Source organism: Bradyrhizobium sp. CSS354 (assembly GCF_029051725.1).
Lineage (GTDB): Bacteria > Pseudomonadota > Alphaproteobacteria > Rhizobiales > Xanthobacteraceae > Bradyrhizobium.
Genome location: NZ_JAACFU010000017.1, coordinates 1 through 161,620, shown reverse-complemented (window position 1 = coordinate 161,620; position 161,620 = coordinate 1). Strand labels below are relative to the sequence as shown.

124 protein-coding genes and 8 pseudogenes are annotated in these 161,620 nt (G+C 59.1%); 79 read left to right on the top strand and 53 right to left on the bottom strand.

What is annotated here, in order from left to right; all coding sequences use genetic code 11:
• Nucleotides 1–614: 614 nt before the first annotated feature.
• The 6 genes and pseudogenes from GWG67_RS30755 to GWG67_RS30730 all read right to left on the bottom strand — a co-directional run.
• Nucleotides 615–6,020, bottom strand: a complete 5,406-nt coding sequence (locus tag GWG67_RS30755) for an ATP-binding protein (RefSeq protein ID WP_275173141.1) — start codon at nucleotides 6,018–6,020, stop codon at nucleotides 615–617.
• A complete protein-coding gene (locus GWG67_RS30750; RefSeq protein WP_275173140.1) occupies nucleotides 6,013–7,638 on the bottom strand; it encodes a hypothetical protein in 1,626 nt (541 codons plus the stop codon). Before GWG67_RS30750 ends, GWG67_RS30755 begins: the two co-directional genes overlap by 8 nt.
• A complete protein-coding gene (locus GWG67_RS30745; protein ID WP_275173138.1) occupies nucleotides 7,635–11,747 on the bottom strand; it encodes a serine/threonine protein kinase in 4,113 nt (1,370 codons plus the stop codon). The genes GWG67_RS30750 and GWG67_RS30745 overlap by 4 nt, the downstream gene beginning before the upstream one ends.
• Before the next feature lie 26 nt (nucleotides 11,748–11,773).
• Nucleotides 11,774–13,162: a hypothetical protein gene (locus tag GWG67_RS30740; protein ID WP_275173136.1), complete on the bottom strand. Its 1,389-nt coding sequence runs from the start codon at nucleotides 13,160–13,162 to the stop codon at nucleotides 11,774–11,776.
• Complete coding sequence (locus tag GWG67_RS30735) at nucleotides 13,159–15,168, bottom strand: N-6 DNA methylase (RefSeq protein ID WP_275173134.1); 2,010 nt, start codon at nucleotides 15,166–15,168, stop codon at nucleotides 13,159–13,161. The genes GWG67_RS30740 and GWG67_RS30735 overlap by 4 nt, the downstream gene beginning before the upstream one ends.
• Before the next feature lie 1,064 nt (nucleotides 15,169–16,232).
• Nucleotides 16,233–16,652, bottom strand: a pseudogene (locus GWG67_RS30730) (IS3 family transposase); the annotation flags it as partial.
• Nucleotides 16,653–16,858: 206 nt separating this feature from the next.
• Between GWG67_RS30730 and GWG67_RS39135 the strand changes: the two are divergent.
• Nucleotides 16,859–17,077, top strand: coding sequence for a helix-turn-helix domain-containing protein (locus tag GWG67_RS39135; RefSeq protein ID WP_354210961.1), 219 nt, complete (start codon nucleotides 16,859–16,861; stop codon nucleotides 17,075–17,077).
• Here the strand turns inward: GWG67_RS39135 and tnpB (GWG67_RS30725) are convergent.
• The 10 genes from tnpB (GWG67_RS30725) to GWG67_RS30680 all read right to left on the bottom strand — a co-directional run bounded on the left by tnpB (GWG67_RS30725) (nucleotide 17,065) and on the right by GWG67_RS30680 (nucleotide 28,302).
• Nucleotides 17,065–17,376 (bottom strand): IS66 family insertion sequence element accessory protein TnpB, encoded by a 312-nt coding sequence (gene tnpB / locus GWG67_RS30725; RefSeq protein WP_275173132.1) that lies wholly within the window; start codon nucleotides 17,374–17,376, stop codon nucleotides 17,065–17,067. The two genes, GWG67_RS39135 and tnpB (GWG67_RS30725), sit on opposite strands and share 13 nt — an antisense overlap.
• Nucleotides 17,373–17,804, bottom strand: coding sequence for a transposase (locus GWG67_RS30720; protein ID WP_275173130.1), 432 nt, complete (start codon nucleotides 17,802–17,804; stop codon nucleotides 17,373–17,375). Before GWG67_RS30720 ends, tnpB (GWG67_RS30725) begins: the two co-directional genes overlap by 4 nt.
• A 188-nt stretch (nucleotides 17,805–17,992) precedes the next feature.
• On the bottom strand, nucleotides 17,993–19,366 hold the full coding sequence (locus tag GWG67_RS30715; protein WP_275173128.1) for a hypothetical protein: 1,374 nt from the start codon (nucleotides 19,364–19,366) through the stop codon (nucleotides 17,993–17,995).
• A gap of 1,677 nt (nucleotides 19,367–21,043) precedes the next feature.
• Nucleotides 21,044–22,741, bottom strand: a complete 1,698-nt coding sequence (locus GWG67_RS30710) for a hypothetical protein (RefSeq protein ID WP_275173126.1) — start codon at nucleotides 22,739–22,741, stop codon at nucleotides 21,044–21,046.
• Between the two features lie 82 nt (nucleotides 22,742–22,823).
• On the bottom strand, nucleotides 22,824–23,411 hold the full coding sequence (locus GWG67_RS30705; protein WP_275173124.1) for an ATP-binding protein: 588 nt from the start codon (nucleotides 23,409–23,411) through the stop codon (nucleotides 22,824–22,826).
• Nucleotides 23,408–23,584 (bottom strand): hypothetical protein, encoded by a 177-nt coding sequence (locus tag GWG67_RS30700; protein ID WP_275173122.1) that lies wholly within the window; start codon nucleotides 23,582–23,584, stop codon nucleotides 23,408–23,410. Before GWG67_RS30700 ends, GWG67_RS30705 begins: the two co-directional genes overlap by 4 nt.
• Before the next feature lie 305 nt (nucleotides 23,585–23,889).
• A complete protein-coding gene (locus GWG67_RS30695; RefSeq protein WP_275173120.1) occupies nucleotides 23,890–24,306 on the bottom strand; it encodes a hypothetical protein in 417 nt (138 codons plus the stop codon).
• Between the two features lie 238 nt (nucleotides 24,307–24,544).
• Entirely contained in the window at nucleotides 24,545–25,846 is a 1,302-nt protein-coding gene (locus tag GWG67_RS30690) for a hypothetical protein (protein ID WP_275173118.1), read from the bottom strand.
• A 519-nt stretch (nucleotides 25,847–26,365) separates the two neighbouring features.
• Nucleotides 26,366–27,499, bottom strand: a complete 1,134-nt coding sequence (locus GWG67_RS30685) for a hypothetical protein (protein ID WP_275173117.1) — start codon at nucleotides 27,497–27,499, stop codon at nucleotides 26,366–26,368.
• On the bottom strand, nucleotides 27,490–28,302 hold the full coding sequence (locus GWG67_RS30680; protein WP_275173115.1) for a hypothetical protein: 813 nt from the start codon (nucleotides 28,300–28,302) through the stop codon (nucleotides 27,490–27,492). The genes GWG67_RS30685 and GWG67_RS30680 overlap by 10 nt, the downstream gene beginning before the upstream one ends.
• Before the next feature lie 97 nt (nucleotides 28,303–28,399).
• Here GWG67_RS30680 and GWG67_RS30675 point away from each other — a divergent pair, with 97 nt between their 5' ends.
• Nucleotides 28,400–29,257 (top strand): IS3 family transposase, encoded by an 858-nt coding sequence (locus GWG67_RS30675; RefSeq protein WP_275173114.1) that lies wholly within the window; start codon nucleotides 28,400–28,402, stop codon nucleotides 29,255–29,257.
• A 131-nt stretch (nucleotides 29,258–29,388) separates the two neighbouring features.
• Here GWG67_RS30675 and GWG67_RS30670 read toward each other — a convergent pair whose 3' ends face one another.
• The 14 genes from GWG67_RS30670 to GWG67_RS30605 all read right to left on the bottom strand — a co-directional run bounded on the left by GWG67_RS30670 (nucleotide 29,389) and on the right by GWG67_RS30605 (nucleotide 46,577).
• On the bottom strand, nucleotides 29,389–30,516 hold the full coding sequence (locus tag GWG67_RS30670) for an NAD(P)/FAD-dependent oxidoreductase (RefSeq protein WP_275173113.1): 1,128 nt from the start codon (nucleotides 30,514–30,516) through the stop codon (nucleotides 29,389–29,391).
• Between the two features lie 5 nt (nucleotides 30,517–30,521).
• Nucleotides 30,522–32,504 (bottom strand): LodA/GoxA family CTQ-dependent oxidase, encoded by a 1,983-nt coding sequence (locus GWG67_RS30665; RefSeq protein ID WP_275173112.1) that lies wholly within the window; start codon nucleotides 32,502–32,504, stop codon nucleotides 30,522–30,524.
• 24 nt (nucleotides 32,505–32,528) lie between these two features.
• Complete coding sequence (locus GWG67_RS30660; protein ID WP_275173110.1) at nucleotides 32,529–33,188, bottom strand: hypothetical protein; 660 nt, start codon at nucleotides 33,186–33,188, stop codon at nucleotides 32,529–32,531.
• 24 nt (nucleotides 33,189–33,212) lie between these two features.
• Nucleotides 33,213–34,409: a hypothetical protein gene (locus GWG67_RS30655; protein ID WP_275173108.1), complete on the bottom strand. Its 1,197-nt coding sequence runs from the start codon at nucleotides 34,407–34,409 to the stop codon at nucleotides 33,213–33,215.
• Between the two features lie 211 nt (nucleotides 34,410–34,620).
• On the bottom strand, nucleotides 34,621–35,472 hold the full coding sequence (locus GWG67_RS30650; protein ID WP_275173106.1) for an MBL fold metallo-hydrolase: 852 nt from the start codon (nucleotides 35,470–35,472) through the stop codon (nucleotides 34,621–34,623).
• Nucleotides 35,473–35,481: 9 nt separating this feature from the next.
• A complete protein-coding gene (locus GWG67_RS30645) occupies nucleotides 35,482–36,597 on the bottom strand; it encodes a hypothetical protein (RefSeq protein ID WP_275173104.1) in 1,116 nt (371 codons plus the stop codon).
• Nucleotides 36,598–36,636: 39 nt separating this feature from the next.
• Complete coding sequence (locus tag GWG67_RS30640) at nucleotides 36,637–38,103, bottom strand: hypothetical protein (protein WP_275173103.1); 1,467 nt, start codon at nucleotides 38,101–38,103, stop codon at nucleotides 36,637–36,639.
• Nucleotides 38,104–38,809: 706 nt separating this feature from the next.
• Nucleotides 38,810–39,910, bottom strand: coding sequence for a hypothetical protein (locus tag GWG67_RS30635; RefSeq protein WP_275173101.1), 1,101 nt, complete (start codon nucleotides 39,908–39,910; stop codon nucleotides 38,810–38,812).
• 240 nt (nucleotides 39,911–40,150) lie between these two features.
• On the bottom strand, nucleotides 40,151–40,636 hold the full coding sequence (locus GWG67_RS30630; protein WP_275173100.1) for a hypothetical protein: 486 nt from the start codon (nucleotides 40,634–40,636) through the stop codon (nucleotides 40,151–40,153).
• A gap of 29 nt (nucleotides 40,637–40,665) precedes the next feature.
• Nucleotides 40,666–42,909, bottom strand: a complete 2,244-nt coding sequence (locus GWG67_RS30625) for a multicopper oxidase family protein (RefSeq protein WP_275173098.1) — start codon at nucleotides 42,907–42,909, stop codon at nucleotides 40,666–40,668.
• 307 nt (nucleotides 42,910–43,216) lie between these two features.
• Nucleotides 43,217–43,405: a hypothetical protein gene (locus GWG67_RS30620; protein WP_275173097.1), complete on the bottom strand. Its 189-nt coding sequence runs from the start codon at nucleotides 43,403–43,405 to the stop codon at nucleotides 43,217–43,219.
• 197 nt (nucleotides 43,406–43,602) lie between these two features.
• Entirely contained in the window at nucleotides 43,603–44,226 is a 624-nt protein-coding gene (locus tag GWG67_RS30615) for a hypothetical protein (RefSeq protein ID WP_275173095.1), read from the bottom strand.
• Nucleotides 44,227–44,406: 180 nt separating this feature from the next.
• The gene (locus GWG67_RS30610; protein ID WP_275173093.1) at nucleotides 44,407–44,724 is read right to left on the bottom strand and encodes a hypothetical protein; all 318 of its coding nucleotides are present in this window, start codon (nucleotides 44,722–44,724) and stop codon (nucleotides 44,407–44,409) included.
• Between the two features lie 128 nt (nucleotides 44,725–44,852).
• On the bottom strand, nucleotides 44,853–46,577 hold the full coding sequence (locus GWG67_RS30605) for a hypothetical protein (RefSeq protein WP_275173090.1): 1,725 nt from the start codon (nucleotides 46,575–46,577) through the stop codon (nucleotides 44,853–44,855).
• Between the two features lie 570 nt (nucleotides 46,578–47,147).
• Here GWG67_RS30605 and GWG67_RS30600 point away from each other — a divergent pair.
• Nucleotides 47,148–47,351 carry a cold-shock protein gene (locus GWG67_RS30600; protein WP_085360348.1) on the top strand — a complete coding sequence of 68 codons (204 nt, stop codon included), beginning with the start codon at nucleotides 47,148–47,150 and terminating at the stop codon, nucleotides 47,349–47,351.
• Nucleotides 47,352–48,205: 854 nt separating this feature from the next.
• Here the strand turns inward: GWG67_RS30600 and GWG67_RS30595 are convergent.
• The 9 genes from GWG67_RS30595 to GWG67_RS30555 all read right to left on the bottom strand — a co-directional run bounded on the left by GWG67_RS30595 (nucleotide 48,206) and on the right by GWG67_RS30555 (nucleotide 55,909).
• Nucleotides 48,206–49,225, bottom strand: coding sequence for a DNA/RNA non-specific endonuclease (locus GWG67_RS30595; protein ID WP_275173150.1), 1,020 nt, complete (start codon nucleotides 49,223–49,225; stop codon nucleotides 48,206–48,208).
• A complete protein-coding gene (locus GWG67_RS30590; protein ID WP_275173089.1) occupies nucleotides 49,222–50,433 on the bottom strand; it encodes a serine protease in 1,212 nt (403 codons plus the stop codon). The genes GWG67_RS30595 and GWG67_RS30590 overlap by 4 nt, the downstream gene beginning before the upstream one ends.
• A gap of 166 nt (nucleotides 50,434–50,599) precedes the next feature.
• Nucleotides 50,600–51,562: a DUF3616 domain-containing protein gene (locus GWG67_RS30585; RefSeq protein ID WP_275173087.1), complete on the bottom strand. Its 963-nt coding sequence runs from the start codon at nucleotides 51,560–51,562 to the stop codon at nucleotides 50,600–50,602.
• Nucleotides 51,563–51,638: 76 nt separating this feature from the next.
• Nucleotides 51,639–52,745 (bottom strand): hypothetical protein, encoded by a 1,107-nt coding sequence (locus tag GWG67_RS30580; protein ID WP_275173086.1) that lies wholly within the window; start codon nucleotides 52,743–52,745, stop codon nucleotides 51,639–51,641.
• 94 nt (nucleotides 52,746–52,839) lie between these two features.
• Nucleotides 52,840–53,862 carry a S1/P1 nuclease gene (locus GWG67_RS30575; RefSeq protein WP_275173084.1) on the bottom strand — a complete coding sequence of 341 codons (1,023 nt, stop codon included), beginning with the start codon at nucleotides 53,860–53,862 and terminating at the stop codon, nucleotides 52,840–52,842.
• A gap of 14 nt (nucleotides 53,863–53,876) precedes the next feature.
• Nucleotides 53,877–54,467: a MobA/MobL family protein gene (locus GWG67_RS30570; protein ID WP_275173082.1), complete on the bottom strand. Its 591-nt coding sequence runs from the start codon at nucleotides 54,465–54,467 to the stop codon at nucleotides 53,877–53,879.
• A 481-nt stretch (nucleotides 54,468–54,948) separates the two neighbouring features.
• The gene (locus tag GWG67_RS30565) at nucleotides 54,949–55,179 is read right to left on the bottom strand and encodes a hypothetical protein (protein WP_275173080.1); all 231 of its coding nucleotides are present in this window, start codon (nucleotides 55,177–55,179) and stop codon (nucleotides 54,949–54,951) included.
• Between the two features lie 320 nt (nucleotides 55,180–55,499).
• Nucleotides 55,500–55,712, bottom strand: coding sequence for a hypothetical protein (locus GWG67_RS30560; protein WP_275173078.1), 213 nt, complete (start codon nucleotides 55,710–55,712; stop codon nucleotides 55,500–55,502).
• Entirely contained in the window at nucleotides 55,709–55,909 is a 201-nt protein-coding gene (locus GWG67_RS30555; protein ID WP_085394447.1) for a hypothetical protein, read from the bottom strand. Before GWG67_RS30555 ends, GWG67_RS30560 begins: the two co-directional genes overlap by 4 nt.
• Before the next feature lie 483 nt (nucleotides 55,910–56,392).
• Between GWG67_RS30555 and GWG67_RS30550 the strand changes: the two genes are divergently transcribed.
• Nucleotides 56,393–58,765 (top strand): DUF2235 domain-containing protein, encoded by a 2,373-nt coding sequence (locus tag GWG67_RS30550; RefSeq protein WP_275173077.1) that lies wholly within the window; start codon nucleotides 56,393–56,395, stop codon nucleotides 58,763–58,765.
• 36 nt (nucleotides 58,766–58,801) lie between these two features.
• The gene (locus GWG67_RS30545; protein ID WP_275173075.1) at nucleotides 58,802–59,377 is read left to right on the top strand and encodes a hypothetical protein; all 576 of its coding nucleotides are present in this window, start codon (nucleotides 58,802–58,804) and stop codon (nucleotides 59,375–59,377) included.
• Nucleotides 59,378–59,438: 61 nt separating this feature from the next.
• On the opposite strand, the gene GWG67_RS30540 is transcribed toward GWG67_RS30545, so the two are convergent.
• Nucleotides 59,439–59,942: a hypothetical protein gene (locus GWG67_RS30540; RefSeq protein ID WP_275173073.1), complete on the bottom strand. Its 504-nt coding sequence runs from the start codon at nucleotides 59,940–59,942 to the stop codon at nucleotides 59,439–59,441.
• A gap of 309 nt (nucleotides 59,943–60,251) precedes the next feature.
• Between GWG67_RS30540 and GWG67_RS30535 the strand changes: the two genes are divergently transcribed.
• The 13 genes and pseudogenes from GWG67_RS30535 to GWG67_RS30480 all read left to right on the top strand — a co-directional run bounded on the left by GWG67_RS30535 (nucleotide 60,252) and on the right by GWG67_RS30480 (nucleotide 76,842).
• Nucleotides 60,252–60,896 (top strand): type IV toxin-antitoxin system AbiEi family antitoxin domain-containing protein, encoded by a 645-nt coding sequence (locus GWG67_RS30535; protein WP_275173071.1) that lies wholly within the window; start codon nucleotides 60,252–60,254, stop codon nucleotides 60,894–60,896.
• On the top strand, nucleotides 60,889–61,773 hold the full coding sequence (locus GWG67_RS30530) for a nucleotidyl transferase AbiEii/AbiGii toxin family protein (RefSeq protein WP_275173069.1): 885 nt from the start codon (nucleotides 60,889–60,891) through the stop codon (nucleotides 61,771–61,773). The genes GWG67_RS30535 and GWG67_RS30530 overlap by 8 nt, the downstream gene beginning before the upstream one ends.
• A gap of 368 nt (nucleotides 61,774–62,141) precedes the next feature.
• Nucleotides 62,142–63,506 (top strand): hypothetical protein, encoded by a 1,365-nt coding sequence (locus GWG67_RS30525; protein ID WP_275173067.1) that lies wholly within the window; start codon nucleotides 62,142–62,144, stop codon nucleotides 63,504–63,506.
• Between the two features lie 21 nt (nucleotides 63,507–63,527).
• Nucleotides 63,528–64,979: a hypothetical protein gene (locus GWG67_RS30520; RefSeq protein ID WP_275173065.1), complete on the top strand. Its 1,452-nt coding sequence runs from the start codon at nucleotides 63,528–63,530 to the stop codon at nucleotides 64,977–64,979.
• A gap of 317 nt (nucleotides 64,980–65,296) precedes the next feature.
• Nucleotides 65,297–65,734, top strand: a complete 438-nt coding sequence (locus tag GWG67_RS30515) for a hypothetical protein (protein WP_275173063.1) — start codon at nucleotides 65,297–65,299, stop codon at nucleotides 65,732–65,734.
• A gap of 682 nt (nucleotides 65,735–66,416) precedes the next feature.
• On the top strand, nucleotides 66,417–66,938 hold the full coding sequence (locus GWG67_RS30510) for a hypothetical protein (RefSeq protein WP_275173061.1): 522 nt from the start codon (nucleotides 66,417–66,419) through the stop codon (nucleotides 66,936–66,938).
• Nucleotides 66,939–67,168: 230 nt separating this feature from the next.
• The gene (locus tag GWG67_RS30505; protein WP_275173059.1) at nucleotides 67,169–69,106 is read left to right on the top strand and encodes a DUF4403 family protein; all 1,938 of its coding nucleotides are present in this window, start codon (nucleotides 67,169–67,171) and stop codon (nucleotides 69,104–69,106) included.
• Between the two features lie 1,600 nt (nucleotides 69,107–70,706).
• Nucleotides 70,707–73,376: a P-loop NTPase fold protein gene (locus GWG67_RS30500; RefSeq protein ID WP_275173058.1), complete on the top strand. Its 2,670-nt coding sequence runs from the start codon at nucleotides 70,707–70,709 to the stop codon at nucleotides 73,374–73,376.
• Nucleotides 73,377–73,443: 67 nt separating this feature from the next.
• Nucleotides 73,444–73,632, top strand: a complete 189-nt coding sequence (locus GWG67_RS39130; RefSeq protein WP_354210964.1) for an SEC-C metal-binding domain-containing protein — start codon at nucleotides 73,444–73,446, stop codon at nucleotides 73,630–73,632.
• 24 nt (nucleotides 73,633–73,656) lie between these two features.
• The gene (locus GWG67_RS30495; RefSeq protein ID WP_275173057.1) at nucleotides 73,657–74,052 is read left to right on the top strand and encodes a transposase; all 396 of its coding nucleotides are present in this window, start codon (nucleotides 73,657–73,659) and stop codon (nucleotides 74,050–74,052) included.
• An 83-nt stretch (nucleotides 74,053–74,135) separates the two neighbouring features.
• Nucleotides 74,136–74,396 (top strand): IS66 family insertion sequence element accessory protein TnpB, encoded by a 261-nt coding sequence (tnpB, locus tag GWG67_RS30490; RefSeq protein ID WP_342761066.1) that lies wholly within the window; start codon nucleotides 74,136–74,138, stop codon nucleotides 74,394–74,396.
• A 69-nt stretch (nucleotides 74,397–74,465) separates the two neighbouring features.
• A pseudogene (locus GWG67_RS30485) lies at nucleotides 74,466–75,677 on the top strand (IS66 family transposase); the annotation flags it as partial.
• 640 nt (nucleotides 75,678–76,317) lie between these two features.
• Entirely contained in the window at nucleotides 76,318–76,842 is a 525-nt protein-coding gene (locus GWG67_RS30480; protein ID WP_275173056.1) for a caspase family protein, read from the top strand.
• A gap of 446 nt (nucleotides 76,843–77,288) precedes the next feature.
• Here the strand turns inward: GWG67_RS30480 and GWG67_RS30475 are convergent, their stop codons facing one another.
• Nucleotides 77,289–79,034 (bottom strand): peptidase domain-containing ABC transporter, encoded by a 1,746-nt coding sequence (locus GWG67_RS30475; RefSeq protein WP_275173055.1) that lies wholly within the window; start codon nucleotides 79,032–79,034, stop codon nucleotides 77,289–77,291.
• 390 nt (nucleotides 79,035–79,424) lie between these two features.
• On the opposite strand from GWG67_RS30475, the pseudogene GWG67_RS38975 reads away from it, so the two are divergent.
• From GWG67_RS38975 to GWG67_RS30445, 5 genes and pseudogenes are all read left to right on the top strand, one after another.
• A pseudogene (locus GWG67_RS38975) lies at nucleotides 79,425–80,489 on the top strand (IS110 family transposase).
• A 334-nt stretch (nucleotides 80,490–80,823) separates the two neighbouring features.
• Nucleotides 80,824–81,237, top strand: coding sequence for a transposase (locus tag GWG67_RS30460; RefSeq protein ID WP_275173050.1), 414 nt, complete (start codon nucleotides 80,824–80,826; stop codon nucleotides 81,235–81,237).
• 397 nt (nucleotides 81,238–81,634) lie between these two features.
• Nucleotides 81,635–82,769, top strand: a pseudogene (locus GWG67_RS30455) (transposase).
• A 420-nt stretch (nucleotides 82,770–83,189) separates the two neighbouring features.
• Nucleotides 83,190–84,300 (top strand): annotated as a pseudogene (locus tag GWG67_RS30450) (IS5 family transposase); the annotation flags it as partial.
• Nucleotides 84,301–84,986: 686 nt separating this feature from the next.
• Nucleotides 84,987–86,051, top strand: coding sequence for a TlpA disulfide reductase family protein (locus tag GWG67_RS30445; RefSeq protein ID WP_275173048.1), 1,065 nt, complete (start codon nucleotides 84,987–84,989; stop codon nucleotides 86,049–86,051).
• A gap of 445 nt (nucleotides 86,052–86,496) precedes the next feature.
• Here GWG67_RS30445 and GWG67_RS30440 read toward each other — a convergent pair whose 3' ends face one another.
• Nucleotides 86,497–87,096, bottom strand: coding sequence for a hypothetical protein (locus GWG67_RS30440; RefSeq protein WP_275173046.1), 600 nt, complete (start codon nucleotides 87,094–87,096; stop codon nucleotides 86,497–86,499).
• A gap of 339 nt (nucleotides 87,097–87,435) precedes the next feature.
• On the opposite strand from GWG67_RS30440, the gene GWG67_RS30435 reads away from it, so the two are divergent.
• Genes GWG67_RS30435 through GWG67_RS30425 form a run of 3 tightly spaced genes read left to right on the top strand, consistent with a single transcriptional unit; the run spans nucleotide 87,436 to nucleotide 89,209 of the window.
• Entirely contained in the window at nucleotides 87,436–88,035 is a 600-nt protein-coding gene (locus tag GWG67_RS30435) for a hypothetical protein (RefSeq protein WP_275173044.1), read from the top strand.
• Nucleotides 88,032–88,457 carry a hypothetical protein gene (locus GWG67_RS30430; RefSeq protein ID WP_275173043.1) on the top strand — a complete coding sequence of 142 codons (426 nt, stop codon included), beginning with the start codon at nucleotides 88,032–88,034 and terminating at the stop codon, nucleotides 88,455–88,457. The genes GWG67_RS30435 and GWG67_RS30430 overlap by 4 nt, the downstream gene beginning before the upstream one ends.
• Nucleotides 88,445–89,209: an ImmA/IrrE family metallo-endopeptidase gene (locus tag GWG67_RS30425; RefSeq protein ID WP_342761065.1), complete on the top strand. Its 765-nt coding sequence runs from the start codon at nucleotides 88,445–88,447 to the stop codon at nucleotides 89,207–89,209. Before GWG67_RS30430 ends, GWG67_RS30425 begins: the two co-directional genes overlap by 13 nt.
• 201 nt (nucleotides 89,210–89,410) lie before the next feature.
• On the opposite strand, the gene GWG67_RS30420 is transcribed toward GWG67_RS30425, so the two are convergent.
• Entirely contained in the window at nucleotides 89,411–89,644 is a 234-nt protein-coding gene (locus GWG67_RS30420) for a hypothetical protein (protein WP_275173039.1), read from the bottom strand.
• Between the two features lie 502 nt (nucleotides 89,645–90,146).
• On the opposite strand from GWG67_RS30420, the gene GWG67_RS30415 reads away from it, so the two are divergent.
• From GWG67_RS30415 to GWG67_RS30385, 6 genes are all read left to right on the top strand, one after another.
• Nucleotides 90,147–90,329: a hypothetical protein gene (locus tag GWG67_RS30415; protein WP_275173038.1), complete on the top strand. Its 183-nt coding sequence runs from the start codon at nucleotides 90,147–90,149 to the stop codon at nucleotides 90,327–90,329.
• A gap of 493 nt (nucleotides 90,330–90,822) precedes the next feature.
• Nucleotides 90,823–91,779 carry an ArdC family protein gene (locus GWG67_RS30410; protein WP_275173035.1) on the top strand — a complete coding sequence of 319 codons (957 nt, stop codon included), beginning with the start codon at nucleotides 90,823–90,825 and terminating at the stop codon, nucleotides 91,777–91,779.
• A 343-nt stretch (nucleotides 91,780–92,122) separates the two neighbouring features.
• Nucleotides 92,123–95,419, top strand: coding sequence for a strawberry notch family protein (locus GWG67_RS30405; protein WP_275173033.1), 3,297 nt, complete (start codon nucleotides 92,123–92,125; stop codon nucleotides 95,417–95,419).
• Nucleotides 95,419–96,480 carry a toprim domain-containing protein gene (locus GWG67_RS30400; protein ID WP_275173032.1) on the top strand — a complete coding sequence of 354 codons (1,062 nt, stop codon included), beginning with the start codon at nucleotides 95,419–95,421 and terminating at the stop codon, nucleotides 96,478–96,480. Before GWG67_RS30405 ends, GWG67_RS30400 begins: the two co-directional genes overlap by 1 nt.
• 330 nt (nucleotides 96,481–96,810) lie before the next feature.
• Complete coding sequence (locus GWG67_RS30395) at nucleotides 96,811–97,734, top strand: DUF2493 domain-containing protein (RefSeq protein ID WP_275173030.1); 924 nt, start codon at nucleotides 96,811–96,813, stop codon at nucleotides 97,732–97,734.
• A 1,178-nt stretch (nucleotides 97,735–98,912) separates the two neighbouring features.
• Complete coding sequence (locus tag GWG67_RS30385) at nucleotides 98,913–99,233, top strand: DUF736 domain-containing protein (RefSeq protein ID WP_275173028.1); 321 nt, start codon at nucleotides 98,913–98,915, stop codon at nucleotides 99,231–99,233.
• A gap of 161 nt (nucleotides 99,234–99,394) precedes the next feature.
• Here the strand turns inward: GWG67_RS30385 and GWG67_RS30380 are convergent, their stop codons facing one another.
• Nucleotides 99,395–99,676 (bottom strand): helix-turn-helix domain-containing protein, encoded by a 282-nt coding sequence (locus GWG67_RS30380; protein WP_275173027.1) that lies wholly within the window; start codon nucleotides 99,674–99,676, stop codon nucleotides 99,395–99,397.
• A 106-nt stretch (nucleotides 99,677–99,782) separates the two neighbouring features.
• On the opposite strand from GWG67_RS30380, the gene GWG67_RS30375 reads away from it, so the two are divergent.
• From GWG67_RS30375 to GWG67_RS30355, 5 genes are all read left to right on the top strand, one after another.
• Nucleotides 99,783–100,061, top strand: a complete 279-nt coding sequence (locus GWG67_RS30375) for a DUF2285 domain-containing protein (protein ID WP_275173025.1) — start codon at nucleotides 99,783–99,785, stop codon at nucleotides 100,059–100,061.
• A gap of 158 nt (nucleotides 100,062–100,219) precedes the next feature.
• On the top strand, nucleotides 100,220–100,402 hold the full coding sequence (locus GWG67_RS30370) for a DUF6499 domain-containing protein (RefSeq protein ID WP_204513416.1): 183 nt from the start codon (nucleotides 100,220–100,222) through the stop codon (nucleotides 100,400–100,402).
• A 49-nt stretch (nucleotides 100,403–100,451) separates the two neighbouring features.
• Nucleotides 100,452–100,982 carry a DUF2285 domain-containing protein gene (locus GWG67_RS30365; protein WP_275173023.1) on the top strand — a complete coding sequence of 177 codons (531 nt, stop codon included), beginning with the start codon at nucleotides 100,452–100,454 and terminating at the stop codon, nucleotides 100,980–100,982.
• A 124-nt stretch (nucleotides 100,983–101,106) separates the two neighbouring features.
• On the top strand, nucleotides 101,107–101,385 hold the full coding sequence (locus tag GWG67_RS30360; protein ID WP_275173021.1) for an AlpA family transcriptional regulator: 279 nt from the start codon (nucleotides 101,107–101,109) through the stop codon (nucleotides 101,383–101,385).
• A 3-nt stretch (nucleotides 101,386–101,388) separates the two neighbouring features.
• Nucleotides 101,389–102,291, top strand: a complete 903-nt coding sequence (locus tag GWG67_RS30355; RefSeq protein ID WP_275173019.1) for a replication initiator protein A — start codon at nucleotides 101,389–101,391, stop codon at nucleotides 102,289–102,291.
• A 587-nt stretch (nucleotides 102,292–102,878) separates the two neighbouring features.
• Here GWG67_RS30355 and GWG67_RS30350 read toward each other — a convergent pair.
• On the bottom strand, nucleotides 102,879–103,856 hold the full coding sequence (locus GWG67_RS30350) for an IS110 family transposase (protein WP_275173149.1): 978 nt from the start codon (nucleotides 103,854–103,856) through the stop codon (nucleotides 102,879–102,881).
• Between the two features lie 320 nt (nucleotides 103,857–104,176).
• Here GWG67_RS30350 and GWG67_RS30345 point away from each other — a divergent pair, with 320 nt between their 5' ends.
• The 4 genes from GWG67_RS30345 to GWG67_RS30330 all read left to right on the top strand — a co-directional run bounded on the left by GWG67_RS30345 (nucleotide 104,177) and on the right by GWG67_RS30330 (nucleotide 108,016).
• Nucleotides 104,177–104,641 carry a DUF2840 domain-containing protein gene (locus GWG67_RS30345; RefSeq protein WP_275173017.1) on the top strand — a complete coding sequence of 155 codons (465 nt, stop codon included), beginning with the start codon at nucleotides 104,177–104,179 and terminating at the stop codon, nucleotides 104,639–104,641.
• Entirely contained in the window at nucleotides 104,641–105,147 is a 507-nt protein-coding gene (locus GWG67_RS30340) for a S26 family signal peptidase (RefSeq protein WP_275173015.1), read from the top strand. The genes GWG67_RS30345 and GWG67_RS30340 overlap by 1 nt, the downstream gene beginning before the upstream one ends.
• A gap of 204 nt (nucleotides 105,148–105,351) precedes the next feature.
• Nucleotides 105,352–106,047 carry a lytic transglycosylase domain-containing protein gene (locus GWG67_RS30335; protein WP_275173013.1) on the top strand — a complete coding sequence of 232 codons (696 nt, stop codon included), beginning with the start codon at nucleotides 105,352–105,354 and terminating at the stop codon, nucleotides 106,045–106,047.
• A gap of 241 nt (nucleotides 106,048–106,288) precedes the next feature.
• Nucleotides 106,289–108,016 (top strand): DUF3363 domain-containing protein, encoded by a 1,728-nt coding sequence (locus GWG67_RS30330; RefSeq protein WP_275173011.1) that lies wholly within the window; start codon nucleotides 106,289–106,291, stop codon nucleotides 108,014–108,016.
• Nucleotides 108,017–108,059: 43 nt separating this feature from the next.
• Here the strand turns inward: GWG67_RS30330 and GWG67_RS30325 are convergent, their stop codons facing one another.
• Entirely contained in the window at nucleotides 108,060–108,329 is a 270-nt protein-coding gene (locus GWG67_RS30325; RefSeq protein ID WP_275173009.1) for a hypothetical protein, read from the bottom strand.
• Between the two features lie 641 nt (nucleotides 108,330–108,970).
• On the opposite strand from GWG67_RS30325, the gene GWG67_RS30320 reads away from it, so the two are divergent.
• The 15 genes and pseudogenes from GWG67_RS30320 to GWG67_RS30250 all read left to right on the top strand — a co-directional run bounded on the left by GWG67_RS30320 (nucleotide 108,971) and on the right by GWG67_RS30250 (nucleotide 123,532).
• Nucleotides 108,971–110,947, top strand: a complete 1,977-nt coding sequence (locus tag GWG67_RS30320; protein ID WP_275173008.1) for a conjugal transfer protein TraG — start codon at nucleotides 108,971–108,973, stop codon at nucleotides 110,945–110,947.
• Nucleotides 110,931–111,380 (top strand): CopG family transcriptional regulator, encoded by a 450-nt coding sequence (locus GWG67_RS30315; RefSeq protein WP_275173006.1) that lies wholly within the window; start codon nucleotides 110,931–110,933, stop codon nucleotides 111,378–111,380. The genes GWG67_RS30320 and GWG67_RS30315 overlap by 17 nt, the downstream gene beginning before the upstream one ends.
• A gap of 390 nt (nucleotides 111,381–111,770) precedes the next feature.
• Nucleotides 111,771–112,433 carry a hypothetical protein gene (locus GWG67_RS30310; RefSeq protein WP_275173004.1) on the top strand — a complete coding sequence of 221 codons (663 nt, stop codon included), beginning with the start codon at nucleotides 111,771–111,773 and terminating at the stop codon, nucleotides 112,431–112,433.
• A 73-nt stretch (nucleotides 112,434–112,506) separates the two neighbouring features.
• Nucleotides 112,507–113,826: a nitrate/nitrite transporter gene (locus GWG67_RS30305; RefSeq protein ID WP_275173147.1), complete on the top strand. Its 1,320-nt coding sequence runs from the start codon at nucleotides 112,507–112,509 to the stop codon at nucleotides 113,824–113,826.
• 244 nt (nucleotides 113,827–114,070) lie between these two features.
• Nucleotides 114,071–114,991: a P-type conjugative transfer ATPase TrbB gene (gene trbB, locus GWG67_RS30300; protein ID WP_275173002.1), complete on the top strand. Its 921-nt coding sequence runs from the start codon at nucleotides 114,071–114,073 to the stop codon at nucleotides 114,989–114,991.
• Nucleotides 114,988–115,314, top strand: a complete 327-nt coding sequence (locus GWG67_RS30295) for a TrbC/VirB2 family protein (RefSeq protein WP_275173000.1) — start codon at nucleotides 114,988–114,990, stop codon at nucleotides 115,312–115,314. The genes trbB and GWG67_RS30295 overlap by 4 nt, the downstream gene beginning before the upstream one ends.
• Nucleotides 115,314–115,577 carry a VirB3 family type IV secretion system protein gene (locus tag GWG67_RS30290; RefSeq protein ID WP_275172997.1) on the top strand — a complete coding sequence of 88 codons (264 nt, stop codon included), beginning with the start codon at nucleotides 115,314–115,316 and terminating at the stop codon, nucleotides 115,575–115,577. Before GWG67_RS30295 ends, GWG67_RS30290 begins: the two co-directional genes overlap by 1 nt.
• A 10-nt stretch (nucleotides 115,578–115,587) precedes the next feature.
• A pseudogene (gene trbE / locus GWG67_RS30285) lies at nucleotides 115,588–118,028 on the top strand (conjugal transfer protein TrbE).
• Nucleotides 118,025–118,759 carry a P-type conjugative transfer protein TrbJ gene (gene trbJ / locus GWG67_RS30280; protein WP_275172995.1) on the top strand — a complete coding sequence of 245 codons (735 nt, stop codon included), beginning with the start codon at nucleotides 118,025–118,027 and terminating at the stop codon, nucleotides 118,757–118,759. The pseudogene trbE and the gene trbJ overlap by 4 nt, the downstream one beginning before the upstream one ends.
• Nucleotides 118,759–119,133, top strand: coding sequence for a putative entry exclusion protein TrbK-alt (gene trbK-alt, locus GWG67_RS30275; RefSeq protein ID WP_275172994.1), 375 nt, complete (start codon nucleotides 118,759–118,761; stop codon nucleotides 119,131–119,133). The genes trbJ and trbK-alt overlap by 1 nt, the downstream gene beginning before the upstream one ends.
• Before the next feature lie 3 nt (nucleotides 119,134–119,136).
• Complete coding sequence (trbL, locus tag GWG67_RS30270) at nucleotides 119,137–120,372, top strand: P-type conjugative transfer protein TrbL (protein WP_275172993.1); 1,236 nt, start codon at nucleotides 119,137–119,139, stop codon at nucleotides 120,370–120,372.
• A gap of 51 nt (nucleotides 120,373–120,423) precedes the next feature.
• A complete protein-coding gene (trbF, locus tag GWG67_RS30265) occupies nucleotides 120,424–121,104 on the top strand; it encodes a conjugal transfer protein TrbF (protein WP_275172992.1) in 681 nt (226 codons plus the stop codon).
• 2 nt (nucleotides 121,105–121,106) lie between these two features.
• Nucleotides 121,107–122,081, top strand: coding sequence for a P-type conjugative transfer protein TrbG (trbG, locus tag GWG67_RS30260; protein ID WP_275172991.1), 975 nt, complete (start codon nucleotides 121,107–121,109; stop codon nucleotides 122,079–122,081).
• The gene (locus GWG67_RS30255) at nucleotides 122,078–123,283 is read left to right on the top strand and encodes a TrbI/VirB10 family protein (RefSeq protein WP_275172990.1); all 1,206 of its coding nucleotides are present in this window, start codon (nucleotides 122,078–122,080) and stop codon (nucleotides 123,281–123,283) included. Before trbG ends, GWG67_RS30255 begins: the two co-directional genes overlap by 4 nt.
• A gap of 6 nt (nucleotides 123,284–123,289) precedes the next feature.
• Nucleotides 123,290–123,532: a DUF2274 domain-containing protein gene (locus tag GWG67_RS30250; RefSeq protein ID WP_275172988.1), complete on the top strand. Its 243-nt coding sequence runs from the start codon at nucleotides 123,290–123,292 to the stop codon at nucleotides 123,530–123,532.
• On the opposite strand, the gene GWG67_RS30245 is transcribed toward GWG67_RS30250, so the two are convergent.
• From GWG67_RS30245 to GWG67_RS30235, 3 genes are all read right to left on the bottom strand, one after another.
• Nucleotides 123,505–124,458, bottom strand: coding sequence for a LysR family transcriptional regulator (locus tag GWG67_RS30245; RefSeq protein ID WP_275172987.1), 954 nt, complete (start codon nucleotides 124,456–124,458; stop codon nucleotides 123,505–123,507). The genes GWG67_RS30250 and GWG67_RS30245 overlap by 28 nt on opposite strands.
• Before the next feature lie 72 nt (nucleotides 124,459–124,530).
• Nucleotides 124,531–125,163: an acyl-homoserine-lactone synthase gene (locus tag GWG67_RS30240; RefSeq protein WP_275172986.1), complete on the bottom strand. Its 633-nt coding sequence runs from the start codon at nucleotides 125,161–125,163 to the stop codon at nucleotides 124,531–124,533.
• Between the two features lie 94 nt (nucleotides 125,164–125,257).
• Entirely contained in the window at nucleotides 125,258–125,980 is a 723-nt protein-coding gene (locus GWG67_RS30235; RefSeq protein ID WP_275172984.1) for a LuxR family transcriptional regulator, read from the bottom strand.
• Between the two features lie 412 nt (nucleotides 125,981–126,392).
• Here GWG67_RS30235 and GWG67_RS30230 point away from each other — a divergent pair.
• The 5 genes and pseudogenes from GWG67_RS30230 to dctA all read left to right on the top strand — a co-directional run.
• Nucleotides 126,393–126,593 (top strand): annotated as a pseudogene (locus GWG67_RS30230) (amidase family protein); the annotation flags it as partial.
• Nucleotides 126,594–127,256: 663 nt separating this feature from the next.
• Complete coding sequence (locus GWG67_RS30225; RefSeq protein ID WP_275172982.1) at nucleotides 127,257–127,460, top strand: hypothetical protein; 204 nt, start codon at nucleotides 127,257–127,259, stop codon at nucleotides 127,458–127,460.
• 43 nt (nucleotides 127,461–127,503) lie between these two features.
• Entirely contained in the window at nucleotides 127,504–127,773 is a 270-nt protein-coding gene (locus GWG67_RS30220; protein ID WP_275172980.1) for a hypothetical protein, read from the top strand.
• Nucleotides 127,774–127,996: 223 nt separating this feature from the next.
• Nucleotides 127,997–129,211: a TlpA disulfide reductase family protein gene (locus tag GWG67_RS30215; protein ID WP_275172979.1), complete on the top strand. Its 1,215-nt coding sequence runs from the start codon at nucleotides 127,997–127,999 to the stop codon at nucleotides 129,209–129,211.
• A gap of 531 nt (nucleotides 129,212–129,742) precedes the next feature.
• Nucleotides 129,743–131,038, top strand: coding sequence for a C4-dicarboxylate transporter DctA (gene dctA, locus GWG67_RS30210; protein ID WP_275173145.1), 1,296 nt, complete (start codon nucleotides 129,743–129,745; stop codon nucleotides 131,036–131,038).
• Between the two features lie 520 nt (nucleotides 131,039–131,558).
• On the opposite strand, the gene GWG67_RS30205 is transcribed toward dctA, so the two are convergent.
• The gene (locus GWG67_RS30205; protein ID WP_275173143.1) at nucleotides 131,559–131,627 is read right to left on the bottom strand and encodes a hypothetical protein; all 69 of its coding nucleotides are present in this window, start codon (nucleotides 131,625–131,627) and stop codon (nucleotides 131,559–131,561) included.
• A 349-nt stretch (nucleotides 131,628–131,976) separates the two neighbouring features.
• Between GWG67_RS30205 and ald the strand changes: the two genes are divergently transcribed.
• Nucleotides 131,977–133,089: an alanine dehydrogenase gene (gene ald, locus GWG67_RS30200; protein WP_275172977.1), complete on the top strand. Its 1,113-nt coding sequence runs from the start codon at nucleotides 131,977–131,979 to the stop codon at nucleotides 133,087–133,089.
• Between the two features lie 307 nt (nucleotides 133,090–133,396).
• On the opposite strand, the gene GWG67_RS30195 is transcribed toward ald, so the two are convergent.
• The 3 genes and pseudogenes from GWG67_RS30195 to GWG67_RS30185 form a co-directional block, all read right to left on the bottom strand.
• Nucleotides 133,397–135,082: an MFS transporter gene (locus tag GWG67_RS30195; protein WP_275172975.1), complete on the bottom strand. Its 1,686-nt coding sequence runs from the start codon at nucleotides 135,080–135,082 to the stop codon at nucleotides 133,397–133,399.
• Nucleotides 135,083–136,597: 1,515 nt separating this feature from the next.
• Nucleotides 136,598–136,767: pseudogene (locus GWG67_RS30190) on the bottom strand (transposase); the annotation flags it as partial.
• Nucleotides 136,768–137,020: 253 nt separating this feature from the next.
• On the bottom strand, nucleotides 137,021–137,497 hold the full coding sequence (locus GWG67_RS30185; protein ID WP_275172973.1) for an Lrp/AsnC family transcriptional regulator: 477 nt from the start codon (nucleotides 137,495–137,497) through the stop codon (nucleotides 137,021–137,023).
• Between the two features lie 187 nt (nucleotides 137,498–137,684).
• Here GWG67_RS30185 and GWG67_RS30180 point away from each other — a divergent pair, with 187 nt between their 5' ends.
• From GWG67_RS30180 to GWG67_RS39125, 17 genes are all read left to right on the top strand, one after another.
• Entirely contained in the window at nucleotides 137,685–139,163 is a 1,479-nt protein-coding gene (locus GWG67_RS30180; RefSeq protein ID WP_275173142.1) for an NAD-dependent succinate-semialdehyde dehydrogenase, read from the top strand.
• 10 nt (nucleotides 139,164–139,173) lie between these two features.
• Complete coding sequence (locus tag GWG67_RS30175; protein ID WP_275172972.1) at nucleotides 139,174–140,559, top strand: aminotransferase; 1,386 nt, start codon at nucleotides 139,174–139,176, stop codon at nucleotides 140,557–140,559.
• 456 nt (nucleotides 140,560–141,015) lie between these two features.
• Nucleotides 141,016–142,116, top strand: coding sequence for a S9 family peptidase (locus GWG67_RS30170; RefSeq protein ID WP_275172970.1), 1,101 nt, complete (start codon nucleotides 141,016–141,018; stop codon nucleotides 142,114–142,116).
• A gap of 514 nt (nucleotides 142,117–142,630) precedes the next feature.
• Nucleotides 142,631–143,770 (top strand): ABC transporter substrate-binding protein, encoded by a 1,140-nt coding sequence (locus tag GWG67_RS30165; protein WP_275172969.1) that lies wholly within the window; start codon nucleotides 142,631–142,633, stop codon nucleotides 143,768–143,770.
• Nucleotides 143,755–145,527 (top strand): ABC transporter permease subunit, encoded by a 1,773-nt coding sequence (locus tag GWG67_RS30160; RefSeq protein WP_275172968.1) that lies wholly within the window; start codon nucleotides 143,755–143,757, stop codon nucleotides 145,525–145,527. Before GWG67_RS30165 ends, GWG67_RS30160 begins: the two co-directional genes overlap by 16 nt.
• A 48-nt stretch (nucleotides 145,528–145,575) precedes the next feature.
• Entirely contained in the window at nucleotides 145,576–146,664 is a 1,089-nt protein-coding gene (locus GWG67_RS30155) for an ABC transporter ATP-binding protein (RefSeq protein WP_275172966.1), read from the top strand.
• 130 nt (nucleotides 146,665–146,794) lie between these two features.
• Nucleotides 146,795–147,757, top strand: coding sequence for a D-2-hydroxyacid dehydrogenase (locus GWG67_RS30150; RefSeq protein WP_275172965.1), 963 nt, complete (start codon nucleotides 146,795–146,797; stop codon nucleotides 147,755–147,757).
• Between the two features lie 293 nt (nucleotides 147,758–148,050).
• Entirely contained in the window at nucleotides 148,051–149,478 is a 1,428-nt protein-coding gene (locus GWG67_RS30145) for an FAD-binding oxidoreductase (RefSeq protein ID WP_275172964.1), read from the top strand.
• A 449-nt stretch (nucleotides 149,479–149,927) separates the two neighbouring features.
• A complete protein-coding gene (locus tag GWG67_RS30140; protein ID WP_275172962.1) occupies nucleotides 149,928–151,121 on the top strand; it encodes a M20 aminoacylase family protein in 1,194 nt (397 codons plus the stop codon).
• 658 nt (nucleotides 151,122–151,779) lie between these two features.
• Nucleotides 151,780–152,487: a hypothetical protein gene (locus GWG67_RS30135; protein WP_275172960.1), complete on the top strand. Its 708-nt coding sequence runs from the start codon at nucleotides 151,780–151,782 to the stop codon at nucleotides 152,485–152,487.
• A gap of 450 nt (nucleotides 152,488–152,937) precedes the next feature.
• Nucleotides 152,938–154,119 (top strand): M20 family metallopeptidase, encoded by a 1,182-nt coding sequence (locus GWG67_RS30130; protein WP_275172959.1) that lies wholly within the window; start codon nucleotides 152,938–152,940, stop codon nucleotides 154,117–154,119.
• Nucleotides 154,120–154,523: 404 nt separating this feature from the next.
• On the top strand, nucleotides 154,524–155,789 hold the full coding sequence (locus GWG67_RS30125) for a Glu/Leu/Phe/Val dehydrogenase (RefSeq protein WP_275172958.1): 1,266 nt from the start codon (nucleotides 154,524–154,526) through the stop codon (nucleotides 155,787–155,789).
• A gap of 1,088 nt (nucleotides 155,790–156,877) precedes the next feature.
• On the top strand, nucleotides 156,878–157,933 hold the full coding sequence (locus GWG67_RS30120) for an extracellular solute-binding protein (protein WP_275172957.1): 1,056 nt from the start codon (nucleotides 156,878–156,880) through the stop codon (nucleotides 157,931–157,933).
• A gap of 142 nt (nucleotides 157,934–158,075) precedes the next feature.
• A complete protein-coding gene (locus GWG67_RS30115; RefSeq protein WP_275172956.1) occupies nucleotides 158,076–158,900 on the top strand; it encodes an ABC transporter permease in 825 nt (274 codons plus the stop codon).
• Nucleotides 158,890–159,690, top strand: coding sequence for an ABC transporter permease (locus GWG67_RS30110; RefSeq protein WP_275172955.1), 801 nt, complete (start codon nucleotides 158,890–158,892; stop codon nucleotides 159,688–159,690). The genes GWG67_RS30115 and GWG67_RS30110 overlap by 11 nt, the downstream gene beginning before the upstream one ends.
• 11 nt (nucleotides 159,691–159,701) lie before the next feature.
• Nucleotides 159,702–160,790: an ABC transporter ATP-binding protein gene (locus tag GWG67_RS30105; protein ID WP_275172953.1), complete on the top strand. Its 1,089-nt coding sequence runs from the start codon at nucleotides 159,702–159,704 to the stop codon at nucleotides 160,788–160,790.
• Nucleotides 160,791–161,313: 523 nt separating this feature from the next.
• Nucleotides 161,314–161,523, top strand: a complete 210-nt coding sequence (locus tag GWG67_RS39125; protein WP_369335505.1) for a UTRA domain-containing protein — start codon at nucleotides 161,314–161,316, stop codon at nucleotides 161,521–161,523.
• The last annotated feature ends 97 nt before the right edge of the window (nucleotides 161,524–161,620 follow it).

Below are 161,620 nucleotides of genomic sequence, written 5' to 3'. Positions count from 1 at the left end.
TGATCGACCGGAATGCCCTCGAGGCCGCCGTAAACGCGTTGTCCGACACATGGAAACCGCGGCGACGCGCTACGCGAACAAAATAGACGTCAAACGCCATTCAAAAGGGCCGCAGAGCTGCGCTTACATTCAAGCTCTTTCAGAACTGAGTTGAATTGCGGGTTTCTGGCGGCGTTGCCGCTGCCCCAAGAACCACGTCATCGTGATCGTGGTGGTCGGAATCCGCCGCGCGACGTTGGGATCGCGATTGCGAGTGCCCTCGGCCGCAGTCGACAACCGAAAATCTCCATCGTGCCTTCATGCAGCAAATCGAGAATTTCAACGGTCGAAAACGCTAGTGAATATAGGGGTAAGCTGGCGCTATTTGCGCGACTTGGGCTAAATAGCCGACTTGGATCCCGACTGTGCTCAAGCGAAAAGATGGTCGCTACAGCGCAATTTCACCGAGATGCTATCATTCGCACCGCAAGTGTCCGCGGAATGGATGAGGGCTGAGCGGGGTATGGGGGAAATTTGCTGAGCCGCTGTCGCGAGGTCATGTCTTAGATTTGACACCCCCTGCCGATTCCGGCCGGGATCGGCTTGCGACCGACCCGCACGCCGCACGGGAGCGTTCACCTGACCGTTGAACCCGATACTGCGGTTCTTGTGCCGCCACCATGCTGGCTGAAGCGCGGTCTGATTACAAGTTTCTGCGGTCGAATGGTGTAGCGCTTGTCAGTGCTTCTTTGAGCCCAAATGAGGGCTTCGCCCGGCTTAAGTGCGGCGAGTTGAGCTTCATTTACCTCGTCGAGTGCAGCGATCGCACCTTTTAGATGTTTGAGCCACTGCGGTGATGTCATTCGATGAAGGATCAGTACTGAAGTCAGCTCCACGACAGCACGGGGAACGGAGAGCGGGTCTTGACTGGCAATGACTACACTTGTGGCTTGGTGTCGCATTTCGCGAATTGTCTCGACGACCTGGCCAATCAATGCGGATTCTGCCATGTACTTATGAGCCTCGTCGAACACGACCAGCTTGTTAAATTCCCGGCTCTCATGCCTTTGAGCCGAAAAAATTCTGAGCATCACAACGAAAAGCCCAAGCGCTTCATCCTTTTCAATCCATTCATCACGCAAATCTACTATTACTGTGCGGCCCGGACGAAGAAGCTGGCCCATTCTCTTGCTATCATCGATGTATGGTTCGGCAAGGCGAATTCTGTCTTCGGCAAGCTGGCGTGCTCCCTTCGACAATTCGGCTGCTTCAATCTCGCGACGGAAAACATCCAAGGTCAAATCACCTCGGTGCCGCCGCATGATCGCGACCAATTGGCGGACGTACAGAGAATCATTGCCATAAGCACCCAGAAGGTACTTCCAGCTTTCAGCGCCGAGTTCTGCCGAGCTGAACTGGATTGGCTCTACATCTACTCCGGGATATTCGCCTCTACGCTGCTCCACTTTTGCGGCTGGCACGAGCAGCACCACGTCTTGTAGTCCCTTAGGGCGGGCGCCGTAATCCGATAGCAGTCTTTCTACTTCGGATTGTTTCTGATTGGGATGTATGGCTGCCGCGTGTTCAGGTTCGTAGGCATCAGATTTATGATAATGAAATATGACAGTGGCGAGTGGAGACGGCAAAACATTGATGCCGGGAACTGGAGTGGTCGCCATTTCAGCGATTGCGCCGAGTGTGTACGATTTTCCAAAGCCCTGAACACCGAACAAACTAATGGTGTTGCAACCATTCAGATCGATTGCGACAGTTTTATCAGCACTCTTTCCGAGGACCCCGAATTGCGGTGAGAAGTCGCTCGCTCCCAATAAAATATCTGCCACCCCCAAAGTATCAGTCCCGGCCTGAGGAGTGTTAATCGGCGTGTCGGGGCGATTGCTACTTGGATGCCAATCGTCCGTCGCTTCAAAAGACGCTTCCGCTTCTGGCCCCTCCGCTGTGTGCACGATTTCATTTGCGGCCGTTGGTGGTAGCTCAATTTCGGCTGACGTCGGCCTCTCAACGAGCGGCACAGCAAGTAGGGACCGAAACGACTCGAGCTCCGGGTTAGAAATAGCAGGCGCGGGCGATGGCTCGAGGTAAGACCTTCGACCATCAGCCACAGAGCTTCGTTTGCTCACTCGCTCGGTATGGCGTTTGACTGCAAAGGATAGGAGCTGCTGAGCGACATCGCCACCAAATCGATAGACACGAAATCCGGGTTCCTCCTCATCCTCATGAGTACCAATGCCCGCGCGTTCGAAAACGACACCGAGCGATCGAATATCAAATTGGTAGCCCTGGTCGAGCCTTTCAATTTTTGCCAAAGCGGATTCACCGGCTGCTTTGGTTAGTAGCTCGTAACGGACCGCACGCCGAACGTAGAATGATAGGATGGTTCCGAGCTCCTTCGCTTTCAACGCGAAATCTGCTCTCGGCAGCGCGTAGTAGTGAGGATCGAAAAGCTCACGAATACGTGCTTCAGTGTTCTCGACCTGATCGTACATGTTCCTGTAGAGCTGTATACGAGCGGTTGAACCAGCCAGTTCGGTTCTTAGCTTTACCTCGACGATGTCGAGGCGAAGGGTGTTGTTATTTCTAAACCCGACTAACAGAAGATCAGCACGTTTCTGAGAGGACACCTCTTGTTCAGCTTCTTCCCGCCGAAACCAACTTCTATGGGCGTCGAGCGGAATAACGACGCGGTCGGAAAGAATGCCGACCCGCTCCAGTAGCCATCGGGCCAACAACAGCCCCACAACTTCAGACGAATGCGTTCGGGCGGATTCGAACCTCAAGGCAAGTCGTCCGGAAAGGGACCGAATGGCTTCCAGAACTACTGCCTCATCTCCATCACTTAACAAGAGTTCGAATCTGGAGAGGGCGGGCCGAATTAGGCCTTCCAGTTCGATGGTGCTTCGGGTTGTAAGAAGAAGGCGTTGGCGATCCTCGTTCAAATATTCGGGAGCAAAGTCAAGAAGATACCCCGCTTCGTTTGCTGCGCTAGGGCTATCAAAATAGTCCAGTCCGAGATTGCGGTCGATAGTAACTACCCAGTCGCTATAGTCGTGCACCCGTCTCAAGAGCGCCTGGGCGTTTGGATCCAAGTTCAAAGCAATGACCGGAGCAAAACCGGGTGCTGGAGTCTTGCCGAGTGCAACGGACGCGCCGAGGCACTGCATTATAGCCAGAGCAGCTCCCGTGTCCGGACCTGACGAGCTCGGGTCAGGTTCAGCACGAAGGCCTTTAGTCCAGCCAAAAAGTTGTCCTGAAGCTTCGATTTGCACTTGTGGTTCTTGAACCAATCCTGAAACGAAGGACCCGCGCCTCAAATGGTCGACACGCGCGACGCGGCTGTGGGCAATGAACTGCTCGTGCAGTATCGAGACATGCGCCGCGTAGCGTTCAGGCGCTTGCAAAAACTCTTCTATTGTATTCCTTGCGAAGACCAGCTTCGGAAGCAAATGGTTACTGGAGGCTAGCGTAAACTCATCATCTTCGCTCACCTGGCGTTCGGGATCGAGAAGAGCCTCAAGCCCGTCGGCAACCAAATCAAGTTGGTTGGTCGCTGCAAAAAGATGGACGGCGTATCTTAGTGCGGGCGCATTTCTCTTATCAATGCTGATCCGGCGGCGCTCAACTGCTCGCAAGACGTCCGCAACAAATCTACCATCGCCTGGGTTGAACACGTTCAGCCGCAACTGCTCAGCATAGGGATGCTGCTGCAGATACTCAAACAATCGTGTTGCGATGTCCTCAGAACTTACTGTGCTAAGCGCAACCGAGCGATTACCCATTCCCATTGCATTAATGATTCGATCCCGTGCCGCAGCGGCGTCGAGCGGAGCATCTGCCATCCCTCGATCCGGTAGGTACAGCGGCCAGAAAGGGGTAAGGGGGGTATGCTCGACATACCCTCGGCCTTTGCGATCAAAGACTACCAAAGGCAAGTTAGAGGGAATGAGGTCGTTCCTGAGCTGCCCAATGAATCTACGCCAAGATGGCACGGCGTGAGTTGAATCCGACCAAGAGTTAATTGAGTTCGCACATAACCTCGTATGCGCAAGGTGCCAGGCTAGCCGGAGTGGATGCGTCGGTGAGAGAAGAAGCGCTCGTCCCGGGTCGCCTACAGAGGAACGCCACCGCAGCTCAACGAGGTCCAAGGAAGCAATAGCTTGTGGTCTTATACCGTTGGCGCCTCCAGCTTCGAGTGCAAACGACCCCAGCTTAACATACGCGTCTACGTACTTATCTATGGCGGCCTGATGATTAAGTAAATTGACTGTTTCTACGATTCCCGCCCGTCGGGTAAGCTCATCGGAGTCGGCGCCCTCGGCAATATGGTCTCTGAGAATTGAGCGACACACTTCCGCGCGTGCATTGAAAAATGCATTGACTAGGGGATTGTCCGGCAAGAAGTCTTCGTCATAATTTAGTTCAACGTCCGCTGCAGATCGTACCCTGGAGAGCGAAAGGTAGTGCTTTCCGATACGTTTCGGATTCTGAAGAATAGCAAGCTGAATCTTCCTCAGTAGAGAGGGCACAGAGATTGCCAATCCTGCGAAGCCGGGGCTTTCGAGCTCAAAATGGACGTCAGAGCGGGGCGCTGCTCCTACAGGTTCGTCCCACGCGCCATTTGCATCACCTATGCTAGGCAGCTCATCTTGTGTCTTTCTCCCGAGAGCCTTCGCTGCGACGTGCATCCATCCGTCTAGAAGTGAAGAGACCAATACCGATCTAGAATCCGCGGGTTGCGGAATGGTGTCTTCGCGAAGGACCAAAAATCTTTCGGATTCATTCTCCGCGCGGCTGGTCGCGTCTTCCGGGTCGATAAGTCTCGGGCTGGCATTGAGGAGGGCGCCGTCGGTGTCGTAGGCTTCAACCTTTACGTAGTACGTGCCCTCTTCTAGGAATTGCAGATCTGTGACTCGTACCGATCTCGTAATACGAGCGTTGGGACCCGACGTCCGTGGGTAGTTATTGCTTTCCCACGCAACTGACGGCCCTTCATCTTCAACGGAGAGGATTTGAATACGGAAGTGCTTCCAGGAAGGATACTGACTTGGTTTAGGCGCTGAGCGAAAGGCGACTTTGAGAACATCTTTTCCAGCCAAATTGAGCACTGGAAGCCGGACCGCTCCGGGTACAACGTCGGCACCTTGGACAGGGAGCGTAAGCGGCTCCAAGATCAAGCGCAGCTCTTGCTCATTTAATGTGTCGGAGAATTGCCATCTATCGAACGCAAGATGACGATACCGCTGGTCACAGGCGACGTGTTTAGCCCATATACGTATATCGTCCGATTGCTGATCGCGTAGAAAGCGAAACAACTCTGGCTGAAGTGTGTTGGGCGTCACACGGAGGCGTGCAAGTCGCGACTGCAATGGCTGCGCAATATCCCCCAAAAATCCGCAGACAGCCTGATTGCGGGATAGCCACTGGATATGAGAACCACGAGTGAAAAGAGCGAAGTCGGGTATTAGGCCTAAGGCATAAAGTGCACCCCCGGCACTCTCAGGAGTTCCACCGTTTTTCTTGACGGTCAATAGATACTGCACTTCCTCATCGGCATGTCGCGTGAATTTTTCAAGTCTAAGTCTGCCGAGCATCTCACGCATTGCGTCATGGAGCGGCTTTTCGACTTCCTTGAGAAGAGACTCAACCAAATCGTTTGCGACTGAAGTCATGGAGAGTTCAGTAAATGTCGCAATATCGAGAGAGTCCTCTGCCGCGTTCCGCAGGCCTTGCGGTATGAACACTAATAACGGCTGCTCCAACGTGTTACGAAGTTCGATGATTTTTGTGGGTGTTGCCTGCCAATCTTCGGAGCTTATTTCGTCGGTTAATACTTTAGCAGACCATCGATTGTCGCGTTGGAGCTTCTGGCAAATGTGCCGCATAACCGAGGGGGGCAGAGACGTCACCCGAAGACGCTGACCGGTACCTGCCTTCTCCAAGGCGCTGACCATCATCGGAAAGATTTGCTTCGCCACAAATTCGTGGAGGTCGTCCTCAGTTGCGTTCGTGATCAGATCAGTCATTTGCTAAGTCATGCTGAGTGAGAATATACCGTGGCTTGACGGTCTGCGCGTTGTAGGCGTCACTTAAGTCGTCATAAAAGCCGATTTCGCGGAGACGATCTTTCAACGCCCGAAGATTCTCTCGGAATGCGCGGTGCTCGTCGAGCGTTGTAGGCTTGCGACCAGAAAGCGTCGATGGGCCTATCACAAAGCCATATCTCCTCTCAATCCAACGCAAAAAGTCGTCGATTAGCATCGGCTCCGTGGAGAATTGCCTGCCTATGCCTTCGCCATCTGCGCGTAACACCGCTAGCTGTACAAACACTTCCAGTAGTCGTCCCCCCAGGTGCCAACGACGAGGGTTTGCTTTCGATCGCCCCTGTATGAGCGCTCCAAAGGAAGAATTCTTCTGAAATAACTTGTCCAGCATCTGAACAAGATAAGTCATATGATGCTTCTGGCGGATATGACTCACGATTTCGATGAATGTATCAAAAGGCGGTAGGCGGGCGTCTAAGATCGACTGTACTTCGAGGGGCATTTCCTCATTATCTTCGTTTAGCCGTCTGAGTTCCTTCAATTGCGCTTTGAAATCTGCCTCGAAACCATCCGGCGGATCGGTCAACAGCGCAACAACTTCTGCTGGCGACGTTCCCAGCTTCTCCTCTTGCGCATAGCGCAGGAGCTGGTTCACGGAGAATATCGATTTCACCAGGTGAATTAGACCGCTGTATTCGCTTGCAGCGTCCTGCTGAGCGAGCTGCGCCATGCGAGTTCGGAAATCGCTCCCCATATCAACCGTGAAACTGAGCTGGTAGGGGCAGTCCTGGAACGGCTCGGCCGCTGCTCCTTGGACAGGACACGATTGGCACTTCGTATTTGGTGCCCGATCTTTCACCCACCCCGACAATTGGCGGCCGACCCGAAGCGTGAACAGTCCGATGTGCAATCCAAAGATGGCCTTGAGATAATCAATCATTACCGGCCTGGGGATCACATCTTGGTAGGCCAATAGCCGTTGGACGTCATCACCCAATATGCGCGACTGGCCAACGCAAACTGGAGCAAAACTAGCAACCGTCTCCCCGGAAGGATGCATGTTCGGCAAGTCCTCGACCAACTTCAGCACTGTTAGGGTCTCGAGATCCAGATGTGTTGCGCCATCAAATCTGCCGGTGGCAGGGTCTCGTCCTCGCTCCAAGTACTTTCGTAGATCCACTAATGCTTGCCGATCGCCATGCTCCAGCATTGCGTAGAGGGCATCGGCGTGATTGTAGTCGCGGCAATACTTCGAAACGCGTATTTTGTGAGCATCAAGATGGAGTGGACGCAGCGATGCGATAGCTTCAGTGGGGCGATTTCGATTCACTAAGTCAAAGATATCTGTTTCGAGCCATTGCTGAGCAATTTCTTTATTCTCGAGAACACCCGTCACACCGGGCATGGCCGCCAGCGTTTCAACATGAGCGCGAACCTGCTCGAACTCCGCCTTAGCACGTCCTCGTGTAGCGGGACGCGTTCCATCGCAACGCAGTAAGAGAAACAAATTGATAAGAACGCGATCGAGGTCGACGTTTTTGGGATCCGGATAGAACACCTTTGGATTTCGAAATTCCTGATCTTGCTTCCTCAATTTCATTGGGATATTTCCGCTGGGATCATATGAGGAGAGAGTTTAAGGGATATGCCGTTGCTGCTGCCCTGGGCTTCAATCTCAAAGAAATTCTGGTCATCGGGCGTTACCAGTAGTCGATCGAAGTGGGTGGCGAGGAGTTCGTTCCGGAAGATAAGCAAATTCACGAACAGGCCCTGCAAGTCACTCATAGTTGGACGATAGCCGCTGCGGATCAATTCCAGCATCTCCAGCAAATCGAGAGAGATCCTAAGGCGGGCGTGTCCATTCCCGTATTCAGATATCAACTCTACAAAATCAGGAGCATACTCTAGGTACTGTACATTGACCGGGGAGGGTACGCGCACTTCGAAGCTTTCCTTCGGAAAGAGCCGATAGCTTCGAACCTTCGCGTCTTTGATCCGGCTAATGCGCAGTGCCAGAAAATCTTTGGAGACCTTCGAACTAAGAAGTCCTTCTGTTAACGACATGGCGTCAATTGCGATATCTCTTAACCGACGACAGGCATCGAGACGCTTCTCTTCGACTGGTTGCTCAATTATTTCTTCGAGCGTCTTTGATGACCTGTACGGAAGTTGCTGCTCCCAACCGGCGTCCCTTCTCTCGAAAAAAGAACGCCTCCGCCAATGCGCCAGAGCAGCGCGACGGGAATCAATAACATCCTTAAGTTCGACTTCGTCGCTCAGTTTCAATGCGCTGTTCCAGAGCTCCCCCAGTATCTTTTCCGCTTCGTTGGATCGCTTTTCATATGTCATCCAAGGCACAGCGGTGTGGGGGGCGTAATCAAGTCGGCGATCTAAGGTAGGGAGGTTGACAAGACCTACGTCAGTTTCTCTAAGTCTCCGAACCAAGCGATCGACGGTGCGCTCGTCGCGGAACTCATCTCGATTTCTCCGCTGCTGCATTGCCGCAGGCTCGCGATCTGCAAAAGCCTCAGGATAATAAAGCGATGCAAGCGCTTTAATAATGCCCGGATCTCGACGGCTAAGAAGCTTTGCTACATCGTCGCAGCTGTGATCGCGCAAAATCATCCAAGAGAGGGCTGAGCGGAGATCGCGCATCGTAATGTGAGCACGCCGGCGTAGGTGAACGATTTCGAACAGCCGTCGTACGCGTCTTCGGGTTTCTATACCAGACGCCGGATCACCAAGCGTATCAACGTTGTGTTTAATGGGGCATCGAACTTTGTGTTCACATGCTTCGCAAGGTACCCAGAGGTCGTCGTCGAGCATCTTAACTAGTTGCTTCTCGATCAACGACTCATCGCCCCCTGCTGTGACGGCCCGAAGATTCAGATTAACCAGTAGAGCTCGGTCGGGCTGCGCTTTGCCAGCTAACGCGTCATGAACGAATCCGTTGAGCCCGACGAAGTTTTCTGCGAACCGGCTGTGCGCGAGGAAGTCAAGCAGGCGACCTTCGTTTATGGCGATAAGGCGTGCGGCGCTCTTTCCTAGGCCTACTAATGTTGGTCCTTCGAACGGAGCGAAAAATTGTGCCAGCACTTCGTCGCTGGTACGATCGCCCTCATCTTGAGAACCATCGTAGTTCGTTTCGTAGTCGACGCCGTCGCGGCTCCACCGAGAACCATTCCCACTACGAAGGCCGACTACAGTGGTACTGGCGTGGAAGGACTTTTCTATTTGCTGAAGGAATGCGGTCTTACCATCACCGGCATTGCCCGTTACGATTACGAGTCGAAAATTTCCACTTGCGATAGCCGGTGCTAGCTTGTTGTCCAGACGGGTGGGGACATACGTAATCCGAGCAATTTCGTCCAACCCTCTCGTGCCAGAGTTTGTTTCACGCGCCTGACTATAGAGTGTGAGTAGCCGCGTCACGTACGGATTGTAATTCCGCCGTGCTGCTTCGTCGGGCGAAAGAGTTAGGCCAGGAAACCTTCCTTCGCGCGAGACCGATTGTGCCCGGGCCGCGTAAACGGCTTCAATTGATTTAAACGCTTCGAGCATTTCCAAGGCTGACTGAAAACGCCCGCTTCGAGTAGGTTGGACGGCTTTAAACAAAAATGTATTCAGCTCGGGCGAAAGAGCGTCGAGCTCCGGTACGATATCATTTGGGAAAAATGGGCTTCCCGTCGACGGATCGTCTTGAGGGTATGGATGCCGCTGGATTATCAATTCATACAGCACGACTCCCACAGAAAATAGATCGTCCTGTTCGGCCCACGTTGGCTGACCGGCATCTGGTGGACAATATCGCGGTGTTCCTGCCCGACCGGAAGCATCACCGATGAATGTTGCTATGTTGAAATCAATCAGCTTTAGCCGATCATTCGGCAGCTCGAGCAGTAGATTTGCTGGCTTTATGTCTCTGTGGACCATATTGGCAGCATGCACGGCGGCCAATCCATCAAGAAGCTCGGTACCTACGCGCTTAACATCTGGCCAAGCGAGTCGTTTGCGTCCGTCGCAGTAGGGCTCGATTGTCTCGCCCTCGATGAATTCATAGAGGACATAGGGAGTCTGATCGGGCGGCGCGAGGCGATCCATCCATATTATCTTCGCAACGTTGGGATGCGTCGGCATCTTGCCTGCGTCGCGCCACTCATGGATCGTAAGATCCTGATTGCTAATATTCGTAAGTAGCTTCATCGCGTAAGTTTTTTGGTGGTCTAAGTGAAAGACGCGATATGCGCGCGAAAATGCTCCTTGACCAAGAAGTCCGTCAATGCGCCACACTCCGTCTACAAGACTTCCCGCTTCAAACCTTGCGGGCGAGGCTTCGGCGGGCAATATATCTGTAGAGGAAGAACCGGCACTCAACAGGTCTTGAAGGGCTTTCCCTGCATGCAGTGCACTTGGTCGTTCATGAAAATTGCTTACCTTGAGAAGATTCAGGATCAGTTTGTCGAGACGCGGATCAACGCCTTCTCGGAGTTGGGAAGGCAACTTTGAGGGTATGCCGCTAGAAGAACGAGCCTCGCTGGGCTTGGCGAATGGAACCTTGTCAGTGAGTAGCTGATAGAGAAGCACGCCAAAGGAATACATATCTGATGCGGTGTCAAAATCGTAAGCAGATACGTTCTCGAGCTCGGGCGGAATGAACGCTAAGTTTCGCCTCGCTTCGGTTCCTTCGAATACCGAAATGTTTCCCTCGAGGAAGGCGCGATCGAAATCAGTCAACCGGGGGATATGGTCAAAGCCGACCAGGACGGCTTCGGGGCAAACATTTCGATGCACCACGCCGCTCGTGTGAATTTCTGTTAGGGCCGATGCGACACCCGCCGCAATCTCCAGACGCTCCCGCAACGTAAGCTGCTCGCGATCAGGGTTGTTGAGATACCCATGAAGGGTGCCGTATTCGGACCATTCGGTAACTTCATAGAATTCATTGTCATCATCAATGAAGTCAAAGTGCAGGACAGGAAGGAGATTCGGATGGCGACCGATCTTCGCCACGGCTTCGGTTGGGCGACGGATGATCGCTTTCCGCTTTTCAACGGCTTGGGGGGTCCCGCTCCGATCTAGTCTCCATGTTCGAACCCGAAAGCGACTGGTGTCATCCGCAAAGTGCGCACGCTTCGCGATGTATTCTCCACAGTAGTCATCTGCATAGAGCGTTTCTATGATCTCGAAGCCCGCCACACGCCGCCTAGGCCCTCGATTACGGCTTGCCATTCGACCGAGAAGGGCTTTTTCTATGTGAGCGTAAGCGGGTTTAACATTCGATGCGCGTGGCCCCAATCGTTTGGAATCTTTCAGCCACGTGGCAGCACTACTCAAATGAACGACGTGTCCGCCCCAATTGCCATTAATCTGTATCTGAGTTCCGTCCGGTACAATTAGCAGGGGATCAATATATACACTATTGGCTAAAGCTCGGAGCTCACCCTTCAGAACCTTGCACTTTGTGTTTGTCAGCCAGAGGGGACACCTCTTTGGACTTTGGTTGAGCAGCCATTCCTGATCGTCACCACTAAGGCGGCCGTACCATTCTTTTTCTTCGACTACGTAGATGGCGTGCGGAGAAATTACAACGAGATCGAATTCGAAGGCACCTAGATGCTTGTGCTTGATCTGAAAGTTGGGAATCAAAATAAAATCGTCAGGCAGCTCCCGTTTTAACTGCTCGCATACGCGCGGCTCAAAGGGGCCCACGAAGCCACCTCCCGAAGACACGTCAATCACACGAGCCATTCTGGAAGTACCTCTTCTTCGATTATCCGAATAGCCTCAGTTTCGGACGCAGTCGCCCGCATCCGGGCTAACTCCGCGTCGGAAGTAAGTGAGTCAACTAGCCTTGCGTCAGTAGAAGATAGAGTGGGGTAAGGTAGCTTCAGAAGCAGATCGAGCCGGACGGAGGGGATGCTTGTCCCTACTGCTGTCGATTTTAGTAGCGCTTGCCCGACGGCAGTTGACAAAAACGTGTACGCGACAGCCCGATGCCCTTCACGAGGTAGAAGTCTCAGAATGTCCTGTGTAACTCCGCATTTGTCGCCAAGGTGGCTGGCTAATTCAACTTTCCCAAATAGCGATCCCTCAGAAAGCTGACCGTGGCTTCCTGCTAATATTGCATTGGATGGCACGAGCAGCTGTCGGTCCGGAATCGCCGGTCGAGCGATTCTGCGGGGGACGGGACGCATAAGAAAAACGTCTCGCTGTGACATGAAATCGATGCCATAGGGGCGATCACACTCGATCCGAGAGAAGCGTGGTCCATTGAATGCGCCGCCATCTTTTATTGCGTCCCGCAAGCGGAATTTCCAAGCAGAGCTGAGGTGCGAAAAAGCTCCGCGAGTCGATGCAAAATTCCATGCTGAAATCGTGTCAAGCGCGCCGTCCCAGATTACTGCCGAGATGCGCCGATCGGTCACCATCTCTTTTGCGGCCTGTATGTCTTGCAGCTGATCGACTACTGCGCGAGCGCTCCTTAACTTCTCGTCGTATAACTCACGGTCTTTGATGGTCGCTCTAACAAGCGAAGCAACCCGGCTCGTCGCTTCATTGCTAACGAGTGGGATTGGTAGCGTTCCAAAAAGATCATCGCGAAACCTGAGAATTTTCGTCCCATAACTAGTCGATCGAATGGCTCTAACGCCGGTGGGGCTAGCCAAAAACGCGTAAGCGAAAAGTGAAATATCGCTGCCGGGCTCCTCAAAAACTAGAGACATGGCATCTGGACCAACGTACTTGCCGGCCAAGCGTCGGTCGGCGATTATTGATCTTCCATAGAGCTCGTTTTCTCCTAAAGTACCTGCGCCCGCGACAAGCACGTCGAAACGAGCGATCTCATGGGCATCGGGGTTTCCCATCGAGTCGCGTCTGATAATTCGGCCTCGCGGTTCGGAGGCGAACATATCGGACTGAGATAAAAGTTCGATGCCCCGCTCAGGGGCGCAGTCTTTGCGGGTAAAGACCGTTCCGTAAGCAGGCCCCATTCTCAAGAGCAGGTCGCGAAGCGGAACTGAACGGCCCTTCCTCGCGGCACGTATCTTCTCGATTTCGGGCGTATAATTCAGCGCTCGAAGTGCTGCCGTGCGCGGGTGCTTAGCAACGAATGATATTGCCTTCATTTCTCAGTCGCTTGGGTGCAGAGCCGGTGATACTCTTGAGCAATCCACGGCAGATCATCCGCTACTTCTTTTGATGCGACGAGGCGTTCGATCTGATCTATCTTTCTATTCCTCTCGCGGCGTTCGACTACGGTTCGTGTTTGAATTTTCTCGGTGCCGTCCGGATTTCGTACGTACTGCACTTCTCCGCGACGTCCGTGTCCACAATTTTCCGAGATTGCCATGAAAACCGGCCGCTGTGGCGGACCCTTTGATCCCGCTAACCGGATCTCATTATCTGCCCGACGTCGCAAGAAAACACAGCTTGCTTGCACAGAGACTTGCGGAAGAAAAGCCTCGGCAGGCAAATCGACGCTGGCGAGCAACTCCATGTGCCGCAACATCCACCACCGGACAAATTCCATCTGCTCACCGGGATTCCCTAGTATCCCATTTGGGAGAACGATCGCCGCTACGCCCGTGCCGGGCTTCAGAAACTTCCAACAAGTCTCGATGAAGAGAATTTCTGGTGGCACCTTTTTCTGCAACTCGCGCTTAGTCCATGCATCCCCAGATCTCTTCCAAGTGTAGCCCAACTCAAACGCCCTAAGAATGTCTGGATCTTCGACGGGAATTTTGGCGCCGAAAGGTGGGTTAGTTACAACGTAGTCAAATTGCCCGTGCCCGCCGCCGCTTTTTTTACTAAACGTAACTTGCTCCGGCGAAGCAAACTTGGGGATACCAAATTCGAGGCTGTTGAAGCTGTATATATTTCCGTGTCCATCGTTATTCATTACCATATTCATACGCGCAGCCTTGCGTAGCTCGGGGTCGACATCGACTCCGTACAAGAACGATCCCGCGTATTTTCGGATGGATGGATCGATCTTTTTCAGTTCGCTGGGAATAGGGTTTTCTGGATAAGGGCACCCGTTTCGCAGCAGGAAAAGCTGCCGCATGGTGGAAAGCACGACGACGAGAAAGCCGCCGCTTCCGCACGCTGGATCAAGCACCTTCTTATCGGGTGTTGGTGCAATCATGTCGACCATCATCTTTATTACGTTTCGGGGAGTGAAAAACTGCCCTCTCTCTCGTTTTAAAGTGGTCGACGTGATTGCCTCGTACGCGGTGCCCTTCGCATCCGTGTCTGTATTCAGAAATGAGTAGCGAGAGAGTTCGGCAGCAATAAAGGATAGAGCCCGATCGTTTAAGGTGATTTCCTCGTTGCCATCGAAAACGTCATCATACTCTTCCTTCACCCTGGCAAAGAGCTGCTTGATCCTCTTCGCGATCTCCCGCTGCCCCTTCTCGGAATTGCGCTCGGTCGCTCCAACAAAAAATTCACGTGCGCTCGATCGCTCGTCAAGAATTTTGGCAAAGATCAAATATAGAATCTGCCAGAACGCGCGATCACCGCGCATGTTTTGATTGCCGTAAAGATAGTCATGGCAGCGCCGGAAAGTACGCAGAAGCGAATCGCCGGATGCGACGCGCAGGGGCCGTCGGTCCGCTGTTTCGAGCTCTTCCAGGCTCTCATCAAGGGCCGGAATGTCAGTCAGATCCGTAAATTCGGGAGTGCCGGTGCGCTTGTGAAACGTTCGCATGCGAAACGACAGTTCAATTCCATTTGTCCAAATTCCAAAGACCTGTGATCGATCTTGCGAGAGGTTGCCAAGCACCTCATCCAGGACGTCGATTGAATTCTTGTTACTTTTTGCCGTTGGTTTCGCAACAATCACCACCCGGACCATATCCTCGAGCGCGGCGGCATCGCTTTCGTAAACCGCCAATGAGACGACGCGGGTCCTATTTCGTTCCTTGCCCGCCTCTTCGGAGACGCATTGGACCCTAACATCACGCTTGATTTGATTGAGCGGAATTCCATACTCACCATGAAGCTGCTCAATTAGGGATTGAAGCGTTTCTTCTTGGGCGGTCGCCGGTTTATGGTCACCCGTGAGGGCACAAACAAGCATCCCTTCTGGGACGATGTCGCCATCGTCGCCTTGGCCGGTTTCATCGATCACTTTTGTCCCCACCCTAATCAAGCTAATTGCGCAACCAGATAACCGGGCAGATCAACAGAACTGACCGCCCGAGCGGTTTAGGTTGCGTTTTCACGTTTGTTGTACCCCACCGAGAGCAAGCCCCATGCTACGAGTTACTGTACCGATATCAACGGCTTAGCTCGGATAGTCCACACCTCGTATTGCCGAGGGTATCACCACTATTAGGTGATTCACTAGTGTGGTGCAGCCTGCTTGTGCTTGCGGGGCACATCCAGCACTCGACTATAGCGTTTAGAGCTGCTACACAGAGTGTGTAGAGGGGGTGAAAAGATCAGTCTTTTCAATGCGTTCTGCGGTCGCTTTCAGTTTCCCCTAGAGAGCGCCAGCGGTTCTAGAAGCGCTGAGATTTCAAAAACATCGCAAAAATCAATGGTTTGCTGCTCTTGACTGGTAGCAAATCTTGGTAGCTTTTGATGCACGCGATGCCATATCTGATCAAGAACTCCGCTGGGGTTTGGTGCGTTCAGCGCAAGGTTCCCGAAAGGCTCCAAGCCGCCGTTGCGCGCATACTAAGCAGCAAGAAGCCGACCCAAGCCTATCTCAAAAATCACTGGCAACGAAGGATCGTCGCGAGGCTACACGACGAGCCCCGCACGCGCTTGCCGATATAGACCGCACCCTTAGGGAAGCTGAGGCTCTCGTAAAGCAGCCAACGGCAAAGGCTGCACTCCGCGCGAACCTCACCGATACCGAAATCAAGCGAATGGGCATGCGCATCCTAAAGTGACCAAGGTCAGCCGGCACGGTCAACAAACAGCTTGGAGCGGTGCAGGCGATTGCTGGATGGGGCTATCACAATGGCCTCGTGCCCGAGGACGCGACATGGGCTGATCCTTTTAGCGGGATGCGGCTTGAGGAGGACCAGTCTGAGCGAGCACCATTCGACGCAAAAGACCTGCAAACCATTTTCGATGCGCCGTTGTTTTCGGAACGAAAGATACCTGTGGCAGCGCAGGGTGACGCGGGTGTGTGGCTCCCAGCTCATGACCGGCACTCAGCGCAGTCTGATGACCATCAACGGTGATCTCCGGCGTGCCATACTTCGCCAGCGCCTCGTCCAGAGCCGCCACGGAGAACGAGACGTCCATCGTGTTCGACAACCGCCACGCCAGAACCGCACGGCTCGCCCAGTCGATGATGGCGACGAGATAAAGAAAGCCGCGGCCGATGGGCAGATACGTGATGTCGGCCGCCCATACCTGGTTTGGCCGGTCGATTGTCATGTTGCGCAACAGATAGGGATAGATCTTGTGGCCTGGCGCCGGCCTCGTCGTGTTCGGCCTTGGTCCCAGCGCCGCGATGCCCATCTTGCGCATCAACCGCTGCACGCGCTTGCGATTGACCTGAAGCCCCTCAGCCTTCAGCATCGCGGTCATTCGCCGCGAGCCCAGGAACGGCCAGGCGGTGAACAGCTCGTCGAGGCGCCGCATCAGGGCAAGGTCGTTGTCGTTGGCCGGCCGTACACCCCAGAGCGCGCGACGTGCGCTCAGCCCGGATCGGGAAGATTGAGCGCTCTGGAGCGAGCTTGGAATCCTGAGCGCAGTTAAGCGCTCTTGGAAATTGTACAGTCGCGTGGTCAAGAGCAAGAGAGCCTCGTTGGTGATCGCCAACACGGTCGCCGGAACGGTTCCGGACGGACGAAGGCATCATGAAATTGGCTTACAGCATCTTGGAAACATGTGACCTGCTCAGCATCGGTCGGACAACAGTCTACCAGGTAATCAGAGCGGGCGACTTGCAAACCCGAAAGGTTGGTCGTCGGACGCTGATCCCGGCAAAATCTCTCGACACCTTTATCGGAGCTGCTGAGGGACGGGATGGTCGTGATTGTGGTGACGGCTCTGGGAGCGTCGGTCATGATCGATGAAACCATCGTCCTTCAAAAGCGACGCCGCTAAGCGGCATGTGTTCAGTCTCCATGACGTTTCGCGTGCAGCGGAAGACGCCTTCCTCGAGCCGCTTGGCGAACCGGCACAAACCCGTCCCGTCCCAGAAGATCAGCTTGATCCGATCCGCACGCTTGGCACGGAACACATAAACAGCCCCCGAGAACGGGTCAGCCTGCATGTGCTCGCGTCCCAATATGGCAAGCCCCTCCATTCCCTTGCGGAAGTCGACCGGCTTGGTTGCCACCATCACCCGGACAGTTCCGGACGGGCCGATCACCGGCTTGCCTTCAGCGCATGGACGATGGCCGCAATCATCGCCACATCCGCGCCTCGGCCGACCCGGATAGTGACGCCCTCGGCTTCGATCTCGATGCCCCCGATATCCGGCTTGGCCTTGCGTCGCGCTGTCTTGCGCTCATGGCCAACAGCCACGGCCGGTACCAAGGCGTCTACCACCGCCGGTACAAACGGTGGATCGTCAGCCATCGGCGTCGGCAACCGGCGTGCTTGCCGGCGCCAGGTGAACACTTGTTGTGGGGTCAGCCCGTGTCGCCGGGCAATCTCGGAAACGACGGCGCCCGAGACCAGCGTCTCCTCGACGATCCGGGCCTTGTCGTCCTTGGAGAACCAACGACGGCATCCCGTCTCCGTGATCACTTCCAGCCGGCGCGCCGTCACGTCCGATTTAAGCGTATGGTCAAGCATAGACACAAGCCGATCCGTTCAAAGAGATCGTGAAACTCGCCTATCCCATGTGCCGCGAGAAGGTGGGAGCGGAACGACGCTTACGCCGGATTGAGGGCGAAGGGAAAAGGGAAATGAGCCGGTGGACGCGCGAAGGCAAACCACGAAGCCGTTAATCGGACACCGGCATCCCAGGAGCGTGTGCCGTCCTACACGATCAGGAAATCGTGAATCTTAATATTATCGATTGCAAAGCCTATCGATGAAATCGAATGAGGATTCCCTTGGTCGTTTATAAAAAACGAGTGTGTGACATTGGGAGTGCCGCCGGTATCAATGACGATATCCGCATGATGCCATCCGCTTGTCAGGTCGGTACCTTTAAAACTAGCCACAATGTTAGAGCTGAATATATTGTCCGTCATGACCAGGAGACTGTCCGGAACGTTCATACCCGGCAGTGTACTGAAGTCGAAGCTCAGTATGGCTTTACCTCCAGTCGGGTCTCTAAATGTATTTCCGATAAGTAATTCGAAACCGTCAGTGTCTCTGGTGTTCAGGTAGAAATCCATAGAAGCGTTCTTCGGCAGTAGCTGGACCGTAGTCTCTCCCCCGTTGTTCACATTGGTCCATCCGTGTTGGGCAAGGTCAGCCACAAAGGGAAGAGACGCCGTCTGACCGAAATTGTCGAAAGTCTCCGAGAACAACAGAATATCTCCTGGCGGAGGTGGGGGCGTAGTTATCGAATTGATATCCTTGTCGTACTGTCCCAGTTCATGGAAATGTTTGATAGTATCGAAAAGTTCTCCCGCATGTTTAATAACGTCGGAGGGTCTGACGATCCCTAATGCTCCGACGCTAAAATTGTGGATCAGTGATATACTGGCAAGAGCACTAATTATACCAGGGAAATGGAAGTGGTGTGTTAGCGCGAAATTGATCTCGCTTTCTATCTGCATGGTATTGGCTTGGTTCGCTACGTCGCCTACCGCGAATGTTGATCCGAAGTGAATGCCGAAATTCGCGATTGGGTCGCCGTAGTCCAAGTAGTTGATGAAATCGAAGCTTGGTGTGGGAGGACGCAATCCGTCTGCAAAAATTCCCGGGGAACCAAATGTTGCACCTCCACCGATATGTGCATCGTCACTTAAGTTTGAGGCGACGTATTGTGCCTCAGCACCTCCAAGAGAATGCCCTGTAAGATATACTGTGCTAAACGGATTTGCCGCTATTACGTCATTGGTGAATTTCAACGCGTCAGAGAACGCAGAATTGTTGACGTGAATTTTGTGGTTCAGGACATCGTTATCATCTCCTCGTGAATTCATACCCCACTTGGTTAAAAAATTTGGATCGCTAGGATCCAAAACACTTCCTTCAAATGCAACAATTATATTCCCGTTGTCGTCCGTAAACGCTTCGGCAAAAAACCCGTGACTCTCGCTTACCCTCGAAGGTACGTTTGTTAAAATTGAGTAGCCGGCTGGAAGTGGTGGGACTGCGGCTGTGTAGTGCAAGGTGGGATTGTCGAAAGCAATTCTGTCGTTGGCAGCGAGTTCAGCTTTAAGAATCTCGTTGGACATAACAAACTCTCCCCTGTTGAGCGTCTAGCAAGCTAAAACGATGGGAGTCTACTTACGTGCCCTCGTAAACACGACGTTGGCGACGTTCCTGTAATTGTTGGTGAACCGGCCACCTAAACAATTCATGCGTTGGATGGTCGGTTTTGGTACTGGCCGTTGCACAGGCCATTGCTGCGCGCAGTAAGATCACTGCGACGTGCGCGGTCTTTGCCGTCAAATAGATGCACAATTACAAAAGACGCCTATGCCAATCTTATGGGGCGTCTATTGCCACGTTAGGGCGTCGCCCTTTGCAGCGTATACGCTCTTTCCTAAGCGGCAGCTATGGACCACGACAGCGAATACGAGTCAAGCTCTATTTGCGGCTCGGCCCATCCATCCCGCCAACAGGCTCGCCAGCGGTGACTCGATCGCGTTTCTGGTCCGAGTCACGGCTCCACGAAAAAGCCCTAGCGCCTATCGGGTGCGCTGCTGATCCTGCGGCCTTTTTCATCTCAGGCGCACCTGGCAATCTTAGCAGCGGAGGGCGGAGAGTGACGACAGTTACCAGGAACCTGCTTGCTCGAAAGGAAAAGCTCCTTGAGCTACTTGGAGCTACCGAAGACGCCGATCAGCGAAGCGATAATCCGACGCCAGCTTGAGCAGGTCGATACCGCGCTACAGTTCCCGGGCGTGCCGGAACAGACTAGCGAATAAGGAGGTCGTTCCGCTATACGCCGCTCAAGACATTCCAGAACGCGAATCCGCTGAAGGCAAACCGCGCCTGCTGTCGTGATGAGGACTGAAAACAAGATGCCGCGGATGGTTTTCGAGGGCCCAAAGAACGGCCGACCGTCAAAAAATTTGGCGCCGGCATCCAGCGGAAAGGAAAAACGTGGGCCAAGAATCTTTTCGCAACGATCGGTGTGCCGTTCGCCAACGTCATCAAAACCAATAATTGCAGGATATGCAAAAGTTGCATTTCGTCAGCTTAGCTTATAGTTGCATCGACGTGAGTTCGATCTTTTATTGTGAGCGCCATTCCAGTTGGAGCGTCTTGCGCCGGTTATCGTGGGAACGCAGCCACTGTCGGGCTGACCCTGGCCTCATGAGAAAGACGCTATATCTACCGGAACGCCGTTCAAGGGGGCTAGCTGGTGGGCGAAGACATTCTGCGAAAACTCGAGATCCGTCTCGGACCGCTCCACGCCCGGCAGCGATTGGAGATTGAGCGAGATCACGAAGCTCGGGTATTTGGCCAGGGCCTCACATTCTTTCATCTTGAAAACTTATCTTGGGCCGAGTGGATCATTCGAAACGTTCTGCGGGCAACGGGGCTCTATTGACGTGTACGACAGAATGCAGAACGCATTCTCGTCAAGCGAAACGACATGAGGTTCAAGAAATTACCGACCCTCTTTGAGGGCTTCACCATTCTCCATATTAGCGACCTTCACGTAGATAGAGGTCGAGTGTGCGGTACCACCAATCATTTGGGGGGTAGCGCCGCGATACGAAGTAGCTGAGGGCCTAGTTGGATGGGCCTAGCCGAAACTAACCGTTCTTCATGCGGGCTGATGCCGAGCTCCGTTGGTCACCACGAGCGAGCCTGTGGTCCGGACTATTTCGGCTTGGATTCCAGATTGAGGCTGACGGTATCGCAAGCGCAGCGCAGCGATATCGGCTTGTGGCGCGGCGTCACAAACAACCAGCTCTTGCAGCCCTCACATCTGAAGCATTCAAGCAGCTCTCGGAAGGCATTGGCGACCGGCGCGAAGTCACGCTTGCCGAAATTCTCCCACTCGTTGTAGTGCACGGCCTTGTTGATGGCCCATTGCTCGACTGAGGATGCCGCATTCGAGGCGGAGAGCTTAGTCTTGAGCGCGGTCGCTTCGGCCTGCCTTTGTCATTTCCCCAAGATTGCGCGGCATCGGCGGCCTTTGCGCAAATGGTCTTGAACCGTGCAAGAACCGGCGGGAGTAAATCGTTCAGTTCATAGCCGCCATCGCCGCGGAACACCACGGCGGCGCCGAGCTGATCAGCCATGTGCCTTGAGACATATTCGAGGTGGCGGCGCAGGGCGGCGGCTGCCACCCCGACCTTGTTCTTGTCGAGCGCGGTCTTGATCTCGTCCCAAACCTCGACGTTCGATTCCACGAGCGGACCGGTATCGATTGTCCAGCTGTGAAAGCGGAGGGAAGTCTTTCCTGTAACCAGACCAGCGGACTTCATCTGCTCCGCCCAGGTGCGGTCATGCGTCGTGATGACGAACTGCGTATCCTTGAAATGCGTCTTCAGCAGCTTGCAGAACTGATAGCGATGTCCAGCATCGACGGACATCACGACGTCGTCCAGCAGGGCAAAGGTGAATTGATTGCCGAAGAGGCGCTTCATCAGGGCAAGGTAGAGGCACACGCCCATACCGTCCTGATGGCCTTCGCTGTGAAAGGCGCCCGGCGGATAAAGGCCGCGCTCGTAGAAATTGACGTCGAAATCGAGCTTGCCGGCGCTGGGTGAGAGCTTGGCAGTAAACTCTCCCTCGTCATCTTCGTTGATGAGGCGATAGAAGGTGCTGAAATCCTGCTGCACGTCGTCGTATAGGGCTTCCAGCTCGGCGTCCATGACATCGCAATAGGTCGTATAGGCACAGGTCGCGGCTGCGACCGCGATGTCGGCGGCCTTGTCCGCGCGGACGCTCTCACGAAAGTCGGCGAGCCTCATTTGAGCGGTGCTGAGAAAGGTCTGCGCGTCGACCGTGGCCGTTTGATCGGGGAGCTCTGCGACCATTTTTGCGAAACTAGTGGTCGCCTCGTCGAAACTCTGCGGTACCGCATGCCACCCGCTCGCGAGGCGTCCGCTGATGCCGCGAAGCCCATCGAGTGAGCGGAGGTTGCCTTGCAGCGCGGCGAGTTCCCTGGTCCATTGATCAATCGCCGCGCCGAATGCCTCATCTTTCAACGCCGCCGCAAGCCTGCGGATCGCAGTGAGCTGCGAGAGCCATCCCGACGCAGCCTGGTCGAGAAGGCTGGAGTTGGCGAAGAGATCTCTCTGCAGCCGCTGTGCTTCGTTAGATTTCTCGAGCTTGATCGCAAGGTGATCACGCAGATGCCGTTCGCTCTCCCACGGGCTGTCGCAGAGCGGGCAGTGCGCTCCATCGATCAGCTCCATACCTTGCTCTACCAGCGATCGGCGGCGGAGCGACGTAAGCAGCGCCGGATCCTCCGCGAGCGTGTTGATCGCCGCGAGCAGGGCGGTGACTGCATCTTTAGCAAGCTCGGGAAGCTGCTTACGCGTTTCGGCCATCGCGGCAAGATCGCGAAGGGCCGACTGCTTGTTGAAAGCTGGCCCGGACGAGATCGAGGTTAGCCCGGCGTCAAGCCTGGTGTCCGGCGTCAACTGATCGAGTGGGGACAGACCGAGAAGTTTGCGGCGGGCATTGGTGGCCGCGAGCAGATCGTTCGATCTTGACGCTCGGGATCTACATGTGGGTCAGCAAGCTGCTGCGCGCTGCGTGAAATTGGGCTTCGACCGTTCGTTTCTGCGCGTTGACCCTGTTCTGTGCGCTATTGAGCACGGCCCGTTTCTCGCCGATCTCTTCGAGCTTGAGGATCGCTCGCACCTCCTCAGCGCGCCGCGACGGCTCGACGAGGATGAAACGCACGATGTCACGGCGGGACAGTGCGATTTCGGGATGATCGGCAAGCTGCTCGAAAGCGGCCTTGATGGCAGGGTCGGCCGGCTCGATCTTTGGCTTTTTGGGTGCCGAGACCTTGCGGGTGATCGTGGCCGATTTGGCCGGGAAATAGACCTTGAGCCTGACAAGGGCTGCGTCTGGAAAGCGGACGCGATCGACATGCGGACCATGCTCGGCGATCGAGAGCGTTTTGGTTCCGGTGCCGGTCAGGCGGCTGATGCGGCCGGTCAAACCGAACTCGACGGCGTCGATGACGCCGCTTTTGCCGGACCCGTTCGGTCCGGAGATAGAAAATGTCTTTTGATCGAAGACAATGTCGAGATTGCGAATGCCGCGCTTCTCCTCGATATGCGCGTGTTCAAGGCGAATCACGTGATGTCGTTTCCGGCCGGCGCAGAAAACACCTTCACCAGCTCATCCGCCTTGATCTTCTTGCCGGAGGCAAAAAGCTCTTCGAGCTGTGCGATCTTTTCGGCATCCACGTCCTTCGATTGACGCAGCCTCTCAAAGTATTTGGATGCGATGATGGCTTGCAGCGTCGGCACCTCGACATTCCTTTCAGTTCGGTAAACGGCGGTCGGTCTATTTACCGAGAGGTTCGCCGAACTGCCAGCGGAATTGCTGCGCAACAGTGACGACATACATGGGCACTACTGGCGCGATCTTAGCCTAAGATAACCGTGGTGGCCGCGTTGCGGGAGATGTGAGGCTTGTGAAGGGCGCCAAGTCAGATTTCAATTCCTGACATAACAAGAAGGGCGGTCATCTTTCTGCGTATTGTGCAACAATCAGGTACCATCATCCAATTGACCCCCATCCTCTTCCCTGAATGGGGTCATCGCACGCGTGGTCATGACCCGATCCGCTCCGGCAGCTCATAGGCTCGGATATCGCCAAGATCGCCATTCAGGGGCAGCTTGAATATCAGCTCCGCAATCCAGGCCGTAAATCGATCAAAGCCACGATCAAGAGCCAAGGACTTGCTCCAGGCCTCGGCTGCAGCGCGATCTTCAGGGCTTGGTGTCTCGCCGCGCGCCAAGCTCTCAAGAGCTTGTTCCCGACTATCGAGTGACATCCCCGTCACTGGTTGCGCCGCAATCGCAGCCGTTCGGACCAGGAGTTCGCGATCATGGTGGTTCGACGCGCGAAGATGTCTAAGAAGATCCTCGCGCATGGGCCCGGCCCAGACGCCGATGGCGATCAGCAACGGACCGGCGATGATCGGCTCTTCCGATTTCGCGATTCGCGCCATGTCCGGCGTCAGCATGTCAGACCGTCCATGCGTGGCTCGGTCGCACATCGCCCATGCTGCCGCCTGCGCGCGCGGTCGATGGGAGGGGTACTCGTCCAGTCCCTGACCTTCCAACAATTGGAGTGCAGCGGGCACGATCCGGGGATCGTCCTGCTGCGCCAGGGCTGACATGGCTGCGCAGGCAACGAATGGGTCCGCTGTATCCGCCTCGACGGCCTTTAACAGACCGTCGATCGCACTGGCAGGCAGGTGGTTATATGCGCCCAACGCTCGCGCAGCAGCACGCGCGACTCTGAACCTGGACCACGAGGTCTCCATCGCATGACGCGTGGAGAAGTTGCGGTCGTCTTTCAGCAAAATCGACGAGGGCGCCGATCGCTTCGGGCCATCGGCAGGATTCCATGCGATCGGCAAAAGTCCTTCGAACATCCGAACCGTGATCGCGAGCGGCAGCGAGGAGCTTGAGCCGTTCTTCCGCCGTGGCGCCGTCGGTGAGGGCCCTGAAGGCAAGGCGCCGCACGTTGTAACGCTTGTGGCTCATTGCCTCAAACAGCCTTGCACGGAGACCTGCGCTGTCTGCGATGAGCATCGCCTGGACGGCGGCATACCCGTCGGCCACCTCGCCGGTCGACAGCAGGCGCACGGCGGCCTGGTCGATGTTTAACCCCGCCGTCGCAGCCAGACAGCAAAGAAGACCTGCGACATCGCTCGAGAGCATCGGCAAGGTCGAATTCAGCAGCGCGAGATTGCCCTTCGACAGTTTCGCTGCAGCGGCGCGAAGGTCGTGGCTGGTCAAGGCATCGATCAGCGCCAGCGACAGCTCGCGCTCATCCGGCCCGAAATGTTGCAGCAATAGCTCGGCCCGGGCTCGCCGTATCGCCTCGTCATCTTTCCACTTGGGCTCGTCACGCAATGCGGTGGCCATCAGATCGTAGACCATTTGAAGGCGCCGGGCGACCGTCACCCTGTCCGCGATGGCGACAAAGTCGGGCACGGGATCGCGGCCCGAGCGAGCCGCGATCTTGATCAGCCGCGGTCGGAGGCTCGAATCCAGATCCGGACGGGCGAGTTCTTCCATCAGAAAGCGGCTCAAGGCGTCGTCCCAATGTTGCTCGCATGCGCGCCAGGCTTGGTCCTTCACCCAACCTTCCGCCTCCGCGAGAAGAAGCTCCAGTTCTTCGATCCGCGGCTTCTGGGGGCTTTGTGCGATCAGCTCGCCAAGCGCATAAAGCAAGAGCTTACGATGGGGGGTGGCGGTGATCCACGTCACCCCCTCGCGCTGGCGTCGCAGGCTGACGACCGCCTTCATCCCCTCTCTGGCATTAAAGTATTGCTCGCTTGGTTCATCGATGAGGTGATCGGCCACGTCGGCATCGACGGCGTGCTCTTCCGCCTTATAGATATCGGCGGCGAAATTCTGCATCCAGGCCTCGGTCTGAGAACGAGCAAATCGCTCGATGGCGCGCCCGTAATCCGGAAACTCGCCCGAGAGCGCTCCGGCGCTGATGGCCTCGACGTTGATGTGCGGGCCCCCGGGTCCGGCGACCGAGTCCAAAGCGTCCCAGAACACGTCCCTAAGATTGGCTGCCAGGCGCTCGACCAGCGGAATGATCTCGACGTCATAATGAAGGCGCGAAACGGCAGGACCTCACGGATGAACCGCTCGATCATCGGCTGGGTCCGCTTGTCACCGCGCAGTTCCGCAATCTCCTGGTCGCTGAGATGCGGCGCGTGCCAAGCGGGCAGGAAGGAGCGGCCCATTTGGGGAGCGCCCTTGACTAGGATCCGGGCGAGCATCGCGGCCGAGTGATCCGCTGAGCCGAACCGTTCGAGGTCTCGCAGGGCTCTCTCAAAATCGGCCCGCTTCTCGGCGGACATCGCGACTGCCTCAAGATGTCGGTCCAGACGCTGCGCACTGGCACTCGACAGGTTCAGCTGCAGCTCTGCCGCTCTCGACATCCCGCGCAATACGCCAAGCGCAGTTTCCAGGCCCCAGTCTTCGCCGGGCCTGTCCCAAGCCAACAAAACGTCCATGGCACTTGATAGGGTATGCTCGGCGTCGCGGGCGTAGCGCTCAAAGGTGAGACGCAGACCTTCTTCGACGCGAGGATGGTAGAACGCCAGCGCCGTCGCGTCTTCCCGCAGGTTCTGGCCGGCCAGGAGAAAGGCGATCAACCCGTCGATATCCGGCCGCATCTCCGGGGCGGCCAATCTCAGCCGGCGTCCCAGCTTGGTGAAGATGTCGCGCGAAACCGCAGCGCGCGCTGAGCATCGCCAATATAATCGCGGCAGCTTCAGCGCCCTCCCGCCCGAACGGGGAAAGCTGCTCCGCGATCACCTTCGATATCGCTTCGACCTGGGAGTCGGCCAGGATCGCCTCGACCTGGCGTGGCGTTTTCCAGTTCTCGCGGCTGAGCGCGACCAGAAAGCGCTTGACCTCATACGGTCGCGTCAGTTCTTTCAGCGCACGTGCGCGGTACTGGATCGCCAATGGTCTGACGTGGTCTGTAAAATCCGCCGCGATCGCATCGTAAATCTCGGCCAGACGTTTGGGACCGTAATCATCGACGTCGATGCCGACGATGAATGGTTCAAGCGCTTTCCTGAACGCATTCCCGCCCGCACTTTGCAGAACATCCGACCGCGACGTGATCAGGAATTTGCGTCCCGGCCCGGCATGATCGAGCAGCTTGGGGAGTTCGCCGCTCCAGCGATCTGCTCCGGGTATGAGACGATTGCCTCCCCAGGGATCGCGCAAATGATACAGCACCGGATCAGGATGCGTGAGTTGGCGGCGTATATAGCCCGGGCCGTTCTCCTCGCCGACGACGTCGAACGCCGGCGAGCTGCGACGCAATTCAAGCTCGAGGATGTCGGCCGTGAGCGACTTGCCCGTCCCAGGAGGCCCCGCGATGACGACGGCATGGGCTTTTTCGAGCTGCTGCTTGATCGCGTCGAAGGATCTCGGCCGGACGTAATGGTCCATGTCGCGGTGCGGCGCCAGCGAGCCGCCATACCGCATGAGCTCGGCGAGCAGGTCGGCCTTGCTCCAGCGTCCGTCGTGCGCGCCCTTGATCCGTTCACGGACGGCCTCCCGCAGATCACGCAGGCAGTCGCCGTGTTTGGATTGCGGGACGTGACCGTGGTTCGACAGGAGGGCAGCCAGCCGGGCGGCGAGCAGCTCCTCGGTAATGCCCGTCAGGAGCAAGATACGCCGCGCCAGCGAGGCTTGTGTCGCGGCATCGTAACCTTCGCGCGCGTGAGGTGGAACTCCTCGACGTTATAGGAGCTGAGCCGCACCACGCGATCGATCCCGTAAAAATAGGGTACGTCGAAGTTCCTGCAGACAAATCTCTCTGCTGCGGCCGGTACGCCGGAGCCGGTGCGAGCTTCCAGATCGCCGTCGGAGAGGGGCGCCAAATCCAGAGATGCTTGAACCTTCTGCTTCTCACGCGTGATGAGAATGCCTATTCGGGTCCACTCGATCGCTTTCTCGAAAGGCTCTGTCGCGAGAGCTGCGGCGCCGCCGACCCACTCGTCGAACAGGCTAGTGCCGCTAGCCAGCTCGCGGACCTTTCGTTCGAGTTCCGGCAACGCCTTGGCGATTTTGTCTTGGGTGGCGTAGTCCGTGACGCTGTTGGAAAGATAGTCGCCAAAGCTTTCCAGATCGGTGCGCATTTGCGCCATGCGTCGGTTGGCGATCGATGTCACGCAGTTCAGGTATTGCTTGGACTTCGCAGCACTCCAGGCTTGTTCCAGGCGCACCTCTTCGAAGTCGCGCCTGGGGATAGCGCCAGTCAACAATTCGGATGGATTGATCACATACGTCCGTTCGGCAAACCAGACGGATGCCCCAGATCCGTGATCGAGCAGCTCGTTGTACAGCAGAGTTCTCTGCCATGGGCGGAGCCGATGGACATCGTCAAACATGACGATCGGTGTTGCCGCTACGGCTCTGCCATGAATGATGAATGAAACCTGAGACAACCACAGCACAGCATCGAATTGCATGTGAAGAGGCAGGTCCACGGAGGTGTTCTGAAATGACCCCGATTTTGGGACCACGTGCTTAGTTGGAAGGGGCTGCTCCGTTTGATAGACGGAGCGCATGATGACGACGAAGACGAGACGCAAGATCGACGCGGCACTGACAAAGATCGCGCTAGAAGCCGTGCGGGAGCAGGCGACGGTGGCCGATCTGGCCCAGCGCTACGAGGTTCACCCGAACCAGATCTATGCCTGGAAGAAGCAACTGCTGGACCAGGCGGCCCGGGCCTTTGACGCGGGTCGGGCGGGAGAGCGAGGACGCTCGCGAACGCGAGATCGAGAAGCTGCACGCCAAGATTGGACAACTGACAGTCGAGCGCGATTTTTTAGCGCGGAGGTCCGGAAGATGAGCACGCCGGACCGTCGAGGAATGCTCGATCGCGCCGACATAGCGCTGTCGATCCGCCGGCAATGCATGTTGCTTGGTATCGCGCGCTCTGGGGTGTACCGGCCGCCACGGCCGGCCAACGACAACGACCTTGCCCTGATGCGGCGCCTCGACGAGCTGTTCACCGCCTGGCCGTTCCTGGGCTCGCGGCGAATGACCGCGATGCTGAAGGCTGAGGGGCTTCAGGTCAATCGCAAGCGCGTGCAGCGGTTGATGCGCAAGATGGGCATCGCGGCGCTGGGACCAAGGCCGAACACGACGAGGCCGGCGCCAGGCCACAAGATCTATCCCTATCTGTTGCGCAACATGACAATCGACCGGCCAAACCAGGTATGGGCGGCCGACATCACGTATCTGCCCATCGGCCGCGGCTTTCTTTATCTCGTCGCCATCATCGACTGGGCGAGCCGTGCGGTTCTGGCGTGGCGGTTGTCGAACACGATGGACGTCTCGTTCTGCGTGGCGGCTCTTGTCATGCGAATCGGCGAACGATCCGCACCTCGTAAGGACGCCCGATTGCTTGCTTCTTGAGCGTGCCGGCACATTCAACATGGTGGCACATCTGAGCCCATGGCGTGGGTCCAACTCGCAATAGATCTGTCCCACTCAGTCGGCCGAGCAATAAGTCGGTGGATGCGGCGGGCGAACGATTTCGGGCGACGTCACATTCTCAACCGCGTCCTTGTCGCGATCGGAAGGTGCGCTTGCCAAAAAGGTGTTGGCCAGCGGTGTGCGGCTGCTTGGTAAATCGAAAAAAGCTGCCGCACAGAATAATGCCATGTTTCAGCAGTTCGTACGGCGAAGGCCTCCATAGCGACGCAATCGCCGAGGAGTTGACGGCCGATTGCCTCTGCACCGTCCACAGCCGACGCTAAGGCGTTCGCAAGGCCTTGAGATGCGATCGGATCAAAGCTTGCGGCGGCGTCGCCGATTGCCAGCCAACCTTCACCGGTCGGATGATCGAGGAACGACGGCGAGGCGTCGACGCTCTGCACATGGCCGCTACGAACCAGTTCCCTGGTCCAACGAGGAAGTGAGTTTGTGTCGTCGATCGCAGCGAGAAGGGCTGACCGCGCGGCGCCGCTTCGGGCGCGGGCGGGATCACCGGTGAACAGGGCGCACGTAAGCGTCTGCCTCGGGCCGCATACCGCGTACCACCATCCGACCGCAGTGGCTTCGACGGTCAGTGACGGCGGTTCGCTCTGCCTTTCTGTGTCGGGCCCGGACTGGACATGAACGGCGAGCAGGCGAAAGAGACACTTTCGTTTCGCGCCGAGCCGGCGAGCTAATGTCGACGTAGGCCCGCTTGCATCGACGACGAACGCCGCGCGCAGGGAGGCCAGACCATTCCTCGAACTGCTCTGCACAGACCAATATCTACCGCGGCGGCTTAGACCGCGAACGTGATGGCCGGGAAAGACACGGACGCCGGCCCTCATGGCTCGGCTCACGAGCAACTGCTCGAGGGCGACGCGGTCGATCACCCAAGCGCGCCCACCCGGGTGACGGAGAAAATGCTCGCGGTCCGGCCGAGCCATCGACCATGCGCGATCGATGCATGCGAGGGGACATGCCAGATTGCCATTCGCTTCGATAACGTCGAGGAGACCGAGATGAGACAGAATAGGAATGGCGTTCGGCGTCAGTACCTCACCGGGCTTGCCCTTAGGCTGCAGGTCTTTCTCCAGGAGTGCGACGAGCAGACCCCGCTCCGCGAGAGCCGCGGCGGCGACCGCTCCCGCCGGGCCCGCGCCGACCACGAGAACGTCCCAGACGCGGTCGTCGTCCACGCCGTTCACACCTCGCCCTGACGGAACTGATGGCGCGGCGGCGTGGTCGCTTCGGGCGGCGCGTCGAGGCCCGCTTGGAACGGAGTCGGCTCCGGTGTCCGCTCCCGCAGCGCCTCGATCCGGGTAATCAAGGCAATTTTTTCGTCGGAGCCGGCATTCGCGCGATCGCGGCCAGTCTCCACGTGGACCGTTTCCGGGAAGCCAACCTCGCGCAGCGCCTGCGGCGTTTGGCGTGGTTCGACAATGCCGAGCGTTGCCCACAGCTGAACCATCTTGTCAATGCGCTCGTAATAGGTGCGGCCGCGCACGTCGCGCAGCCAGTCCTCCCGCAGCAACGCGTGCTTGAGACGCTGCAGCTTTGCCTCATCAAACGGATCGGTGAGGTTAGCGCTCGCTCGCTCGAAAGCGGCAGAGCTCAGCACTTGGTCGGGCACGCGCGCGCCCCAGAAGCTCGGGAACGACAAATATGTGCTAGGGGAGTAATCGGCGCTGGAGTTGCACGATGCTTCGTCGGTCTGCCAGGGCAGGCCGAGCCAGCGCGTGAGCGCACCGGGGCCCGCAGCTGTGATCGGGCCTGCGGGTCCGAGGCATGTGTCCCGCGTCAGTTGTGAACCGAAATCCTGGCGCACGGCCTCGCCCTCAGGGACAAGGTTCAATCTGTACAGCAGGCGATCGTCGTGTTGGGCCGCGTGATGCAGCGCCCACAGCTCAGGCCGCCGCATCGGCCATGTAAGCTCGATGCCTGGGTGGAACGGGCCGCCGAGGCACTCGGTCAGGCCCGCGCGCATCAGCTGAGATACTTGCGCATCGGCGGAGAGGGCCGCGAAGTCCGGTAGCGACGGTGGTCCCTGCCAATCGGACACAAACGTGCCCGCGGCCCACCGATCGAGGTGTACGAACATCGTAGGCGTGACCGACAGAAAGGTCAGATCGACGTCGCGGGCCTCACCAAAGAGGTCCCCGTATATGTAGGGTATCTGCCGTTGCGAGCCGGGGCCGGGAGATACCGGGCGGAACAAGGCACATACCTGTTGGCGCCATGACTTGTTCCCGGGACTGGCGTCGGCCAGGCGTGAGATCACCGAGACGGCCTGCGCATCGAGCGGCGACCCCACGCCGTGCGCGACAAGGAATCCGTGATTGATCCACTGCAGTGCGGTTAGACGGTCGAAGATCGGCCAAACGTCGTGCGAGAAACTTGTCGTCATCGGTCGGGCGAGCCAGCCGGCTGCCATGAACGCCTCCCGGACGGTGTCGTCCATCGTCACGAGACCGTTAAGGCCGGGCGCGAAATTGGGCGGCGTGACGACCACATAACCGGGATCAGCTTCGAATTCCGTGGTGCCCACGGTTACGCGCGCGCGCACCGGCCCGTCGCATGTGTCGTCATACCAACGATCGTTGTTGGCGAAGGTGACGGGGCGCATACTGGTGTAGAACGGCGCCGACTTGCCAAAACCGCCCAGGAAAATGAGCCGCCCGGCGTCGTCGGTTCGTAGCTCGCCAAGCGTGACGAAGAAATTGAGAATCTGCCCATCGTCGAAACGGAATTCGGGCCCGGACAGGTTCAGACCGCCGATCTGCCGCGCTGCCGGGCGAATGTCGAGCTCACGCCGCCGAGCATAGTCCACGTTGCGCCGCGCCGCTGGAACCACGAACTGCGCCGGCAGGTCCATGGCCTGGTTGAACTGGTACCAGCCGGCTTTGAGATTGGCGACTTCAACGCGCCAGGAGATCTTCACGTCCGGGCCCTGGACGAGTTCGATGGTCTCGCCTGACTTCAGCCGCGCATAGACGTGGAAGCGCACCCCTTGGCGTTTAATCTCGCCGGCCGCAGTCTGAAACCCGCCGCGCGCATCGGGCGTTCCGCCGATCACCTCGGGCGCCAGCGTGTAGTCGTCCTGCCCCTGCGCGTTGCCCAGGCGCGCAATGCCGATCGGCGGATAGACGCCTATCCAGGCAATCTCGGATGCACTCACGCCCGCCATGTCGTCCCCCCGGTATGCTGCCGCCTATTCCTTGAATCGAAGGTCCATCTCGTCTTCAGCGATGATGCTGTCGTCAAAGCCTGTCGAGCGCAGCACACGAACCGTGGCACGCTCCGCGGTAGGAAACTGGTTGCGGTCAAGCACGACCTTCGGGCTCTTCTGGCCAACGGCGATCGTTTGCCATGTTTTCTCGCCGTCAGGCCGCACCTGGATCGTGTAACTGACGCCCGGCTCATCGGGGGCGGCCATGGACATCGATCGCTTTTCGGGATGTCCAGGCGGCCCCGCGCCCATTTCCAATCCTTGAGACCGGGCTGCCACGGTGGGTTCCGGAGAGCCTGCCTCGAACGTGTTCACGACCTTGCCATCGTGCAGCAGCACGAGACGGGCCATGCCCTCCGCATACGATACGTTCTGGTCGATCAGCCCGGTCTTCGATGCATGGTCGTCGCTGGGAAGGAGAATGGTTGGCCGCACGCGGCTCAGCTCCTTCCCATCCGCCGCTTCCACGACGAGTTCGAACCCGGTGCCTTGCGGCGGCTGGTTGGCGGGTGGAGCCGCGCCTGCCGTTGCTGATTGGCTTGCGGCCGCGGTGGCCGGATTGACATAAAGGAATTCGCCCGTACCTGATCCGATGTCGACGGATCCGACGATGTGAATAACTTTGTTCTCGTATGACATCATTCGCCTCCTGATCGTGCGCCGGTATCACGCGCTCGGCGGAGCGAGCGCCGCATCCTCATGGACCAGGCGATCGTGAATGGCCTCATAAGTATACGCCGAGAGCCACTGGCTGTCGGCATAGGTCATCACATCGTGATGGATGTTCCCCGGCAGCGCCCGCATCTGCAGGCCGAGGGCGGGGTCGCCGAAATCGAAACCCACGAACTCCTGCGCTGGTGAGCTAATCAAGCCACCGGCATAGGGAAAGGTCGTTTCGAGGTTGTCTCGGGGCTGGCCCGTCCCCTGAACAGGATCAAAGGTCGGGAAGCCCGGGTGCCGGCGCTGGAACGTGTGGCCAAGTTCGTGCGCGCCGTACCAGTCCGCGAAACTCGCGTCGCTGTCGCCGGTCCAGCCGTTAGGCACGCCGCAGGGGCCGCATGCCACCGCCCCGAAGATGGTGGTCGCCTCATCGTAAAGGGCGCTGCCGCGCATGAAGCTTTTGCCCGCCTCATTGTCCACCAGGCCATAATAATGGGTCCGTGGATCCATTCCGGATGAAATCTCTCGCATGCGCAGGGCCGATAGTTGGGCGTTGACCAGGATCGACTGATTGCCCCCGAATGGCGGCCTGAGGCGGTCGCCATCGATGACAATCTGTGACCATTCGAGCGCGGCAACCGGGTAGGCCCGCGTCAGATAGGACCGAAGGTAATCGAAATGGATTGCGCCAGGTGTGATCGTCGCCGTCGGGGCGTTCGTGCTGCTATAGCGAAGCCCCATCGCCCGGATGCGCAACACCGGCGCTGCGACGAAATTGGCGGTCATCGCCGGTTGCGCCGCGAGTGGCAGCTTCTCTCCTCCGGGCACATTGAGGTGGTCGAGGCGAACTTCGATCGATCCGGCGCCGAGCGCGTCGGTTGGAAGAACAAAATTCAGGCTTTCGGCGACATCGAAGCGTTGTCCCATGAGATCGGGCGTGCTCGCCGGATCCAGCTTCACGCGGTTCATCGCCGCGAGATAGAAAGCGCCGCCGTTGGCGCGTCGCCACGTAATCTCGCCAGTCACCAGCGTCGAGGTAGCGACCGTGGCGGGGTCGAGATAGACGCGCACGATTGTGGGTTTGCCGGCAATGAGCCGCACACGGTTGTCGAGCGCCTGGATGACCTGCACGATCTCGACGCCGCGCACGCCGACATTGGCCGCCGAGCCCGTCCCCGCTGGAGCCAAAGCCGCTGCCGCCATTCGTGCCCGGCGCGGCCTCCTGATGGTTGGCTGTTCGTAGGGCGAGGACCCCACCGGATCATATTTCGGCGCCGCCCTGCCGCTGGAGCTCGGCCCATCCGCCGCTGACTTTCTTGGCCGTCGCGCACGTGGTTTTGTGGTCAAGGCGCCCTCCCTTCTCTTCTACACCAGCCACGCTTGGTGTTGCGCATGGCTACCGCGCGATGTTCCCTCAACTTTGGCCAGCGCGCTCGATGATGAAATGATCACGCGTTATACGTTCCGCTAAATTGCCAATCGCTTCACAGGCCTGATGCCACTCGGCGAATGTTTCGGCACTGAGCGGCAGCGGATGCTCGTCGGGCTGAAACGTCGTCCCGAGCGGATAAAGCTCGCCGGGCGTCCTTGTCATCTCAATATGGTTTCCGAGCACGAGTGAAACCGGGTGCTCGGATGCGAACGCCGCAAGGCGCGCCGCGCTGCGTCGATAAGCCGCCCAGTCGGCAACAGTCAGCAGGCCAGGGTAGAGCGTGTCCCCGGTCAGCAGAGCCTGCATGCGAGGGTCATAGACGGCGATGTGATCGGAAACGTGGCCTGGAAGGGGCAACACGACCAGCGCACGGCTGCCGAGATCGAGCGTGGCTTGCCCTTCCGGCCAAGCGGGGAGATTGAACGCGTGCTGAACCGCGCCTACGCCGCGGCCGATAACCCTTGTCTGGGGCCGCCCGGCAAACTGCCTGTCCCAGAAGACATGATCGCCGTGGCCATGTGTGTGCGCTATAATAAGCTCGCTGATGGCGCGACCTTCTTCGGCACGCGGTGACAGCAGCATATCGACGGCCTCGCGGATCGGCAGGATTTTCCGTGGGTCGCCGTCGTCAGGACTGGCCCCCGTATCGAACAGCACGGCCTTCTCGCTGCCCATCAGCAGGTACATGAACGGTGCTTCGAAACTGAAGCACTTGCTCTGCCGGAGCACATAGGTGTCGTCATCGACCGACACCACTTGCAGCGGCGGATCGGTGCTCGCCGCGCAATCAGCGGAGCCGTGGATCCAACTGACCTCGTCAATACGGAGCGGCACGGCTTGCCCCTAGAGCCGTCCGCGCGTGTCGCCGGCCGAAAGCACCGCGCCCACCGAAAGCGGCCCGCCAGGACCGCCGGCGGCACCCGCGCCGTCGCCGACGCAGCCGCGAACCGGCTGCGCCGTACTCTGGCCGATGCGCGTTGCGAGCGCCCGGATCGTCATTTGAATCCGGTCTGCGATCTGGCCACCGAACTGGATCGCTCTTCCGTCGATTAGTACATCGCCCAGCACGTAATTGCGGTCGCTCGGCACTTCGATGACGGCTCGGACCGGACGTTCTGGACTTCCGCGCGTATACTTCCAGAAAGCGGCAGGATCGCTGCCGTCGGGGGTTTCCCATTCCTGCGTGTCCAGGCCGCCGAAATAGATGCCGACAGGGTTGGCGACAGTGACGTCTGCCTTGCTACGCGCATGAAAGTTCACGCGCGCGCCGATGAACGGGTCGCTGTGTCGCTGTTCGGCGCCGTATCGGCCACACCGGATCAATTCCAGGGTATCGACCATTGGCGAACCATCGGCGCGCAGCCGCGTAACCGTTGCCGCGCCCGCGATCTCGATCTCGGCGCCCAGTGTGTTGTTCCTCTGCACGAGGTGCATGGCCCCGTTGGAGGTTGAATTGTTGAAGCGGTTGCGCAGGATGTAGGCGCCCGATGGGGTGAAGAGGTCTGCCTGCGTTGCCGAGGCGTCGACATGTTGCTTGTAGAGTGCGAGCGTTTGGGTCGGGTCGGTTGCGGCGAGAAAGCGCCAGTACTCCGGCCCTTCGCAGGTAAACGTGACCCGCGTGATCTTGTTCGTGCCGGATTGCCGGGTCACGCTCCACTCACAGTACTCGTCCTGAACGTCGCGTGAGGCATCGGCAGAGCGCCACCGCTCCATGTCCGAGCCGCTGCTGATCTGCACAATGCGGGGAAACGCTGTCCATTTCACATCCTCAAACGCCGGGTTGGGTCCCGCCTCGACCTTGGCGGCATTGAAGAATTGCGCCCGGGGCGAGTCGAACGGATCGCCGCTACCCTCTTGAGCGGAGTTCAGCGCGTCGGAAATGAACTGATGCCAGGCATCGCGTTGGGCCGGTCCGAAATCGTCCAGAAAACCCGGTGGGTCAAATCGTTGCAACGCCATATTCACCTCCCTGATGACTGCGCGACAGGACCGGAAATCTCATCGTTCGACCACCTCGGCATCCCTGGTTACTGCCAGGGGCGGCGCGTTCTCGTCGATGTTGCTGAACGGTAGCGTCAGGCCGAATTCAGCTATCTTGCGCTTGCGGAAATCGCGCCTGCGCCAATCGGCGACACGCATGAAATCGAGAACGCCTTGCGACGTCGCGAGACGCGCGCGCACTTTGGCAACGAACGCGTCAAGCTCCGCGGCGGCCCGTGTGCGCATCGCTGCCTCGTCGAGCGTCAGGTAGTCGGCTGCGATGCGTTCTGGTGCCTCCGGAGGCAGGCCGGCCGCGGCGATGTTGATGTTCCTACGCGTTTCGGCCTCGATCTGGCCTGCTGGCGTTGTCCCCGCCGGGACGTACTGCAGCAGACTTTCACGCGCGGCCGAGTCAGTCGGATTCCAGGCGTCCACCATCAGGAGCCCAAGCGCAAAGCCGGGAGAAAGGATGCCTCGTCGCGTGAGCTCGCCCACGACCACGCAGTCCTCGAATGCCCGCTCCGAAACCGGCCAGGCAAAGAAGGCATCGCCGGCCTGCTGGAAGCCCGCATCCGAGCGCTTCAGCACGAGCCCGAGTGCGGCGACGGCGCTTTCGTAGTCCGGTCGTCGCACCTGAAACGCCTGGCCGAGTCCGGTGATATCGAGCGCGAGCTGGTTGACGATGCTCTCGACGTCGAAGAAGAAAGTGGCCGGCAGTCCGAACTCAGGCTTGCTCCCGCGGCTTCGCTCCTCGCTTGAGACGATGTTGACGGATGTGGCCGCGAGCAGGTGGCGCAACAGCTCCCTGGGCGCCGCGATACCGCCTGGCGCGCCGAGCAGGCGATCAAGGCGCGCGCGGGTCCAGCGTTGAACGGCCGGTCGTACCACCCGCCGCTCCAAAATGTCCGCGCTCTGGCGGGCAGCGAAAAGCGGATCGGTCCTCACCGGGTGATCTGGCGGAAAGGACTCAAGCGGGATCTCCTGCGCTGTGCTGTTCCAGTGCAGCCAGGGCAAGCGCAGTTCTTTCATGACCAGCGTGCCATTCACGTGGCTATCGAATGGCCCTTTGCCCCGCGCTGCATCATCGAACGCGTGCCAGGAGGAGCCTTCCCACAACCATGCGTCTCCTGCGCGCTCGTAGAAATGAAACACCTTGTTGCGGCTGTCCCAGCCAGCGACCTGCAGAAAAGCGGTCGGATCGGTCGCGGGCGGTCGCGTGCTGACCAGAACTGTTGGTCCATTGGCGGAACGGCCGCGGGTGACCACGTAGCGGACGCTCCTTGGCAGCCGCGAGTTCGCTTCGTTGAATGGAATCTGGCCGGCTTCCGCGACGACGAAGACCATTTGCTCAGGCAGGCCTTCGGGGGCGCCATTCGACTCGTTCAGGACGGCGAGGAGTTCGGCAGTCGTCCCTGGGAAGCGCCCGCGCGCCAGTACGAGCTCGAAGAAGGGGTCGCCCAGGGACGCGCGTTCGCCGTCTGTCATGGGTCGGCCTCCATTGGGATCTATACCGACCACTCTGGCGCGAAGGCTGGATGGAGATGAACCCGCGGAGTCGGAGGGACGATCGAGTCCCGCCGCGGCATACGATAGAGGATGGGAGCGTGTAGGATTAAGCGGATCTTGGCCGAGACTCATGGTGAGCCTCCCTTCCGACGCCTCTGGTGCTTGCCCTTCCAACCATCAGCGTTCCCAATCTCATTTAGTATTCTTGTCACAATCTAATATAGTATTGACTATCTGCTGATGCCTCGGGTTGCGCAACATTTTTTTACTGATTGTCACGCGCGGAATGTCGCAGAACCGCTTGCGATGCTGCAGCGCGAACAATTGCGGATCTCGCTTTCGCCACATTGCGATTCTTAGCGCGGACAAGAGATCGAAATCGCTGCCGATGCGCGGTGGCCGCCTTTCGAAAGGTCAGCCGCTAGACCGAGCCCGCATCCCAGCGCGAAAGCCGAACGAAATCGTGGCAGTCGCAATTAGAAGCGGGACACACTACGCTTGGATGCACTGCGCCGTTGGCGTCGAAAAGCGAATTATTTTCGACGGCGGATAGGGGGTAGCTAACAATCCCGCCGAAAATCGCCCTTACGAGATTGCTATTTTTCAGAAGTTTACGTTTCGACACGCCCAAGCGCGTCGAGAAACGTCGCATGGTCATCTCGCTGGGTGACCATGCCATCTCGCCCTAAACATGGGGGGCTTGAATTGGACCTTCGGGTCCTGCTACGGCATTCGAATATTGAAATTGAATGGGCACCGTTCGAGTGCCATTGGTGAGATTCACCTCCTTCATCACGCGGCTCAGATTCGCGCCAGCTTCGGTTATTGGGAAGTCGCCGCACTCTTCACCCTGCGCGGACGTCCATCCGAGAAACTTGACCGCATTGGGGCTGCTGCCGGCCCGAATGGCATCCTCCACGTCGGGGTCGGTCCGCGCCTCGTTCAGTTCGTGATAAAACGTCGCAACGATGTTTTTCCATGGCTGATCGAACGCGACGATCCCGTTATCGGGTCCGCTCGGCCGCGTTTCGGAGAAGACGCCGATAGCGTAGTAGATCGTGACCTTGCTGGTCGGATGGATTGAGCCATGATAGCCGCCCAACCCTCGCAGCGAGCTGGCTTCATCCTCGACGGGAATAACAGCGGCGGCGGTATTGCCGACCGGGCTGATTGCAGTCGTCGGATCCTCGTCTGTCGTCAAGATCGTTCCGCTCGGCAGCAGGAAATTGAAGACGGTCGAGCCGAAATCGAAACCCTGCAGCGCGCCCTGCTGGAAAAGGCTGTTGACCAGCTGTTCGACGTCGCCTTGCGAGAACTGGGATGGCCTTGCGCCAGGTAGAATGTGCGAGGGCTGGAACGTTGTGGTGATCGGGTTGTTCTTGAAATACTGCATCATGACGTTGTTCAAGTTGGTGTCCGCCATCGCGGCTGCCAAAGCGTCGTCGATATTCTTGATGTCGCTTGCCGCCCATGACGATGCGCCACCGATATAGCAATTGGTATAGACGAGGTCCTGGATGATATTTCCACCGTGATTGATCAGATTGTGCGTGGGAGTTGGCGCGAATGTCGACGCGGTCGCCGCTACAACGGCGGCCATCGGCGCGGCCATGCCCCGGTAATACTTTTCAGCCGGCGAACCCGGGGTGGTAACAACGTTCATCGGACGAAATTTGACCGCCCTCTTGATTGATCTCTTGGTGGTTGATTTCTTGGACTTGCCCGATTTCGCTTTCGTAACTGAGTTCTTCTTTGTAACCGACTTCTTCCTCTTTGCCTTGGCCATGAGACTTTCCACTCCTCGAGTAACTCGACATCCGGGCCATCGATATCGTTGCGCGCGTTCGCCGCCATGACGCACGAAATGCGAGAACGTCGATGGCAGCTCAATTAGTGAGCCCATCGGGCAGATCGCAGCCGCGATGGGACTTTCCATCGATCCTCCAATCAATCTCCCGTCGTTCCGCACGAGCATGCGAAGTGCTTCGGCGCGAGCGACAAGGGGCGCGTGCGAGCGCTGCCGATCTCACGGCGCGAGCTTGAGCACTCCCGGCATGCCGCCCTTGTGGATCACACAAAAGAAGTCGACCGGATCCTTGAACTTGTCGGTGACTTCCAGCCGGAGGCTGCCGGTGAATGCGACGCCGAACTTGCTGGTGGTCCCGTTGCAATCGAGTTCGCGAAGCACAGCGTTGGGTTTGGCCGTCGCGTCCTCGCCGCAGGCAAGCACGGGGCTCTTGTCCTCGATCGCAGGCCCGCCATCGGTTCGCTTGAGGGTGACAAATCCGTGATGGACGGGCCCGCTGGGGATCTGAACCTCGACGATGTCACCGACCTTCAGATCATCGACGGTGAGAGGTGTGGAAGCCGTCGATTTCTTGTCCTTGTAGGTCCAGGCGAGCCCCTGGACGCCGATCACATGGGTGTCCGCCGCAGATGCTGCACCCGCAAATGCCAGAGTTGCACCGAGAATGATGCTCGCGATCGGAAGCGGCATTGACAACGTCCTCATTGGTCTCCTCCTCACTTGGCGTCTTGACGCTATTGCGCTGCCAGTCCGGGACCCCAGACCTCGATAGGGGCCATCAACCCTTTGTCCTCGTGCTTGAGGATATGGCAATGGAAAACGAAGCGTCCGAGCTGCTGGCTTGTATCGAAGCTCATCACCACGAACACCGACTGCCCCGGAGGCAGCGGAATTGTATCGTGCCAGCGTCGCGTCGCGCCGGGATCCAGGTCGCTATTTTTTTGATCGTCATAGAGATCATAGTTTGGCACGTCCGCCGGGCATGCGCCCTGGCCGCAGGTGCGCGCCGAATCGGGAGGCTTTATGAAATAGCTGTAGAGTTCATCGGCTGTCGCCAAGCGAAATTTCATCTGGTGAATGTGGAAATTATGCAGAGTGCTTGTTTGATTGGACAAAACCCAAAGCTGTTTGTGGCTACCCTCGTGAGCTTTCTTGTCGATGAAGACACACACATGCTTCTTGTTCGTCCAATCGACGAGCCCATCGCTTCCGACATATTCCTCGAACGGGATGCCCCCTCCGTTAAGCCCGACCGTCGTCTTGTCGGGATCTTCGTCCGCTGGCGGGTTGTGCATCGATTCGTCCTGCGGGTCCGGTCCGGTGGGGCGTATGATCTGGGTGAAAACGCTCCAATCGGTCGTTTGCCCGTGGCTTGTCGTGACGCCATCCAGAAACATGACCCGGCGATACTCACGAAACGCCGGGGCCAGATCGCGAATGCATCCCGCGGGTAGCTCTGCAGTCTCAATCGCCAGGGCCGGGCTCGCAATTTGGGGCGGACCGGGGGTGGCGACGGCAGCATTCAATGCGATCCGCACGTTGCTGGCGGTGGCATTAGGCTCCAGCACGATACGGGCCAGCTGGATCTCCGGCCATTCGTCCGTTCCCGCTTCGACCCTGTGTCGCTTGGTCTTCAGAATATAGACCTGCCGGGTCGGACGCTTGTCGTCGTTGCGCACGTAGATCTCCGCGCGCGTGGCCGGCATCATCAGCACATCGTCATAGTCGACGGCCTGCACTGGTTTCTGTGCCTGCCCGGGTGCAATCGGTATCGCCGGTACTACTCCATCGAGGCTGAGGATCGTCATCCGCAGAGGCTTCTTGTCCGCCGCGTCCTCGTTCCGCAGCTCCAGCCAGTACGGGATGTTGGCGCTGAGATTGCCCAGCCGGAGGAGGAGATTCTTGCCGCCCTCCACAGTGATCGTCGGGTATCGCTGCCCGTTCACCGTAAAAAGCAGTGCCTTCGTCTGCTCGCGCTGACAGAAGCCGGTTCGCAACTTCGGATCGAGGTCCGGTCCGGAACCGTCCGGATTCCACACCCCGCACGACTTGCCCGGAGGAAAATCCCGCGCGGCCGGATCCGGATCCCACGTCGCAGCATCGCCGTTCGCCTCGCCGGGGAACTTGGCGATGTTCATTACCGGCATGTCGCGGAGCAGCGCATAGCGCACCATGGTGATACGTTTCAGGTCGCTTGTATCCTTCGCGACGTCGTTGGAACATTTCTCCTTGTCGTTCGGATCCGGCAGACAGCCCGCCTTCACGTTGGCCGTTGCTTCGCCGACCGAAAGCAGACCCGACATTCCGCCCATCACCTGATCGGACGAGATCCCGTGCAGATGCGAGTGATACCAATTCAGCCCAAGAGGGTGCGGGATGAGTCCCGTGCTTTCGAGAACGCGTGCGTCGATCATGTCATTGCCGGGGATCGGCGTCTTCCCCGGGATCGGCACCTTGTAATCGAAACTCAGGCCCGGCTTGAGATGGACATAGACGTTGTCGCCCGTGCCAAGCTCCGCGGGCGCGGGTCGCGCGTTGTTCGGTGATACGATTCCGCCATGAAAATAATGAAGGTTCGTCGAACCGTCATTGTGGTCGTGCATGCTGCCGTTGGTGCTGGAGGTCAGCGCGTTGATCAGGTGCGCCGAAACGGTATCGCCCGGCATCGCTTCAACGATTGGCGTCAGATAGTTGTAATTGTAGTTTCCGGAGGTGACCTTGTAGCCGCCCATGGCGATCTCGGCGCTGGCTGCCTTCAGAGTGATCTCCACCTCGTTTTGACCATTGGCGAGCGGCGTAATGGAGCAGATGCCGGCGAGATCAGGCTGTCCTGCCGTTGCTTCAGAGCAGATTAGTGGCTGAACGAGCTCTGCTGCGATTGCCGGCTGAAGCAGGAAACCCAGGGCTACCCCGGTCAGCCATGCAGCCTGGCCAAACCGGATCGGAAGCCGCGCTTCCCACGAATTTAAGCGTTGCATCGCGTGACAGCCCAAACAACGGTGCGCACATGACGCCGCGCACGAAAGCGCGGACCAAATTCAATCGATTCCAAAAGTTGTTCGAACTCATAAAAAGACGTGAGCGACCTCACGTTGCCATTGATACTACATGCGCCTTTCTGATGTAGTCAATCCATTCCACGCAGCCAGCGACGAAGACCCCAGATGCGACCATTGATTGAATGGCTGGTCTGAGGACGTTTCCGCTCCGCGAGGACGGCCGGTAACATAGGGACGATCAAACAGCCGTTCGGAGGCAGCTGCGCCGGCTGATCCGCAGACTGTTTCAGCTCCTTCTGCGGGCGGTCGCCGGTGTTTCCAGTCCGGCTGTGATGATGCCCTTCCGCCAAAGCCAACCCAGAACGGCCAGGGCCTTCTCCAGCAAAAATGCGGTTCGCCAGATTGCGGTCAGTTCGGCCGCGGTGGACAATGTCGACATCGATGCGAGGACCGCATGAAGCGGTACGCCGTCCACGAAGGCGACGGCTTCCTGCAAATCCGGATGGGAACAGGGAGGTGGTGCGGACAACCTGGGAGCCGATCAGGCCGGGTGTCTGCGCGAGCTCGGCTGCTGCACTCAGGGCCAGTATTTGGTTCCGCGGCGGCAATGGTGTTGCTGGCACGGCGTTTTCGACACGCGGCGGCATGGGCGTCGCCCGAACAGGCCAAAACTCAGTCGCGTGGACATGGTACGCCTCGGCGTATCGGTCCCATGACCAGCTGCGGCGTGTCGCGGCTTGCGGGGATCTCCGTCCGCATCTCCGCCCAGAACGAGATCGCCTCATATCCTTCATCGCCCATTCCACGGAGCAACTCGTGAAACCCTTTGCCCTCCAGCGAAAAGTTGTCATCGTTGATAGTGACCAGGGTCTGCGTACCTGCCAGCATAGCTGCCGTCTTTCCATACCGCCGCGATCGCATTGGAGGAGTAGATGGCAGTCGGACGCCAGTATCGGCGCGAGCCGCCGAAGCTCTTGAAGACAATTTGCCGTGCAGTGGCGCGAAGGCGGCGACCTCCTCGGCCGAGGAGGAGACCAGCGTGTCGGGAATGGCGAACCCCAGCTCGGTTGCGACGCGCAGCTGCAACAGATTGCGGTCGGCCGCATGGTCGGCGCGCCAGTCGTTGTACCAGACCGTGTTCGGCGGTAAGAGCGCCAGGAAGCCCGTCCAGAAGAATTCGCATTGGAATGTCGAGATTCCGTCGACGCTCGTGGTCTTCCGTCTCGCGGTGCGCAAATGCCAGCGGGTTGCACCAGACTGTCCTAACCTGATCCAAAGCGTCGATGTTCGGATCATCAAGCGCCAAGCGCACATTGCCCGAAGGCTTAAGTCTAACGCCCCGCGCATCTTATCAGATAGGCAGAGTAGTCGATGACAACCGGTCGCGACGCGGCCACAAGCCGCTCGCACACCGCCCCAACGTGGGGTCGGCCATGCTCCCGACAATGGCAACGGTCGGATGCAACAGCGACCCAACTATGCGGCATCGGCCGAGACGCTCGTGTCGCCCTCAAGTGCTGCCACCTCCGAACGCAGCTCAAGCCGCCGCCTGCGCGCCGTATCGGATGACCCGTGCGTCTCGCCCTCGGGCAAGTCCTTGGCGAGCATCTCCGCCGAAACAATGGCGTCGTTGGCGAGAAAGAAGCGCACCGTGGCGCCAGCGCCCGGCTCGATTGAATGTTGCGATGTAATCGACGCGTTTGGAATGGAAGGTCTGCGACCCGCCATCGTGATGATGTGGGTCTGCTCTTTGGTCTTTCGATCCCGATCGACGTATCCGATCAGCGCGACCAACGTTGGTTCTGCCATGGACTTTCCCCCGGCGTCTTTCTCGCATCGATTGCAATCGTGAGGGTGTGCCAGTATTTGCTAACTTCGCCGGCGCACCCGAGCCGGGGATTACGGCGGGCCACTGACGCGCTTCAGCGCGCCGGTCCTTCACATAATTTGTCGAGCTCGAATGTGTATTGGGCAATCAGATGCTTCGCGACCAGCATAGCGTCCAGCCGCAGATAGGATGGCGCGCTTGAAAAGACAGGATCGTGCAGCAGCCCCTCGCTCGCCCGGATCGTCAACGCTTCCAACACAGCGCTGCGTACCAACGCATCGTTCTCTTGCGATGCGAGCAGACGATCCACCGTGAATGCATCCTGGGCCGCCAATGCGACCGCGAGCGCGCGAAACAGCAGCTGCAGCCCTTCGTACGACCAATGGTTTGCCGCAAAGCGCGCAAGCACAACCGTCAATCTGGTCTTCTCATCCGCGCGGCCCAAAATCGACGCCGCTAGCGCATGCGCGGCCGCGATATCCGTGACCTCGATCACGCTCACTCCGGTCAGCGGATCGGTCGCGCGCGCCGGCATAATGCGCAGCTGGTAGTCAAGACTGCTCTCCAACGCCTTGAGCCAGCGGTCCGGCAGCTTGCTCCAGCATCCAACGTCCCTGATCTGCGAGCCGTAGAGCGCGATGCGGTCCTGCTGCATGCGCTCATCGAGCCGTTTCAGCAGCATCGATTGCTCCGACGGCTCCAGAAAGCCTCCCTGCGCGCTCAGGATATTGGCGGCCATGTCCGCATCCAGGTCTGAGCAGGCAACGTGGCTACCAGCAATGTGAAACGCGCAGCGTTCGAGCCCACCCTTCCAGGATGATCGAAACTTGAGCACGCGGGCAAAGCGTGGCAGCCAGATCGGATCGATCCAGATCGGCTCCCCTATAGCGATGAATCGGAAAAAGCGGATGATCCAATCGAACTCGGCCTGGCCGAGATCGCCGTGGCGCGCGAGCAACAACAGGGCCGGGAGCGCCCAGCTGCGCGCACCGTCGCCCTCGGCATCACGTCGATCGGTTACGCGCGCGATCAGCCACGTCAGCATTCCGGGGCCGTTGCCGACGCCCGCGGCATCGGCCCCGGCGGCAAAAAAGGCCGCGAGCTTTTCGGCAAGCTCACACCAACTCCGCGCGCAGGCGTTGAGCCGCGGAAACGTCGCGTTATCTGCCGCGACGTCGAGGCGCGGGCTCTTCGCCACGTCCTCGAGGAAGCGCATATACGCGAGCCAGTCCGCCTCGCGCACCACACCTTTCTCCGCGCGGATCGAGACCAAAAGTATAGCCGCCTCTAGCGCACGTCGTCGCAGATCCGCGTCAGTGAGCTCGCGATAAGCGAACGCGAGGCCGACGAGATATATACGGATTGCCTGATCGGAGAGCTCGCTCAAACCAAAGTCGAGATGGGTGGCCGGATTCGTCACCGTATAGAGCGCCTCGACCTCTGGCCCCTGCTCAAGGAAGAAGACGGGCGCGCAGGCGCGCTTGCGATCGATGAGTGCGGCCTCGCCCGCGAACTGATAGTCCCGTGCACGGTCGCGACGCGGTTCGTTCGCGGCGCATACCGACCCCAGCCCGTCGCGCGCAAGCGCGAAATCTACTCTGCGCTGCGCTTCCCGCGACAGCTCCGGCCACAGCTTGAACTCCCAGTTCTCTCTTCCCTCGATCGTGTGCGTCGCAAGTCCACCGATCTGACCGGCGAGCAACTCGGCGCGTTGCGCGATGCGCCGTTCGTCCCAGCGGGGGGAGGGGGTGGCGAGATCCGTCACCGCGAGCGGGAATTGCACGCCCACGTTGATCCCTTGCGGCACGAGCGAGGCCATCCAGGGCGGCCGCCATCCTCAAGCCGGGCCGATCTCAGGCAGAGGCCTTGAGCGAAAGAGGCATACTAACCGGGCATGTGGCGCACGAGGTATGAGTCTTATCTGTGGCAGCGCGTGACGAGATGAGTGGTCCTTAGCCACGGACCATCTGCAAGGCAACCATCGCGGCTACAATCAGTGGCGGAGTAGCCAAAAGGGTCCACGAAACTGAAGTCAGCTTGTATTTGTAAAATGGCCTAAAAAGAGCAGCAACCAGAAGAGCAAAAACCAGTATCTGCTTTAGGTGCATTGAAAGATTGGGTTGAGTATCCATCGCGGCGCTTTCCCAACCCTCAAGAAACCAGACTACCCCAAGGACGGGAGCACCGTCGTCTCCCGATAGCGGCGCGATAAACCGTCGTTATTCGCTTTTGCCGGTTGAGTCTCAAAACATCTGTTCCGAGGCGGAACCTGGACGGTTGTTGCGCGAGCGCAACTTCTTGCCATGACGCGGAAGGGGCCGCCGGCCTCTTTTCCTTGTGATCAGCTTCTGGCAAGCTGGGACGTTTTCATTTTTTAGGAGAGACGTGCGTGACCATAGGTACAGTAAAGTGGTTTAACCCGACGAAAGGTTACGGCTTCATCCAGCCTGACAATGGAGGCAAGGATGTTTTCGTTCACATCTCGGCCGTCGAAAAGGCGGGACTGAGCACGCTCAATGAGGGTGCGAGGGTGAGCTACGACGAAATGAGCAACAAGGGCAAAACGTCCGCTGAAAATCTGAGGGTCGGCTAGCCCATATAGGGCGCTTCAAAAGTTAAGGCAGTGCGCTAGTGAGCCCCGCTTATTAGTCTCAAAAATCAAGGCCCGCTGGTTCGCGCTGGGCCGGCGACTCTGCTAACCCAATCCAGTGATCGGTGCCCGCCGATCGCCAACAATCTCAATCAAACTCCGCCGGCTCCCAAGCCGGCGGGTTTTTGCGTGACAATTTACTCAGGCGGCGCGCTCCGATTCCGGCGGCAAGATGCTCTCCAATTGCTTTTGCAGGATTTGACATTGCAGAGCAAATGGAGTGCCAGTCCGCACGCGAGGCGATGGTGCTTCAACCGCCCGCCACAGCGCTGAGCTTTAAACTTACTTTGTTGCGTCCCCTCGAGGCACGTGCATCATGACCCTGCTGTCGGCCGTGGTGCCGATACGCTCTGCCCCCGTGCTGCGGATTAAGGTGCGGACCTCCAAGCAGCACGGGGGCCGATTTGGCACTGCAAACGCTGCCCATCGATTTGCCTTGGTCACCTCTATGCATCGCAGCGGCTCCTTTTGACGGCGATAAGCGCACTCGGCACTCCGAACGACGCAGCAGGGCTCGTATTCCGGGGGGACCTTCAACTCAGACTTCAGAGGCCTGATTTCGCGATTGAGGCATTCAGAGGAGCGGTCTCAATTGTCTCAGCGGACGATCTGGAAAACGGTGCATACGCGCGCAAAACGCTCGCGAGGCTCCTGCTTGGCACTATGACGCGCAGGCGTGAAAACTCCTCAACGAGGCCTCGCAGCGTTAGGAAACGCTAGGCGATCGCGATTCACTCGCCGAGATCATCCGCTTGCTGAAGTGAACGTGCGGCCAACTTAAGTCGACTTTCGACAGGCTACTTTCGACGCTTCTTGGTCTGTGGAGGCCGCAAGATCGCTACGTCCTCAATTCGACGCACCTCACGGCGGCCGGAAGCGCTTCTGCCGCCGGCGCCAAAGGTGTCGGCCTTCATTACGGTGGCGCCGAACGCAAGGCCGGTGACTTTCTGGAGTTCCGCAACACTGAAGTGATATTTCTTGATCTTGTCGTACGGCAACGGCTTCGAAACTGCCTCACCACGAAGCAGAGCCTCGGGAACGTAGTCTATCAGGGGTGACTGGTCCGCAACCAAAGCGGTGGCTTGAAGTTCATTGTTCTCGACCCTCAGCAACAGTTTCCAGAATTGCCGAGGCGCCTTGAAGCCGCGCATCTCCTGCCGGCCGCGGTCCCATGGGATGTCATTCTCGTCGTCGAACACCGCCCCGGTAAAGACGCTGACCCGTTCGCGCTCGGCGCGGGCATTCGTCAGCACGAATTCTTCGAGTGCTCGCCAATAGAGATTTCCACCCGGATGGACAGCTTGCTTCTCCGAGGCGGCTCGCATTTCCGCATTCGTGCCCTGCTTGAATATTCCCATGTTGAAGAAACCTACCTGCGGAGAGCAGTTCGTCACATGGAAGGTATCGGCGTTGGCAAATTTGATGATACTTTCGTCGTCACCCCACAACGGATCCTGCCTTCGCGTCAAATGGCCTTTCTGGAACATCCGGTTACGATGTCCGCTCGTTCGCTTGTCGAGTATCTGGTTTCCCTGAGCATCAAAGGTCGTCTGCCCCTCGTAGAAGTCCCTCGGCGTTTGCTCGTCGTCGCGGATGCGGTGCTCGGGAAACCATAGCTCGGATGCTTCGGACGCGCCGTCTCCGTCGATGCCCATCATTGGGTCGGTGATCTTACCCGTCGAGCGGTCGTAGTCCTTCGATGTCGCTCCGTCGATGTTGACCGCGGAGACGAAGGCAAGCTTTCGGGCTCCGTTCATGATGACGCTGTAGTGATGGTACTTCAGTTCGTAAGGATCCTCGTTGCGGCCGGCCCTCAGGTTCTTGGCGGCAAGCTTGGCGAGATCGCGCGACAGCTTGGGAAGTGGAACTTCGGCACCAGGAAGGAATTCGGAATCGTAGCCATCCCTGTCAGAATAATCCGGATCGAGTTCGACGCGCGCCTCCGCCGCGCCGGTCCCCGGCGCGGACGCGGCCACTGAAACCACTTGCGCTGATGGCGCATCGCCAATCCAGATCGAGACGGACAGTGGAATCTTCCAGGTCGCGACACCCTCTTGGACATGGGCGACCCCATCGGCGTCGATTGCACCCGCGCCGATGCCTCGCCAGCCGTTTGCGCGCTCGCGGCGGGCGCATCACTGGACAATCCGAGTTGCAATGCCTCGTCGATCAGTGACCTTGGCCCCGACTGAAGCGAAGTCCGCAAAGTGGTAAGGTCGGAGGAGATGGAACTGGCTCGGATTCCTTCATTGACCGTCTTGGGAATCGTCTTGCCGTTCTCGTCTGTCAGTTCGCGGTGTGGCGTGCCCCAATGATGCAGGGCTACAAGCGCGAACTGAACGTTGAGTACGGGCGACCCCGAGGAGCCGGGCTCGGTGTCTGCAACATAATCAAGCGTCGTGCCGCTCCTGGCCACCAGTTGGTTCTCGCGAATGACCGCTTCCTTGGGTCGGCCGTCGGGATGCTGGATGATATTGACGAAGTCTCCGAGCTGATGCTTGTTGCGGGCAGCGCTCACGGGAAGGTATCCCAGCGCCGCAAGCTCAGTGGCTCCGGAAATTCGCCGGCCGAGCGCAACCACCGTGTAGTCCAGATCGTCTTGACTGTTGGTGACGAAGCAGGTGGTCGGTTCGAACTCGTAGGTCGTCGGGGCGAGCATTCTGCCGCCTACGTCGCGCTCGTATTCGAACTCTGCGACTAGGGCTGCGGCCTCGGCTTCCGATCCGATGACATGGTTGTTCGTCATCATCAGGCGGGGCGAAATCAGAAAGCCTGTTCCGAGCGGAGCACCGTCCTTGGTGACGATGCGTGCGACTGCCCTCGCGGCTCGGCGGCCGCGCTCAAAGAAGGCGACATCGACGAAATCGACCGTCTTTCCCCAGATGCGCTCGGCTCCCTCGTCGGGTCTCGCGACGACGCGGGCAGCCTCGTCAAGGGATACGCCGGTTCGGGCCTGCAGCACCTGCACTTTTCGTGAGGTCTCGTATTCTGCGTCGCCAGGCCTTCCCGCTTCGATTGCGCTCACCGAATGGCGTATCTGTGCGATGGCGTCGGTGATCCGCTTCCTCGCAGCGTCTGCTATTCTCGGTGGGGCTTTCATCGTGACCTACCTTCAAAATGTAACGCAATCCTCGGACGTCTAAGACAGAACTTCCGCGGGCCCGGAACGAGCGGCTTGGGGTCGAGCCAAATCACTTTGCGACGATCATGCTTCTGAATTTCTTCTCGCTGCATTTTTCGCCATCCGTTTTTCCGTCATCGCTCAATATCTGCAGTTCCGAACGGTTCGGAACGAGAAACAGCGCTTCCGGGTTGAAGCCGGAGAAGTCGATTCCAGCGACCGGGCTCGGGTCATCGGCCGTTCGACCTGACCATCTATAGAGTTTCGAAACACCACTGCCGTCGATCGGGCCTGCAACGATCAGATAGCTGTCGCCGTCCCTTTCGAGACTCCTTATTCCCTGACCCTTGAGATCGATCTCGATGGGAGCGCCGAGAGATGCGCGCGAACCCTGAACCACAGACCCGGGATTTTGGAGCGGTACGATCAACGCCTTTCCGCCCGGCACTGGATTGCGGAATCCGATGAGAAGCCCCCCGTCGGCTGTCGAGGCTAGACCTTCGATGCTCAGTCCGCCCGGAGATTTCGGCGGAAGCTTCGCAGCGTCCGCCAACCTGTATTTAGCAAGGCTGGGGAGTTTCGCGAAATCGTCGACCAACAGATCGTAGGGCTTTCCGACCGGCGTCACCGTCGGAACCCGCCCGCCCACGATTTCCGTGGCGAAGAACCGTCGGCGGCGCTCCTGAACCTTGCCGTTCTTGTTGGTCCCGTGCGACGAAATCCAGTAGATCCGCGATCCGACGACCGCTGATCCCTCCAGATCGGACTCCTTGTCTTCGTCGGTGCCGAGAAACTGCCACACGGGGACCGTCGAGACCGGATCGGGCAGGTCGCGTCGATATATCTGCAGCGTGTTATGCTCGTCGTCCGCGACGATGAAATGATCCTGATCCAGAGGCACGGCCGCGGACGCATCGCAGATTCCTCGGTAGTTGATTGCGTTCTGCGCACTCGTCGGTGAGGTGATGAGCAGGAAGGCGATCGCCGCGAGGATCAAAATTTGCGCGCTATCGGGGACTGAAGTCCGCTTCATCGCAATGCCGCTCCCGGGACGTCGGCCATGGAAGGCAAGCGGCGACGCAGGGCCTCCCGCACTGGCGGACTGCCCGTCATACTCTGTTCATCCGGAAACTGGGGACCTTGCTCGGCTGAGCTTGCAACGCAAAGCCCATATTCTCCTTCGCGGTATCGGCATTCAAGGCCAGCACTGCCCTGATCTCATTCACATCGTCACTGAACAAGACCTTGTCCGTGAACTGCTTGAGTCCGGCATCGTCCAAGTTCAGGCGCTGACGTATCCCGAATTTCAGGATTGAAGGAATGATGACGTCCAGTTTGATTCCCGGCGTCTTCAGCGCCGTGCCTTCGTACGCAGCCTCGGTCTTCCAATATCCGCTTTTGTCAAAGAAAATCATCGGCGTAAATTCCTTTGCCGAGCCCGCGTAATAGTTTCTCTCCACATCCTGGAATACCTCTCGCATCGTTCCGCCGCCTCCCTGGCCATAGACGATGCCTGCCCGCGAATTGTTCACCAGCGCCTCTTCCCGAAGGCTATTCTGGAAATATTTGGCGTAGTGGCTCGCAAACGGCATTGTTGGCTCCGCGCCGTAAAGCCATGTCGGGATCGCCACGCTCAACGGCATGATCGGCGGCGCGTAGGAGCGCACCTCGAGCGCGGATTGCAGCCAGTCCCTCGCCTTCTCGACGTCAGCGATCTTTTCCCTCTTCACGGTCCCGTCGTGATCGAACAGACCGTCGAGATTTCCATAGCTGGGATATTTTCCGAGTTTCGCGAGCGCCTTTTCGAGATCCGAAGCGTCGTTCTTTGAAAAAGCCACACCCAGGTGAGCCGCTTCCATGATGCCGGGACCTCCCCCCGTCACGATGAGATAGCCCTCCTCGGAAAGAGTTCTCGCCAAGTGCGCGATGTCAGCAAAGGCTTGCCCGCCCCTTTTTGCAGCGTGCCCTCCCATGATGCCCAAGAGCGGCCGCCTGACCTCCCCAAGAAACCGCTTCAGAGCGTCTGCAAGGTCAGTATCATGATCCGCCTGCGCTTTGCGTATCTCGAGCGATGCTGGTACCGGGCCGCCGTCCTTTGAGAATTGGCGAAACACCGCGAAATCGCGGGTCAATGTAAAGCCGAGCCGATCGAATGGATTGAAGCCCTCGAGAAGCTGTGCCGATGTGTAGAGCCCTTCCGCACTCTTGAGCTGCATCGTCAACCTTTCCCTGTCGTGAAATCCAAGAAGCCCAATGAATTAAGTCGACCACCTGTCGTCCTGAATTCCGAGGTGACGCGCGGTTCGAAGATCAGGGCCAGATAGCGTTGAGCAGTTCAGCCAGCCTGGCACCTGCCTTTGCCAGTTGTCGCCGTTTGATAGAGTCTTGGGCCGCCAGATACGCGTCTCGGTCGTCGAACGAGACGGTCCAGTGTTGGGGCGACACGAACTTGAAATTGGCACCCGCGAAAGCGGAGTGAGCGACGGCGACGGTGTCCGAAGCCCATAGAGCCGGCCAATCCTCGACAACTCCTCCGCTTGGCGGGGTCGATCTGGCAGCGGAAAGGAGTGCGGGAGTTGCGGCCTCCCCGAGGTCACCGGGGATAGCGTCCCATTCCGTGTGGAATGGGGTGTGCTGGTCGCGGATATTGTTTCCGCCCACGGTGTCGGTTGATGGGTCGATGCGATGGACGGCGTCGGGATCCACCAGATGTCCGTGGGTGTCGAGGTACACGGCGGCAACATGCAAGGGCTGGTGCAGATCTCCCAGAAAATGGGAGAGCATGAAAAGCGCCTCCTTCTTGTCCGCTATCGAAAAAGGGGCCGTCGCCGGCCGGTCTTTCAAAACCGATATGGCGGCAGAGATTGCGGCAACGAGGTCGTGCTCGTTGGTGCCGAGAAACCCTCGATCGAACCGGTCGCGCTCGATGGCGATGTCGTCGAAATGATACGTGTTGTGGCACCCCCGTTCCTGGCCCATCGGCGGATAAACGCATTGAGTCCAGTTCCGCCCGACATAATCCTCCATCCGTTTCTGCTCGCCAGAGGTCCGAAACGAAGTGCATGGGATTTCGTACTCCGGATGATCGGGGTTTTCCTTGTATTCGAAGGTGCCGTCGTCGTTTCGCACGACGCTCTTCACGCAGTCGGCCCATGGGCCGGCGATCCGGAGTTCGAAGCCAAGTATCTTCGCGACCTGTAGCTTCGCGCGTGGGTTCAACAATTGATCCGCAATGGATCCCACGATGCGGTGCCCCTGAAATCCCCAGGCGGAGGAGGCGGTCGGACAGAATACCCAAAGCAAGAAATTGAGCGAGAAAATGATTCTGAGCATATGAGCCTTGCTCGTCATCTAACAACAAATTGTATCGTGCCCGCTGAGGTTGTCGTTGTCAACCAATTCGCGAAGCCGCTGAGCCTATCGAGCCGAAATGCTTGGGGCGCTTTGGCCCTTGGATCCAGCGACATGTCCGCAAGCATGGCGCCGATCGCGCTGGCGAACTTCGCCCGGTGACCGGAGCAAGGCGACGCGACGATGATGCGTGGATCATCGGGAAGTCGGGCGATGATGAATTCGTTGCCGTCGTCCGGACGCAAGTCCGCCCTCAGCGTGTTGGTATACCCGGACCAGCTCAAGTCTTTCCTCAGGCGTAAGCTCATGGGCAGCGCCATATTGATTTCCCGGGCGAGCTGCGCATCCCGGCGCACCTCGATGGCTTCCACGTGATTCCACAGCGTCTCACGGTCTGCCAGCCACTCGGCGCATCCCTCGGGTACAACGATTTCCTCATGGGCGACACCGCGTCGCCTGCTGTAGTCGGCCACTGTGCCGCGTCGATGGTCCTTCAGTGCTTGGCCTGCGCGATAGGCGGCCATCGCGACCACCGAGCGCCCTTCGGAGCGCTTCACCGGCTGAGCGGATAAATGGTAGGATGCCATACAGTCCTTTCTTGTTCTTGTTTGTCGCGCAGCGACTCTTCCGGCCGCCGTGGCGGCCGCGCACCGATGTCGCGAAGTGATGTGTAAGTGCGCCATTCACCTGGCGAAGCCTCTTCGTCCTTTGGGTAAGCTGCAAGAAAACATCATGCCATGACGCGAATTCACGCATATCTCGCCGAGCGGCCCGATGTCGTTGGTCAGACAAATCGGCCGGGGGCAAAGCCCCCGGCCCCCCTTTGATTCGAGGGCGACAAATACGAATGGTTTTTTTATACTAGAGACGCAAAAGTATCTTCTGAAATAGAGGGTGCCGGCTTGAACCCGGCACCACTCGTCTCACTTGTTCTTTTACATTATCGATTTAATTCCACATCGATACCTCCCATTGTTGGATGAAGACCCGGGCGCTCAACCTTTGAAGTCTTCATCTGGCGGCCCGCTGCCTTTCGGCAGCGGGCTTTTCTTTACCCATCCGAGCCGGTCACGCTGAATCAGCTCGCGCGGCGATCTCGACGGGCATTTTGTTTAGTGGCTGACCTTGTAACCGTTTGATGACAGCAATCGCGTTCGCATACTCATCCCGGCTTGCGATGTTGTGGCCAGTGGCACCACCGAGGCTCTCGGGAGGAGCGCTATTCACCAATTCGTCGTAACAGTTGTACCAACGCTCGAGAAAGCTGAGAGCTTGGATAATCCGCGCTTGCTCGTCCATGTTGCGTCTCTCAGCTTAAGCTAAACATCAGATCGCTAGGATCCCCTGAACGGCTGGCGAGAACTGGACACTAGTTGCCACACCTGAGTTGGCGCGTTTCCGTGAAAGCGAAGTCGCTGGCGTTGAGTAGAGCGGTAGTGACCGCTTTAGATGAGAAAGCACGCCACCATTGGCGTGCTCCCTTTGACTTTGTTTTAGTACGCTGAATTCAACCTTAGCTCAGTGAGAATGAAATCCACACACGCGGTGCCCATGCGGCTTGACCTTGACGCAATCACCGGCAAGCACGGTGTTGCAGATGTCCTGGACGGGTAGGGCGCTCATGAGCGCACCTCCCTTACGAGGGGCCTTGCGTCCCAGCCGAAGTCGCTGCGGACCAGCTCGAAGCCGTCCATGGTGCCGAGACAGTCGGTGAGATAGATGGCCTCGGCCTTGCGGATCGCGTCCTCGCGGCTGGCAGCCTCGACGACGATCGCCCATTCTTCGTAGTCAAAGCATTTGACCAGGAAGCGGGGAAGGGAAACGGGGCTCATCGCCCCGTCTCCTTGTCGGCCTTCGGTTCGCGGACGACCAGGCGGCCATCCAGAGGCAGGCAGCTGAGCTGGAGGTTGAAGCCCTTGCCGTCCTCGTGCGGCCATGCGGCGCCGATCTTGGTCCAGAAGGCGTTGTCGCCCTGTCCTTCGACCACATAAACTCCATGTGGGCGCTGATTCTTTTCGTTGCGTTTCATTTGACGATCTCCCGTTTGGTTTTTGCCGGCTGCGCCAATAGCGGCCGGACGGGAAATCTTTGGAAAACGAGGATTTAGCGGCGGCGGAACGGAGGGTCCGGCCGAGGGACCCGCTTGCGGGATACGGTTGGATGCCTTGCGCCGACACGCCTCGGCGCCAGTTTCCCCGTCCTGCTGGCCGATGCATTGGGGTTAGACGCACCATGGGAGGGGCTTGAGACGCAATAGGACCGCGCCTGCAGGGGTTTCTGGCTGTCGGTGAGAGAAAGGCTGAACATGCGGACTAAGGGAGGGGCTCTCCGAATCTTCCGGGCGTCGGGCTAAGCACGTCTTGCCGCGCTGCAATTGCTGTGAGCCACGGCAGATCAGCCTTGACTAGTGCGGGGCGGGACGTTCAACTAACGGATATTGCAACCGTTTGTTGTGGGCGATTTCCGCGCTTTCGGCGCAAACGCTGATCTCATTTTTGATTGAGGGAAGACCATGCCAAGACGGATCGTGCTCCTCTCCGATGGCACTGGCAATTCATCGGCAAAGGTTTGGCGGACCAATGTTTGGCGCATGTTCAGTGCGCTCGATCTCACCAAGGACGACCAGGTTGCCTGTTACGACGATGGCGTGGGGACGTCGTCGTTCAAGCCATTGGCGATGCTTGGCGGAGCCTTCGGCATAGGCCTTCGCCGCAACGTCATCACGCTCTACAAGTTTGCCTGCCGCAACTACCGAGCTGCGGGAGATGAGATATACGCATTCGGATTCAGCCGCGGCGCATTCACCATTCGCGTGACCATAGGTTTGATCCTGGATCAGGGTCTGATTCCTGCGAAGGACATTTCGGATAGCGAACTCGACCGGCAGGCCAAGGCGGCTTATCGCGCCTACCATAAAAGACATTTCCATACGAACTGGTACCTGATGATTCAGGGGCTCAAGAAGCTGCTGGGACGGGAGATGTCTGCGCCCTCTGCGGGAGCCACCGCAGGAAGGCACTCGCCAATCATTCGCTTTCTGGGGCTTTGGGACACCGTCGCCGCGTACGGACTTCCGGTTGACGAGATGACCCAGGGAGTGAGCCAATGGATATGGCCGCTTGAACTCCCGGGCCACACGCTTCATCCCGACGTGAAACGTGCTTGCCACGCTTTGTCTTTGGATGATGAGCGAACGACCTTCCACCCGGTTCTCTGGAATGAGCGTCGCGAGCCGCCGCAGCCGACGGGAGCCACCCGGTACACATCCAATGAAAGGCTTACGCAGGTCTGGTTTGCCGGCGTCCATGCCAATGTCGGGGGCGGCTACCCGGACGATTCACTGGCGCACATTCCGCTTTACTGGATTATGGAAGAGGCGCGGGCCTGCGGCCTCTCCTTCAAAACGTCCGATCCTGCGGCCGTGGCCGAAACCAAACAAGCGCAGGACAAGGATGGTCGACTGTACGACTCTCGCGCTGGCTCGGGCAGCTACTACCGATACGGCCCCAGGCGGATCTCCCGACTGACCCGCCAAAGCTTCTCATGGACCACAGGAGATGAGGTCTACGTCGCGAGGCCCAAGATTCACGAGACGGTTTTGCGGCGCATTAAGAACAACGCACACGTCTATGCGCCCATCGGAATCCCACACAACTATGATGTCGTGTCGCCTGAGATCGCTCCAGACGGCTGCGTCCGCTTCCGAATTGACAGCCTTCCGGAGAGGGCATCGGGGCCGACAATCAGCACCCCTGAAACCTCCGATCAGGCCCAAGGCCGCGTCGTCGCGGAGCGGCAGTTCATCTGGCCATTGGTCTACCTGCGCGCGGGGCTGTATTTCCTCACGCTGGCGGCGACCATCGTCTTCGTGCTGTTTCCCTTCACGGGGCGCAGCGATCCTCTGGGCGAGCGGGTCAATGCGCTCAAGTGGGTGTCAGACATCATCCGAACCCTGTCCGGCTTCCTGCCGTCCTGGGTCTCGCAGTGGTTGGTGTCCTACGCCCAATATCCGGTGACGTTCCTGATCCTGGGGGGTGTCATCGTCGCTTTGCTCTTCGGCGGCAAACGGGTCGCATCTGCGATCGATGACCGGATGACCGCACTTTGGCGAGATGCGTTCGCAGGCGAGCTTGTCGCGCCATCAGCGGCTCCCAGCGCCAGCCCTCATGGGCGCGAGCTATTTCTTGTCGGTGTGCGCACGGCATGGCGCTACTATCTCGCTCCGGTACTTTCCGCGATTGTCATCGTCTATCTGGTAGTCACGGTCGGTAATCGACTTGCGTTCACCGCGGTTGATCAAGCGGGGCTGGTTTGCAAGCCAACGGACAGGCTTGAATTTGTCCCCGACGCCGGCGCGCTGGTCTCGTTCGATGCGTCCGACCTTTGCTTTTCGACCGGTTATAAAGTGGGGCGCCTAGAGCGATACCTCGTCTGGACCAACCCGGACCCCATTGCCCTGGCCAGGCAGTACAAGGACTACACTACCAGCCGCGCAACATGTCAGGTGGGGGCGGGAGACTTGCACAATGGCAGCGTCGTCACGGATGCACGTGGCTATTCGACCTTCCATAATCCGGATGACGGAACACAGCTGTCCTGGACCGGGACCGTTGTCCATATGCTCGCATCACCTTTGCGGCGTTACTACTTCCAGCCCTGGTTCCAACCGGTGGCGCGCTATGGCGCGCTAGGTAGTGAAGTGGACTTCCTCGAACCTGACCCCGACCGACGGGTGAAGAAAATATCTGAATATGTGACGCCGAAGGTGGCGGGCGAGTTGTTCTTTTACTTGAACGATGCCGTTCTTGTTCTCCCACGTAAATACCAGTGGCTTTATGGCGATAACGGGGGGTGCGTTTCGTTCTTCATCAAGCCGTCCAAATAACGATGGCGTGGGCCGACGTGAGCGTATGGGGATCTGATGGATTTCAATGGGGTCTGTATTGCCGGGCTGGTCGTGTCTGGCGTAGCGACAATCGTCTTCTTCGGCGCGAACCATCGGTTCAGGGAGGCGGTCGATCAGGCAATCGCCCCGATGAAAGTGCCCGAACGCCGATGGCGCGGGTATAGCGCGCAAGATCTCGCCGATTTCAAGAGAGTCGGGCTCGAACGGCCGACAACGTTCGGGAAGTCTGCGCTCGATGTGTACCGTGATCGCGTGTTGGTGCTTGACCTCGGTTTCGCCGTGGCCTTGGGCTTTTTCAGCTTGCTGTCCTGGGTTGTGGCCGTACAGCAAATCGGTTCGCCGCTGGTATCGTCGTTCGCCATGTTCGGCGGCATGGCAGGGTTCATCTACGGCTGCTCCGACGTGGGCGAGGATTTCATGCTTCGGATGCTTCTCCGGCCGGAGCGAATCGTCCGCGATGACGATGCCCGGAGAGCGACTGCTCTTACATGGCTCAAATTCGCGATGATTGGCATCTCAATTGTCGGAGCCGCCGTGTTCGGAATGTTGACACTCGTTTTCGGGGCGATGCCGTCCGACGCCAAGTCATAGAGTTTGGAAGACCGGCCGATTGGTTGCGGACGACTTGCAGCTCATCGAGCGCAAGGTGTGCCTAGAGGCCATAGGCTGACGCCGCGCGCTGGTCGCGCGCGGCGAAATTTGGGACGCCAAAGCCGGAGCCGCGCATGCGGCTCCGGCTCGTTTGGTGGTCGTGACGTCTACGCAGCCATCGGCGCTGCGGTGCTAACGGCCTGCGGCAATCGCAGTACGGTGAGCAACCAGCCCTTGTCGCCAGCAAACGCTCAGCGGCCTCGGCCATCGCGGGCTTCTTCAAGTCCGCCAGTTGCGCGGCGGCTTCCTCCGACACCCCTTGGCGGACCGCCTCAACAATAACCGCCTTGGTGACCTGACCAAGGTAGTTGACGGCGGTGGGCTGCCAGTGCGCCGCCATGTCCAGCGAGACCGCCTGGGACAATGATTCGGCGTGTTTCAGGGGCGGGGATGAGCCTGCGCCCGGACGGACGACCGCATCGACCGCAAGGGCCGCGCAATGTGCGAGCAGGCGCATCAACTGCTTCTGCGTGAACCCCAGCAAGGCGTCCCACAGGTCTTGCACGTCGGCGGGTAGCGCCTTGGCAAGCTCGGCTTGCCGGTCGCTGCACGTGCGCCCCTGCGCGCTCTCATCTATCCCGGCCGCGTGTCCCGACAGATAGCCGTGCGGCGGCCATGTACGCGATCGCGGCCAGCATGGCCGTGGCCGACAATTGCGGCGGGCAGCGGGGCGTACCAGATCGGATTTTGGCCCGTAGGATGTCTATATCTATCAAGGGGTTGCGGAACGATTTGCGGGTTGTTAGCGGTAGTTCTGTATGATATGAAATGCAGGATATAAATAGGATATATCCGACAAATCGGATCATAAGCCATGGCCAAGCCATCCTCGACCCAACAAGACCGTGTCATCGAACTCCTCAAGGAGCGCGGCATCGCGCGCCCTTCCGAGCTTGCCACAGTAGGCATCACGGCCGCGACTATCGCCCGCATGAAGGAAAAAGGCCTCGTTGTCCAACTCGGGCGCGGTCTCTACCAACTGCCCGACGCGCCCATCGATACGCACCATTCCCTCGCCGAAGCCGCCAAACGCGTACCCAAAGGGGTCGTCGCGCTGACCTCAGCGCTCGCTTTCCATGACCTGACCGATACCATCCCCTCCATGGTTTGGCTTGCCATCGGTCCCAAAGACCGTCAGCCCCTTCCAACCAATCCGCCAATGCAGTTCGTTCGCTTCAACCCGGAGCGGCTTCAGGAGGGCGTGGAGATTCATACGATCGAAGGTTGCCCGGTCAAGATCTTCAGCCCCGCCAAGACCGTCGTCGATCTTTTTCGCTACCGGCGGAGCGCCGGGACACGCTACCGTCACAGCACCGGCCTCAACCTCGCGCTCGAAGGCCTGCGCGAGGCCCTGCGAACCCGCAAGGCCAAGCCTTCGGAGATCGCGGATTTCGCGCGCAAAGCCGGGGTTTGGAAGGCCATGCAACCTTATATCGAAGCGATGACCGCCAATGGCTAACCCGCCCAAGAATGTCGCTGCCTCGGTTCGCGCGCAACTGCTCACGCTCTCCAGAGAGCGCAATCAACCCTTCGACCTTCTCCTCACCCGCTACGTGCTGGAACGGCTCCTCTATCGCCTCGGCTCGACGGATTATCGTAACCGCTTCGTTCTCAAGGGCGCGATGCTGCTCGCGACCTGGGTCGACAACCAGTTCCGGCCGACGCGCGACCTTGACCTTCTCGGCTCGGGCGATCCCGACCCCGACGCGCTCTTGGCGACCTTCAAGGAGATCGCCGCCGTCGACGCCGCCGACGGCGTCATCTTCGACCCGGCCAGCTTCACCGTCGACCGCATCCGCGACGAAAACGAATACGGCGGCGTCCGGATCAAGGGCAATGCCACGGTCGATAATGCCCGCGTTCGCGTCCTAATCGATATCGCATTCGGCGACGCCATCGAGCCCGGCGTGCAGGAAACTGACCTCCCGGTGCTGTTGGATTTTCCGGCTCCCAAGCTACGCTCCTATCCGCGCGAGACCGTCATCGCCGAGAAATTCCAGGCGATGGTCGCGCTTGGCCTCGCCAACACACGCCTGAAAGACTTCTACGACGTCTGGGTGCTGATCCGCTCCTACAAGTTCGAGGGCGACACGCTGGCTCGCGCCATCAAGGCGACATTCGCGCGCCGCAAGACCGACATTCCCACCGCACTGCCGGATGCATTCACCTCGGCCTTTACCGAGGATGCCGGCAAGAAGGATCAGTGGGCGGCGTTCACCAGACAGGTCGCGGTCGACCCGGGCCCGCTGACGGATGTGGCCAAGACGCTCGCGGAGTTCTTGATGCCGCGCGCAAAGGAAGCTCGCGCCCTGAAGGACGGGGAGAAGGCGCCTTAGCCGGGGCGATCATGATGATCATCATGATGACCAGCAGCAGCACCATCAGCGTCAGGATGATCATCGCCGTGCCCATGATCACCATGATCGCCAGCACCAGCACCTGCTAGCTGATCATCAACATGCCGATCATCGGTTTCATCGCAATTTTCGCTAGGCGAAGAGGGACGAGCACCTATATATTAGGGGGTATCCCCACACCAATCGAGCCTGCCGCGTGCCACAACGCCTATCTCCCACTGCTGTCATCGTCACCGCCCTCGAGGTCGAGACGCGCGCCGTCTTGCGGCAACTCGGGAAGCACGCTGTCGAGACAGTCAACGGTAGCGGCTTCTTCAAAGGGCAGTTCGACGGCTGGGATATTTGCGGTGGTCGAGGCCGGCCCCGGCAATGCGGGCGCCGCCGCAATCGCGGTCCGAGCCCTTGAGCATTACAAGCCCCATGTTGCGCTGTTTGTCGGCGTCGCCGGCGGGGTGAAGGATGTGGCCATCGGCGACGTGGTGGTCGCAACCAGGGTCTACGGCTATGAGTCCGGCAAGGACACCGCCAAAGGTTTCCAGACGCGTCCTGATGTGCAGAATACCGCGCATGCGCTGGAACAGCGCGCCCGCGTTATCCGCCAAGGAAACGACTGGAAATCGCGGCTCGATCCTGCGGTCAAGCAGGGAGACCCCGCGTTCTTCGTCGCGCCGATCGCGGCAGGCGAGAAAGTCGTGGCCTCAAAGAAGGCCGCCACCGCGACGCTGATCAAGGATCACTATGGTGATGCCGTCGCCGTCGAGATGGAAGGCAGCGGCTTCCTGAAGGGGGTGCATATCAGTCACCCCACGCAGGACGCCGTCATTCGCGGCATCTCGGATCTGTTGTCCGGCAAGGCGACCGCCGACAAGGAAGGATCGCAACAGCGCGCAGCCGACGCAGCCAGCGCCGCCGCCTTCGAGATCCTTTCAGGGCTGGATGGCGGTCAGGATCGCGCGCGGACGGCAAAGCCTGCCTTCCTGCAAACGTCGTCCACCTTCAGCAAGGGCAGCTATTTCGCGCAGAGCGAGGCGCTTGCCGAGGTCGGCGTACCCGACGTCGATCGGGTCCGGTTTGCGTTCGCAGGCGCCCCCGATGGCTACATGCGAATTATTCCCATGGAACGCCGGGAAAAGCCGCTGACGGTGTCGAGCCTGAACGCCAACGTCAATCAATCCGAAATGATACGCGCGACCGGCCACGGCGGCCTTGCCACGGTGAACGCGTACGGCGCGATCTACTACGATCCCGCTGGCGCTTATACGATGGGACCAGCACCGCTGCGCTGGGCGACCCAAGTCTTTCAGAACGGCGAGCTCTGGAGCCTGACGGATACGTTGATCACGCGCGAGCGCGCATGGCGTCCGGCGCACATTCCGTTGCCGATCATTCCCGTAGTTACCTTGGAGAAGGGCTTTTATCGCGCGCTCCATACGAACGTGCCGTTCGCTGTCCAGCATCTCGGACTGACGTTCCCGTGCGAGATCGAACTCGGCCTGCTGAACATGCGGGGGGCGCATCTCGGCGTCGATCAGGATGACATTCGCGGTCCGATTCAATTCGACGAAGCCATTGTGCGAGCCGAGCTTGATTCCGCCGATGCCGCGGCGATCGACACGGTCCTGTTGGCCTTCTTTGAGGAGGTATTTGACAAGACCGGTTATGCGCGGCCTGAAGGATTGAACAGGTTTCCGCCCGGACCGCCTCGGTCATAAGTTGCCAAGAGGTCGCGGGTCATGCTGCAGATCATTACCAAAAAATTTTTCCCGCCAGGCGAGCGATACGAAACGCTCCATCGCGCAATTTTTTACACCAATTACCGCGTTATGCGAGGTGAGAAGATCATCACGCCCGTAGGGTCCCTTCTTCCCTCGACCGGCCTTCACTCGCTTGCGACGCTCACATGCGAGATGCTGGAGAAACAGGAGAAGTATCCCGACGGACCCAGGCCGGGTGTTTTTATTGCGACAACTGGAGATGACCTCCTGAATGACTTTGCCGCCGTCATCTCCTTCTTCCTGAATGTCACCTGCACTCCCGATCCCGACCTCACGCGGCGCCTTCTCCTCGCCGAACGGCCGAGCCTTGGTATCGAAGCGGTACCAAGCCGGTTCATCCGCCGCATGTTCGACAAGGACGTCCACGCCAAGGATGGCGAAGCCGCGGCGCTAGCTGCCTTCATCACGCAACTAATCGGGCTCGAGCGTGAGACTTTTGTCGGCGCCATGCGCGCCATAAGGCAGTTCGTGATCGGTTCACATCGCTTAGCGGACGACCTTAATCTGGCTTACAAGCTGTTCGTTACGTCGATAGAATCTCTCGCGCAGGGTTTTGATGGTCATGTAGCCGAGTGGAGCGACTACGAGCCGCGCAAGCGAAACAAGATTGACCAAGCCCTGAAGGATGCATCAGACGAAGTCGCCGCTGGTGTCCGAGACGCGGTTCTCTCTAACGAGCATGTTGCGCTGGCGCGCCGTTTCCGCGATTTCGCCATGGCCGATGTCGCACCGTCATTCTTTCGGGAAGAGGCCGCTGGCGCCCAGGGACCGATAGGCCGACCTGATCTTCCCATTGCGCTTCAACAGGCTTACTCGATCCGATCGAGCTACGTGCATCTTTTGCGGGATGTTCCCCGTCAGCTAACCATAAGCGGTTTTCCCGAGGCTACCGAGGTCGACGACAGGGAAACGTTGTCGTTTGCAGGCCTGTCTCGGCTGGCGCGTCACATCATCATGCAGTTTATCGCGCGCGGGCGCACGGTTGAACGCGAGGCTTTCGATTATCGCCGAGAGCTGCCGGGCATTGTTACGGTCAAGCTTTCCCCCGAATATTGGGTCGCCTCGACAGTAGGCTTTGACCATAAAAGCGCGCCGGTGCGGCTTACAGCGTTTTTGGAGCAAATTACTGCCGCCGTGCTCCTGCATCAAAAGGACGCCAAACTAACCGACCTACGGCCGATCCTGATCATGGTAGAGGACCAAGTGCCCGGGTTACGAAAGCCGAACCAGCGGCTCCCGATGTTGACGCTATATTGCCTGTTCCATCAGTTTGCAGGCCCGGAGTTCGAGTGCAAACAATGGCCGGCCCTCTTTGAGAAGTACAAAGCCGATTTCGATACTCCCACCGTCGAGAGCTTCGTTGCCCATCTGATCGCGGGCTATCGGGTTGATTGGAGTTGGCGCAGTTAGAGGAACTGCACAAAACCTACTTCAAGACACGGCATACAGCGAGCGTGACCAAGATTGGGCTCCTGCTTGAAGCTGCCTTGTCCTCTATGTGGCCGAGGTTAACCGCGCTGCCGGCAATGACCCGCGGGCCCGTGCATTGATAGCGTTCGTCACCCAGGCCATGCGGCCCTGCGGGCCTACGAAGCCGTTCTGCCAGCCGAACTCTCCAAAATCGATTGGGAAAGCATTCTTCTTCCCCCGAAGCCGGACAACGAAGGCCCTGCCACAGATCCTCCCACCGCCTAGCGCGACTTCTCCGCCCGAGGAAACCTCATCTAATGACGACTGAGCCCACCGAGAACGAAGAGATTGATCGCTCGCCGCCCATTGCGGTCTTTCTGACCGGCGAATCCTACTTTCAATCCGCCAAATATTTGAGAAGCGGTGTCGAGACGGCGGATCTGCGCCTGCGCTTCAATATGCCGATCTACTACCTCTATAGTCATGCTTTGGAACTGACCCTTAAAGCGTATTTGCTCAGCAAAGGAGTGACCAGCAATCGGCTCAGATCGCGCGATTACGGTCACAAACTAAAGGTGCTTTGGGACGCTTGTCTGACTGAAGGCTTTCCGCACCATCCGATTAATGATGCTTTCGTAGCGCAAATGATAGAAATTCTTGATCCATTCGCTGTGGATTTTGAGTTCCGGTACATACAGGTTGGATTAAGGACCTCCCCACGTTGGCAGCATCCGAAGCTGCGGTCGGCGATCTGATCGCGACAGTACGACCCTTCTGCGAAGCAACGGTTGGCGGTCCCGTTCCGGAGTAAGGGTCAGCGACTTCCCTGCAACCGTTGCGACGAATGGAGGTGCGATATGCTCAGCGAGCGCGCGAGTTGGCGCTGGCGCAATTCAGGGCAGAGCACAGCTGGACATCCGCGCCTGACCCAGCGAGAGGGCCGTGGCGACGATAGTAGAGACCGTATGTCAGTTGTGAATCGGCGTAGGGTCCGGACGCCGATCGGCGCTGTAAGCCACTGATTCTTCTTGTGCCAGAGGGGTCAACAACTGGCGCCGATCCACACCGAGCTAAGCTCGATAGGACTCACGTCGCTATATAGATCGCCCGCGCAAAGGGGACGGTTATGCCCGGCGGCTTGATCGTGGAATGAGAGCTGTTGAAACCGCTCATTTGGCTCGCAAATGGTGAGCAGAGTCTTCAGCATTTGCGCACCCTTTCTGAGGATGTGAATAGGCAGGTATCTACCGGCAGCCGGCAGAATCCCACCAAATTATGACCAGTTCACAACTCAATGGCCATGCGCTTCAAAAAAGCGCTTCAAAAAGCCTCCTTCGGTCCTCAACCTGAGTGAGCGAATTGTCGAATTGCTATCAATGAGTGAGGCATTCCCGCGGATTGTTTGACCATCTTCACCTTTGACCTGGAGGATGCACCATGATCCAATTGCGACGCCATAATTCTCGGGACTATGCGGCCCTACCGGACATTGACCTAACCAGCGCGGGCCGTCTCGCCGGAGACGATCATGCATGCCTCGACGAAGTCGGGCGCTGCCTTGTGAAAGAACACGCCAACGAACGATTTGGCGCCACGCTCCTGCACAGCCACTTCCCGATCCGGGACGACGAAGTCCTTGTCGAGAAGGCGCACGGCGACTCGCAGCTCATAACGCTGCGCCCCATTTCGGAAGTATGCCCCGACCTAGTGCCGACGAGTGTGTGCTTCGAAGGACCTGGCGATGCGTTCGGACTTATCGGTCTGGAATTTACGTCCTCAGATTCGCTCGCGGGTGTTTGGCCCTTGGGCGAGCAAGATCGTGACGTGCTCACCCGTCTTTGCGAGATCCTCCTCCGGCACAAAAAACTCGCGCGGTTCGGAATTCGCTTGCTGCATGATCCCCTTGGATGGGCGAGCGCGTTGTACTCGAAACGTGCGGTCTCGCTAGTCGGGTTCTGACCTGCCGAACCACGACTGAAGACGACCAAGACTCTACCGACGCCATTCCGACCCTGTTCCAGTGGGAGTTAGGATGGTCTTACGACAACCTCACGATTGTCCAGGGATGCATGCAGTTCTGCAAGAGCGTCCGGAAATGCGCTATCTCGCGCAACGGCCACCAATCCAGCTCTAGCGATTCTAGCCACGACGACAGGTCTTGATGACCCTTCCGCTGTTCGGATCGAGGGATGCCCCTGCCGGCCCAGACCGGCAGGGGTTTTCTCGTGTTTCACGGCGAGAAGTCGCGCCGGGCCAGCACGGTCCTGTTGTTACGCGGGTTGATGACAGCGGCGTCTCGCTTGGCCGAGCCTTCCGGCAAATGGCAATTACCCCGACGAAAAATATTATTCGCGAAAAATGGCATCACGTATGGACAGCAACATGCAGTTACGACACGATACACGCTTGGATATACAATAATTGCTTTAAAATTCAGGGTTGCCGATTGCAAACAAGCGCAGACTAGTGGTGACTTAATTATGCAAAATCGTTTGTCGATTCAGATACTACTTTCTTTGTGTAGCATAGTTTTGGCGGGCTGTGGTGATAAGACACTATTTCAGGCTCCTCCGCATGGAGGAGATACCCTGCCGCCTCCCACTGTTTCCGATAGCAAACTCACACTTGTGGCAACAATACCCTACAGCGCGCTTGTGCACGCCGCCGAGGCAAAGATTCCTGCCTCCGTCCCAATTGGAGGTGACGGTCATGTGGCCTGCTTGGATTTGCCCTACGTGAACCCAGGCCACGTCGGGTCTCACCGCGCGTGCACGCAAGTGCCTTACGTAGACTTCCGCGGCGCAGGAATGCAGGAGCAATGCATAAATGTACCGGACATCACGGGACCGAGTATCGGCATGAAAAACCAGTGTGCTGATTATCACTGGAATGCAGACATCAACAAAGATGGACCAGTTCGGATCGCGAACTCAGGAACGGATCTCCACGTCGAACAGAATATTCATGTGACAGGTAAGGCAGGCCTCGGGGGTGATTTGGCCGGTGCATTGTCCCTCTCGGGAAAGAACTTTGACTCGAAAGTCAAAGCCTCGATGAACCTGAGTGTTGATCTCGACAATCGATGGTGCCCGCAAATCAAGGTCACCCCTATCGGTCGATGGGTCGATAGCGCGTCCGTCGAGGTGGCGGGGAAGAACTGCGTCGGCTTCGATCTAGGTGCACTTGGCCATCCGGAGGTCTGTGCGGGCCCCGTGAATCTGGGCCTTGCCGACGCGCTGAACAACGAATTCGATAGGCATCGTGACGATATTCAGCGTTCAGCTCAGAGTATTTTACCTTGTGACACCTTGCGGGCGAAGGTTGAAGAGCACTGGCATCCGTTCTCCATCAAGATCGACCGCAGCGGAGCCGCTCCTCTGTTCCTCAACATCGAGCCGAAATCCGCTGGGTTTTCCGGACTGGTCGCCGAACAGAATTCACTCAGGATGGTTGTGCGGGTGGATGCGAAAACAGTTGTCGGAGCCTCTGAGATCGCGCAGGCCGCTTCGGTTCTCCCACAACTGGAGAAAGTGGCAGCGAAGGAAGGAACATTCGACATAAACCTTCAAGCAGTAGCGCCATACGAATTTCTCAAAAACGAACTGGCGACACAGCTCAAAGGGAAAACGTTCGAGCAAGAAATTTCCTCGTCTCGCATCGAAGTGAGAATTGATGATCTTGACCTCTATCCCAGCAACGGTTCGCTTGCCGTTGGACTGAAGGTGAACGCCAAGCTGCCCGGACGGTGGCTGAATACGGCTGGCTGGGTGTATATCTCCGGAAAGCCGACACCAACCGAGGATGGCAAAGCAATCACTGTCGAAGGCATCAACTTCGCCACCGTCGTCGACAATGAGTTCTGGAGCGTCGCGCAAACGCTGTTCGAAACGCAGATTTTGTCGTCATTGAAGGAACACTCAAAGATCGATCTCAGCAAACAGATAGATGCCGCGGCATCCGAAGTTACGGGAGCCATCGCCAAAGCAAATGTTCCCGGATTGAAAATCTCTGCTACACCGTCACTCATAAAACTTTCTAGCGTTGCTATGGCGACGGACAGCCTGATAGCCACAGCTCGGCTGAGTATGAATGCCGACGTTGAACTCACAGATGCCCTGTTGAAATAGTGCCCTCGAATAGTTCCTATTCTACTTCCTGCGAAGCCATCGTCTTGAGTGATTTTCGCCGACTAAATAGTGAGATAACGCCTAGCGAGGCGACGCTGATCGCTGCGAGCGGTAGCAGATAAAAAGCTAGCGGTGTCCACGACCGGGGGAAGAGTTCAACGCCCCCCTTGCAGGGCTCCTGACCCGAGTCAGCCCGCCTCAGGCGCATTTGCTTCTCCTGTTTTGAAACCGGGGCCCAAAGGAGAGTCGTTTCCTTCCCGAGATAAGCGTTCGTCGTATCCTGTTCGCAGATGTCGCCAGATTCAGCGGCGATCATGCAGAGGGCAGTCCCGGCTAGGGGGACCCCAATAAATAGCAGAACTACGCAAGCTTGATAAATCTTCGCTTCCCACGCGGTTGTATTCAATCCTTCGAGCAGGAGCACCGGAATACGCGAGTGCCATTGATCGCCGTGGCGCCTCGTGTGCAGCAGGAAGATGCTCGACGATAATAAGAACAACGCGCCTCCGATAATCGCCCCAAAGTACCCCGCGGCGGGCTTATTGTCGCCAGCGCTCAACTTGTCGCCGAACAGACGCCCCAGGAATTCCGAGCCTCCTTGGAGTGAGATCACACTGGTTACGAGGAAGAGAACTCAAACGATGGATAGCAATTGCCACAGTTGAGTAAGATGCGTTTTGCTCATGGTCGTTCCGATTCCAGACTAACGTGCGATTTGCGGGGATCGAGACTTAGTAAGTCGGATGCCGTCGACGAAAATAGACGATGTCGTCACAAGAACAATATATAAAGCTAGCGTGGGCTGCCTAAAGCCAAGAACCTCATGTAGGTGGGTGGAGCAGTGGCGCGCCCGGCTCCGCCGGACCAGGCTCTACTCCAAGATCATACCTCCGACTAAGAAAGCCATGCGGGCTTTGCTCGCTGTTGACGACGAGGATTTTAAAGTGAAGCTTGCCCTCGCCAGCGCGACCGGTGTCCGTGCAGGTGGATTGCACGCGCTGCGCTGGCATCATTTGGCTTTGCGAATGCGGAAATGAAAGTCGAGACACACGGGTTGATGGCGCAGCCTCTCATTCTTATGCTCAAGGCTGGAAGCTACGAACGAAGCGTAAGGCCGGAGGTGACCTTGTGTTTCCAAACAAGCGCGGTGGTACGCGGGCCACGACAATATGGTGAAGCGCAAGTTCCTGCCCCTCTTCGATGAGGTCGCAAAACGCCGCAAAAAAAAATCCGGCCGAATACACGGAAATGGCGGAGCACTTCAATTGGCACGCGCTGAGGCATTTCGCTGTGTCATGTTGATCGAGGCCGATCTAAAGCCCAAGACGGTGCATACCTTCGCCGGCCACAGCAGCCTCCAGGTCACGATGGACCATACGGGCACTTGTTTAAGTCGGGCACCGTCAAGTACATTTCCCAGTACAGCGCGTTGAATTCCGTTCTCAGTTCACTCTTGAAGTCTTTATCGGCAGGGGGCTCGAAGAACCGCCAAAGATACTCCATTCGAAAGCGTGCCGATCGAAGGGACCCGTCCTTCGCATCGCGAATGCTGCGATAGCTAAACCCACAGTCGTCGCCGCCTGAGAATAGTGCGGTCGTCATGCCGGAAGCTCTTTTTGCTGTCATAAAACCAAATTTTGGATGGCCGGCGATTGATCTTCCCGCGAAAATTCAGGCCGATCAGCGCTTGACTGTCGGCGCAATCAGACATTGTATAATTGCATCGGTTTTCTTGTTTAAAAGTCCGTTCGGAGTGCTCATGGCTGAGCTTGGCGGTGGCAATCATGGTCAAATATTACGCGACCTGATCTCTGTCACGAGGCTTCCCGAGATTCGGTTGAGCGATCTTGCTTCCCGGCTGCTCGCTGAGACCGTACGCTGTCTCATCTACAAGAATGCCTATCAGGAGGAACTGTCTTCCACATCCTACGTCATTACCGCGTTTCTATATCTGAACCGAAATAGCTCTAATCTGGACGGCCCGACAGATCTGGAATTGAGCGATGATGAAGAGCAATCGCTTCTTCGCACACTAAACGCTACGGGCCTAACAAGCCGGCAGTGGCGAGAATTATCATTTGCGTTCTTCAAAGACGTACCGAAAGTGCCTCTCGACGAGTCTGCACTCGGGCAACGAATCCAGAACGTCAAGCTAGGACCCCACTTCCACGAAACTTTCAATCGACTGAAAGGCAACACGCCGATAACAGCACCCTCCCTCGTGGGCGCCCTCCTAAGTGACCCCGAGTCGGGTATCGCGAAAAGAGTCCGCGCAATACGGGATCCGATTGCCAGGACTTCGGTCACATCATCGGCTGAGGAATCGCCGGCCGAGCCCAAGCCAGCCTCGCCTTCGGAGCGCCGCTACCAAATGTCCGGCCGGCATGTTCGAATTGTCCGTGAGGCGTTACTTGACGAGCTGGGATTGAACGCAGCCGACTATGCGAAGGCGCTCGCAACAGTTCTTCGATCCGCGGAAGGCGAATTCAGCTTTGCCTTGTTTGGTAAATGGGGAAGCGGCAAAACAACCCTCCTGAAGCTCCTCACGCCGCTTCTTGAGGACCCCGCAGAATACCGCAGAAATGTCGCCGCCAGCAAGTCCGATGCCTATGCCAACCTGCATTACAAGGTCGTGGTGCACAATGCCTGGAAGTACCGTAACCCACCCGAAGCGTGGATATTCCTCTACCGAAGTCTAGCACTTGCGGCCAACACCTCGACCAACGCGCTCGACCGTTGGGCCTTGTCTTCGCGCGTTGCGATCGCCCGGTGGGGTAGCTTTAGCCTGGTCGCGTCGCTCGCCATGCTCGCGCTGGCACTGATCCCCATCACGGCCAAAGCTCAGCTCGCTAATCTCGTTCTGTCGGCGCTTGGAACGTCTACCGTGATCTATCTGGTTGCGATCTGGATGGGTGCTGCGGCCAAGGTCAAACAACTCTTTCATCGCAACCTCAGTGCCGTCGGGCGGGACGAAAGCTTAGGTATGCTCGCTCTCATCGGCGATGACATGCGCTTGCTCCTCAAGGGTTGGACCAAGGCTGATGCCACCGAGGGAGGACTCTGGCGTCTGGCCATCCCGCTTGCGGCTGTGCTTCTGGTCGCGTTCATCTGGGGCATCGGTCTGTCACACGGCCATGTGGTCGACTTGTCGTCGCTCATGGTTTGGAGTGGCCTATCGACGGAAGAACGGACCCCGCCGCTTACTCTGGCCGACGCAAGCCATTGGGCCGTATTGGCACTCTGGGTGCTCTTATCTGCTGGGCTCATCTTCCTGCCGCGGTATTCCGTAAGGCGTCGACCCGAGAAAGTACTGTTGGTGGTCGACGACCTCGATCGATGCACGCCATCGGAAATGCTGAGCGTCATTGAAAATGTGCGGCTCCTGCTCGATGACAAAGAAATCAATCGACGAATGCAGGTACTTATGCTCGTCGATGAAGGTGTGCTCAACCATGCGATCGCACTTCGCTACGCTTCAATGATTACGGAGCGATCCCGATTGCTAGGTGAGAGCGCGGCTGCTCACGACAATGCGACGGCGGACATAGTGGCGGAGCAAATCGAGAAACTGTTCGCCTGCTATCTACGGCTTTCGAAATTGTCTGCGGACGATGTGAAGCAACTCGTCACAAAACTCGCTGGAAGTGAAAACGAGCGATACCGCCTACAATATCTGAAAACGACCGAGATGGAACTTGCTGAAGCAGCCGAATGGGAGAGTTCCGCTCAGAAAAGACATAATGATGCGGATAAAGTGCGCCTGCCGCGCCGATCTGGACAAGGCACTCAATGGCAACGAATGGTCCAGGCGATTGCAACGGTGACCCGCGTCGGAAAGCCTGAAACGGAACCCCGCAAGGAGATGGCTGAATTAAAAAAGGATCTTTCAACCGCGAGATTGCAAAAGGAAATTTTGCAGAACGAAGTTAGCAAGGTGCGGGCGGCATCGACGACGCCAGCGCCGACGGCTCCCTCGGATGCGCCGTTCAACGCAAGCGACGTGCGTTTTTCCGACGCCGAGATCGAGAAATTGCGTACTTTCGTACCAGATTATTTCAATGCGATTGGTCGGTCGCCGAGTCCCCGCTCGATCAAGGCGCTCCTCTTCAAACTGCAGCTCACTCGGTTGCTCATGCAGCTTCGCTTCCCGGATCTGGATGATGGACCTCAGCGGTTCGATGCGTTACGGCAGGCCTTCCTGGACGAAGCGAAACCCGAAACGGGAAATAAGTTTGACTCTTTCGCAACCGTTGTTCGGCAGGTCATGTAGGAGCGGCCGGCGGATTCGACGTAGCGTCTGAGGGCGTCAGGGTTGGGCTTGAATAGTATGATGAGCGCTGCGTCCAATCGATCAGGTAACGAGGTTCTGCCCCTGCGGGAGCGGGCGCAAGTTCCGCTATTGTCATGGCAAAGGTCTTCCCGCGCTCGAGAATATCGTAACTATCTCGATTGATCGCGAGCGCAAGCAGACGATCATTATCACCAAGGATCGTTTCCCTCCGGCGAGGGCCGCCTTGTTGGATTAGTCCAATTGGTGCGTAACAGTCCTTATGGACAGCCATAAGCGCAGTACTCAGCTTGAACGGCTTGAGGTGGTCGAGACTGGTCGTCGTCGGCGCTGGTCGGATGACGAGAAGCTGCGGATCGTGAGCGAGAGCTTTGAAGAGCCGCGTGCTATATCGTCGACGGCACGGCGCCATGGCATATCACGTTCGTTGCTGATGACATTGCGTCGCGCGTTCGGGCCCGAGCCGATCAGCCCTCAAAGCGAACAATCCGGCTTTGCGCGGGTCATCCTGGCCGCTGAGGTCGAGCCGGTGGTTGCTGCCACACCGCCGAGTGGGCAGATGGTAATTGTAATCGGCAGGGATCGTCGAGTGATTGTCGACGCCAGCGTCGATGCGGCGGCGCTGGCGCGGGTGCTGCAGGTTCTGGAGCGTCGATGATACCGATCTCTTCGAACGCACGGATCTGGATTGCGACCGGCCACACCGACATGCGCAAGGGCATGCAGGGTTTGTCATGATTGGTGCAGGAAAGCCTTGGTCGTGATCCGTTCGCCGGAGATGTTTTCGTGTTCCGCGGACGCGGCGGTTCGCTGATCAAGGCCTTGTGGCACGATGGAGTTGGACTGTCGCTCTACGCGAAGCGGTTGGACCGTGGCCGTTTTGTCTGGCCGGCGACGGTGGGCGGTGTGGTGGGGCTGAGCGCGGCGCAGATGAGTTATCTGCTGGAGGCGATCGACTGGCGCAATCCGCAGCACACGTGGCGGCCACAGAGCGCAGGATAGGCTCAAAAAGTTCTGAGGTGCGGAAGAAAAGAGGCCTCAAATCGCCTCTTTTGTGATTCCATCGGGGCCATGGGTGACGACCTTGAATCGCTGCCAGACGACGTCGAAACGCTGCAAGCGGCATTGATCGTTGCACGGGCGGAGGCTGCGGCCGCCCGTGCCCGGCAGTCGGACGACCAGGCGTTGATCGCCCATCTGAAGCTGCAAATCGAGAAACTTAACCGCGACCGCCATGGTCCGCGCTCGGAGCGTACCGCGCGGCTATTGGATCAGCTTGAACTGACGTTGGAGGAGCTGGAGAGTTCGGCGACGGAGGACGAACTCACCGCCGAAATGGCCGCGGCCAAAACCACGAAGGTGGCGTCGTTCACGCGCAAGCGGCCGTCACGCCAGCCGTTCCCGGAGCATGTGCCTCGCGAGCGGGTGATAGTGGCGGGGCCTGTGGCGTGCGCCTGCTGTGGCGGCGCGCGGCTGTCCAAGCTCCTCGAGGACATCACCGAGACGCTGGAGGTGATCCCGAAATCCTGGAAAGTGATCCAGCACGTCCGCGAGAAGTTTACTTGCCGTGATTGCGAGAAGATCAGCCAGGCTCCGGCGCCGTTCCATGTGCTTGCCCGCGGCTGGGCGGGGCCAAGCCTGCTGGCGATGGTGCTGTTCGAGAAGTTTGGTCAACATCAGCCGCTGAACCGGCAAGCGGAGCGCTATGCCAAGGAGGGTGTGCCAATCAGTCTGTCGATCCTGGCCGACCAGGTCGGCGGCTGCACCGCGGCGCTGGCACCCTTGTTCAAGCGCCTCGAGGCCTATGTGCTGAGCGCCGAGCGATTGCACGGGGACGACACCACGGTCCCGGTCCTGGCCAAAGGCAAGACCGACACCGGCCGGATCTGGGTCTATGTGCGCGACGACAAGCCCTTTGGAGGGCCGGCCCCGCCGGGGGCGGTGTTCTATTACTCGCGCGATCGGGCCGGCGAGCATCCCCAGGCTCACTTGGCCAACTACAGCGGAATTTTCCAGGCCGATGCCTATGGGGGCTATGGCAGGCTTTACGAACCGGGCCGCACCGCCGGTCCGATCCTGGAAGCCGCGTGCTGGGTCCATGCCCGGCGGCCGTTCTTCGTGATGGCTGATCTGGCCGAGAATGCGCGTCGCAAGGCTCAGGGCAAGAAGCCGCCAGTGATCTCGCCGCTGGCGCTGGAAACAGTCCGCCGGATAGACGCCCTGTTCGAGATCGAGCGAGGCATCAACGGCGAGACGCCCGAACGGCGCCGGGTCGTCCGCCAGGAACTGAGCGCGCCGCGATAAGTGTGGCCCTGCGACATGTCGGCAACCTGCCAGGTCCGGCGGGTCTCACGATGTTCGAACTAACTCGGCCGCGAGACCGGCCGTCTATACGTCTCGCCGCCTGCTCGTCAACGCAGTCGAGCTTTGCGGCGCAGATCACTCGCCGGCTGCTGTCCACCACCAAAACGTTGTACCGCATGATGGCCCCATCCAAAAGGAGGACCATCATCGTAATCGAATGTTCGTCTAAGGCAGTGCCAATCTAAGCGAGGGCGCGCGGATCCTTTGTACGTGGCAATTCGGCTATACCAACTCCTGGAATTCATCGATCGCGCGGCGTCGCGCGCGTATTGCGCCAGCTCACTGGCGTAATCTCACCGCGTGCCGAAGCGTGCGGCTCGAGCTTAGGATCGAGAAGCCACCAAGCGTCATCAGCAGCACACCTAACCAAGTTGCCGTCCAGCTGTGTGCCTCGTCGTGCGCCTCTGAAATGCGCGCGCCCATCGGCATAGCTGGAGGTGAGCCGGCGAGCGCGGGCGCGAGGAGCTGCTCAACGTCGACTTGGCCCGGCACGGAATGCTCAGGCGTAAGCCGGCCGCTGTGAAGAATGGTGGGGGCCGCTGAAGTCACTATAATTCCCATGTCGAGTACGGAAGCGGCATCAGAAACCTTGATTTGGGGTACAGGAGGCTCGGCCGGTGCGGAGCGCAGCAACTCCGCGCGCGCATCAGCCACCGCGCTCTGCCTGGGCCGCGCAGTCCCGTTCTCGTCCAAATTCGTGGTGCGATCTTATCGAAAGCCGTCGAATGGCGATGCGCTGCCGTCAGTCGCGTTTGCTCATGCCGACGCGGACGGAATCCGCGACGCGGTGCTGGAGATTTTCAAGCACTTGCCGGCAGGCGATGTCGAGATCGAGGTCATGAAGGACACCGACGCGAGCTTGATCGCGGTCAAGGACCATCTAGCCTACAAGATCCACGCTCTCGACGACGATGCGCTGTTCATTTTTTATTATGCGGGCCACGGCTTTTACGGCGCGGGCGGCAATCGATTGAGCACCTATGACAGCAATCGGGTCACCGACAGCAAGGCTTGCAATCAAGCCATTCAACTGCACGACTGCAGGACGATCCTCCCGTACGCCTTTGATATATCCTTCCTTTAGGAGCGAACGATAGGCTATCGCATCGGTTCTGTAGAGCCCGGCTGCTCGGACTTGCTCCATATGTAGGCGCCTCGACTGAACAAGCTCGATCCGCCGGGTTGCAGGTAATGCACGCGCCGATCCGAGGACAGCCAAGCCCTTCAACAGTTCTCGACGCCGATCCCGCTTGGGCTCGCCGCATGCACCGCGGCCGGCGTCACACCGTCCGACCGGGTTTTGAAGCCCTCCGCAGGGACCGGCTTGCTCGCCATCTTTGCCGAGCTCCCGGCGAAATGCGTTCTCGATAGTTCGGCAGCAAAGAACCTGACGGTGTTTTCCAACCGTACGGAAAAACTCGTTCATGCTGCTGCATCAGACTTGCAAGCGAAGTCCCCTGCTGGGCCGAGAAAGGCGCAGCGCTTGCGGATTGTTCTGAAAGGTGTTGTACATTCCTTCCACCCCTGTCCTTATGCTTCATCAACGCTCTGGGTCGATCGAATGTAGTCGGACCACAGCGCGGCGTAAGATGAGCAGTTTCCCAACAATTGATTGTGAGAACCAGCACTCTCCAAGCGTCCTTCCTGCAACACCAGAATGCTATCAGCTGACCGCGTTAGAGCCATGTTATGCGAAATGAGGATAAGCAGTCGGTCTCGAGACCACTCGATCAGGGACTTCTCCAATGAAGCGACCGCCTCCGGATCCAAGAAAGAACTTGGTTCATCCAAAATTACGATCGACGGGTCTTTGATAAAAGCACGCGCTAGCGCAATCCGCTGACGCTGTCCGCCCGAGAGATCCTCTCCTCGGGTCTCCAATACCGTACTTAAACCAAGTGGGAGTGCGTCTACAAACTCAAGCGCTCCGGCTCTCCTGAGCGCCGCTCTTAACTCATCGTCTCCTCGCTTACCCGAAACGTCGACATTTTGTCGCACTGTACCTCCAAACAAGAACGTATCTTGGGTCACGATTCCAATTGTGGATCGCCAGTGTCGGGGCCGAAACGACCGCAGATCGGCGCCACCAACTAGAATGCGTCCATCGTAGTTTCGTTCAAGACCCAATAAGATATGCATAAGCGTCGACTTTCCCGAACCATTTTTCCCGACGATCGCGACTATTCCTCGATCTGGAAACTTGCATGAAATATCGCTGATCGCGGCTGGCCGCGTTGCTGTGTATGTCAGGGTCACGCCAATTAACTCGATCTCAGAAGGCTTGTGGGGGCGTTCCACGGGAAGTATCTCAGGGTTCTCCTTCTGTTCAGCCCAAAGATCCCGCAACTGCTGAACGATCAGATTCGCTTCTTGGAACGATTGAACAATGCTTGCTGCGGTCATGATTGGGCTCATGACCCGGCCGGCAAGCATTTGTAACGCCATTAGTTCTCCCACTGACAGTCTTTCATTCGCTATGCGCCAGCAGCCCAAACCAAGAATTGCGAGCGCGAGGATCGTTCCATGCAGCTGAACACCCATTGCAGCCCGGTGATAACAAAGTGACAGATATTCATTTCCTCTAAGTAGGTCCTCTATTGCATCCCTCCAGCGGTGATACTGAATGCTTTCAAGACCATGAGCCTTAACGGCCGAAAACGCGGTGACCGTCTCAGACAGTATGCCATAACAGCGACTGCCATTCCGAAAGTCTGCTTCAACCCCCGCCTTGGCGTGCTTTGACCGCCGCCGCGAAAATTCGGCACTAACAACAGCGAAGACCAACACTACCACTGCGATAACTTGATCGTAGTACAGCATAACGACCAACGAAATTGCTGCCGCCCCCAAACCAAAGACGAATTCTGGAACGCCCTGCACAACAAAGTGTCTCAGTGCATCAAGCTGTTGAAGGCAGTACTGCAGATGTCCCGGCGCATAATCACGCCCATCAGCTCGTCGGCGAATCATCTGACAAAACGCCGATCGAGATAGTCGCCGATCGACGAACGTGCACAGTTTTGCAACCAAACTGTGACGTTTAGCGCCGCACACAGTTTGTCCAAAAAATGCGAGCCCAGCAACTATAAGTAACCAAGCAAGGTCGATTGTTGTTCGCGAATTAGCCCCATCTATCGCCTTCTGCGTGGCTATCGGAGGAACGAGAGCGATCAAATATTCCGCAATCATCAGCAGAAGAACGTAAAGGAGCGCACGCTTGCGAACAGCAACGATGCTCCATAGGCGCCCCCATCCAAACGAGCGAACGTTATTCACTTTGCATGTACCCACCGTAAGCACTGTTTTTCTCGTGCGGACAGCACAACGTCTTGCACTTCGCCCATGTGTTTCTCGTGGAGCAGAGACGACTGGAATGAGATTAGCAAATGCCGTACCACGCGACGGCGATCGCAAACTCTCCTGAGGAGCACCGATCAGCCTGGGAAGCTGCCGCTTCCAACTGCAGCACTATCGGCTATCGAAGCGATTGCGACATACGTCGTAAACGCGACAGCAGTGGTTGCAACAACGGCAACGCTCGGGACCTAACCTAGGCATGGGATAGGTCTCCTCATGGGCCAGCATTATATCCCGCGCTTGCTCCAGCGCGGCTCTCTGCATGACCCCACGGAATAGGCGGAGCGGACCCAGCTACATCTAGACCAGGTGGTGATCGAAGCGACCTGCAACTGCATGGCGGTGTCACGGGTGCTGTCGCCGTTTGTGAAGCGGGTGGTCATCGCCAACCCATTGCAGGTGAAGACAATCGCGCATGCCCATGTGAAGATCGACAAGGTCGACGCGGGCACGCTGGCCAGCTTGTACGCGGCCGGCTATCTGCCGGATATCTGGATGCCGGACGCGGCCACAGAACGGTTGCGCAGGCTGATCGCTCGGCGTTACCAGGTCGTGCGCATCGGAAAGTGCAACGCAATCCTTCACGCGCACCTAATCCCAAAATGTCCGCACGCCGATTCATTCAACGGCCGCGGCCGCGATTGGCTGGCGCACCAGCCAGTACCCGACGACGAACGGGATGCTATTGAGCGGCATGTGCGCGAGCTCGATCGGCTCGCCGAAGACCTCACGATACTCCATCGGGAGATCGCCACAAACAGCCTGGACGACGGCTCGGTCAGGCGGCTGCTGACGATCACCGGCGTCAATCTGGCGGTGGCGGCCGGGTTGATGGCGGCAATTGGCGGTATCACGCGCTTCAAGAGCCCGCAGAAACTGGTCAGCTACTTCGGCTCAATCCGCGTGTGCACCAGTCGGGCCTCGGTGCCGCTCATCACGGCCGGATCAGCAAGGTCGGACGTAGCCACGCCCGGGCCATGCTGGTAGAAGCCGCCTGGGCTGCCGCCAAGACACCCGGACCGCTCCACGCTTTCTTCGTGCGCATCCGCGCCAGACGGGGCCATCAGGTGGCCGCCGTCGCAAGCTGACCGTCCTGTGCTGGCATCTGCTCACTAACGAAGAGGATTGCCTCTGGCCCGGCCCAGTCTTGTCGCTCACAAGATGCGCGGCATGGAGTTACAGGCTGGCCGAGCGCAGAAAAAAGGCAACACGCGCGGCCCTGCCTACGCGTACAATATCAAACAACTCCGCCATCAGGAGATGCACGTCGCTGAGCAAGCGCAGAGAAGGTATGAGCACTTTGTCGAAGCTTGGCGCCCGCGCCCGCCAAAAGAAAAGGCGCGCGGGCGCCTCAACCCGGCAGGACACAGATAGGGCTGCCCGGCGACGCTTGCAGCCGACGCGCCGCTCTTCGCCACGAGGTCACCCGCGCACGACAATAACAATCGCCGTTCGGGCTAGTTCCCATCCCCCCGGGACACTGGGCCGGTGAGTCATTGTTTATTTCCAGGCCCGATCCGATCGAGGATGCCGCCGTGCTCGGGCCGGTCAAGGCCGAGCCTTGCGGTGGCCGCAAACTGCGGCCAGCCTTGACCGCCCCTGCGCGCGGCAGCTGCGCGAAGGGTGGTCGGGACATGGGGTAATCGCGGAGCACGCTTATTGCTAGCCTCTGCACACTGATTCCGTTCCCTATACAAGGAGCAATGCAATGCAGCCGATTGCGCAATATGTCGGCCTCGATGTGTCGCTTGAAGAAACCAAAGCTTGTGTTGTCGACGAAGCTGGTAGAACGCTCTGGCGCGGATGTTGCGCATCGACCCCCGACGAGATTGAGCGGCTTGTCTGCAAGCATGCGCCAAATGCTCTGCGCGTTGGCCTCGAGACCGGCATGCTTTCCGTCTGGCTCTTCCACGAGCTGAAGAAGCGTCGAGTGCCCATTATTTGCATCGACGCGCGCCATGCCAAGGCAGCGCTGTCGCTCCAGATCAACAAAACCGATGCTAACGACGCGCATGGGATCGCCCAAGTGGTTCGCGTCGGCTGGTATCGGCAAGTGCTGGTCAAAAGCATGGATACCTACGCGATCCGCGCAATGATCAGCGCCCGCGCACAGCTCGTTTAGCACGCCCTTGAAGATCAAGAATACTGTCCGCGGACTGCTGAAAACCTTTGGCTTGATCCTCAAGATCGGAAGTCAGCGGCGCTTCATCCGGATCGTTCGCTCTGCAATCCAGGACAAGCCCGTCCTGCTGACGATTGTCGAACCAATGCTGATTGCCTTGAGCACACTGCAGGAGCAAATCGGTGTATTCGATAGTGCACTGTGCCGCCGAGCGACCGCCGATCCGATCGCCAAGCGCCTCATGAGTGCCCCTGGCGTTGGCGTGATCGTTGCTCTCTCGTACATCAGCACGGTACACGCAGGTCGCCACCGATACGGGCCGGGCGACGCAGAGCCCGCTCGATCGCCTGTCGCTGGAGGTGACGCCACCTGGATGATCCGCGGCGGGATGCGGGTGATGATCCGCCCCGACAGCCGCGCCAACAGGCCCGCCATCGAGATTGCTGATATTCTGCGCCGGCATGGCGACACCTATCGCCGTGTACATGCCGGTCATCTCGGTCGGGTCGAGCGGCGCGTGATGAGCGCAATCGTGGCGTGCCGGACCGAGGCGCTCGGCGGCCACATGGAGGCTTGCGACGACTGCGGCACGACACGCGTCGCCTATAATTCCTGTCGCAACCGGCACTGTCCGAAGTGTCAGGGGCCAGCCCGGGCCGCGTGGCTCGCCGCGGGAGAAGCCGACCTGCTGCCGGTTCCCTATTTCCACGTCGTCTTCACACTGCCGGCTCCGATCGCCGCCTTTCAGAACAAGGCCATCGTTTATGCGATCCTGTTCAAAGCCGCCGCTGGGGGCAGGCGCTGACGCACCATCCCCACGTCCACTGCGTCGTGCCGGGCGGCGGCCTCTCGCCCGATAGCGCGCCGCGCTTGATCGCCAGCCGACCAAACTTCTTCCTGGCCGTCAAGCCGCTCGCCCGGCTGTTCAGACGCCTGTTCCTCGAACGTCTGACCGCTGCCTTCGACGCCGGCCCCCTGAACTTCTTCGGCGATCTCGCATCCCTGGCCGAGCCTGCTGCCTTCACAGCTCACCTCGTCGCCATGCGGCGCATCAGCTGGGTCGTCTACGCCAAACGGCCGTTCGGCGGCGCCGCGCAGGTGCTGGATCTCGGCCACTATTCCCATCGCGTTGCAATAGCCAACAGCCGGCTCGTAGCCCTCGACCAGGATCACGTCGCCTTTACCTGGAAGGACTACCGCCAGAACGGCACGACAAAGATCATGAAGCTCAAGGCCGACGAGTTCATCCGCCGCTTCCTTCTTCACACGCTGCCCGATGGCTTCCATCGCATCCGCCACTTCGGCTTCATGGCCAACAGCCATCGCGCTGCCAAACCGCCCTTTGCCGCGAACTTCTCGATCGTGAGCGGACAGCGCCAAACGATGGCGAGCCGTCGCCAGCGGAGTCGGACGCTTTGACGTGGCCCAAGGCTCCCGCCTGTCCTGAGTGTGGTGGCGTCATGCGCATCGTCGAGCGCTTTCGACGCAACTTCAACCGCTCCAGTCCTCCGTTCCGGTGCGATACATCGTGAGCCAAGTCATGCCGTGCACAACGATCGCCATTCGTCATTCCGCTCCCAGCGTCTCGATCATCGCGGACGCTGTCGAATCCGTGCTGCCACACGGCGCGACAACAGCCGTCCGATGCAGCAAAACGCCTGTCGCGATCTCCGACAAAGCGCGCCTGATCTCAACTCTTCCCCGATGCACACATCTCGCAGCTCTGCCTCACGTGCCGAGCCGGCAGACCGGGCCTTGCGATCTCCAACAATCCCCATAGCTGCAAAACCACGCATACCCGCCCGCGCCTTCGTTCAATCCGGCTTCAATGAGGTCGCGTCACAAGCGCCTGCCGCGCCCTCGCGTGAGCGCGACCTCACAGAACCCTCCAAATTCCTTGCAAATTTGATCTGTGATTCACTCGCCTTTGGATGTTTTTGGCGGGGGACCAGATGACCAGATCCGGGCACCGGAACGGCGGGAGACGGGAGAGGAGGATGTTCCGCTCTCGGCTCGATCAGATCATCGACCTGAAGCATCCGCTGGTGGCGCTGGGGCGCACGGTGGATTGGGAGTTCCTGGAGCGGGAGTTTGGGGCGATCTACACCGATGATCCGGGCCGCCCACCATTGCCGACGCGATTGATGGCGGGGCTTTCGATCCTCAAGCACACCTACGGCCTCTCCGACGAGGTGCTGTGCGAGCGGTGGGTCGAGAACCCCTATTACCAATAGTTCTGCGGCGAGGAGTTCTTCCAGCATCGGCTAGTGTTTGATCGTTCGACGCTGACGCGCTGCCGCAACCGGATGGGCGAGGCGCGGCTGCAAGCGTTGCTGCAGGAGAGCCTGTCGGTTACCACCAGGACCAAGGCCATCAAGCCATCCGAGCTATCACGGGTGATTGTCGACACCACGGTGCAGCCCAAGAACGTGACGTTCCCCAATGATGCCAAGCTTCTGAACCGGGCGCGCGAGAAGCTGGTGCGGCTGGCGCTGCGCCATGGGGTGAGCTTGCGTCAATCCTATCGCGGGTGGGCAAGTTCGCCCTGATCCAGCATCAGCGCTATGCCCACGCCAAGCAGTTCAAGCGCGCCAACCGGGCGCTCAAGACGCTACGGACCTATCTCGGTCGCGTGATCCGCGATATCGGCCGCGAGATCGAGGGCAATGGCGGGCTCGAAGCGACGTTCACCACGTTGCTGATGCTGGCACGCCGCGTGCGCTAGCAGCAGCAACGTCAACGCGGGCCGAAGGTCTATTCCCTGCATGCGCCGGAAGTCGAATGCATCGGCAAAGGCAAGGCCCATCGGCCCTACGAGTTCGGCGTCAAGGTCAGCGTTGCCACCACCCTCAAGCACTGCAAGGGCGGCCAGTTCGTCACCCACGTCAAGGCGCTGCCCGGCACCCCTATGACGGTCACACACTGGCAACCGTGATTCTGGACATGGAGGCGCTGGTCGGCAGCACGACCGCGCGCATCCTCGCCGACAAGGGATACCGCGGCCACAACGCGCCGCCTGATCACAAGTTCAGCGTCTTCGTCTCCGGCCAAAAGCGAGGGGTGCCCCCTCGGCGACGCTATCCTGGACCGCCTCGTTCATAACGCTCACCGTCTGCAACTCTGAGGAGAAAGCATGCGAAAGCAGAACGCCCGCAATCAAACTCTTGACGCCAACTCAAACCCCTGAGCCAATCACCATGTCGGTCAAAGCCGCTGCTCACCATCGCGCGAGACAGTTGCTCACGATCGCCTGAAATTGCCGCTCACCATCAGCGAAATGCGCAGCCTGCTCGATGAGTTCGTCGCAATCGTCAACAAAATCGACTGAGTGATTCTAAATCGTATTGCATCTCCACCTTTGAGACAAAGGACTGGGTTTGGGCGCGATTCAACGGCTGATTCAATTACTGCGCCTCGCCGATCGACTTGTTCCTCGCCAGCTTGGAAAGAGGGCGCATGTCACTTGTCGGTCAGCGGGCACCATCCGGCTTCTCGCGTACCTCCTACTGGCGCAGCGCGGCTCGCAATGCGCATTCGCAAGACGATCTTCTGACGGCACGAAGGTCGCGATGCGTGCCCGAAATCTGACGTCGACGCAACGCTTGTCAGGTTTCATACAGGGACCTACTGGGCGTGTGGATGTTTCTCAAATCTTTGTCATGTAGCTTAGCGCGCGTGGACAGCGTGGCAGGTGATTGCTATTCGGGTGAAGCGACAAGGTCGCGCAACAGGTCACTTTGGAGACAATCATGGCGCTATGCATCGAGTCCGCGGCTCCTTCGCTCAAAGTCGAGAACTGGCTGCGTGGCGAGCGCCTCACGAACTTCGAGCCAGGGAAAGTGTACATCGTCGAATTTTGGGCAACTTGGTGCGACGCATGTGTGGAGGCGATGCCCCATCTGATAGAGCAGCAAGCAAAATACAAAGACGAGGGGCTTGAGGTCGTCGGAGTCGCAGCCTATGAAAAAGCACCAACGGCGGATGAGGCTCGCGCCAAGTTGGACGCATGGTTGACCGAAAAGTTCTCAAATCTGAACTATCGAATCGGGTTCGACAGTACCGGCGCAATGAACAAGCTTTGGATGGAAGCCAGCTCTTCTCTTGGGATTCCGAGATCGTTCGTCGTCGACCGCGACGGCCACATTGCCTTTATCGGTGATCCGATCGACATCGACCACGTCTTGCCGAAAATTATCAACGGAACTTGGCGTAGCAGCGATGACGCTAAAGCCGCTGATGCGAAACGGATTGCGGAAGACCAACACCTAGTGCGCGTATCCTCAATCCAGCGGACGATTCGATCGGCGATGGAAGCAAAGGATTGGCCGGCAGCGCTCTCAGCGGCCGAAGAGGGCATTGCCATGATGCCGGACGATCGACACTTCCGCGAGATTCAGGCGGGTCTGTTGCTTCAAATGCGCGACACGGCGACCGGGTTCCAGGTCTTGCGCCAACTGGTTCGAGATGCGATTGAGAAACGGTCAGACGCTGTGCGTGGGCTGATTGCCGTGATGGAGCAACTCTTTGATCCGGAGAACGATAAGGCCCACCTTCCGCGTGCCGAGCGCTTTGCGATCGGCAGGGAGGTGTCGGAACATATCCTCAATTCAGTGCAAGACAGCGGCGGCCCCACCCTTACTTCTTATAGAGTGGTCGCTCAGTATTACTACGAGAGTGGTGACAAGCAACGCGCGATCGAGCTGATCGAGCGGGCAATGACATGGCTAGACGATTCGGAAATCGTGCCGGAAGATACAAAACAGTATTATATGCCGCGGCTGCTCCAAACCTTGGCCACCTACAGGGGCGAGTAGGTTTGTTGCAGCGGGTCTTGTTCGATTGCGCAGGAAAAGTCTCCTGGGGCTCCCAAAGTGCAGTCGCAGGAGGAGACATGATGAGAGATGTTAATCGGAAATGCACGATCGGGCTATGTAAGCGCCTCCGAAGTGCTCGCGACCAGCAGAATCATTCAGGGCGATTGCAACACGCACGTCACAAGGAAGGCCTAGCCCACAACGAGCGATGCGACGCCCTGCGGCCCGTCTTTGCTGGGGTCTAGTTAGTCGTTCGTGAAGAACCATCCAAGCGGTTGATCAAGAATCGATTTTCCGGGCCACATTGGCTTTGAGATTGCAAGCTTTCTGGCTTTGACTGCCCAGAAGCTTGCAAAATCGGCCAAGCACCAGCGCTACGCCCACGCCAAACAGTTCAAGCGCGCCAACCGGGCCTCGAAGAAACTCAAGACCTATCTCGGCCGCATCATCCGCGACATAGAGCGCAAACTCGGCGGCAACGCCTACTTGCTCGGTGGGATCGTGTTGGAGCGCAGACAATGATCGACAGCGGCGCCAGGCCGTCGGTGTCGCCGATAAATTCGAGATCACGATGGCGCTTTGCGATCTGCACGGTCCGGCGCAAGAGGCCCTTCAGCTTCATTTGCTCGGGATAGGGCTCTACCGAGTCCTTCGCGATGGTGCTGGCGAGGGTCCATCCGAAGGCGGAGCGGATGCGGGCACGCAGCTTGGCACGGCGCTCGAACTTCGCGCGGTACCCCATGGGATTGGATGCCTTCCAGGACTTCAATGTCTTGTCGGGGACGAGTTCGCCACCGAGCGTACAGCCGGGGTTGGGGATGCTGTGGGTGATGTCCAGGTGGAATTCGTCGGCATAGTTGAGCCGCCAGCAGCGGGGCATCTCCAGCAGCAGGGTGGCGTAGTGGCCGTTCGCCCGAAGACGGTCCCCAATGCGCGCCTTAAGCATCGCGGGCGAGATGGCGGTGTCGATATCCGGCACGTGCGCCACCAGATCGACGTCGCACTCGGCGATGCCAATCGGCTTGACCGTCGAGCCGATCGCCACGGAGCCCTGAAGCCGGATGGCGTTTTCGGCCAGCAGCAGCGGTCGTCGTACTGGGAGAGCCAGTCGCCGACGCCTTCATAGCGCTGCTGCGCGACCGCGCGCTGATAGGACGACGGCTCGAGATGCTGGCAGGCCTCCTCGATGAGGTCCGCCAGCTGCGATTGGCGCAGCTGCGCCCGTTCTGTTATGTAATTCATTGTTGCATCACCGGTTCGAATGGTTGCCCCCGGTTCCCATCGAAACCGGTCGCCTCTACACCTGCATGCCGGCCAGCTGCGCGTTCGGACTCGATTTTTTTGTCCGAAAGAGATTTTTGGCCGGCATAGGATGCGTGAAGCTATGGACGACATCAGCGTGCCGCCTCCCGAAGTATCGGCCTCCGCGACCGAGCACCTCACATACGATAAGGTGGCGTCGGCGCTGGACGGGCTGACACCGCTCGACCTCGCTCGTCTGGACGCCGTCGAACGCCGTTACCTTGGTGGGACCGACTTCGCCGAGGGCGACCTATTGCAGGAGGCGATGTGTTCCGCGCTCTTCGAGGAGAAGCGCTGCCCGCGGATCACCAGGTTCATAGTCTTCCTGGTCCAGTCGATGCGGAACATCGCCGGCCACCGGCGCGATCATCTGCAGCAGCAGGTTCCGATCGAGGACGTGACGACCGGCGGGCGCAAGTCGAAGTTCGAATTGAAAGCGTCGGGACCGAGCCCGGAGGACGCGGCGATCCGGGCGGAACAGGATCGGGGGGCATTGGAGGTCTGTGCGGCACTGAACAGCGCCGACGAGGAGATGAGCATGGTGCTACTCGGCTGGGAGAATGACATGAGGGGCGAGACGCTGCGGGATTTCCTTGGCGTCGACCAGGCGCGCCTGGACTACGTGATCAAGAAAATCCGGCGCATCGCCCGTCGGGAGTATCCGAAGGGATGGCGGCGATGAGCAGAGATCCAACAGACCGCGAGAAATTGTCGAAGCTCGACCGGGCCATCGACGACAGCATACTGGAAGCCTCGGAAGCCGATCTGCGCGAAGACTTCAAGGAAGCGGGTGACGATTTCGAGAAGGCGGTGGCCCGCGCCGGCCGCGCTTTGGAGCAGGCGAAGGCGCGTGCCGCTCGGATGCGTTTCGAGCGGGCTCAGGATGAATCGAAGGCATACCGTGAGCAGGACAACGTCAAGAGCTTCGACCTTGCGAAAGCGCGTCGCCGTTTCGATGGGATGCGATCCGGTGAGGTCGCCGAGTCAACGATGGCCGCGCGCAAGGGTGGCAAACTTTCTGAGCGCGATGAGGAAAACCTGTTGAAGGATCTGGCGCAGCTCGAGGCGCTTGAAAACGAGGACAAGGTAGAATGGGAAGAATGACCCCGGCAGAGCGCCTGCTTGTTGGGCTCGGGATCGCGGAGCCCAAGGATATCGACCTCGATGCCATCGCCTGGACGCAGGGCGCAGTGGTCAATTACAGGCCGATCGACAACTGCGAAGCCACGATCTTGGGATCGAAGAAGCGCGCCGTCATCTCGGTCAATAGCCTCAGCATGCGACAGCGTCGCCGCTTCTCCCTTGGACACGAGCTTGGGCATTGGCACTACGATCGCGGAAAGGTTCTCTTCTGCGGCAAGAACGACGTCTGCAATTTCAGGCATGACGCGCTCAGTCCGGAGCGGCGTGCCGACGACTTCGCCTCCGATCTGATTCTTCCTAATTTTATGGTTCTTCCGCGACTTCGGAAGATGAAGCGCCTCACTTTGGCGGCGTCCAGGGAGTTGGCCGATGAGTTCGACGTCAGTCTCACGACCACGCTTGTGAAGATGATCGCGTTGAACCATTTCCCCATGGTCATTGTTTGCCACAACAGGCGGGATCGCGTCTGGTACAAGACGTCACCGATGATCGCGGAATGGTGGCGGCCCGTCAGGGCACTGGACGATCAGACGTTCGCCGCCGACATGCTGCTCCGAGGCGCCGACGAACAAAACTTCCCCCGAAAGAATCCGGCCGATGCCTGGTTCGATTTCAAGGGATGCGATCGGTACGAGGTAGAAGAGCAGTCGTTCCTTCTGCCGGACGACGAGATCCTCACGGTGCTCACGCTGCCACGGCAGGCGATCGCGTAGATCTTGGCCTGAGTCACCACGCCGCAACAACGATTGGAAGCGGAGGCTGGTGGATCTGGACGCGCAGCAAAACACAGCCGCTCAGGCTCGCGAGCCGGCTGTTTTCAAGGATGGTCGCAGGTTACAATGGTCTCGCCGGCCAACTGGCAGAAACGCGACCGTGTCGCATGAAATGAAAGAAAACAAGATAGAGACGGCCTATCACGAAGCGGGACATGCGGTTATGGGCTGCTTGCTTGAACGTCTTCCGATTTCGGTGTCGATCGTGGCAAGACGGAATTTGAGCAGGATGCCCCTCCGGGCGGTTTTCGCCATTTCGATGAGTCCGAGCGAAAGAAGAAATATATTCGGACGCTTGTTTTGATCGAGGTCGCGGGCACGATCGCGTACGACATCGAATTTCCGGGGCGCGCTCATGATCAGGGCGATGCTCATGACGACTATACGACCATTGGGCAAAGGAACTCGTCAGGGAAGGCGTCCACTTCGAAGATGACAGGGACGGCTACTTGGCTTCCGCAAGACAAGACGCGGAGGGGGTGCTCCCACTGGGAGACTCACTCTAAGCAACGAGGTGGGCCGCCCGGATCGTCGGTGTAGACCGCCCCAAACTCCGCGCGCGCCTGGACCTGGTTGCGCGATGATCTGCAAGGACAAGCCAACAGTGACGGCTTCTTTGCCCTTAAATTCGCACAGGTGCAGCTCAACCGAGCGGAACTAAAGCGAGCGATGGACAAGACCCTGGAGAGACGTACAAGACGTTTCTCGATCACGACATCGTGGAAGGCATCGGGCCTTGGGCGAAAGCGGCCAGCCCCATCTAATCAATCCACAAATGTGATAGCCAATCACGGCCTTTGGCAATCGAATCTCGCGCGGTTTGGGCGACTCATGCTACCCATCATTCTCAATGACATCACTGCACAATGGGAATGAAATGGTTGCTGCCACCCGTGAATTGCCGACCTCTGGTTACGCGCTTGAAGTAGACGGCCGGCTCAAAGCCGAATTTGCAACCAGAAACGGCGCCAGGGCAGGTGGGGAAGAACTAAAGAAGCGTTTTCCCATGCTTCAGATCAGGATCTATGACGCGCAGACGCATGCGCGCGAGGAAATCTAGATCCTCTGACTCAAGCCTTAGCGGAGTTCTTCCACTTGCTCGCGTGCGGCTGCCGCCGCACCGGGTTATCGAACCGAGCCGCTTTGCGTCTAGGCCGTGCGGCGTCGATCCCTCGCGCCAACGGATGCGGAGCTCCTCGCCGGGGGCACTCGGGAAAGGGGCTCGCCTGCGGCGATCGCTATCACTGCCCCGTTCCCGGGTGCCGCTATTGAACCGGTCTCGTCGCTGCACTCGGACCCGCGTGCCCCTTCGGGTCGCTATGCTCACGCTCTCCGGGTGCCATTTTCCGTTGAGGCGATGCGCCCCTGGCGCACGCCTGGTCGGGCGTGCGGCCCCAGGTAGCTCAACGCAATTCCCATGAACATCCGATGGAAGGGCGGCGCAGATTTCGCATTCTCTCAGGTAGAGGCGAGAGTCAGAGTGTCGCGCGGTTTTGCCGTGACGGGTTACAGGCTGCGAGAGAGGCTCGCGGCGCCCGTCGCGGAGACCCGCGATGTCCAGATATTATCCTCGGGCGCGCACCGGTGAGGACCGGGCAAGCCTTTATGACGACATCACCAACAAGATCATCGCCGAGCTGGAGGCTGGCCGAGTGCCGTGGGTGCAGCCTTGGGGCACCACGGCGGCGAAGTCGCCTTTGGCCTTGCCGAAGAGCGCGGCGTCCGGCTGCCAATACAGCGGCATAAACATTTTAATTCTATGGGGTGCCGCGACCGAACATGGATTTACAGGACAGAGCTGGCTTACCTTCCGCCAAGCGCTATCACTCGGTGGTCACGTCCGCAAGGGCGAGCGCGGCACGACCGTCGTCTACGCCGACCGCTTCGTGCCCGTCGACGAAAAGCGCCGCGCGCGCGAGAACGGTGAGGAAGCGCAGGCCATTCCGTTCCTCAAACGGTTCACGCTCTTCAACTGTGATCAATGCGATGGCTTGCCTCCAGAGATCGCGACAACGGCGCCGCCTCCGCCGCCAGGCCTCATCGAGCCGCGCGTCGAATACCTGATCAAGGCGACCGGGATCGACTTCCGCATCGGCGGCAACCGCGCCTTTTATGCGCCGACGGAAGACTATGTGCAGGTGCCCCCACCCCAAGCCTATTTCGAACCGATCAATTGGCATCGAACGGCCCTGCATGAATTGGCGCATGCCAGCGGCCATCCGGCACGTCTCAACCGCGACTTGTCGGGCAGCTTTGGTACCACGAAGTATGCCTTCGAGGAGCTCATCGCGGAAATCTCGTCTGCGTTCAGTTGCGCCTCGCTCGGTATCGTGCCCACGGTACGACATGCAGACTATATCGGCGCCTGGCTTAAGGTGCTGCGAGAGGATAATCGCGCGATCGTGCGAGCTGCTTCGCAGGCCAGCAAGGTTGCGGAGTATCTCCTGGGCTTCCTGCCGGAAGTGACTGTCGATATGACGACCGAGAGAGCGGAGCAGGGGGCCGCGTGAGTTTCTCACCTGTTGCCTCGAACAAGAGAGTGAGAGGGGGGCGGCGGTTTTCGCGACGGGCAAGAGAGTGAAGCGGGCCCGCTGCCCGAATTCCTCGCCGATGACGAGGATCAGGAGAACGCGGGCGACGATGATCGGCAACAGCTCGACGGGGCCGAGTGACATGTAGAGCGGGATGGCTCCGGCCGTCCGGCAATTGCTTGGGGACCGGTGTGCTGCGCCGGTCCCCATTTATGGGGCAGGATTGAGAGGGAGAGTCGGGCCGGGAAGGGTTTGAGCCGTCGGGTCTTAAGGAGAGCGCCTGATGGTTCGACGCTTCCTGCTCTCCGAAAGAAATCCTGTCATGACCGAATCTCTCGCCGGCGGTGCTGCCGCCGTGCCGCTCTCGATGCGTGCCGCTGCAACTATCACCTCCGCCGCCGTCAGGGCCGCGCGACAGCTCGTGATTGATCTCGAGCACGGTCGTCGCATCGATGCCGCCGTCCTGCGTAGCGCCATGGAAGCTGCGTTCGGCGCTTCCGACGCCACTGGCGTCTGGAACTGGAAGACCGCCTATGATGTCTGCGAAGCGGTAACCGTTCTGTTCCTGTGCGAGTTTGGCCCGGCCATCCGGACCAAGGCTGGGTCAACGGCCGCGATGCTGCCGATGCTCGCGAAAATCGCGCGCTGGCTGTCCGACGCTCAGCTCGAGAGCGTCGTCTATGCGGGCGAGGCGCACTCCGAATTTCTTGCGGGCTCCTGGACGGTGGATGCGACCTTTGATGTTGTGGCGGCCGCGCGTGACGATGCAGAAAATGCCGTGCGTTTTCGCCGCGGCTGGTTTTTGGGCGACGGCACCGGTGCAGGAAAGGGACGGCGGGTCGTAGGCATCCTTGTCGACAATTGGCTCAAGCGCCGCCGCCGCGCCCTCTGGATCAGCAAATCCGACAAGCTGATCGAAGACGCACAGCGCGACTGGTCCGCGCCCGGCATGGAGCGGCTGGTCGTGACGCCGCTGTCACGTTTCCGGCGGGGCACACCGATCCGGCTTTCGGAAGGCGTCCTATTTACCACCTACGCTACGCTGCGCACCGATGAGCGCGGCGAGAAGCTTTCGCGCGTGCGGCAGATCGTCGATTGGCTGGGCTCCGACTTCGACGGAGTGATCGTGTTCGACGAGAGCCACGCGATGCAGAACGCGGCAGGCCAGAAGGGTGAGCGCGGTGACCTCAACGCGATTGCTTGCAATCGTCCGGGGGCGGCCTCCCAGCAGGGGCGTGCGGGGCTCAGGCTCCAGCACGCGTTGCCGCATGCCCGCGTCGTCTACGTTTCCGCAACCGGTGCCACGCCGGTCCACAATCTCGCCTACGCCCAGCGGACGGGCCTGTCGGGCGGCGACGATTTTCCGTTCGCCATCCGCGCCGAGTTCGTCGAGGCAATCGAGGAGGGCGACGTCGCGGCCATGGAGGTGCTGGCTCGTGACCTCAAGGCGCTCGGTCTCTACGCGGCGAGGTCTCTATCTTACGAGGGCGTCGCTTACGAGCTCATTGAGCACGAGCTCACGCCCGAACAGGTTCACATCTATGACGCCTACGCCGGCGCGTTCAGCGTCATCCATAACAATCTCGACGCCGCGATGCGGGCCGCAAACATCACGGGCGAGAGCGGTACGCTGAACGGCCAGGCTAAATCGGCCGCGCGATCGGCTTTCGAGAGCGCCAAGCAGCGCTTCTTTGGCCACCTCCTGACCTCAATGAAGACGCCGTCACTGATCCGCTCGATCGAGCGCGATCTCGACGCCGGCCATGCCGCCGTCATCCAGATCGTCTCGACCGGCGAGACATTGATGGAGCGTCGGCTCGCCGAGATTTCGACGGAGGACTGGGGCGACGTCCAGGTCGACATTACTCCACGCGAGTATGTCCTCGACTATCTCGCCCATTCCTTTCCGGTCCACCTCTACGAGCCTTTCACTGACCAGGAGGGGAATCTCTGGTCCGGGCCCGTCTATCGCGAAGGCCAACAGATCAAGAGCCGGGAGGCCGTCGCTCGCCGCGACCGGCTGATCGAGAAGCGCGCCTCGCTGCCGCCTTTGCCTGGGGCTCTGGACCAGGTCGTCCAGCGCTTCGGGACCGCTATGGTCGCCGAGGTGAGCGGCCGCTCGCGTCGCATCGTTCGCAAGGGCGGGCGGCTGGTGGTCGAAAACCGAGCAGCTTCGGCCAATCTCGCTGAGACGTCCGCCTTCATGGACGAAGGCAAGCGCATCCTCGTGTTTTCCGACGCGGGTGGGACGGGGAGGAGCTACCATGCGGAACTCTCTGCCCGGAATCGCCGGCTGCGGGTCCACTATTTGCTCGAGCCCGGCTGGAAGGCGGACGCCGCGACCCAGGGGCTCGGCCGCACCAACCGGACCAACCAGGCGCAGCCGCCGCTGTTTCGGCCCATCGCGACTGACGTGAAGGCGGAAAAACGTTTCTTGAGCACCATTGCCCACCGGCTCGACACGTTGGGAGCCATTACGCGCGGCCAGCGCCAGACCGGAGGACAGGGCCTGTTCCGGCCCGAGGACAATCTCGAAAGCCAGTACGGCCGCGATGCGTTGCGTCAGCTCTATACGTTGCTCGCGCGAGGCAAGGTCGCGGGCTGCTCGCTCGAGAGGTTCGAGGATGCGATCGGCCTGAAGCTCTCAGATGCTAATGGGCTCAGGGATGACCTGCCGCCGATCACGACTTTCCTGAACAGGTTGCTGGCGCTCACGATCGATCTTCAGAAAATCCTGTTCATCGTCTTCGAGCAGCTGCTGACGGCTCGGATCAAAGGCGCGGTCGCGTCGGGCAGCTATGACGTCGGGCTGGAACCGCGTACGATTTACATTCATCCCGGCACTGGTGCCGAAACCCGGCTTCTTACGATCACCCAGCGCCAGCGCAATCATCCTGTGAGCCTGGATGACGCTCTTGGTCGTCTTTCCGATTTTCGTGCCGTCCTGCTGATCAATGAGCGCTCGGGACGGGCCGCCGTGCAGGTTCCGGCAGCGAGCGCGATGCTCGACGATGGCGAGATCGAGCGGCGCGTCCGCTTGATCCGGCCGATGGGGCAGCACAGCGTCGCCTTGACCGCCATGGCAGAGAGCCGTTGGGTGGAAATTGATCATGAACGCATTTCAGTCGCCTGGGCGGCAGAGCTTACCGAGGTACCCGAGCTCACGGACAGCACGATCCATGTCGTGGCGGGCCTGCTGCTCTCGATCTGGAAGCGGCTGCCGAACGAATCGACTCCGGTCTATCGGCTCCAGACCGATGCGGGCGAGCGGATCGTCGGCCGCAAGGTCTCCGCTACATGGGTCGCGAATGTCCTTGCGGCTGGCGCGCTGGCGTTGACGCCGGAAGCTGCCTTTGCCGCGCTCATGGAGGGGCGGACCGTTCTTGAGCTTGCGGAGGGGCTCCAGCTTCGCCGTGTCCGGATGATGGGCGCACACCGCATCGAACGCTCGGGCTTCAACGACACGATGCGCGATCGCTTGCGGGCTTACGGCCTCTTCGAGATCATTTCCTGGAAGCTGCGCATGTTCGTGCCCACGGACGCGAGCGGCGTCGAGATCTTGTCGAAGGTGTTCGACGCCTATCCGGTTGCGCGCATCGGTGAGCGGGAGGCGGCTTGATGTCCCGCGATGCTTCCGAACTGGCAGGCGGCCTAGCGCGCGAAGCGGAGGCGGTGTGCCGACATTATCTCTCCAATGGCAAGCGGGCGGGGTGTTACTGGGTGGTCGGCGATGTGCACAACACCCCGGGCCGCTCACTGTTCGTGCGGCTCCAGGAATCGCCGAAGGGGCCGGCGGGCAAGTGGACGGATGCCGCAACCGGAGAACATGGCGATCTCCTCGACATCATTCGCGAAAGTCTGGCCTTGCGAGACTTTCGTGACGTCGCCGAGGAGGCAAGGCGCTTTCTCAAGCTTCCTCGTTCTGAGCAGCAACTGAGCGCAAAACCCGTTCGTTCGCCGGCGCCGACCGGATCACAAGAGGCGTCTCGTCGGCTCTTTGCGATGTCCAGCCCGATTGAAGGGACGGTGGCCGAGACGTACTTGCAGCGTCGCGGAATAGCCCGCATCCACCATGGTGGCAGCCTGCGCTTCCACCCACGCTGCTATTATCGGCCGGATGAACATTTGCCGACCGAAACCTGGCCGGCGATGATCGCCGGCGTCACGGATCTCGATGGTCGGATCACCGGCGTGCACCGGACTTGGCTCGACCCGGATGGCTTTGACCGTGTCCGTCTCGGCAAGGCTCCGATCGATACCCCACGACGCGCCATGGGCGACCTTCTCGGCAATGCCGTTCGCTTCGGCTTGGTGGACGACGTGCTCGCTGCCGGCGAGGGTATCGAAACCATGCTGTCGTTGCGCTGCCTGCTGCCGAGCATGCCTATGGCCGCTGCACTCTCGGCCAATCACCTCTCAGCCATGATGCTCCCGTCGAGCCTGCGCCGCCTGTACATCGCCCGCGATGTCGACGCAGCCGGCGATGCGGTGCAGGCTGTTCTCAGCCAGCGCGCAGCAGACGCCGGCATTGAAGCGATTCCGCTATCGCCCCGGCTGGGCGACTTCAACGAAGATCTGCACCTCTTTGGGCTGGAGGCGCTCCGAGCAGCGTTGCGGCTTCAGCTCGCACCAGAGGATGTCGTGAGCTTCCTGCATTTCTCCACGCTAGCCGCGGAATAGCTCCCGGGCTTCGATCGACGTTGTTAGGCCGGTCATAGGCGAGGCCCCTGCGGAAGAGGACGCGACCACGGCCTTCTAGAGGGCGATCGGACAGCAAGCGGCCCGGGCCGGCAATGGCTGCGTCCGGCTATTTTCCGCCGCGCGCCCGCGATGTGAAGATACGTCATGCGTTGGGCCGGCGCGCTTTGCATCGCGAAGCAAAATAGCCGGCCTCCGCCATCCTCCGCTGCCGCTTCGGCCCTGTCGGGTGCTGGCCCGTTCCGCCTGCCGTCAGAGGATCGCCACGAAGGCCGCGATGGTCGCGGCCGATCCGGCAAAGGACCTCTTCTCATGACCGACCATGACGACATCGAACCGCCGCATGCCTCTTCTCCGACCGACCACGTCCTCACCGAATTACAGCTCTTCGGCTATCGTCCCTTCGACGACCAGCCCGATCCAAGACCGCTTCCGGAGGGCAAGATGATCGCGGGCGCCGTGGTCGATATGTTTGACGCCCTCGTTGCGACCCTGAATGACACGCGGCTTGAGCCGGACCTTGACGACCTGCTCTGGTCGACCGTCAACCTGTTCCATCGGGCCCTCGATCGCATCGAACGGCAGCTCGGTGACAACGAACAAGCGCAGCATAAGAGCCAACGCGAGCAGAACGGCTCGGAAGTGCGATCGGTCGAACTCGAGCGCCTGACGGCCGAAGGCATCACGCTGATCGAGCGCCGCAATTGCCTGGAACTGTTCCGGGATCAGGCCATCGAGCGATTTGAGGTCCACACCGGCTCGTCTTGGCGGCCCCGGTCGGGATCATTGGTCAATCACCGAACGCTCACCGCAGCAATGATCGACTCCCGTGACTTCATCGCCGCCAAGCGTCGTTCCGAGACCGAGGTCATGTTGCCAGCCGGACCGAAAATCGCACTCACGGGTGGGCTCGACTTCAATGACCACCACCTCATCTGGGACCGCCTCGACAAGGTTCACGCCAAGCACCCCGACATGGTCCTCCTCCATGGCGGCTCCCCGAAAGGTGCTGAACTGATCGCCTCCAAATGGGCGACCAATCGCAAGGTGCCACAGATCGCCTTCAAGCCCGATTGGACGAAGCACGCCAAGGCGGCGCCGTTCAAGCGCAACGATGCACTGCTCGAGCTTCTGCCGATCGGCGTTATGCATTTCCCGGGCACGGGAATTCATGACAATCTCGCTGACAAGGCGAAGCGGCTCGGCATCCCCGTCTGGAAGTTCGGCGGCGCATGAGCGCCGTCGTTCTCGATATTGAGACAACCAAGCCGGAGTTGCACGCCGCAACTCCGCCTCGTTTCGATTTTACCTCCGAAACTACGCCGTGGTGGTGGTGGAAGGCGCGACTGCTAGATCTATGCACATGGAGCCACCACCATGCTCGCCCTTGGGCTTGTTCTCAACACACTCGGCATCGGCTTGTTCTGCTGGGCGATCTTCGCGCTCGCTGTGTATGCGTTGCCGTTTTTCGTCGCACTCGGTGTCGGGATGTGTTGGCGTTTCGTGATGGCGCGGGCGTCTTCGGCGCACCGCTATCGGAATTGCTTCTGGCACGCTGACGCTTGCCGCTGGTCAGGTCGCCGTCGCCGTGAGGCGGTCCTTGACCTTCCGCGTCGCGATCGCAACCGCATTCGCCGTCCCTGCGGGAATAGCTGGCTATAATGTGGTGTTTGCCCTGTCGCAGATCGGGGTGCCTTCGCTGACTTGGCGCGAGGCCTTCGCTTGCGGAGGTGCGGTTTGCATTGGCGGCACGGCATGGACGCGCTTGACCTTGTTTGCGGACCTCCGCCCGTTGGAGTCGGGCCGGGTGGTGGAGAATATGCCTCGACCCGGTTCTTACAGCCGCCATGCATAAGCAATGACGCGTCGTCGCCATCACCGGTCGAGCAAGGTCGCACAGGGCGGCACGTTGAAGGAGGTAGTCGAGCTTGAGGAGAGGTAACCGCACTTCTCCTCAGAGGGCTTTAAACAAGTCCTACCAATCTCTGTCTGGCCCACATGACTGCGGTGGAGCGGCACGCCGCGCTCCGTCATTCCTTCCGGGACGATACCGCCCTTTGCAGCAGATTGTTTCTCTTTCTGCGCCGAACGGTACCAACCTCTTGTTCAGCACAACCGAGATTTGCCAATCGTCTCCTTAAGCTTGCGGTTCAGCACGCGGACCACGTGGCCTCTTTGATGGCTTGATCTAGCCGAAGACCGGCTGCGCCTCGATCGTCTGAGCCGCAACGCCGTTGATGCGACTTTCTTCCCCTGGGCTTCGCCCATTCCTCGCGAGACAAGAAAGTCGCCACAACGGCGTCCTCCGCTGCGCTCCGGCCCGCGAGCGGGTGCGTCGCCGATCGTCTTCGGCTTCCAGATCGCCATCGAGGCCGCGGTGGTCGCGGGCTCGAAACACAAATAGGAGAAGTAACATGGCTAATATCGGTTCGTTCAAGAAGGTCGGTAACGAGTTTCACGGCGAGATCGTCACCCTGAGCCTTCAGACCAAGGGGGTCCGCATCGTCGCCGAAACCAACCGCTCCAGCGACAACGCGCCCAGCCACCGCATCTACGTGGGCCGCGCGGAGATCGGGGCAGCCTGGTCGAAGCGCTCCGAGGAGGGCCGCGACTATCTCTCGCTCAAGCTCGACGATCCCTCCTTCAACTCACCGATCTACGCGAACCTGTTCGATGACGAAGGCGGCGAAGGCTACACGTTGCTCTGGTCGCGGCCCCGCAAGAACGGAGAGTGAGGGTCGTCATCGCCCCGCCCGACAGCCTCGGGCGGGGTTCACTCTTGGAGCAACGCCGATTGACCAAAGTTGCAGCTGCATCGGCTTGGTCGAGTTGATTTTCACTTGTTTAAGACCCGCCCTTCCATGGCGCTTGTCCACATGGGTTGAACTCACTCAAGCTATTGTTTTTGGGAACGTAGACGCGCTGACCGACGGCCTTTAGGTAATGTCCGGGGTGTCGCCGCCCCCTTGGGTGGCTGAATAAAGAATTCAGATAAATGAACGCCCAGCGTCTCGGCGAGTCTGTCGAGAAGATCAATTGTCGGATTCTCAGATTGCCGCTCAAGGCCGCTCATATATGAGCGGTCAATCCCAGCATCGTACGCCAGTTGCTCTTGCGGAATGCCGCGATCCACGCGGATCCGGCGCACATTCCAGGCCACGAGCGCACGAGCTTTCATGCGCCCAAACAGCCATTAGGCAGACCATCAAACCACTGGCTATAACCAAACTATTCCGCTAAGTTTGGCTACAATGCAGATCAGCGAAGTGCGCGCATAAGCCTATATGACAAAGCCACCGTTAGATCCCGATGTCGCGGATGTCGCGCCGGATCAGCCGGTGCTGACGACCTATGACGAGCAGCATCTGGTGACGTATTGGCGACTTCTTGACGCCGAAGCCGATGGCGCGGATTGGAAAGAGGTAACCCGGATCGTATTGCATATCGACCCGGTTCGCGAAGCGGCGCGCGCCCGCAATGCATTTGATAGTCATCTGGCCCGCGCAAAATGGATGGCAGACCACGGCTACCGTGACTTGCTTCGCGGCGGCTCCACTAAATAGCAAAATCTGTCATAGTGAGTTCGCACTCGAGAACAGTGTTCTCCGCTGACGCGTGATCGCCTGCATGCATCACGCGATGCACAATTGGTGACTTCCCCAGCAATCCCAAGCTTCATAGACGTTGCGCCACAATCGACTTACAGCAGGGGATCACGGCAATGTCCGAGTTCGACTGGCGCTCACCAGAGGCGTATCAGCACGCTATCAAGTCGGGCGAGATGGCGGATTTCGCCTGGGAGTCACTGCGGCGCAGCCCCAACTATCGAGCTTCCTATCGTGAAAATCGATCGCAGATGACTTCCGAATTCCGAAGGAGATGGGGCGTCTGCTTTCGCTCATGACCCGCAGGGGTCCTTTTACCAACAGACAATCTTCTGGGCACCTGAGGCGTTGCCGACGGTGGTGCCGGTCGTTCAGAGCGCGGCCAGCTCAAAAGTGGTCGGCGCGGGTCTAGCACTTGCCGAGCTTTCGTCGGGCACCATCAGACAGGCATCTGACGGCTGGCATGCCGTCTTGCGCATTCAAGGAGCACAACATCATCTCTGGCTGAAAGAGGCGCCGCAGTTTGGTGTCTCATATGCGGCCGAACTGCCGCTCGATGCGGACTTTGAGATCCGCGCCCACGCCTCACAGCGGTTGTGGCGCGCACTCAACGGCCGTCCGCCAGGACCTCCCTTTCATCAGCTTTCGGCGCAGCGGCGCGAACGACTCGTCTTGGTGTTGCGAGCGCTCGATGGACGCATGGATGGTGCTTCATATCGCGTCATCGCCGAGGTGCTGTTCGGCCGAAAACGAATCCCTGAACGCGCCTGGAAAACCCACGAATTGCGCAGCCGGACCATTCGCCTGGTGCAGGCTGGCTTGGCGCTAATGCGCGGCGGCTATCGCGCGTTGCTACGTCCCTCATCTCGCAAGGAGTAGAGCAGGGGTGCCGAAAATCATCGCTCGATCTTCGGCATCCCCCTAAGCACTCCTACTGCGCCATCGTGACCGTCGACGCGCGGCCCGAGCCGGTCGCGCTCCAGACCACGACGGAGCCTTGCAAATGCCCGATCCGAACGCCGGCCTGCCGCCGCGATACTTGCGCACGACCGAAGCGGCGCGCTTTCTTGGACTCTCTGGCCGAACCCTGGAAAAGCACCGCACCTATGGGACAGGCCCGACCTACCGCAAGCTCGGCGGTCGCGTTGTGTATGCGCTCGAGGACCTGAAGGCGTGGGCTGACCGCGGCGCCAAAACGTCCACCAGCGATCCCGGCACAGGCACCGTCCTGCCCGCGAAACGGCACACACCGATTCCGTATGCAGGCAAGGAGCGGCGCTGACGCATGCCGGACAGCAACTCCACTGCAAGCAGGAGACGGAGATCAGAGCGCGACCAACTCGATCTGTTTCGCGCCCTCCCGGGCGATCTGACGCCACGGGACGCGCAAGACCTGATGGCATATCCGTTCTTTTCGCTGGCAAAGTCGAGGCGAGTTGCTCCGATCGATTTTTGCGCAGGCACCATCACCATTCGTGTCGAAGCCGTGCCGGAACATGGCATGGCGACGATCTGGGACGCGGACGTTCTGATCTGGGCTGCCTCGCAGATTGTCCAAGCCCGAGATGCCGGTCTGCAAACGTCCCGGCTGATGGCAGCGACCCCGTACGAGATCCTGACCTTCGTTGGCCGCGGCACCAGCGTGCGCGACTACGACCGCCTGAAGGCTGCGCTCGACCGGCTGCAATCGACCACTGTGATGACATCGATCCGCCAGCCGAGCGAACGGCGGCGGCATCGCTTCTCCTGGATCAACGAATGGAAAGAGACAGCCGATCTGCACGGGCATGCCGGTGGAATCGAGCTGATCCTGCCCGATTGGTTCTACACGGGCGTTCTCGATGAAGCGCTCGTGCTGACGATTGACCGGGCCTATTTCGACCTGACCGGTGGATTGGAGCGCTGGCTCTATCGCCTCGTCCGCAAGCACGGCGGCCGTCAGACTGGCGGTTGGAGCTTCGATCTCGTGCACTTGCATGCGAAGTCCGGGAGCCTGTCGCCGTTCAAACACTTTGCCTACGACCTGCGTCAGATCGTCCATCGTCAGACATTGCCAGGCTATCGGCTCATCATCACGCATCATCCGAATGGCGCAGAGCGATTGAATTTCGCACCAGTCCCCATCGGCCCGTCGAGCAGGCGACTGCGCAAGCGCGGCGTCGTCCTTCCTGCTGGGGATAAGCTGTGAATTCGCTCGTGCTATCAGGGACCAGAATACTCGTGCCATCGGGGACGCGATGCTCGTGCTATCGGGGACCGGAATCAAAGCTAAGGCTCTGCGGCGCCAAGACTTTCTGCTCCCGTAACTTTCCTAACATACTGACACTAACTTCTTGTTGTGAATCAGTACGTTGTGAACAAGTCGGCCGCGCGTGCAACGAGGATGCCTCATGCATCCACACTCTCACGCGCAAAGCTTCGCTGCAATACGATTGTTATCTCCAATCTGCGCGCGCGAACGCGATCGCGCGCAAATCTTCGCGATCGTTGGCGTCGACATCATCGCCTGGTGCGCGTCACGTCCTTTTGCGGCCACTCGCTCGTCGAGGAGAACTCGCTAACATCCGTGGTTGGCACGATGGCCACCACAAGCCGGAATCTGAGGAAAGGGCGGTCAGGCTAACCAGCGCCGTGCTTGATGGCTTCAAACGTCGTCATGAAGCCGCCGGCAAGAAAAGTTGCGATCTCACCCAAATCCCCGTCCCCTCGGGAGACGCCGCTCCGCCGTGGCGGAAGGAGAAGGCGCGCGTGGAAGCGGCCGGGTCGCGGAGGCCCTTACATCGCCGCAGCGACCCGGCCGCGCTTGCCGCCGGCGCCAAACCGGAACGTGGTGCCATCGATCCAGATCTTGTGCAGCAGCACGGCGAGCGCGCGCGCCACCGCGGTCGCGGCGCGCTTCAGACCCTTCTTCCTGGCCAGTCGCAGGCCCCACAGCCGCAGCTTAAAGTTCTTCGGAATGCGCGTCAGGATCGCGATCGCCGCTTCATAGAGCATCGCGCGCGTCAGCTCATCGCCGCATTTGGAGATGTTGCCGATCCGGTCGGTCTGGCCGGATTGATAGCGCCGCGGCGTCAGCCCGAAACGGGCGCCGACATTGGTCGACTTCTTGAATCGCGCCGGGTCATCGACGGTGGCGTCAAACGTCGGCGCCACGCGATGCAGTTTTGCCAAACGCTGCCGCATGGCGCTGCGGGCCTCCAACAGCGGCGCGACGATCGCTTCCGATTCCTTCTTCCCGGCCAAGATATCGCGCACCCGCGCGTCAAAACGGCCGACCGAGATCTCGCTGACTTTGAGGCCGAACGGACGCAACAGGCCGCGGATCATGTTCTCCAAGTCCAGCACCTTGCCGAGCATTGTCTTGCGCCCGACCAGCAGCGCCCGCAACGTCTGTGCGCTCTCCGACTTGACAAGAACCACGCGGAACCAGCCGGCCCGCATCATCTGCGCAACGCCTTCGACGTCGTTGCGGCGGGTCTTGTTCAGTGTCGCGTTCAGCGCCGCCTTGGCGTGCCGGGTCTCTCTGCAGATCATCGGGAGGCCCTTTTCGGCAAGCGCCGTGAACAGCCAGGCGCTGGAGGAGAAGGCCTCAAGACCGACACGTTTCAAGTGAATGCCCCATTTCGCCAGGAACAGCTCGATCGCATCCGGATTGGTCTCGAGCTTCGCCTTCCTGCCGACGTTGCCATCGCCACCCACCGCGCAACTGTTGGTCGCCTCCAGCGACACATCAAGACCAGCATAGAATTCCATCATTCGCCTCCACAGCCGACCGTCGGCACGCACCGCGCGTGCCGCTCGCGGATCGTTGCGAAGCATCTTCGCAGCAGCACGGCCGGCGAGGGGGCACCGGCCACTGCCCCGGCTAACCTGGAATCCCTCGGATTCCTTGTAACGAATTGGTGCCACTCGGCTGCGATCCGGCAGCGGCAGGAGCGCTGCATCGCTTCGACAACGCCGATCATCGACGCTTCATTGCGACCATTCGGCCAAAACCAAGGCTCTGACTTTGATGCGCTGGCGACAGCGCACCAGCATGTCCAAAATTCCTCTCATGACTATGGAGTGGCCAGGTGAGCGACCTCACAACTGTTGAACTCTTGTGGCTCGAGAAGCGTATCGAGAACCGAATCCGGTTCGGCAAGCCTGCATCGGAGAGGATCATTGACCAGCACCGGCGCATTCTCTCATTTGTGCCCGGCAGCATCTTCGCATTCGTGCGCTGGACGTCCAATGACTTCGGAACCACCCTGTCTCGCATCGACATTCTGCGCGCGATCACGCCGGGGCAGCGGTATTCGACCGTGCCTTGGGTTAGCCCCGGTGGCGAAAGCCTGCTGCGGCTAGCAGGCTGGCAAAAGGTCGAGCGCGTTCTTCAGTTGATCGACGCCGTGGAGTCAATCGGCATCGATCCTGCCGATGCAGCCCCCGAGTACTGGCATCACGTCCACAACCGGCTTTCCGTCAACGAGACGCCACGACCTTATACGCGTGCGCGCCACCAGGCGTGGCTCCGCCGGCGCAGGATGGTGTTCTGATGGGGCGGCTAAGGATCGTCCTTGCAACGTGTGGGGCCACAACGCTCGCGCTTTGGCCGGTCACTGACACCTCACTGTCGTACATCTGGAACGCTTCCGAAAGCGTGCCGATCGGCCTCTACCGTTTGCAAGGGACCGCACGATTGCACATCACTGAGCTCGTGGCCGTTCGGGCACCAGAGCCGCTTGCGAGCTTCCTCGACTTCAACGGCTATTTGCCGAGCGGTCTTCCGATGCTCAAGCGCGTGCTGGCGTTGCCCGGACAAACCGTCTGCAGAACGGGACTCAAAATCGTCGTCGGCGGGATCGAAATGGGCCAGGCACGCGAGCGCGACCGCCGTGGCAGGCCGTTGCCGGCCTGGCAGGGTTGCCGGGTCGTCGCTGAGGACGAGGTCTTTCTCATGAACTGGCAGTCGGCGGAGTCCTTTGACGGCCGATATTTCGGACCGCTCCCGACATCGGCCGTCATAGGGCAAGCGGTACCGGTGTGGACCAAGGAGGACTGACAAATGGCGGCATTGCTCCAATGGCTTGCGGTCTCTCTAGTCGGCCGATCGCACTGTCATTCCTCCATCCCGGCCAAATTGCCGGCAATCGGCACGCGTCGCGGCAGTCTCGCGCTGCCCCAGGGCCGGCCGGGAAGAGCTTTGCCGTTGGCGGCAGCCAGCACAATGCTATCTAGAGTCGCTGCTTGCTCTCTGGGAATTCTCATGACGTTCGCAGCGCCATCGGCCGGCAGCGCGGAGGCTGAATCGCGCGCACAAGCTGCGCGCTTCCCAAACCTGCTGCCACGCGTTGCATACGCCGCCTTCGTGACCGAAGCCTCGCATCGGTTCGCGATCCCGGAGCGTTGGATCCGTGCTGTCATGCAGGCCGAAAGCGGCGGCAATGCGCACGCCAAATCCCCTCGCGGAGCGATCGGGTTGATGCAAATCATGCCCGCGACCTGGGTCGAGCTGAACGTTCGTCACGATCTCGGTATCGATCCGTTTGATCCCCACGACAACATTATGGCTGGGGCAGCGTACCTTCGCCAGATGCTCGATCGTTTCGGATGGGAAGGGTTTCTCGCAGCCTACAATGCGGGACCAAGACGCTACGAGGAGCACCTGGCCACCCGTCGACCGCTTCCGGATGAAACACGAATCTACATCGCTAGGCTCGCACCATTGATCGGCATTGAGCAGCGCAACAGCGCTGGTTCGGATGCCAGACGCTTCGCCACGTGGCAGCAAGCGCCAGTCCTTGTTGAGCGGTCCGAGAGCTTGTTCCCTGAGGGCAACTCGGCATCTGGCGTCCGCACAATGAAGTCGTCGAAAGCAGCGCCTAAGGCGGGTACGACTGCACTCGTCCCTCGTGCGACGGGGCTGTTCGTCCGGCGATCAGACGAGGTGCAGTCCCGATGATCGCCATCGCATTTCGTCGCATGATGTCGAAGCTGGTCGCAAGTTTGGGAGGGGTCGGCAGAGAGCCGGGAGTGAGCGACCGGGGAGGGCAGGATAAAAGCCGCAAGGTGCGGCCGGTCGGTTGTGGGCGAAACTGCATCGATTTCAATGATGCGGAAAACATTGCGAATGGCCGACGCAACTTGCGATTTCCGGTACCCCCCTGTTGTCGTTGGGTTTTCGGCACGTTTCAGCGGGCAAGATGACCGGTAACGACGATTTCCGCGTCCGCCCAGGCCGCATCCGTTCGACGCGCGCGCCTCGGACAAAGCCGTTCTTGGCGCAGGCGCTCAAGGCTGCTCAGAAGGCCGGCGGTCTCTCGCGGGGCAGCCGCAGCGTTGGCAGCAAGTTTGGGCGCGGTCGCGCGGCGAGCCTTGCAGCGACGCGGCTCCTCAACAACCGCGCGCGAACCGCTATGGTCAAGGCGCGGGTCGTGCGCCGGATGCGTTCGCCGGGCGCGCTGCGCGCTCACATCGGTTATCTGCAGCGCGACGGGGTCACCCGCGATGGGACACCGGGCAGGCTCTTTGACGCGGGGGGAGATGCTGCAGACGGACGTGCCTTTGCCGGGCGGTGTGAAAGCGACCGGCATCATTTTCGCTTCATCGTCTCGCCCGACGATGCGGGCGAACTGGCCAGTTTGCGCAGTTTCACGCGTGAGCTCATGGATCAGGCCTCTCGCGACCTCGGTACTGGCCTTGATTGGGTTGCGGTCGATCATTGGAACACCGAGCATCCGCACATCCATATTCTCGTGCGCGGCCGCGCCGATGATGGAGAAGACCTCGTCATCAGCCGCGACTATATCGCAACCGGCTTGCGCGCCCGCGCTGGCGATCTCGTCACGCGCGAGCTTGGCCCGCGATCGGAGCTCGAGATCCGCCAAGTCCTTGAAGCGGAGGTGACGGCCGAACGCTGGACCAGGCTTGACCGGGCGATGGCTCGGGAAGCTGGCGCGGCGGACGGAGTGATTGATTTGAGGCCAGACCGGGATGCCGGGCGCGATCCGTTACGGGAGATACGAATCGGGCGGATGCGGACGCTCGAGCGGCTTGGCTTGGCGGCGCCTGCGGGGCCTGCACGCTGGGTACTTCCCGGGGACGTCGAATTGCGTTTGCGTAGCCTGGGCGAGCGCGGCGATGTCATCAAGCGGCTTCACAAGAGCCTCGCGAAAGACGGCGCCGCGCGCCCACCATCATCCTGGGCGCTTGAAGCCGAACGCCACGGCGAGCCCATTGTCGGCCGTCTCCTCGCACGCGGCCACGATGACGAGCTGAAGGGCTCGGCGTTTGCCATCGTCGACGGTGTCGACGGTCGCGTGCATCACCTGAAGCTTTCGGAGATCGAGGCGGCCGGCGATGGGCCGGTCGGTGGGATTGTGGAGCTCCGGCGGTTCGAGGATGCGCGTGGCCGAACGCGGATCGCGCTCGCGGTACGCTCCGAACTCGCCATTGACCAGCAGGTCGCAGCGGAAGGCGCGACGTGGCTCGACCGGCAGCTTGTGGCGCGCCAATCTGCCGATTTCTCGCGCGCCGGTTTTGGTGCCGAGGTGCGGCATGCGCTTGATCGGCGCATCGACGTGCTGGCAGGACAGGGGCTGGCACGCCGGGCGGGAGACAAGGTGGTCCTCGGCCGCAACTTGATCGAGACACTCCGCCGCCGCGAACTCGAGGGGGTAGGCCGGCGTTTGGCCTCCGAGACAGGACTGGCGCACTTGCCTGCGGAGGCAGGCGAATCTATTTCGGGGATCTATCGCCGGAGGTTATCGCTGGCGTCGGGCCGCTTTGCCATGATCGACAACGGCCTCGGCTTTCAGCTCGTGCCCTGGGTACCCAAGCTAGAGCACGAACTGGGTCGCCAGGTGAACGGTATCGCTGGTCCCGGAGGGGTGGACTGGAGCTTTGGTCGGAAGCGCGGACTTTCGTTTTGATCCGTCGATCTCTGCGGGCACGCGTGATCTGGCGCCCAATTGCTCAGTTTAACATCGCTTTAAAGCGTTCGACGGCACCGTTGCAAGCACCAAGCTCCTCCAGGCGCGCTCTGCCGGCCTCGGTCACGCGGAAGACCTCAACCTGCCCACCACAAGCCGGATCTCTCATCTTGCTCTTGAGCACGATCCAGCCTTTCCTCAACGCGCGCTCCTTGGCAGCAAGACGATTCAGATTTTTGTCCGGAACGGGGTTAGCCACCTCGTCTCCGCTCGACGCGGCCAAAAACAACAGATCGGCCATTGCATCGTTCATTCCTTTTGTCTCCGTGCTGCAAGACACGCGCTTTGGGTTCGGTGGTCGCCTTCACGAGTCTCGTTTCATATGCGGTCGAAGCAAGATACGGGCCACTCCTGCTGCGGCACAAAGCACGCACCAGGAACGTCGGCTGGAGCCGCTACTTCTCCTCCGCCAGAGTGAGAGCCGTCCTCGCATCCAGCGAGGTCACCAAGATCGACAAACGATCGTGCAGAGATGGCGATCACTAGCTCAGGCAGAGCGGCCTTTCACTTTGACACGCTAATTCTGTGGCGCGTGTGCGCGCCACCGCGACCACGACCAACGAACCATCTCGCCGTTCGTCCCGGCCGGGGCCGCCGGGCCAAATGCACAACCCGGGAGCCCTTTGCCGTGCAGGTAACGCCAGAAGCCCCGCATCATCCCGGCGGTCCAGGCTGGACATCGTGCAACAAAATGATGTTCTTGCAGACTCTAACCGCTCGATCACGTTTTCTTGGCTCCTGGTTTGGACTTCTGTCCTCCCAGTCGCTCGCCCAGAGGTCAGCTCCGAACACGTTTCACCCCGACCCGCCGAACGCTACAGTTTTATGCGCGGGACTGCGACATCCCGGCGCTGTGGTTGCGCTTAGCTCATGGATGCCGTCCAGATCTCCACAATGTCCGCGACAAAGATCATTTGGCATCAGGTTATCCTGGTCTGCTTGGTCGTGCTCGCCTTCCTGTGGGCGGCGACCGAATGGACCGCTTGGCGGCTCGCCTTCCAGCCGCAGCTTGGACCCGCCTGGTTCAGCCTCGGGGGTTGGCCGATCTATCAGCCGGCTGCCTTCTTCGCCTGGTGGTTCAAATTCGATGCTTACGCGCCTGTGATCTTCCTTGAGGGCGGCGCCATCGCCGCAAGCGGCGGAATTGCAGCAATCGCGTTGGCAATGATGCTCTCGGTGTTCCGGGCCCATGAGGCGGGGGACGTCACCACCTACGGCTCAGCGCGCTGGGCCGATTCGCGCGAGGTCAGGCGCGCGGGGCTCTTGGGGCCTGATGGCGTCGTGCTCGGACGTTTTAAGGGGCGTTATCTACGGCATGACGGACCGGAGCATGTGCTCTGCTTTGCTCCGACGCGCTCGGGCAAGGGCGTGGGCCTTGTTATACCGACCCTTCTGACCTGGCCGGCCTCCACGATCGTTCATGACATTAAGGGCGAGAACTTCCAATTGACTTCTGGCTGGCGCGCGCGATTTGGGCCAGTGCTCCTATTCGACCCGACCAATCCGGCCAGCGCTGCCTACAACCCGCTGCTCGAGATCCGTCGTGGTGATTGCGAGGTGCGAGATGCCCAAAATATCGCCGATATCCTTGTCGATCCGGAAGGGGCACTCGAACGCCGCAACCACTGGGAAAAGACCAGCCACTCTCTCCTTGTCGGCGCAATCCTGCATGTCCTCTACGCCGAGGCCGACAAGACCCTCGCAGGCGTCGCCAATTTCCTGTCCGATCCCTCCCGCCCGATCGACGCTACGCTCAACGCAATGCTCGCAACCCCGCATCTTGGAGGTAGCGTTCATCCCGTTGTCGCCTCGGCCGCGCGCGAGCTTCTCAACAAGAGCGAGAACGAGCGCTCCGGCGTGCTCTCGACCGCGATGAGCTTCCTGGGGCTCTACCGCGACCCGGTGGTTGCCAAGATCACCGCGCGAAGCGATTGGCGGATCTGCGATCTCGTCGACGGCGCCGAGCCCGTCTCACTCTATCTCGTCGTGCCTCCATCCGACATCGTTCGTACCAAGCCCTTGATGCGGCTCATCCTCAACCAGATCGGGAGGCGGTTGACTGAAAGCCTGGATCCAGACCGGCGCCGGCGGCAACTCCTTCTCATGCTCGATGAGTTTGCAGCACTCGGCCGGCTCGACTTCTTCGAGAGCCAGCTCGCCTTCATGGCAGGCTACGGCATGCGCAGCTTTCTGATCACCCAGAGCCTCAATCAGCTCGAACGCGCCTATGGGCCGAACCATGCCATCCTGGACAATTGCCACGTCCGGATCGCCTTCTCGACCAATGATGAGCGCACCGCCAAGCGCGTATCCGACGCGCTCGGAACCGCGACCGAATTGCGCGCCATGAAGAACTATGCCGGGCACCGATTGAGCCCGTGGCTCGGCCACCTCATGGTCAGCCGTCAGGAGACCTCGCGGCCGCTGCTGACGCCAGGCGAGGTCATGCAACTCTCGCCTAAAGACGCGATCGTGATGATTTCCGGGGTGCACCCGGTGCGCGCCACCAAAGTCCGCTACTATGAGGATCCGCAGTTCCAGCGACGTGTATTGAAGCCGCCCCGCTTCGAACCGCGTACCTTGTCCGCACGACCGGATGACTGGTCGGCCGGCGCTCCAATTCCGCCATCAGTCGAGCTACTAACCAGACGCAAGCGCAGGAGCGACCAGGCGAACAGTGGTTTGCGTCGCGAGCCGGAATTGCCAGAACATGAGGAGATCGAGATCAAGGCGCCGCTCGGCGAACATGAGTTCGACGCCGACCTCGATGAAGGTGATGCCGATGCGGTCCAGGCACAAGCTCTGAGCCGCTCCATGCAGGGCGTCGCGCGGACCGTGAGCCTCGACGCGGACGATGGGATGGACCTATGATCGGGGCAGCGTGAAAAAGATTCAGCTCAGTATCTATCTCGATCCGGAAGTTTTCAAGAGCCTCGAGGCGTTCGCAAATCGCCGGGAGCAGCCCAAGTCCTTGGTGGCTGAGGCCGCAATCGGCGCATTTCTTTCTCCGGATGATTCCGATCGGCGCGAGGCGGCGCTCGCGAAGCGTCTGGACCGGATCGCGCGCGTGCTTGAACGTCTGGAGCGCAATGATGGCATCACGCTTGAGACCATCGCGCTCTTCATCCGTTTCTGGCTGACCTCAACGCCGGCGCTCCCCGAACATTCGACGCCCGCCGCGCGCGCCAAGGGCGCCGAACGTTACGATCGCTTTGTCGAGGCGCTCGGACGGCGGCTTGCAAGCGGATCCACCGTCCTGAAAGAGGTGAGTATCGACATGCACGCCCCTGAGACGCCCGAGTAATCAATACGCGCGCCCCAAACGCGCGCTGGCAGCTCCCGGCAATAGATGCGGCGCTCGGTCAGATAAGCCGACCGCAAATCGGCACCACGCCATGAAGCCCGCAAGCGATGGGCGCGCCACTCGAAGCTCCGGGCCCCGCCGCAATAGGCCGTTAGCTCCCCGCGAACAATACAGACTGACAGATCCGGCTCTTCTTGAGACCGCCTTGTCTTTCTTTGGCTACGCCAGACTACGACGTAGATGTCGGTGCAGTTGAAGTGACGTTCCGATTGGCCCTTGTGTCAAGTCCATCATCGCTGGGGGCGATTCAGCCGTTTCGATTCCGAAATCGACGCCGCGCGTACCGTGGTGCGCGGGCAGGTCGCGGTCGCCAATCGGGGAGTGACAGAAATGCAAGTCGATGGAGAGCTTGGAGGCCAGCCCAGCTCGATCGTGAATCAAGCCGACAGCGATGCACAGCCGAGCCCGAACGAAGGAGAGCGAACCAAGAAGGTCACAGTTCAGCTCTCCGAGAGCATGTTTCAGCGGCTTGAAGTTGCGACCGAACGCCCGGGACTCGGCAAGAGCATGGTCGTCGAGACGGCACTTGAACGATTCCTGAATCCTGCACTGCCCATCGAAGGTCTCGTTCATGAGGCTCTGGACCGGATAAGTGGCCAGATGGCCAGGCTCGAGCGCGAGATCGCGATCGTCGGCGAGACGGTAGCCCTGCATGCGCGCTATCACCTCACCGTGACGCCGCCCATGCTGCCATCCGTGCAGCGGGAGGCGTGCCTGCTCGGGCAGCAGCGTTTCAAGGTATTGGCGGAGCAGGTCGAACGGCGGGTACGGCTGGGTGAGCCATTGATCCAGGAGACGATCGATCAGCTGGGCAGGCGCAGTCGACCTGCCAGTGAAGCTCATGGCGGTGCATCACAACGCGCGGCAGAAGAACAGCCGAGAAAGGAAGGTCTGTCCGCAGTCGCGGCGGATGGAAACCTCGAGCCGAGCGCTGCCGTCAAGGGGGGCGGCAGCAATCCAAACTTTCGAAACCTGCCCAACTCCTTTTGTTAGCCCGGCCGCCGGAAGCGTGCGGAAGGAGCTTGGGTCGCAAACATTGCCGGTGGCACGACTCGAGTCAGTTCCTGTGTGGCGGCTCATCGCGTGCGTGTTTCTTCCCTTCGCGGCCGGGTACTACCTTTCGTACCTGTTCCGGACGATCAATACACTTATTGCTGGCCGCCTCGCCGCTGATCTCGGGCTTGGCGCTGCCGATATCGGGCTGCTCACGTCAATCTATTTTCTGGTCGTTATGGCGGCCCAGATTCCGATCGGCATGTTACTTGATCGCTTTGGGCCGCGCCGGGTCCAGAGCGTGCTCTTAGCTGTTGCTGCAGGGGGTGCCGCGCTCTTTGGGCTATCGACGGGATTCCTGTCGCTTCTTTTTGCTCGCGCGATTGTCGGACTTGGGAGTGCAGCAGCCCTGATGTCCGGGCTGAAAATCATTGTCCTGTGGTTTCCAAGAGAACGCATGGCGCTCATCAATGGCTACATGATTATGCTGGGCTCATTGGGCGCCGTCACAGCAACGGCTCCTGCAGAGGCGCTCCTGGACTGGATCGGATGGCGGGGTCTATTCGGCGTGCTGGCCGCCGCAAGTGCGCTTGCTGCCATCTTGATCTATCTCGTGGTTCCCGAACGAACCACTGGGCCACAGGGCACCAGGATGCCCGCCACTCTGAAAACCGTCTACTCGGATGCGCGGTTCTGGAGAATGGCGCCCTTATCGGCGACCTGCATCGGGTCCGCTTGGGCAATGCAATCCTTATGGGCAGCGCCCTGGCTTTCCGATGTGGAGCGGCTGGATCGAACGACACTCGTCAACGAATTGTTCGTGATGGCGGTCGCTCTGAGTCTTGGCGCTCTGGTCTTGGGCTTCCTTGCCAACTGGGTCCGCCGGCGGGCCAAGAAGAGCGAGGCTCTGTTTGGCTTGGTCGCGGCGATATTGATTGTGGCGGAGCTTGTGCTGATCCTGCATCCGCCCTGGCCATCACTCCTGCCGTGGTGCGTGCTGTCGATGGCAGGATCAGCCACTGCTCTGACCTACGCCATGATAGCGGATTATTTCCCGGCCGAGCTGGTTGCGCGCGCTAACGGCGGTCTGAATGTCCTGCAGTTTGGCTGGGCTTTCGTCGTGCAGTACGGGACGGGACTGATTCTGGAGCAATGGCCTCTGGAGGCGGGGCATTATCCTTTAATGGCCTATCAGACCGCGTTCGGTGTGAACGTTTTGCTGCAGCTGGCAGCGCTGGTCTGGTTCGCAGCCGTCCCGTGGCTCGCGCGCCGGAAACGGAAGGCTGGCGCTTCGGTCACTCGTGAACCGGCGGGAGGCTGGAATTCGGTTGAGGTCGTTATACCACCAGCCGAGCTCGCCATCCTGGAGGCGGACGATCATGCGGAGTGGTGAAGCCAGCATGTCGCCGGCTGATGTCCCGGCTCATGATGTTAGGCGCGTCAAAAGCGATCGTCCCGAATCTTTCTTCTTCTACGCCAGACTACGATTGACATGGTCCCATTGTTGCTGTCGCGCAGGTTCTGCTTTTTTAGTTGTCCTCATGTGAGGCGGTTAGACGCTAGCTGCCTCAGTCAACCCGGGGGCAGTCGTGGCGATCCATTCATTTCATTCGGAAGCCGAGTTGCGCGGAGCGCGCATGCTCCGCACAGCGCTGGGGCCTGCCATCGCGGGCTTTCTGGAAGATCCGTCGATCGTTGAGGTGATGCTGAACCCTGATGGCCGGCTTTGGATCGATCGGCTGTCGAGCGGCCTTACCGATACCGGCGAGAGTCTGTCGGCTGCCGACGGCGAGCGAATTGTCCGGCTCGTCGCGCACTATGTGGGAGCTGAGGTTCACGCCGGCTCGCCCCGAATCTCGGCTGAGCTGCCGGAAACCGGGGAACGCTTCGAAGGCCTGCTGCCGCCGGTGGTTGCAGCGCCCGCCTTCGCGATCCGCAAACCCGCGGTCGCTGTCTTCGGCCTGGACGACTATGTCGCTGCCGGCATCATGAACTCGGCGCAGGCGAACGCGCTTCGTCGTGCGGTTGCCGCGCGAAAGAACATCCTGGTCGCCGGCGGCACCTCAACTGGCAAGACGACGCTGACGAACGCGCTTCTCGCGGAGGTGGCCAAAGGTCCGGACCGCGTCGTTCTCATTGAAGATACGCGGGAGCTTCAGTGCGCGGCGCCGAACCTCGTGGCGCTGCGGACCAAGGATGGCGTCGTCTCGCTCTCCGAACTTGTGCGCTCGTCACTTCGCCTGCGCCCTGATCGTATCCCGATCGGCGAGGTGCGCGGGGCCGAGGCGCTCGACCTACTCAAGGCCTGGGGGACGGGACATCCGGGCGGAATCGGCACGATCCACGCCGGCACTGCGCTTGGCGCGCTCCGCCGGCTCGAGCAGCTCATCCAGGAGGCCGTCGTCACGGTCCCGCGCGCGCTGATCGCCGAGACCATCAACGTCATTGCCGTGCTCTCTGGCCGTGGTGCCGAACGGCGTTTGAGCGAACTCGCTTCCCTCACCGGGCTTGGACCATCAGGCGACTACAGCCTTTCGAAGATCGGAGATCAACCATGAACGCACCATTCTCTCTCGGCCGAGGTTTCACATCAGTTGCAGCATTCGCTTGTCTGTACTTGGCCAGCTTGCCGGCAAGGGCCGCCGGCTCAAACATGCCCTGGGAGCAGCCGCTCAACCAGATCCTACAATCGGTCGAAGGACCCGTGGCCAAGATCATCGCGGTCATCATCATCATCGTGACAGGTCTCTCGCTCGCATTCGGCGACACGTCGGGCGGCTTCCGGCGGCTGATCCAGATCGTGTTCGGTCTGTCGATCGCATTTGCCGCCTCGAGCTTCTTCCTGTCGTTCTTCTCGTTCGGCGGCGGGGTGGTGATCTGATGGATGAGCCAGTCCCCGGCTTTGTCGCCCCTGTCCACCGAGCGTTGACCGAGCCGATCCTGATGAGCGGGGCACCGCGATCGGTTGCCATTCTTAACGGCACATTGGCTGCAGCACTCGGCCTCGGTCTGCGCTTGTGGCTGGCCGGCCTTCTGCTGGCGTTCATCGGCCACATGGCCGCGGTCTGGGCCGCAAAACGCGATCCGGAATTCGTCGAAGTCGTGCGCCGGCACGTTCGTGTTCCCGGTCACCTCAGCGCTTGAGAAAAGTCCCATGATGAATCTTGCCGAATACCGCCATTCAAACACGCGCCTTGCTGATTTCCTGCCCTGGGCTGCTCTGGTCGACGAGGGAATCGTATTGAACAAGGACGGCTCGCTTCAGCGGACGGCGCGGTTCAGGGGGCCGGATCTCGACAGTTCCGTGCCGGCCGAGCTTGTTGCGGTCGCAAGCCGGCTGAACAACGCGCTCCGGCGTCTCGGATCCGGCTGGGCTGTTTTCGTAGAGGCGCAACGGCATTCGGCAGGGCGCTATCCGCCCGACACATTCCCGGATGTCGCATCCGCCTTGGTGGATGCGGAGCGCAAAGCGCAATTCGAGGAGACCGGCAGCCATTATGAATCAAGCTACTACCTGACGTTCCTTTATCTGCCGCCTGCAGAGAGTGCAGCTGTGGCCGAGCGTCTCCTGTACGAGGGGACCCATCGCAGCGTGGGAGCGGATGCGCGCGAGGTGCTGAGTGGCTTCGTCGACCGGACCAACCGCGTGCTGCAGCTCGTCGAGGGCTTTATGCCGGAGTGCGGCTGGCTCGATGACGAGGCAACGCTCACCTACCTGCACTCGACGGTGTCGACCAAGCGGCATCGTGTTCGGGTGCCGGAAATCCCAATGTATCTCGATGCGCTGCTTGCCGATCAGCCGCTGACAGGCGGGCTTGAGCCGATGCTGGGTGACGCGCATCTGCGTGTCCTGACGGTTGTGGGGTTTCCGAGCGCGACCACGCCCGGAATTCTCGACGATCTGAATCGGCTGGCGCTCCCGTACCGCTGGTCGACGCGGGCGATCATGCTCGACAAGACGGATGCAACAAAACTCCTGACCAGGATCAGGCGGCAATGGTTTGCCAAGCGCAAGTCGATTGCCGCGATCCTGAAGGAGGTGATGACGAACGAGGCGTCCACGCTTCTGGATACCGACGCCCACAACAAGGCGATGGATGCAGATCACGCGCTCCAGGAGCTCGGCTCGGATCAGATTGGTGAAGCCTTTGTGACGGCAACCGTCACGGTCTGGGACAGGGATCCGCAGGCGGCGGACGAAAAGCTACGCCTCGTTGAAAAGGTCATCCAGGGCCGGGACTTTACCTCCATAACCGAGACAGTGAATGCCGTTGAGCCTGGCTCGGCAGCCTGCCGGGACAGGTCTATGCAAACGTGCGCCAGCCGCCCGTCTCGACGCTAAATCTCGCCCACATGATCCCGCTCTCTGCGGTCTGGGCGGGAGAGGTGAGGGACCATCATTTCAAGGCGCCTCCATTGTTCTTCGGCAAGACGGAAGGATCGACGCCTTTCCGCTTCTCGCTCCATGTCGGCGATGTCGGACACACTTTGATCGTTGGACCGACCGGCGCCGGGAAGTCGGTGCTGCTCGCGCTGATGGCGCTGCAGTTCCGGCGATATCCGGAAGCCCAGATCTTTGCCTTCGATTTCGGTGGATCGATCCGTGCGGCGGCGATCGCCATGGGTGGCGACTGGCATGATCTAGGCGGCGCGGTTGGTGGAGACTCGGCAGAATTCGTGGCGCTCCAGCCGCTTGCGTGCATCGAGGACGTCGCGGAGCGGGGCTGGGCAGCCGATTGGGTTGCATCGATCCTTGCGCGCGAGCGCATCGAGGTTACGCCCGAGACCAAGGATCATGTCTGGTCGGCCTTGACCTCGCTCGCCTCGGCGCCAGTTCGGGAGCGGACGCTGACTGGCCTCTCCGTTCTTTTGCAATCCAATGCCTTGAAGCGTGCGCTGCAACCCTATTGCCTCGGCGGGCCGTTTGAGCGGCTCCTGGATGCGGAAGGTGAACGGCTGGGAGAGGGCTCCGTCCAGGTGTTTGAGACCGACGGGTTGATCGGGACCGGTGTCGCGCCGGCGGTTCTCTCCTATTTGTTTCACCGGATTGAAGATCGCTTCGACGGCCGTCCGACACTGCTCATCATCGATGAGGGCTGGCTTGCGCTCGACGATGCCGATTTTGCCGGCAAGCTCCGCGAATGGCTCAAGACGCTGCGCAAGAAGAACGCCTCCGTCGTGTTTGCGACCCAGTCGCTGGCCGATATCGACGGTTCCGCAATTGCGCCTGCCATCATCGAGAGCTGTCCGACCCGGATCCTGCTTCCCAATGACCGCGCCATCGAGCCGCAAATCTTGGGCGTCTACCGGCGCTTTGGACTGAATGATCGGCAGATCGAGATCCTCGCCCGCGCGACGCCCAAGCGCGACTACTACTGCCAATCGCGCCGCGGCAACCGCCTCTTCGAGCTCGGCCTTGGCGAAATCGCGCTGGCTTTTGCGGCCGCGTCTTCCAAGACCGACCAGACTCTTATCGAGCGGGTTCTTGAGGAGCACGGACCAGACGGTTTCGTCACCGGCTGGCTCAAGGCGCGCGACCTCGGCTGGGCCTGCAATCTCATTCCGCAGCTTGCCAGGGAAGGTGGCTTGTCATGAAACGTCTCCGTCCGCTTTTGGCCGTGAGTATCGTCGCCGTGGCGCTGGCCCAGGCACCTCGCGAAGGGAAGGCACAGTGGATCGTGTTTGATCCCAACAACTACGTGCAAAATGTGCTGACGGCCGCGCGCGAGCTGCAGCAGATCAACAACCAGATCACCTCGCTGCAAAACCAAGCGCAGATGATGATCAATCAGGCGAAGAACCTGGCGAGCCTGCCGTACTCGTCCTTGCAGCAGCTCGAGCAATCGATTCAGCGCACGCAGCAGCTGCTCAGTCAAGCGCAGCGCATTGCCTACGATGTCCAGCAGATCGATCGCGCGTTCTCAACAACTTACGCGCCGGCATCCGCAAGCATGTCCAATGGGCTTCTCGTTGCCAAGGCCCAAACACGCTGGCAGAACTCGGTTGCGGGGCTGCAGGACGCCATGCGGGTGCAGGCAACCGTCGTCGGTAATCTCGATACCAACCGCACGCAAATGTCAGCCCTGGTCACGGCGAGCCAAGGCGCGTCAGGTGCTCTGCAGGCAAGTCAGGCCGGCAACCAGCTCCTTGCGCTGCAAACGCAGCAGCTTGCTGATCTCACAGCGTTCGTGGCCGCGCAAGGTCGCGCACAAACGCTCGAAGCCGCGCAAAGAGCAAGTGCCCAGGATCAGGGGAGGGAGCAGCTGCGGCGCTTTCTGACCCAAAGTCAGGGCTATCAACCGACAACCGTGCAGATGTTCCACTGATGATAAAGAACAGATTTGAACGGCTGCCGATCGCGGTGGCAGTTTGCCTCACAGTCCTGGTCGTCGCCGCCTGCGCCGTTCGCCTGCGCGGCGACGACAGCGCGACCCAATCTTCCGCCTCGCTCGCTGCGAAGCCTGATCCGACGGCGGCAAAGCTCGAGCAATGCCGCACCGTCACCTACGCGCAGAGAGAGGCCCTTCTGGAATGCGAGAAGATCTGGGCGGAACGGCGCAACCAATTCTTGGGGAAGAGCGGATCGGTAGACCCTTTGGATAGTGGCCGGGGAACGGCGCCATTTTCCTCCGCGCCGCGGCGCAAGGACGAAAGCCGCCTCCCCTCCCTGTCACCCTCCATTCCAAGCCGAAGCGAGTGAACGATGGGCGGCACCTCTGTCATTGACCAGTTCCTGGAAGCCTTCACCCGCTATATCGATTCCGGGTTCGGCCTAGTCGGAGGCGAAGTCGGCTATCTCGCCACGACGTTAGCAGCAATCGACCTCACGCTCGCGGGGCTGTTCTGGTCCTGGGCGACTGATGAAGATATTGTTGCCCGCCTCGTCAAGAAGACCTTGTTTGTCGGCACCTTTGCTTATCTGATCGGCAACTGGGATAGCCTTGCCCGCATCGTCTTCGAGAGCTTTGCAGGTCTTGGCCTTAAGGCCTCGGGCACGAGCCTGTCATCGGCAGATTTCTTGCGGCCAGGCCGCATCGCGCAGGTGGGGCTTGATGCCGGCCGCCCGATCCTGGACTCGATCTCGGGGCTGATGGGCTATGTCAGTTTTTTTGAGAATTTTGTCCAGATCGCGGTCCTACTGTTCGCCTGGATCGTGGTGCTGCTGGCCTTCTTTATTCTCGCGATCCAGCTCTTCGTCACGCTGATCGAATTCAAGCTGACGACGCTTGCAGGTTTCGTCCTGATCCCCTTCGGTCTGTTCGGCAAGACCGCCTTTGCGGCCGAGCGGGTGCTGGGCAACGTCATCTCCTCCGGCGTCAAGGTTTTGGTCCTCGCCGTCATCGTCGGCATTGGATCGACCTTATTCTCGCAGTTCACGGCAGGTTTCGGCGGCAACCAGCCGACCATCGAGAGCGCGATGGCGCTGGTGCTCGGCGCTCTCGCCTTGTTGGGCCTCGGCATTTTCGGACCAGGGATTGCCAACGGCATTGTCTCCGGAGGCCCGCAGCTCGGCGCAGGCAGCGCCGTTGGGACGGGACTTGCCGCCGGTGGAGTCGTCGCGGCTGGCGCTGGCGTTGCGGCCGGTGCTGCCGGTCTCGCCGGCGGCGCGATTGCAGGCTCGCTACGAGGTGGAAGCGCGATTGCAAGCGGCACCATGAGCGTGCTTCGGGCGGGGAGTCAGTCCGGCTTGGAGGCGAGTGCGTCCAAGGCTGCTAGTCCCTTGCGCTCGGTCGCAGCTGGTCGTGGTGGAACAGCGAACGATGCCGGTAAGGGGGAAGGGGACGCCCCGAGACCTTCCGACGGTGCGCCCGCTTGGGTTCGGCGCATGAAGAGAGCGCAGACGATCAGCCATGGCGCATCGGCGGCAACCCACGCGATCCGTTCGGGTGATCCCGGCGGGGGCGGCGGATCTGTCGACCTCTCCCAACATGACCGCTGACTCTTCTGATCGACCAATTCCGTTTTCTCACCCGTCACTTGAGGTCTCGCAATGTTCAAACGATCGGCCGTTCACTATGGCCGCACGCCAGAAGCCGTCACCCCCTATCAACGCGCAGCTCAAATCTGGGATGATCGCATTGGGTCTGCGCGCGTGCAGGCCAAGAACTGGCGCCTGATGGCCTTTGGCTGCCTCTTTTTATCCGCTGGTTTCGCCGGCATCCTGGTCTGGCAATCGGCGCATGGGACGATCACGCCCTGGGTGGTCGAGGTCGATCAATTGGGGGAAGCAAAAGCGGTTGCTCCGGCAAACGCCAGCTATCAACCGACCGATCCGCAAGTAGCTTTTCACCTGGCGCGCTTCATCGAGCATGTGCGAGGCCTGCCGATGGACGCCATTGTCCTTCGCGAAAACTGGCTCCGCGCCTACGACTTTACGACCGATCGCGGCGCCGTCGCGCTGAATGACTATGCACGCAACAACGATCCATTCGCCAAGCTCGGCAAGACGCAAATTGCGATCGAGGTCTCGAGCGTCATCCGGGCGTCCCCTGAGAGTTTTCGCCTCGCCTGGGTCGAACGCCGTTACGACAACGGTCAGCTGGCCGCAACCGAGCGGTGGAGCGCGATCCTCAGCATCATCGTGGAGATGCCTCGCGATCTCGATCGCCTCCGCAAGAATCCGCTCGGCATCTACGTCAACGCCATCAACTGGTCGAAGGAGCTGGGTTAGCAATGCCGTCAGGTCTCGTTTTTGCGTCACAGAGGGTCCGCCCGAGCCTGGCTCTGGCTCTCGCAATTGGTGTGTCCACCCTTGGCGGGTGCACCACGTTCAAGCCGCCGCAAATCAGTTACGATAGCGATGTCCCGCCGGCTCCAGATCTGCCGGCGCTTGCCGACGATCGGCCGCGGCCGCTGCATGTCCCACCGGCCTGGAAGGCGGCGCGCGGCGGCAAGAACGCGGAAGCCAAAGAGCCCGTCGAGCGGATTGAGACCGCAAATGACGCAGCACGTGTGCAGCCTCGGAAAGCTGGCTACTTCAATGCGGTGCAGGTATTTTCGTACAGTCCGGGCGCTCTCTATCAAATCTATGCCGCGCCGGGGCAGATCACCGACATCGCCTTGGAAACCGGCGAGCAACTGATCGGGTCGGGACCAGTTGCCGCGGGTGATACCGTGCGTTGGGTGGTCGGCGACACCGAAAGCGGCAGCGGCGACACGCGACGTGTGCACATCATGGTGAAGCCGACACGCCCGGCGATCGAGACCAATCTCGTGGTCAACACGGATCGGCGCACTTACCTGATCGAGCTCCGCTCCCGGGAAAAGCCCTACATGCCACAGGTCGCATGGTTCTATCCTGAGGATCGGACCGCGCGTGGTCGAGCTCTACCGCCCAAACCCGTCATCCCGGACCAGGCGCAGCGCCGTTACCGCTACGCCATCGAAGGAGACAGCCCACCCTGGCGTCCTGTTAATGCCTATGACGATGGGCGCAAGGTCTACATCGAGTTTTCGCCCGGCATCGGTCAGGGCGAGATGCCGCCGCTGTTCGTGATCGGGCCTGACGGCAAGACCGAGCTCGTCAACTATCGCGCTTACGGCAATGTGCTGATCGTCGACCGGCTGTTCGCGGCCGCGGAACTGAGGCTCGGCGAGGAGCACCAGCAGAAGGTCAGGATCGTCCGAACCGACGGGAGGTCGCTGTGACAGAGACTGGCCAGCCGAATGACGCAACCAAGGACGCTCCTCGGGTTAAGCCGCCGGAAAATATCGCCGCAACCCTTCGGCTTCGGCCAAATCGGCCGCAAGTCACGCGCCTATCGCGCAAGGTGCTTGCGGGTGGCAGCGCCCTTTTGCTGGTGCTCATCTCTGGTGCGGTCTTCTGGGCTATGCAGGAGAAGCGATCGCGCATGCCGGCCGCCGAGGAGCTTTACGCGACCGACCACCACAATCTCGCCGATCAGCTTGCAGCCTTGCCGAAGGATTATGCTGAGATCCCGAAGGAGGTGCCGCGCCTTGGACCGCCTTTACCCGGCGATCTTGGCCGGCCGATCGTCGCAGCACAAGGCTCATCGACGTCCAGCCCGCTCGGTGTTGACGCTGAACAGCAGCGCGTCAATCGGGAGAGCGAGGCGGCACGCACCAGCAAGGTGTTTGCCAGCACGAGCGTCCGCGCGCAGGCCCCTGTCACATCGGCAAGTGAAGCCCCATCAAATGCAGCGCCATCATCCGACGAAGCATTTGCCCAGAATGGCCAGGATCGAAAACTTGCGTTCGTCAGTGCTTCCGTTGACCGTCGAACCACCAGTCCCGATCGCCTCGCAAGACCGGTCTCTCCCTTTGTGGTCCAGGCGGGAACGGTCATTCCGGCTGCTCTTATCACGGGGATTCGGTCCGACCTGCCTGGGCAGATCACGGCCCAAGTCACAGAAGCGGTATACGATTCCCCTACCGGGCGAGCTCGCCTTATCCCGCAAGGAGCCCGGTTGATCGGGACGTATGATAGCCAAGTCGCATTTGGCCAATCGCGCGTCCTCCTGGTGTGGACGCGCCTCATCATGCCAAATGGGCGGTCGATCGTGCTGGAACGGCAGCCGGGCGCAGATGGCGCGGGCTACTCTGGGCTAGAGGATGAAGTCGACAACCATTGGAAGGAGCTGATGGGGGCCGCTGCGCTTTCGACTCTGCTCGCCGTCGGCACCGAGGTGAATTCCGGATCGGATACGGGTACCACCAACAGCGACCTCATCGCTGCGCTCCGGCGCGGGGCGGGGGACTCGATGAACCAGACGGGCCAGCAGGTCGTGCGCCGCAATCTCAACATCCAGCCGACCTTGACGATTCGTCCGGGATTTCCGGTGCGGGTGATCGTCAATCGTGACTTGGTGCTCGAACCGTATAGAGGGTGAGGTACGATGGCTAAGCTTAAACTTGGAGCGCTCGAAGACGATAAGCCGATAAAAGTGACGCATGAACTGCCGGCGAGCATTCACCGTGACCTCGTTGCCTATGCCGAAATCCTGGCACAGGAAACGGGGCAACCGATCCAGGATCCAGCCAAACTGATTGCACCCATGCTGGCGCGCTTCATGGCAGCGGATAGAAGTTTTCGGAAGGCTCGACGGGCCCGTCAACATCCGAGCGGAGGCGAGGGATAGCGCTCAGAAAGCAAGTTCAAGAAGGCAGTCAACGCAGGGTTTTCGTTGTCGTCTCGCCAGTATGCCGAAAAGGCGAATCGGCTCGGACCGGATCTGTCGCGCAATTCGCGGTAGATGAGGCCTGCATAATTGATGCCCATGTCGGATTCCAGCACCAAGCTGATTCCTGTGTTCATCCTGATCAGGCTCTTGATGATACCGCGGCTGACGTCGTGGCGCTCGAGTTTAGGGCGGTCCTCAGGCGACGCGAGCTTGGAATTCAAAAGATCTTCGAACTCTTTTCCCGGATCGTAATGGCTCAGCAGAACCGTCTCGCCGCGCAGGTCACTCCAATAGACTGTGTCGCGCGCGGTGAGGGGATGATCATGGGGTAAGGCAACCAGAACACGTTCGCTCCACAGCGGCATCACTCTGTTGTCGAGTAACGGCAGGTTCCCTGTGACGATCAGGATATCGATAACGCCGTTGCGAAGTGCAGTCGCAAGGCGTGTTCGTGATTTCTCGATCGTCACAAGCTCGATTTGCGGGAATCGCTGCTTGAAATCCAGCAAGGACGTCTGCAGGTTGCCAATGGAAAGTGAGGTGCAGAGCCCCACACTCAGCCGGCCAGCCTCGCTGTTCTGTACAGCCCTCGCGGTCGCGATGAGAGCATCGAACTCCTCCAGAATTGTCCTTGCCAGGCGAAGAACACTGCGGCCTGCCTGCGTGGGGCGCACACCACCGCTAAAGCGCTCAAAGACCGCAATTCCCAGGTGATATTCGATCTCGCTGATTCTTCGGCTGAGACTCGATTGTTGGGTTCTCAGCAATTCCGCCGCTTGACGGAGGCTGCCACAATCGGCCGCAGCCACGACCGATTGCAGATGCTTCAGTTCGATTGCCTTGCTGGCTTGAAGGGAGGATGTTGATCGACTTGGTTTGTGCATCGTAAGTCTTAAGCAGATGGGCTTTCCGCTCCAAAGCGCAGCGATGCCCCGGATTGTCCTTGCTTCCAGATTCTAGGCGGCCGCTCGGACAACTGGAGCCCAGAGCACCGGACCTGAGATGTGTCCCGCTTTGCGGATGCGTTCTAAGGCATCAGTCGACACTTCCAGATAGCCCGCCATGGCCAGAGTGTTTCCGAGAGGACGAGCTTTGCCGATCGGGCGGAGTGGCCACCCGGCGCGCCGAAGAATGCGCTCCATGCGCGCGTCAGTGACCGTGACGATTTCGGTAAGTTGAAGCGAAAGGCCGAATTCAATCATGCCCGCAAACAGCTCGTAAGTAGCGGCCGCAAGTCCACCACTTGCCTTCGGCGCATCAGGAGGAACATCGAGCGCGAAGCGACTGCTCTCCCAAATCCTGTCGCTTCGGGGCGCCGGCTGCCCGTCCAGAAGGATCGGGAAGGTGTCTCTCAGCATGGTTGGGCCGGTCGAAGGCAGAAGTCGGACGCAACCCTGAAGATGTCCAGCGTTCGAGCGGTTCAGGAGGTGCACGGGTCGAAGGACATCAAACTCGTCGACTTCCATCTCGCCACTGACCTCGACGTTCCAGTCCAGGCGCTGTTTGAAAACGCGATACCGGAGCCGGTGCATCTCGGCGAGATCGTCGATGAATTCGCCGTAGTACCCCGGCATAATGAGCTGCATCATTCTTGCCTCCCTGCCTTGCTTCAGGCAAGCAAGCAGAGAAGGCAGAAAAGCACATCCTGTGGAGTTGCACAGGTGCTTACAGCTCGCGGTTGATCTATTTTCGAGATTTTGACTCAGTCAATAGCACGATCGCTTGACGAAGCGAGCTGACGCCGAGCTTCGCGCGCGCGTTATCCAGGTGATATCCCGCGGTTCGCTCTTTGATCCCAAGAATGATCCCGATCTCCCCAGCTGATTTGCCGCACGCGGACCATTCGAGACACTGGTACTCGCGAGGAGACAGCATCACCCCACCGACCATGCGGTCAATCGTCCAGAAGCGTTTTGCATGTGCATGGAAAAACGCTGCGATGAGCCGCAGGCTCTGGGCGTGCTCGACCAGCGAGCGTTCGAAAGCAGATCGACGCTCGTCGCTTGCAAAGCTCAGCGCGGCTATTGCGCCCTTGTCATCGTGGATAGGGAATGTAAATCCGCAGCGAATCCCAAATTTGGCGGCTTCTTCGAACAGAGCGCGTTCTGCCTCCGACCGACTTCGCGCTTCGAATCCAAGTCCCCATCGGAAGGGCTTAGGATGACGCATTGCCCGACGTACCACCGGATCGACGGATTCGTAGCCGCGCTGCAGATAAATGGCGGTCCAGGAGGGTGGATATGTCGAGATCAGGTTGGGAGCACTGCCTGGCCTACGGGCAAGAGCGAGATATGCGAAGCACGACAGTTTGAGCGCAGCGGCGACCTCGGCCATGCTCTGCTGAGCTGCGTCTCGATGCGTGCTTTCGGTCAATTGCTCAGCAAATCGTTGAAAAACTCGATCCATCCTGGATGAACCCACGGGCCTCCCTGGTAAGCGCTCCTTGCATTACCCGAACGAGCATCGCTGCGAATGGGGCAAAACAACGAAGAAGGCGATCAATTTCGTCTTCGATCGATCTTCATCGCGCGAGCCTGCGTCGTTGGGCTGAGGCGTATCGCGTCAGCCGAGTTGCTCGCGCTCACGCTATGATATCATCGCTACCAAGTGCGCGAACTCCGTCGTCTGTTTGAAATCCTGCAAGAAGGCGCCGAAGACCGCCGGATTGCTGCGTCCTTTGCGTTCCAAGTTGCAGCTTTGTACGGCTCTTCCAATCTGGTTGTCGGGCCGCAACTCAGTTGGACGTGCAATTACCGGGGGCAGGACGAGTGATCTAAGAAACTACATCATCAATTGAGCAAGCACTCAGGCCGCCGGCGCTATTATGCTTGGAAAGACAGTTACCACCGAGCTCGGCAATTCGCACCCCGGACCGATCACGAACCCGTTTGATCCGCTTCGCACCCCAGGGGGCTCATCTAGCGGTCCCGCGGCCGTGTCCCGCATGGTGCCTGCAGCGCTCCGAACACAGGTCGTTGGCTCAGTAACTGCGCGAACAAAGTCGACACGGGGCGCTTAATCGTGAGGAGCGGCAGGGTTTTAGCCAAAACCACATAGGCATCCATGCCCGCGATCTCCAGGATATGTGGCAAGTTTCGGCCGAAGTCGCCAAGCGGTCGGGCGGCGAGCCCGTCGAGATCGGCTGCGGGCAGCCTAGAGCTCTAGTCACGCGCATCTCGACCGCCGAGAACCGATGCCAAGGAGACCGGTGGGTCGAACTCAGTTCGTGCCGGGCGACACAAAGTGGAAGCGCGCAGACTATTGCAGTATGGCTCATGGGCGCAAGTAGTGGAAGTCCGCCATACGCATCGGTCACTGTTTCTGGGTGCACTGGGCGCGGTGACGGCAACCGCACCAGCCGAGGCATTGCTAACTGGAAGGCTGGCGCGGTCTATTTGAGGTGCTTGCCGCATCCAGTGCCACCACAGCCGCTGCGATCTATTTTTCGAGAGCAACACGCAGCTACGAAGAGCCCTCGAGATAGTCAGCCTGAAGACCGTCCGTACGGATGCGGTTCTGGAGAATTACGCCGATTTCTTCAACATGCATCGGATCCGCATGGCTCTGCAGTCCTTGTGGGCAGCGTCTTGGCTGAGCGATGTGGAAAAGTTAGATCGAATAGGCCTTGTCATACAATTGCTCGTCATGGCGGTAGCCCCAAGCATTGGCGCATTGCTGCTCGGTGCTGTCGCCGATTCGGCTGCGCCGGCATGGCAAGAACATTGAAACGTTGCTCGCGATCATAGCTGCTCTATTCATTGCAGCCGAACTCGCGCTGATCTTGCATCCACCTTTGCTGTCGCTACCGTCATGGATCATTGTGGCGGTGGTGGGATCAGCATTCGCCCTCACGCGATCACCGGAGATTACCTTCCGGCCGAATTGATCGCTCGCGCAAACAGCCTGCTCAACGTGGGTGGGCTTTCCTGGTGCAGTACGGGACGGGGTTAATTCTCGAGCAATGGCCGGAAAAGGACGGACACTACCCCTCAATCGCGTATCAGACGGCGTTCAGTATCAATGTGCTGCTGCAGCTGGCCGCCCTGGTCCGGTTCATCGACCCTTGGCTTAAAGAGTTGAACTGGAAATCTCAGATCGCCCTCGAGCGCAAGTCGACGGACCAAAGCAGGTCAGTTTACGTCGTGTTCCCGAGCACCGGAATGGTCATCCTGGAAACCGATCAGGATGTGGAGTGGTGAACTCGGCCTTGCGCTGCCTGGGTTCCCGCTCCGTCGGTCTATAGGTGCGTCAAGAACGTCCGACCGACTGATTGGCCGAGATGCTCCAGACAGCTGGTCGGATATGCGACATGCGTCGCGAGGGCGACAGGAACGATACGAAAAATGCGTAATATCAATGAGCGCTGGGTGGCATGCGATTTGCTATTTTTCTCGGCAGAGCCAGGTAAAGCGAGTTTGAGCAATGACCAGTATGACCGAGAGCGCAAGTCAAGTCGGTGCGAGAAATGTGCTGAGCGTCGGTTCGCGAGCGCCCTTGATCAAAGTTGAGGACTGGCTACGTGGCCAGCCCGTTACAAAGTTCGAGCCTGGGAAAGTATACATCGTCGAGTTTTGGGCGACGTGGTCCGGAACATGTATCGCCTCGATGACGAATTTTGTGATCCTGCAAGACAAATACAGGAAGAATGGAGTTGAGGTGGTGGGCATCGCGGCTCACGAACAAGCTTCGACGGCAGATGAGGCGCGAGCCAGCCTGGACGCTTGGTTGACGAAGAGCGTGCCGAATCTGAACTACGCGATCGCATTCGACTATGCGGGCGACATGAGCAAGCTTTGGATGGATCCCAGCTTTTCTGTCGGGATTCCCACGTCATACGTGGTCGACCGTGATGGCCGCTTGGCCTTTGTCGGCCATCCGACGCAACTCGATAACGTGTTACCCAAAGTTCTGAACGGTTCCTGGGCAGTGAGCGACGAAGCCAAAGCCCTCGATGCGGAGAGGATAAACACGGGCCGACGCAGAAAGCGCGAACTATCGCAGAAGCGAGCGCTGGTGGAGCCGATCTTTGCCAGACTTGACTCCGCCATGAAGAGTAAGAATTGGGCGGCAGCCCTTTCAGCGGTTGAGGCGGCACTCGCTTTGATGCCGGACGAGGTCACCTTCCGTGGGCTTCATGCGGAATTGTTGCTTCACAACATTCGTGACATGGGGGCCGGCCTGCCGGTATTGCGCCAATTGGTTCGCGACGCGATCAACAAGAAATCGGTGGTTTGGATGAGCGTGGCCATCCGCCAACTGTTCGACCCCGCGAAAGACTACTCCGGTTTCCCAGATGCCGAGCGCTTTGCCATGGGCAAGGACCTCTCCGAACACATCCTGGCGGCGAATCCGCCCAAAGGTAGTGAGGGCGCGAAGTTCCTATCTTACGGGGCGGTCGCTCAGTACTATTACGAGACCGGTAAAAGGGATCGCGCGATCGAACTGGTCGAGTTGGCGCTGAAGTGGCTGGATGCAGCGCCTGCCTCGGATCGTGCGAAACGGGACGTCGTGAAGGGCTCTCTCCAGGCCTTGGCCAGCTACAGGAGTGAGAAGCTCTCATACGAGGAGTGCTGTTTGGCGGCGGAAAACACGGCTCTCGAAAGACCGGAACCGAGATCGCCAACGGAGGTAGCGTGAGCAATTTTGCTTGGCATTCTTTTCGGCCGCGTGGTTTTGCGATCGAAATCGATGCCTGTTGGGAATGTCGGGGCATTGGATGAATTGAGGGCAGGAGGAGCGAGCCGGTGAACCCAGGCGAGGCCGCACCAGCACAAGTTCTTTATGGTGAATGTTTTCTCAAGATTTCTCGCGCTCCGGCGCGATAGCGGCGAGAGTGCCTGTCGAGGTGAAGAATGGTCGCCGCTGCGAAGGTTGGCGTCTTAGAAGCTGCTGATCGAACAATCAAAAAAGATGGAAATGGGTGGTGACGCTGATGCTTTCCAGCTCTCAAGGAAGCTTTCTCAAGATCCTATCGCTGCTCTCAGAAGCGATTCAGAATTTCATTTCGCGTCGACCACCAGCCGATTCGGGACAGGCGCCAACCCGCGGCAATGGACGGGGCCATCAGGAGCGGTCAGAGTCCCCTGCGCCCCCAACCGAAGGAACACTGAGCGAAGCCGTACCTTCATTGCCCCCTCTCTTTGGTACCACGGCGCCGGGGCGAGCATGATGGACACTCACCGCCAGCGCCGCTCTGTCAAAGCCGCCGCCCTGTTCCAGCCCTCTGGCCCCTGGTACAAAGTTCTTTACATCCAGGTACTCATCGCGATCCTGATTGGCATTCTCGTTGGCTGGTTGTGGCCTGCTGTGGGGACGAGCAGCTGGGTCAAAGCGCTTGGTGACGGTTTCATCAAGCTGATCAAGATGGTGATCGCACCGATCATCTTCTGCACTGTTGTGTCCGGAATTGCGCATGTTCAGGATGCACGAAAGGTCGGCCGAGTCGGCATCAAGGCGCTGCTTTACTTCGAGATCGTATCAACCTTCGCGCTCGTCCTGGGTCTCGTGATGGGCAATCTCGTTCAGGCCGGTCATGGGCTCGCTCCCCGGGTTGATGCCGCGGCGGTAGCTAACTACGTCAAAAGGGCGGAGGGGCAGAAGGCGGTCGATTTCCTCCTCAATATCATTCCTGATAGCGTAGTTGGCGCCCTGGCGCGAGGCGACGTGCTACAGGTGCTGCTGTTTGCCATCCTATTCGGGTTCTCGCTAATGGCGCTTGGCGAGCGTGGTGAGCGGATGCGCGGGCTGGTTGACGACGCTGCGCACGCGGTGTTTGGTGTCATTAGGATCGTGATGAAGGCCGCGCCGCTCGGAGCGTTCGGCGCGATGGCCTATACCATCGGCGAATTCGGACCCTCCGCGCTCGGTAAACTCATCGGATTGGTTGCGCTGTTTTATGTGACGGCCGGGCTCTTCGTGATCATTGTGCTTGGCCTGATCGCGCGCTTGGTCGGCTTTTCTATCTTAAAGTTCATCGTCTACATCAAGGATGAGCTGCTGATCGTGCTCGGAACGTCGTCGTCCGAAAGCGCGCTGCCGCAGTTGATGGAAAAACTCGAACGGCTGGGCTGTTCCAAACCGGTGGTGGGCCTAGTGGTGCCGACCGGATACTCTTTCAATTTGGATGGGACCAACATTTACATGACGTTGGCGACCTTATTCATCGCACAGGCGCTCGGGGTCGATCTCAACTTCGGCCAGCAGCTCACCATTCTGGTTGTGGCGATGCTCACCTCGAAGGGCGCAAGCGGTGTTACTGGTGCTGGCTTCGTCACCCTGGCCGCAACGTTGACGGTGGTAAGTCCTGAGCTTGTGCCGGGCATTGCGATCGTATTCTCGATCGATAAGTTCATGAGCGAGGTGCGCGCGCTTACGAACATCATCGGAAACGGCATTGCCGCGGTGTTTGTATCCTGGTGGGAAGGCGAGCTCGATCATGACTTACTACACGCGCAGCTCAAGTAGGTGTGCGAGCTCAGCTAGGCCCGGCGACGGCCGATACGGTCGCCAAAGTAATGCTGCGGGTCAGCAACAGGCGCAGTTCAATCCTGTTCGGAGCGCCAGCTAAAGGTGTTGAGATTTCCAGAACCCGCTGCAATTGCGGACTAGAAATCACTCTTCTCCTGCATTCTGCGTTGTCAATTGTCGCGCAGTAGTCGGCCGGCCTGATTTGGAAGAGATGATCCTGCAGGGGGCGCGACACTCGGGGTGGTGTACCAGACCAGCCTTTCGGATTGGTGTTTGCGGCAGCCCGCCGGCTGGGCTGGCGGGTTCACTATCCCCGAGTTGAGATTCCTCAAAAAATGCGGGATTTCAATCGTGCCCACGTGGGCGAAGGTCAGTGCTTCAGGAGAAGCGACGGAGCCTGAGCAAAAACATCGCTACCGCGAGAGGCGATGCCTGCGTCGAATTCCTCCAGAATACTCCTCGACAGACGAAGAACGTCACAGCCGGCCCGGGTTGGAGGCACACCTCCGCTATGCCGCTAAAAAAGGGCAACGCCCATGTGGTGTTCTATCTCGGCGAGTCTCCGGGTAACATTTGACTGTTGCAACCTGAGTAACTCCGCGGCTCCACGAAAGCTGCCGCAATCGGCCGCAGTAACGGCTCAGATGTTTCAGTTCAAGCGCTTTGCCGGCCTGAAGAGAAGGGCTTGATCGAAAGAAGCGCATTCGAGCAGAGATCAATCCGGATTGCTGAGTGCCTCTGACTAGTGGCGTGATTAACCGAGATCCCGGCTGCCACTCTGGTATGCCTGGCAGTCGAGCCCGTTCCCCGGCCATTGTTCGAAATCCTGCAAACGAGCCGAGAAGATTGATGGATTACTGCGCTGTTTGGCGTTCCGGGTTGCAGGTTTGCACCGCTCTTCCGACTAAAAGAGCCGCTCACGAAGGAGATGGCAAATGAAGGTCGGTGTTCCCAAGGAAATCAAGACCCACGAATATCGCGTGGGCCTGACGCCCGGAGCCGTCCGCGAGTATGTCGCCGCCGGCCACAGTGTAGCGGTCGAGACAAATGCAGGGGCTGGCATTGGCGCCACCGACGAAGACTATCGCAAAGCTGGTGCAATACTCCTGGGCTCCGCTAGCGAGGTATTCGGGTCAAGCGAGATGATCGTAAAGGTCAAGGAGCCCCAGCCTTCCGAATGGACCCAGCTTCGAGAGAATCAGATTCTGTTCACATACTTGCACTTGGCGCCGGACGCTGAGCAGGCCAAGGGGCTTTTGAAATCCGGATGTACTGCAATCGCCTACGAAACGGTGACAGATGTATATGGCGGACTTCCACTACTTGCGCCGATGAGTGAGGTTGCAGGTAGGCTTTCGATTGAAGCAGCCGGTGCAGCCCTGAAGCGGTATGCAGGTGGTCGGGGGCTGTTGATCGGCGGCGTGCCGGGTGTTCAGCCGGCGCGCATCGTGGTGATCGGAGGCGGCGTTGTCGGTACCCATGCCGCCCGCATCGCCGTTGGCTTGGGAGCAGAGGTTACAATGCTTGACCGGTCGATTGCTCGCCTGCGCGTGCTGGATGAGCTGTTCGGTGGCAGAGTTCGTACCAGGTTTTCGACGATAGATGCTGTTGAGGAAGAGGTATTTGCCGCGGACGTCGTGGTCGGGGCGGTGCTCGTTCCTGGAGCGAGCGCGCCTAGGCTGGTTACTCGCAAGATGTTGAGCTCGATGCGAAAGGGGGCCGTCATCGTTGACGTTGCGATCGATCAGGGTGGGTGCTTCGAGACATCTCGTCCGACGACACACGCCGAACCAACCTATGAGCTAGATGGAGTAATTCATTACTGCGTCGCCAACATGCCCGGGGCTGTCCCGCTCACCTCCAGCCACGCACTGAATAACGCCACACTGCCGTTTGGACTGGCTCTCGCCAACAAGGGATTTGCAGCCGTCCTCGAGAACCAGCATCTGCGAGCGGGCCTCAACGTCTATCGTGGCCGGTTAACGTACAAGGCCGTGGCCGAAAGTCTTGGCCTGCCATACTCACCGATCGATCAGGCTGCGGCCTGATCCCCGAGGCCTCCCATGGGGGCATTTCCTCCCTGACTTGGCGGGCCACTCCTTCGGGGGTGGCCCCTTTTTCAGAACCCTGTGCGGTTCGGCAGGAGAAGTTGACTAGAGCCAGGGAGCGCAATCGAGCGCCTCTACCGGCTGAGAAAAAGCGCCGCCGTCCGCGGGGCGCTTCTGGTAAGTTAATCCTTTGCTCTTTTCAGCTACCGGGCCGCCTCGCTCCTGCGGGAGTTCGTGGTATGTGTCCCGAGCAGGTCGGAACTGGGTTGATGCCATCTCTGCAGCGGGGCCCACATCTTCCCTGCAACTAGCGCATTGCGCCATGCTCGTGCTTGCTCTCTAAGTCCTTGGCCGCAGCGCGATCGGGCGCGTCTTCCTTCCAGCGTACGGATCCGAACGGGCGCTCGAGCATGCGCCGCACACGCACAGGCTCTGGACCGATGTGGAAGGCCGTTGCCCGCTGGTCCAGCGCGCGCTCCGATTTAGTCGCGCGGTTGCGCTGGCGCAAATAATCGAGCCACGTTGGACAGTGATAACGCTCTGTCCACAGTTCCGGATCTGCAATATCTCGGGCGATCGACCAGCCATAGGCTCCGTTACGCTGGCGGAAGAGTTGAATGTCTTGCATTAAATTATGGAAAGAGCGGGCGTTCTCCTGCCCGACCCGATATTCTATCTCTACGACGAGCGGTCCACTGCGTCCGCTCAGTGCCAGACGCACTTTCGGATCGTCGAGCATCTCAGGTTCTTCGCCCCGTGCGCTGACGCGTGGCATGGGCAACCAAAACCCGAGCAGCGGAGAGACGGCCAGCAAAGCGGCCGCCAATAGGAGCGCAACATTTACTCCGGCGATGTCAGTCACATGGCCCCACGCCCAGCTTCCGACGGCGATCCCGCCGGAACTGGCCGCCTGGTAGGCCGCAAGCGCTCGCCCTGTCACCCAGCGCGGCGCTGACAATTGCACGCCAATGCTGAAAAGTACCCACGCCATCATCCATACCGCCCCAGCCAAAACCAGCGCGACGGCCGTCAGAAGTGGTTCGCGGCTTATCGCTACCGCCACAAGAGCACCGCCCATCGAAAGGGCGCAGGCCCGAATGGCGGCCTCCCCCGTCATACGCTTGCGTACCTCTGTGACGCTGAGCGCACCGATCACGGCGCCCAGACCAAAGGCACTGAGAATAATGCCATAGGTTTCGGCACCTCCGTGCAGGAGATCGCGGGCGACCAGCGGCATCAGAGCAATGATTGCGCCCCCGAACAAGCCCATGGCCATGGCGCGAATCAGCACAATCTTAATCGATGGCGCATTCATGATGTAGCGAACGCCCGAAACGATAGCGCGATGGAGGCTTTCGGGTGGCACACGCGATGGCTCAGGGGCGCGCTTCCACAGAAATAGAGCAAACATCAATGGCAGATACAACAGGGCGTTGATAGCAAATGCGGCCACTATGCCGGCGGCTGCCACGACAATCCCTCCGAGCGCAGGTCCAACGCTTCGCGCGAGGTTGTAGCTGATGCCGTTTAATGCTATCGCCGCAGGCAAAGCGTCAGAGGGGACTTGCTCGCTTACGGAGGACTGCCAAGCGGGATCCAATAGCGCCACAGCGGTACCTACCAGAAAGCACAGTGCCAGCAAAAGATTTGGCGTCACGAGATCCAGCCAAGCGAGCGTGGTCAACGCAGTCGCGCCCGTCAACGCGATCCCAAGCGAATACAGGATAATCCTGCGCCGGTCATACATGTCGGCAATCGCTCCAGCCGGCATCGAGATTAGCATAACCGGCAGCATCAGCGCGGTCTGTACAAGTGCCACCATGTCCGCTGACGATGTCATCTGCATCATCGCCCAAGCTGCGCCGACTCCCCGGATCAAAGCGCCAAGATTGGACAGCAAACTTGCGAGCCAAATACGACGGAAGGTGGCATGTCGGAATGGCGCGGTGATACCGTCGGCGTTGAACGTCCGGGGCTTGGGCATGTCCGTCATATCGTTTTTGGCTTACCTCCTAGGCGTCCAGACTAAAATGACTCACTATCTCCCAGCGTCCGGACGCCTGTGGTGAAGAGCGTTTTGAAACGCGTCTGCCCCGCGCACAGTCTAAATCGTCGATGCTGGCTTTTCGAGATGTGCCGGGAATTGACTTGTTCCTAGCGCGCGCGCGAAGCGCCGCTTCTCGAAGCAGCGGGCCAAAAGGCGGCGATCCGCCGCGTCTTAGTAACTTGATAGAGGTAGAAGCATCACTCAGTCGATGGGACGCGGGGGCTCGAATCGCCTGAATAGAATTCACCGCTGTGATATCTGACATAACTCGCTCACCGGCGATGATTCAGCAACTGATACCGGTCACGTACCGCGTCAATATTGAAGATAGTCAGACGAGGTGGGGTTCTTCAGCCAACCCTCAGACGAACCTCCTGAGACCGGAGTCACCGCACATCGGCTCGTCTCGCCAGAGAGCAAAATTCGCGCGACCGAGCGATAGAAGGTTTGTTGTCTCGGTCTTGTTTTGACGAATGGTCGGATAAGCACTTTCTCGCCTCAAGCATCGACTGCAAAGGAGAATAAACAGATGAAAGCGGCGATTTTGCGCGTTATGTGCAAGTAAGCGATGAAAAAGAGCGCGAACGCAGACTCGGGGAGTGAGGATGCGATCACTGTTCGGCTGGCGGCACTCATTGGGACCACAACAGCCGATCTTGAATCGGTCCATTACGGTCATCCTCTTCACGTCGCCAGCATCGGGCGCACTGGAGCGGAGCACCCCGATGTCGCATCCGCGTGTCTTGTGTCGGCCGTACCAATAGAATGAGCGGAGCGGTCGACGAACACCAATTACGGTTTGCTTCTCATCCCGCGCAAAAAAGTCGGAGCGAGATTGTCAACGAAGCATTGAGCCGCCATCGAGGCATTTGTTCCCCGACCGAATAGAGCCGGGCCGGAGTTATCAATGCCACTCGGACGCGAGGGTAGATCAAAAATTAGCAACAGATCCCACGTGGTAAGATCGAACAGATCGAGCGCAGTCAAAAGCAGCCGATGGCAGAGGGAGATCGGGCGAGCATTCAGCGGTACAATAAGGTGGTCATACAAGTTCCAACGCACGGACATCTTAATCATAGCGCAGGTCAACATTGCACCTTGGATCGAAATGCCAACATTTCGAGAAAACGCTTGCCAGCTCGATGCGCGGGAACGCGCAATAGCGCAGCGGCGCGATGATACCCTTGACGCCGAATTCTCCGGCTGGACGGCTTAGTCCATCGGTCCATCGTTGCTTGCGACGATCGATCGTTAGGATTCTCGAAGCTTGATCTCTGACAACTGGGAACGCGATTTCAGCCCTGTTCCGACTACAGCGTGAAGGCATTGGGGTCGATAGCCTGTATTTCCGAGCTAGTTCGCGCGTTCTTCTGGGGGAATGCTGTCACGGCTTCATCGACGGCGGCGCAGACCGCATCGACAGTTCGGGCGGCGCTCCTCGGAGCAGACGTTTAAGCTTGGGAAGACCCATTCAATCGGGTTGTTCGGGTTGGGCGAGTAGTTTGGCAGGAAAAACAGTTTGGCGTCGGCTGATCGCATGAGCTGGCGCCCGAGTTTGCTTTTCGGCTGCCCAGAGCGTCCGTGACCACGATATCGCCGGGCCGAAGCGCCGGCAGAAGAACCTTCTCGATGCAAGTCCGAACGCTCGCGCCATCGATTGATCCCTCGATGAACCATAGCACGTCAATCACAGAGCGGCCAGGAAGGTCGCAGGCGAACGTCAGCGAAGCGGCTCGCGGCTTTGAGTTTTGTTGGAGCTCCAAACAATGATAGTCAACAAGAGTGGTGGAATGAGAATGCGAAATTTGTCGCGTTCTATGCGAGTGAACGAAGGGAACGAGCGCAGATGTTGGTGATGGTCGAGAGGCACCAGAGCTTGTCCTGTCACTCCTCGTCGGGAATTTCCACAGGAATCGCAAAACCCGACTTCACGCGGTCTATCACCACCATCGTCTTAAACCCTTTGATATCCGAGTTCTCATAGAAGAAGCGGCGGGTGAATTGCTCGTAATCTTCCATCGTGCGCGAGGTGACGTATAGGACGAAATCGGCGTCGCCAGTGATGTAAAATCCATTGACGACTTCAGCCGAGCCTTTGATGGCCTTCTTGAACTTGTCGATGATGTCCGAGCGCTCACGTTCTAAAGTCACCATAACCAGCATCTGTATGGGCCTTCCCACCGCTTTCGCCGAAACGATCGACACGTCGGCCTCGATGACACCTTCCGAACGAAGTCTCTTCAGTCGTCGTTGACACGCGGTAGCAGAAAGACCAGCCATTTCGCCGATCACCTCTGAAGTCAGACGGTTATTTTTTTGGACGATCTCAAGGATGCGGGCGTCCGTTCTGTCGTATTGCATTATCGCGGCTCCGGGTGAATTTCGTCGCAGAATGCCGCGGCGGTGCAGGAAACACAACGATCCCCGGCAAAATGCGATGCAAATCGGTTGGTAACATTAGTATCCTGAATGCTTGGTGGATTTCAACAAGCGACCGCGTAGGACTTTACAGATGGCCTTTCAAGCTGCCCGGACCATTCATCCGCAGATGGTCGGGATCGCTGCAACATGCCTTCGGAGGCTGCGTCGCCGCGACTTTGTTGCGGGGGCCGCGCTCGTTGATGGTCGCTGGATTACGGGCAACCAAAGAGACGTCGTGATGGATCCCGCCACGGGCGAGGTTATTGCGGACGTTGCTCGTTGCAGTAGCGCGGACATGACGCTCGCAATTGACGCGGCTGAGCGAGCCTTTCCGGCTTGGCGAAGCTTATTGCCGGCAAAGCGCGGAGCTATTCTCAGAGGTTGGGCGTCATTGATGCGCGACCATTCAGAAGACCTTGCCACGTTGGTGGCAAGCGAGCAGGGCAAGCCGCTGGCGGAAGCGCGTTACGAGGTTGAGTACGGTGCTGCATTCCTCGAGTGGTTCGCCGCAGAAGGGGATCGTGCATACGGAGAGACGATTCCGAGTCATAAGGCTGACAGTCTGCTTCAGGTGCGGATGCAGCCGATCGGGATCGCGGCAGCGGTAACTCCGTGGAACTTCCCCATCGCGATGATCACACGGAAGGCGGGCGCCGCTCTTGCGGCAGGCTGTCCGATCATCGTGAAGCCCGCGCCGGAGACGCCGCTGTCCGCTATTGCCCTGGCCAGATTGGCGGAAGAGGCCGGCCTTCCCGTCGGCGTGTTTCAAACGCTGGTGGGCGAGCCCATCGAACTATCAACGCCTCTGTTGCGCGACACCAGAATACGAGCCCTCTCGTTTACGGGGTCTACTCAGGTCGGCCGCTTGCTTCTGGAGGGTTCGGCCCAGACCATCAAGAAAGTCTCGCTCGAGCTCGGAGGACATGCTCCCTTCCTGATCTTTGATGACGTTGACCTCGAGAAGGCCGTGAAAGGTGTGATGGCGGCGAAGTTCGCGACTTCGGGTCAAGACTGTCTCGCGGCAAATCGCATTTACGTTCAAAGGGGTATCCACGATCCGTTCGTGGAAACGCTTAGTGCGGCAATGGCTAAGCTCAAGGTCGGCCACGGCTTGAATCCTGGTACCGATATCGGGCCAATGACGAAGCTTTCGGTAGCCGAGAAGTGCCGGGCGCAAATCGTCGATGCGGTCGGAAAGGGCGCGCAAGTCATCACCGCGAAGAAAGATGACAGTTTGGGCCCGAACTTCGTTCTTCCGACTCTGCTCACTCAAGTCACCGACGACATGCTCATCGCGCGTGAAGAAACGTTTGGGCCGGTAGCTGCGGTATTAGCTTTCGACTCGGAAGAAGAGGCCATCACTCGAGCCAATTCGAGCGAAATGGGCTTGGCCGGGTACGTGTACACCGACAACCTGCGTCGAGCGCTCCGGCTCTCTGAGAGAATGGAGTGCGGCATGCTCGGTATCAACACTGCTTCCTTTACAGGTCCGCCCATTCCGTTCGGTGGATGGAAGCAGTCAGGACTGGGACGCGAAGGCTCTCGGCACGGTCTATCGGAATACATGGAACTGAAGTACGTGTGCTTCGGCGACTTGGCGGCTTAGGAGGAAATGAATGAACAAGATAAAGACTATCGCTGAACAAGATCGCTCGACTGTTCTCCATCCTTTCACTCAGCTCAAAGACTTCGCCACCGGTAAGATCGGTGATCCGACGATCGTCACTGGAGGAAAAGGTATCCGCATCGAAGATGCGCAGGGACACAGTTATATCGACGGCTTTGCGGGACTCTACTGCGTAAACATCGGATACGGCCGGACCGAAGTGGCTGAAGCCATTGCGCGACAGGCTTACCAACTCGCCTACTACCATACGTATGCGGCGCACACCACCGAGGAGCTCGCCACTTTGTCGCACCGTCTCGTGCGAATGGCCCCCGGTAAGCCCAGCAAGGTATTCTACGGTCTGTCGGGATCGGATGCGAACGAAACCCAGGCGAAGCTTGTCTGGTATTACAACAACCTTCGTGGCCAGCCTAAGAAGAAAAAGATCATCTCACGCGAGCGGGGCTATCACGGTTGCTCAGTTATCTCTGGCTCAATGACCGGCATGTCGTTTTACCACGATCATATGGATCTTCCCTTTCCGGGTATTGTGCATACGGGCGCGCCGCACCACTACTGGGGAGCCGAGCCGGGCGAGCCGGAAGAGTCGTTTTCTCGTCGGCGGGCGGCGGAGCTTGAAGAGCTAATCGTTAGGGAAGGTCCAGAAACGATCGGCGCGTTTATTGCCGAGCCCGTGCTTGGTACGGGCGGGATCACGCCCCCGCCCGCCGGCTACTGGCGCGAGGTTCAGTCCGTGCTTAGGCGCTATGATGTTCTTCTGATCGCAGATGAGGTTATTTGCGGTTTCGGTCGAACCGGCGCTGATTTCGGCAGCACGCTTTACGAGATGGAACCGGATCTGGTCACGGTCGCAAAAGGCCTGACGTCCGGCTACGTCCCGCTCTCGGCTGCCATTATCGGCGAGAAAGTATATGCCGTCATGGAAGAGGCGGCGGATCGGGTCGGAGCATTTTCTCACGGCTACACCTATTCCGGCCATCCCATTGCGGCGGCTGCTGCCAATGCGGTCCTTGATATCGTCGAGCGGGAGCGTCTCAGCGACCGCGCCAAGACCGTCGGCGCGCATTTCCAGAAGCGGCTCAAGGAAAAATTTGCACAGTTGGAGATCGTAGGCGAAGTTCGCGGTGTAGGCTTGCTCGGCGCGGTAGAGTTTGTTGCCGACCGTCAGACAAAGCGCCGATTTGATCCAGAACTCAAGGTGGGAGCGCGGATCTCCAAGGCTGCTCGCGATCGAGGGCTCATTGCACGAGCTATGCCACACGGAGACATCCTTGGATTTGCTCCTCCTCTGGTGGTATCTGAAGCTGAAATCGATGAGATCGTTGATCTGGCTTACAAGGCTACCAAGCAAGTGATGGATGAGCTCGCGAAGTAAGCCGGCTCGCAACTAGAAAATGTGCTCCTATGTGGAGCCTCGCTGTCTGTTCGTTCTTGGACAGGCAGGTCGGCCAGCGTCACATAGCCATGCGCGTTGTGCCATCAGTGTTGTTCTTGCTGAGGCACTCGCGCGGTTGGCGGTCAAGACGAAGCTCGTCCCCCTCGCTACCGCATATCGGTAAGCTCTCAAACTCAGCCGGCGCCACTCGGCGAAAGCACCCTGCGAAAATATGCAGGTTATCGCTATCAGGCGCAGAATTTCGAGTTTGCAGAGGGCTAGATCGCGGAACTTCGACTTTAGTCGTCCCGTAATGTTTTTAAAATTAGGATGAGCAGAAGCCAAAGTTGACTTCTTTGCCAATGCAGTTGCTGCGGCTCCTGTCCTCTCCATGTGGAATTAAATGGCTGACGAACCTCGCGCGAGTGGGGCCCAGCTCCGAGGGGGATCGATTGCATGGAGTACATCACTCGCTGTCATAAAGGGGCGGATCTTTCGTCAGTAAGGCGACGTGCCGCAGCCTTTCTAGACAGCGTAACTGGAGCGCAAGACCAGGGATCTACAACTCGCCAGAGCTGGATTACCAAGTGGACAACACTCGGCGATGAACAATGTATCATCGGTGATTTGAAGGCAAGCCAAGGCGACAGCAACGAAGCGGCGGAGGCGCGACTTTGTGCGCTAACAGCATTTGAGGTGGCCAGGCGACTGCTTCATGAGAACGAGCCTCAATGCGGAGAAGTGACAGCGAGGATTGAGGCTGGAATTCAATGCCTTGAAGTGGCCCTGGCGAAAGTCGAGCGAGTAACAATCGAAAGCTGGGGCTATACCGAACTTCTGGCCTATTATGTTCCTGCGGGCAATCATGCCCTACCTGCACCCGCGGTCATTTGCATCAGCATGGAAGATGAATCAGAAGCCACGTTGCTTGCAAGACTTCTGCCCGCGGTGACCGATCGAGGCATGTCGCTCCTGGTCCTATCTCACCGAGATGTCTCCCATCCCGCGCGGGGCCTTTCGCAAACCTTGTTGTCATCCTGCTTGGACTACCTCTCTGGACGCCCAGACGTCGACGCCGCTCGGATCGGCGTCTATGGAGAGGGACTTTCGGCTGCTTTGGCTACTGACTTCGCGGCCTCTGACCGCCGCCTAGTTGCGGCGGTTTGCGATGGCGGCCTTTGGAATTGGGCACGCATGCAGGCGTCTGTCGCCTGGATGACTAGAGCTGCAGACGCGCGGGAGGAGGGGAGCGTCACGGCACGGCGTACGCAATTGATCCGACGATTGAGATGCCCAGTTCTCGTAGTCACGGGAGGGCGGGGCGCTGTTAGCGTCTCGGAAGCGATGAAACTACAGATCGAATGTATTGAGGAGCGCATTGATCTGGATCTGACCATGGCCCGGATGATTAAAAGCTCAGGTGGATGCATCGAAAACTTCGTGACTTCCGACGATTGCATCTTCGGTTGGTTAAACCAGAAGCTCGCCTTCAGTGCAGCTCTGCCAGCACAACCAAACGATCTGCCGCAGATCAGTTCACACGTTCTTGGTCACTAATTGGGAAAGCGTACCGACAGGCCCCCAGACAAGGGCACCAGCCGAAGGCGCGCAGCGAATCACAGAGCTCGTTTACTTCGCAACGTGATCCGCTTGCCGCATCCCTTTCGGTCGCGTGGCAGCCCTTTTCAACTTCGCGGCTCCCTTCCGATGCGGACGCCTTTGATTGCTTCACGCGGCACGAAATCCGCATGAAAACATCGCGGTTCGGCTTGTTCGTGCAGTATTTAGGCTTGGAGGAGTGTTTCATCGCCGGTTCTCGTGGCAACCTTCCCCTATTCTGAGCAGAACTTTTGCATATGCTGCATCGGTGGACGTAGGCAATGGGCATCCTTCGCAAATCGACCACTACCTTACAGTTTGTTCAACTAACACGTGTGTTCCCGACGTTATTTGCCCTAGTCGGGCTAGGCAAGCGCTTTCGGAGCCCACTTCGATCGAGGTTAGGTTCACTCCTCGGCCGGACTGTTGCCTTGTCGCGGCGTTCACGGAACGAGACCAGGAAGGGGAAGCTATGAGCGACTTATTCAAACATCAACCGTCCGGCTTTAGCCGCCGGAGCATGCTTCGTGCTGCCGCCGCCGCAATGGCTATTCCCGCGCTCGCGCGATCGACAGTTGCCTTTGCGCAGGACAAGCTTGCCGGTAGTGGTCAAGTCATCGCGTTCTCCTGGGGCGGTCTGTTTACTAAAGGCATTCGGAAAAACGTCTACGAGCCTTTTACCGAAGCAACCGGCATCAAGGTGGTCGACGTCGTTGCCGATGTCGCCGAGCCTCAGGTTAAGGCGATGAACCAAGCCGGCCGTGTTGATTGGGATACGGCCTTCATACAGGCGTCGACCCTTCCATCGATGGACGAAGCGGGCATGTTCGTCCCGATCAATTATAGCCTTTGGGACGCTGAATCCATAAAGGGGACTGAGGAATCGGTTCGTCTCAAAAGCGCAGTCCCAGTGATCGCATCGGCCATGACGTTGGCCTATGATAAGCGCGCACTTGGAAACAATGGTCCAAAAAGCTGGGGCGATTTCTGGAACGTCAAGGCGTTTCCTGGCCCCCGCGGTCTCACTCAGTTGCCGGCAAATGCAAAAAACAACATCGTGTTCGCGTTGCTGGCCGATGGGGTGCCGAAATCTGACATCTGGCCGCTCACGGACGACAAGATCGACAGGGCCCTTAAGAAGTTCGACGAAATCAGGCCGCACATCAGCAAATGGTGGAGTGCGGGGAGCGAGGCGCCTCAATTGCTTCTCAATAGGGAGATCGCAATATCGAGTTGCTTCGACGGCCGCGCGATCAGCGCAATTCGTCAGGGTGCCCCTATTCAGATGATTTGGGACGGGGCATACGTGAACTACACCTATTGGACAGTTCTGAAGGGTGGCCCGAACAGCGAAAACGCGCAGAAGCTGATTGCATTCGTAAATCGAGCGGCAGTTGCTGCCGAGTTCACCATAGGAACGGGGTATCCCGGCCCGAACATAAATCAGCTCGACCATCTGCCTTCTGATCAGGTCCCCTTGCTCAGCATCAATCCTGAAAATTCCTCCAAGGTGATCCACGAGGACTCTGCTTGGCTTGCGGCCAAGCGTCCCGACGGCAAAACCAATCTCGAGCACATCGGAGACCGGTGGCTGGCATGGCGCGTACAGTGATCCTGCCGACAGGCAACGTCCCGTCAGAGTCGTCGGCGGTCGCGCACTCGGTCGGACCCACGCCATGGGCTTGGCTCCTGCTGCCGGGCGGTATCTTCCTTGCGCTGCTCTTTCTCGTGCCGCTCGCCGGGCTCCTGATGCTTTCCCTCGGAATGCCCAATTGGACGTTCGCGCGCTTTGTAAGAATCGGTGGGGATCCGGTCTACCTGGCCGTATTGCGCACTACGTTGCAGATAAGCGCATCAGTCACCGCGCTCGCCTTGGTGCTTGGCTATCCCATGGCCTACTCGTTGACGACGAGCAAATCATCGAGCTTGCGCACATTCCTTCTCATCGCGGTTGTGTTGCCGTACTTCACCAGCGTATTGGTGCGCACCTTCGCGTGGATCGTTCTCCTGGGGCGCGGCGGGATTATCAATGATCTCCTGCTCAAATTAGGCCTCATCTCGCAGCCGATTTCAATGCTCTACAACCGCGCAAGCGTGATCATTGGCATGACCCAGATAGTTTTGCCGCTCATGATCCTTCCTATGTACACCGTCATGTCGAGCATTGATGAAAAGCTGCTGCGTGCCGCCAGAGCCAACGGTGCGAGCCCGATTGCGGCGTTTCTGACGGTGTTCCTGCCGCTCAGCTTGCCGGGCGTCATGGCCGCAGTGCTGCTCGTGTTTGTCAACTGCCTTGGCTTTTACATCACGCCGGCACTGCTCGGCAGCTTGTCCGATTTCACGATCACGATGCAGATCTATAGCGAGGTGGTTGATCATCTTAACTGGGGCTCCGGATCCGCGCTGTCCATCGTACTTCTGGTCTCGGTGCTGGCGACGCTGTGGATTGGATCCCGCTTCTTTCCAATCAATAAGCTTTTGGGATTGTCCGACGAGAAAACCGGTCAAGATGCCGTTGCCAGTCCCCGCACGCGAAAGCAGTGGCTGATGCATCTTGGGTCTGCGGCTAACGTTCTCGACCGCTGGCTGCCCTCTCTGGGCGGCTATGGCGTATCCATCGTTTCGTCCCTCCTAGGAACGCTTCTTCTCCTACCGATACTGGTCGTGGCATATCTCTCGTTCAGTTCGTCCGCCTTTTTCGAGTTCCCCGCGCCTGGTTATTCGCTCCACAACTACCAAGCGTACATCTCCGATTCTGGTTGGATAAATGCGACATTTACAAGCATACGCGTCGCACTGATGGCGACCTCCATGGCAATGGCACTCGGCGCGACGCTTGCTTTCGGTCTTGCGCGCGGCCGCATACCTGGTCGCGGAGCAATGGTTGCTCTCGTGCTTTCCCCTATCATCCTGCCGACCATCGTGGTGGCGATTGCCACCTATTTCGTGCTGGCTCGGGTAGGCCTTCAGGGCACCGAGTTCGGGCTGGCGCTTGGGGAAGCCGTCTACTCGATCCCCTACGTAGTGGTCCTTATTGTCGCTAATCTTCGTGACCTCAACCCGGCGTATGAGCGGGCGGCTCGTAGCCTTGGCGCAGGGCCCGGGGCCACATTCCGCACGATCACTATTCCACTGATTACGCCAGCCTTTATCGTGGCCGCATTTTTTGCTTTTCTGCACTCCTTCGATGATGTCGTGTACGTGCTGTTCCTGGGCATCGGAGTGATCACCACTCTGCCTATGCTTATGTGGCAAAGCATCTCGCAAGGCGTCGATCCCACCATTTCGGCGGTGGCCACTCTGCAGGTGTTGCTGGCCGCGGCTGTCATCATCGTGAGTGCCTGGCTGCGGCGCAGAAAAAGTGTCTGAAGTACGAGAGCACGCTAACAGGCGAACAGAGCACCAATTGGAGCCCAAATGCTGATGAAAGCCGGGTTGACCAGCGCTGATGTGAAGACCGGTGGGATTGTGCTGCATAGCCTGCACAAACGGTACGGCCGCGCAACAGCCGTTGATAGTGTCAGCCTTACGATATCGCCCGGAGAGTTCGTCTCATTGCTGGGCCCGAGCGGATCGGGAAAGACGACAACTCTGATGATGATCGCTGGTTTCGAGTTGCCGGACAGCGGTCAGATCTTGTTGGATGACAAGGATATCACGCGACTGCCGCCCCACCGTCGCGAACTCGGCGTGATCTTCCAGAACTATGCCCTGTTCCCGCACATGACGGTCGCCGAGAATGTCGCATATCCGCTTCGGATGCGACGTATGCCTAAGGCGGAGATCGAAACCCGCGTGCATCGCGTCCTTGACCAGGTGCACCTCACTGCCCTGGCCTCACGATACCCTCACCAAATGTCCGGCGGTCAACAGCAGAGAGTGGCGATTGCCAGAGCAATGGTTTTCGAACCACCTGTCCTGCTTCTCGACGAACCTCTCGGTGCGCTGGATAGAAAGTTGCGCCAGCATCTCAGGAACGAGATCAAGACCTTGCATAAGGAAGTCGGCAAGACGATGATCTATGTCACCCATGATCAGGATGAGGCTCTTGCCATGTCCGATCGGATAGCGGTGATGCATGAGGGGCGGATACGGCAGGTTTCCGCACCGCAGGATATATATCGCAGGCCCGCCGATTTGTTTGTTGCCAGTTTTGTGGGTGAGGTAAATCTCATCCCCGTCAAGCTCAGGTCCGGCGTCCTTCAGGGGCCTGGCGGTGAGGACTTGGCTGCCGCGCGTCGGCCCGAGGCGGATATGGATGCCACGCTTTGTGTGCGACCCGAACATTTGCGCCTCGACAAAGCCGTCGGAAATCCACGTGGAGTTCAGGGGCGTATTGTCGACATGACATTCATTGGTGATGCGACCATCGTCGAATTTCGCACGGAGTATGGATTGCAGCTGACGTCGAAGGTGCTCAACGTCTCAGCTGAAACACTGCCCGGGATCGGCGATGCGTGTGTCGCCTCTTGGGTCGCGAACGACGCAAGCGTTCTGAAGGAGTAGCTTGTCGACGTCGCTTTGCGAGGTCGACTAGAAATGCGTGGCGTCGCCCCCCGAGTACCCTGAACACTGCGTGACAAGCGACAACAAACGTGCGGCAGCCGGCTAAAATTGTCGCGTTTCGGAGATCAATATGGTCGATAAAGTTCCAGCACTTACTGTGCTCCTCAACCATCCTGCTGCCGAAACATACGCAGGACTCATCGGGGAGCGTTTCCCGCAGGTTCGCGCAATCAGCGCGCCCGATCCCGAACGGCTGGAGCGTTACATAGGTGAGGCAGATGCACTGCTCGCGTCTCGCTTCCCTGTAGAGCTGTTCAATAAGGCGAAGAAATTGCGCTGGTTTCAATGCACTAACGCCGGTGTTGATTCCATCTTGCCCATTCGCGATCGAGCGGGTCACATCGCCGTCACCAATGCACGCGGAATTCACGGTGACATCATCACGGACTTTGTGATGGCCGGCGTAACGATGCTGCACTGGGATTTCCGGAGGTTCTTACAAGAGCAGGCCGAACGAAAGTGGAACCCGCGTTATGTGGCGCCCCTAGCTGAGAAGACGCTCGGAGTAGTCGGACTGGGCTCCATCGGAGCGACCATCGCGCGTCGCGCCAAGAGCGCTGGAATGACAGTCGTAGGCTCGAAACGGGATATTTCCATAGCAGTCGAGGGTGTCGACCACCTGTTTGCCTCCGACAGGCTCGCAGAGTTGCTTCCGCTGTGCGACTTTGTGGTTCTGGCTGTGCCCGCGACCGCGGACACAATCGGGCTCATCGGCGCAGCGGAGTTCGCGCGCATGCGAGGTGATGCCTTTCTCGTTAACATCGCCCGAGGTAACGTCGTGGTGGAGGCAGACTTGATCAAGGCTCTTCAGACGCGAGAAATCGCCGGAGCTATGCTCGACGTCTTCGAGCACGAACCGCTGTCCCAGGACAGCCCGCTATGGGATATGCCAAACGTGATTGCGACGCCTCATGTGGCGGGAAGTCCAACGAACTATACAGAGCGGGTGTTCTCTATCTTTGGCGACAACATTGGCCACTTCCTGAAGAACGAGCCGATGAGGAACGCCGTGGACATGAGGCGCGGCTATTAAGGGACGCGGGATAAGGAGAAGCGGTGCAACCCGACTGTTGAGCCGCCCGATTTCAGTGGCTGTGTGTGCGAAGCGTATGCTGATGCCGCCGCAGGCTCGTCCGTCAGCATTGAGCGCGCCTCGGAGTGGCCTGAGCAGACAGTCAGGCCAGAAGATCCCAGTGCTCTACTTTATCGGTGCAGTGGCACAGGCGGTCGACTTGCCGGCTGAATCATTGTTTTTGAGCGCTGCATTTTCCGCAATTTGCATTGCCGACAGCTGTAATGTCGGCGCCGCTTACGAAGGTAACGGTCATGACTCTCAGCAGGACTCCCGCAGCGCCGCTTCTGCCCGAGTTGATCGGGAAATTCCGCAAGATCGTCGGCGAGAGGCACGCCATCACCGACGCGGCCGACATCGAGGCGTATGTCACCGAGGAGCGCAACCTTTTCCACGGCCGCTCGCCGCTGGTGCTGCGCCCCGGCTCGACCGCGGAGGTCGCCGCAATCTGCAAGCTCGCCTCCGCGCACAGAATCGCGCTGGTGCCGCAGGGCGGCAACACCGGGCTCGTCGGCGGCCAGACGCCGCACAATGGCGAGGTGGTGGTGTCGCTGCGGCGGCTCGACAAGATCCGTGAGATCGACACTGCGTCGAACACCATGACCTGCGAGGCCGGCGTGGTGCTGCAGATCGCGCAGCAGAAGGCCGCGGACGTCGACCGGCTGTTTCCGCTCTCGCTCGGCGCGGAAGGGAGCTGCACCATCGGCGGCAATCTCTCGACCAATGCCGGCGGCACGGCCGCGCTCGCCTATGGCGTCGCGCGCGAGATGGCGCTGGGGCTCGAGGTGGTGCTGGCGGACGGGCGCGTGCTCAACGTGCTCTCCAAGCTGAAGAAGGACAACACCGGCTACAATCTGCACAACCTCTTCATCGGCGCCGAAGGCACGCTCGGCATCATCACCGCGGCGACGCTAAAACTGTTTCCGAAGCCGCGGTCGATCGAGACCGCCTTCGTCGGGCTGAAGTCGCCGGACGCCGCGCTGAAGCTGCTGGCAATCGCGCAAAGCGAGGCCGCCAATGCGCTGACGAGTTTCGAGCTGCTCTCGGAGATGGCGGTCGATTTCTCGATCCGCCACGGCATCGACGTGCGCGATCCGCTCGCGCAAAAGCATGCTTGGTACGTGCTGATGGAATTGTCGTCCCCCGGCGACGACGCCCGCACGCCGCTCGAAACCATCCTCGGCCGCGCCATGGAGGACGAGATCGTCGACGACGCGGTGATCGCGGCCAATCTGACCCAGCGCGCCGGCTTCTGGAAGCTGCGCGATGAGATGTCGTCGGCACAGAAGCCGGAGGGCGGCTCGATCAAGCACGACATCTCGGTGCCGGTGGCCACCGTGTCGGCCTTCATCGGGGAGGCCAATGAAGCCGTGGTGAAACTGATCCCCGGCGCGCGGCCGGTGCCGTTCGGCCATCTCGGCGACGGCAATCTGCACTACAATGTCAGCCAGCCCGTCGGCGCCAACACCGCGGATTATCTGGCGCGCTGGCACGAGATGAACGCGGTCGTGTTCGCCATCGTGCTGCGCATGGGCGGCTCGATCTCGGCGGAGCACGGCATCGGCGTGCTCAAGCGCGACGAGCTGCCCGACGTGAAGGACAAGACCGCGATCGAGCTGATGCGACAGCTCAAGGCGATGCTCGATCCGCTTGGCATCATGAACCCGGGCAAAATGCTGTGAACGCTCCTGTCTCGTCGAGCCGGCACTCGTTCGACCGCAGACACAGTCGTCGGTCTGGTCGTGGCGTTGTGGTCAGGAATCGAAGAATAGCTGCGGACAAAATCTCGAGTTGCCGCTGCCCATAACCAAACATGGCTGCATTCGCTGTTCTCAGCGGAAGTGTAATGATCGCCGCAGTACGGCAAGAGCCTGAGAGCCACGGCTTGGCAGAAATCCGCCCAAGAGGTGCGCCTTGAGGCTGGATTAGGGCGCCGGCATGCGATTTATCGCACAAATCAGTCTTTCGGCGTTCGCTACATTTAGCCATGAGTTCGCTACAGGCGCCGTCAACAGAGCTGTTTCTCAGCCGAATTCAGCGCGCGCCCCGACCGCTGCTCGAAGTTGAACGTCGTAAATGAAAACAATGCCTGTCAGGCGACAAGCGCAGATACGTCCACCGGAGCCTCACAATGCGAACCATCCCAGAGATAAAGGCCGCGGAGGGAGAGACGAGGGCATTGCGACGCTGGTTCCATGCTCATCCGGAGTTGGCTTTCGAGGAGACCGAAACGTCGGATCTCATTGCCAAAACATTGAAAGAATATGGCGTCGAGGTGCACCGTGGCCTCGGTCGCACGGGTGTGGTTGGCGTGCTGCGCGTCGGTGACGGGAAACGCTCGATTGGATTACGCGCGGACATGGATGCCCTGCCGATGCAGGAACTCAACGGGTTCGCGCATCGGTCGCAGTATCCCGGAAAGATGCATGCCTGCGGTCATGATGGGCACATGGCGATGTTGTTGGGCGCTGCTCGGCATTTGGCACGTACTCGAGATTTCGATGGCACAATCGTATTCATCTTCTCCCCAGCGGAGGAAAATGGGTCGGGCGCGAAGGTGATGGTGGATGAGGGTATCTTCAGACAGTTTCCGGTCGACGCAGTCTTCGGTTTGCATAATTGGCCAGGCCTGCCCGTAAATAACTTCGGCATTAGGCCTGGTCCGATTTTGGCGGGATGCACCAACTTCGACATTCGGATCATTGGCGTCGGCGCGCACGCTGCGTTTCCGCATGATGGAAAGGATCCCATCTTAACGGGTTCACTAATCGTCACGGCGCTCCAGGGCATCATCACCCGCAACAAGAATCCAATGGATGCAGCAGTACTATCTGTCACTCAGTTCAATGGGGGCGAGGCGAGAAACATCGTCCCAGATACAGCCACACTTGCCGGCACCATAAGAGCGTTCGACGAGAAGACATTGGATCTAATCGAGTCCAGGATGCAGACGATCGTCCAAAATATTTCCGCGGCACATGAATGTGGGGCCGAGCTCATCATCAAACGCTATCTGCCCACGGTGAACACGCCGGCTGAAACACGCTTTGCGGGGGAAGTAATGAAATCGATTGTTAACGAGGCGAAAGTGGATGCGGACGTTGTACCGACAATGGGCTCGGAGGATTTCGCATATATGCTACAGGCGCGCCCTGGCGCCTTCGCATTTCTGGGGGCCGGGGATGGGGAGCACCGTGAGGAGGGCCACGGGCCGGGTCCCTGCGCTCTTCACAATACCAGTTACGATTTCAATGACGAGATACTCTCGTTGGGATCGACATACTGGGTAGAATTGTCGCGGCGTTGGTTAGCGCGAACAGCCTAGTTGTCAATGCGGAGGTTGTCGGACCGCGATTGATGCGACGGCGCAGAAAGAGAAAGACAGCGCCTTTGCACGAAAATAGCTCGCATGGACCCGAATTTCGCGCCAGATCGATCACATGAATCTGGCCACAGCGAAGCGTCCGTATGGTGAGACAGGTACTCGGAACGGGAGGCTCGTTGTCTTATGTCGATTTGGATCGACATCCGCCGCCTTGGAAGGACAATACGCGGCAGAATTCGTTTCGCCCAAAATGCGCAATTTGATGCTAATGCTCTCTGCTGGTGGCTACTACCAATCGATCCACCGGGTGTAAGCATCTTGGAGGTATGTGAAATAGTAGAGTCTGAGCGAAAGAAAGTCCTGGCGAAAAAGCGCGTGCCCACTAAAAATGGCACGATCTGGATGCGTCCTAATCGCCCGAAGAGCGGTGGCCATCTCGGCTCATGATGGGAGGGGTGGGCTGGTTCTCTCGCTTGCGCCGATAGCCTCATTAATTTGATCCGATCCACAAGCCAAGCGTTTCAACGGCCGCTCGATCGGGACGGCGGGCCCCCTAATCGCAGGCAAGGTTCGCGCTCGACGCGTTTTCGCAGAATTTCGGCTGCAAGGCCGGACTCTGAGGTGGGAATTTGCGACCGAACCGGGTTAAGTTTGAGCCATGACAGCAGAAACTCCACACACATTGGGAATTCTCAAGCTCGAGCGCGGGGTGCCACCCGGCGCGACGCCACCGAGTCCGCCGTGTGGCTCGATGCTGAATCCCGCCAGCTTCGACTTTCCGGTCGTCTACGAAACCGTCGAGGGGGCTTGGGTCGAGAACGTCGTACGCGGGGATCCGGTGCTCGAGCCGGCTTTCATCGCCGCCGCGCGGCGTCTGGTGGAGCGGGGTGCAGTCGCGATCAGTTCAACTTGCGGTTTCTCTATCCGTCACCAGGCCGCAGTCGCGGCCTCGGTAAATGTTCCTGTCGGGATGTCTAGCCTGCTGTTGCTGCCAGCTTTACTTCGACAGCTGCCGCCGCTGGCAAAGCTTGCTATTCTAACCTACGACTCCAAATTTTGCAGCGAAGACCTGCTTGGACTCGACGACCCTAACGATCGGGCAAGAGTCGTGATTGGTGGCATTGAAGGCGGCAAGTTTTGGCGCGACGAGCTAAAGCGTCCGGCGCCGCCAACCGACGTGGCTGCCATCGAGGCGGATGTGGCCAATTGCGTCGCGCGACTTCGCGTCGCACACCCGCAAATCGCAGTCATTCTTTTCGAATGTGCTGCATTCCCGATCGTTGCTCCGGCAATTCGTCGTATTGCGAGGCTGCCCGTCTACGATATCGTTGGTCTCTGCCGGCAGATGATGGCGTCCGTTCCTTGAGGCCGTAGCTGCCTTGAACAGTCTCTACGCTCGCCCCTGATGCCAATCCCAGACAGATCGCAGGTCAGAGTCTCTCGCGCTCTCCGTAGAAAATACGCCCCTTGGTATACCTGCAGTGTTTGCGGAAGCGTTAAGCTTTGCTTATTGCGAGATTGCCGGCCCTTTACACATTTGCCTTGCAATCGATGTGACCTCAAGAAGCGCTGCGCGCAAAAAGAGTTGTCGCCGGTACGCGCTCAGAGAGAATCTCTCATGGAGAGCCCGGAAGGGTTGCATCGGGCCTAGCCGCCGGTTCGGCAGCTTGCCTATCGAAATTCAACGTCAAACCTAGGGAAATCGGCCGAAACATGCGGGACCGAGCTAAAACTGGTCGATTTCCTTCGCCGCAACACGCTAGAGTTTTCTGCTGAGAACTTACGGGCCCGAAGGCGCGGATAAGAGAGTAGACGGATGAGAGCGCGCACCAACAGCTTTTTATCGGATTCCGAGCGCGATGCAGTGATCGAATTACGGCATGCGATGCATCGTGAGCCTGAACTCTCGAACGCGGAATGGAAAACGCAGGAGCGGATTCGGAGCGTGCTCCAGCAATTTGGTCTCAACCACACCCAAACTTTCCATAAGACCGGCCTCTACATCGATATTGAAGGCACGGCCTCCGGCCTAAAGCGCTCGATCGCGGTACGCGGCGATATCGACGCGCTGCCGATCCAGGAGACGCGCGATGACCTCTCTTATCAATCACAGGTCAAAGGTGTTATGCATGCCTGCGGCCACGACATGCACGGCTCGATCGCGCTCGGGGCTGCACTCGCCTTCCATCGAATGCGCGACAACTTCGCAGGTAAAGTGCGCGTCTTCTTCCAGCCGGCCGAGGAGGCCGAGCCGCTGGGGGGGCGCACTGTGCAGGATGAGAAACTGCTGGAAGGCTTCGACCACGCCGTCGGCTTTCACGTCGCTCCCGAGATTCCCGCTGGCAAGTTTGGCGCGCGCGAGGGTGCTGTAACCAAGTCGGCCGATCAGTTCAGACTTACCATTACGGGTAAGATGGCCCATGGCGCGGCGCCCCATAAGGGCGTCGACGCGATCGCAATCGCCGCTGCCTTCGTGAACGAGGTACAAAAAGTGGTCTCGCGCGAAATGCCACCCGATGACGGGGCGGTGGTCACAATCGGTACCATTCACGGCGGCGAGGCAACCAATATCATTTGCCCTTCCGTCGTTATGGAAGGGACGATCAGAACTCGCAGCCCAGAACGTAGGGGGCAGCTGTGCCAGCGCGTGCGGGAAGTGGCCGAAGGCGCCGCGGCGATGCACCGTGGCCAAGCGGAGTGCGTCATCCGCTCGGGTGAACCCCCTGTCGTCAACGATGCGGAGATGGTGAGGCGCTTCCGCCAACTCGTTCATGACACGGCCGGCCCTGATGGCTTCAATGCGAGCAAGGAGGTCACAGGTAGCGACGATTTCGGGTTCTATTCGGCGTGCGTACCTTCGATCTATTTTTGGTTCGGTAGCCGCTCGGCGGCCAACGGATCGCCCGTACATACGCCGACTTTCGGAGCCTCGGATGAGCTCATCATTCCGGCGACGGAACTTGCCGTCAAATACATTTTAGATTTGCTGCATACCTGAGATCGGTCGCACCGAATGCCGAAGCAAGACGTCTTCCGGTTGAAATGCGCGCGATTACCCATGCCGCACGCGAGGGCACCCATGCCTGATCTGCCGCCCGATGTTGCGAATCATTGGCACATGAGGAGTCGGTCCGTCCTCGTCTTCATAGTCCGCGCCGCTACCCGCCACAAACAAAGTTGAGGCGCTTTGCGGCTTCAGCCATGTGAGGGCGCTCACCCTTGGAAGGACTTCTGAAGCTGCGTGCGGCCGCAGCTCGGCCCTGCGGGAAACGACACGATCTTACACCTTCCAACACGTTCGTTGTCACCATCCTCACGGCGAACGTACTGGCCTCCCTTTTGGGCGGCTAACGACCTGAGAATCCAATCGGCGTCACGCCAAAACCGCCTTGATGAGTGCCCATGAACAGATCAATCTATACCGGTCCCGTGTTCGAAATGGCCAAGCAGCAATTCGAGCATGTTGCCGATCACCTGCAAATACCGGAAATGGACAGAGATCGACTACTCTATCCGAAGCGCGCAATCGCCGTATCCTGCCCAATTCACAGGGACGATGGCCGTACAGAAGTCTTTCAGGGCTACCGGGTCCAACATCACCTGACGCTGGGGCCGACCAAGGGTGGCACGCGATTCGCGCCCTCCGTAGATATCGGCGAGGTCGCCGCCCTAGCCGTTTGGATGAGTTGGAAATGCGCGTTAGCGGGCCTTCCCTATGGCGGAGCAAAAGGGGGGATTACCGTTGATCCTTATGCGTTGTCGCCGCGCGAACTGGAAGCTCTATCGCGACGGTATATGCAAGAGATGATCCCTTTCGTCGGTCCGCATACCGATGTCATGGCCCCGGATATGGGCACTAACGAGCAAGTCATGGCGTGGTTTATGGACACCTATTCGATGTATCAGGGGCAGACCGTCAACGAGATCGTCACCGGAAAGCCCGTATCGGCTGGAGGTACACTCGGTCGCCGCGAGGCAACAGGACGCGGTGTAGCCTATCTGGTCGGTCGCGTGCTTGAAATTCTCGGCATTCGCGCCGATGGGGCAACGGCCATTGTGCAAGGGTTTGGCAACGTTGGGGCGATAGCAGCCTATGCCCTGGCTGAAAGAGGTCTAAAGATCATCGGCGTTAGCGATCACACGGCCGCATACTTTGATCCCGCCGGTCTCGACCTTGCCGCCCTACACGGCCATACATCCGAGCACGGCCACCTTGCCGGCTTTTCCTCTCAGAGCCTCATTTCCCCCTCGGAGTTGCTCGTTCAGAAGTGCGATGTCCTCATACCGGCTGCAATCGAGCAGGTCATTACGGGCCGGAATGCCGGACAGCTCAAGTGCCGAGTTCTGGCCGAAGGAGCAAATGGTCCAACCACGCCTGAGGCCGATGCAATCCTGCACACACGAGGCGACGAGATTTTCGTTTTGCCAGATATCCTTTGCAATTCGGGGGGAGTCATCGTCAGCTATTTCGAATGGGTGCAGGACCTCCAGCGACTGTTCTGGGAGCAGGCGGAGGTATTCGATCGTCTGTACCGGATCCTCGAACGTTCGTTCCAGCAAACCATAACGCGCGCGAAACGCGATCGGATCTCGAATCGAATGGCAGCAACGGCCATCGGAATTGACGTGGTGCAAGGAGCAAAGCGAACCAGAGGTCTCTTTCCCTGATCACGTTGTCCTTTCGAACGGACGAGCTCGATAGGTCATCGAAGAACTGCAGGGCAAAACGCGATCATGAGCCAGCAGATCGTGGTGCCGAAACGGATACCCTTATGAATACTGCCTTTTCCCGCCGGGGCGTGTGTCGCACCTCTCGGCACGAACTAGTGAGACCAATACAGTCGGGCCTCAAAGCGGAATTGGCGCTGAGTGCGTTGTCTTGGTAAACTCTCGGCTGATCTGATCGTACCCGAGCATCACGGTCTGCCTACGCCGGCTTCGCCGGATCACTCTGCGGAAGTCGCGACCGTTTCGCTTCCGCTCACGGTGACGCTATGCTGGGCCGGACCCTATTGTCACTACTCGACTGGCCGGGACCGGGATATTTGGCGTGATCTCTGAAACCCGGCGACGGTAGCCCTCAATTGCTGCTGTCCAAGAGCACGCAATTGGGCCGTTCCGCAGCAACCTGCGCCGCGTTGCAAGCCTTCGCGGGGGCGAGAACGACCAGGGCGCTCGATCTGAAACAGAGCGATGCTGGCTACCCGGCAGATATCAAACGAACACTCCAACCTTCTTCGAAATCGAGCTTCGGATGAAGCGACGGTCGAAACGACCATCGCACGATGTGCGGAATGGGATCACGGCTCGGTTGCCGCCTACAATAACGTAAAGACGCTGTATCTGGCCGTTAGACGCAGGATTTCAGCCGCCACAAGCTCGTCATTGCTGAATACTCGTCCGGGAAGTCCGTAGTATTCCGTGACGAGCGGGAATTGCGTGCGGTTTAAGATTGGCGGAGGGCGGAAGGTTGCACAGTCGCCGAAACGATGCCCAGAGAGTTGCCGCCGATCGTCTGACCAGCGTGTTTTCGGTCGAGCTGCCCAGGAAACTCGCGTCGCTTTGCCGGTCGTGGCGAGGAGACGTGCTGGTCGGCGAACGAGCGGGACCAGGTTCGGCGCGATCGTCGGACAGCCGTACGCGCCCCGGGAATTGCAACCTACTCGAGGTCGTCCGCGGCTCCCCGAACGTGTCGCTCCTTGGACGGGCGACCGGAACAGTCGATTTCGCTTGAGCTGAAACGGAAGAGGTTGGACATGATAAAGAGGCGAACATTCCTGAAAGTGGCTGCCACGGCCACAGCCGGGGCGCTAGCTGCGCCCTACGTCCACGCTGAGTCGAAGAAATTTTCCGGCATCACGTTGCGCGTAAACGGATATGGCGGGCTTTACGACGAAGCCCTCAAAAAGAGTGTGGCCGCGCCCCTTGAGGAGAGATACGGGCTCAAGGTTCAATTCATCGCCGGCACGACATCAGCCGACTTTGTCAAACTGATCGCCAATAGAGACAATCCGCCTTATGACCTATTTATGGGTGATAGCCCGAACATGGTCGAACTCACCAAGGCGGGCATGATCGAGGAGATCAGGGCGTCGGAGGTCCCGAACGTCAAACGTATTCTCCCGGACTTTCGCGAATTCGGCCATTACGGGGTACCATTCAGCGTCGCTTCGGTTATCCCAGTCTACAATTCAAAGTACATCAAGCCGCCGATTGCCTCCTATTCGGATATTGCGCGACCTGATCTGGTGGGGCGCGCGGTTGTTATGGCTCCCGCCACATACGGCAGCCTTCTGACCCTTCTCGGCTTGGCCGACGAAAATGGCGGATCGATCGAAAACGTAGAGCCTGCGTTCAAGATAATGAGCGCCGCGAAGACAAATATTGTCGCACTCGCGCAGACAAATGTCGCCGAGATCCAGATGTTTCAAAACGAAGAGGTGTATGCTGGCATATTCTGGGATGGTCGCGCTCACGAACTAAGGACCAAGGGCCTTCCCATTGTCACTGTTGTCCCGCCTAAGGGAGTTTACTCGGTCACCACCTACATCAACGTCGTCAAGGGTAACAAATACCCTGAAGCCGCATACGCCTATGCCGAGCAGTTGTTGTCCGATGAGGGCGTCCTCGGTGTACCTCGGGCGCTCCGGTACGGAGTAACAACTGACGTTACTCTGCCAGAAGAGCTTCGCCGGGACCTGTTGTTCAACTCGCAGGGACGCATTGCTTTGAAAAAGAAAGTTGATTGGGAGAAGCTTATAGCGAACCGCAGTGCTTGGACCGAGGAGCTGAACAAGATCATCCGAAGCTAGCTGGCTGGAATCGCTGTGATGTTTCCGGGGTTCGTCGATACCGTAGCGTCATGAATGAGTTGTTACCAATCCCGAAGGGTTTCATATGGAGGAGCCTCTTGCCAGTCGCCGGGTCCTAACCCCTGCGCTCCTGCTAGCCCCAATGATCCTGCTGCTCGTGCTATTCTTGATCGTGCCCACGTTCGGATTGCTGAGGGCCAGTTTTCTGTCTGAGAGTCACCTTCTCGATGGAAGCGGCTTTAGTTTGAAGCAATATATCCGGTTCTTTTCCGACTCCTATTACTCTTCGGTGCTATTCGAAACGTTTGTCGACGGGATTATCGTCAGCCTGATTTGCCTGGGAATTGGATTCCCCACCGGGTACTCGCTTGCGCGGCTTTCGCCTCCGGCAAGGCGGTGGCGCATCATTATCGTCATCATGCCGCTAACGCTTAGCCTTGTGGTCATTGTATTTGGGTGGTTGATCATTCTTGGACGTAATGGAGTGATCAACGCACTGCTCTTAAGTTCCGGCATTGCTTCTTCGCCGAAGCAGCTTCTGTTTAGCCGGCCAGCGGTGATAACTGTCCTGGTGCAACAATTCCTTCCATTCATGATCTTGTCCGTCATGAGTGTGGTCACTCAAATAGATCCAGTGCTTGAGCACGCCGCCGCCAATCTACGCGCCAACCGATTCGCGACCTTCCGCAAAGTTGTCATTCCGCTCGCGCTTCCGGGCATATTTGCCGGCTTTAACCTCGTTTTCGTGCTCTCGATTTCGGCGTTCATTACGCCCCGGCTTATCGGCGGAAATCGCGTCGCGATGCTCGGTAGCCTCATCTATGAGCGCATCATGGCAGAACTGAATTGGCCCTCCGGCGCGGCAATGGCGTTCATCCTGCTCGTGAGCGGACTTGGTGTTACAGCGACGCTGAATGCCCTAGCTGCGTCTCGTCTGGTTAGGAAAGGGGGGCGCTATGCGCGTTGATCTTATTGACCGCGCAATGGCGGCTTCCGGGGCGGCCGTCCGCGCAATCGTGTACGCGATGCTTGCGCTGCCAGCACTTCTGGTGATTGTTTGTTCATTTACCAGCGGTGACTCGTTGAATTTTCCGCCCACCGGCTTTTCCATGCGCTGGTACCGAGAGGTGTGGCAGAACGAATTGTTTATGACTGCGCTCTGGACGAGCACGTACATTGCCGTGCTTGTTTCCACGATGGCACTAGCCATCGGCTTTGCTGCCGCATTTGCAATTAATCGTTTCGCATTTCTCGGCAAAGGGTTCCTGCAAGCGCTCGCCTTCTCACCCCTGATTATTCCGGCAGTCGTGCTCGGGATCGGTCTGCTGCAGCTCTTCGCCAAGTTGAACCTCACCCAAACGATATATCCCTTGCTGCTAGGCCATCTGGTACTTGCCATCCCTTACGTGATGCGCACCATCCTTGCGAGTCTAAGCTTGCACGATCGCGTACTCGAGGAGGCAGCGATGAATCTACGCGCCTCGCCTTTGAAGGTCATTCGGCGCATCACTCTGCCTCTCATCCTGCCCGGCCTTTTGTCGGCTGCAATCTTTGCCTTCGTTACATCATTCGGAAACGTCACGGTTTCCGCATTCTTGACTTACGGCGGCCACGTCACCTTACCAGTACAGATATTCACCTACGTCGACACCAGCTATGACCCACTGGTGGCCGCGGTATCCAGCCTTATGATCGTGATAACACTAGTCATTATCCTGGTGATCGAGCGCTTGATCGGCGCCGAACGGGTCGTGTAGTCGGAGGAGAGATGCTCGCCTTGTCGGAAGGAAAAGAAGACGCCGTGTCCGAAAGCAACGACTTTGTCGTGGAATTGCGCTCTGTTTCCAAGCTCTACGGCGATACGGCTGCGGTGGCAGACATTTCGCTCAAGGCTAGGCGAGGGGAACTTCTCTGCCTGCTTGGCCCATCGGGGTGCGGCAAAACAACGACTCTTCGCATGGTCGCGGGATTTGTGGAGCCATCCTCTGGCAGTATACACATTAACAACATCGATATGACGCATCAAGCGCCTTATCGGCGCGATACCGGCATGGTGTTCCAGAGTTACGCGCTTTTTCCGCATATGACGGTTGCTGGAAACGTCTCGTTCGGTCTGGAGAATCTGAGGTGGCCGCGTGAGAAGCGCGATAAGCGCGTTGACGAAATGCTCAAACTTGTCGAGTTAGCTCATTTAGCTCAACGCTTGCCAAGCCAGCTGTCGGGGGGCCAACAGCAACGCGTCGCACTAGCTCGCGCACTAGCAATTAAACCGGCGGTGCTCCTTCTCGACGAACCATTCTCGAATTTAGACGCGCAGCTACGAGTTCGAATGCGGGAAGAACTCCAGGAGGTGGTCAGGTCCGTCAACGTTACCACCTTGTTCGTAACACACGACCAAGAGGAGGCGTTGACAATGTCAGATCGGATTGTCGTCATGAATGCCGGGAAGGTTGAGCAGATTGGAACGCCCGGCGAAATCTACGAAACGCCCGCCACGCCATTCGTCGCAAAGTTCATCGGCTGGTGTTCGCTGCTGAAGGGGACGGTGGACGATGCTGGCGCTTTTACGTCGACTGCTGGCCTTCGCATCATGGGCAATTGGAGTGCTGGTCCTGCTACAGTGGTGATCCGGCCGGAACAACTTAAGTTGTCGGCCGGTGGCGCTCCTGGCCAAGGGCAGCAGGCGCGCGTCCTCCATTCTCAGTATCTGGGAGGCGCAACACGCGTTGTACTTGATGTCAATGGAGAGCAACTCATAATGCAGGAGCGCTTTCCCTTTGGACGTCATCCGCAGCACGGAGACGTGCTTGGCATTACTATTAGCACGGACAACTTGCGCCTAATTGGGGAGGCATAAGAGGGCGGCTTGAAGGACTCGCCGCCATTCTGGAACAGGAGCCTGGGAAGGGCCCTTAAGCGGGCGCTCCTTCCGACCGCTCTCTCCCTCTTCTCTCCCTTCCCCCGAACAAGGTGTCTCAGAGTCTGATGAAATATGCTGGTGCTCATAAGAGCTCCACGAGCCAAAACGTCGATTGTGGTAAAGTGCACCTTGAGTGTGGCGTGTTCCTGTGAAGCTGCATGAGCTTTCGGACCACGGGGGTAACCGATCCGCGGATGTGGTCTGGAGCCCAACGGCAATCGCGCGTCGATCTTGCTCGGCGCAATCAACGGGCTCGTCCGCCTCGATTTGGATGCCACTCGGCAGGCATCCTATCGCGACGCGGAGAGTCGGAGTGCAAGTGGGTGTGATCACGACTCTATTTGTCGTCCCTTGAAAGATAGTCGAACCTGAAAGGAGATGGCAGCGGAGGAAGTCGAATATCTCCTCAACGGGAACATGTTCATCGGTTGCGCCCATTCCGCGCGGGGGCATCTCAGTCGTGCCTCCTACGGACGAGGTGTTCCTCAAGGGCGTCGTTTCGTCTCATGCGTCGCTCTATCGCTTGGAGCGCTTACTGGTCGCAGACGGCAAGGTGGTAGGGCTCGATACGCTTTGGCTGCCGAGGGTTCTGGCCGATAAGCTGAAGGAACATTTGCAAGGCGAATTCATTATTGCCTCCGTATTCCTCCGGGGTGGGCCGCCTTGTTGAGTTGCAGGTATCCGACGAGGATCTAGCTTTAAGGCTAGCCTTAAGGTCGGTAGATGCGGGTAGAGGTCCTGGGCGGGGTTGAGCGTCGTCGTCGCTG

Coding starts and splice junctions, on each gene's coding strand:
- GWG67_RS30755 (WP_275173141.1), bottom strand. CDS start 6,020: ATGACTGATCTGATCACGAACGCAACTGAGGACGACCTCCACGAATTT.
- GWG67_RS30750 (WP_275173140.1), bottom strand. CDS start 7,638: ATGAAATTGAGGAAGCAAGATCAGGAATTTCGAAATCCAAAGGTGTTC.
- GWG67_RS30740 (WP_275173136.1), bottom strand. CDS start 13,162: ATGAAGGCAATATCATTCGTTGCTAAGCACCCGCGCACGGCAGCACTT.
- GWG67_RS39135 (WP_354210961.1), top strand. CDS start 16,859: ATGAAATTGGCTTACAGCATCTTGGAAACATGTGACCTGCTCAGCATC.
- GWG67_RS30720 (WP_275173130.1), bottom strand. CDS start 17,804: ATGCTTGACCATACGCTTAAATCGGACGTGACGGCGCGCCGGCTGGAA.
- GWG67_RS30715 (WP_275173128.1), bottom strand. CDS start 19,366: ATGTCCAACGAGATTCTTAAAGCTGAACTCGCTGCCAACGACAGAATT.
- GWG67_RS30695 (WP_275173120.1), bottom strand. CDS start 24,306: ATGCTGACGCCGGACATGGCGCGAATCGCGAAATCGGAAGAGCCGATC.
- GWG67_RS30680 (WP_275173115.1), bottom strand. CDS start 28,302: ATGCAATTCGATGCTGTGCTGTGGTTGTCTCAGGTTTCATTCATCATT.
- GWG67_RS30675 (WP_275173114.1), top strand. CDS start 28,400: ATGATGACGACGAAGACGAGACGCAAGATCGACGCGGCACTGACAAAG.
- GWG67_RS30665 (WP_275173112.1), bottom strand. CDS start 32,504: ATGGCGGGCGTGAGTGCATCCGAGATTGCCTGGATAGGCGTCTATCCG.
- GWG67_RS30660 (WP_275173110.1), bottom strand. CDS start 33,188: ATGATGTCATACGAGAACAAAGTTATTCACATCGTCGGATCCGTCGAC.
- GWG67_RS30655 (WP_275173108.1), bottom strand. CDS start 34,409: ATGGCGGCAGCGGCTTTGGCTCCAGCGGGGACGGGCTCGGCGGCCAAT.
- GWG67_RS30645 (WP_275173104.1), bottom strand. CDS start 36,597: ATGGCGTTGCAACGATTTGACCCACCGGGTTTTCTGGACGATTTCGGA.
- GWG67_RS30640 (WP_275173103.1), bottom strand. CDS start 38,103: ATGACAGACGGCGAACGCGCGTCCCTGGGCGACCCCTTCTTCGAGCTC.
- GWG67_RS30635 (WP_275173101.1), bottom strand. CDS start 39,910: ATGGCCAAGGCAAAGAGGAAGAAGTCGGTTACAAAGAAGAACTCAGTT.
- GWG67_RS30630 (WP_275173100.1), bottom strand. CDS start 40,636: ATGAGGACGTTGTCAATGCCGCTTCCGATCGCGAGCATCATTCTCGGT.
- GWG67_RS30625 (WP_275173098.1), bottom strand. CDS start 42,909: ATGCAACGCTTAAATTCGTGGGAAGCGCGGCTTCCGATCCGGTTTGGC.
- GWG67_RS30615 (WP_275173095.1), bottom strand. CDS start 44,226: ATGATCCGAACATCGACGCTTTGGATCAGGTTAGGACAGTCTGGTGCA.
- GWG67_RS30605 (WP_275173090.1), bottom strand. CDS start 46,577: ATGGCCTCGCTCGTGCCGCAAGGGATCAACGTGGGCGTGCAATTCCCG.
- GWG67_RS30585 (WP_275173087.1), bottom strand. CDS start 51,562: ATGAAGCGGACTTCAGTCCCCGATAGCGCGCAAATTTTGATCCTCGCG.
- GWG67_RS30580 (WP_275173086.1), bottom strand. CDS start 52,745: ATGCAGCTCAAGAGTGCGGAAGGGCTCTACACATCGGCACAGCTTCTC.
- GWG67_RS30575 (WP_275173084.1), bottom strand. CDS start 53,862: ATGCTCAGAATCATTTTCTCGCTCAATTTCTTGCTTTGGGTATTCTGT.
- GWG67_RS30570 (WP_275173082.1), bottom strand. CDS start 54,467: ATGGCATCCTACCATTTATCCGCTCAGCCGGTGAAGCGCTCCGAAGGG.
- GWG67_RS30565 (WP_275173080.1), bottom strand. CDS start 55,179: ATGGACGAGCAAGCGCGGATTATCCAAGCTCTCAGCTTTCTCGAGCGT.
- GWG67_RS30560 (WP_275173078.1), bottom strand. CDS start 55,712: ATGAGCCCCGTTTCCCTTCCCCGCTTCCTGGTCAAATGCTTTGACTAC.
- GWG67_RS30555 (WP_085394447.1), bottom strand. CDS start 55,909: ATGAAACGCAACGAAAAGAATCAGCGCCCACATGGAGTTTATGTGGTC.
- GWG67_RS30550 (WP_275173077.1), top strand. CDS start 56,393: ATGCCAAGACGGATCGTGCTCCTCTCCGATGGCACTGGCAATTCATCG.
- GWG67_RS30545 (WP_275173075.1), top strand. CDS start 58,802: ATGGATTTCAATGGGGTCTGTATTGCCGGGCTGGTCGTGTCTGGCGTA.
- GWG67_RS30535 (WP_275173071.1), top strand. CDS start 60,252: ATGGCCAAGCCATCCTCGACCCAACAAGACCGTGTCATCGAACTCCTC.
- GWG67_RS30530 (WP_275173069.1), top strand. CDS start 60,889: ATGGCTAACCCGCCCAAGAATGTCGCTGCCTCGGTTCGCGCGCAACTG.
- GWG67_RS30520 (WP_275173065.1), top strand. CDS start 63,528: ATGCTGCAGATCATTACCAAAAAATTTTTCCCGCCAGGCGAGCGATAC.
- GWG67_RS30515 (WP_275173063.1), top strand. CDS start 65,297: ATGACGACTGAGCCCACCGAGAACGAAGAGATTGATCGCTCGCCGCCC.
- GWG67_RS30510 (WP_275173061.1), top strand. CDS start 66,417: ATGATCCAATTGCGACGCCATAATTCTCGGGACTATGCGGCCCTACCG.
- GWG67_RS30505 (WP_275173059.1), top strand. CDS start 67,169: ATGCCCCTGCCGGCCCAGACCGGCAGGGGTTTTCTCGTGTTTCACGGC.
- GWG67_RS30500 (WP_275173058.1), top strand. CDS start 70,707: ATGCCGGAAGCTCTTTTTGCTGTCATAAAACCAAATTTTGGATGGCCG.
- GWG67_RS30495 (WP_275173057.1), top strand. CDS start 73,657: ATGGACAGCCATAAGCGCAGTACTCAGCTTGAACGGCTTGAGGTGGTC.
- GWG67_RS30480 (WP_275173056.1), top strand. CDS start 76,318: ATGTCGAGTACGGAAGCGGCATCAGAAACCTTGATTTGGGGTACAGGA.
- GWG67_RS30460 (WP_275173050.1), top strand. CDS start 80,824: ATGCAGCCGATTGCGCAATATGTCGGCCTCGATGTGTCGCTTGAAGAA.
- GWG67_RS30445 (WP_275173048.1), top strand. CDS start 84,987: ATGGCGCTATGCATCGAGTCCGCGGCTCCTTCGCTCAAAGTCGAGAAC.
- GWG67_RS30435 (WP_275173044.1), top strand. CDS start 87,436: ATGGACGACATCAGCGTGCCGCCTCCCGAAGTATCGGCCTCCGCGACC.
- GWG67_RS30430 (WP_275173043.1), top strand. CDS start 88,032: ATGAGCAGAGATCCAACAGACCGCGAGAAATTGTCGAAGCTCGACCGG.
- GWG67_RS30425 (WP_342761065.1), top strand. CDS start 88,445: ATGGGAAGAATGACCCCGGCAGAGCGCCTGCTTGTTGGGCTCGGGATC.
- GWG67_RS30420 (WP_275173039.1), bottom strand. CDS start 89,644: ATGAGCATCGCCCTGATCATGAGCGCGCCCCGGAAATTCGATGTCGTA.
- GWG67_RS30415 (WP_275173038.1), top strand. CDS start 90,147: ATGGTTGCTGCCACCCGTGAATTGCCGACCTCTGGTTACGCGCTTGAA.
- GWG67_RS30410 (WP_275173035.1), top strand. CDS start 90,823: ATGTCCAGATATTATCCTCGGGCGCGCACCGGTGAGGACCGGGCAAGC.
- GWG67_RS30405 (WP_275173033.1), top strand. CDS start 92,123: ATGACCGAATCTCTCGCCGGCGGTGCTGCCGCCGTGCCGCTCTCGATG.
- GWG67_RS30400 (WP_275173032.1), top strand. CDS start 95,419: ATGTCCCGCGATGCTTCCGAACTGGCAGGCGGCCTAGCGCGCGAAGCG.
- GWG67_RS30395 (WP_275173030.1), top strand. CDS start 96,811: ATGACCGACCATGACGACATCGAACCGCCGCATGCCTCTTCTCCGACC.
- GWG67_RS30385 (WP_275173028.1), top strand. CDS start 98,913: ATGGCTAATATCGGTTCGTTCAAGAAGGTCGGTAACGAGTTTCACGGC.
- GWG67_RS30380 (WP_275173027.1), bottom strand. CDS start 99,676: ATGAAAGCTCGTGCGCTCGTGGCCTGGAATGTGCGCCGGATCCGCGTG.
- GWG67_RS30375 (WP_275173025.1), top strand. CDS start 99,783: ATGACAAAGCCACCGTTAGATCCCGATGTCGCGGATGTCGCGCCGGAT.
- GWG67_RS30370 (WP_204513416.1), top strand. CDS start 100,220: ATGTCCGAGTTCGACTGGCGCTCACCAGAGGCGTATCAGCACGCTATC.
- GWG67_RS30360 (WP_275173021.1), top strand. CDS start 101,107: ATGCCCGATCCGAACGCCGGCCTGCCGCCGCGATACTTGCGCACGACC.
- GWG67_RS30355 (WP_275173019.1), top strand. CDS start 101,389: ATGCCGGACAGCAACTCCACTGCAAGCAGGAGACGGAGATCAGAGCGC.
- GWG67_RS30350 (WP_275173149.1), bottom strand. CDS start 103,856: ATGGAATTCTATGCTGGTCTTGATGTGTCGCTGGAGGCGACCAACAGT.
- GWG67_RS30340 (WP_275173015.1), top strand. CDS start 104,641: ATGGGGCGGCTAAGGATCGTCCTTGCAACGTGTGGGGCCACAACGCTC.
- GWG67_RS30335 (WP_275173013.1), top strand. CDS start 105,352: ATGACGTTCGCAGCGCCATCGGCCGGCAGCGCGGAGGCTGAATCGCGC.
- GWG67_RS30330 (WP_275173011.1), top strand. CDS start 106,289: ATGACCGGTAACGACGATTTCCGCGTCCGCCCAGGCCGCATCCGTTCG.
- GWG67_RS30325 (WP_275173009.1), bottom strand. CDS start 108,329: ATGAACGATGCAATGGCCGATCTGTTGTTTTTGGCCGCGTCGAGCGGA.
- GWG67_RS30320 (WP_275173008.1), top strand. CDS start 108,971: ATGTCCGCGACAAAGATCATTTGGCATCAGGTTATCCTGGTCTGCTTG.
- GWG67_RS30315 (WP_275173006.1), top strand. CDS start 110,931: ATGGGATGGACCTATGATCGGGGCAGCGTGAAAAAGATTCAGCTCAGT.
- GWG67_RS30310 (WP_275173004.1), top strand. CDS start 111,771: ATGCAAGTCGATGGAGAGCTTGGAGGCCAGCCCAGCTCGATCGTGAAT.
- trbB (WP_275173002.1), top strand. CDS start 114,071: ATGCTCCGCACAGCGCTGGGGCCTGCCATCGCGGGCTTTCTGGAAGAT.
- GWG67_RS30295 (WP_275173000.1), top strand. CDS start 114,988: ATGAACGCACCATTCTCTCTCGGCCGAGGTTTCACATCAGTTGCAGCA.
- GWG67_RS30290 (WP_275172997.1), top strand. CDS start 115,314: ATGGATGAGCCAGTCCCCGGCTTTGTCGCCCCTGTCCACCGAGCGTTG.
- trbJ (WP_275172995.1), top strand. CDS start 118,025: ATGAAACGTCTCCGTCCGCTTTTGGCCGTGAGTATCGTCGCCGTGGCG.
- trbK-alt (WP_275172994.1), top strand. CDS start 118,759: ATGATAAAGAACAGATTTGAACGGCTGCCGATCGCGGTGGCAGTTTGC.
- trbL (WP_275172993.1), top strand. CDS start 119,137: ATGGGCGGCACCTCTGTCATTGACCAGTTCCTGGAAGCCTTCACCCGC.
- trbF (WP_275172992.1), top strand. CDS start 120,424: ATGTTCAAACGATCGGCCGTTCACTATGGCCGCACGCCAGAAGCCGTC.
- trbG (WP_275172991.1), top strand. CDS start 121,107: ATGCCGTCAGGTCTCGTTTTTGCGTCACAGAGGGTCCGCCCGAGCCTG.
- GWG67_RS30250 (WP_275172988.1), top strand. CDS start 123,290: ATGGCTAAGCTTAAACTTGGAGCGCTCGAAGACGATAAGCCGATAAAA.
- GWG67_RS30245 (WP_275172987.1), bottom strand. CDS start 124,458: ATGCACAAACCAAGTCGATCAACATCCTCCCTTCAAGCCAGCAAGGCA.
- GWG67_RS30240 (WP_275172986.1), bottom strand. CDS start 125,163: ATGATGCAGCTCATTATGCCGGGGTACTACGGCGAATTCATCGACGAT.
- GWG67_RS30235 (WP_275172984.1), bottom strand. CDS start 125,980: ATGGATCGAGTTTTTCAACGATTTGCTGAGCAATTGACCGAAAGCACG.
- GWG67_RS30215 (WP_275172979.1), top strand. CDS start 127,997: ATGACCAGTATGACCGAGAGCGCAAGTCAAGTCGGTGCGAGAAATGTG.
- dctA (WP_275173145.1), top strand. CDS start 129,743: ATGGACACTCACCGCCAGCGCCGCTCTGTCAAAGCCGCCGCCCTGTTC.
- ald (WP_275172977.1), top strand. CDS start 131,977: ATGAAGGTCGGTGTTCCCAAGGAAATCAAGACCCACGAATATCGCGTG.
- GWG67_RS30195 (WP_275172975.1), bottom strand. CDS start 135,082: ATGACGGACATGCCCAAGCCCCGGACGTTCAACGCCGACGGTATCACC.
- GWG67_RS30185 (WP_275172973.1), bottom strand. CDS start 137,497: ATGCAATACGACAGAACGGACGCCCGCATCCTTGAGATCGTCCAAAAA.
- GWG67_RS30180 (WP_275173142.1), top strand. CDS start 137,685: ATGGTCGGGATCGCTGCAACATGCCTTCGGAGGCTGCGTCGCCGCGAC.
- GWG67_RS30175 (WP_275172972.1), top strand. CDS start 139,174: ATGAACAAGATAAAGACTATCGCTGAACAAGATCGCTCGACTGTTCTC.
- GWG67_RS30170 (WP_275172970.1), top strand. CDS start 141,016: ATGGAGTACATCACTCGCTGTCATAAAGGGGCGGATCTTTCGTCAGTA.
- GWG67_RS30165 (WP_275172969.1), top strand. CDS start 142,631: ATGAGCGACTTATTCAAACATCAACCGTCCGGCTTTAGCCGCCGGAGC.
- GWG67_RS30160 (WP_275172968.1), top strand. CDS start 143,755: ATGGCGCGTACAGTGATCCTGCCGACAGGCAACGTCCCGTCAGAGTCG.
- GWG67_RS30155 (WP_275172966.1), top strand. CDS start 145,576: ATGCTGATGAAAGCCGGGTTGACCAGCGCTGATGTGAAGACCGGTGGG.
- GWG67_RS30150 (WP_275172965.1), top strand. CDS start 146,795: ATGGTCGATAAAGTTCCAGCACTTACTGTGCTCCTCAACCATCCTGCT.
- GWG67_RS30145 (WP_275172964.1), top strand. CDS start 148,051: ATGACTCTCAGCAGGACTCCCGCAGCGCCGCTTCTGCCCGAGTTGATC.
- GWG67_RS30140 (WP_275172962.1), top strand. CDS start 149,928: ATGCGAACCATCCCAGAGATAAAGGCCGCGGAGGGAGAGACGAGGGCA.
- GWG67_RS30135 (WP_275172960.1), top strand. CDS start 151,780: ATGACAGCAGAAACTCCACACACATTGGGAATTCTCAAGCTCGAGCGC.
- GWG67_RS30130 (WP_275172959.1), top strand. CDS start 152,938: ATGAGAGCGCGCACCAACAGCTTTTTATCGGATTCCGAGCGCGATGCA.
- GWG67_RS30125 (WP_275172958.1), top strand. CDS start 154,524: ATGAACAGATCAATCTATACCGGTCCCGTGTTCGAAATGGCCAAGCAG.
- GWG67_RS30120 (WP_275172957.1), top strand. CDS start 156,878: ATGATAAAGAGGCGAACATTCCTGAAAGTGGCTGCCACGGCCACAGCC.
- GWG67_RS30115 (WP_275172956.1), top strand. CDS start 158,076: ATGATCCTGCTGCTCGTGCTATTCTTGATCGTGCCCACGTTCGGATTG.
- GWG67_RS30110 (WP_275172955.1), top strand. CDS start 158,890: ATGCGCGTTGATCTTATTGACCGCGCAATGGCGGCTTCCGGGGCGGCC.
- GWG67_RS30105 (WP_275172953.1), top strand. CDS start 159,702: ATGCTCGCCTTGTCGGAAGGAAAAGAAGACGCCGTGTCCGAAAGCAAC.